The sequence below is a fragment of the Thioalkalivibrio sp. ARh3 genome (assembly GCF_000377265.1).
Lineage (GTDB): Bacteria > Pseudomonadota > Gammaproteobacteria > Ectothiorhodospirales > Ectothiorhodospiraceae > Thioalkalivibrio > Thioalkalivibrio thiocyanoxidans.
Map to the genome: position 1 here is coordinate 454,944 of NZ_KB897947.1, position 223,495 is coordinate 678,438.

A 223,495-nucleotide genomic window follows, 5' to 3' on the forward strand; every position below is an offset into this window, starting at 1 on the left:
AGTACACTGCGGGCCTTTGTGCATGGATCCGCGCCGCCCGCGATGAACCGCCTGTTCCGCTCCACCGCCGTTGTCAGTGGCATGACCATGATCTCGCGGGTCATGGGCTACCTGCGCGACATGGTGCTGGCGGTCACCTTTGGCGCCGGGGCTGCGACCGACGCCTTCTTCGTCGCCTTCCGCATTCCCAATTTCCTGCGCCGGCTGTTCGCCGAGGGCGCGTTCAACCAGGCCTTCGTGCCGGTGTTCGCGGAGTTTCGCGAGAAGCGCGGGCGCGAGGCCCTGCGCGACCTGCTGGACCACACCGCCGGCACGCTGATGGCCGTGGTCGCGGTGGTCACGCTGATCGGGATCCTGGCCGCGCCGCTGCTGATCTGGGTGTTCGCGCCCGGGCTCGCCACGCAGGAGGAGGGGCGTCAGGATCTCGCGGCGCAGATGCTGCGCATCACCTTCCCGTACCTGCTGTTCATCTCGCTGACCGCGATGGCTGCGGGGATCCTGAACAGCATCGGGCGCTTTGCCGTCCCCGCCTTTACCCCGGTGTTCCTGAACCTGGCATTGATCGTCGCGGCGCTGTGGCTGGCGCCGATGTTCGCGGAGCCGATCGTCGCGTTGGCCTGGGGCGTGTTCATCGCGGGCGCCTTGCAGCTCGCCTTCCAGATCCCGTTCCTGTTGCGCGCGGGGCTGCTGCCGCGGCCGCGGTTTCGCCGGGCACACGAGGGGGTGCGGCGCATCGTCAAGCTGATGCTGCCCGCGATCCTCGGGACCTCGGTCGTGCAGATCAACCTGCTGGTGGACACCCTGGTGGCCTCGTTTCTGGTGGCCGGGTCGATCTCCTGGCTGTATTTTGGCGACCGCTTCGTGGAGCTGCCGCTGGCCCTGTTCGGGATCGCGATCGGCACCGTGATCCTTCCGCGCCTCGCGCGGCAGTACAACCAGGCGGATCCGGCCGCATTCGGGCGCACGCTGGACTGGGCGCTGCGTCTGGCGATGCTGGTAGCCCTGCCCTCGATGGTCGGCCTGATCGTGCTCGCCGTCCCGATCCTTGCCACGCTGATTCAGTACCAGGCCTTCACCCAGTGGGATACCTACATGGCCGCGATGGCGCTGGCCGCCTACGCACTGGGCCTGCCGGGCTTCATCCTGATCAAGGTGCTCGCCCCGGGGTTCTTCGCCCGCCAGGACACCAAGACCCCGGTGAAGATCGCGATCATCGCGATGCTGGCCAATATCGTGCTGAACGCGGCGTTCGTGCTGCCCTGGTACCTGTCCGGTATCCCGGGCGCGCACGCGGGCCTGGCGCTGGCCACCTCGGCCTCCGCCTATATCAACGCGGGCCTGCTCTATCGCGGGCTGATCCGCGAGGGGATCTATCAACCGGGGCCCGCGCTGAAACGCCTGCGTGCGGGGCTGCCGGTCGCGCTCGGGGTGATGGTCCTGGTGCTGGCCGTGCTGTCGCCGTCGTTCGGGCAGTGGACCGACTGGACGGTCAGCACGCGCCTGTTCGCGCTGGCCGGCCTGATTACGGCCGGGGCCGGTGCGCTGATCCTGACACTGCTGGCCGCAGGGCTCCGGCCCCGGCACTTCCTGCTGCGGGAGGCCAGCGAATGATGCCGGGACTTTGCCTGACGGGTTATACTTGCCGTTTTGCGCGGGATCGGGGCAATGCGGCTGATTCGCGGCCTGGGGCCGTCCGACAGCAGGGCTTCCACGGCAGCGGCCGTGCATGGCGCGGTGGTGACCATTGGCAACTTTGATGGTCTGCATCGTGGCCATCAGGCTGTTCTGGGGCGCCTGCTCGAGGCGGCGCAGGATCGCCAGGCGCCGTCGGTCCTGATGACCTTCGAGCCGCTGCCGCGCGAGTACTTCGGCAGCCGGCCCGAGGCCCCGGACCCGCCCGGGCGCCTGCAGCGCCTGCGGGACCGCCTGATCACGCTGGGGGATACCGCGCTCGAGGCCGTCTGGATCCTGCGCTTCGATGCGCAACTGGCGGGCCTGTCGGCGACCGCCTTCATCGAGGAGGTGCTGCACCAGCGTCTCGGCGCGCAGCATGTGCTGGTCGGGGACGACTTTCGCTTTGGCCGCGGCCGCGAGGGCGACCAGGCCTTCATGCGCCGCGAGGGCGAGCGCCTTGGCTTCAGTGTCGAGGGCACCCCGACGGTCGCGGATGCCGAGGGCCGGATCAGTAGCACCCGGGTACGCGCGGCGGCGCTGGACGGCGACTTCGCGCGCATGGCCGAGCTGCTGGGGCGGCCCTACCGGCTGCACGGGCGGGTCGCGCATGGCGACAAGCGCGGCCGTACGATCGGCTTCCCTACCGCGAATCTGCGCATGGGGCCCTGGCCACTGGCGTTGCGCGGGGTCTTCTCCGGCTGGCTGCATCGCGCCTCGGGCGAGGCCCTGCCGGCGGTTGCCAATATCGGCTGGCGGCCCACGGTGGCGGGTACCGAGCAGCGCCTGGAGGCGCATGTGCTCGAAGGCAGCCCCGATCTCTACGGCGAGGCCGTGTGCTTCGAGCCGATCGCGCGGGTGCGCGGCGAGCAGCGCTTCGACGGCCTGGACGCCCTGCGCGCGCAGATCGCGCGCGACGTCGAGACCGCCCGCCAGCAAATTGCAGAATTCAGCTGAAACGCGGCCCCGAGGGCCGATCCGGAAAAGACATGGCACGCAAACCGGCACCGCCGAATCCCTACAAGGACACCCTGAACCTGCCCGAGACGGCCTTTCCGATGCGCGCCGGCCTCGCCAAGCGCGAGCCGGAGTGGCTGGAGGCGTGGAAGGCGGAGGATCGCTACCACCGCCTGCGCGAGCACTGCGCCGGGCGCCCCCGCTTCGTGCTGGCCGATGGTCCGCCCTACGCGAATGGTTCGATCCATGTCGGGCACGCGGTCAACAAGGTCCTCAAGGACATCATCGTCAAGAGTCGTACCCTGTCGGGCTTCGACGCCCCCTACGTGCCGGGCTGGGACTGCCACGGCCTGCCGATCGAGCTGAAGGTCGAGCAGAACCTGGGCAAGGCCGGCCGCGACGTGGATGCCGCGACCTTCCGCAAGGCCTGCCGCGAGTACGCGCAGGAGCAGGTCGACGGCCAGAGCGCGGACTTCCAGCGTCTCGGCGTGCTGGGCGACTGGGACCATCCCTACCTGACGATGAACTATCAGGTCGAGGCGGACACCGTCCGCGCGCTGGGTCATATCTTCAAGCGCGGCCATGTGCAGATGGGCGAGAAGCCGGTGCACTGGTGCGTGGACTGCGGCTCGGCGCTGGCCGAGGCCGAGGTGGAGTACGAGGACAAGATCTCGCAGGCGATCGACGTGCGCTTCCGCGTGGTCGACGACATCGACTTCCTGCGTCGCTTCGAGGGGGCCAAGGACTCGCGCGGCCCGATCAGCGTGGTCATCTGGACCACCACGCCCTGGACGCTGCCGGCCAACCAGGCCGTGGCCCTGCACCCGGAGCTGGACTACGCCTTGGTGCAGCTGGACAACGAGCGCCTGTTGCTGGCCGAGGCCCTGGTCGAGGACTGCCTGGCGCGCTACTCGCTGGGCGAGGGGGCCGTCGTCGCGCGGGTCAAGGGTCAGGCCCTGGAAGGCCTGATGCTGCAGCACCCCTTCCTTGAGCGCGAGGTGCCGCTGATCCTGGGCGATCACGTGACCACCGAGACGGGTACGGGTGCGGTGCACACCGCTCCCGGGCATGGCCAGGAGGACTACGCGGTCGGCCTGAAGTACAGCCTGCCCGTGCACAACCCGGTCGGCCCGGACGGCCGCTTCCTGCCGGACACGCCGCTGTTTGCCGGCGAGAACGTGCACCAGGCGAACGGCCATGTGATCGACGTGCTGAAGGAGCGCGGCGCACTGGTCGTGGCGGTGAAGTTCGAGCACAGCTATCCGCACTGCTGGCGGCACAAGACGCCGATCATCTTTCGCGCCACCCCGCAGTGGTTCATCAGCATGGAGCGCGCCGAGCTGCGCGCGGATGCGCTGAAGGCGATCGCCGATACCCGGTGGATGCCGAACTGGGGCGAGGCCCGCATCCACGGCATGGTGGTCAACCGCCCGGACTGGTGCATCTCGCGCCAGCGCAACTGGGGCGTGCCGATCCCGTTTTTCGTCCACCGCGAGACCGGACGGCTCCACCCGCATACCCCGGAACTGACCGAGCTGGTGGCGCAGCGCATCGAGCAGGCGGGCATCGAGGCCTGGTTCCAGCTCGACCCGAAGGAGCTGCTGGGCGACAAGGCCGACGACTACATCAAGCTGAACGACACCCTGGATGTCTGGTTCGACTCCGGCGTGCTGCACAGCACGGTGGTGGAGAAGCGCCCGGAGCTGGGCGGGCTTCCGGTGGACCTGTTCCTGGAGGGGTCGGATCAGCATCGCGGCTGGTTCCAGTCGAGCCTGCTGACCAGTGTCGCGATGCGCGGCGAAGCCCCGTACCGGGCGGTGCTTACGCACGGCTTCACCGTGGACGAGAAGGGCGAGAAGATGTCCAAGTCGCGCGGCAACGTGGTCGCGCCGCAGGAGGTCGTCTCGACCCTGGGCGCGGATATCCTGCGCCTGTGGGTGGCCGCGACCGACTTTTCCGGCGAGATGGCGATCTCCCAGGGCATCCTCGACCGCACGGCCGACGCCTACCGCCGCATCCGCAACACCACGCGTTTCCTGCTGGGCAACCTGAACGGCTTCGATCCGGCCGAGCATGCGCTGGAGCTGGACGAGCTACTGCCGCTCGATCGCTGGATCGTCGCGCGGGCCCTGCAGGTGCAGGAGCAGGTGACGAAGGCCTACGACGATTACCTGTTCCACCAGATCTACCAGCGCGTGCACAACTTCTGCTCGGTGGAGCTGGGCTCGTTCTATCTGGACGTGATCAAGGACCGCCAGTACACCACGCAGGCGGACTCGCGCGCGCGGCGCTCCGCACAGACCGCGCTGTACCACGTGGCCGAGGCCCTGACCCGCTGGGTCGCCCCGATCCTCACCTTTACCGCCGAGGAGATCTGGCAGCTGCTGCCGGGCGAGCGTCCGGATAGCGTGCTGTTCGCCACCTGGTACGAGGGCCTCGCCCCATTGCCGGAAGGTGCCGAGTTCTCCAGCGCGGACTGGGACGGCATCCTCGAGGTGCGCACGCATGTCGCCCGCGCGCTGGAGATTGCGCGCAACGAGCACGGCATCGGGGCCTCGCTGAATGCCGAGATCGAGGTCTACCTGCCGGCGGGTTCCGCCGCCCATGGGCGCCTCGCGCGTCTGGAGGACGAACTGCGCTTTGTGCTGATCACCTCCGAGGCCCGGCTGGTGGACGGGGCGGCCCCCGAGGGGGCGCATACCGCCGAGCTGGAGGATGGCACCGCGATTGGCGTGGTCGTCCACAAGAGCGAACACGCCAAGTGCGTACGCTGCTGGCACCGCCGGCCGGAGGTCGGCCAGCATGACGCCCACCCCGAGTTGTGCGGGCGCTGTGTAACCAACGTGGAGGGCCCGGGCGAGACCCGGCGCTTCGCCTGATGCGGCTGGCGCAATCGGGTCTGCGACCGGGGCTGCTGATTGCGGTCGCGGTTGCGCTGCTGGACCAGGTCACCAAGTGGTGGGCGGAGAATGCCCTGACCCTGTACGCGCCGGTGGAGGTGACCTCGTTCTTCAATCTCTCCCTGGTCTACAACCCGGGGGCCGCGTTCAGCTTCCTGGCCGGCGCCGGGGACTGGGGGCGCTGGTTCCTGTCCGGCGTGGCGGTGGTGATCGGGCTGCTGATCCTCTGGTGGCTGGCGCGGCTGCCGCGCCAGGCGCGCTGGTCGGTTACTGCGCTGGGGCTGGTGCTGGGCGGCGCGGTCGGCAACCTGATCGACCGCATCGCTCATGGTCGGGTGATCGATTTTCTCGACTTCCACTGGGCCGGCTATCACTGGCCGGCGTTCAATGTGGCCGACATGGCCATCGTCGTCGGCGCGATCACCCTGGTCGTGGCAACCTTTGTTGAAGGTGACCGCAGCAGCGGGTCACCAACGGATTCGCAGGAGTAAGGCATGACAACGGTAACCAAGGGCGCGACGGTGGAGATGCACTACCGCCTGATCCTGGACAACGGCTTTGTCGTGGATGGCACTGACGAGGAGACCATCCGCCTCGAGGTCGGGGCCGGCGAGATCCTGCCCGGTCTGGAGGACCTGCTGGTGGGTCTGGAGCCCGGCGATCACCGGGAATTTGCGATCGAGGCCGGGGCCATGTTCCCGTTGCGGGACAATGCGGCGGTACAGACGATGCCCCGGTCACAGTTTCCGGCGGACATGCCGCTGGAGAAAGACTACATTTACGAGTTCACCAGCCCGTCGGGTGATGCGGTCCCGGGCCGCATCGAAGAGGTCGGCGACGAGAGCGTCACCGTGGACTTCAACCACCCCCTGGCCGGGCAGTCGTTCACCTTCGAGGTGGACGTGGTATCGGTTAGCGAACCATAGGGAAACCTCTTGTTTCCCTGGCAGGAGCCAACATGAGTATGCAGGTCCAGCTCGCCAATCCGCGCGGTTTCTGCGCCGGGGTCGAGCGCGCCATCGAGATCGTCGAGCGTGCGCTGGAGATCTACGGTGCCCCGCTCTATGTCCGCCACGAGGTCGTGCACAACCGCCACGTGGTCGGGCGCCTGGAAGCGGCGGGCGTGAAGTTTGTCGAGGAGCTGAACGAGGTCCCCGACGACCAGGTGGTGATTTTCTCCGCCCATGGCGTGCCCAAGCGCGTCCAGCAGGAGGCGGAAGACCGCGGCCTGACCGTGTTCGACGCGACCTGCCCGCTGGTAACCAAGGTCCACCTCGAGGTCGCGCGCTATGCTCGCGAGGGCCGCGAGGTAGTGCTGATCGGCCACGCCGGCCACCCGGAGGTCGAGGGGACGCTGGGCCAGTTCGATGACAGCCAGGGCGGGCGCATGATGCTGGTCGAGACCGTGAATGATGTCGCCGGTCTCGAGGTCGCCAACCCCGACCGCCTGGCCTTCGTCAGCCAGACCACGCTGTCGATGGACGACACCGCCGAGATCATCGATGCCCTGACCGCGCGCTTCCCGAAGATCGAGGGCCCGCGGAAGATGGACATCTGCTACGCGACCCAGAATCGGCAGGATGCCGTGAAGGACCTGGCGCAACAGTGCGACCTGCTGCTGGTCGTCGGCTCGAAGAACAGCTCCAACTCCAATCGCCTGAGCGAGATCGGTGCCCGCCTGGGTGTCGAATCCTACCTGGTGGACGGCGCGGCCGACGTTGATCCGGCCTGGCTGAAGGGCAAACAGCGCATCGGCGTGACCGCCGGCGCCTCCGCACCCGAGATCCTCGTCAACGAGGTGCTGGACTTCCTGCGCGCCCAGGGTGTTGAGGCCGTCTCCGAACTGTCCGGCCGCGAAGAGACCATCACCTTCTCCATTCCTTCCGCTCTGCGCCGCGAATCCGCCTGACCTGGGACGAAGACCCGGAGCGCCGTGGCGATCGCTGCAGGGCGCCTGATGCCTCCTGGCGAGCGGCCAGGGCCTCTACCCCTGATGGCCACGCCCCCTTCGGGGCCTCGCAATGACGGACGCCGGTGGTGTGCATGATCGCCGGATACCGGATCGGCTATGCTCGGCGCTGCACCCCACCGCCCTTTGTGATCCCGAGACGCAGATGATTGAACGCCCCCGCTTTCGCCTCAGCATTCGCTGCCCGGACCAGCACGGGATCGTCTCGCGCATCGCGACCGCCATTGCCGATACCGACGGATGGGTCACCGAGGCCGCCCAGCACACCGACGAAGAGGCGGGCTGGTTCTTCATGCGCTGGGTTTTCTCGCTGCCTGCCGATGGCGAGGCCCTGCTCGAGCAGCGACTGGCCTCTCTGGCGCCCGAGCTGCGCATGGACTGGTGGCTCAGCAATGCCGACACCCGCCCACGCGTCGTGCTCCTGGCCTCGCGCGAGCCGCACTGCCTCAGCGATCTGCTGGCCCGCTGGAGCACCGGCGAGCTGGCGATGGAGATCCCCGCGATCCTCTCCAACCACCGCGACCTGGAGCCGCTGGCGGCCTGCCACGGCATCCCGTTCGAGCACATCCCGGTGCCGAAGGATCATCGCGAGGCCGCGTTCGCCACGCTCCAGGAACGCCTGGCCGCACTGGCACCGGAGACCATCGTGCTCGCCCGCTACATGCAGATCCTCCCACCGGGGCTTTGTGCCGAGTACCCCGAGCGTATCCTCAACATCCATCACAGCTTCCTGCCCTCGTTCGTCGGGGCCCGCCCCTATCACCAGGCCTTCGCCCGCGGGGTCAAGCTGATCGGCGCGACCTGTCACTACGTGACCGACGAACTGGACGCCGGCCCCATCATCGAGCAGGACGTCACCCGCATACGCCACGACGACGGCGTGCAGGACCTGATCCGCAAGGGCCGCGACGTCGAGCGCTGGGTCCTCGCCCGTGGTCTGCGCTATCACCTCGAGGGCCGCGTTCTCACCCACGGCAACAAGACCATCGTCTTCGACTGACCGCCTTGCCGGGGCTGAGTATGGCCCTCCTTTTTGCCGCCGACCGTGCGAGTTATTGCATGCCCGGAAGGGGCTGCGGGCTGCTTGCTGCGCGCTATTCTTTAAGGGGTTGGCAAAGGGGGTGGAGGACGCGGCATGTGGGCATGGGGACACCTTCATGGGGGCCTTCGAGCGGTCGTTCACTGCAAGCGCCAGCGGGTCCCGCTCTGGATAGCGACACCGCTTGTGCTGCTTGCCCTGGTGATTGCGCCGGGCCAGGCGCTCGCCGATCCGCTGCCCGACACGGCCGAGCGGGTGAAGGCCTCGGTGGTGAGTATCGCGACCTATCAGCCGACCCGCAGCCCACGCGCCCAGTATCTCGGGACCGGCTTCGTGATCGACGATGGCCGACTGGTGGTCACCAACGACCATGTCCTGCCGGGGGATCTGGACCAGGACAACCGGGAACGACTGGTGGTGGTCAGCGGCCAGGGCCGGGACAACACCATCCATCATGCCGAGGTCGTGGCACGCGCCGCGAGCGATGACCTGGTCCTGCTGCGTATCGCGCCACCCTCCCTTCCCGCGCTGACGCTTGGCAATTCCAGCCGGGCAAGGGTCGGGGAGGAGGTTGCCTTCACCGGCTACCCGATCGGCATGATCCTGGGGCTGTATCCGGCCACCCATCGCGCAGGGATCTCGGCGATGACCCCGATGGCGATCCCGGCCCGGCATTCCTCGGAGCTGGATGACAGCCGGATACGGGCCCTGCGCAACGCCCCGCCGATGGTCTTCCAGCTGGATGCGACGGCCTATCCGGGCAACAGCGGCAGCCCCCTGTACCGCAAGGACACCGGCGAGGTGATCGGGGTGATCAATCAGGTCTACGTCCAGGGTGGAAGGGAAGCCGCCGTACGCAACCCCAGTGGCATTACCTACGCCATCCCCTCGGACCGCATTCGTCCCCTGCTGGAACAGTACCGTTCGCGCACCGATGGTTAGCCGTGCTGATCCGGCTGCGGCTGGGCCGTGGCCGTCTCCGGTTTTTCGGCGAGGAAGGCCTTGTGGAACAGGTGCCGGGCCAGCAGGCCGGCCGGCATCTTGAGCCAGTGCCCGCGCAGAAACAGCATGCCCCGCGCGACCGCATCGCGGCGGGGGGTGATCGAGCCGGCACGCGTATGCAGCCCGTGCACGAATGACCAGCGGCCAAGTCCCCGCAGTGCAATGCCCGCGCGTGCCCGGGCCAGCCGTTTCACGGGCTCGGGAGGAATCTCGGTCAGCAGTAGTCGGTTCGCGGTCCACAGCGCGCGTTCCGCCATCCAGGCAATGTTCAGGGCCTCGGCCTCCGCGACGAAGTGCTCCCAGAAGGCATCGCCGTCACGGGCACCGAAGTGGTCGAGCAGCACATGGATGTCGTACAGGTCGCGCAGGCCCCGGTCCCATTCCGTCTCCGAAAACAGATGCACGATCGCGTGGAGTACCAGGTGCGCCGGACACAGGACCCGGAAGCGGAAGGGTTCCGGGAGTGCCTGGCTTTGCTGCCGCAGGCGCGCGGGGTCGGGATGCCCGCGAAACGTTTCCGGCAGGATGTTGTGGTGCAGGTCCAGCGTGGTGCCCCGGTGCTGGTGCACCAGTGGCGGCAGTTCGTGCATCCACTCGCGGTAGTAGCGCTGGTCGTAGACGTTGTGATGCGTGCCCGACCAGCCCTCGAAGAACAGGAGCTTCTCGGCTCGTTCCACTTCGCTGCGGGGAAAGAGCAGATCGATGTCGTTGGCCAGCCGCCCACGCGCATTCGGCAGCCCGGCGGCCAGGTAGGCCGCGCCTTTCAGCGCGACACCCGGGCTCATCCGTGAGAGCAATCCTTCTGCCAGACGGTGCAGCTCCCAGACCAGCGCCTGTGACCGATGCTCGGCGATCAGGGCTGCCCCCCAGAGGTGGCTGGCCACCGGTTCCGGCAGGTCTTCGGCAAGGCCCGCGTCGTCCGCGAGGTGCCAGAGCGTACCCAGCAGCGCGCTCTCGCGCGCGGCCGCCAGCAGCGGGGCCCACTCGGCCGCCGAGCGCTCGGCCATGCTCTCCGGCCGTGCCAGTGCCAGATGCAGTGCGGTGTCAGCGTCCATCGGCCAGCCTGTCGAACTGCTCTATGGCTTCGTCCAGACGGCTGTAGGAAAAGTCGAAGCATGCCGACTGTTCGACCAGTCGTCCGGCGCTGTGAAAGCCCCGTGCCCCGAGGGCGGCGTAATTGAAGGCATTGGCGATCAGCTGCATGAACCCGGAACCCGCCGTGCGCGGTTCCAGCCGGGTCGGCGCACCTGGCTGATAGCGCGGGAACACGATCCATCCGGGCCGGGCGGTCTCGTGACCGCGGCGCACGGCATCCGTCGGCGGGCGCATGTGCGCCACGGTTCCCTTCAGCGTGTCCGCGATCGGCGTGCTGAGGACAGCCGAGGGGCAGGCGTCGCGGATCACGCGGATCGAGTCGTTTTTCAGGCTCACCGGCCGGGCGGGCCCGGAGACCTCGCTGGTGGCCAGATCCACCAGGACGGATTCATCCGTCAGCAGGCGCCATCCGTGATGGGCCAGGGCCGCGCAGAGGGTGCTTTTCCCGGAGCCCGGCGGGGCGGGCAGGATCAGGGCCTTCCCGTCGCGTTCGAGGGCGGCCGCGTGCAGTACCAGTCGATGCGGCACCTGGTTGGCGATGCACCAGTTCAGTCCCCACTCGAGCATCGGATAGGCCTGGTGGTAGGCCAGGGGCTTGAAGACGCTACGACGGTCGGAGAGAAACAGGACCTGGGGCCGATAGAAGCGACGGTGGGAACGTGGTGCACGTAGCTCGCAGTGAAAGTCGTAAAAGCCCTGGCTGTCGGCTACCTCGAAGTCCCGGTACAGCGACTCGATGCCTCGGGCCACGCTGGCAATGGGACTCTGGATGCGGCTGGTGAAGGGGCCCGTGCGCAGATAAAGGCCACGGCCCGCCAGGCTGCACTGGAGCCGGGTCTGTCCCAGATCCGCGATACGCATCAGGGGCGTCCCTGGATCAGGTCGGCGCTTTGCAGGCTGGACAGCCAGCGCCTCAGTTCGGCCTCTCCGTCCTCCTCCGACAGGCCCAGGTGCCGGGCCAGCGCGGCCTCGTCCATCGCCACGCCCTCGGCCAGGCCGTCCATTAGCGCGGCGGCCGCGGGTGTCAGCAAGTGGGTTGTGCCGGCCCCGGGGTGAAACACCACGCACTCCTGACCCAGGGTGCGCTGTTGCAGCCCGTCAGTCCGTTGCCACCTGCGGCGCGACATATCGTTCCCCCTGGATTCCGGCTATTACGGCGGCCATTACGGAATGAATGGCTCAGGCGGACCCCCAGCTCGGGAGGCCCATGGTGTTCTCCAGGAACCGATACACCTGCTCGGGGTACAGGCGGTCGCCGCCATCGGTCTCGTAGTGGCCATGCTCCAGGGTGTCAGTGACGATGTCCCGCACCAGACGTTCGGACAGCGGGTACCCGGTGGTGTACTTGGCATTCAATAATGCGGCGGTGCCATAACGGATCACTTCGCGCTCGGCTGCCCCCTGCACATCCAGTACGAACACCGAAGCGGAGACGGCCCCGATCATGGTGAGGTCCCCGTCCTCTTCCTGGAAGCCCCGGCTTACGCCCGGGAAGCCGTAGTTCGAATCGAACAGGACGCCGGACTCCACCGCCAGCCGCCATTCCGGATGGCTGTGGAAGGAGGCGCTGTTGAACAGCTGGCCCCCGCCGCGGCCCTGGCCACTGTCATTGAGTGAAAGACTCGCGTGCGTCGGGTCGTAGCCCCCGCTCCAGTAGTCGGGAGAGTGGCCGCCGCAGTCCTGGGGCCCATCGTGGCGCGACACATTGCCGGACGCCCAGCCCGAGGGCATGCAGTTCGCACCGGCCGCCTTCAGCGGCGAGGCATGCAGGGTCATCAGCAGGGGGGTTGCCCCGAGCATCGCCCGGCTAAGGCGACGTCGATTGTGGCCGTGTGTACCCAGCCCCTCCTGGCGCCGGCTCGAGTCCTGGTTGTCGTTTTGTTCCATCGTGTCCCTCCAGAATGATCGGGACCGGGCCTTGGTTGGAGCGGTATCGCGTGCAGGGAGACGCGGGCTGTCCAGGCCTCTTGGCTTGATCCTAGTCCGGGTCACCCGGGATTTCGCATTCGGTCGCTGAATTTGTGTAGCCGCACGTATTCGCGACGACAACCAAAACACAGAGCAATATCTATACCCCAAATCAGCAGCGGTGTAATCCACTGTTTGGAAGGCTTTTTCTAATACCAAGGGGTCCATCAGGGTCGTTGCTGCGAAGGATGTGTAAAAGGCGCTGACACTGGTAGCCGTTCGCCGATGCCGGCACGCCCAAGGCCACGCAGGAGTGTCACCCCCTTTTACACTCACCCTTTGCGTGCACGCAGAATGAACGAGTGACACAACCGCTCCGCGGTCCATGGCGATGCCTGCCAAATGGCCCTGGCCCAGCGGCTCTCGGCCGGGCCCTGGAGCCAGCGCAGCCGGCCCGGGACCAGGGGCAGCCAGTAGCACGCCAGTGGTTGCAGGCCGACCGTGCGCGCCCCCGCCTGCAGCGAGTCGGGGGTCTCGTAGCGCAGATGGGGTGCCTTCCCGGCACGGACCCGTCGACGCTCCTGCAGCACGGTGGGCCATGTCCTGGCGTTCAGCGCATCCACCCAGATCTCGCCGCCGGGGCGCAGCACGCGATGCATCTCCGCAAGAGCCGGGCGCGAGTCGGCCAGCGCCTGCATCACCCCGAAGCAGAGCACGCCATCGAACTCGCCATCGGCGAACGGCAGGCGGTGGACATCCGCCGCCAGCCAGTCGATCGCGGCGGGGCTGCGCCGTCGCGCCTTGTGCAGTGACGGGGCGGAGTAGTCCAGCCCGATCGGGCTGCGGCCTTCCGCCTGAAGCAGTCGGGTGTAAGTGCCGGCCCCGCAGCCGATATCCAGCCATTGCGCGCCGGGGGGTCGGCTCTGTTGCCAGAACGACTGGAACTGGCGTACCCGGCTGGCCAGCCCGGTGGGCGTCCAGCCCGCGATCGCCGCATCGTCGTCGCACTGGCTGCCGCGCTGGGTAAAGCGCTGGCGCCAGCGCTGCTCAAAACTGGAGTTCGTCACGTTCGTGTTCCCGCCTGAGTCGTTCGCTGTTGACTGTAGACCGCCCGGGCGTTCCGGGCGCTGAACCGGGCGGCCGGACCCGGGCTTGGCTCGTAGCACTGGTTTCGGTAGCGATGCGCGTCAGGAAGTGCAGTGCGGCCGCCATGCCCCAGGCGGCCGCTGTGGCCAGGACCAGGCTGGCCGGGTCGGGCCGCAGCCCCACGACCAGCAGCTTGCCGCCTTCCATCAGCAGTGCCGCGAGCAGCCCGCCGAGTGCGGCCAGCCACTGCAACTGCCGCGGATGCAGCGGGCGCCGGACCTGGGCCAGCCATACCAGCGCGCCCAGCGGCAGATACATGGCCACATGCAGCGCCGCACTGCGCAGGGCCACGGTTTCGCCGACGAAGTAGTGGTAGTAGAACGGCCAGAGATTGAGTTGGGCCCACTGCGCCGAGATGGCCGCCCGGTCCCACTGGTAGGGGCCCAAGTCGTGGTTCAGGGCGAGCAGCGCGACCCCGTAGAGTGGCGTCGCAACGACCAGGAGCGGGATCGCGGCACGCCGCAGGGTCTGCATGAGCTGCGGCGGCGAGAGGTACTCGTACAGGAGCATTCCTGTGACAAATCCGGCGCCCCGCAGCACTGCCGATCGGCCTTCTGCAATTCCCGAGAGCGTGGCGAGATTCAGGGCCTCCAGCAGGATGGCCAGGAGGGCGGCCAGGGTTACCAGCACGGCCCAGTTCGCGGACGGGCGCCGCCTGAGTCCGTACGCGAGCAGGATCCCGACGGGCACACTGGCCACCAGTGTCAGGCCCAGTTCGGAGATACAGCGAAGACCGGACGTACAGGCCCCGGCTGCGACCCACAGGCCCCAGGTGTCGGAGTCGAGGCGCTGACTCCACTCGGCGCTGGACAGGACCAGATCGAACGGGGCCAGGCCAATCGCGACGTACAGGACCGCATAGGCGATCAGCACGGCAGGCCCGATCGCACGGTTCGGCCCCGCGAGCTGGCCCCGCCAGCGGAGCAGCGGTCGGCGCAGCCCCCACCACATCAGGGCCCCGACCACCGCCCCGAGGAAATTGCCCGCGATGTCCGCCCCAGCCGGATAGCGATAGGGCAGCCAGATTTGCAGGAATTCCACCGTTGCCGTGGTAGCCAGCCCCAGAAGGGCGACCAGGGCGAGGGCCCCCAGGTGCCATACAAGGCCATCGCGACCATAGGTGAGCCAGGCCATCCAGAAAAAGCCCAGCGGTATGAACATTATGGCATTGGCCATGAACTGGGCGCGCCCGCTGGTGCCGGGACCCTGCAGGCTCATCTCGCGGTAGAGTGACCACGCCTCCTCCAGACCCATCTCGCCGAACTCGAACGGCAGCAACGTCAGATAGAGGGCAAACCCCAGGGACAGCCACGCCCCGATGACACAGGTCCGAAAGGCCAGTGGTTCGCGGATGCGTCTCATGGGTTGCCGCGCTCGCACATGGTGTAACCTGACAAGGGGGCATATACCGGAGTATGGCCCCGCCAAGCGTCGCAGGGCGGCCTGTTTTCGCAGGGCCCGGGCGGGGAGTGCGGTGATGACGGCAGGGCGGTCAATGGTCCACTCGCTTGCGTCCCGGGCATGGGCGCTGGCGGGCTTGGTGGTGCTGGCCGTGCTGCCGGCGAGTGCCGATACGCCGCGGCCAGGCGGGGCCTCGGAGCCACCCGCTGCGGCCACCCGCGTCCTGCATACCGACCCGGAGGGTTTGCACCGTGCCGTGCGCCAGCTGCGCCCGGGCGATCATCTTCAGCTCGCCCCGGGCGAATACCCGGAGCCGCTGGTGCTGCGTGGGGTTAGCGGGACGGCCGAGCAGCCAATCGTGATCACCGGCCCGGATTCGGGAGACCCGGCCATCCTCCGTGGTCGGGCGGGCAGCAATACCATTCGCCTGATCAATGCCGCGCACCTGGTGATCCGGCACCTGACCCTGGAGGGTGACGGGCACAACATCGCCGGGGTCGTGGTCGAGCACGACAGTGAATACGCCCACGACATCACGCTGGAGCACCTGACCATCCGCGGCTACGACCGTTCGCAGGGCAACAGCGGCATCACCACCCGTGCGCCTGCCTGGAACTGGACCATTCGCCACAACGATATTCGCGATGTCGGCACCGGCATGTATCTCGGTCGGCCGGATGGTACGGGGCCGTTTGTCGCGGGCCTGATCGAGCACAACTTCATTGGCCGTACCCTGGGCTACAACATGCAGATCAAGCACCAGCGTCCGCGAGCCTCGCGCGCGGGGATGCCGACCGAACCCCATGCCACCATCATCCGCCACAACGTGTTCAGCAAGGCGGAGCGCGCGAGCAGCGGCCATCGTGCGCGTCCCAACCTGCTGGTCGGGCACTTCCCGCCCGAGGGTCCCGGGCAGCACGACTGGTACTGGATCTACGGCAACCTCTTCTACCAGAACCCCCACCAGCGCCTCTTTCAGGGCGAGGGTCGCCTGGCCCTGTACAACAACCTGTTCTTCAACGACGCCGGCAGTGCCCTGGTCGTGCAGCCACACAACCACATCCCGAAGGATGTCCTGATCGTCCACAACACCGTGGTGGCGCGGGGATTCGGGATACGGCTGATACCGGGCGATCGGCGCTATGAACAGGTCATTACCGGTAACGCGGTCTTCGCCGACCCGGCGATCGATGCCGCGCGCACGGCGCAAACGGAAATCAACCACGAGGCCGGCTTCGAACGGGCTTCGGCCTACCTGGCTCGGCCGCACGCGGCCCTCGCGGAACTCGATCTGTTCCCGCTGGAAGGGACGCTGGCGTATGAGGGGCTGCCCGAATTCCAAAGTCCGCTTCCTCCCGATCTGGATCGCGACTACAACGACCGCGATCGCAGCGCCCCCCGCTACGGGGCCTATGCAGGCGATCGCGAGTCCAACCCGGGGCGGCGCGAAGGGGTCGGCCCTGCGGTCCTCGACTGCAAACCCTGCCGCTAGGCGCGATCGCTCGCCAGCCGCCTGGAGGCCTTCACAGGCGCAGGTCGCTGGCCTCGCGCGGGAACACCGATTTCACGTCGAACAGGACCGCTTGCGGGTGCGCGAGGGCGCGGATCGCCTCCACCCCCATGTCCAGGAACGCCTGGTGGGGTACCGCCACGATGATGGCGTCGAACGAATCCGCCTCGGGGCGCGCGGTGATCGGCGTAATCCCGTATTCGTGTTCGGCCTCTTCCGGGTCGACCCAGGGGTCAAACACCACGACCTCGGTGTTGTATCCGCGCAGCGTATGGTAGATGTCCATCACGCGCGTGTTGCGCAGGTCCGGGCAGTTCTCCTTGAAGGTCAGGCCCATCAGCAGGATGCGTGCTCCCACCGGATTGATCCCCTTGCGCACCAGTGCACGGATGGTCGCGTCCGCGATGTGGGCCCCCATCGCGTCATTCACGCGGCGCCCGGCCAGGATCATCTCCGGGTGGTGCCCGACGGCCTGGGCCTTGTGTGTCAGGTAGTACGGGTCCACCCCGATGCAGTGCCCGCCCACCAGCCCGGGCCGGAACGGCAGGAAGTTCCACTTGGTCCCGGCGGCCTGCAGGACCGCCTCGGTATCGAGTTCCAGGCGCTCGAACAGCAGCGCCAGCTCGTTGATCAGGGCGATGTTCACATCGCGCTGGGTGTTCTCGATCACCTTGGCGGCCTCGGCGACACGGATGCTCTCGGCCTTGTGCGTGCCGGCGGTGATGACGCGCGCATACAGGGCGTCGACGAAGTCCGCCACCTCCGGCAGCGAACCCGAGGTGACCTTCTTGATGGAGGTGACCCGGTGCGCCTTGTCCCCGGGATTGATCCGCTCGGGACTGTAGCCGGTGAAGAAATCCTCGTTGTGGGTCAGCCCGGACTCCCGTTCCAGGATCGGGACGCAGTCTTCTTCCGTCGCCCCCGGATAGACCGTCGACTCGTAGATCACCACGTCGCCCCGCTTGAGCACCTGCCCCACGGTATGGGTAGCCCCGAGCAGGGGGCGCAGGTCCGGTCGGCGGTGGGCATCGATCGGTGTCGGCACGGTCACCACGAAGACATTGCACGGGCGCAGCGCCTCGAGCTCCGTGGTGTAGTCCAGGTGCGTCGCGGCAGCGAGATCTTCCGGCTCGACCTCGCGGGTGCGGTCGACGCCGTTCTTCAGGTCCTGGATGCGGCCGGGCTGGATGTCGAATCCCAGGGTCGGCCATACCCGGCCGAACTCGATCGCCAGCGGCAGGCCGACATAACCCAGTCCGACAACCCCGAGGCGAATCTCTTCCGATGAGGGGAGTGCATGCATGAGTGAGGGCTCTTCCGTGCAGCGGTTTGAGTGGCAGGGCGTCTCACCAGGTCAGTACCTTTTGCGCCTGGGCAGCCACGGTATTGCGAGCTTAGGCACAACCTGGATGGCGGGACAATGATGAAAAATCTGCACAAATTTCGTCCTTTCGTCCTATGCCCATTTCCCCCAATTCGAACTACATTGAGCGCTAATGCCCTGACCGAACCGGTGTGTCGGGCCTTTAAGGAAACACTAATCCATGTACACACTCGCGTTGGCACCCCAGGTTTTCCGAGACAAGGCGCGTCGTGCAGCGGGTAGTGGTTCTACCCGCAAGCGGCGCAACGCAGGATCGGGGAACCTGGGGTGCCAACCCCACAACTTAATGAACGAAGGGGCTCGGCCGCCAGTTGTTACAGAGAACGGGCGTGCGCACTGCGTTGCGGCTCCCTTGTGCAGAATGACTGCACGGCGGTCACCGCGCCTTGTTCGCACGCAAAAGCGACTCGAGCGCGAGCGTGTACATGGATTAGTGTTTCCTTAACGGGATCTCTTATGCCTACAGATTCGCAATGCGACATCCTGTGCGTGGTGGGCGCGCGCCCCAACTTCATGAAGATCGGCCCGGTGATGCGGTCCCTGCAGCGAGCCGATATACCGGCGCAGCTCGTGCATACGGGGCAGCATTACGACCCGGCGATGAACGAGCGCTTCTTTACCGATCTGCAAATCCCGTATCCCGATATCAACCTCGAGGTCGGTTCCTGCTCGCATGCCGTGCAAACGGCCGAGGTGATGATGCGCTTCGAGGGCGTGCTGGACCGCGTGCAGCCCCGGGCCATCCTCGTGGTGGGCGATGTGAACTCCACGATCGCCTGTGCCCTGGTGGCGGCCAAGAAAGGGGTCGGGGTCATCCATGTGGAGGCGGGGTTGCGCAGCTTTGATCGCAGCATGCCGGAGGAGGTGAACCGGGTACTCACCGACCAGATCTCGGATCTGCTGTTCATCACCGAACGCCACGCCCGGGACAACCTGGTGCGCGAGGGTATTGACCCCGACCGGGTCCACTTTGTCGGCAATGTGATGATCGACACGCAGCTCTACAACCTGGGGCGCGCGGTGCCATGGGAGGAGACGCTGCGGGCCGCCGAGGTCGAGACCGATGCATTCTCCGGGGGCGGTGCCTATGGAGTGTTGACCCTGCACCGCCCCTCCAATGTCGACCATGCGCCGGTGATGAAGCGCCTGGTCGACAGCCTGGTGGCCATCGCCCGGGAGCTTCCCCTGGTATTCCCTTTGCACCCCCGAACCCAGGCCCGTTTGCAGGGCTTCGGACTGGAGTCTGCCCTGCGCGAGGCGCCGATCGCCGTGCTGCCACCGGCCGGTTATCTGGAGATGCTGGGGCTGATGAAGGATGCCCGTGTCGTGCTCACCGATTCCGGGGGAATGCAGGAGGAGACCACCGCCCTCGGGGTGCCCTGCATCACCCTGCGCGAGAACACGGAACGGCCAATCACGATCGATGAAGGTACCAATATTTTAGTAGGCAATGACCCGCAACGACTGATGGAGTCTTTCCGCGAGGTCATGGACCATGGGGGCAAACAGGGGCGCATCCCGGAGTACTGGGACGGCAACGCGGCAGAACGCATCGTGGCCGTGGTGGCGGACTGGCTGAAGCACGCAAGAAAATCCTGACCGGTACGTTCGCGCCCCCCGACCGACGCCCCGAGCGGGTTCAGGAGATCGTGCGCATGCTGCGAGTACCGCTGTCCATGCTGTCGCCGCAAGGCCGGCGCGCACGCCTGACGATCCTCGCCTATCACCGCGTGCTGGCGGACCCCGACCCCCTGCGGCCCGAAGACCCGGTGGCGGAGACCTTTCGCTGGCAGATGCGCCTGCTGGCGAGGGAGATGAACCCGCTGCCGCTGGACGAGGCCATCGAGCGCCTGCAGCAAGGCCGGCTCCCCGCCCGGGCCGTTGCGGTCACCTTTGACGACGGCTATGCCGACAATGCGGAGATCGCGTTGCCGATCCTGCGCGAGGAGGGGGTGCCGGCAACGTTCTTCATCGCCACCGGCTATCTGAATGGCGGCTGCATGTTTAACGACATGCTGATCGAAACGGTCCGCCAGATTCCCTCCATGGCAGTGGACCTGACCCCGGAGGGCCTGGGCACGCGTTCGCTGGATTCCGTGGCGCAGCGCCGCGCCACGATCCACGCCCTGATCGGGGCCCTCAAGTACCGGCCGCTGGCCGAGCGCAGTCGGTGCGCCGAGGCGCTGGGCGCACGGTTCGGTATTGCGCCTCCCGGCGATCTGATGATGACCGATGCCCAGGTTCGCGAGCTGGCCGATGCCGGCATGGGGATCGGCGGGCACACCGTCCTGCATCCGATCCTGGTCGAGACCGATGCCGCGACCGCACAGCAGGAGATCGCGGAGGGCAAGGCCGAACTCGAGGCCCTGGTGGGACGCCCCGTACGGCTGTTTGCCTACCCCAACGGTCGCCCCGGCAAGGACTATGCGCCGGAGCATGTCGAGATGGTGCGTGCCAATGGGTTCGACGCCGCCGTATCCACCATGGCCGGTGCCGCCGGCCGCGACACGGATCCGCTCCAACTTCCGCGCTTTACCCCCTGGGACCGAACGCCCCTGCGCTTTGGTCTGCGGCTGGCGCGCAATCTGGCCTCTGCCCACTGAAGGTGCGAACACAATGACGACCCGCGTCCATTTGACCGTTGATACCGAGTTCAGCATCGCGGGGGCCTTTCGCGAGCCGCAAACTCACCAACCGGTCGGGCCGCCGTCGGTCTACTGCCATCGCAACGGGCGCTCGGAGGGTCTTGGCTATCTGCTGGACACCCTCGACCGGTATGCGATTCGCGCCACCTTCTTTGTCGAGACGCTGAACACGATTTATTTCGGCGACGAGCCGATGGGCGAGATCGCCCACGAGATCGCCGGCCGCGCGCACGATATCCAGCTCCATCTGCACCCCTGCTGGACGTACTTCGGGCACCCGGACTGGGTTCAGCGGCTGCAGAGTGACCCGCCGAACGACAATGTCACCCGGCGCAGCGTCGAGGAACTGACCGACCTGATCGAACAGGGAAGGGCGACGTTCCGCCGTTGGGGGCTGGATGCCCCCAGTGTGCTGCGTACCGGCGGGCTCAAGGTCGACCTGAAGGTCTACGCCGCCATGCGCCAGGCCGGGCTCCCCCGGGCCTCCAATATCGGGCTCGCGATCTATCCGCCGGCCGAGCCGGAGCTGCAGTTGCGGGGTGGCTGCCATGTGATCGACGGGGTCCTCGAGTTCCCGGTGACCACCTACACCGATTTCCGGTGGGGGCCGCGGGCCCATCTGAAGTCACTCACCATTACCGGTACCTCCTGGCCGGAGATGCGCAGGCTGCTGTTCCAGGCCCGGCGCCAGGGGCTTAGCGACGTGGTCGTGCTGACGCACCCGTTCGAGTTCGTGCGCTATCGGGACGATCAGTCGACCCCCGGCATCAATCCGCTGACCCGCCGCCGCCTGGAGCGACTGTGCCGGTTCCTGCGGTCGGAACCGGGATTCACCCCGGCCTGTATGGCCGACGTGCTGGCCACGCCCGCGCCTCGGGAGGCGACGCCCACGCTGACCGTCCCCGCCGCCCAGGCGGCCCTGCGTGCCCTGGAGAACTGGACCAGTCAGCGGGTGTTCTGGGGATGAAAGCCGACCACCCAATGGCCGGACATTCGGTGGCCCGCTATCCGGTCGAGCGGGTCCGTCTCGCCCTGCGCATCGGCGAGATCACACTGGGCGACATCTCGCTGCGAATGTCGGTCGACAGCCGCCATTTCCTGCAGCGCCCGGCGGTCCAGGCCCCATACGCCGGGGATGCGATCGCCGATGGCCACCTGGCCCGCTCGCAGCCGGTCGAGGGACCCTTGCCGCGGCTGTCGTGGGTGGCGGGCTATCTGCGCTACGTCCCCAGCCAGTACATGCGCCACTACATCGATCTCGACATGGGCTGGGAGGGTTATCAGGCGAAGTTCTCCTCCAAGTCTCGCCAGACGATGCGGCGCAAGGTGCGCAAGTTCGCCGATGCCTCCGGGGGCACGATCGACTGGCGCACCTATCGCACGCCGGAGGAGATCGAGACCTTTCGCAGCCTGGCGCGCGAGGTCTCGCGGCTGACCTACCAGGAGCGCCTGCTGAACGCCGGCCTCCCGGACGATGACGCGTTCGCCGAGCGTGCCGCGCGGCTGGCCGCTGCCGACCAGGTGCGGGCCTACCTCCTGTTCCTGGACGGCGAGCCGGTGGCCTATCTCTATTGCCCGGCCCGGGACTCGGCCCTGCTCTATGCCTACCTGGGCTACCACCCGAAGGTGGCCGCCCTGTCGCCGGGCACGGTACTGCAATGGCTGGTGCTGGAATCCCTGTTCCAGGAGGGCCGGTTTCGCTTTTTCGATTTCGCTCCGGGTGACAGTCCGCACAAGGCCCTGTTTGGTTCGGACCACCAGCTCTGTTCGGATATCTATTACCTGCGGCGCCGCCCGCGCCCGCTCTCCCTGGGTCTTTCCCATGCCGCCGCCACGCTGGGTTCGGACGCCGTCTCCGCGGCTCTGACCCGGCTCGGACTCAAGCAATCGCTGAAGCGTTTCCTGCGCCGCGGCGGTTCCGGCCGGCCCATGGAACGCAATCGGGAGGTGATCAAGAAATGATCTTGAAACGTCATTTCCGCAGGGCCTACACCTGCGCCCGGGGTTACTACCTGGCCGTGTCGCAGCCGAACCCGGATGCCCCGCGCGTCACGACCCGGCTGCATGGGGTACTCAAGGCCCGGTTCCGGTATCGCATCGGGCCGCGTTATTACTCGCTCTACCGCCTGGCCTCGGTCGAGCCTTCGCGCTGGAACGACTACGTGATCGACAACAAGGCCTACGGAGATAACTTCCGGTCGATCAGCGAGGAACGGTTCCGAAGCATCATCAATCGCAAGAGCCTGTTCTTTGCGCACTGCGTGCACCACAGCCTGCCTACGCCGCCAGTGCGGGCGATCATACCCCCCAGCAATGGAGCCCACACCGGAGGTGACGGCTTCGACATAACCGGGCCGGTAGCCACGAACGCCCGGGATTGGCTCGGGTTGGTACAGACCGGCGAAGGGGATTTGTTTATCAAGTCCGATGATGGCGCCTATGGGGATGGGGCCTTCTCCGCCATACGGCAGAGTGATCGCTGGCACTACTGCGGTCGGGCCAGTTCTCTGAGCGATCTGTTTTATTACGTCCGCGAACGCGCCAACCGGAGCCAGACGTGCTTCATCGCCCAGTCGCGCATTCATGCCCATGACGAGCTCAGGAGTTTGATGTCACCCACGGCCGTGGGCTGTGTGCGCATCGTGACCTACATGCGCGAGGGGGAGGCCCACCTATTCTGTGCGGAAATCAAGTTGACCGCAGGGAACGGGGAAACCGACAATTTCGGATTGGCAGCCAATGGAAACATGGTCGCTGCCGTCGATATGGATAGTGGCCGCCTGGCGGTGGGTTATGCTTCGCGTAGCCTGGCGTGGCCGGTCATTCAGCCGATCGCCGAGCACCCGGATACGGGCAAACGGATTGAGGGTACCCGGTTGCCGTTGTGGGAGGAGGTCAAGTCACTCGCGCTGCAGGCCCAGCGCAGCCTGCCCGAGGTCAAGACGATTGGCTGGGATATCGCGATTACCCCCGAGGGCCCGCTGATCCTCGAGGGCAATACGACCTATGGACTGGCCAGCCTGCAGATCGCGCACCAGCGCGGGTTTAAGCGGGAGATGGAGCAGATCTTTCGCGGCTAGCGTCTATGGCTAGAGCAGAAAGGGCAGCGGATCGCGCATCGCCTGCCAGAGGCCGCGCAGGTTGTACGGGGCGATCCCGCGCCATTGACGGGGCTGCCAGAGCAGGTGTTTGAGCAGATGGCTGTGCAGATGGTAGGCGCCGGCCGCGGGGGAGGCGCGCACAAATGAGCCCCCCGCGGCGAGTGCAAAACCCGCCTCGACGAAATTGATCCCCGCCCACAGCGAGGCCTGCAGAGTGTACCAGAAGCGCGGGTTGCACTCGAGTACGCGAACGTCCCCTGTCGATTCGTCCACGCGCAGATCGATATTCGCTACGCCAGTATAGTGCGCCGCCCGGACGATCCGGCGACCGATCTCCAGCAGCCGCTCGTCGGCGAAGAATTCCAGTGAGCAGGGATTCCGGCGCGATTGCAGGAGATGGCAGACCACGTCCCCATCCCGGGCCAGCAGGCTAAGGTCCGCGTCGAATCCGGGCGCATATTCCTGCACCACCAGCGGGAAGCGGGCATGTCGGCCACCTCTCTCCAGGTGGGCCTCGATATCCTCGAGCCGCTTCGCCTGAATGATTCCATGACTGGACTCGCCGTACAGCGGTTTGGCCACGAGCGGGAATGTCATCCCGGCATCCTGCAGGCGCTCCAGGTCTCCGGGGCCTTCCAGGCGCAGCGCCTTTGGACACGGGATTCCGTGGGTCTCCATGAAACGCTGAAAGGCCCATTTGTCGTCCAGCATGCCCAGCACCTCCAGGCTGCTGGAGGGAAAGGCCGTCACGCCCGGCAGGCGCGGTGCGAGCGCGTGGACTACGCCGGCCCCCAGGATGTCGGCACCGACAATCCCGTCGATACGGTGTTGTGTGCAGTAGTTGCGCAGGCGGTCGCCAAAGACTTCCAGGGTTTCCGGCCGGGTATCCGTCAGGGGCATGCGCTGGTAGCGGTCGCGGTACCGGGAGTGACGGGCGGCCCCCGGGGACTTGAGCTCCAGCAGGTGGATCTCGGCGGCGAGGCGCTGCAGGCAGTACAGCACCTTCAGGGCGAGTGGCGAACCGTCGGAGAGCACCGCGACGCGCCGCGGCATGGTGGTCTCGGTCATACCGGCAGGCGAAGCTGAATGCGTCGGCGGAACGGGCAGATCTCGATATAGGAACCGGCGATCCGCCAGCCGGTTTTTTGGCTTACCCGGATCGAGCTCTTGTGGCTGTGCCAGATGCGGCTGTACAGGCGAGTGAAGCCCCGTTGCGACATCAGGTAGGCCGTCTGCCTTTTCAGCAGGGCCGCATATCCTTGCCCGCGATGCTGGGGCAGGGTGTAAAGCCCGGTGGATTTCGCGGCACTCTCGGGCAGCTTCCAGCTGCGTCCCTGGCGTTCGGCCTCGTAACGCGCGCCCCACCAGTACCATTGCACCGCCACGAGCTCATCGTCGCGAAAAAGGCCGAAGCCCTGGGCCCCTTCACCTCCGAACTCCCGGCGCTGAAGCATGCCTTCATCCACCACGCCGTCCAGGTCCTCGGGGGTGATCGGCTCGACCCGGATACCGGCGGGCATCTCGACCTCGGGCTGCGGGAGATCGATATAAAAGACCTTCCAGTACTGATAGTCGCCAAGCCCCAGATGCAGGGCCTCCTTTAAAAGGCTGCGCGGACTATAAACATTCACGGTGCCCACACGCGTCCCCCATTGCGAACTTTGCTGTCCAGGCAGGCGGCCGGATATAGCCGACCCTGGTTTTTCAATGCAAGCCATGCCGCGGGCGCGACTTTAAGATGTTTTCTTGATCAACCGCCCATGGAGGTTGGTTGTGGCTAAGCGTTCGTATGTCACCAAGGAACGATTATGAATCAGTGTCTCCCTAGCATATATCGCCAGGTTCCCACTGTCGGTACGGTTTTTTTGGTACGCGAAAGCCCTTTCGGTTCCGTTTCAAGCTGCTAGTCTGAAATGTCCGGCTCGGGTTTGTTCAGGGGCGATGGGGTTGCTCAGTCAGGCCCGCCACACAGGACGCTCTTGTAACAACGAGGCCAAGTGCGTTCGTGCGTTTATTTTCACTTGGGGAGGACATCGTGGGTAAAGTCTCGGGGTTGCTGGTGTCCGCGCTCTATCGTTCCAATCACATCGTGCGCCACTTTTGCCGTTCCGATGTGTGGGGCCAGTTTCAGGCGGCCGCCGACCACTATGGTTCGTCAGCACCGGCCATCGCCTGGAGGGCGCTGCGCCTGTATGGGGCCGGTCGGTTTCTGCCTGGCGAATCGTTGTGCCGGGGGCTGCTGGACCCGCGGCTGCCGGTGAACGAGCACCTGGCCCATGTCAGCGAAGAACGCCTGCACGGGCTCCAGCTTGCGGTGAACTCGCCGCATGCGGAAATGTGTCGCGACAAGCTCATGTTCCATGACTTCTGTCGCAGCCATGACCTCCCTGTGGCCGACCTGCTCGGGGTTGTGTCGCGCCATGGTTCGCGCGACGCCTGGGGCGAGCCGCTCTCCACGCCCGCGCAATGGGAAGATTTCGTGTGCCGTTTGCCCGCCTCGTTTCTGGCCAAGCCCCGGCACGGGCGCCAGGGGCGCGGTATTGCCGCACTGGGGCTGGATCCACGGGAGGACACCGCTCTGCCCGAGTTCGCGAAGGAGGTCGCCGGTCTGGCCGATGATGGCGAGGATCGCATTCTCGAGCAGCGCCTGCGAAGCCATGATCGTGTTGCCGAACTGACCGGGACCCGCTCCATATCGGCACTGAGGCTCTTTACTCGGGTCAGCCCGGAAGGGGAGCCGGAGGTATTGGACTGCCACTTCCGGCTGATCGTTGGCGACTCGGTCACCGACAACATCAGTGACCCGCACACGGGCCGTTTCACAGCCAACGTGGTGGCCCTGCCGCAACTTGAGGATGGAAAGCTGGGCAAGGCCTGGGCGTTCAACGCCAATGGGCTGGGCTATGACTGGGTCACCCACCACCCGAGCACGGGCGTTCTGATCGAAGGATTCGAGGTGCCGTTCTGGGCGGACACCCTGCAACTGGCCAAGACGGCCGCGCGGGACCTCCTGCCGATCCGGACGGCCGGCTGGGATGTCGCCCTGACCCCGAACGGCCCGGTCCTGATCGAGGTGAACGAGCGTTTCCAGCATGTCGGGTTTGGAGATGGCATTCAGCGTATCCGGCAGGCCCTGCTGGCGGACAAGCGCTACCTGGAAACGGCTGGCTTCTCGTGTTCCCCTTCGTCTTCGCAACTGCATTAGTCGCCATGCCCACGGTGTCAGGCCATACCGCGCATCGGTGGAGCCGCATCCTGGGATGCCGCAGGTCCTCGCGAGGGATGCGATGGCTTTCGTAGAGGTCATCGGTCGCCAGTGCCTGGGACAGGCGTCCCATCACCTGGACTTCGACTGGGTAGCCGGAGGCCCGACGCTCGTCGCGGGCTGGTCATTCGACGGGGCGAGTCTGTCCGTCTCAGCCGATCGGCTCGGGTTTATTCCGTTGTTCTATGCCCGTGAGGGCCGTCGCCTGATCGTGGCCGACTCCCTGCAGGAGGCCGCGGCGCGCTTGTCGGCCCCCGCCTTTGACGACGAAGCCATCGCGGTATTCATGGCACTGGGTTATCTCGTGGGCGACCAGACCCCGCTGGCGGGCGTAAAGGTCCTGATGCCGGGAGAGACCCTGCTGTGGCGAGAAGGCGTGCTCTCCGGCGAACGCCCCGCCATCCCCCTGACACCTCCATTTTCCGGCGACCCGCACGAGGCGCGGACACGATTCACGGAGCTTTTTGCGCGGGCGATCGAGCGGCGCGCCGCTGGCGGTGTGGGGCGCCTGCCACTGTCCGGCGGCCGCGACTCGCGCCATATCTGTCTGGAGCTGGCGCAACAGGACACCCCGCCACCCCGAACCCTGGTCCTGCGGGCGAAGAGGGGGGACGAGAGTGGTGTGGCGTGCACAGTGGCCCGGCACCTGGGCATCGAATGTCAGGTGATCGACAATCCCCAGGATCGTATCGCCGCGGAGCGACAGAAAAACCGCCTGAACCACTACTCCACCGACGAGAACAGCTGGTACCTCGCGCTGATGCCGCATCTGGAGGGCCCGGTATTCGATGGCCTGGCCGGCGATGTGTTGTGCAACGGTTCCTATTTCGACGCGCGTCTGGCCGAGTGCCTGGGTGCCGGTGACCTCGAAGGGGCGGCGAATCGTGTGCTGATGGCGGGCAGTTACACGTCGTTTCTGAAACGGACCTTCCAGGACCGCTGGCGCCTGCAGATCGCTCGTGATGCGATCATTCGGGAGCTGGGTGCACACGTTGGTACGCCCGACCCGGCCAAGTCGTTTGTTTTCTGGAATCGGATTCGCCGCGAGATCGCCCTGTTGCCGATCGCCATGGCCGGACAGCAGCAGGCCGTCTGTCTGCCCTATCAAGACCCGGACGTGCTGGAGTTCCTGCTGAGCCTGCCGTGGCAGTCGTTCGCGACGCGCGCGTTCCACGACGAGGTGATCCGGAGCTGTTATCCCCACGCCGCGCATATCCCGTACAGCCAGAAGGCCACGGGGTCACCGCCAAGGGTCGAGTGGGCGAGCCTCGGTCGCAGGGTGTCGCATCTGGCGCGGCCGTTGTTCAACGCCTTTACGCGCCCGGAGCGTGTCGTCGGGTATGCCCTCGAGGCCCTGCGCACGGGCCATATCCGCCCGCTCACGCCGACCTTCGTCAAGGTGATGCCGCTCCTCCAGGCGGTTCAGGAGCTGGGGGTCGACCCTCACCGCCACCAGGCGGCTGCTTACCCAGCCGGAAAGGCTGCCTGATGCGCCGGCTCGCGCGTCGAAGCATCGTCTGGTTGCTGGCCATCTTCGCGCCGGCGCTCGCGACCAGCCAGGCCGCGGCCAGTGACAGCTCCTTGGGGCGGATGGCGGCGGGCCTGCAGCCCGGAGAGCTGGCCCCCCTCGATGCCGGCTTTCCCGAGGGGTTCCAGCGCTACTACGATTTCCTGCGCGCCAGATCGAACGATCCGGATACCTGGAATGACAGCGCGCACTGGGATGCCAACCGGCGCCAGGTCTTCATGTATGGCGACCGCGGATCGAGACCGGTATTCATTACCTACCGCGAAGACCAGCATGCATGGCAGCACCTGTCCGCCGAGGGCCCGCCCCCCTTCGCGCATGTCTATGGCGGTGTGGCGCTCGACCCCGAGAGGGGGCACTACTACAAGATCAGTGCCGGCCGCTCGCAGCGCACCCTGTATCGCTATTCCATTGCGGATGATCACTGGGAACTCGCGACGCGCAGTTTGCCCGGGCCCGGCGGGGGGTGGGAACACACCGACCCGATCGAGTGGCACGACGCGCTGGACCAGCTGATCTACCTCCGCGAGAACCAGGTTTACGGCCTTCGCGATGGTCGCTGGGTCGAACACGGCAAGGCCGCGGTCGATGGCTATCACTCCTCGGCCCAGTACAACCGCGTGCGCGACGAGATGCTGTTCATCGGCGGCAACAAGTCGCGCAACAAGGTCTCCCTGCTGGATGCGAATGGCACAGTGCGTGATCTCGGCGATGCGCCGTTCGTGTTCGGGATCATGAACGAGAGCCTGACCTACGACCCGAAAACGGGGAACTACCTCGTGCTGAGGGCAGGCCGTGTACGCGAGTTGTGGGAGCTCGATCCGGACAAGGACGAATGGCGCAAGGCTGCGGACTGGAGCGGACAGCGCTGGCCATTCGACCGCTATGGCGGGATCGTGCCGGTGCCGATTGACGACCACGGGGTGGTCCTCTGGCTCAACCAGGCCGGCCCTCTGCTGCACCGGCACCAGTCTGCGTTCAGCCAGGAACGTTCGGAGGCCGAAACTCTGCCCCCGGCCGAGCCCCGTGCGGCGTTCCTGAAGGTTTCGGCCAGTGCGCCAGCGCCCGCGTCGGAGGGGCGCTCAAAGCTTTACGACATTGCCGAGACGCTGGAGCCTGGCGAGTTCCGCCGTGTCGAAACCCGGCTGCCGGAAGGTGTGCCGGACATGGCGCGAATGAACAACACCCAGTGGCACGACCCGGACAAGCGCGGCACGTTCGGGGTGGGATGGACAGACCGCCATATCTTCGATCCGGAGACCGGGCGCCTGTTCAATGTCCTGATGCGGGACAATTCCGTCCGCTCGGTGACCTGGCTGGAGCCGGACCTGTCCTGGTCCGGCGTTGTGGCCCCGCCGGGCCTCGACTATGACGGGGGCGAACGGCGTCCGTACAACCGCCTGATGGATGGCGGTGATGGCTACATGTACTTTTCGCCGAGCGAACCTCGCCGATCCGACATTGGACGTCTGGTGCGCGCTCCGTACACCGATCCGACCGCCTGGGAAGAAGTTGGTCGAGGCGCGGGCCAGGGCAACGCCCATGCAGTGGGCGACCACTCCACCGTGTGGCACCCCGATATCGAGAAATTCGTCCTCTACACGCTGGGGTCCGCCAGCTATGACCACCTGCCGGGAGACGGCATCGAGGCCCACACGATGGGGCAGGTCCGTGTCTGGGGGCATGGCGACCGGGCGTGGACCCATCCCCGGAATCACCCGGACTACCGGGGCCCCGAGGGCCGCACCCAGTCCTCCGGATATGGCGGGACCATGCTCTACAACCCGGTCCACCGCGAGGTACTGATCTACGGCGGGATGACCCAGTACGGTGGCAACCACCGACGCGGGGCCGAGGCCACGGCCACCATCGATCGCGAGGGCCGATTCCAGCGGCATGGGGCCTCTGGACAGGCCTATGTTGCCGGCGGCAGCCGGCTGACCTATCACCCGGAGACCGGGGACTACATCCTGCTGCAAAACAATGCCCGGCAGATGTACATCGGCGATCCGCCGCGCGGGAAGCCCTGGCGGCTCCTGTACAACTGGCAGGATGTGGACTTTGCCGATCGCCCGTTTGACCGCTACGAGAACTGGCATCGCGTCACCCCGCTGCCGGGAACGGACGTGCTGATCTGGTCCGACCTGCGCCGCGGGATCATCCTGCAGCGCCTGCCCGAGAGTGATTAGGGAGATGGATTCAATCCGCGTCTCCCTAACGTTCCGGGTTACGTAATCAGTCGCCCCAGCCGAGCGTCAGTCGATGGGCATAGGGGCCCGGGTGCAAGGGCTTCGGCGGCAATGCGCAGCCCACTCCCGGGATGGTCGAGGGCAGGGGGACACTAACGATCGAGGGTCCGGAGGCAGGAAACAGAACCTCGGTCCACTGGCCCGTCAGGGGGTCTTGCTGCTGAAAGCGCCGCACGGGGGGAGGTTGATCGGCGACCAGTGCATGGCCACCCGGATTCAGGTAATGGACCGGATCTTCACCCCGACACTCGAGCCGGACCTCCTGTCGCAGTGCAGGCCCCGCGGGGTCCAGCCACAGCGTAATGGCCCCGAACAGGGCGGACGAACGCGGGCGTCGCAAGGCCGCGCCGCGTCCCAGGGCCCCGTCGAACCAGCGCCAGTCCAGCGCCGCAAGGCCGCGCCTCCAGAGGGCGCGGGCCGCTGCACGCACAACAGGCACCGCCCGGCCCCCGTCCAGCTGTATTCGCACGGCAGTCGACGCTGCGTCCACCGTGACCGCGCGAAAATCCGCCAGGGCCCAGAGCTGGTCGTCGATCTGAAACAGCGGTAGCCACCCGGCCAGGGCCGGGCTGCGCGCCAATGATTCGGCGCTGACCCTCACGGCTGGCGGACACAGGACCCGGTCGCGATAGCGGACATGAACGGGCTGTCCGCCTGCATAACGCAGCTCGGCGACCTCTCGACTGTAGGCCTGGGGCGCCTGCCCACGGGTACTGATCAGGGCGCACAAGTCGGGTCCCGCCTGGGCACGCAGCACACCCGCCTGAGCGTCCTGCTGGCAGACCTCTGTCCGCCCCCCTGCCCATTTGAGGTTGACGATCCGTCCGGGGGGGGCGTGGCGCCGCTGTGGGTCGCTGGCCCAGGCCAGGACTGCAGCCGCCCAGGCGTTGTAGACCGACAGATGCATGTAGTCGTCCCAACCTGCAGGCCGGGTTCCGGCTGCGAAGATGCGATCCGCGGGCGTCAGGTCCAGGAGCCCGTCGGCCCGGCGCTGCCGTTCCCATCGCCTCAGTACGCCACGCAGCATCTGCCCGGCCGGCGTATCCGCCTGCTCCGCGCCGGCCAGCCCGAGGAGCTGCAGACTGGCCACCAGACAGGCATCACCGAACAGGGAGTGTGTGCTGCGGCCGAGGCCACCCACGTACTCTCCACCGTCCCAGCTCAGCGCAACCCAGCCATAGAGTCGCTGGGTGATGGCTGCCAACGCAGGCGTGGCTGTATAGCAGAGGGCGATGGAAGCGATCAGCAGGGCCTTGTGGTGGTAGGCCATGGGGGTGGCTGCGCCGAGCGGGTCCGGTCGGGACGGATAATCAACAAAACCGCCGTGGGCGGTCGTCCAGCGCTCCAGCAAAGTCGCCAGCCGATCCGTTTCCCGCTCTCTTGGACGGCCGGGTGGCGACTCGATCAGGCGGCAAAGCTGGGCCAGCAGGGTCCAGTTGTTCGAGGGATAGCGCCGCTCCAGGCGACACCGCTGCAGCGCCTCGTCGAGGACCGCCTCGAGTGCCGGCGTAACGAGTTGCGCACCCACGATCACCCGTTCCCTCAGCAGCAGCAGCAACAGACGATTGAATGGGGCATGGCCGGCCCGGTTGCCACAGCGGTCCAGCCATGCCCGCAGGGGCCAGCCCCACTGTTCGATTTCCGGGCCACCCTGCAGGTACAACGCGAGGGCCGCGCTGGTCTGGCCGTAGTGATCGGCGGGAGTCGGACGCTGTTCGAGGACATCCCATAGTCCGATGTCCGGCCGAACATGGGCCGCGACTGCCTGCGTCAGGCGCTCGGCCCAGGGCTGGACCATGGAGACCCCCAATGTGACGGTCTTACCCATGAACGTGCGGCCACATTGATCAGCGTTTCCCTAGCGCAGGATGCCGGGTGCCCCGGTGGCGCTGTCATGCGCGGCGCCCGCCGGCAGGTTGGGCGCCTGTGCCGGCACGGGTGCGGGTGCCTCGGCTACTCGCGGCGCCTCTTCCAGTTCGCGGCGCATGATGATGGCCAGGGCGATGAAGGCGAACAGCAGGTTGAAGTAGATCACGTCGAGGAAGGCCCCGGCGGCCAGGTAGCCGATCAACCCCACCTGGATCGCCCAGGCGTATTCCGCCAGCCATATCTGCCCCGTCTCGAGCCGGGCTCGCTTGCGGACCCGGTTCAGGGAAAAGAACGTGAACCCGACCAGCAGCAGAAAGGTAGCGAGCCCGCCAAACCCATGTTCGCCGATCAGCCCGAAATAGACGCTGTGTGGCGAGAGTACATGGCGCCAGTCCCCCTCGAAGTTCGCATAGCGGATCCACCAGTCGTACCCGAGGTGATGGTTGCGAAAACCCATTCCGGTCAGGGGCCGCTCGGTCGCCATGTTCCAGTTCACGCCCCACGCCTGGATGCGCTGCATGGCGGAGCGGTCTTCCTCATAGGTCTCGATGGTCCCCCAGCGATCCAGCAGGCGATCCGGCGCGGTCACCCCGATCACCCCGAAGACCAGCACGCCGGCCATCACCATCGCCAGCTTGTGGCGCATGTGCCAGAACAGGAATGGCGCCACCACCAGGATCCCCAGCAGAGCACCGCGGGAATAGGTCGCGAGGATCGCGATCACGGTCAGCCAGAACACGCCGTAGATGGCCCAGCTGATCGGCCGGTAGAAGCGCTCCATGCCAGGGATCTCGAGGTCAACCCAGCGCTCGCGGAACAGCCTCGCGCTGATGAGGATCAGCGGCAGCACCATCACCATCGCCAGCCCGATGTAGGTGTTTCCAGACAGATACGAGCCGGGTGGCCCCAGCACCATGTATTGCCCCCCCGTGGACAGCGTGAACAGGCCGCCCTTGAATCCGAAAAAGGCGATCGAGAATGTAATAACTAATAACAACCATACGATGCGAAGCTGACCAAATATCAGCATGGGTGTGATAAATGTAATCAGCAGGATCTTAAAAACATGCTGCCAGAAGTCCCATGCACCGCTGGGATTTACCGCAAAATACGAAGTCATGGTGATGTAGCCGAAAAAGACCCATAGCATCACCATTTCGCGCGTCATCGGCATTGGCCGTCGATCCTTGGCCAGAAACAGCGCCACCAGCGTTGTGATGCCGATCACCGCTGCTACGGGGAAGGTGCGCATGAATGACCAGGTGAGGCCGTGCGGGGCCATCAGACCTACCCAGAACCAGGCGGGGATGCCAACCCAGGGCCTTGCCAGGATCACCGGGATCAACACCATGATGATAAAAAACAGCAGGTAGTCGCGCATTACAGAGAATTCCGCTATACAGCAATTACGGGTGTGTCGCGGTACGTCGCGAGCACGCGAAAGCGGCGATATGATTCAGCCCACTCGAAGAGTAGCCCATTTGCCGAAATAGTGGGCATTTTTGTAAAAGATTGGTAACACACTACGAGCTGTCTTTTTTGGTCCTTGCCTCAAGGAGAACCATCCTGATCATGCGCCTCCCGACTCTGCTGCACGACGGCGTCCTGCATAGCGCCGAACGAGCTCCCATGGCCCCGGCGATCACGCATCGGGGGATTTCGCAATCCTACGAGGCGGTCGCCAGCGACATCGAGAATGCGGCGTGGCGGTTGCTCGCCACCGGGCTCCAGCGACAGGACCGGGTTGCCGTGTACCTGGACAAATGCCCGGAGGCGGTCCACGCGATGTTCGGGGCCTCGCGGGCGGGTGCGGTACTGGTACCCATTAATCCGCTGCTGAAGGCCGCGCAAGTTGCGCACATCCTTCAGGACTGCGGGGTGCGGACCCTGGTTACGTCCGCGGCGCGCTATGCCGCGCTGCGCGATGTCCTGGCGCAATGTCCGGACCTGGACACCATCCTGTTCGTGGACACACCGCCCGACGGCGAAGAACCGGGCGGGCCGCGCCTGGAGGCCTGGCAATCCGCGGCGGATTTCGGGATCGGCAGGCCGGCACACCGGGTTATCGATACGGATATGGCGGCGATCCTCTATACCTCCGGCAGCACCGGTCGACCCAAGGGCGTGGTGCTGTCGCACCGCAATCTGGTGGCCGGCGCCCAAAGCGTCGCGCATTACCTGCAAAATCGGGCGGGGGACCGCATCCTCTGCGTGCTGCCGTTCAGCTTCGATTACGGCTTCAGTCAGTTGACGACCGCGTTCCTGACCGGGGCCCATGCCACCCTGCTCAATTACCTCCTGCCCCGTGATGTGCTCAAGGCGGTCGAGCAGGGCGGGATCACCGGGCTGGCGGCGGTGCCACCGCTGTGGATCCAGCTGGCCGAGATGGAGTGGCCGGAGGCCGCGCGGCGGTCCCTTCGCTACATCACGAACTCGGGCGGCGCGATGCCCTTGAAGACCCTGAAGCGCCTGCGGGCGCATCTGCCGCACACCCAGGTGTATCTGATGTACGGGCTCACGGAGGCCTTTCGCTCCACCTATCTGCCGCCCGAGGAGGTCGATCGTCGACCCGACTCCATGGGGCGGGCCATACCCAATGCCGAGGTCATGGTCGTGCGCGAGGATGGTAGCCGCTGCGCGCCCGGAGAACCCGGGGAGCTGGTCCATCGCGGGGCCCTGGTCGCGATGGGCTACTGGAACGATGCCGCGCGCACGGCCGAGCGCTTCCGCCCCGTGCCGGGGCAGCCGTCCGGCCTGCCAGGTCAGGAGATGGCGGTGTGGTCAGGCGATACGGTGCGGATGGACGAGGACGGCTATCTGTATTTCGTCGGCCGGCGCGACGAGATGATCAAGACCTCGGGCTACCGGGTAAGCCCGGTAGAGATCGAGGAGGCCGCCTATGCAACGGGGCTGGTGGCGGAAGGCGCCGCATTGGGCATTACGCATCCGCAACTGGGCCAGGCAGTGGTCCTGGTCGTATTGCCGCGCGACCCCGCGGTAACCCGGGAGCAGGTTCTGGCTCTTCTGCGCGAGCGCTTGCCCGCCTTCATGGTGCCGAGCCACCTGGAGCTGCGGGTCCAGTCCCTGCCCCGCAATGGCAACGGCAAGATCGACCGCAAGGCGGTGGCGGCCGAGTTCGAGGGCTTGTTCCAGGAGGTCGCCCTGTCATGAACCGGGAGGTATCCATAACGCCCGCCCCTCGACATGCGGCAATGGCGGCCTTCGAGGTGCGTGACCGCTCGCTGCTGATCGGCGGTATGCCCCTGCCCGAGATCGCCCGCCGCGCGGGCCGGACCCCGTTCTATGCCTATGACCGACAGGTCATGACGCGCCGCGTCCAGGCCCTGCGTCAGGCTCTGCCCCGGGACCTGTCGATCCACTACGCGGTCAAGGCGAACCCGATGTCGGCGGTGGTGGGCCATATGGCCTCGCTGGTCGATGGCCTGGATGTCGCATCCGGGCGCGAACTGCAGATTGCCCTGGACGCCGGGGTGTCCGCCGCCGATATCAGCTTCGCCGGGCCGGGCAAGTCCCCGGCGGAGCTGGAGATGGCGGTGGCCGCGGGGATCACGATCCACCTCGAATCCGATACCGAACTGACGCGGGTCGCGGCGATTGCGGAGCGCACCGGCAGGACGCCCTGCGTCGCGGTGCGCGTGAACCCCGACTTCGAGCTGAAGACCTCGGGCATGAAGATGAGTGGTGGGCCCAAGGTGTTCGGTGTGGATGCCGAGCGCGTGCCCGAGATGCTGGCGCGAATTGGCAAGATGGGGCTGCATTTCCGCGGCTTCCACATCTTTTCCGGCTCGCAGAACCTGCGCGCCGAGTCGCTGGTGGAGGCCCAGGGCCTGACCCTGGATCTGGCATTGCGGCTGGCCGAGCATGCCCCTGGACCGGTGGAGACACTGAACATCGGGGGCGGTTTTGGTATCCCCTATTTCCCGGGCGATCAGCCGTTGACCCTGGGCCCTATCGCCGAGCAGCTTGAGCAACGCCTGCCGCAGGTTCGCGCGCGCATGCCGCAGGCCGAGATCATCCTCGAGCTCGGCCGCTATCTGGTGGGGGAGGCGGGCGTATACGTCGCCGAAGTGCTGGACCGCAAGGTCTCGCGCGGCCGGGTGTTCCTCGTCACCAATGGAGGGCTCCATCACCACCTGGCAGCCTCGGGCAACTTTGGCCAGGTGATTCGCAAGAACTACCCGGTCGCCATCGGCAACCGCATGGGAGAGACCGACACGGAAGTCGTGGACGTCGTCGGGCCGCTGTGCACCCCGCTGGACGTCCTGGGCCAGCAGATGGAACTACCCCGCGCGGAGATCGGCGATCTGGTGGTGGTCTTCCAGTCCGGGGCCTACGGATATTCGGCCAGCCCCAGGGGCTTCCTCAGCCATCCGGAGCCCGCGGAAATCCTCGTCTGACACCAGAGTCGGCCTTCAGGCGTGACCAGCGGCCAGCTGCTGGAAGTGCGTGCTGCCGTCGACCAGCATCTCCCAGCTTCCCTGGTCGACCAGGCGCCCGCTCTCGAGTACGTAGATCTGATCGCAGGGTTTGACGGTGCTCAGCCGGTGTGCCACCAGGATAATCGTCTTTTCACCGCTCAGGTTGTGAATGGCATCCATCACGGCGCGCTCGGTGGCATTGTCCAGGGCACTGGTCGCTTCGTCGAAGAACAGCACCGCCGGATCGCGGTACAGGGCCCGGGCGATGCCGATACGCTGGCGCTGCCCGCCGGACAGGCGCGTCCCGCGTTCGCCGATCAGCGTTTCGTAGCCCTGCGGGAGCTCGTTCATCACAAAGTCGTGCAGATTCGCCAGGCGCGCGGCCCGCTCTACCGCGGCCTGATCGATCTCGGCCTCGGGGACGCCCAGGGCGATATTGGCAGCGACACTCTGGTCGGCCAGGAAGATGTGCTGTGGGACATACCCGAGTGCCGCCTGCCACTGCCGCACGTTTGCCGCCGTCAGTGGCTGGCCGTCGACAAGAACCGCACCTTCGTCGGGTTCCAGCAGCCCCAGCAGGACATCCACCAGCGTGCTCTTGCCGGCCCCGGACGAGCCTACCAGCCCGATGGTCGTGCGGGCCGGGATCTCCAGCGAGAGTTGGTCCAGTGCGGCGCGGTCATGCTGGGGGTAGCGATAGGTTACGCCCTCGACCCGAATCGCCTGCCGGGGTGCCAGGGCAGGACGGGCCTCGCCGCGCGAGGGCAGGGCGTCGCCGCCGCGGTCACCGAGATCCTTCAGGATGTTGTCCACCGCCGCAAAATTGAAGCGCAGGGCCGCCAGGTTCTGAAAGACCTTCTGGAAGGCGGGAATCAGTTGCTTGCCCGCCAGCGCATACAGGCCGAGCAGGGGGAGGGCCTGGGCCAGGCCCCCGTCGCCGGCCATCAGGTACAGCACGAGCAGCAGTACGCCACCAAAGGCGATCGCCTCGATCGCGTACTGCGGGGTGTCCTGCAACAGCACCGCATTCGCCTGGTGCCGGGCATAGCGCCTGGACGGGTGGCGGTAGCGCTCCAGGTAGTCACGTTCGCGTCCCAGCAGGCGGATCTCCTTGGCGCCCGCGAAGGCCTCGGCCGCCGCGGTGAAGCGTTCGCGGTTGGCCTCCACCCGGTCTTGTCCGATCCGGTTCAGCCAGATCCGGGCCACGATGTAGATGGCCGCGTAGACGCTGCCCAGACCCAGGGCCACGGTGAGTGCGAGCCACGGCTCGACCACGATAAGCAGGGCGATGATCGAGAGCGCCAGCAGGCCCTGGCTGACCAGCCGCATGGCCGGCATTACCGCGCCACTGATCGCGTGTGTAGTCTCCTGCAGGATCGTCTTGGCCAGGTCACCGGAATTGCGGTGCAGGAAGAAGGTAAACGGCCGTCGCAGATAGTCGGCCATCAACCGGCGCGACAGCTCGTATTGCTGCATGTGCGAGAAGCGGGTGATCGACCACTGCGTGAGTGCCTGCAGCAACGTCCCGAGCATGAACATCACAAACGCCGCCACCCCCAGAAAGTAGAGAAACTCTCCGGTCGATTCGAACCCGAGGGTGTTGTATGCCTGGCTCAAGAGTGCGTGGTCATGAACCATGTCCGGGTCGGACAGCACTGCGAGAAACGGCATCACCGAGGCGACACCCACGGTCTGCATGAATGCCGTGATGATCATCAGGACTACCAAAAGCCCTACCTTGCGCCGATCCCGGGGGTGCAAAAGGGCATTCAACTTGCGCAAGGTTCCAGCCATGAATCAACCGATTCTCGTTGTCGCGATCCCTATGACGTATAGCGTTTTTTTGCCTTCGAGGAAACGGAAAATTTGGTTCTGGCGGCGTGGAATCGACCGTCAATTACAAAACTCATGCAGCTGTCTGGATCGGATCATCAGGTAAATCCATCGCAGTCGGGATTGCTTGATTCAACGGGTTTTTGGATCCTCCAGTTAGGGGGGTGGACAGGCCGGTGCTGGCGATCGAGTTGCATGGAATCTCGCCATAAGCCGCGATTGCCACCCTATGCCTTTTTGCGATTTCAAGGGGTGGTCAATGGCCATGGACGAGTTCGGTTTGCACGCCGGTTTCCTGCACGCGGCAAGGCAGTTCGCGGACCGCCCGGCGCTGGATGTGGAGGGGGGCGAGATCCGCTACCGGGATCTCTACGCCGCCAGTGCCAGCCTGGCTTCGGGCCTTCAGGCCGACCTGCCCGCCGACGGGCCGCGCACGATCGGCGTCCTGGCCCAGCGCTCGCGCATCCTGTACCAGGGCCTCCTGGGGGTGCTCATGGCCGGGCACACGCTGGTACCCCTGAATCCGTCCTTCCCCCCCGAGCGAACACGGCGGATGGTCGATTTGGCCGGTCTGGGGGCCCTGGTCGTGGATGCCACCGGGATGCAGTCGCTGGACGGCTGGCTGGGGCCGGAGCATTCCGACTGTGCGATCTGGCTGCCGACCCGGGAGGACTGCGATGCCTTTCAGTCCCGCTGGCCCGGGCATGCCTTTCATGCCCTGGACGAGGCCTCGGCCCCCGAGGGATGGTCGCCGGCCCGGGTCAATCCTGACGATCTCGCCTGTCTGTTCTTCACCTCGGGCAGTACCGGTGTACCCAAGGGCGTGGCCGTGCGGCATCGCAATGCGGCCCGGTTCGTGGCCATGTCGCGGGAGCGCTATGACCCTCTGGGTCTGAGCGAGAACGATCGTTTCTCGCAGTTCTACGACATTACCTTCGACTCCTCGATGTTCGACCTGTACGTGGGCTGGTCTTATGGCGCGTGTCTTTGCTGCCCCTCCGCCCGCGAGTGGTTCAACCCCAACCGCTACATCGTCGACAAGGCCCTGACCGTCATCGACATCACGCCGTCGGCCGGCCATGGCATGAGCCGCCGCAACGGCTGGGCCCCCGGCCGCTTCCCCCAGCTGCGGCTGTGCCGCTTTGGCGGTGAGGCCCTGTCGGCGGAACTGGCCAGGATCATGGAGGCCGCCGCGCCCAACGCCGCGATCGACAATGCCTACGGGCCGACCGAATGCACCGTCGATGCCTGCTTTTACCGCTGGGATCCAGAGCGGTCGCCGGCGGAGTGCATACACGGGATGGCCCCCATTGGTTATCCGGGAAACCAGGTCGGGGTTCGCGTGGTCGACGAGGCCTTTCGCGAAGTGCCCGAAGGGGGGGAGGGCGAACTCCTGATCAGCGGGCCACAGGTCAGTGCCGGGTACTGGAAGGAGCCCGAGCGTACCGCGACCGCGTTCATCCGGCTCGGGGATGACGACAGCCTGTATTACCGCACGGGTGATCTCGTGAGGCGCCCGTATCCCGGGGAGCCCCTGCAGTTTCTCGGGCGTTTCGATCACCAGATCAAGATTGGCGGCGTGCGCATCGAACTGGGAGAGATCGAACAGGCCCTGCGCGAGGCCGCGTCGACTGACCAGGCCGTTGCGATCGGCTGGCCGCGTACCGCGAGCGGGGCCTCCGGCATCATCGCCTTTGTGGTCGCCGAACACGCGGACCTGGAGGGGATTAGGGAACAACTTAGGCAGCGGCTCCCCACCGTGATGGTGCCGCGGGAGATTCATCTTCTGGACGAACTGCCGCTGAACGGGAATGGCAAGGTCGATCGCAAGATGCTCGTCGAGGCGCTGGAGGCGGACGAAGCATGAATGGTCGCGCGCCCTCCGGCGCTGCCCCCGCCAGGCCGGCGAGATGACGAATGTGCTGGTTCAGCTGCGTTCCTCCCTGCACCGGCACGGCTGGTGGCGCACTATGGCGCTCGTCCCGCGGAACATCCTGTTCCGGCTGACGGACTTCGATCTCAAGCACGGCACCAATACCGGTATCCAGGCCGAGGACGATGCCGGCCTGCCGCAGGAGCACGAGGGATACGAGGGCGCCCCGCCGCGCCTGTTCCACCGGATCATCCGTTCCCTGGCCATCGCCCCCGCGCGCTATGCGTTCATTGATCTGGGGTCGGGCAAGGGCAAGGCGCTGCTGCTCGCGTCGCACCATCCGTTTCGGCGGATCATCGGGGTCGAGTTCAACCCCCGCCTGGATGCGATCGCCGCCGCGAATGCGCGGATCTACCGGCATCCCGAGCGCTGCATGCACCGGATCGAAACCGTCTGTGGCGACGCCGGCGCGTTCGAGTTGCCGCCGGGCGACCTGCTGATCTACCTGTTCAACCCTTTCAAGGCCGCGATCATGGAGCGCGTGCTCGCGAATCTCGAGAGTGCCCTGCAGGCCGACGAGGGACGGGACGTGCTGGTCGTGTACCAGAACCCGACCCAGAGAAGACTGCTGGACGAGGCCCCGTTTCTGGAGCGGGTTGCCTACCGCGAGTACCGCACCAGGCGGCTGCGAAAGATGCCGATCGGCCGTGTCGCGGTTTATCGAAATCGCCGAGGCCCTGCTCGCGCTTAGCTACGCGCGAGCAGGGCCTTAACCGTACTTGCCCCCAGATATCCCCAGGTCTTCACCCGCCCCGGGCGGCGCACCAGGGCCTGAAAGAACGCACGCCGGGCGATCCGTGGGTCCCCCTCCCAGTAGTGGTGGTAGCCGAAGGTGAAACAGGCATCACCCAGGCGCTCGCGCACCCGGAGCCAGGAGGTCTTTTCGCCATTGGGTCCCACCAGACCCCAGCGGCCGAGCGCCCGTTGGACCACCTCGACCTCGTAGTTCACATCCGGGTACTTGGTCATGCAGCCACGCCCGTGCAGGCGATAAAGGGCGGTGACGCGGTCCAGCTGGCGGTACTCGGTCAGTCGCGAGGCTCGAATCCAGTAGTCATAGTCCTGGCCGCGCTTGAGCTGAGGGTCGAACGGGCCGACCTGTTCCACCAGCTCGCGCCGCATCATCACCGTGATCGTATGCGGCAGGGATTCCATCAGCAGCCGGTTGTACACCCAGCCCGAACCCTCCGGGACAATTCCCGGTGCCTCGGTCACCGGGACCGGGGGATCGGCCAGGGTATGGGCCGGGGCGAACTGCCCGCTGGCATCCGGCGTCCACGCCAGAAAATCCGTGTGCACCAGACCGATCTCCGGGTGCTGCTCCATGTACAGGATCTGGGCGGTCAGCTTGCCGGGCAGCCAGACATCGTCGGAATCGATGAAGGCGATGAAGTCGCCCTGTGCGGCCGAGATGCCGGCGTTGCGGGCCACGGCCGCTCCCTGGTTCTGCTGGGTCAGCAGCGTCAGGCGGTCGCCATAACGGCGCAGGATCTCGACGGTCCCGTCGGTCGAGCCGTCATCCACCACGATCAGCTCGATGCTGGGGTAGTCCTGATCCAGGACGCTGTCGACGGATTCGGCAATGTAGGCCGCCGTGTTGTAGGCCGGCATGACTACCGACACCAGTGGCTTGCGGGGCAAGGCCTCCGACTCGGCTGCGTGTGTGTTGTTCGCCAGTGACGCTTCCATGGGTGGCATCATCCCGGGCTGCGCCCTGGCGCCTGGCGCAGCCAGTCATGCGTCCATCTGGCCACCTGGTCACGCCACTCGCGGCGGGAAAAGGTGTGGTTTGCGTCCGGCAGTTCGCGCAGGGTCACGCGTGGCTGTCGCAGCAAGCCGTCCCAGGCCGGTGCATGGCTGGCCACATCCCGAAACTCGGCGGCCGTCAGGTCCTCTCCGCTCAGGACCACCAGGATCGGCCCGTGAAAGCGGCGCCAGCCCTCGGCCATCCGGTCCGGAAGGGGCGCAGACGAAACATCGAAGCGGCCCTCGTCGGTCGCAGCCGGGGCAGTCCCGGCACGACGGCCCAGTACCGTAGAGACCACTCGCCCCAGGGACTGCAGGGAGACCCAGGGGTTGAAACGTCCCTTCAGGGCGCCCGACCAGAAGTCGCGCGAGAAAAGCCGCTGGAGGTAGTAGGTCTTCAGGTAGGCGCGGGCCAGGCCCTCGTCGGTGCGGACCCACGGGTTGGCCAGCACCAGGCCCGCCACCCGGGGGTCACGCCAGGCATAGAACAAGGCGGCGGAGGCCGCACCGCACAGGCCCCAGATCACGACCTCGCGCATTCCCGGCACCTCGGCCGAGAAGATATCCATCGCCGCGCGCAGGTCATCGTGCACCTCTTCGTAATCGCGCTGGGCGCCGGACGAGTCGCCCATGCCGCGAAAATCGAAGCGGAACACCGGTATCCCCCGAGCCGCCAGGTCGCGCGCCAGGAGCAGAAACTGGCGATGACTGCCGACGCGATACTGCGGGCCGCCCACGGCGATCAGGACGCCCCGTGCGGCCCCGGCGGCGCCAGGGTGGAGGATGCCGAGCAGCTCGTCTCCGCCCAGCCGGAAGACCACGGCCCGCTCGTTCATGCCGCCCGCCCCAGAGACACCGAGCGCCCCAGACAATCCATGGTGTGTTCCAGCAGGGCCGGGACCTCGAGGATGTCCGGCGCATTCCAGAAGGGTTCGCCGGGGACGACCGAGGCGTGTACGTCCAGCCCCTGCTCGCGCCACGCCTTCAGCGTTCGGGTGCTCCCCGCAGACAGGGAGACGTCCTCGTCGTCGTTGACCTCGAACCAGTACAGCGGCCCTTGTGGCGGTGGTGCCAGGCGGGCCATTGCCAGGGCGTTCGCCAGCTCCGGCGCCAGGGTATAGCCCGCGACCTCGATGGCTTCTCCCGCCTCCAGTCGGCCGCGCAACTGCCCCGTGCTTTCCTTCTCCCCGCCCATCATGCCCGCGGCCATGCGCAGGCGGAGGAACTGCGTCAGGTGCTGTTCGCCGTTGGTGACCGGTTGCCACAGCACGGTGGCCGCCACCGACGGGGCGCGTGCGGCCAGAAGGTCGCTGATCAGCAGGGCGCCCGCGCGCAGTCCCCAGAGGATCAGGGGGGGCTGGGCGCCGGTTTGGGATTCCAGATGAGCCAGGCAGCGCGCGAGGTCGTCGAGCCAGGAATCCCAGCGCGCATCACCAAAATCGCCTCCGCTGTCCCCGCAGCCGTACAGGTCCGGCAGCAGGACGGTGTACCCCTCGCGGGCCATGCGCCGGGCCTGCAGCGCCACCATGCGCCGGGCCTTGTTCAGCTCCTCGGCAAAGGGCGGCACGAACAGGACCCGCCCGCGGGCAGGGGTCCGGGCGGCCGGGTGCAGGACATAAAAGACTGGTCCGTCGCAGCCCGGCAGGAAACCGGCCTCCATCTAGGCACCATTCTTGTGTTCAACGAAATCGACCAGGGCGCCGACGGTCTCGAACGTCTCCGCACTGACGTCATCGTCATCGATAACGATGTCGAACTGTTCTTCCATCTCGTTGATCAAGGAAACCACCGCCATGGAATCCAGTTCGGGGACCCCGCCCAGCAGAGGGGTGGAGCGGTCAAAGTGCTGGGCACGGCCGTTCAGGCCGAGGGCGCTGTCAAGCAAAGCCTTGATGTGCTCGAGCGTTGACATGATGCTGATCTCCTGTTCCCTGGTGGCGCATTCCGCATACTTCCGGAAGCCCTATTGTGAAAGCTTGTGGCCGACAACTGGAGACCTTGCGGGTACCAAATAATCAATACTTTAAAGTGGTCGGCGGTCCCTCCATCATTGAGTTTTACCTTTGCCTGCATTTTTTTGTTTGCTGGAAGGTAAACGCGGAAACTTGTATATCGGCATGCCCACGGGAGCCATCACAGGCGGGTATTTGCTGCTGTTTCCTTGAACGCCACTTCAGGCGACAGGAAGGCCAATGGCGGGACTATGCGGATGGTTTGGGGCGCCCAGGGAGGCGGCGGGCGATATTCTCGGCCTGCAGAAGGCGGGGCTCCCTTCGGTCCCGGGTGAGTCCAGCGCGCGTTGCGATGGCCCCCGGGGCGGGTGTCTGGTCCAGGGCGGCTGGGTGGCCCAGGCCCCGGACGGGCTGATCGCAGGCATCACCGGCCACCCTCGGTGGCGGGAACGCGGTCTGCAGCGTCTGGCGCTGGAGCAGTCGCCCGCACATGCCTTGCTGGACGCCTACCGGCGCTTTGGCGAGGCCCTGTTCAGCCAGGTGGCGGGGGCGTTCGCGCTGGCGATCCTGGATCCTCAGAGGGCGCGTCTCCTGGCAGGCGTGGACCGCATGGGGCAGATTCCGTTGCATTGGGCGGTCGTGCCTGACGGGGTGGTCTTCGGGACGGCGGCAGGCAGTGTGGTTCGCTATCCCGGCCTGATGCGCGAGCCCACCCCGGCGGGGCTTTATCACTACTTCTTCTTCCACATGCTGCCGGCTCCGGTCAGTGTGTTCGCCGGTGTCGAGAAGCTGCGTGCCGCGCATTGCCTGGACCGCCAGGCGGACACGATCCGCGTGAAGTCATACTGGGTCCCGCATTTTCGCGAGTCGCGCCTGGGGGATGCCGCCGAGATGGGGACGGCCCTGCGTGATCAGCTGCGCAGCGCCGTCAAACATCATCGGGAGACACCGAGGCCGGGGGCCTTTCTCAGTGGAGGACTGGACAGCTCGACCGTGGCCGGGCTCCTGGCCGAGACGACCCCCGAGCCGCCGCCGACCTTCAGCATCGGTTTCGATGCCCCGGGTTACGACGAGATGGAGTACGCCCGCATCGCGGCCCGGCACTTTGCGACCCAGGCGAACGAGTACTACGTGACGCCGGACGACGTCGTTGCCGCCGTCCCCCTGATTGCCGGCAGTTACGACGAGCCCTTTGGCAACTCCTCGGCGCTGCCTGCCTATTTCTGTGCACGCATGGCGGCACAGGCGGGCGTGACACGGATGCTGGCCGGCGATGGTGGCGACGAGCTGTTTGCCGGCAACGCACGCTATGCCAAGCAGGGCCTGTTCGAGCACTGGCAGCGCCTGCCGCGCCCCTTGCGCCAGGGCATGCTGGAACCCCTGGCGACCCGCATCCCGAAGGGGGCCGGCTGGTTGAGCAAGGCGCGCCGCTACGTGGAGCAGGCGCGCATCCCGCTGCCCGATCGGCTGCAGACCTACAACTACCTGTACCACCTCTCGCCCACGGCGATGTTCGAGCCCGACTTTCTCTCGGCGGTGGATACCCAGGCCCCGTGGGACTTGATGCGCGAGATCCACGACCAGCCGGCGCACGCCTCGTCGCTGAACCGCATGATGTACCTGGACTGGCAGCAGACCCTGGCCGACAACGACCTGCGCAAGGTGACCCGCATGTGCGAGCTGGCCGGCGTGGATGTCGTCTTTCCGATGCTGGACGACGACGTGGTGGAGTTCTCCCTGGGTATCCCGTCCGACCAGAAACTGCGCGGGCAGCGGCTGCGCCACTTCTACAAGGAGGCGATGCAGGGTTTCCTGCCCGACGCCATCATCGACAAGAAGAAGCATGGCTTTGGCCTGCCCTTCGGGGTGTGGATGCACGACCATGCGCCGCTGCGCGAACTGGCCTATGACAGCCTGCTGCGGCTCAAGGGGCAGGGCTTTCTGCGGCCGCAGTTCATCGACGAGCTCATTTCGCTGCACCGCGACGGACACGCGGCCTACTACGGTGACATGGTGTGGGTGCTGATGATGCTGGATCTCTGGCTGCACGCGCCGTCGAGCGAGATGCCGGCCGAAGCGCGCGCCCAGGCGGGCGGTTACTGAACTCTACAGACCACGTGCCGGTGCTTGCCTCCGGCTTCCGGGGCAATCGCCTCGACCTGACGGATCTCCACTGTCAGGGGTTCCCCCAGGGCCTGCGCGAAGGCGCGCCGCAGGCCTTGCTCTACGGCCTCGGCCAGTGTCTCGTCGAGGACCAGCAACAGCTCGACCCGGTCCGGCGCGTGCTGGATGATCTTGTACGAGCGCAGGCCCGCGATCTCGCGCAGGCAGTAGTTGAAATGACTGCCGTGCACCCAGCGGCCATCGAGCGCGATCAGGCCGTCGTTGGCCCGCCCCTCGATCTCCCGTAGCAGCGGCAGGCCGCGCCCGCAGGGGCAGGGTGCCGGGTCCAGCGCGCCACGATCACCGGTGCGGTAGCGGATGAAGGGATACTCCGGACCCATCAGGTTGGTGACCACGATCTGTCCGGTCTCGCCGGCCGGAAGCGTTCGCCCGGCATCGTCCAGGATCTCGACGATCAGCGCCTCGGCCGTCAGGTGCAGCCCGCCATGCGGGCATTCGCGTGCGATCAGGCCGGCATCCCGGCCGCCATACTCGTTCGCGACCCCACAGCCCAGTACGTCGGTGATGATCGCCCGCCATTCCGGGCGCAGGACCTCCGACGTGGTGAAGGCCACCCGAATGCCCCGATCGTCCAGGCGTCGGCCCTGTTCCCGCGCGTGCGCGCAGACCCGTGCCAGCACGGAGGGATAGCCGAAGATCATGCGCGGGCGGAACTCGCGAATCTGGTCAATGATGGCATCGACCCGTGCCCGGTCGAGGTCGCGGGCCGGGACCAGGCGCGAGCGCAGCACGCGGTCGCGCCAGGACCGCAGGCGATTCTGCGCGTCGGTCTCGTTCGGCGCGCCCCAAAGGGCCAGCTCGCGATCGCCAATGTCGACGCCCCACCAGCGGGTCGCGCGCCATTTGGCGGCGATGTCCATCGCAATGCGCTCGCGCCCCAGCCAGAAGGCCAGCGGTTCGCCGGTCGAACCGCTGGTACGTTGCGCGACCAGGTGTTGTGCCCCCTCGGCCCGCCACTCGTGGCCTGCCCGGCGCAGAACGTTCTTGTCGATGACCGGCAGGTGCTCAAGATCCGCAAGGCTCGTCAGCGCGCGGGATGACCAGCCCTGGTCGGCGAACCACTGGCGATAGAACGGTACCTGTTGGGCCACGCGCTCGAGCAGGGCCTGCAAGCGGGTCAGCTGCAGGTTCTCCAGCGCCTCGGGCGTCCACCACTGGGTCGCCTCCAGCGCCTTGCGCAGGCGCACCGTCGAGTGCCCCTTCAACCGCTCGTGCACGGGAAACGCGCCATGCGCGACCAGCGAGGTGTACAGCCCCATCTTCAGGCGCGCCGTGGCAGGCGATGTCCGACGGGCCCGGCGATCGTCTCGAAGGCCGCGACCAGTTCCGGAATCCGCACCCGCCAGTCATTCGCCCGTGCATGGGCCAGGATCGCCGCGCGGTCCCATTCGCGACCCAGGGCCTCGTGGATCGTTGCGCGCAGTGCGTCATGATCCCCATAGGGGACGATCAGCCCCACCTGCTCCGAGGCGACGACCTCGGCGTTGCCTCCCACATCCGTGGTGACGATGGGCAGCCCGCAGGCCGAGGCCTCCAGGAATACATTCGCCCAGCCTTCAAAACGCGTGGCGAGCACGAACAAGTCCCCCGCGGAGTACACAAACCGCAGCTCGTCGGGCGGGACGGGCCCGAGGAACCACACCTGGTCCTGCAGCCCCAGTGACTGGACCTGCTGGCGCAGCTCGGCCTCGTTGTTCCCCTCGGGGGTGCCGCCTCCGGCAATCACCAGGTGCAGATCCGGGTGCTGTTGCAGTAGTTCCGGCAGGGTCGCGATCACGCGGTGAAAGCCCTTGCGCTCGGACAGCCCCCCGACGGAGATCAGGAACCGCCCCTCGGCGGGCAGGCCCAGGCGCTGCCGGGCCTCGGCCCGGTCCTCCGGCTTGAAGCGGTCGAGATCGGCCCCGTTCCCCACGACTTGCACATGGTCGGGCTCGATGCCCCAGTCCAGCGCCTCGTCCCTCAGCGCGCCGGCCACCGAGAACACCCGCGCCGCATCCTCCAGCGCCCGGCGAATCTGCGTCCGGTGCAGCGGCCGGTCGCGGAAACGGTTCAGGCTGCCGCGCAGGGTGATGGTGCAGGGGCGGTGCAACCAGCGTGACAGCCAGCGCGCGGCGACCCCGTCGGGGTAAATGAAATGGGCATCGATCACGTCGAAGCCGAACTCGCGCTGCAGCCGACGCATCAGGCGCAGACTGCCGAGCGCCTGAAAGAAGCCGTCGGTCCACTTGAACAGGCCCGGGATACACAGGAAACGGGGGTGGTAGACGCGAATCGACCCCTGCCTCTCGAAGGCCGGCAGCGGCGGTCGGGCGTGCGGGCGCAGGCGTCCCAGCCAGTGCTGGAACGGGAACCAGGGCGCCGGGGCCACGACGACCAGATCGAGATGCTCGGCGACACGGCGCATGCGCTCGCGCACGAACAGTCCCAGATTGGGCTGCGCCGCGTTCGGGTACACGCGCGTGTAGACCACCAGACGTGGGCGCCCGTCATCCGACACGCAGCACCTCCGGCCGGGCCCGCAGCCCGTCGTAGACCGACTGGTAGCGCGCGACACTCGCCGCCCAGGTGCGCTCCTGCTCCACGAAGCGCCGCCCCATCTCTCGTACCCGTGGCCAGTGTTCCGGGTGCTCGAGCGTCTCCAGCACCCGGGCGGCCAGGGCCTCGGGGTTGTCGGCCGGGAACAGCCAGCCGGTCTCGCCATCCCGGATCAGTTCCCGGTGTCCGCCCACGTCCGATGCCACCAGCAGGCGCCCCTGCGCCATTGCCTCCAGTGGTTTCAGCGGTGTGACCAGATCGGTCAGGCGCATCGAATGGCGCGGATACACGAGCAGGTCGACCAGGTCGTAGTAGCGCTGCACCTGGTGGTGCGGGACGCGCCCGGTGAAGATGACGCGGTCCTGGATACCGAGGCGTTCGGCCTGGGCCTTCAGGCGCTCGGCTTGCGGCCCGCCCCCGACCAGCAGGATGCGCACGTCGGGCGCTCGGGCCTGGATAAGCGGACAAGCCTCGAGCAGGGTATCCAGCCCCTCGTAGGCATAAAAGGATCCGAGAAAGCCGAGCACACGGGCATCACCAAGACCCAGTTCGGCCTTCAGGGCGGGATCGGGCTGGCCGCCCAGGTGGAAGTCGTCCGCGTCCACCGCATTGGGGATTACGGTGACCTGCTCGGCCGGGATGCCGCGCGCGATGATGTCGCGGCGCAGCCCCTCGCAGATGGTCGTGACATGTGCCACGCGCTTCAGGGCATAGGTCTCCAGCTCCCGCGTCAGGCGGTAGCGCAGGCCATGTTCGCGGGCGGTGCCATGGTCGACCGCGGCGTCCTCCCAGAATGCCCGTACCTCGTAGACCACCGGGATGCCCAGCCGGCGACCGGCACGCAGGGCCGGCAGGGCATTCAGCGCGGGCGAGTGCGCATGGATGATGTCGGGCGCGACCTGGCAGGCGACGCGGGTCAGCCGCTGGGTCAGTGCCTGCATCAACCCCCATTGTTCGACCCCCGGGATCGCGCTCGGGTTGTAGGCCGTGCGATAGAAATGCAGGCCGTCAATCGTCTCCTCGTCCGCCTGGGCCACCATGTGCTTGGGGCTGGTCAGGTGAAAGGTCCGCCAGCCCCTGCGGCGCTGTTCGCGCAGGATGGCCGCGGTGCGAAAGGTATACCCGCTGTGCAGCGGGATGGAGTGGTCGAGGACATGGAGGATCTTCATGCCGCAGCCCTCGCTTCGCCGCCCGGCGCCGGTCGGGTCACCACGAGCCAGAAGCCCAGGCAGCGCAGTGTGTCCGCGTCGAGCCCGCGAAACGGCGCGGCCAGATAAGGGGCCACTGCGGCCACATCCTCGTCCAGTGCCTCGGCCGTGGATTCGATATGCCGTATCACCAGCCCTGCGTTCTTGATTGCCTGCTGGTAGCGGTCCAGGCGCCAGCGGTTCGGTACGCCCTTGCCGGCATACATCCACTGCCACAGGGCGTCCGGCCAGGTGAGAAAATCGAGCGGGTTTTCACGGTGCAGGCCGTGGCTCTTGAGATCCACCTGGTGTACCGCCAGTGCCCCCGGTTTCAGGGCCGTCGCCATGTCACGAAAGGTCGCGTCCAGGTCGTTGACGTGTTCCAGCACCGCGCGCGAATAGATCAGGTCGACCTCGGCGTTCAGGCCCGCCAGCCCATCCCGGGTCACGCGGTATTCCAGCCGCTCGCTGCGAAACCCCGAGGCCGGGTCCCCGGGGCGCACGAAGCACGCCGCCGCCCGTGCATGGGCCTCGGGATCCAGGTTGTCCAGCAGGCACTGCAGGACCTCCAGCTGAAAGGGACTGCGCTGCGACAGCGCAAAGCGGTCGACACAGGTTACTCGGGCCGCGCCATGGGCCAGCATCAGCAGGGCCACGCCGGGCACGTCGCCGGGCCCGTATTCCAGCAGGTGCTTGTCGCGAAGCGCGTCCTCGATCGCCTCGGGCGGGACCGCCAGCTGATCGAAGTAGTCGAAGAAACAGGTGGTGAAGTACTGCGCCACGGATTCCGCCGTCTCCGCGCCGCGGCCACGCCCGGTCTCGTGGGTCAGGCGCACATAGAGCCCCGGGGCCCCCCGGGCCAGGAGGTTGCTGAGGATGGCGCGGGTGGCACGCGTGGCATCGGCAACGGGGTGGCGTCCGTACATGGCTAGGCCCCGGGTACGGCGCAGCCGCTGAGCGGGCTGGTCGGTTGCACCTTGTCCAGAAAGGTCTGGAACATCACGAGCGACCACAGCGCCGCGCTGTGGTCGCGCGCGCCACGGCCGTGTTCGTCGACCAGCCGCTTGAGGGCACGCTCGTCGAACAGTCCGGAATCACGCATCTGCTCGCCCAGCACTCGCTCGTGCATCGCCTCGCGCAGTGGCCCCCGGAACCAGTTGGCCAGTGGCACGGCGAAGCCCCGCTTGCGCCGGTAGAGAATCGAGTGGGGCAGGTAGGGCTCCATTGCCTTTTTCAGGACCGCCTTGCCTTCGCCGTCGCGCAGCTTGAGTTCCGGCGCGAGTGTGGAGGCCCACTCCACCAGCGGGTGATCCAGCAGCGGCACGCGGACCTCCAGCGAGTGCGCCATGCTGGCGCGGTCGACCTTGGTCAGGATGTCTCCGGGGAGGTAGGTCTTCAGATCCAGGTACTGCACCAGCGAGAGGGGGTCATCGGTCGGGGCCCGCCCGGCATGGGCACGCAGCACCTCCACCGCCCCGTAGCCCTGCAGCTCGCGCCGGAATGCGGGCGAGAACAGCGTGTCCCGCTGCTCGTCGCGCAGCACCGACACGCCCTGGAAGTAGCCCTCGACCGCATCCCGCGCCAGCGCCTGGAAGGTCGCCCGGGCGCGCAGCGGGCGCGGCGCCCAGTCCGCCTTGGGATAGACCTGGGCCAGGCTGCCGAACAGGACCCGCCGCAGGCCCAGGGGCAGCGGGTTGCGCAGGCGCTCCTCGGCCAGGTGGTGCCGATAACGGCGGTAGCCCGCCAGGTTTTCGTCGCCTCCGTCACCGGACAGCGCGACTACGACCTGGCGACGGGCCTGCTCGCAGACGCGATAGGTCGGCAGGGCCGAGCTGTCCGCAAAGGGCTCGTCATAGAGCTCGCCCAGGCGTTCCAGCAGGGCAAAGTCATCGGGATCGACCTCGCGGTTGTGATGGTCCGTCGCGTAACGCTCGGCGACTTCCCGGGCATAGTGCGACTCGTCAAATGCGGGGTCGGCAAAGCCGATGGAGCAGGTGCGCACGGGCTCGGTGGAGAGCCCGGCCATCATCGCCACCACGGCGCTGGAATCCACGCCCCCCGACAGGAAGGCGCCCAGCGGCACCTCGGCGACCATGCGGATGCGTACGGCCTCGCGCAGGCGTTCGGTCAGCTCCTCGGCGGCCTCGGGCATGTCGATGGGGGTGGGTGCCGTCGTCGCAAAGGGGACATCCCAGTACGCGCGCGGGATGGCAGCGGAGCGCTGGTTGCGCCGCACGGTCAGCGTATGTGCCGGTGGCAGCTTGTGGACGCCGGCCAGAATGCTGCGCGGTTCGGGCACATAGCCAAAGGCGAAGTATTCCTCCACCGCGCAGGGGTCGAGCTCGCGGGGCTGTCCTGGGTGGGCCAGCAAGGCCTTGAGTTCGGAGCCGAAGATCAGCTGACCATCCGGCAGCACGCTGTAGTAAAGCGGCTTGATGCCCAGGCGGTCGCGGGCCAGAAACAGGGTCTGGGTGTGACGATCCCAGAGGGCGAAGGCGAACATCCCGCGAAAGCGCTGGACGCAGTCCTCGCCCCATTCCTCCCAGGCATGCACGATGACTTCCGTATCGCAGTGGGTGCGAAAGCGATGGCCTGCCCGCTGGAGTTCGCGGGTCAGCTCCGGGAAGTTGTAGATCTCGCCGTTGTAGGTGACGACAACACCTCCGTCCTCGTTGAACAGCGGCTGCTGTCCACTGGCGAGATCAATGATGGACAGGCGCCGGTGTGCCAGCCCGATTCCCGGTTCCAGGTGGATGCCGCCTTCGTCCGGGCCCCGGTGGAACTGGGTTGCGTTCATGCCTTCCAGACAGGCGCGATCAATCGGCCGCCGTCCGTGCATGTCGAAAATTCCAGCGATACCGCACATGTCAGTGTCCCGTCGTCCCGTGTTGCCGCCGGCGGTGCCTCGCCCGCATCGAGGAGGGCCGGGCGTTGGCCTTGTCCAGCAGGGTGTCGTAAACCCCAAGGTAGCCCTCCACCATGGCGTCCATGCTGAACTCCGCCTCGGCCCGGGCGCGGGCAGCCTGTCCCATGCGCTTGCGGGCATCAGGATTGGCGAGACAGTCGCCGATGGCCCCGGCGAGGGCGTCGGGCGCTCCGGCTGGCACGAGGGTCCCGGTTTGCCCCGGGGCTACAAGGTCCGGATTGCCGCCGACCTCGGTGGCGATCACGGGCAGTCCGGAGGCCATGGCCTCGAGAATGGTGTTGCAGATGCCTTCGGCGAGTGACGGGAGGACAAAGAGGTCCATGGCGCGCAGGCAGCCCGCGATGTCCTCGCGGGCGCCGGGCAGCCATGTTTGTGCCGCCACCCCGGCGGCTTTCAGACGCTCCACGGCGTGTTCCCTCAAGGGTCCGTCACCCACGATCACCAGGCGAAGGCGGTGGAAGGGAACCGGAGCGCGTTCGCGCAGGGCAATGAACGCCTCCACGAGATCCAGCGGTGCCTTCACCGCCTGCATCCGCATCACGCTCCCGATCACGATGTCCTCCGGCCCGGCAAAGTCCGAGGGCCAGGGCCCAGTGCGGACGCCTTCGCGCGGGTGGAAGTGCCGGGTGTCCACCCCGTTACAGATGTGCGTCAACCGCTCGGGGCCGACGCCAACCCTCTGTTGCAGATAGTCCACCTGGTGTTGCGACAAGGCGATATAGCGGCCGACCAGGGGGCGCACCAGCCGCCGCATGTAACGATGCTTGTCGCGGGAGCCATCCAGATCCGCGACATCCCAGCCATGCTCGCCATGTACCCGGGTACGCACGCCGGCGAGGGTGGCGGTAATCTGCGCCTCCAGCGTCGCGAGATTGCGGGTGTGGACGATCGCGGGGCGCAGTTCGCGCAACAGCCGCCACAGGCGCCGGTGCACGCCGAGATCCTTGCCTTCGCGCTTTTGCAGGGCATGCAGGCCGACATCGTCCCTTTGCAGGCGTTCGCTGAACCGCGTGTAGTCCGTCATGCAGATGATCGCGTGCCGGTAGCGCTCGGCGGGCATATGGTTGAGCAGATTGACCAGCCCGTTCTCCATGCCGCCGACGTCCAGGCGGTGGATGACGTGGGCCACGCAGGGCCGCAGGTCGACGGTCTCCGGTCGATAAGCTGCGCGGGCGTTCATCGCTGGTTCACGTCCTGCAGGCGTTCGAGCAGCTGCGGCATGGCGTCCTCCACATAGGCCCGCATCGCGTCCTCGGCCTCCTGCGGGTCATCGCGGTACTCGGCATAGATCACGATCAGTGCCGCATCGTCGCGCCCGCCCAGTAGTCGGCTCGTGGCCTCGCGGGCCTTGACCTCGAAGGGCCGGGTGGTGAGCCGCCCATTTGCCCAGTACCACTGCCACGCCACTAGTTGCTGCTGGCGGCCGCGCAGCAGGACCCGTCGCGGATCTGGATAGCCCGCCACCTCGGCATGGCCGCGGCGGGCCTGACTCCATTCCGCCCGTTCCCGGCCTGCCAGCGTGTTGTGCCAGCCAAGCATGTTTCCGTGGCGTGCCTGTTCGCGGTAGAAGCCCAGGTGCATGCCGACCTTCGCCTGTCCCTCGTTCACGACCCAGCCGCCGCGCTCGGCGCGCATGAACTGGTAGCCGGGTTGCCAGGCGGGCCGTTCCCGAGCGGGCACGGCTGTCCAGCCGGAAGGCACGACCGGCCCGGTTCCGAGTCCCTGCACCGCACCGAGATCCCGAGTATGCGTCCAGTGGGCATATACCGGCCCCAGGGTGACCACCAGTGCGGCGATGACTGCCATATGAGCAAAGCTCGCGGCCCCCGTCTGCGGGGCCTGCGCCGGGGCACGGCGCACGGGTTTCGATGCCGCGCCATCCTCGCGCCAGAAGGCACCGATCCAGAACATCAGGAAGATCACGACCCCAAAGAAGACCCACCCGTAGATCAGGTGATCAACACCCACGGCATACTCCATGCCGCTCAGATGACCCACCATCACGATCATGTAGGCGCGCAGGCCATTGGCGATGATCGGCACGATGATCGCGACACCGACAAAGGCCAGGCGTCGCCAGAGGCTGCGATACATCAGATAGGCGTACAGCGTCCCCAGGGCGACGGACGCAATCAGATAGCGCACGCCGCTGCAGGCCTCGACCACGGACCAGCGTCCGGTGGGCAGCTCGAAGTACAAGCCCTCGCGATAGATCGGAACCCCGGACAGCTGTACCGCCGCGACGGTGAAATTCGCGGTGAAGTCCATCAACGGCGGTACGAGGAACTCGCCAAACGGGACGGCAAACAGCAGGTAGGCCAGTGGAAGCTGCAGCACGCGCACCACCGCGGTACCCATCACCAGCCACACCAGGAAGGGGATCATCAGGGTCGCGGCGAACTGGCGCACCGAGGTGACATCCACCAGCTCCCCCATGACCCAGGCAAGCCCCAGCAGCAGGATGGGAGCCAACGCCAGGGGGGTGGGTCGAGGCGATACGGCCGCCAGCTCGGCACGCTTGAGATAGACCAGAAACAGGACGATCGGCACGATCAGGAACCCGTGCGCGAAGGTGTCCGAACGTGCCCAGGTATCCACCATCGAGAGGAAGGTGGGCGCGAACACGATCAGCACAATGGCCAACAGAGCGGCCAGTGCCAGCACGGGTGCCCACCACCGCTGCACCTGCGGCTGGGACATCACGGTGGCCGGCGTGTTCATGCATCCCCCCGGGATGCGATTGCCTCGCCCTCGGGCGCCAGTCCGCTCTCGAGATAGTCGTGCAGGCGGGCGAGATTGCGGCCCCAGTCGTAGTCCGTGGTGATGCGCCGGCGGGCGCTGGCCGCCATCTCGGGTTCGGGTTGTTCCAGGCACCGAAGGACCGCGCGGGCGAACACCTCGGGGTCGGTCTCGGCCTCGATCACCTCGTCATTGCGCGCTGCGGTGATCCCCTCGAGCGCCTGCGGGGAGGCCACGACGGGGCGCGCGAGCGCCATGGCCTCGAGCACCTTGTTCTGGACTCCGCGCGCGATCCGCAGGGGCGCCACCGATACCGCGGCCGACCCGACCCAGGGGCGCATGTCTTCCACTGGCCCGACGACCTCGACGCCGGGCTGCCGCTCCAGTTCACGGACTTCCGGCGAGGGTCGGCAACCGACAATATAGAAGCGCACATCCGGACATTCGCGTCGGATCCGGGGCAGGACGGACTCCGCGAACCAGACCACCGCCTCCACGTTCGGCCAGTAGTCCATGGCGCCGCTGAACACGATTGGCCGGACGTGATCCGGGTAAGGGCCTTTCTTCGGGAGTTTTTGCGGATCGAAGTACGCCGCATCCACGCCGTTATTCAGTGCGTGCACCCGATCGGCGCTTTCCGGCGCCAGGGCCCGAAACGCGGTGGCCTCGTCCGGTGACACGAACAGGCTGGCCTCGCTGCGCGCCGCGACCTGCCGTTCATAGCGCAACAGCTGGCGTCCTTCGCGGCGGTAGATCGCGCTCATCGGCCAGGCCTTGCTGGCGGCGTATTGCGTCCACTTGTCGGAGTCGACATCGACGAAATCCACCACTCGGGGCAGATTGGCCCGGTGTGGGAGGTATTGCGCCATCGCCGAGGAGAAGACCAGCGCGCGCGTGATGTCCTGCTGTTCCAGTACCTGATCCACCCAGCGTTGCAGCGCCGCATCGCGGTACCAGGGCAGAGTCAGCGGTTCCTGTGTCAGCAGGCCGCGCAGGGCCCGCCATTTTGCACGTCCCGGCGAGAGCGGGCGCACGCAGACGCTCTCGCAGCAGCGTTCCAGCTCTTCTACATAGACCGCGTCGTCCGGGTCATCGATAAAGGTGCCCAGGTGAACCCGGTAACGCTGTGCCAGATAGCGCAGGATATGGTGCGACCGAATCTTGTCGCCCTTGTTGGGCGGCCACGGGATTCGATGGGTCAGATAAAGAATGGCGTCCATTTCATGTCCACCCGCTGCTACGGTCGAAATCCAGGCATCCGAACACCCCGTCCCCTAACCTAGGCTGCGGGACAGCCAGGGTCCCACCCGGTTGGCCACCGACAACGGCAGTCGTTGCCACGCGTGGATGAAATAGCGGTACCGAGGATTGAGCGGGTTGATATCGGGCATGTGCCGGGCACGGACCAGGTCGTACTCGTAGTACAGGGGCTGCGGTTCGAACCCCCAGTTCTTCTTGAAGCTGAACGACCCGGTATCGCGCTTGCTGCGGCCAAAGTCGAAGGTGCGCAGGCCCGCCTCGCAGGCGCGCCGCATCACCTCCCAGTACATGAAGTCATACCCGGCCACCTCGCGGGCCCGCGGTGTACCGCCGCCGTAGTAGGGCAGGACCTGATCGCGGAAATAGAAGGTGAGCACGCTGGCCACGGGCGTCCCCGCGTCGGTGACCGTCAGGATCCGGCAGTCGTTGCCGAACACGGTGCGCAGGAGGCGGAAGTAGCGCCGGCTGAACACGGGCGTCCCCATGCGGTGCACGTTGGCCGCATAGATGGGGTAGAACCGATCGGTGTCGCGGTCGATCTCGCTGACCAGGCCGGCCTGGATGCCCTTGCGCACCATGCGCCGCTGCTTGCGCGGGATCGCCTGCAGGTTCTCTTCGACCTCCTTCGCCATCGCCTTGCGGAAGGTCACATACAGGTGCTTGGTGGGCCGCCCCGGGTGATAGGGCGCCATGTGGCGGTACTCGAGATAGTCCACCCTGTATTGCCGCGCCAGCTCCCGGGCCCGGTTGTCGAGGGCTACGAAGGCCTCTTCGGTGCGTGCGGCGATGCCGCCGTACACGCAGAACGGCAGCGAGACCAGGGAATGGCCGAATAGGACGCTGCGCACGCGCGCCAGGGGCAGGACCCCCTCGATCCCGTTCGGCCCCTCGGCAAACAGGAAATGCGTCGAGTGCCCGAAGGCCCGCTCGATCACCGTCTGCCAGCCTGCCCGGTGGAAGAACGTCGCCACCGGGCAGGCCTCGACGAAGGCATCCCAGCGCGCGACATCGGCAGGGCCGAGTTCCTGGACCCGCAATGCGGTTGCGTGCGCCGCCGTGGGCCGTTGGTCAGTGGACTTGAGCATGGCCTGGTGCTGTCGTTGAGGGCGACACCGGCGACCGCGCCGGGCTCGCGAGGAGGTGGCCAAAGACCTCGTCCATGCGGCCCCAGCGGAAATCCTGCAGCAGCCGCTGCAGCCGGCCTTCGGTACGTCCCAGGTTCAGGTAATGGCGAAACCGCGTTCTGGCGCTTACCCCGGGGATGCGCGGTTGGCCCGGATCGATCTCCCAGGGGTGGAAATAGAACACCCCGGACAGCCCGTCCCGAGTGTTGATCCTCCGCAGTGCCTGACGGGAAAAGGCATACGGCAACAACCGAAAGTAGCCGCCACCGGCGGCCGGCAGATTGCGCCCGGCGACGCGCAGGGTGGCCGGGGGCAGTTCCAGTACCCCGCCGGGTCCGCGTGGCCGATGGGGGTGGCGCGGTGCGGTCGGTGTCCCGTAGTGGTCGTGCTGTACCGGGTAGATGCTCGAGCTGTAGGTGTGGCCGGTCTCGGCCAGTACGTCGAGCGCCCACAGGTTGTCCTCGCCGATCGAAAAGCTGGGGGCGCGGTAGCCGCGTACCGGGACCCCGGCGATGTCCTCCAGGATCGACTTGGCGCGGATGATGTCCGCGCGAAACGCCTGCGGCCCCAGCTCGGTGACCCGCTGGTGCCCGTACCCGTGGCTGGCCATTTCGTGCCCGGCGTCGACGATGCGGCGAATCGCCTGCGGGTAGCGCTCGGCAATCCAGCCGAGGGTGAAGAAGGTCGCGCGTACCTGGTGGTGATCGAACAGTGCGAGGATGCGTTCGAGGTTGTATTCCACGCGGCACTCCTGGCTCTCCCAGCAGTGCCTCGGGATGTGCGGCGCCAGGGCCGAGACCTGGAAGTAGTCTTCGACATCGACGGTCAGGGCGTTGGACAGGGTGGGTGGTTCGGATCGCATGGTGATTTTCCCGGGCGCTAGTGCCTGGCGAACTCCTTGTGGTCGAAGCCCGAAATCTTGTTCAGCGAGTCCAGGGCGTCGAGGATGCGCTGCGACTGCCGGTAGTTGATCGCCAGGGCGTGTTCGATCCTGTCCAGGCGTTTTTCCATCGCCTCGTAGCTGTCTTCCAGACGGACCAGGGTCAGCTCGTTGGCAACGGCGCGTTCGGGATCGAACACGCCATTGACGACGCCGTTGGGTTGCGGTGCGGGTGCCTCCTGCTGTGCGCCGAAGTCCTCCTCGATCTCGTCCATCACCCGGCGCGCCTCGTCGGCGTCGAGGTCATAGCGCTCCTCGAGATACCCCATCAGCAGCAGGCGGTCGCACAGGGTGTTGACCTTGCGCGGGATGCCGCCGGTGAACTCGTGGATTACGGGCCAGATATCGGTGGCAAAGTGTGGCGTTCCCTCCCAGCCGACGCGCGACAGGCGGTGTTCGACGTAGGCCTGGGTATCGCCCTCGTCCATCGGGCCGAGGTGATAGGTGGCGATCACCCGCTGGCGCAGCTGCTGCATGTTTTCGCTGCGCAGGATGTCGCGAAATTCGGGCTGCCCCAGCAGGAAGCTCTGCAGCAACGGCCCGTCAATGCCCTGAAAGTTGGACAGCATGCGCAGCTCTTCCACCGCATCCATGCCCAGGTTCTGTGCCTCGTCCACCACCAGCAGGGCTCGCTGTCCGCGTGAACGGGTGTCCAGCAGGAAACGCTCCATATGACGCAGCTGACTGGCCTTGTCATTGCCGGTCCCCTGCACACCGAAGGCCAGGCACACCGAGCGCAGCAGGTTCTCGGCATCGAGCTGGGTACTGACCAGCTGTGCCGCACGTACTGGTTTGGTGCCGAGCGTCTCGAACAGACTGCGTACCAGGGTCGTCTTGCCGGCCCCGACCTCGCCGGTGATGACGATGAAGCCCTCTTCCTGCTGCACGCCATATTCGAGGTAGGCCATGGCGCGCCGGTGGCCCTTGCTGGCGTAGAAGAATTTCGGATCCGGGCTCAGGGCGAATGGCTTGCCCTGCAGCCCGTAGAAGTTCTCGTACATGCTCAGAACTCCTTGGTGATCAGCGCGAGAATCGAGTTCTCTCGATACTCGTTGACCCGGGTGTTCGAATCCCGCTGCTGATAGCGATACGCCAGGCTGCCCCGCAGGTCCGGGGCGAACTGACGGTTCAGGCTGGCGCGGAAGTAGAAGAAGTCGTCTTCGCGGTCGCTGCCGAGAAACTCCGTGCGCGAGAGCCCGGATCTCAGCGTGGTGGTGGTGCGCGGCCCCAGCGTCAGCTCCCAGAACGCGATCACGCCGGTGCGCCGGTGGTCGTCCTCGAACAGCCCCGCACCAGTCTCGAATTCCGCCTCGCGCCGGGTCTGGTAGCCGGTCAGCCCGAATACGCTGCGCCCGGTGTCATAGCGCCAGTTCGCACGGGCACTGCGGGTCAGATAGAAGCCCTCGATCAGCGCTTCTTGCGTGACCAATGCACTCGTGAACAGTAACTGGAGCTCTTCGAAGGTGTACTCGTCGAAGATCTCGTCGCTCGTCATGCCCTCCAGTTCGGCCAGTTGGGTCAGGTCAAAGAACACGAATTCGCGCCGATCACGGGTCGAGGTGATGCCCTCGGAGTAGCTCACGCTGTAGCTGGCGCGGCGGCTGCGGTGCGTCGCGCTGAGGGCTCGTGTTGTGCCGAAGAAGCGCTCGCCATAACGCGCCTCGACGGAGGTCACCGGTGTCGGGGTCCAGCCGACGCCAACCTCCCAGAAGCTGCCGTCATCGTCGTCGCGCAGGGTCTCGTAGTCGTTGAATTCCTCGCCCACGACCCCGAACACGCGCACGGTGCGGCCGACGTTGTAGCCGAGGGTCGCGCTGATCTCGCTGAACTCGCCCTCCAGCCCGTCTTCATATTTCAGTCGGTCGTAAAAGCCCGCCAGCTGCCAGAACACGCGATCAAAGGCCGGACCGCTGTCCAGGGTGTACTCCGCCCGGTTGCCCGTGCTGTTGGCCCGGTTGCTGCGGTGGTAGCGCCGCTCGTCGTAGGTGTAGCGGATGTCCTGGCGGGCAAAGGTGCCAAACTCGTTCTGCAGGTTCGGCGATATGCTGTAGTACGAGGTCTCCTCGATATTGCGGCGTGGCGTGCTGCCGCCAATGCCGACCGGGTCCAGCAGCGAGGTGGCCTGCTCCCGGCGCGACGCGGTCACGTCGACAAAGAACGTGTCTTCGATGACCTCTGTCTGGTTGCGGGCGCGCAGCATGTGAGTGGAGCGGTCCTCGCTCGACTCCGACAGATGTCTGCGATGATTGAGCTGATAATCCACCCGGGTGTCATTGCGCGCACCGTCCCGGCGCAGGGTGAACCCCGGGCGTGCATGCCCGATCAGGTCCGCATCCTCCTGTCCCCGTGGGGACAGGCGGACGTTATCGGTTACCTCTGCACCCACGGTGACCCGTGGCGTGAAGTCCCAGTCGGTGGCCAGGCCCGCGGTCGGCAGCGCCAACGAGCCACCGCTCAGTGCGGCCAGAATCCATGCCATTCGACCGTGCCGCGGCAGGACCGGCTTTGAGTACGCTGATTGTGTCCGTCCCTGGATGGCGCTCATTGCTCGTCTCCCCCGTATGGCCGTTCGTGGTAATAGCCACCTCCATAGCCCAGGCCCGATGCGGCGGGCGCGCGGTTGAGTGCAGTCAGGACCACCTCGCAGCCGGCAAGCTGCCCCATCGCATTCTCGACCGAGGTGGCCGGGGTGCGCTCGGCGTCAACCACCATCACGACCTGCCCCATTCCGGCGGCCAGGACGCCCGGCTCGCTGGTGGCCAGCAGTGGTGGGGAATCGAACAGGATGATGCGGTCCTGATACCGATCGTGGAGCTCGTCGAGCAGGGCCCGCATCCCGTCACTGGCCAGGACTTCGGTGGAGCGCCCATGCGGGCGTCCGGCGGGCAGCACGCTGAGGTTCTCGATGTTGGTCCGCAGCAGGACATCGGGGATGGTCAGGCTCGGGTCCGTGAGGACGTCCATCAAGCCGCGCTCGGCCTCGAATCCCAGGACCCTGGGGATCGTGGGATGGGCGACGTCGGCGTCCACCAGCAATACCGTGCGATCGATCTCCATTGCCATGCTGAGTGCCAGGTTGGTGGCCAGAAAGGTCTTGCCTTCGCGTGGCAATGCGCTGGTCAACATAATCAGGCGACCACGCGAAATCCTCATCTCCGAGTGGTGCCCGAAGGCGTTGTTCAAGAGCGGCCGCTTCATCATCCGAATCTCTTCGGCCAGGCTGGACCGCTGGTCGCCCGGCACGATCAGCCCCTGCCGTCGCAAGCGTGCGAAATCGATCCGAGCCGCCAGTGGATGGTCGTGTTGTGCGGACACCGGCGAGGCCGTGCCCGCCGTCTCCTGGCCCGGATGCCCGGACTGGGCTCCGGCGGGCGGGGGCCGCAAGGGTGCCGACCGGTTCTTGTCGAGGGCTTTTTCAATGATGCTCATGTGCGTCTGGCTCCCCTTGCCGTGCGCCGGTCCGCAGGACCCGCGCCTCCATGGAACAAATGCATCCCGCTTCCCCGACGCGCGACGTCGGGCTGGTGCCGTAGTCGCTCATCGCAGCAGGCTCAACAGGTCATCGAGAACACCGGCGGACCCCGTGAGATAAAGGGTCATCACCACGGCATACACCAGCAGCAGTGTCGCCAGGGCGATCGCGAAGGCCGACAGCTCCAGCCGGCGGCGGCGCCGTGTCAGAGGGGTGTGTACAGCCGATATCGTGCCCAGCACAGGGCGTCCGGCGATCTCCGCGAGTTGCCGTCGATTGCTGATCGTCCGCCGCAGCTGCGAAAGCAGGAAGGCGAAGCCCGTACCCGCTCCCAGTCCGACCAGCAGGATGCCGGTGGTCATAAGCGGGCGATCGGGTGCCGAGGGCGCGGTCGGGCGGCGCGGCGGCTCCAGGACGCGGAAGTCGACCGAGTCGGTTTCCGATTCCACTGCCCCTGACATGATCGCCTGCTCGCGCCGGTTCTGGAGCTGGCGATAGGAATCGCGCAGCACATCGTAGTTGCGCGTCAGGGCGGTCAGTTCCGACTCTACCGCCGGGGCCCGGTCGACATCCTGTTCCAGCCGGGCGACCCGCGCCTTGAATTCCTCTATGCGGGTCTCCAGCATCGCGATCTCGCTCTCGGTGTCGGTGATCGCGGCCTGCAAGGTGTCGCTGCCCCCGCCGGCGATGGGTACGATCGACGGATTGCGCGCATAGTCGGCGGCCTCGCGCGAACGGCGTTCCTCCAGTTCGGACAGGATGCGCCGTGCGGCGACCACATCCGGGTGATCGTCGGTGTATCGATGCCGCATGGAATCGATGTTTTCCTGCAGGTCGTTAATCCGCCGGTCCAGCTCCGGGTTGCGGTACTGCGCCCTCACCGTGCCTCCGCCCGTTCGGCTTTCCTCGGCGTGGCGCTGCAGGGTGGCCAGACGGCTGTGGGCCTCGCGCAGCTGCAGTTCTGTCTGGGCCACCTGTTCGCGGGCGCGTTCCAGGCGCGAGTAGAAGTTGCCGTCACCACTGATGAAGCGTGCATTTTGCCGCTTGAAATCCTCGATCTCGGCTTCCTTGCTTTGCAGCTGACGTTCGTAGGTCTCGATCTGACGCTCGATGAATCGCTGCGAGACGCTCAGATCCAGGCGCGAGTCGCCCAGTCCGCGCTCCATGAACAGGTTTACCGTCTCGCGGACCACGCGCTCGGCGATCTCGGGATTGCTGTGTCGAAACTGCACGGTGTAGATGTTCTCGCGACGCTCGCTGTCCAGAGACAACCGGCTGCGCAGCAGGTTGACCTGCGTGTCGAGGTCGGACCCCCCCATGTACACGTCCAGATCGCTTTGCCGGGCGATGGTTTCCAGGTTGTCGCGGCTGAGCAGGGTGCGGGTGACCATCCGCAATCGCTCTTCTGTGTCCGGACGAACCGTCATCCCGCGAAGCAGGGGGTTCAGAACGGACTGGGTGTTCACGAAGACCTGGGCATTGGCCTGATACGTATCCGGCAGGCTCTGGATGTAGGCCCATCCGCCCAGGAACACAATCCAGGCGACCGGCAGAATCCACCAGCGCCGGCGCCAGGTGGCCCGCGCCCGCTGAACAAAATCCTGAACAATCTTTTCCATGCCTTGCGGTCCCCCTGTTGCACCCATTGACGCTCAATTGGCACCTGCTGGGTTTTCAAACGGAGTAATAATTGACCGGGAAAAGGGATCCCCGGAAAGCCATCTGATGGCTTGCCTGGGCCCCTCCCGGGAGATGCCTAGGGCTATTGAAGATGGTTTGTTTCGCCGTGTCTACCTATGTCGAGAATGTTTACACCTCGAAAGATTTCGTTACTTATTTTTCTAATAAATTTTCGCAGCCTTATAACGGATCAGGGGTTTACGTTAACTGGTACACAGTTTGCTGGGGTTTGTTCGATTAGGCTCGAAAACCGGCCGGGGGGCGGATCGGCTGGTTGGGAGGGATTCTCAAATGCACGACGATCTGGGCCAGAAGAGCCTCGCGCAAAACCTGGCGGAGTTCTGGCATCCCGCCATGCTCCGGCGGAGCTGGAGCGAACGGCTCGACTTGATGAGCGACATCTACCGTCAGCTGCACCGGTTTAGTGTGAGTGACCAGGAATACGAGAGGTGGGCCGGTCAGCTGGTTGCGGCTGTCATTGAACGACTGGGGGAACCCCCGATCACGGACCCTCACCAGGCGGACCTCTATGCCTGTTCGCCGGACCCGCGGCACTGGTCTGCCGCCTTTGCCTGGCGATACGGCGGGCAGAAGTCCTCTGGCAGGCCCGACCAGCGTTGCTGGCCGCGGTACGCAGTCAACCTGCTGACCGAGATCGGCATACGGGATGAGTGGCGCAAGTGCCGCCTGATCGACCTGTCGAGAGGTGGCGCGCGGATTGCGCTGATCGGGCAGCACCCGTATCTGCCCCCCGAGACCACCTTGCAACTGGTTCTTCCGACCGCCGGGACCTTCGATTCCGTTGTGGTATCCGATCGCCGGGTGGGCCTGGGTCTTCGTTTTCTGAGGCGCAATCCCTCGGGGCAACGCATCAACACAACGGCCTGAAACGGTGCCCCGGCCGAACCCCTTTCTGAAACGTGCAATGGAGGACGAACTCTTGTCTACGCATGCTGACGTTGAGCCTGGATACCCAGGACCGGATCACTGTGCCCCGGGCGCGGCTCTCCCGTCCTATCAGGTTTACCTCGCCACGGGCGCGCGGGCGCGTCACATTCACTATCGCATGCGCTATGCGGTGTACTGCCTGGAAACCGGCTTCGAAGCAGCCGAGCATTACCCGGAAGGCTTTGAACGCGATCTCTATGACGAGCACGCCGCTCATTTTCTGGTGCGTCTGGGAGGGCTTTACGCCGGAGGGCGATGGGTGGGCGCCATGCGTCTGATCCGTCCGGATCGGACACCCCTCCCCACGATCGCCACCGGGCAGTTGTTTCCGGGTGCCTTTGCCAAGGCGCGGGACGAGCCGCCGCGAGTGCTGGAGGTCTCCCGTCTGATTGCCCGCGGCGCCCCGGAGCGTGGCTCGCCGCGCCTGCTGTATCACCTTTGTCAGGCTGCCCAGGCCTACGCCCAGAATCATGGCTATGAGTTCCTGCTGTTCATGATTCGGCCGGCGCTTGCGCGCCTGCTTCAGCGCCACCACATCCCCATCGAGTTGTGTGGGGAGGCCTGCGAGCATCGGGGGTTGAGGCTGCCGTTTCGGGCGCCCACCGCCGAATCGGGCGCGGCCCTGTCCGCCTGGCGCCGTCGCCTGGGGCTGGGCGAGACGCCCGTTCGTGCCCCCTACGTGGAGTTTGCCGGGAATCCGCCCTTTCCTTACCGCACGAAACTCGGCTACAAGCCTTGCTGGCGCAGGCGTTCGTATCAGGCCCCGGGGGCTTTGGAAGTGCCCTGTGCAGGATGACCCGCTCATCTCCGCCTTCTGCCGCTACTTTGACCTGATCAGGCCAAATGAAGAGCAGATGGAGGCCGTTTATCGGCTACGCTATGAGGTCTACTGCCGCGAGTTCAAGTATGAATCCGGGGACAGCTGCCTTGGCGAGCGCGAGGTCGACGAGTATGACGCGCAGGCCACTCACTGCCTGCTGCAGCATGTGGTTAGCGGCACCAGTGCGGGCTGTGTACGAGTGGTGCATGTCGATGGCCGCCAGAAGATCCACGAACTACCGATGGAACGCCACTGCGAGAACTGTTTCTACGAGACGGACTATCGTCCGGACCGAATCGAGCGAGACCAGATCTGCGAGGTTTCCCGGCTGGCGGTCAATGGGCTGTTCCGTCGGCGCCTGGGCGAGTCGGTAACCCCCTTCGGGGACCTCCACCTGCTGAATGTACCGCTGGAGCAGGCGCGCACCTTCCCCTTGCTGGCGTTGAGCCTGTTCATGAGCGCGGTGGCGATGATGGAGATCCAGGGCCGGTCGCATGCCTTTGCGATGATGGAACCGTCGCTGGCGCGCATCCTGCGTCGCCATGGCCTGAAGGTGAAGCAGATCGGCACGCTGCAGAATTATCATGGCCGGCGCGCGCCGTTTCATATCAGTCTGCTTACGGCTCTGGCCGGGATTCACCGTTCACCATCGCTGAGCCAGTTGTATGCGCACTCCTATAGCAATCTCTCCGACTCTCACCCCTCCGACTCGCTCTGGGACGCTGTTGCCCGCGCGGTCTGATGCCTGAGTTCGACTATCACGCGGCGTTCCGGCGCACCCACGGCTGGATGACCTGGCCGGAGATGGAACGCCTGCGCGGCGCGCGCGTGGCGATCGCCGGTCTTGGCGGCGTTGGTGGGAGCCACCTGCTGACGCTCGCCCGTCTCGGGGTCGGGCGCTTTCATATCGCGGATTTCGATTGCTTCGAGCTGCACAACATGAACCGCCAGGCAGGGGCGGGCATGTCCCGTCTGGGCAGGCCCAAGGTCGAGGTCCTGCGCGAGATGGCCCTGGACATCAATCCGGAACTGGAGATCACCACATTCCCGGAGGGCGTGTATCAGCAGAATCTCGATGTCTTTCTGCAAGGCGTGGATCTCTATGTCGACGGGCTCGACTTCTTCGTGTTTCAGGTGCGCCGCGAGGTCTTTGCCGCGTGTGCGGAGCGCGGGATTCCGGCGATTACCGTGGCCCCGCTCGGGATGGGGGCGGCCTTGCTCAATTTCAGCCCGGGCGGGCTGTCGTTCGATGGCTACTTCGACCTGCGGGACGGGCTGCCCGACGAGGAACTCGCGCTGCGGTTCATGATGGGCCTGGCCCCCTCGATGATGCAGATGGGATACCTCGCAGACCCCGAGGCCGTCGACCTGGCGGCCCAGCATGGTCCGTCCACGGTGATGGCCTGCGAGCTGTGTGCCGGGGTCATGGGCACCGAGGCCCTGAAGATCCTGCTGGGGCGCGGGCGTGTCGTCTGGGCCCCGCACGGAGTCCACTTCGATGCCTACCGCCAGCGTCTCGTCCGCACCTGGCGCCCCGGCGGCAATCGCAACCCCCTGCAACGCCTGCTCCTGGCGATCGGCCGCCGCCGGATGGCGCGCCTTCGGGCGCAGGTCTAGAAAGCCTTTATCCAGTCGTTTTCGTTGCAGTATGCGCCCGGACAAAAAAACCCCTCGTCCGAAGACGAGGGGCCGGGACAGGTCTTCCGCCCAGGGGGGAGCAGAAGGCCCAACCACAAGGGCTGCTAGGCGTCGAGACCGGTCTCGCGGCGGCGGCGCATGGCGATAAAGCCGAGCATCACCAGTCCAGTTCCCAGCAGAAGCAGCATCGCGGGTTCGGGTACTTCTGCTTCGGACCACCGAGAGTCGGCCGAGCCGACGACCTCAAAGGTGGTGCGCTCGTCGACTTCCTCGAATCCCTCGATGAAGTCGAACTGACCCGTCACGCGGACGTTCATGTAGAACGGATCCGGATCGGTAAAGAACTGCCGGCCTTCGTCCGTGAGCATCCATTCGTTGAACAGCAGCGCAAAGCTGCCGATGTCGTCCGCACCCGGTTCGAAGCGACCATCGCCGCGGTCGAACATGTCGGACCAGCCGACGAGGATGTCGTCGTCCGTGCCGCCCAGGGCGACACCATCGGCCGCATCGCCCGTGTTGAACCCGAAGGTGGTATCCAGATTCGGGTCCAGATAGAGCGCGATCGAGCCGCTCGTGCCGGTGAACTGGCCCGCGTCCGCATCGTAGGTCCCCGAGGACTCGAATACCGCGTAGAGGCCGTAGAACAGATCGGCATCGTCCCCGCTGGAGCCCAGTCTGTTGCTTACCGACGTGCCTCCGAGGAAGTACTGACCCACGTTCCAGTAGGCCGACGCGTCGAACGAGCCGTCGGCATCGAGGGTCAGCAGCTCTTCGTACCCGCCGGTAATACGGTCGACCTGCTGCTCGCCTACCGCAATCGTAGACAGCTCGAGCTGCGAGTCATCGATAGTAAAGACGCCGGCGTGTGCGGTGCCCGCAAGCCCGAGACTGGCAACTGCCAGTACCGCACCCAGCGCTGTTTGCTTGAACCTTTCCATGTTGAAATCCTCCACCAGTTAGCATCAATTTGATTTGAATAACGGTTGCTTCCACTTCACTTGCTGGTCGTCCTTTCCTGCACGAGAAGTAAAGCAGGCTGCGTGCCATGGGCGGCAAGTGTCTGTAGATAGGGCGGTTTTTGTTTTTTTGATTGCCCCGCGCCGGGAGCGATGTAAAAAAATCGGACGCCGGGAAAAACGGCCCCTGATTTGAGGAGACGTCTCATGTCCAAACGTGCCAAGACCCGCGACGAGATCGCCGAGGCCTACAAGTCGCCACCGTGGTGGTACGACGCGCGGGGGTTTTTCATCCTCACCTTTGCCTACAACAGCACCCTGGGCGCGCAGATCCGGTTTTTTGGCCGCAACATGGGGGCCCGGCACCTGGAGATCGGCTGCGGCACGGGGACGCTGCTGGAGATGACGATCAAGTGGCGTCGCCGGCGCAAGCTGCCGGAGAGCGAGGTGGTCGGTGTGGATTACGCCGAGTCCATGCTGGCCGGGGCCCGCCATCGCTTCGCAAAGGACCAGAGCGTGACTGTCAAACATGCCGACGCCGCGGAGTTGCCGTTCGCTGATGGCGAGTTCGATACGGCCAACATCGCCAACTCGGTGCACTGCTTTCCGGATGTGGACGGTGCCATCCACGAGGCGTTTCGGGTGCTCAAGCCCGGGGGTACCCTGGCCGCGAACGTATTGCTGTATCCGCGCACGCCGCAGCCGCTCAAGGCCATCGCCGAGCGGATCAACCGCTGGGGGATGCGCAAGGGCATCCTGCATACACCGTACGAGGCCCGGGACATCCTGGGCCGGTTTACTCAGGCGGGATTCCTGGTAGTGGATTCCTCGATCTCGGGCAATTGCTACAACCTCCTGCTGCAAAGGCCGGAGGCCTCCCAAGGCCCTGTGGAGGCGGCCTCATCGTCGTCCGGGTGAACGGGCGGCCTGGGCTGACCCGGCCCGACCTGGCCGCAGGTTGGCTGTCGGCCAGGTCAGGTCGGAGGTGTATAACGCAGCGTCAGAGGGATTCGTGGAGCGACTGGGCCCGCTCGCGTTCCGGAAAGTCCTCGTGTGCCTCCAGCAGTTCTGTCAGCAGCGCGCGCGCCTGTTCGGTATCGCCACTGGCCTGGTAGGCCTGCGCCAGATGAAACCCGATATCGGGGGCCTGCGGGCTCATCCGGTATGCACGCTGCAAAGTCTCCAGGGCGCTTTCGGTATCGCCTCCCTCCAGCAGGACCACGCCCAGGGTGTCGAGAATCGCAGGCTGGTCCGGCGCCAGATCGACGGCCCGCTCGGCGTACTCGCGGGCGCGGGGATTGTCCGCCTCGCGTGCCAGCCACGCCGCGTTGTTCAGGGCAACGACATCGTTGGGCCGGTCTTCCAGCAGGGTTTCGTAGGTCTCCAGTGCCTCGGTCTCCTGCCCCGCGTTGATCTGCGCTGAACCGAGTACGTGCCGTGTGGCGCTATCGTCCGGGTGGTCCTGCAACCAGGCCTGCAACGTCCGGATCGCCGCCTCGGTCTGCCCGGCACGTTGTTGCACCTGGTATTTCTCCACCAGCCAGTCGCGTCGGGACTCGCGCTCGAGCGCGCGCTCGTAGCCATCGATCGCCTGTTCGAGCTGGCCGTCTTCGGCGTCGAACCAGGCCTGCTGTGCGATCACCTGCGTGGCCTCCGGGGCCCGCTCCGCGAGGGGCTCAAAGACCTGTCGCGCCTCGTCCACCTCGCCCGCCAGGCTCAGGTGCCGGGTCAGCACCATGCGCGCACTCATATGGCCGGAGTCGATCGACAGTGTCTCGCGCAGGGCCGCGACCGCCTGCTCGGTTTCACCCAGGGCGGCGAGATTGCGTGCCTGGCGGAAACGCAGCTCGGCGGCCTCGGGTCGCAGTACCGCCAGGTGCGCAAGGGTCTGCGCTGCGCCCTCGAAGTCCTGCTGGTGCTCCTGCAGGTCGACCAGCAGACCGAGCACCCGTGTGTCGTTGGGGTGATGCTCGCGCGCGTCCTCCAGAGTGGACCGGGCAGCAGTGTGATCGTCCTGCTGCGTCTGGGCGCGCGCCAGCATCAGGTGGGGCTCGATCCGGTCCGGGTGTTCATCGATCGCACCCTGCAGCCAGCGCGTGCCGGCCTCCATCTCGCCCTGCTGAAAGTGCAGCGTGGCCAGCCGAATCGCCGAGGTGGGGTGGCCGGGGCTGCGTTCCTGCAGGTCCTCGAGGATCTCGCGGGCTGTATCCAGGTTGCCCTGGCGCACTTCGAGCGAACTCAGGTTCAGTGCCAGGGTGCTGTTGTCCGGGTGGAGCGACAGGCCCTCCTGGTAGATCAGGCGTGCCTCGTGGGTCTCGCCCAGGCCCAGGAGGGCTGCACCCATCAGGTTGTAACCCTGCGGGTTTTCCGGATCCTTCTCGCGCAGGCGCTGGGTGGCCTCCAGGGCCTCGTCGTACTGGCCGTCACGGATATGCGCCAGCGCAAGCGAGTAGTCGGCCAGACGCACGTCGGTGCTTTCGACAGCAACCTGTTGCAGCAGGGCCATCCCCTGTTCGTGATCCCCGTGCCGTACCAGAGCGATTCCCAGCATTTCCTGCAGTTCCGGCCGATCCGCGCGGTTGGCCAGGGACTCGCGCAGGACCTCGATGCCGCTTTCGGTATCGCCCTCGCCGATATAGAGCGCGGCGAGCTGATCCCCCAGGGCCTCGACCAGGTCGGGTCGTTCGCTCAGCGCGTCGGCCAGGATTCGCCGCGCCTCCTGTGGCCGGCCCTGTTCGATGCGCAACTGAGCCAGCAGCCGATAGCTCATGGCGCTCTGCGGGCCCAGCGCGCGGTGACGCTCGAGCAGACGCTCGGCCCGAGACCAGTTGCCTTCCTCCAGGTGGATGGCCGCCAGATAGGGCATCGCAAGGCGATAGTTGCGTGACACCGCCAGTGCTTCCTCCAGGTGTGGTTGCGCCTGCAGGGGTTCGCCGCTCTCGAACTTGACCAGGCCCAGCAGGAAGTGGCCACCGGGGTGATCCGGGGCGCCCTGCTGCAGAAACTCGCCATCCTCCCGGGCCTCGTCGAACTGTCCCAGCTCGACGTGCATCAACCCGCGCTTCAGGCGCTCGGCGACCGCGTCCGGGCGCAGTTCGATGGCGCGGCCAAAGGCTTCCAGCGCGCCCTCGGGGTCACCCTGCATCCGTACCAGATCCCCCTTGAGAGACCAGGCGGGGGAGAACTCGGGGTCGCTTTCCAGGGCCCTGTCGGTCATCTTCATCGCCTGCTCGGCGTCCCCGTCGGACATGGCCTCGTAGGCGCGCGCCAGGTGGATCTCTGCGAGGTCGTCATGCGTTTCCGCTGCGGCCGCCAGATATTCCGAGCCGGCGTCGCTTTCACCCGCCTGGAATGCCGCCAGCGCCCGGTAAGCCCGCAGGCGTGCCGCATCCTCGCCCTCCAGAGCATCGGCCTCGGGGATCTCGGCGATTGCGCCGCTACCGCCCAGGATGAACAGGAGGCGCGCCAGCGGCAGGGCATATGCGTTCGGGTCCGCCCCCATTTCCAGGGCCCGTTGCAGGTGGCGCACGGCCGGCTCCGGCTGCTGATCGCGCAGATAGGCGAGGCCCAGGCGGCCGCGTACCTCGGGGTCCGCGTTTTGCTGCAGCGCGTTGCGGTATTCGATGGTGGCCGCGGCGTATTCGCCCGCCTCCATGTGGCGCTCGGCACGTTCCCGGTACTCCGCCTCGGTGGGGGTGCCCAGGGCGTCGCAGCCGACAAGGGCCAGAGCCATCGCCAGCGGGGCGAGGCGTGGAAGGACCCGGCGGGACGTGGCCACCGAATGGTTTACGGGACGGGGAATTTTCATGGGGATTACCTCAGGCCGAATTTGTCGAGCAGGCTGTAGAGCGTTGGTCGCGTGATGCCGAGTTGATCCGCGGCCTGTGCAATGTTGTTTCTACTGCGGGCCAGGGCTTTCAGGATGGCCTCGTGTTCCGCGCTGTCCCGGATGTCGCGTAGCCGCACCGCCGGGGTCTCGCCATGCGGGGGTTCCAGGCCCAGGTCCTTAGCGGTTATCAGCTGGCCGTCGGCCATGATCACGGCGCGACGGATCAGGTTTTCCATCTCGCGCACGTTGCCCGGCCAGTCGTAACTCTCGATCGCGTTGGTGGCATCCAGGGTGAAACCGCGGCGCGGCCGCCGCTGATCGTGGGCAAAGCGGTCGAGCAGATAGTGGGCCAGCAGGCTCGCATCCCCCTTGCGCTCGCGCAGGGGAGGGATGGATACCGAGATCTCGCTGATGCGGTAATACAGGTCTTCGCGAAAATCGCCCTGTTGAATCAGCGCCTTCAGGTCCTGGTTCGTGGCCCCGATGATGCGCACATTGACCGGGATCTCGGCGCGGCCACCGAGGCGCTCGATCTTTCGTTCCTGCAGAAAGCGCAATAGCTTGGCCTGCAGGCTGTGCGGCAAGTCGCCAATCTCGTCCAGGAACAGGGTGCCGTTGTTGGCGTGCTCGATCTTGCCGATGGTCTGGCGCGATGCCCCGGTAAAGGCGCCTTTTTCGTATCCGAACAGCTCGCTTTCGAGCAGGTTCTCGGGGATCGCCGCGCAGTTGATCGCCACGAAACGCTCGTTTGCCCGGTCGCTCAGATCGTGCACCGCGCGGGCCAGGATCTCCTTCCCCGTCCCGCTCTCTCCCAGCAGCAGCACCGTGGCGTCCGAGGGTGCGACTCGCTCCACGACCCGGCATACGTCCAGCATGCCCGGATCTCCGGTGACGACCCCGTTCAGGGCGGCCCCCGGCCGGCGTGCCAGCTGACGGTTCTCGGCTTCGAGCGCGTACAGGTGAGCGGCGCGATCCACGATCGTCCGCAGGAGATCGGATTCGACCGGCTTGATGTAGTAGTCACATGCGCCCATGGCCACGGCCTTGAGCGCGTTCTCGCGATCGTCGTTTCCGGTGACCACGATCACCTTGGTCTGCGGGTCCTGCGCCAGGATCTCCTGCAGCAGCGCCAGACCCTCGGAGGCATTGGCCGGGTCCGGTGGCAAGCCCAGGTCCAGCGTCACCAGCTCCGGCTGATGGCGCCGCACCTTGGTCATGGCGCTTCCACGGTCTTCCGCCAGCAGGGTCTCGTACCCCTCGAAGCACCAGCTCAGCTGGTTTCGCAGACCCTGGTCGTCTTCAATGATGAGAAGCTTCAACATAAAACCCTCGCAATCACCAGCGGTCACGATGGCTCGGCCATGGCCGGCGCCATCTGCAAGGGGAGCTTCAGGGTGAAAACCGTTCCCACTCCGGCCTCGCTGTCAACGGTAATGCGTCCGCCCATGCGTGAAATGCGGTCCCGTGCCTCATACAAACCAATCCCCATCCCTGCGTTTCCCTTGGTGGTTTGAAAGGGTTTGAAAAGACGATTCTTTACGAAAGCCGGTTCCATGCCGCTCCCTGTGTCTTCGATTTTTACAATAGCCCAACCCCCTTCGGTGTAAAGGTTGAGATTGATTGACCCATCATCCGGAGTAGCTTCTTGAGCATTTCGTACAAGATTAAGTAGGACGTTTTTAAGTCCTTCCTGGTCGCCGATTACCGCCGCCGGCTCGCGCAGGTCGAGTCGCGGCAGGGGGGCGCGATGGCGGCTGGCCTCGGAGACCTCGGTCAGCAGCCGGTCGAGCGGGATGATGCGGCTCGGCGTCTCGGGTGTGGTCTGCGCATGGCGCAGCTGCGCCAGGGTCCGTTCGAGCCGGTCGCGAGCGTTACCCACCGTGCGCAGGGCATCGCGGACAAAGTCCGGATTCGACAGATGACGCTCCGCGTTGGAACACACCAGGGACAGCTGGGCGGACACATTCTTCAGGTCATGCACCAGAAAGGCCGCGAGCCGGTGAAAGGCCTCGAACTGACGGGCTTCGAGCAGCGCCTCGTCGGTTTGCACCAGCGCGACATATACGGCGAGCTGGCGCCCGGCGGTCTTCAGGAGATCGCGCTCCTCCCAGTCGATCTTGCGCGGTGCGCGGGGCTGGGCGAGTACCACAAACCCTTGCAGGCGATCGCCCTTGAGCAGCGGCACCACCACCCACAGGCGCGTGTTCTGTGCCAGCCATTCGGGCAGCTGCATGCCTTGATACAGCTCGGGGTCCCGGCGGTATTCGTTGAGGTCGATCACCCAGCCGGTGCGCGCGACGAAATCCACCAGCGCCCCGTCCGGTTCCTCCGGGGGATAACTCGGGTCGCCCAGGTTGAGGACGCCTTCCAGGGCATAGGTGCCGTTGCGGTCGCGTACCCACAGCAGTCCCCCGGGGCTGTCCACCAGCTCGCCAATCGCCTGGATGGCCCGCTGGCGGAACGGGATCTCGTCATCCTCGGACGAGAGCGTGCCCGTGAATCTGAGCCATTCCTGCCGGTAATCGAACGAATAGCGAAAGAAGTGCTTGGCCAGGAACACGCGCAGGCGGGAGCGCAGGCTGCCCGAGGCCACAATAACGCCCAGCAAAAGGGCGGCGCCGAACAGGAAGACCACCTGCAGGAAGGCACCCAGATCGCCCCCGACATGCCGCAGGTAGTAGCCGGCGGCCCCGATGGCGAGCAGATAGAGCCCGGCCCCGATCAGCGCCGCGGTATGGAACAGTAGATGGCGCGAGACCACCGGGGCCTCGCGAGCCTGCAGTGGCCGGCGCGCCAGCGAGATCGCGATCAGCGGCACGACCAGGGCGTTCACCAGACCCCGTGCCTGCCAGACCGGGCTGTTGATCGCCCCGAACAGGACGAGATCGGCAAACAGGAACAGGTCGAAGGCGAACATCGCCCCGAGGCCCAGGCTCAGGAACTTGATCTCCCAGCGGCGCTGCAAGGGGGTGTTGCGGAAGACCTGCTCGACCAGCACCAGGCCCAGCACCACCATCCCCAGCATCGCCATGCCCACCCAGGCGCCATAGGCCAGGGGGGCAGGCAGGGCCAGGGCTGCAAACACCCCAAGCATCACTGCAGCCGTGGCGATCATCGCCGCGCGCAATGGCCATGGCGGTCGGGAATCGGAGTCGCCGCGACGCGCGAGGAGGGCGAACAGGACCGCGAACCAGCCGGCATTGCGCAGCACCTCGAAGGCCCCTCCGGAGACCGGGGCCTCGCCGATCGCGTGCGCCACGAGCGCCATGTGCAGAGCCCACAGGACCGAGAGCAGCGCGGCACCCGCGACCCACAGGCTCCCCGGGCGCTGGCGCCAGGTCCAGAAGGCCAGCACCGCAAGCACGAGGAAGGCCAGGCCGGCCAGGAGATAACTGGGCGCCGCGAGATTCATGGGTCAGCGGGCCCCGCGGCCAAACAGCACGACGCGGACCGTCTCGAACAGGATCATCAGATCCATGAACAGGGTGTGGTTCTTCACGTAGTACAGGTCGTACTGGAGCTTCTGGCGCGCATCCTCGACCGACGCACCGTAGGCGTAGCGCACCTGGGCCCAGCCCGTGATGCCGGGGCGGATACTGTGGCGGGCGAGGAAATACGGGATCTGCTCGCTGAGCTGCTCTACAAACACCGGCCGTTCCGGGCGCGGACCCACGAACGACATGCGTCCCTGAAAGACGTTGATGATCTGCGGCAGCTCGTCGATGCGCAGCTTGCGGATCACGCGCCCCACACGCGTGATGCGGTCATCGTCGCCACTGGCCCAGCGCGCGACCCCGTCCCCCTCTGCATCACTGCGCATGCTGCGGAACTTGCAGATCTCGAACGGGGCATTGCCCTGGCCGACCCGGGTTTGCCAGTAGAGAACCGGCCCCGGACTGTCGAGCTTGATCGCGAGGGCCGTGAGCAGCATCACCGGGAGCGTCACGATCAGCAGGGCCGTGCTTGCCGTCAGGTCAAAGCTGCGCTTGACCAGGGTACGCGGCCAGTGCTGACGAAACCCCTCGCCAAATACCAGCCAGCTGGTGTTGATCCCGTCCAGCTGGAGCTGGCGGTCCTCGCGTTCAAAGAACGACGACAGGTCCGTGATGCGGATGCCGTTGAGCTTGCATTCCAGCAGCTGGTTGACCGGCAGGTTCTCGCGGCGCTCCCGCATCCCGACCACGATCTCGTCCACGTTCAGGGAGCGAGCCACGTCGAGAAGACTGGTTCGGGCATCCAGCACCCAGAGGCGGCGATTGTCGACCGGTCGGTCCGTTTCGCGCTCCGTCGCGACATAGCCCACGACCTGGTAGGCGGCATCGCCTGCGCTGGCTCCCTCATGGCGCGTCTCCAGCGAACGGGCGCGGCTGCCCGTGCCCAGAACCAGAACGCGTCGTTTGAAGGCATCGGTTTCCGACAGCCCTCGAAAGAGGCTGCGTTCGGCCGTCAGACTGGCCAGCAGAACGACCGCGCTGCTGCCCACGATCGTGGGTGTAACGAGGCTGCTGGCCGTTAGCATCCCGAGGATCGCGAGCGCTACGCCGGCCAGGATCAAGGCCCCGCCAAGGCGTACCACAGCCGAGCGCAAACTGAAGGTTGCCAGGCACTCCTGTTCATACAGGCCCGCCAGCATCACCGCGAACAGGACAACCCCCACGGCGATCAGGAGTTCCGGCATCCACGGGTCCATTGCGCCCAGCGACAAGGTGAACAGGGCCAGCGTCAGGTAGAGCGCGATGTAAATGGCAACCAGCTCGAGCCCTACCAGCGCCAGGATGCGCCGCGATACATAATGTCCGAGTATCCGCATGTTGAAGCTGCCCCCCGGTCATCTCCCCAAGGGCCCGGGAGACGATCGATGCCTGTCCCTTCGCGATCCTGCTGGTCCACCGGCGCTGCGGATCGCTCCGCTGCGCCGGTCGCCCATCAGAAGCGCCGTTCCGGGATGATCAGGATGTCACCCGGCAACATGGCCACGTTTGCCGAGATGTCGCCGCCATAGATCAGGTCGTTCAGGCGTACCCGGTACTGCTTGCGTTCACCGTCTTCGTTGCGCACTAGCACGGCCCGGTTGCCGGCCGCGAAGTCGGTGATCCCGCCGACCGCAATCATCACGTCCATGACGGTCATCTCCTCGCGGTATTGCAGGGCTTGCGGCTCGGCGGCCTGACCGATCACGCGGACCTGACGGTCGTAGGGTCCGGCAAAGTTGGTCACCATCACCGTTACGATCGGGTCGCGCAGGAAGTCGGACAGCTTGTCCTCCATGTCCCGGGCGAGCTGGCTGGGGGTTCTTCCGCTGGCCTGGACGTCCTCCACCAAAGGCGTGGTGATCTGGCCATCCGGCCGCACCGCCACCGAGGTGGACAGATCCGGGTTGTTGCGCACCGCGATGGTCAGGGTGTCTCCGGGGCCGATGATGTACTGGTCCACCGCGGCTTTTTCGACCGTGGACGGGGCATCCGCGTGTGGGGTCGTCGTGCACGCGCTGGTGGTCACCAGGACGAATGCCAGGGACAGCATGAGAATAAAAAAAGTGCCCTGTGGGCCGGTCTTGAGGGTCATCGCTCGTCTCCCCTTTCAGGCGTTAAGTCAGTCCAAATTGACACCGCCGACTTCATTGTCCGGCGAAACCCGGACCAGGCCTGGGGGGTGCCCGGACCTGTCTCCGTTTAGCCTCGGAACGGTGCGGGCAATAGCAACCACTTATTAGTATTGGCTATTCCCCTGGAACACTGATGTTAGACGCGGCCCGCGCCCCAAACCATCAGTCTTTAGTCTGACGCTAGGGCGTTTTTCGTTCGGTTTATTTGGTCCTTCAAAATCCGGTTGGTGGGTCCAAAATAGGGGTCCTGATTTTGCGTCTACTACCGGGGCAAAACGTTGGACATCGTTCCTCTGCGCCTGCTGGCCAATTGGCTCCTGCTACCTCCTTCCGGGCCTCTCATACTTGCCATTGCCGGGTGGGCTGTTTACCGCACACATGTTGGAAAAGTGCTGTTGGTAATCGGTCTCCTGTTGAGCTATTCATTCTCTACTCCTGTATTTAGTTATGCCCTCATGAAACCTTTACAAGAGGGCTATGCGCCGCCGGGCGACGACCAGTTAAGGGGCGCGCAGGCAATCGTGGTTTTGGGGGCGGGGTATCGCAGTGGAGCCGAGGAATTCTCGGGCGAGACCGTCCATGACCTCGCGCTGGTGCGCCTGCGTTACGCGGCGCATCTGCACCACCGCACCGGGCTGCCGGTGATGGTTTCGGGGGGTGGCCCCGAGGAACGAGTTCCAGAAGCCGACTACATGGCAGAGGTACTGAAGGAATATGGCGTTCACCCGATCCTGCGGGAACCCAATGCACGCGACACCTGGGGCAACGCCCAGCATTCCGCGCAGCAGCTGCGCGCGGAGGGAGTCGAGCGCGTGGCACTCGTGAGCCATGCCCACCACATGCCGCGCGCCATCTGGTCATTCGAGCGCGCGGGCCTGGAGGTCATCCCGGGCCCGACTGGCGCGTATGTGCCACGTGATACCGGTGGGTCCCTGGAGGCCTTTCGGCCTCAGGCCAGTGCGCTCTGGGCCAGTTGGCTGGCGCTGCACGAGTACTGGGGCATGGCCTGGTATCGCTGGCAGTACGGGCCGGGATAGCCCGGCTCCCCATTAATCCGTGTAAGGCCGTGCGATTCACGGCGAGACGAAGGTTTGACGATGAAAATCCTGGTAACCGGTGGGGCGGGCTATATTGGTTCACATGTCGTGCGCCAACTGCTGGCGGAAGGCCACGACGTAGTTGTCTACGACAATCTCAGCACAGGCCACCGCTGGGCCATTGGCCACGCCGCGCTGATCGTCGGGGACATGGCCGACCGGCAGCGCCTGCATCGGGTCCTGGCGGAACACGCGTTCGACGGGGTCCTGCACTTTGCTGCCAGGATCGTGGTCCCGGAATCGCTGGCCGACCCGCTCGGGTACTACGGCAGCAACACCCGCAACACCCTGAATCTTCTGGAGGGGTGCCAGGCAACGGGCGTGCGTTTCCTGGTCTTTTCCTCCACCGCCGCGGTGTACGGTATCCCGGCTCAAAACCCCGTTGACGAGACCAGCCCGCTGCTGCCCATCAACCCCTACGGCGCCTCCAAGGTGATGTCCGAGCGGATGATCGCCGACTTCGGCCAGGCGAGCGATCTGCGCTACGTCTGTCTGCGCTACTTCAATGTGGCCGGCGCGGCCCCTGACGGCACACTGGGCCAGGCCACGCCCAATGCGACCCACCTGATCAAGGTTGCCTGTCAGGCCGCCCTGGGCGAACGCGAGAACATCACCGTCTTCGGCATCGACTACCCCACCTCCGATGGCACCTGCGTACGCGACTACATTCATGTCGAAGATCTCGCCGCGGCCCACCTGCGTGCCATGGACTATCTGGTCGCGGGCGGCCCCTCGCAGGCCCTCAACTGTGGCTATGGTCACGGCTACAGCGTGTTGCAGGTCCTCGAGTCCGTGCAGCGCATCAGCGGTTACCGATTCCCCCTGATCCATGGCCCCCGCCGCGCCGGCGACCCGCCCGCCCTCACCGCAGACGCATCGCGCATCCGCGAGGTCCTGGCCTGGTCACCCGAGTACGACGACCTGGACCTCATCGTCCGCCACGCCCTGACCTGGGAACGGCGCATGACCACTGCCGCCGCACCCCCGCTGGCTGTTCGACTCCACCCCCTGCCCATGCCGGAAACCACCGCCCACGCCTACGGCGCCCCCTGACAGACGGCGGTTTCGGTTACGAGCCTTTCGGGGGGGCGAGAGAGTACATCCCTCATGCCTCGTCTCCCATCAATTCATCGCGCTTGAGTAAGCGCTGGTAGCCGGGTGCGCTGCCGCCTGAGTGACGGGCGGCAGAGTGCCGGCGTCCGTTGGGCGAGCGGGCGGTTGGCCTCGCGGGCTCGCGATAGCTCGATGATTCCAGCGGCATGAAATCCGGTTTCCATCGGGAATGTATGGGAAAGGCTGGGTCGAACCTGGTACCATGCCGTGCAGGGCTTGGCTGGCTACTTTGGGTGAGGCCATTCATATTGCTGCTGGGCGCCCTTGATCCATCCGGGGAGCCAAGCCAGATCAGAGTCTTTGGGTTGCGGTCCCTTGAGTCCACACTCCCAGATCGTGAGAACGCGCCAGCCTGAAGCGAGAAGCGTCTCCCGGTTGCGGCGGTCTCGCCTGATGTTGGCTGCAAATTTCGCCTGCCAGCGGTCTCGATTGGTGGCGGGGGTAGTACAGAGCCGGCAACCCTGATGTCGATGCCAGAAACAGCCATGTACAAAGACAGCAAGGTTGTGCTTTTTGAGTACCAGGTCCGGTTTTCCGGGGAGTGCCGAAACGTGCAGCCGATAGCGAAACCCTCGGGAGTGAAGGAAGCGTCGGACCCTCATTTCGGGCTGCGTGTTGCCAGACCGAATCCCGGACATCATCCGGGAACGGGTGGTTTTGTCCACTACGTCAACCATTCGCACATGATCCCGGTCTCTGCTCCTCAGGGGCAACTCTCGGCCTCAAGGACAGGTTAGTGAACCAGCGCATACCGGTAGTTGATCTCTTTGCGGGTCCTGGCGGGCTGGGTGAAGGGTTTGCCTCACTCAGCGACTTCTTTCGCATAGAGGTGTCCGCGGAATGTTCGGTTCCTGCTCACAAGACACTGAGGCTCCGGGCATTCAAACGACTTCTCGAGGAAGGCGGAAGCTCCCTGGACGACTATTACCGGTACGTTCAGGGACACACCTCCGTCCCTTATTCGGACAGAACCCGAGATGTATGGGAAGAGGCCAGCCACGAAGCGCTGTGTGTCACGCTCGGTGACCCGGACGATGACAGGTGGTTCGCTGGCAAGCTCGATGAACGAGGGTTCGACGGCGCGAATGGTGTCCTGATCGGTGGCCCTCCGTGCCAGGCGTACTCGCTTGTCGGCCGTGCCCGGAATCGCGGTATCGCCGGGTATGTGCCCGAGGAAGACAAGAGGCATTTTCTTTATCGTGAATACCTCAAGCTGATCCAGCACTATCGCCCGGCCGTCTTTGTCATGGAGAACGTGAAGGGGATTCTTACCTCCAGGGTCGGTGGCGAACGCATCTTTCACCGAATTCTGGAAGACCTGGTGGATCCCGACGAAGCCCTCGGGCGGGGCAGTAGCGGCCCGGGTTATCGCGTCCACTCTCTCGTTGATCCCGAGGTCGTCTTCAGGCGGGGTGACTCGCCCGCTTGCCTTCGAGGCCACGAGTTTCTGGTCCGCTCCGAAGATTACGGTATTCCACAGACCCGGCACCGGGTCTTCCTGGTCGGCGTTCGGGAAGATATAGAAGCTGCCCCCGGGGTGCTGGAAACTCGCCAGAGGGTCTCCCTCAGTCAGGCTCTGGCCGGTCTTCCGCCGCTTCGGAGCGGGCTGTCTCGGGATGACAGCCAGGAAGGCTGGGTAGACGCTGTCCGAGATCAGATCAGCCAGCTCGCCCGTGACGCGCGGAGTCACGGTCAGAGCGATATTGCGTCCAGCCTCGAGCGTACGAGTCGCGAGATACGGGACAGGCAAAGCTGGTCCCGTGGTGGCCTGAGATGTCCGAAGGTAGCGAGCTGCCGGCTCCCGGAACACGAAGCGCTCGAGTGGTGGTGGAACGATGACAGGCTTGAAAGCGTGCTCAACCACGAGGCCCGCTCCCATATGCCCAGTGACCTGGGTCGATACGTCTACGCAGCGACATTCGCCAGGGAGTACGGCCGTTCTCCTTCCGGCGCTGGAGACTTCTCCTTGCCGAGTCTGGCTCCCAACCACGCAAACTGGATGAGTGGAAAATTTGCGGACCGCTTCCGTGTCCAGTTGCGAGACGAGCCGGCGAAGACGATAACAAGCCACATCTCGAAGGACGGGCATTACTACATTCACCACGACCCGGAACAGTGCCGATCCCTTACGGTACGCGAAGCCGCCCGCATCCAGACGTTTCCCGACAACTACTTCTTCGAGGGCAATCGCACTGAGCAATATCATCAGGTCGGTAATGCCGTACCGCCCTGGCTCGCTCGACAGATTGCGCTGCTCGTGAAGGGAGTGCTTGTCGCTCACGAGCAAGAGAAGGGGCGTGGCACGGCCCTGGCCGATGACCAAAGCGCCGAAGTCGCTGTCTAAATACGGCCGGGCAGGCCGCGGTCACCCCGGACGAGAGAAATTTCTCAGGGCCGAGTTAAATACCGCGCTGACTCTTCCTAGAAGCTCGTTGTCCCCAAGCCCGTCGATGTCCTGCGTTACTCGATACGCAGTGAGGTTGCGAATGGCATCGCGAGTCAGGGCTTCCATCGGAACACCGGGGTTTTCCTGCCGTATCCGCTTCCAGACTGATGCGATCGTCCGTGCAGTTCTTGGGCTGGCAGAAAGATCCGGGCGCTCAATGATTTGCACAAGGGCATCTTGTGTGAGTGGCTCGAGGCTGTTCCAGCCTGGCCCGCGACCATCATTGTGGTCGGCCCCGATTAGATAACCACGCCGCCACAGGACCCCAAATGTATTACGGATACCGCCCGCCCAGCGTTCGCGCTTTCGTCCTGGGAATCGCCAATCGGTCAGATCCGGCATCAAGACCAGAGTGAAGTACGCCCAGACTCCCTTTCGACATGCCTCGCAGGCGGGGATCCCAGCGTCCTCAGCCAGATAGCGGGCGGCGCGAAAATCAAACTGACGGACCTCTTCGTCACCGCGCGTATCCGGAAATCCATGTTCACGGGCGAGCTGGACAAGATCATTCCGGATGCGACGCAGCTTGTCGAAGTTGCACCTTGTCCCGCCAGTGGCCGTAAATGTGGCGGATGGATGGCGCACATCCTCGAACTCGACCGGACCACAGAGCCGGGCGACCTCGTTCCACAATGCATCGGCGGCAAAGCCGTCAAGTCTGGGGAACAGCTCAACCGTCATGCTGCCCTCCAAACACGGTGAACACTATTGCTTCGAAATCTGCAGGACGCTGCTCGAACATGTCCCGGATTTGCCCCGCTGTCTGGTCGGGGAATGCCGCATCGAGCCACGCGGCAGCAACGGCACCAATGCTGCCGTTTGGGTAATCCTCGGCGCGCAGGGTGAATTCCTCACTGCGGAGCAGGCGGGCCAAAATGTGGCGGACGAGGTCACCTTGCAGGATGGGCATCATAAGGGTGTCCTTGCGCGAAACTGCGTCGAGAACATCCTGCCGCTTGGTGTTAAGGATTACCTGAAACGCCGCTTCAAACCGGTCGTCGAGTCGGCTTTCCTCGAGCCGGAAGTACCAGGGCGCCAAGGCGTACTGTGCTGAAACTTCGGAAAAGTCTCTGGCCTCCATCGGCAGCCTGCCGCCTCCTCCTTCGAGTCGGCACCTGAACTCGTCTTCCCACAATCGGCTGCCCGGAGCCATCGGCGCAAGCCGCTCGATACGCTCTGCGCGTTCGACCGAAAGGACTGTCACAAGGTCGATGTAGCCCTGCAGCTCGGCCCCTTCGAGCTCCAGGGGCCCAATGTCGAGCTGTACGCTCCCGGAGCAATCCCTGAGTGCCCGTTCAAATATGCACTTTCGCAGCTTGAGCTCCCCGGTCGCGGCATATACATGCAACAGAAGACTCGAGGACGGTCCGAGTCCTGTGTCACTCCACAAACCCTCTAGGTCAAGTTCCAGCGTGCGTTGTAGACCGAGACTGACCGAATAATCCCAGTCCGGGAGCAGTTCCGGAAGCACGCACGCACCATCGGTGTCCGGCCCCATCCAAGGCCCAGCTTCAATGCGGGATACACTGGGTCGCAGGAATGGAAATGCGAAGACCTCACTCATCTGCTGCCTCCCGGACCGCTAGACGGGGCCGTACAGCCACGCCGACCGGAACAGTCACCCGAAGCTCTCCTTCGGTTGAGTCTTCGGGCAGGCAAACTTCCAGAGACTCGGATGGCGAATGGTTCTCACCTGACAGATTCCATCCCCGGATTTCCGGCTTGTCGCCATCCGGAGCAATACCGAGCAACTCGCCGCTCCCTTCCGTCACGATGGCGGGGTCCGCGGACAGGACGACGCTGGTTCCCGCACGCCCCACGACCTGGAACCGGAAGGTGGCGACCGTCTTCTGCCCCTCCGCTGCCAGCTTCTCCAGCTTCAGCCCTGACAGTTTCAATGCCCGCGGCTTGCTGTGGCCGCCCTTTGGGCGATGGCGAGGCAGTGCGCGATCGCCGTCCCCCGAGAGAAGAGCGCCTCCGAGCATGTCGGCGGCTGGGGCCAGTCCTTCCGATGCGCCACCGGAAGGGTCGCGCCGCTCGGGGTTCAGCTCATCCATCAGCTCCTTGATACGGGTCAATGCGACGTTGACATAGGTTCGCTTCGGAGATTTCGGCAATGACCTGGGATTCCAGTCATCATGGGTCGGCGGCTCCGAGGCCGCGAACGCCTGCTCGATCTCCTCGTGGTTACTGCACACAAACACGCCAGCCCATTCGAGGCGGTTGTTGGGCAGCGGCGTTCCTTCGAGATACTTCACGACCAGTTCGGCAGGTCGCATCAAGGCCACATGGCGGCTGACATCCGGGATGGAAATGCCCACATCCCGATCACTGTCGAAGGTCCGTTCCTCGTGAAGGCCGCGCTGATATCCCATCCAGCCCAAGTGCGCTTTCGGTCGCCTGCTTCGAACTTCTCTGGTGTCCCCGTTCGGCGCCGACCGAACCTGTTGAAGGGCCTCTGCATAGAGGTGAAAGGGCGGCGTCGACTCGACCGAGGGAATTTCGCATGGCTGACCCTCCACTTCTAGAGCAAATTCCATGGGGCTCAGGGGCTGGCCGGGCCACGGCACCATCTTCGGCCAGAAGAACCACAGGAACGCCTTCTGGACGTGTTCGGCAAGACCCTCGTGATCGTCCCATTCCACTTCCAGTGTCGGGTCGAGGATCATCACTGATGTACCACTGCGCCCCTTGCGGTCGGGCATCCCCAGCCCGTCCGCAAGGCGGGTGGCTTCCTCGTTTCTGACAGGGTCCACCGCGCCGCCGGCGGGAGCACCCGCTCCCCACCAGTGTCGGCCTGTAAAGCTGCGGCCGGTCTCCGGGTCATAAAATTCTTCGCCCATCCGGCTGGCCATAAAGCGCCGCTCGCTCGTGCCGTCCTCCTCCTGCGTCAGGCTGTCGACCACGACGGTCTGGCAGGAGCCTAGGGAAAAGAGCGAAGACTTTCCGTAACCGTAAGTTCCACCGGAGTGGCTGCCCTCCCTTCTCGGTGCACCGATGTTTCTCAGGAAGCGGACAAATCTGGAGTCCTCTTCCTCGGTCACTTCCGAAGGGCGTGTCTTGCCGGTCAGTCCGTGGGTCCCGAAGTCACAAATTTCGGCAACTCGAATCTCATTTCTCCGGAATAGACCCCGAAGAGGTGACCCGGGGTCAGGCGACAGGTCGCGGAAAACCACCTCCCGTAGAAACCGGTACTCTTCGGGCGACAGGGTTCGAAGTCTGAGAAGGTAAGTCGGCCTGGTGTTCGGAAGGTGGGCATCCCAGCTGTTCTGCACGCTTTCGCGTATTGCGGTCAGGAGCGGTTCAGTTGCCGGCGTTCCTAGCAACCGTCTCGCGCCCTCGCCCGACAAGTTGCCGTAATCGCTGTAAGGCTCGCTGGAGCGGACGACACGAAGGTTATGCATGCACGAATCCCTGGAGAATCTTGTCGCTTTCGTCGCGCGGAACTTCCCACTTCACCACTGCATCGAGGCGAAGGGAGAACGTGATGGAATCAATACCGGGATCGAGTGCGCCGCGGGCAAGCCGATCGGGTGTCAGTCGGGGAAAGTCGGAATCGACTTCGAAGAATCGCCGCGGGCCGGCACTGAAGCGATGGGCCTCCCAGCGGCTGGCCGACAGATTCGAGTAGTCGACCGCCAGCAGGCGTTCCGAAAGTGACGCTGGATCTGAAACTTCCTGATGCAGCGCCTCGACGAGGGCCGGCACGGAGATCTCGCCCTCGGGGTCGGGGACAAGCGTCTGATGAACGAGGTGAAGCCCATTGGGCGGGGGGTCGAGCTGACGGATGCCGTGGATCTCTACCGTGGTTGCTGCGCGCCGCGTGGAGGTCTTCACTTCGAACGAGCGCCCATTGCGATGGAAGTCGTGTTCACCCCCAAGGGGGCCCTCCCATGCGCTCCAGCCCCCCGCGTCCAGCTTCACCAGGTCCCGCAAGAGCATCAGTTCGCCCGCCAGCCCTGCGGCGATTTCGCGGCTGATGGCCTCGCCAGCGCCACCGTCCAACAGGCGCCGGAAATCCATTACCGCGTCCCGCACGGCAGATTGTCCGGAACGCCCCTGGCACATCCGCCGATGAATACTGGCGACCAGTTCCGCGAACACCTGCCGCAGCCGTGGTTCCCGGCAGGTCAGACGGATGACACGCTGACGGCGGCCACCAGTCGACACCGTGCGCGTGACAATTTCCACGTTCCTTCCCGAGAGACCATCGGAGCCCTTTTCGTCAGGCTCGATGGCGACCATCACCGCCGGCGCCCCCACCTCGCCAAGGGCCAGCATGAAACGATCGCCCAGGCCACACCCCTTCGGCTCGAGCCAGCCATCGTCGCTTTCTCCGACGCGCCGGGCGAGGCTTTCCCAGAACCAGAGGATCTCGGGCGGCGCGAGCTGTTCGTCCGTCTCACGCTCCATCCGGATCATCCTCCTCGTCGGCCACAACCTCGTCCAGGGAGACTGTGATGTAGTGTCCGCTGAAACCTCTTGGATCTTCCGGGAACACAACCCCCATTCCGAGAACGTCGTGCGCCGCACCCAGCGACTGGCGCGTGGTCGACTGCGTGTCCCGCGGTTCGGAATCTTTGTCGATGGGATACAGCAACAGCAGAGGAGGCGGCTCCCCGCCGTACTCCTTCGCTCGATGATCCTTGAGCGCTGGCCAATCCCGCCTCTCGGGAACGGGCCCGGCCGTATCCACCAGGATGTCCATGCGAGACATCAACGCCTTGATGTCGGTGCAATGCTCAAGGGACTTCTGGAGCGCAGCACGGTTGACGAGCCTTAGCGGATCAACCGGCCCAAGGGCCAGGCTTCCCGGTTTCGCGCTGGCGGGCATCATTACCGCCACATTCCAGCGCCTCAGTTCGGCGGACTCGTACTTCTCGATGTACTCCCGCAGTGCCTTGGTGTTGGTGCGAACCTGTTCCCGACAGGTCTGGTAGTTACGCAGGAACTCGAGAATCGCGTCCACCGGTACGTTCCGCACTAGGAACGCATTCTGCCGATGCTCGGTATGCACACTCGGATCTTCCACCGCCCGTGTCAGAAGGCGGCCACCAGCCTGCCAGTTCCGCTGCAGCCAGGCTGTGTCCCTGTGGTAGAAGCGGATAGTCTGCAGGTGCTCACCGGAATACGACAATGCAGCTTCCTTCGTGTGCTGCATTGCGGGCCGCCGGGTAACCAGCATGCCGGGAACTTTCCGAATGCGGACACCCCAGTCTATCGGGCGTATGGAGCCATCCCGGTAATAGGAAATCTCCTCCCTCAATTCGGCCTCGATCGTCGCCAGCTCACGGAAACTTGACATCGTTGCAGCAGTCATCCAGATCCGCGGCAATTCCTCGTAGCCGTGTCGATAACCGAACCAGCGCCCCATCTGCATCAGGGTGTCGTACTGTCGGGCATTGCGCCCGAAATAACTGACGACCAGACCCGGCAAGGTCACTCCTCGGGCGAGCCGGTCACCCCCGATGATGACCGCCCATACAGGTTCTCCGTCCCTAGGAAACTCAAGACGCGTTTCACTCACGTAGTTGTCCTGAGCCACCAGCGTGCGCGCCAGGACCTTGTCCGTTTGCTCTAGGACGGTGTCGGTGGCCAGCGGTTCCCTGCCGAACGCAGTTGCCGGCTGGAGCGGATACTCGCGCTCCCAGATGTCCTTGAGCATCTTGTGCCGGGCCGCTGCCGGAGTATCGCGAAATTGGGCAAGGAAACTCCGGACCGTCAGCTCGAGGTTCTGGTGGGCTTCGGTAAGGCGACTGGTGTGCAGCAGCATCGTTGAATGCACCTCATCACCGCGCGCCGTTCTCGCCGCCGTCGCCAGCACGAACCACAGGAGTGCTTCCTGCAACGACGAGGGCAACCCCTGGTCAGGACCCGCCTCTCCCTTTTCGAGTCCCTGGATGGTCTCGATGTCTTCTTCGCGGATCGTCCGGATAACGTCAACACCGTCACCGGAAGGCCCGGGATCATCGGCCGACAGCAGGTCACGCCCGAACAATCGCTCCGCACCGAAGTAATCCGCGGGCGCGGGAATCGACACAATAAAATCTCGCGGGTACAGGTCGCGGTCGTATTCTTCGTTCCCTTCCGCCCCCGGATTGATCAGGACGTTCGCAAAAGGCGTCGCGGTATACCCGACATAGGAGCACTTGGGCAGACGCCTGAGGATCTCCCGGATGCGCCTGTTGATGGTGGTGGGGTCTTCGTCTGTCTTCTTGGCGACATCAGGGCTCGCCTGGTCGGTCTCGTCATCGATCACCAGGGCCGGCAGCTTCATGCGTGTCGAGAGCGCGGTCTGCTCGAGAAAATCCCTCAACCTCGCAAGAACGTGGGTGTTCTTCTTGACGACGGCAAGGATGCCGCCTTTCCTAGGTTCCACCAAGTTCTGGCGCGTCCCGGCATCGAAATCCTGCTCCCAGGTAGTCAGGTGATCCCAGAGTTCCGGGTGGGCGGCAACCAGATCCTCCTCCATCCGCTCCTGGGTCTGGGTACGCAAGGCATCCGTGACTCCGGCCAGAATAATCACAAGGCGGTAGCCCGAATCCAGGGCCTTGGCAATCACTGCGGTCATGTTGGCCGTCTTGCCGGATTGCACATAGCCGACGACGAGCCCGCGGGCCGAGAACTTTTCCGATGACTCCGGCGGTGCGAGCCTCGCGACGATGGACGAGGAATGCTCGTCGATCGACTGGACCGAGTCCGCGCTCCAGTGCTTGTCCTCGAGGAGGTGACGTTCAAGACTCGGCCAGAACAGGTCATCCGGTTGCGGGCCGGCATACCAGCGCGTGCGCCCGCGGGCTTCGATGACTGGGACATCGCGTTCCCGGATCGCGGCCATGTCAGCCAGAACCATTTGTTCGATGTCCTCAGCGAGCCGCCAGGCTAACTCCTTGTCGACCTCGAGAAGATCCTCGATCAGTTCCTGAATCTCTTCGCGGGCCTGCTGGGGCGAGCGCGCAGCCCGGAGTTCTTTCCTGAAGCGGTCCTTGAGCTTCTCGACCTGACGCTTGCTAAAGTACTTAGCGGTATCTTCGTCCAATGAAGTGGCCCCTTCTCCGTGTTATCCAGAGAGCATTCTGGGACAAGAATAATGTCCGGCTCTCATCAAGCGCATTCCTGTACTCCTGCTCAGGATCCTACCAGCGTGGGCGCCTAGAAACAGGGCTGTTCCCGTGATCGCCGGGGTCAGACCTTGCCTTTGGCCCTGCGCTGTCCCTCCCCGAAGAAATCCACCATGCCGTTGATGAAATACGGCATAGCCCCTTCCCCATCGCTTCCGGGGTCACCTTTGACCGCCTCGAGGACGGGGTCTAGCGTCCAAGGGAAGGGGCAGGAAACGGCCCGGCTAAATCCGATGCAACCTCGCGGAATCGCGAAGGAGGCTCACTATGCGCAGCGTAGAAAACATGCCGGTGCTCGACTGGCAGGACGGCAAGAACGCCATGCGGGCGAAGTTCCAGGTGATGCATGAGGAACCGGTGGTGCTGAAGATGCCGGCCGACATGGACTGGTCGGTGAACGAGGGCGAATTCGGCTGCACACTGGACGACAACGGTGTGCCGCGCGATTGCGAAGGCGGCAGCCTGCTGCATCGTCTGGCGGAGCTCAATGACATGCCAGAGCTGGAGGACATCGCGAAGGCCTGCGCCTACTCCAGCTCCCGCGTGGATATCGACGCCGCGGGCTCCCGCATCATCGTGCACGACTGATTGGGCCTGCGCCGTCGGCCCGCCCGGCGGCGACCCTGCAACCTGGAGCGGTGGGCGATGGCGGTGATCCACCACGATATGGAGATCGACGCTGCTCCGGAGGCGGTGTTCGATTTGATGGCCCGGGTGGAGGCGTTCGCCGCCTACAGCGAGGCCATCGACTCCATTACCTGCGTCGGGCCCGAGCGCTACCGCTGGTGTGTGCGGGTGGCCGGGGTTCCGCTAACCTTCGACGTGGAAGTGCTGGTCGCCGTCCCGCCGCGTCTGCTCGGCTGGCGCGCGCTGGCCGGGCTCTCCTGCGAGGGCTGCTACCGGCTGACTCCGATTGCGCGCGGCACGCATCTGCAACTGGCCGTGCGCTGCGGCGACGAGAATCCCCTGACCGATGGCCTGCTCGGCCTGGCGGCCCACCCGCTGCTGGACGCGCTGGGGGCGGAGGTAGTGCGCAACGCCTGGCCGCGCCTCCACGGGGCGTGATGCCTACGCCTCCGCGTGGAGCTCGCGGGATTCGTCGAGGAAGGCGAGGCCGACTATCCCCGACGGGCGGCTCACTCCACCGAGTAACCGAGCGCCACCAGGCCGGCCGCCAGAGAATCCGCCAGCATCGCGTGGCTTAGCAGATGGTCGGCTGTGCCCGGGCTCCAGTCGTCACGCGCCGCGGCCAGGGCGTTCTCCCATTCGGCGATGTCGTAGTCGCCACGCCCCAGGCGGAACAGCGCCACCACCTGTTGCTGCTGATCGGGCTCCAGGTCGTCGATGGTGGAGCGAAACTCCTCGGTCGCCGTGTCGAACCGCGGCGTGGAGGACTCCTCGTCCGGGTCTGGCGGGGTTTCCGCGCCGGAGGGGGCATCACGGTTGTCGCTGATGTCCGTGTACTCGCGGCCCTGGATGTCGCGCGCCAGTTCGATCAACCGCTGCACGGTATCCGGGTTCATATCGAGGAGCGGGCCGGATTCGTCGGTCATGGTGGAGGCCTCCGTTGGTTTGTTCGGGGCGTGGCCTGGACGGGCAGGGGGTGGGTCAGTCGCTACCGCGCCACTCCGGGGGCACGTCCTCGCGTTCGCGGGTCTGGTCGGTTTCGCGCTCGCCCGGCTTGTTCACCAGGCGCACCGTGCTGGCCTGCGGCCCTTCCTCGCCCATCGACGGCTCGAAGCGTACCTCGGTGCCCACCGCCAGGCGCGGAAAGTCGTGTCCGAGCACCGCATGTTCGTGAAAATAGAACTCGCGCCCGTCCGGCGTGCGCAGAAAGCCGTAGCCATCGTCCTTGAACACGCGCACCACCAGCCCCCGGTTCTCCTGATCCGCCGGCGCCAGGGTCGCGCGCGCGGTCTGGTGCACGGCCTTCGACAGGCGGCGCTCCATCGCGTCGAAGGCACGGTTGATCACCGGAAAAAGATGGCTGGCCTGCTCCACCGTCACCGGCTCCTCGTGCACCACCAGCCGGCGGTTGCGCGGCAGGCGCACCTCGATGGTCACCTTGTAGGCGTTGCCCTTGTGCCGGTGGTGATGCGGCTGCGAGACGATCACGTGGCAGGAGACGATCTCGTCCGACATCCGCTCCAGCCGTGCCACGCGGTCGCGGATCAGTTCCTCGCTCCAGTCGGAGCGATCCACGTCGTGGTAGTTGAGTTCCAGGGGGATCTGCATGGTGCCTCCTCTGTCTTGCCGTGACCGTGTACTCGGTGGGATCACGGCCGTGTCGTTGCTCGGCCAGTGCAGCGCGACGGCCGGACCCTGCCGAATCCGGGCCTTGCGGCCGGTTCGGCGCATCCGGCGCTGCGCATGCGCGGCAGCCCGGTTTGGGGTCGACCACCCTCCTGCGCAGAAGTAGCCGGCCTGGGCTTATTCGGCGCTTCCCCTGGGGGCGTTCGAGTCGTTTCCCATCGGCGGCGCGAAGCGGTAGCCGCCTACCTCCTCCGTGGCCGCTTCCTGCGGCGGCGGCAGCAGTTCCGGGATCGCGGCCCGCAACGCGTCCTCGATGCGCTCGGCGAACAGGAATTCCATCTCCTCGCGCACGGTATCCGGAAGGTCCTCCAGGTCCTGCTCGTTGTCGTGCGGCAGGATTACCCGGCGGAACCCGGCGCGCCGCGCGGCCAGCACCTTCTCCTTGATCCCGCCCACCGGCAGCACCAGCCCCGACAGCGTGATCTCGCCGGTCATCGCGGTGTCGCTGTGCACCGGGTGGCCGCTGTACAGCGAGGCCACCGCCGTCGCCATCGTCACCCCGGCGGAGGGGCCGTCCTTGGGGATGGCGCCGGCCGGCACGTGGATGTGGATGCCACCCGGCGAGGGCCGGAACCCGAGCCGGCCGGCATGCGCCAGCGCCCAGTTCTGCGCCGCCTGCGCCGACTCCTTCATTACGTCGCCGAGCTGCCCGGTCAGGATCACCTTGCCCTCCTCGGGGATGCGGATTGCCTCGATATAGAGCACGTCGCCGCCGGTCGGCGTCCATGCGAGGCCGGTGGCGACACCCGCTGGCAGATCCTTGCGTGCCTCCTCCGGGCGGAACCGCTCGCGCCCCAGCAGCTCGCCCAGCAGCTCCGGCTCGATGGTCGGTGGCACCTCGCCGGCCTCGGCGATGCGCAGGGCCAGCTTGCGCGCCAGACGGCCGACCATGCGCTCCAGCTCGCGCACCCCGGCCTCGCGGGTATAGCGCGCGATCACCCGCAGCAGCGTCGCGTCCGGCACCTGGAACTGCTCCGCGCCCAGCCCGGCCTGGATGCGCTGGCGCTCGACGATGTAGCGCCGCGCGATCTCCAGCTTCTCCTCGTCGCTGTAGCCGGACAGGCGCACCACCTCCATGCGGTCGCGCAGCGGCCCGGGGATGGTGTCCAGGGTGTTGGCGGTGGTGATGAACATCACCCGCGACAGGTCGAACGGCAGATCGAGGTAGTTGTCGCGAAACTCGGTGTTCTGCGCCGGATCGAGGACCTCCAGCAGGGCCGAGGCCGGATCGCCACGGAAGTCCTGGCCAACCTTGTCCACCTCGTCCAGCATCAGCACCGGGTTGGCGCTGCCGGCCCGGCGCATGGCCTGGATGATGCGCCCCGGCATGGCGCCGACGTAGGTGCGGCGGTGGCCGCGCAGCTCCGCCTCGTCGTGCAGCCCGCCCAGGCTCAGGCGCTCGAACTCGCGCCCCAGCGAGCGCGCGATCGATTTGCCCAGCGAGGTCTTGCCCACCCCCGGCGGGCCGACAAAGCACAGGATCGGTGCGCGCGCCTCCGGGTTCAGGCGCAGCACCGCCAGATGCTCGAGGATGCGTTCCTTGATGTCGGCTAGGTCGTAGTGGTCCTCGTCCAGCACGCGGCGGGCGCGGGCCACGTCCAGGTGGTCCTCGGTGCGCCGGGCCCACGGCAGTTCGAGGATCAGGTCCAGGCGGTTGCGGATCACCCCGTGCTCCGGCGAGGCCGCCGGCATGCCCTCCAGCCGCGTCAGCTCGCGCTCGGCCTCCTCGCGCACCGGCGCCGGCAGCTCCGCCGACTCCAGGCGCTCGCGCAGCTCTTCCACCTCCGAGGCGCCGGGGGCCTTCTCGCCCAGTTCCTTCTGGATTGCCTTGAGCTGCTGGCGCAGCAGGTACTCGCGCTGCTCGCGGCCCATCTCCATCTTGGCCTCGCCGACGATCTGCCGGCGCAGCTTGCGCACCTCGTACTCGCGGCGCATGTAGCCGAGCAGCAGGCGCATCGCCGCCTGCTGCTCGGAGGCCGCCAGCAGTTCCTGCGCCTGCGCGAGGTCCAGCTCCAGCAGCGTCGCCAGCAGGTACACCAGGTGCATCGGGTCCTCGACCTGGTCCAGCAGCACCGCCAGGTCGCGGGTGCCGAACTGCGAGTCCTCGGCGCGCAATTGCCGCGCCAGGCTCACCAGTTCGCGCTTCAGCGCCTCGGCCTCCGGCCCCGGCTCCAGCACCACAGGCGTCGGGGTTACCCGCGCCATCAGGCAGTCGCCCTCGCGTTCGGTGCTCTCCAGGCGCACGCGCTCGATCCCCTCGACGATCACCTCCACCGTCTCCTCCGAGCGGATCAGGCGCTTGATCTCCCCGCGTGTGCCGATCGGGTGCAGATCGGCAAACCCCGGCTCCTCCACCTCGGGCTCGCGCTGGGCGACGATCACCACCGACTTGTCGGCGCTCTCGGCCGCCTTTTCCAGCGCCGCGATCGAGCCCTTGCGCCCGGCCGAGTACGGCCCGGCGGTCATCGGGAACAGGACCGAGTTGCGCAACGGCAGGACCGGGAGCAGCAGGGCATCCGGCTGAGTGGTCTCGCTCATGGCTCCTCCTCGTTCAGCAGGATGTTCAGCAGCAGCATGCCGTGGCGCGCCTCACGCTCGATGCGGGCGGACTCCAGGTCCGCCGGCAGCTCGAAGGTGCGGCTGAACTCGCTGTAGGGAATTTCCAGACGCTGGCAGGCATGGCCCGCCCCGGGCGGTGAATCGCGGCGGCGACCGCGGACCACCAGAAAGCGTTCGTGCACTTGCACCCGCACTGCACCCGGGTCGACCCCCGCCAACTCCAGCTTGATCAGCCAGCCGCGACGGTTGCGGTAGATATCCGCCGATGGGCGCCAGCGGCTGGGTCGGAGCTGTTCGGTGCGCGCCAGGACCAGGCGCCGGGTGAGACGGACAAGATCTGAATCCATGTTTCCTCGACCGGTTGTACTGGTCGCCCCGCGTGCGCCAGGGTTGCACCGGACCCGGTTTCTCGGCCCGGCCGACATGCCCCGGCGTACGCCTCGGAGGCGTCCCGGATCCCCTGTATTTCGAGTCTAGACCACCCCCCGCGGTATCGATGGCGCCGCGCATCCAGATCATGGCTGCTTCCTTGCCTGTGCATCTCGCGGGCAAGAATGCCCCGCCACGAGTAGGTACCCCGATGATCTAGGCTCCCAGGGAAAGGGCAGCGTGGATGCGCGGTGGATGGCGGCCGCGCGAACGGGTCGGGGGTGGGAGGGCAGCGCAGGTGGACGATTGCAGCATCGGCGAAAAGGTCGCGTTCCTGCGTCGGCCGGAGGCGTATCCGGCGGAGCGGCCGGCGCGGGTGGAGGTGATCGAGACGCACATGTCGTGGGTGTTCCTGACCGGGCGGCATGTGTACAAGCTGAAGAAGCCGGTGCGCTATGCGTTTCTGGATTTCAGCACGCTGGCGGCGCGCGGGCGCGACTGCACGGCGGAGGTGCGGCTGAACCGGCGGCTGGCGCCGGATACCTATCTGGGGGCGATCCCGCTGAACAGGGATGCGGCCGGGCGCCTGAACCTGGACGGCGATGGCGACACCGTGGACTGGCTGGTACAGATGCGACGGCTTCCGGCGGAGCGCATGCTGGACCAGGTAATCCGGGAGGGGCGGCTGCAGGAGGTGGATCTGGAGCGGCTGGGGGCGCGTCTGGCGGCGTTCTATGCGGGCTGCGAGCCGGTGGCGCTGACAGCGGAGGGTTATCGCCACCGGCTGCTGGAGACGGTGCGAGGCACCCTGGAGGCGCTGCTGGAGTCGGTGCCCGAGCAGGACCGCGCGCGCATCGAGCGCATCCTGCAGGCGCAGACGGCCTTGCTCAAGGAAGCCCCGGCGCTGTTCGACGCGCGCGTGGCACAGGGGCGCATCGTGGAGGGGCACGGCGATCTGCGTCCGGAGCATGTGTGCCTGACACCGGAGCCGGTGGTGTTCGACTGTCTGGAGTTCAACCGCGAGCTGCGCACGCTGGATGCGGCGGACGAGCTGGCGTTCCTGGCGATGGAGTGCGAGCGGCTGGGAGCGCCGGAGGTGGGGCGGGTGTTGTTCCGGGTGTACGGCGAGCACAGCGGTGACTGGCCGGAGGCGCGGCTGCTGGCGTTCTACAAGTGCGGACAGGCCTGTGTGCGGGCCAAGCTCGCGCTGTGGCACATCTTCGAGCTGCCGCGGCGCGAGTGGGAGCCATGGCGGGCGAAGGCCGCGGAGTACCTGGCGTTGGCGGACGGCTATATCGGCAGCGGGCAAGTGCCGCGGTTTAGTCCTCCTGCAGGTCCGTGAGCGACCCGCCTGCGTGCAGGCGGGTGATGGCCTGGGCGAACAGGGGCGCGGCGGAGACGATCTCCAGACGCTGGCCCAGCGCCTCGTGGTCGATCTTCGGCGGGAGGATGGTGTCGGTGACCAGCACCCGCTCGAAGGCGTCGCTGGCGAGGTTGTCCTGCGCGCCGCGGGTGAATGCGCCATGCGCGGCCACCGCGAGCACGCGTCGGGCACCGGTCTCGCGGCAGGTGCGTGCGGCGTGCAGCAGGGTGCTGCCGGTGGCGATCAGGTCGTCCACCAGCACCACAGTGGCATCGCTCACGTCGCCGATCAGGCGGCCGAGGGTGAGCTTGCCGCCGGCGCGGGCCTTTTCGAAGAAGGCATCGCCCACCTCCCGACCGAGCTGATTGGCGAGGCGTTCGCGAAAACGCACCGCGCGCTTCACCCCGCCCACATCGGGCGAGCAGACGACCACGCGGGTCTCCGGCTGCAGCTCGGGCGCGAGGTGCAGCGCAAACAGGCTGCGCATCTCCAGGTGCTCGCGCGGGCAGCGAAAGGCGTTGTCGTAGGCGGCCGGGTTGTGCACCTCCAGTGCCATTACGCGGTCGGCGCCCATGGCCTCGATCAGCTGCGCGAGGTAGCGCATGGTGACCGGATCGCGCGGCTGGGTGCGGCGGTCCTTGCGTGCATAGCCGAGGTAGGGGAGCACCGCGGTGACGCGGCGAGCGCCGGAGTCGCGCACACAGGCGAGGAAGAACAGCAGCCGGCACAGGCGATCGTTGACGCTGCGCTCGGGGTCGGAGTGCAGCGCGTGCAGTACGTACACATCCCGCTCGCGCACGCTCTCCAGCGGCCGCGCCTTGTGCTCGCCGTCCTCGAAGCCGCGTTCCTCGTGCTCCGCTAGTGGAAGGACCATGTGTTCGGCCACACGGCCACCGAATTCGCGCGATCCCTCCAGCGCGAACAGCATCGGATCGGATACGTTGCCGGGCATGTTCACGCCCTCCGTAAAGGTTTGCGGGGCTCTGATCGGAGTGTAGATCGCGGCGTCCCGCGCCGCCCCGGTGCGCATGTGCTTCACTCAAGGGACGGGAGGTGCAGCGGCATGAACGAGACCCACACCGTCCGGCTGATCCTGGCCGGGGACGTGATGACCGGGCGCGGCATCGACCAGATCCAGCCGACGCCCTCCGACCCCGAGCTCTACGAAGGCTACGTGCGCGATGCGCGCGACTACGTGGCGCTGGCCGAGCGCGCCAACGGCCCGGTGCCCCGCGCTGTGGAACCGGGCTACATCTGGGGTGATGCCCTGCCTTTGCTGCAGGGCCCCGAGGCCGATCTGCGGATCATCAACCTGGAGACAGCGGTCACCACGTGCGACGAGCCGTGGCCCGACAAGGCCGTGCACTACCGCATGCACCCGGCCAATATCGATTGCCTGCAGGTGGCCGCGCCGGACTGCTGCGTGCTGGCCAACAACCATGTGCTGGACTGGGGCCGCCCCGGGCTGGAGGAGACCCTGGGCACCCTGCAGGAGGCCGGGTTGTGCGCTGTCGGGGCCGGGCACGATACCGACGGTGCGCAGGCGCCGGCGGTGCTCGCCTGTCCGCAGGGTGGACGGGTGCTGGTGTTCGCGGCCGGTCATCGCAGCAGCGGGGTGCCGGGGGACTGGGTAGCGGGTGCGGGGCGCTGCGGTGTGCACTACCTGCCCGACCTGTCGGATGCGACCATCGACCGCCTCGGCAAGCAGATCGCCGCGGTGCGCCAGCCGGGCGACCAGGTGGTGCTGTCGATCCACTGGGGCAGCAACTGGGGCTATCCGATCTCGCAGGAGCAGACCGCGTTTGCGCGCGGGGTCATCGACCGTGCCGGGGTCGATCTGGTGCATGGACACTCGTCGCACCACCCGCGGGCGCTGGAAGTCCATCGCGGGCGGCTGATCCTGTACGGCTGCGGTGACCTGCTGAACGACTACGAGGGCATTGGCGGCCACGAGGCCTACCGCGGTGACCTGTCGCTTCTCTACATCGCCACGCTACAGGACGGGCGGCTCGCCGGCTTGCAGATGGTGCCGCTGCAGATCCGCCACCTGCGCCTGAACCATGCCGCGACTGACGACGCCCGCTGGCTGGCGGCCACCATGGACCGCGAGGCACGCCGCTTCGGCGGACGGGTATCCCTTGCCGAGGACAGCCGGTTGCATCTTGTCGTCAGTTAGTCGCGTGGAATTCGCGGTACTCGTCGAGGAAGGCGAGGCGGGTGGTGTCGGTGACGCGGTCGATGTAGAGCATACCGTCGAGATGATCGATCTCGTGCTGGAACACGGTGGCGAGAAAGCCTTCGGCTTCCAGGTGGCGGGGCGTTCCATCCGGCTCGCGGTAGTCGACGGCAATATGGCGCGGCCGGGCGACTTCGCCGCGCAGGCCGGGGACCGACAGGCAGCCTTCCCAGTAGCACTGGGGCGTTGAGTCCAGCACGGTCACGGTCGGGTTGACGAGGACGAGGCGGCCGGTGGGTACGGCACCGGGGTAGCGGGTGTTGCCCGGCTGGATCTCGATCACGGCCACGCGTTGCGCCACGCCGATTTGCGCGGCGGCCAGGCCAAGCCCTTCGTTGGCATGCATGGTGTCGACCAGGTCGTCCACCAGGGCGTACAGCTCGGGGCTGTCAAAGTGCGAGTCGGGTACCGGGTCGCAGACGCGACGCAGGTCGGGGTGCCCCATGCGCAAAATACGGCGAACGCTCATGGAAGGATGATGCCACGATGCCGTATCTTCCGCCCTCGCGTCGGGATGCCAAAGTTGACATACCATATTTGGCATACATACTCTATTTGCTATGTGGGATGTCTTTGAACACAAGAGGGTAGAAAAGAACCTGGCGGCCGCGCCTGCTGAAGTTCAGAAGCGGTACGAGAAGTGGAAGGACATCGTCACCATCTCCGGTCCGCAGGGGTTGCGGCATATTCGGGGCTTCAACGACGAAGCCTTGTCCGGTAAGTGGAAAGGCTTCCGATCGTCGCGACTGAATATCCAGTACCGCGTTATTTACCGGGTGGAGAAGGACAAGGTGCTCGTAGAAGTCGAGAAGATAACTCCCCACGATTACGGGAGGGCGTGACATGAGTGATTATCGCAAGGCTAAGAAGAGGGTTGAGGTTTCGGTTGGCGAATCGGTCCGGATCCTGCGTGAGCTTCAGGAAATGAGCCAGAACGATCTGGCGAATGCCTCCGGGATCCCCCAGTCGACCATTTCGGCCATTGAGAATGACCGCGTACGACTCGGTGTTGATCGTGCCAAGGTCCTGGCAAGGGCATTGCGCTGCCACCCCGCCGTACTCGTATTCCCGGGCTGGGATGTCGAGCATGAGTCGGCCGCATAGCCATTAAGCCATTCGGGGACACTCAAAGTCGGATCAGGTACCAGGCCGAAGGCACGACGCACGTCGGGGGTCCACGCGCAGGATACGGCGAACGCTCATGGGAAGGATGGTGCCACAGGAGAGATAATGGTGGCCGGGGACGGAATCGAACCGCCGACACGGGGATTTTCAATCCCCTGCTCTACCGACTGAGCTACCCGGCCATTTTTCGGAGGGATTCGCCCTTTGGGCGAAGGGCGGTATTAAAGCGGTCCGGGGCGTCCACGTCAAGCAAACGCGGCCGAACCGCCCGGAATCAGGACTGGTTCGGGTCGACGAAGCCTTCTGGCTTTTCCGAGCCATCTCCGAACAGGAATTTTTCCATTTCCTCTTCGAGGAACTTGCGCGCCTTGGGATCGACCGGGGTGAGGCGGTATTCGTTGATCAGCATGGTCTGGTGCGCCAGCCAGGCATTCCAGGCTTCTTTGGAGACGTTCAGGTAGATCTTCTTGCCCATCTCGCCCGGGTAGGGCGGGTAGTCGAGGCCTTCGGCCTCCTGGCCGAGCTTCACGCAGTTAACGGTTCGTGCCATTGCCGGAATCCTTGTGGTCGTGCAGATAACGCTGGATGGGGGCCGGGATGCCGACCGCCCGTGATGTGCCGGGTTTATACCAAATCGACCTGTCGCCTTCCATGATCCCACACGCGTTCGGCGGGAGACGGTAGCAGTGGATGCGCAGATCGAGGTGGTAGTGGCTGAAGGTGTGGCGCAGCCCGTTGGTGTCGTGGGCCTCGGCTTGCGGCCACTGGCTGCGCACCCACTGGTCCAGTTCGGGTGCATCCGCGGCCTCCGGGAGGCTGTACAGCCCGCCCCAGATGCCCTGTGCCTCGCGTTGCACGAGCAGGCTGCCCTGGGCGGTTTGCAGGTGGGCGGCGTGGCGGATGCGCGTGGGGAGGTCCTTGCGCGGGCGCGGCGCGGGCAGCTCCCCGGTCCGGTCTTGCGCCAGTGCCTGGCAGTCGCCGGCCACGGGGCATTGCGGGCAGTCGGGGCGGGTACGCGTACACAGCAGGGCGCCCAGGTCCATGATGGCCTGGGTGTAGTCCGCGCAGCGGGTAGTTGGGGTGCGGGCTTCGGCCTCGGCCCACAGCTCGCGCTGCACGGCCGGGCTGCCGGGCCAGCCATCGATGGCCGCGTGGCGGGCGAGCACGCGCTTGGCATTGCCGTCCAGGATGGGCTCGGGGCGGTCATGGGCCTGGGCGATGATCGCGGCCGCCGTGGAGCGGCCGATGCCGGGGAGCTGTTCCAGGGCCTCGCGCATATCCGGGAAGCCCCCGCCATGCTCGCTCACGATGTACCGGGCTGCGCGATGCAGGTTGCGGGCGCGGGCGTAGTAGCCCAGGCCCGACCACAGATGCAGGACCGCGTCCTGCTCGGCGGCCGCGAGTGATTCGACGTCGGGGAAGTGCTCGATGAAGCGCTGGAAGTACGGGATCACCGTCTCCACGCGTGTTTGCTGCAGCATGATTTCGGAGACCCAGACGCGATAGGGCGTGCGCGGGTGCTGCCAGGGGAGGTCGCTGCGCCCGTGCCGGTCGAACCAGCCGAGCAGGCGTTCGGCGAAGGGTGTCATCGCGCTCAGTGTTTCCCTCAGGTAGAAACGAAGCGGCCGACCCCGAGGGCCGGCCGCTTGAGTGCCAGGGCTGCCGGCACGATTACCGCAGGCGCTCGCGCAGGCCGCGCTCCAGCTCGCGGCGCAGGTCGCGTTCGCCGGACTCTTCGGTCTCGTCGTCGGCGTCGTCGCTGCGGCCACCGTCGAGGCGCTGCATCAGGCTGTCGCGCAGGCGATCGCCTTCTTCCCGGAGACGTTCGCGTGCGTCGTCCTCGAAGCGCTCGCGCAGGATGTCTTCCAGGTCGAGCCGGAAGCTCGGGTCGCCGAAGGTGCCCGTGATGCGGATCGGCAGGCGGATGCCGCGCAGGTCGTCCAGCGGCCGCCCGCCCTGGCCTTCAATGGTGTCGACCAGGGTGGTGTTCAACAGGTAGTCGAGGGTGTCGTCCGTCAGATCGGCCTGGCCCTCGCCGCGGATGCGCAGGAGCGGGGAATTGGCCTCGAGATCGTCGTTGTGCACGACGCCATCACGAATGTCGAAGGTGGCGGTGAGGTCGCTGAAGTCGGTCTGGTTGGGTTCGTCTTCTTCCAGACGCTCGCCGCGCAGCCGCGCCTCTGCGCGGCGGATTACCTGGGCGACATTGATGCCACGCACCGCGCCATCGGAGAACGCCATGGAGCCGGAGCCGTTCAGGGCACTACGCAAGGCATTGACGGTGTTGCCGCGGGTGGCGATATCCAGTTCCAGATCCCCGATGCCCATCAGACGCGCTTCGTCCCCCTGCATGTCCTCCAGCAGTGCACCGATGTCCAATTCGCCCAGGTCCGCCGCAAGTTCGTAGCGCGGCGTATCCTCGCGCACGTCGACGCGCAGGCGGCTGGTCAGCTGGCCCTCGTAGGCTTGTGCCTCCAGTGGGTCGATGCGCCAGTCGCCTTCGTTGGCGCGGATCTCGAGCTGGATGTTGCGCATCACCATGCCCAGGGCGTTCAGACGTTCCAGCGCCATTTCGCCGCGGACATCGATGCCGCGCAGCAGCTCGACCGGCAGTTCGATGGCGATGTCGTCATCGTCATCGTCGTCGCGCTCGCCATTGGCGGGGGCGCCTTCGGTGCGCGCCCGTTCGACTTCGGGGGGTAGGTATCGGTCAAGGTTGAACTCGTTTCCGCTCAGGTTGAAGTCGAACAGCGGGCGTTCGCCACTGGTATCCAGGCGGGCATCGCCGACCAGCCGTGTGTCATCGATGGTTACCAGGAACGGACTCAGCTCCAGAGACGTCAGGCTGCCGTTGGCCGACAGGTCCAGCGCCACGCGTTTCAAGGCATCCGGATCACTCGTTTTCGGCGGTTCGAGACCGAGGTCTTCCATGAGGGACGGCAGCGAAAACGTGTTGCTGCGAAGTTCGCTGCGAACGGCCAGGTCTTCGGCTGCATCCAGGCCAGTCAGTTCGGCGAAGCCCGTTAGCCGCATGTCGCCCAGGCCCACCGTCACACGCTCGAAGCGCATGCTCGCCTGATCGGCCACTTCGAGCGCGACGTCGGTTTCCAGCGAGACCCCGATGGGGCGTGGCAAGCCGGCTCCCTCCACACCGAAGGTCGCGTTCAGGCGGCGAATCGAATAGCGGTTGCTCAGAAGGTCCACGTTCAGCAGGCCTTCCAGGTCCATCGCGAACTCCACCGGCTCCGGTAGGTCACCGCCCTCGGCGTTGACGACGGCCTCCATTTCCAGAGGGGTTTCCACGCCGGGGCGGAAGCGACCGACCTCCAGGCGGAACGGATCCAGCGTGGCCTGGAGCCCGGTCATGCGGTCGTCCCAGTTGACCCGTGTGTTGGTCAGGGTCACGCCGGCGATGCCGATGCGCTCCATCGCAAGGCGGGACTCGGTGGCGGTGCGTTCCTCGCCGTTGTTGGCTCCGACGGCCTCGTCGCGGGCCTCCTCGGCGCGCTCGGTGAGGTCGTCCCAGTTGGTGCGCCCGTCTTCGTCGCGCGCCAGGTTCAGGCGTACGCCGTCACCCTCGATGTGCCGCACGTCCAGTTCGCGGCGCAGCAGCGGCATCACCGCCACGGAGACATCGACGACATCCAGCTCGGCGAACGGGTCGTCGCCAAAGCCCTCGGCATTGCCGAAGCGAACCTCTTCCAGACGCAGGCCGAGGTTGGGGAAGAAGGTCAGGCCGATCGGGCCTTCCAGGGTCAGTTCGCGGCCGGTAGCGTCGCGGACTTCGGCCTCGATGCGCTCCTTGTAGTCGTTGGCGTCGAAGGTCGCGACCAGATAGATCGCGACAATCACGACCAGCAGCAACAGGATCGCGATCAGGGCCAGCAGGCGCTTGATCCATTTCATTGGGGGTCTCCTTGCGTCGTGTCCGCCCGCCAGGTGCCGCTGCGGCCGCCGCGCTTCTCCAGCAGGCGCACGCCATCGATCACCATGCCGCGGTCCACGGCCTTGCACATGTCATACACCGTCAGCAGTGCGGTGGAGACCGCGGTCAGGGCCTCCATCTCCACGCCGGTCTTGGCGTGGACCTCGCAGGTCGCCTGCACGCGGACGGCGGTAGTCTCGATATCCAGTTCCAGGGCCACCCGCGTCAGGCCGATCGGATGGCACAGCGGGATCAGGTCGCCGGTACGTTTGGCACCCATGATACCCGCGACGCGGGCGATGCCCAGAACATCCCCCTTGGCATGGCGGCCTTCGCGGATACGCTGGAGGGTTTCCGGCTGCATGTGTATGCGGCCCTCGGCGATCGCTACCCGGTGGGTGACCGACTTGCCGCCGACGTCGACCATGTGCGCATGGCCTTCCGCATCGAAGTGAGTGAAGTCGTTCATCGTAGCTATAATGCTTGACTTGAACCCGTGATGACAGGGGCCCGCATGACCGTAACTGTTCACTACTTTGCACGCCTGCGCGAGGAACTGGGTCGCGCCGACGAAACAGCCGAGCTGCCCACCGAATCGATCTCGGTGGGGGATCTCTGGCGGCACCTGCATGGCGACGCCCCGCCGGAACGCCTGATGGTGGCGGTCAACCAGGAACAGGCTGCACTGGATACGGTTGTGCGCGATGGTGACGAGGTCGCCTATTTCCCGCCGGTGACCGGGGGCTGAGGTGGCCGTCGAGCTCTACAGCGAAGACTTCGACCCCTGGGCGCTGGTGGCGCGTGCAGAGCGAGACATCCCGGCCGAGGCGCGCGGGGCGGCCAGCGTGTTTGTCGGGCGCATGCGCGACTTCAACGAAGACGACACTGTGACTGGGCTGTTCCTGGAGCACTATCCCGGCATGACCGAGCGCGAGCTGGAGCGCATCGTTGCCGAGGCCGAGACGCGCTGGCCGCTGCTGGGCTGCCTCGTTGCGCATCGCGTAGGGGACGTGCGGCCCGGCGATGCCCTAGTGCTGGTGGCCACCTGGTCCGCGCACCGGATCGCCGCGCGCGATGCCTGCTCCGACATCCTGGAGCGCCTCAAGCACGAGGCCCCGTTCTGGAAGCGCGAACGCCTCGCCGACGGCAGCGACCGCTGGGTCGAGAAAAACACCCCCGGCTTCTGATCCTTTCCTCCCCCCCCAGGCGCTGTCTGCCAGGCCCGGTCATCCCGGCCGCAGCGAAGCGGAGAGCCGGGATCTCCTGCGCAATGCTGACAACAGGCCCCGAGATCCCGGATCACCGCCGCGCGGTTTCGGGGATGACGACATAGGGGCTGCGCGGTGGAAGAACCCTTGTGGGAGCCTGCTTGCAGGCGAAGCCCCTGCCAAAGCCGGAAGGGGAGACAGGTCGGTATTAGCGCAGCGTCAGGTAGAGCGTCTGATTGCCGCGGCGCAGTTGCAGCTCCAGTGCCTGGTGCGGCGATAGCTGGCGCGGCAGATCGGCCAGGTGCTCGACGCGCTGGCGGTTGATCGCCAGCAGCACGTCGCCGGGGCGGAGCCCGGCCTGGGCGCCCGGGGTGCCCGCTTCCACGTCGATGATCACTACACGGCTGCGGCTGGTGCCGGGTGGCGTGTGTTCCGCCAGACGCACGCCCTCCAGCCGTGGGTGAATCGCCGCACCCTCGGCCTGCCGGGTCTCCGGACGTTCCAGGCGCGCGGTCAGGGTGCGCTCGCGGCCGTCGCGCAGGATATCCAGTTCCACCTCGCTTCCCACCCGCAGCAGGCCCAGGCGATTGCGCAGATCGGCTGCATTGCGCACCGCCTGTCCGTCGGCTTTCAGCACGACGTCGCCGGCCTCGATCCCGGCGCGGCTCGCGGCGGAGTCCGGCTGCACGTCGGTAATGACCGCGCCCTGGGTGACGTCGAGATCGAAGGCCTGCGCCAGCGCCGGCGTCAGGTCCTGGATACCGACGCCCAGTGCGCCGCGCTCGACGCGGCCCTCGGCCACCAGCAGGTCCTGGATCTGGCGCGCCATGTTGGTCGGGATCGCGAAGCCGATGCCGATGTTGCCGCCGCCGCGCGCCAGGATGGCGGTGTTGATGCCGACCAGTTCCCCGCGCAGGTTCACCAGCGCGCCGCCCGAGTTGCCCGGGTTGATGGAGGCATCGGTCTGGATGAAGTCCTCGAACCCGGAGCCGCCCAGGCCGCTGCGCCCCAGCGCGGAGACGATGCCGCTGGTGACCGTCTGGCCGAGGCCGAACGGGTTGCCGATCGCGACGACGAAGTCGCCGACGCGCAGGGCATCGGAATCCGCCAGCGGGATCGCGCGCAGGTTTTCGGCGTCGATGCGGATCACGGCCACGTCGGTCGCCGGGTCGGTACCGACGACCTCCGCCTCGTACTGGCGGCCGTCGTACAGGGTGACGAGGATCTCGTCCGCGCGCGCGATCACATGGCTGTTGGTCAGGATGGTGCCGTCGTCCGCATCCACGATCACGCCCGAGCCGAGCCCCTGACGCTCGCGTTCGCGCTGGCGCTCGGGCATGTCGAAGAAACGGCGGAAGAACGGGTCGTCGAACAGCGGGCTGACGGATTCCACCACGCGGGCGCGGGTAGCGATATTGACGACCCCGGGGATGGTGCGTTCCAGCATCGGGGCCAGCGAGGGCAGGGGCTGGCCGTCGACCTCGGCGGGGAGTTGCGCCAGCGCCGGGCCGGCCCAGGCCAGGGTCGACAGCAGAATCAGGAAAGAGACCAGCCGAAGCATGCGCGCTCCTTGTACTAGGGAAACACTGACCAATGTACGCACTCGCGCTCGAGTCGCTTTTGCGTGCGAACAAGGCGCGGTGACTGCCGTGCAGTCATTCTGCACAAGGGAGCCGCAACGCCGAGCGCGCGCCCGTTGTTATAAAAAACGGGCGGCCGAGCCCCTGCATTAAATGGCTTGTGGGGTTGGTACCCCAGGTTCCCCGATCCTGCGTTGCGGCCCTTGCCGGTAGAGCCACTACCGGCTGCGCACCGCGCCTTGTCTCGGAAAACCTGGGGTACCAACGCGAGCGTGTACATTGATCAGTGTTTCCCTGGGTTCTTACGGCGTCAGCCCCGCGCGCGGCGCAAACGAGGACTGTTCCGCCATCTTGCGGTACCAGTCGCCGGCTTCGTCCTCGGGCGGGGCCTGGATCATCAGCTTCAGATACAGGTCGCCGGGCGGCTTGCCCGGCAGGCCCTTGCCCTTCAGGCGCATCTGTTTGCCGGACTGCGAACCCGGTGGGATCTTCAGATTGACCCAGCCGTGCGGGGTGGGCACCTCGATGGTGGCACCCAGTGCGGCCTCCCAGGGGGTGATCGGGATATCGCGGTAGAGGTCGCGGCCGTCGACACGGTAGCGGCTGTCGGGCTTGATGCGGATCTCCAGCAGCAGGTCGCCGGCGCCGCCGGTCCCCACACCCGGGTCGCCCTGGCCGCGCACGCGCAGGCGCGAGCCGTCCTTGGCGCCGGCCGGGATGCGCACGCGCTGCACGCGCCCGTCGGCGTCGTTCACGGAGATCTCGGTGCCTTTCAGCGCCTGATCGAGGGTGATCTCGACTCGGCCTTCGCGGTCGGCACCGCGCATGTTGAAGCCGCCCGTGCCGCGGCGACGGCCCGCGCCGCCCATCCCGGCACCGCCGAAGATGGACTCGAAGAAGTCCGAGAAGCCGCCGAAATCGGCCCCGCCTCCCGCACCGGCCCCACGGTGCTGGGTCCAGCCGTCCCATCCGGGCGGTGGACGAAAGTCCTGCCCCTGGCGCCAGTTGGAACCGAGCTGATCGTAGGCCTTGCGCTTTTCCGGGTCGCCGAGGGCCTCGTAGGCCTCGTTGACCTCCTTGATGCGCGTCTCGGCGTCCGGGTCCTTGCTGACGTCCGGATGGTACTTGCGTGCCAGCTTGCGGTACGCCTTCTTGATGGCGTCCTGGCTGGCGTCGCGGCTGACGCCGAGGATCTTGTAGTAGTCCTTGTATTCCATTGCACTCCCAGAGTTGCCTCTGTCCGAACCCCGGGGAACACCCGGATCCCTCCGTGGGTTATCGGCCCGTGGCCGACCCTTCCCATCATAGCCGGGATCCGGCTGTCACCCGTGCATCGGTCTTGTGAATCGCCTCGCATGCATCCTTTGGTGACTTCCAAAAAACGGGGCGCCGCCCGCTCGCGCCGGCAGCGCCCGAATCGTCCGCAGCCACAGCGGTCGCGGACGGGTTTGGTGCCGGATCAGCTGGCGATCTCGATCCGCCGCGGCTGCACGCGTGCCTGTTTCGGGATGCGAACCTCCAGCACCCCGTTCTCGGAGCGTGCGGAGATGTTTTCGGCATCGGCGGTATCCGGCAGCGAGAAGCGGCGGAAGAAGGTGCCGCGCACCCGCTCGATCCGCTTGTAGCCGTTTTGTTCCTCTTCGCTTTCGTGCCTGCGCTCGCCACGCAGGGTCAGCACGCCGTTCTCCATGTTGAGTTCGATGTCCTTCGGGTCCACGCCGGGGATGTCGGCGTGCAGTACGTAGGCATCGTTCTCTTCGCGGATATCCACGGCCGGCGCCCAGTCCGAAGTCGCGGCGGAGTCCTCCGTGCCGGACAGCTCCGGCATGCGGCCGAGTTCGCGCGACAGCTGACCCAGCAGGCTCCACGGTTCGTAACGCATCATTGTCATGGCCTTGCCCTCCTCTTGCGGGTGTCAACTCTGGCTCATGCATGGAGATAGGGGTCCCAGAGGGAATTTCAAGGGGGCTGGGGGCGTTTCGGCGGACGTTTATGAGTGCTCCAGCCGACGGAAGTCCAGCAGGCGATGCTGGTTATCGGTGACCAGCTCGAACACGCCATAGACGCCGCGCTGGTCCAGGTGCTGGCGCAGCAGCCGGGCGGGAAACTGCACGCTGATCCCGCCCTCCGACTCGGCGTAGACGACCGCCGCGCGCCCGGTGTAGTAGTCCTCCATCTCGTGGCGCGAGATGGCCAGGCGTACGCGGTAGCGATGCATCGACCCGGTCTATTCCAGGTTCTGGACCTGCTCGCGCATCTGCTCGACCAGGACCTTCATCTCGACCGTGGCGCGGGTGATCTCCAGATCATGCGACTTGGAGGCGAGGGTGTTGGTCTCGCGGTTGAACTCCTGCATCAGGAAATCCAGGCGCCGGCCACTGGGGCCACTGTTGCCCAGGATTTCGCGCACCGCCTTTACGTGGCCGTCGATGCGGTCCAGCTCCTCGGCGATATCGAGGCGCTGTGCCAGCAGCGCGACCTCCTGTTCCAGTCGCTTCGGGTCCAGGCTCAGGTCCAGCTCGTTGATGCGGGCCAGGGTGCGGTCGCGCTGCTCGGCCAGCATCGGGTCTCTACGCTGCCGAATGAACGCAACCTGTTCGGCCACGGCCTCAAGGCGGTCGCGCAGGCCACTGACCAGTTCCTGGCCTTCGGCTTCGCGCATCGCGACCAGGGCGTCGATCGCGGTGTCGAGTCCAGCAAGAATGGGGGTGGCAAGGTCGTCGGCGTCGACCTTGGTCGCCTCCAGCACACCGGGCCAGGCCAGGATGTCCAGCGGCGATACGCTGGCATCGTGTTTCATCATGTCGGCGATGGACTCGGTCGCCTCGATCAGCGACTGCACGCGTTCTGCGTCGTACGCCTCAGGCGAGCCCCGCGACTGGCCGCGATCGCGCAGCGCCACATCGACCTTGCCGCGAGCGAGCCGCTTCTTGAGGCGGTTGCGCACCTCGGGCTCCAGCGCCCTCAGGGCCTCCGGCAGGTGGATGCGCAACTCGAGATAACGGTGGTTGACGCTCTTCAGCTCCCAGTCGTAAACCCCCTGGTCCAGCGTCATTGGCTGCCGGGCAAAGCCGGTCATGCTCGCGATCATAAAGTCCCCTGTTGATAGCCCTGCGCGTGGTAACAACCCCGTGCGCGTGTGACTCGCCGGAGGCCTCGGCCACTGCGTGCCCCCGTTGGCTCGCGGGAGCGCTCATGTGAGAGCCTCCCTGTCTCCCGTATACTGCGCGCCTCTCCAATCTACCAAGGATCAAGCATGCGACCCAGTGGCCGACAAGCCGACGAGATGCGCCCGGTGCGTTTTACCCGCCATTTCACCCGGCACGCGGAGGGTTCCGTGCTGGTGGAGTTCGGCGACACCCGGGTGCTGTGCAACGCGACCATCGAGTCGCGCGTGCCGCCGTGGCTGAAGAACAAGGGCCGCGGCTGGGTGACGGCGGAGTACAGCATGCTGCCCCGCTCGACGCATGACCGCATGGCGCGCGAGGCCGCTCGCGGCAAGCTGGGTGGTCGCACCATGGAGATCCAGCGCCTGATCGGTCGCTCCCTGCGCGCCGTGGTGGACCTCGAGGCGCTCGGCGAGCGCCAGATCATCATCGACTGCGACGTGATCCAGGCCGACGGCGGGACGCGTACGGCCTCGATCAGCGGTGCCTATGTCGCCCTGCGCGACGCGATCCGCAAGGCGCGCGAACAGGGCATGATCCGCAAGGATCCGCTGCACGGGCATCTGGCGGCGATCTCGGTGGGCATCTTCAACGGCACGCCGGTACTCGACCTGGATTACGACGAGGATTCCCAGGCCGAGACCGACCTGAACCTGGTGATGAACGAGGCCGGCGGCGTGATCGAGATTCAGGGGACGGCCGAGGGTCATGCCTTCCGGCGTGACGAGCTGAACCAGATGCTGGATCTTGGCGAGAAGGGCATCCAGCAGATCGTCGAGGCCCAGCGGGCGGCGCTGGCCAAGGGAGACACTGATTGATGGACACGTTCGCGTTGGCGCCCCATGTTTCCCGAGACCAGGCGCGGCGCGCAGTCGGTAGTGGTGCTACCGGCAAGCGGCGCAACGCAGGATCGGGGAACATGGGGTGCCAACCCCACAAATTCTTGACGGACGGGGCTCGGCCGATTTTGCCCGCTGACTGCGTTGCGGCTCGCTTATGTAGCTCGGCTACACGTCGCTCACCACGCCTTGTCAGCACGCAAAATCGACTCGAGCGCGAACGTGTCCATCAGTCAGTGTCTCCCTGGGGCTGAGCCATGGACCCGTCCCGTCGCGTCGTCCTCGCCACCGGCAACCCCGGCAAGCTGCGCGAGATCCGGGCCCTGCTGGGGCCTCTCGGGCTGGCAATCGAGCCGCAGTCGGAGCATGCGGTGCCCGAGGCCGACGAGACCGGGCTGACCTTTGTCGAAAACGCGATCCTCAAGGCGCGCAACGCCGCGCAGCATACCGGCCTGCCCGCGATCGCCGATGACTCCGGCCTGGAGGTCGATGCCCTGCGCGGCCGGCCGGGTATCTACTCCGCCCGTTATGCAGGGCCGGACGCGGACGACGCGGCGAACAACGCCAGGCTGCTGGAGGCGCTGGCGGGCGTCCCCGAGGCGCAGCGAACCGCACGTTTTCGCGCGGTGGTCGTGTTTCTGGAGCATGCCGAGGACCCCTCGCCGCTGATCGCCGAAGGGGTCTGGGCGGGGCGTATCGTCGAGCAGCCCAGCGGTGCTGGCGGCTTTGGCTACGACCCGCTGTTCTTCGTGCCGGAGGAGGGCTGCACCTCGGCCGAACTGCCCCCGGAGACGAAGAATCGCCTGAGCCATCGCGGCCAGGCGCTGGCCAAACTGGTGGCACAACTGCGGGAACGTGCCGATCACTGAGCCGGCGCCTATGCTCGCGGGATGAACGTATCCCCGATCCCGCTGGCCCTGTACGTGCACCTGCCCTGGTGCGTGCGCAAGTGCCCGTACTGCGACTTCAACTCCCACGAGCCGCGAGGCGAGGCCCCGTTCGACGCGTATGTCGAGGCGCTGATGCGCGACCTCGAGTCGCAGCTTCCGGATGTCTGGGGGCGGCGCGTGGACAGCGTGTTCATCGGCGGCGGGACCCCCAGTCTGTTCCCGCCCGAGGCAATGGCGGACCTGCTCTCCGGTCTGCGTGCGCGGCTGCCCCTGCGCCCGGATGCCGAGATCACGCTGGAGGCCAACCCCGGCACCGCAGATCGCGCGTACTTCCGTGGCTACCGCGAGGCCGGGGTCAATCGGCTGTCGCTGGGCATCCAGAGCTTCGACGACGCCATGCTCGAGCGCCTGGGGCGTATCCACGGCGGGGCCGAGGCCCATGCCGCGGTCGAGCATGCCCGCGGCGCCGGGTTCGACAATATCAACCTGGATCTAATGTTCGGCCTGCCGCAGCAGTCTGTCGAGGCTGGGCTGGCCGATCTCCAGGCCGCGATCGATCAGGAACCCGAGCACATCTCCTGGTATCAGCTGACCCTGGAGCCCAACACCTATTTCGCCGCCCGGCCCCCGGTGCTTCCGCCGGATTCCACGATCGAGGAATTGTTCACACAAGGGCAATGTGTGCTGGCTGCGGCTGGCTATACTCGATACGAGGTTTCCGCGTATGCCACGAGAGGGCGGGAATGTCGGCACAACCGAAATTACTGGACGTTCGGCGATTATCTCGGCATCGGGGCCGGGGCCCACGGCAAGCTGACGCTGCCGTCCGACGGGCGGGTCCTGCGACGGGTCAAGCCGCGCCAGCCCGCCGCCTACCTGGAGACGCCCGATCGGCACCGGGACCAGCCAGTTCCGGCCGCCGAGCTGCCGTTCGAGTTCATGTTGAACGCATTGCGTCTGGTAGAGGGGGTGCCCGCGCATCGGTTCGAGGAGCGCAGCGGGCTTGCCTTGAGTGCGCTGGAGCCCGCTCTGGGTGTGCTGCGGGCGGAGGGGCTCCTGGTCGCGGATGCGCAGCGATTGCAGGCGACCGAGCGCGGTCTGGCGCTGTTGAATGAGATTCTGGAGCACTTTTTGCCGGAGGATGCGGCGGGTGCGGTAGCCGGTGTCCGGGTGCTTGCGGGTCCGGGGGAGGTGCGGTGATGCGACCGGTCGAGTTTGTCGGGTTTATCTGCCCCTGGTGTGGCGAGCCGGGCGAGACTACCGTGGAAATGGTCAGTACGGACCGGGAATGGGTCGAGGACTGCGGGGTGTGCTGTGCGCCGATCGTCTTTCGGCGTGTTGAGAGCCCGGATGCAGAGATTCCGCAGGTAGAGGCCATACGGGAGGGTGAATGAGCCTGACCCCGCCGTACAAACCGATTGCCTGCGAGCGCTATTCCGAGTTGGAACTCGCGATTCTGCGCGGGCACCACCTGCGTACCCACTGGCGCCGGGGCGAGATGGACCGGATAGCGGTGGTGCGGCCGCTGGACCTGCGCACGCGGCGCGGGGCCGAGTACCTGATCCTGCGCGATGCCGCGGGCCGGCGGCAGTGGTGGCGGCTGGACCGGCTGGTCAGCTTCGAACCGGTGCCCGGCTGATACGCCGTCCTGGCGTGGCGGGCGTCTGGCTCGCCCCTGGAGATCGCTTCGCTGGCGCTCGCGATGACGGGAAGGGGCGGGGGCCGTTTCCCGTCAGCTGCGCTTCATCTGGTCGAAGAACTCGGAGTTGGTCTTCGAGGACTGCATGCGCCCGAGCAGGAATTCCATCGCCTCGATATCGTCCATGCCGTGGAGGAACTTGCGCAGGATCCAGAGCTTTTGCAGCTCGTCCGGCGCGGTCAGCAGTTCCTCGCGGCGGGTGCCGGAGCGGTTGACGTTGATCGCCGGGTAGATGCGTTTTTCGGCGATGCGCCGCTCCAGGTGCACCTCCATGTTGCCGGTGCCCTTGAACTCCTCGTAGATCACTTCGTCCATCTTGGAGCCGGTATCCACCAGCGCGGTGGCGAGGATGGTCAGGCTGCCGCCCTCTTCCACGTTACGCGCGGCACCGAAGAAACGCTTCGGCCGATGCAGGGCGTTGGCGTCCACACCGCCGGTGAGCACCTTGCCGGAGCTGGGGGCAACGGTGTTGTAGGCGCGCGCCAGGCGGGTGATGGAGTCGAGCAGGATCACCACGTCGCGCTTGTGCTCGACCAGGCGCTTGGCCTTCTCGATCACCATCTCGGCGACCTGCACATGGCGCTGGGCGGGTTCATCGAAGGTGGAGGAGACCACCTCGCCCTGCACCATGCGGTCCATCTCGGTGACCTCTTCCGGGCGCTCGTCGATCAGCAGCACGATCAGGTAGCACTCGGGGTAGTTGGCCGCGATGCTCTGGGCGATGTTCTGCAGCATCAGCGTCTTGCCCGCCTTGGGCGGGGAGACGATCAGGCCGCGCTGGCCCTTGCCGAACGGGGAGACGATGTCGATCACCCGCGCGGTGATGTCCTCGGTGGAACCGTTGCCGCGCTCCATGCGCATGCGCTCGGAGGCGTGCAGTGGCGTCAGGTTCTCGAACAGCACCTTGTGCCGGGCGTTCTCCGGCGGCTCGAAGTTGATCTCCGAGACCTTCAGCAGCGCGAAGTAGCGTTCGTTGTCCTTTGGCGGGCGGATCTTCCCGGCGATGGTGTCGCCGGTGCGCAGCCCGAAGCGCCGGATCTGGCTGGGCGAGACGTACACGTCGTCCGGCCCGGCCTGGTAGGAGCTGTCGGCGCTGCGCAGGAATCCGAAGCCGTCGGAGAGGATCTCCAGGACTCCGTCACCGTAGATGGCTTCGCCACTCTTGGCGTGGGCCTTGAGCAGGGCAAAGATGATGTCCTGCTTGCGGGCACGAGACATGTTCTCGATGCCTTTTTCTTCTGCAAAGGCAACGAGATCGGCAGCGGACATCCGCTTCAGTTCGGTCAGGTTCATTCGTGGGGTGCTGTTTTCAACGTGGATGATCGGCGACCGGGGATGGCCGCTCGGCTTGCCTTGGATTGAATATCGGGGGCAGGTAGCGGTCTGGCGACCGCCTGAACTGAACTGATGGTAAGCGACGTGCCCGCCTGGGGCAAGGCCTGAAACAGTTTTTTGGTGCTTGTTTGTGCCCCGGGCCGTTCGGGCTGGCCCGGGGCGTACCGGATCAGAGGTGCTGGTCCAGGAATGCGGTCAGCTGCGACTTGGACAGCGCACCGACCTTGGTGGCTTCGACGTCGCCATTCTTGAACAGCATCAGCGTCGGGATCCCGCGAATGCCGTATTTCGGCGGCGTGGACGGGTTCTCGTCGATGTTCAGCTTGGCGACCTTGACCTTGCCGGCGTATTCTTCGGCGATTTCATCCAGAATGGGGGCGATCATCTTGCAGGGCCCGCACCATTCGGCCCAGTAGTCCACCAGGACTGGCTGATCTGCCTTCAGGACGTCTTCGTCGAAACCGGCGTCCGACGTGTACACAATTTTGTCGCTCACTCCGAGCCCTCATCACTTGGGTTGGGGGAACAGCCTGCAACGCCGGCTGTACGGCCCTTACTATCGACGATCATCGCCAGACAGTTCAAGTAACAGAGGATTCACATGACCGATCCCGCGCAGGAAACGCCCCGCTTCGACCAGCTTGATCTGCCCGAGGCCGTGCAGGCGGGCATCCGCGCCACCGGTTTCGAGACCTGCACACCGATTCAGGCGCTGACCCTGCCGATTGCGCTGGCCGGGCGGGATGTCGCCGGGCAGGCGCAGACCGGTACGGGCAAGACGGCGGCCTTTCTGATCGCCACCTTCAACCGTCTGCTGCGCCAGGCGCCCGCGCCGAATCGCCGGGCGACCGATGTGCGCGCCCTGATCGTGGCCCCGACCCGCGAGCTCGCGATCCAGATCCACAAGGATGCCGAGATGCTCGGGCGCGAAACCGGACTCAAGCTGGCGCTGGCCTACGGCGGAACCGGCTACGACACCCAGCGCGAGCAGCTGGAGGCTGGCGCCGACATCCTGATCGGCACGCCGGGCCGGATCATCGACTACTTCAAGCAGAAGGTGTTCGGGCTCAAGCACACCGAGGTGGTGGTGCTGGACGAGGCCGATCGCATGTTCGATCTCGGCTTCATCAAGGACGTGCGTTTCCTGATGCGTCGCTGCGCCCCGGCCAGCGAGCGGCTGTCCATGCTGTTCTCGGCCACGCTGTCGCTGCGCGTGATGGAGCTGGCCTACGAGCACATGAACAACCCGGAAAAGGTCCAGGTCGAGGCCGAGACCCTGACCGCGGATCGCGTGCGCCAGGTGATCTACTACCCGGCGAACGAGGAGAAGATCCCGCTGCTGCTGGGCCTGGCGCGCGACCTCGAGCCGGAGCGGGCCATCGTGTTCGTGAACACCAAACATGGTGCCGAGAAGGTCTGCGACTGGCTGAACGCGAACGGGCAGAAGGCCGCGCTGCTCTCCGGCGATGTGCCGCAGAAAAAGCGCTCGAGCCTGCTGGAGCGCTTCACCGCGGGCGAGTACACCTTCCTCGTGGCGACCGACGTCGCGGCGCGCGGGCTGCACATTCCCGCCGTGACCCATGTGTTCAACTTTGATCTGCCGCAGTCGGGCGAGGACTACGTGCACCGCATCGGGCGCACGGCGCGAGCCGGGGCCGAGGGTGATGCCATCAGTTTTGGCTGCGAGGACTCCGCGTTCTACCTGCCGGATATCGAGTCCTATCTCGGCGAACGCATCCCCACCGAGAGCGTGGCCCCGGAGGCCCTGTTCAGCGACCCGGTGCGCCCCAAGCCGCGCCCGCGCAAGCCCCGCGACGACCGGCGCGGCGGCGGTCGCGGGGGCAGCGGGCGCGGTGATGCGCGCGGGTCGGGCGGCGGCCACCGTCATCGCGGCGGAAGCGGCAAGCCAAGGGGGCCCGGCGGCGCCTGAGGGCCGGGCCGGCCGATGCAGCGGGAAACAGGGGAAATGGTGCCGACGGCAGGAGTCGAACCTGCGACCTATCGATTACGAATCGATTGCTCTACCAACTGAGCTACGTCGGCGAAGCGCGCCATAATAGCGGGGGTGGGGCTCGACAACAATCCCGCGCGGCTTTGAGTGCGGTTGGCGACGCGGGGGATGGATCAGGCCTTGCGGCTGCTGACCCGGATGATCACGTCTACGCCCAGCAGTTCCTTGCCCGTCGGCAGCGCAGGCAGGTGCGAGATATCGACCCGCGCAGGGTCGACGTCTTCCAGCTCGCCGGTATCGGTGTGGAACAGGTGGTGGTGCGGGTTCAGGTTGGAGTCGTAGAACAGCTTGGTCGGGTCGACCACGACCTCGCGCACCAGCCCCTTTTCCGCGAACAGCTTGAGCGTGTTGTAGACCGTGGCCTTGGAGACGCGCGACGAATGCTGCACCAGGCGACCGAGGATCTGTTCGGCACTCAGGTGCTGGTGGCGCGCGAACATGACCCGCGCGATCTCCACGCGCTGCTCGGTCGGCGAGATCGCGTGTTTGCGCAGCAGGGCGCGTGCGTCATCGACGTCCAGCAGAATCGGATTGTCAGATGTAGCAGACATATTCCGGACAATATAACAGCCGCTGGATCACGTCCAGATCACGTCAGTCCGATGGGGGGTCCGGAGGCGCAAGCCTCTGATAGAATGGAGCGGGTGATGGGAATCGAACCCACATTAAGAGCTTGGGAAGCTCCCGTTCTACCATTGAACTACACCCGCTTGAGTCGGCGATTGTAGGCCTTGCCGGCCTCCGGCTCAACGGCAAACGATCCTGACCAGGTAACGATGCAGATCCAGTTGAACGGCGAACCCTTCGAACTCCCCGATGATGGCGAGGCAACCCTGGCGGCGCTGATCGAGGCGCGTGGCCTGGGCGGTCGCCGGCTGGCGGTGGAGGTGAACGAGGAACTGGTGCCGCGCAGCGAGCACGCCGCACACCCGTTGCGCTCCGGCGATCGCGTGGAAATCGTGCAGGCGATCGGGGGCGGGTAGGCGCACAAGACTCTCCTGTCCGTACCCCATCCGCAATTACTTTCAACGAAGGAATCACCATGACCGAATCGGCCGCCGCGTCTGCCGACGACCTCTTCCGCGTGGGCACACGCGAGTTCACCTCCCGCCTGCTGGTGGGTACCGGCAAGTACCGCGATCTTGACCAGACCCGTGATGCCATCGAGGCCAGCGGGGCGGAGATCGTCACGGTCGCGATCCGCCGCACCAACATCGGCCAGAACCCGGACGAGCCCAACCTGCTGGACGTGATCTCGCCGGAGCGCTACACGCTGCTGCCGAACACAGCCGGCTGCTTCACCGCCGATGACGCGATCCGTACCTGCCGTCTGGCGCGCGAGCTGCTGGACGGCCACAACCTGGTGAAGCTGGAGGTCCTGGGCGACGAGAAGACCCTGTACCCGGACGCGTTCGAGACCGTGAAGGCCGCGGAGATCCTGGTGGCCGAGGGCTTTGACGTGATGGTCTACACGACGGACGACCCGCTGCTGGCCCGGCGGCTGGAGGACATCGGCTGCCAGGCGATCATGCCGCTGGCCGCCCCGATCGGCTCCGGGCTGGGCATCCAGAACCGCTACAACATCCGCGAGATCGTCGAAAACGCCCAGGTGCCGGTGCTGGTCGATGCCGGCGTCGGTACGGCCTCGGATGCCTCGATCGCGATGGAGCTGGGCTGCGACGGGGTGCTGATGAATACCGCCATCGCGGCCGCCGACGACCCGGTGATGATGGCCTCGGCCATGCGCCACGCGATCATCGCCGGGCGCCAGGCCTATCGCGCCGGGCGCATGGCGCCGCGCCGCTACGCCTCGGCCTCCTCGCCACAGACCGGCCTGTTCTTCAGCTGAGCATGAGTGAGTCTGCCGATTCGACTTCCGGCGACAAGCCCTTCTATCGGCGTATCCGCAGTTTCGTGCGCCGCGAGGGGCGGCTGACGCCGGGGCAGCAGCGCGCCCTGGACGAGCTGTTGCCGCGCTTCGGGCTCGCACTGCCGGAGCCCGCGGCACCGCTGGACCTGGCGGCCGTCTTCGGTCGCGAGGCGCCAGTCACGCTGGAGATCGGTTTTGGTGACGGCGAGAGCCTGGCCGAGCAGGCCGCACAGAACCCGGAGCGCGATTACATCGGCACCGAGGTCCATCGCCCGGGGGTGGGTCACCTGCTGCGCGAGGTGGAACGGCGCGGCCTGACCAATGTGCGCGTCTCCGACCACGATGCCGTGGGACTGCTGGAGCACTACATCGCGCCGGGCGCCCTGGACGGGATGCAGGTGTATTTCCCCGACCCCTGGCACAAGAAGCGCCACCACAAGCGCCGCCTGATTCAGCCGCCGTTTGTGCGCCTGCTGGCCTCGCGCATGCGCCCGGGCGGGCGGCTGCATCTGGCCACCGACTGGGCCGAGTACGCCGAGCACATGATCGCGGTAATGGAGGAATGCGCACCGTGGTTCGAGCCGGATGGTCCGGTGCCGGCCCCGGGGCGGCCGCCGGAGCGCCCGGTGACCAAGTTCGAACGGCGCGGCGAGCGGCGCGGCCACGCGGTAGCGGATCTGCTCTACCGGCGCACGGACGCCGAGGCCTGACAGGTTCAGGGCCTCCCCGGGCGGCTCAGGCCTCGTCCATCCACCAGGCGCTGACCGCGCCGGCCAGGCTCATCAGCGCGAGCACAAAGATCGCGGCCTCCGTGCCCGCGAGCTGCGCCAGCAGCCCGAACAGCCCGCCCACGAGCAGCAGTGCCCCGATCACGGTATTGCTGACGGCGGTGAACGCGGCGCGGGTCTTCTCGGTGGCCATGTCGACCAGATAGGTCTTGCGCCCCAGCCGCACGCCGGCATGGCTGACCCCCAGCAGGAAGAACAGCACGGCATAGATCACCCCGCCCGGCACCAGCGCCGAGCCGGTATCCACCGGCGCGAACCAGACACTCAGCGCAACCAGGATGCCGAGCCCCGCGGCCAGAAGGCCCGAAAGGATCAGTACCCAGCGAGAGGAACGATCGGACAGGCGCCCCCAGACCGGGGCGCTGACCGCCGAGGCCAGCCCGCTGGCCAGGATCAGCAGCCCCAGCGTGCCCAGATCCCCCGAGGTCGCATCCTCCGCCAGCAGTACGTAGAACGGCAGGGCCAGGGCCGTGCTCATCAGCAGTGCGCGGGTGAACACGAAATGCCCGAACGCGCGGTCGGTCCACAGCAGGCGCACCGAGGACAGGGCCTGGGTGATTGCATTGCCGCCGCCCTCGGTCGAGCCCGGTGCCTCGCGCAGGCGGGTGAAGGTCGCGGCCGCCACCCACCAGGCCCCGGCGGAGGCAGCCAGCAGGGCGACGAATACGCCAATACCGGCATCCTCGAGGTTCGCCAGGGTCAGATAGACCCCCAACCCCAGCGTGAAGAAACCGGCCAGCGAGGCGGCATAGCCCATCACCGTGCCGCGGCGCTGCTTGGCAATCGTCTTGCCGAGCACGTCCTTCGAGGCCACCGAATTGATCCCGCGCGCCAGCGCGAACACGGTCAGCAGCCCGAGGATTGCCCAGCCCGCGGCTGTGCCCTCCAGGGTCAGGGCGACGATCGCCATCCCGGCAACCGCCAGGCCCGAGAGCACCGAGCCCAGGATCCAGAACCCCTTGCGGATGGCGCGGCGGCGAATGGAGGCGGCGACGAACAGCTGCGGGAGCAGCGAGCCGGATTCGCGGATCGGGACCAGGAAGCCGGCAAACGCGGCCGGGGCACCCAGTGCCCCCAGCAGCCAGGCCAGCACCAGCCGTGCCGAGGCCAGCTCGTCGCCGATCTTGCTCAGCGTGTTGGAGATCAGGTGGACGAAGAAGTTGACCGGCTGCGCGCGGCAGGCATCCTCCGGGATGTCCTTGCAGACGCGCGCGTCCTCCTCCCCGGCGATGGTCTCGTACAGGTGCAGGATCGGACGCGGCAGCTTTTCCGAATCGGTCTCGGCCATGGGTACCTTTGGTTGCCAAGGAGGCTCCTCGCGCTGTCACTGCGAGGAGCGAAACGACGAAGCAATCAATTCTCGAAGCAACCGGCCCCTGCTCTGCCGCGTCGCATCCGCGAAATGAGGGAGCGGACGGGGTTAGCGCCGGCCGGCGAGCGGGTCGTTCGGGTCGACGCTGTCGCGAAACGGCTTGCGCCGGTCGAGGTTCGTCAGCTGGTAGACGTTCCCCAGCCAGTTGTTCATTACCGCCAGCGCCGTGTCGTGCCAGGTGTTGTCCAGGCGGTCGAGCAGCAGTGCCTCCGGCAGTGCCGGGATCTCGGTGCAGTGCTCGACGGCGGCCTCCACGTGTTCGCGGTGCTCGTCGAGGATCGCGGCGGCCTGCGGCAGCAGGTAGTTTTCCGGCAGCGGCGGATAGGTCTCGCGCTCGCCCTGGATGTAGCGCACGACCTCGCGCTTGTACTCCTTGAGCAGGCTGATCGAGTCGTACTCCGGGTGCCCCTGGAAAAAGACCATGCGGAAACCATCCGGCGACGCGCCCAGGTGAATGCCGGCGTCCTCGCTCTCGACCAGTACGCGCAGCCCGTGGCGCTCGAACTGCTCGCGCGAGACATCGTTGTAGCGCGAGTGCGGCACGTCGAAACGCGTGTTCACGCCGGTGACCAGCGGGTGGCCGCGGTCCACCACGCGGTGCGGGAACACGCCCCACAGCTTCTCGCCCATGTGGCGGCGATGCTCGCCATAGCGCGCCTGCAGCACGGCGTGGGTGGCGAGGCAGGAGCACAGCGTGGAGGTCACGTTGTCCCAGGCCCAGTCGACGACCTCCGCCAGCGGCTCCCAGAACGGCTCCAGCGCCAGATCGGGCTGGGTCACGTTGGCCCCGGTGATGATCAGCGCGTCGAGGCCCTCCTTCTTCAGGTCCTCGAAGTCCTCGTAGTAGTGCTTGATGTGATCGCGCCCCTTCGGTCCGCGCTTGAGCTGCGGCAGGGTGAAGGGGTGGATGTAGAACTGCGCGATCTGGTTGCTCTCGCCGATCAGGCGGAAGAACTGGCGCTCGGTGGCCGCCAGGGCGGCGTCCGGCATCATGTTCAGCAGCCCGATATGCAGTGCGCGGATCTCCTGCTGCTGGGCGAAGTCGCTGGGCAGTACGGTCTCGCCTTCGCTCTTCAGGCGGGCGAAGGTGGGCAGGTCGGAGTGGGCAACGAGTGGCATTACAGTCGCGCCTCCCGTTCCAGGGCCATGCAGACCAGGTCATCGAAGTCCGTGGCGTTGCGGACCTGTGCCAGCTCCGTGGTGCTGATGGTGTAGCCGTGCGCCTCGGCGATCGCCTCGTAGCGCGGCAGACGCGCGCGGAACAGGCGCGAGAACACCCAGCGCACAAAGGCGTCCGGGTCGATCTGGGCGACATAGTCCAGCCCCTCGTCGCGCATGTACTCGGCCAGCTGCTGGTCGAGGAAGGCCTCGCGGTAGTACAGCGGCTTCGGGTCGCGTTCCGCGCGCTCGATCAGCTGGCGCTCGTCCTCGTCGGTCGCCTTGATGTAGAGGATCAGCGTGTGCTCGGCGAGGGTCTCCAGCACGCCGGGGCTGTCCAGCTCGCAGACCGAGCCCCCGGCATCGTTGACGAAGTGCGGATACCCGAACAGCGTCTGCGACTTGTGGATGAAATCCGGCACGTCGAGCATCGCCTGCACCTCGGCCTCGTGGTGCAGGTTCTGGCGGCGCTTGAACTCGGTCAGCGGCAGCCCGCCCAGCTCCGGGTTGCCGAGCTTGCCGAGGAAGCTCGCGACCGGGTGCAGGTTGTCCACCGTGATGTTGTTGATGATCTGGATCGAGTCCGAGCGCAGCAGGTCGCGCAGAAACGGCACGGCCATGGCCTGCGCCTTGATGTTGTCCAGGATCGGCTCGCTCAGGTAGCGCGTGCCAATGCGGTAGTCGCCCGAGTAGTGGAACCACTCCTCGCGCCGGAGCATGTTGGACAGGCGTGTCTTGCCGACACCGGACATCCCCAGCAGGGTGATCCGGCGGTGGTCGAGCTGGCGGTATTCCTCGGGCGTCAGGCGCATGGCGGCTCGATTAACGTCGCAGGATGAACAGGATACCCGCGATCACGGCCAGGCCGCTGATCACATAGTGGTCGTACTGAAACTGCAGCCCCAGCAGGCCGCGCAGGCCGAACAGGATCAGCCACGCGCCCAGCAGAATGTTTCCAAGCATGCGCATCCCTGCGGATCTCCTTCTTGATCGACGTGAATGTCTAGCGGATGAGTTGGCTTAGCTCGCGAAACTGCGGGTCGGCCGCGTCGCGCAGCCATTCGAACAGCACCGATTCGTGGTTCGTGATGATGGCGCCGGCTGCACGCAGGCGCTCCAGCCCGTTGCGCTTGCGTGCGACGTCGCGCGAGCATACGCCGTCCTCGACGACGAATACGGTCACACCGGCGTCCAGCAGTTCCAGCGCCGTCTGCGTGACACAGATGTGGGTCTCGGCGCCGGTCAGGATGATCTGGTCGCCGCCGGTCAGGCGCGCGTGCAGGTCGTCCTCCGCACAGCAGGAGAAGGCCGTCTTGTCGGTCAGCGTGCCGTGTCCATCCAGTGCCTGCTGCAGGCTCGCGGCGACCTCGCCCAGCCCCTTCGGATACTGGCGCGAGACCTCGATCGGGATGCCCAGCTTGCGCGCGGCTTCGATCAGGCGTGCGGTGTGGCGTTCCACCGCCTCGCGTTCGCTGTCCGGCATTGCGGCCAGCAGCCGCTCCTGCAGGTCAATAAGGACCAGGCGGGAACGGGCTCGGTCGCAGCGGGCGCGCGGATCGGCCGTCATTGCTCCAGCAGCTGGTCAATCGATTCCAGGTCCGCGACGCTCAGGCGGCCGGCCGCACGCTGCAGGCGCAGGGAGTCGGCGAGAAAGCCGTAGCGGGCCTCGGCGTAGTCGCGCTCGGCACGGAAGACCTCGCGCAGCGCCAGCAGCACGTCGACCTGGGTGCGCGTACCGACCTCGAATCCGGCCTCGGCCGACTCGAACGCGGCCTGAGTGGAGATCAGTGCCTGCTCCAGCGCACGCACGCGGGAGCTGTTCGCGATCACCGACAGGTAGGCGTTGCGGGTGTCCTGGGTGGTGCGGCGTTCAACGAGCGACTGGCCTTCCTGGGCGGCCTGGAAGTCCTCGCGCGCCTGTCGGGTCAGTGCGCTCACGCGCCCGCCGGTATAGAACGGCATCTCGAGACGCACGCCGACCTGGGCTTCCGTGCCTTCGTTGAACAGCGGGCCCACGCCCTGCGCACCAGCACCGCCGTCATCGATGCCGTGGAAGCGGGTCTCGCTGACCGACGCGTTCAGGTTCAGTCGCGGGTGACCCTCGGCACGCTGGCGCTGGATCTGCTCGCGGGCGGTCTCGGTCGTCAGGCGCTGGGCGGCCAGCTCCAGGTTGTTTTCGAGTGCGATGTCCACCCATGCCTGGGGATCGGCCGGCTCCGGCGGGGTCAGTTCCGCATCCTCGCGCAGCACGTCGAGCTCGTCCCAGTAGGTGTTGGTGATGACCGCCAGCTGCTCGCGCGCCACGTCCAGCTGGTTTTCGGCGGCGATGCGCTCGGCCTCGGCGATGTCGCGCTGGGCCTGGGCCTCTTTCACGTCGGTGCTGGCGATCAGGCCCACCTCGAAGCGGCGTTCGGTCTGCTCCAGCTGGCGCTCGATGGCCTCGAGCTCCGCCTCGCGAAAGGCCAGCGTCTCCTGTGCAACCAGCACATCGAAGTAGGCCTCGGAGACGCGCAGGATGAGGTCCTGGCGGGCCGCATCCAGCTCCGCCTCCGCGCGGGCGATCTCGAGGTCGGCCTGGGTCAGTTCAATGAAATTGCGCCGGTCGTAGAGGCTCTGCATCAGCGACACGCCAAAGCTGGTCTGACGCCCGTCGAAGCTGGGCTGGTCGCGGTAGTCGTTGTAGAAGGCGCCGGCCTCGGCGTCGCCGGTGATCTGGGGCAGGAACGCGGAGCGTGCGATCGGACGGTTCTCGAGCACGCTGCGATACTCGGCCTTGGCCGCGCGCAGCTCGGCGTCTTCCGTGGCGGCGCGTTCGTAGACCTCGAGGAGGCTGGCGGCCGAGGCGGGATTCGCCACCAGCAGGGCAATGCCGGCGGCGGCCAGCGTGGAAGAGATGCGTTTGACGGACCAGTTCATCGGCGCGGCTTCCTGAACGGACGGGAAAGCCCCATCGTAGGGAAACGCCGCGCAATGTGCACGCGGATCCGTGTTTCCCGGATGGGAGCCCCGGCATGCGAGCTGCCGGGGACGGGGCGTCAGAATTCGAACGCGGGCTTCGGCTCGAACCCGACCAGCGGCTCCACGCGGGTCTCGAACAGGACGTCGTGGCGGACGCTGTCCTCGGTGGTGCGCGTGATCAGGTTGGCATGCATGATCGGGCCGTCCCCGGTGATCACGAACAACCGGCCGCCCAGGGTCAGGTAGCGCTCGAGGAAGTCGTTGTATTCCGTCATCGCGCCGGTCACCACGATCACGTCATAGCGCTCGCGCGGCGGAGCCCACTCGGTCGTCACCGTGGCGGTGCGCAGGCTGGTGTTGTCCAGGCCGAGATCCACCAGCGTGTTGCGCGCCTTCAAGCGCAGTTCGTCGACGCGTTCGATGGAGTCGACATGTGCGGCCAGGCGCGCCAGGCAGGCGGTGACATAGCCGGAGCCGGTGCCGATCTCCAGTGCCGTCTCGGTCGGCTGCGCGCCGGCGGCCTGCAGCAGCCTTCCGATCACGACGGGTGGCAGGGTGTGCGCGCCATGGCCCAGCGGGATCTCGGAGTCCGCGTACGCCAGGGCCTTGTAGGCGTCCGGCATGAAGCGTTCGCGCGGGAGCGTTTCCATCACGTCCAGCACGCGCATGTCCAGCACCTCCCAGGGGCGGACCTGCTGTTCGACCATGTTCATCCGGGCCTTGGCGAAATCCATCGCGGTGTCCTCGAGTACGTCAATAGCGGCGAAAGAGTACGTTCGCACGCGCAAGCAAGCAAGTTGTAGGAGGCCAGCCCTCTGGCCGATTGAATCTGGCCAACACTCCAATCGCAGAGGAGACTCGACTCCTGCGGGGTACGGGGACAGAACCGGTGCCTAAACCAAGCCTCTGGCCGAATGGGGCCTGATCAACTTCCTATCGGCCAGAGGGCTGGCCTCCTACGGGTTCGGGGCGGTGCGCAGGGTATCTTCGATTGCCTGGATACGTGCGCGCTCCAGGGCCGTGCCGAGGGCCTTGCCCTTGTGTCCTTCGGCCATCAGGGTCTGTACGTCGACTCCCTGCGCGGCCGCCACGGCGCGGCGCACCGCATCGGCCTGGGGATAGGGCTTCTCCTCCCAGCCAGTGCGGCCGCGAAAATCCGCCTCCACCGCGAGCAGGAAGGGCTCGACATTCTCCGGTCGGCGCAGGGCATCCAGTCCGTCCACCAGCTTCATGACCGTCTTCGGGCGCAGGTCGAAGACCCGGTGCACCAGTCCGTGGTAGCGCGCGACCCGTATGGCCAGATCGCGGTAGCGGTTGGGGATGCGCAGGCGTTCGGCCAGGGCGCGGATCAGCAGGACCCCGCGTTCTTCGTGCCCGTGGTGGCTGGGCAGGATCCCGGGGTCGGTATTGCCCTTGCCGAGGTCGTGCACCAGCGCGGCGAAGCGAACCTCCGGGGACTCGGACAGGCGGGTTGCCTGGTCCAGCACCTTCAGGGTGTGCACGCCGGTATCGATCTCGGGATGATAGCGCGCCGGCTGCGGGACGCCGAACAGGCATTCGATCTCGGGGAACAGGCGGGCCAGTGCCCCGGCGTCGCGCAGGACTTCGACAAAACGGCGCGGGGCCGGGCTCTTCAGAGCCTTTTCGCACTCGGCCCAGACGCGCTCCGGCACCAGTGCGTCGACCTCGCCGGAGGTGACCAGCTCGCGCATCAGGTCCAGCGTGTCGTCGGCGACCCGAAAGCCCCAGGGGTCCAGCTGCGCGGCAAAGCGGGCCACACGCAGCAGCCGTACCGGGTCCTCGGCGAAGGCGGGCGAGACGTGGCGCAGAACGCGCGCCTCAAGGTCGGCCTGTCCGTTGTAGGGGTCGATCAGATGGCCGTCGGCGTCCTCCGCCATCGCATTGATGGTGAGGTCGCGACGTTCGAGGTCGGCCTCCAGCGAGACCTCGGGCGAGGCGTTGAGCTGGAAGCCGTGGTAGCCACGCGCGGTTTTGCGCTCGGTGCGCGCCAGCGCATATTCCTCGTGCGTCTCGGGGTGCAGAAAGACCGGGAAGTCGCGCCCCACCGGGCGAAAGCCGGCGGCCTCCATGGCCTCGGGCGTGGAGCCCACCACCACGTAGTCGCGTTCGTGCACCGGGCGCCCCAGCAGCCGGTCGCGCACCGCGCCCCCGACGAGATAGATGTGCATGGCGCCGCGCGGCCGCGCCAGGCGCTAGCCGCGGTCGACCTCGCGGGTGTGGGTGCGCAGGGCCTGCTTGCGTGCCTCGAGGCCGCCACCGAGGTATTCCGGAGCGATCGACTCGAGCCGTGTCGGGCAGGGCAGGCGGGAGCCGCCTTCACAGACGCTGTCGATGGTCAACGAGGCGAAATTGTCGCGTGACAGCGGCTTGCCGGGCACGAACTCGAACACGCTCGCCTGCAGTTTGCCGGCCCAGTCGGGCAGCGCCATGATTGGGCGCCGGTGGCCGATCAGCTGGCCGACATAGCGGACCAGCTCTTGCAGGGTATAGGTCTGCGGGCCGCACAGCTCGAAGCCCTCGCCGAAGGTCTCGGGATCCTCCAGTGCGTCGACGAAATGCTCGGCGACATCGCCCACGTAGACGGGCGCGAACTTCGCATTCGCGCGCGCCAGCGGCATGACCGGCGATATCTTCAGCAGGGTGGCGAAGCGGTTCAGGAGGGAGTCATCGCGCCCGAAGATCACCGATGGGCGAAAAACCGTGACCGGGAAGGCGTCGCAGGCGAACACCAGTTGTTCCGCCTCGCCCTTGGTGCGCAGATACTGGCTGGGCGGGTTCTCCATGTCGGCATTAAGCGCGCTCATCTGCAGGAAACGACGGACCCCGCAGGACTCGGCGGCCGCCAGGGCCTTTTGCGTCAGTTCCACGTGCGCGGCGCGAAAGCCCGAGCCATCGCGGCCGCGTTCGTTGAGGATCCCGATCAGGTTGATGACCGCATCCTGGCCCGCGAAGAAGCGCTGCAGCGTGGCCGGGTCGTGGGGGCTGCCCTCGATCAGATCAACCTCCGGATTTACCAGCAGGTCGCGGTGGCGGTGGGGGCGCCGCGACAGCACGCGCACGCGGATACCGCGGTCGACCAGGCGGCGGATGATCTGATGGCCGACAAAGCCGGTGCCGCCGAGCAGGCAGACAGAGCGAATCGAATCAATCGACATGGTCCCAAGGTCCTTCCGAAAGCCGGTGGGGGTGGTCTTATACTCGGGTGACTGTCAATCTTCAAACCGGGTTCCGTAACTCCGAGGCCTCGATATGACCGACCTGACCGCGATCAATCCCGCCACCGGCGAAACCCTGGCACGGTATCCGCGCATGGCTCCCGAGGCGCTGGAGGCTGCGTTGGCGCGGGCGGCCAGCGCCCAGCAGGACTGGGCGGCGCATCCCTCGACGGTTCGCGCCCAGTGCCTGCGCGATCTGGCCACCGTGCTGCGCGATCAGCGCGAGGCGCTGGCGCGCACCGCCACGCAGGAGATGGGCAAGCGCCTTGTCGAGGCGCGCGCCGAGGTCGACAAGTGCGCAATCGCCTGTGAGTACTATGCCGACCGCGGACCGGACTTTCTCCAGGACACCATGATCGCCTCCGACGCGAGCCGCTCGTTTGTCGCCTGGCAGCCGCTGGGTGCCATCCTGCTGGTCATGCCCTGGAACTTCCCGTACTGGCAGGTCTTTCGCCAGGCGCTCCCGGCGACGCTGGCCGGCAATACCGTCCTGCTCAAGCATGCCTCCAATGTCCCGGGTTGCGCCGAACACCTGGAGCGCGTGTTTACCGAGGCCGGCCTGCCGGAAGGCGTGTTCCAGAACCTGCCGGTCGGGTCGGACGCGGTGGAAGGCATTATTGCGGATGCGCGGGTGCAAGGGGTGAGCCTGACGGGGTCGGAGCGCGCCGGGCGCGCAGTGGGCGCCGCCGCGGGCAAGGCACTCAAGACCTCGGTGCTGGAACTGGGCGGCTCCGATGCCTTCATAGTGCTGGCGGACGCCGACCTCGACTATACCGTCGAACAGGCGGTGCGCGGGCGCTTCCAGAATAACGGCGAGACCTGTATCGCCGCCAAGCGCTTTATCGTCGAAGAGGGCGTGGGCGACGCCTTCGTCGAACGCTTTCGCAGGGCTATCGAGGCACTGGTGGTTGGCGACCCGATGGCCGAGGAGACCAATGTCGGACCACTCGCGCGCGCGGATCTGCGCGACGAGTTGCACGACCAGGTTCGGCGGAGTCTGGATGCGGGGGCCGAGTGTGTGACCGGCGGTGCGATCCTGGATGGCCCTGGTTACTACTATGCCCCCACCCTGCTGGACCGCGTCGAGCCGGGCATGGCGGCGTTCGATGAAGAGACCTTCGGCCCCGTTGCCGCCGTCACCCGCGCTCGCAACGCTGACGAGGCGGTGCGCCTGGCCAACCGCTCCCGCTTCGGCCTGGGTGGCAGCATCTGGACTGGCAACTGGGTGCGCGGCGAGGCCCTGGCGCGGCGCCTGGAATGCGGCTTCGCTGCCGTCAACGGTATCGTGAAAAGCGATCCCCGGCTGCCCTTCGGTGGTATCAAGGACTCCGGCTACGGCCGCGAGCTCTCCGAGCTCGGCATCCGCGAGTTCCAGAATGCCAAGACGATCTGGGTGAGCTGATCCGGGTCTTGCGGCGGTACGAGATCCTGTTCCCGTCGGGGCAGGCAGGCAGGGATTCAGGGGGGCTCGTGAGCGGTAGGCGCTGGCTGGGCTTTCCCGGTGCAGGAGGGGCGGGGCTTCAAAGCGCGGGCTCGTCCTCACTCTCCATCATCACACGGTTGCGACCGGTGTTCTTTGCGCGGTAAAGGGCCTGATCCGCTCGAGTCATTACGCTGGCCGGCGTATCCCCTGCACGAAAGGCAGTGACCCCGAGACTGATGGTGGCGGAACCTGCCGGCGGGAAGCATTCGTCTTCAACTGCACGGCGCAGGCGCTCGGCGATATCGAAACCCTCCTGCAGGCCGGTTTCCGGCAGCAGGACCACGAACTCCTCGCCGCCCCAGCGCCCCAGGATGTCGGAATCCCGCAGCTCTCTGGAAACCCGAGCCGTTACACCCAGCAGGACGCGGTCGCCGACCTCATGCCCGTATGTATCGTTGACCGCCTTGAAATGATCCAGGTCGAACATCACGAGTGCGGTGGGGACACCGTAGCGTTGATGGTGGGCCAGGGCCCGTTTCAGTTCGGCGTCCAGGCGCTGGCGGTTGGCCGCGCCGGTCAGGTGGTCGGTCGACGCCTTCTGCCGAAGGGCGGCCTCCAGCCGCTTGCGCTCGGTGATGTCGATGCCGACCCCCAGCAGATACAGCTCGCCATCCAGCTCGACCCGGAAGCCGTTGAACAGATAAGGCGTCGTGGTGCCCCGGGTGATCAGCCGGCTTTCGATCTGCGAGTAGCCTCTTGTGAAGACTTCCTCGATCGCGCGAGCCGTCGCTTGCCGGTCTTCTTCCGCCAGAATCTCCAGCGCATTCAGCCCATCCAGCTCTGTGCCAGTGCGGCCCGTCACGGTCATCATCCGGTCGTTCCAGCGCACCAGGCGGCCTTGCGAATCCAGCTGATAGAAGACCCCGGGGAGGCTTTTCAGGATCGAGTCCGATAGCGTCTTTTCCCGGCGCAGGCGGTCTTCCAGGGCGCGTCTCTCCGTGATGTCCCGGATAATGGTCGAGGTCTGCAGCGTTTTTCCGGTCTCCTCGTCGCGCTGGACGATGATGGCCTGGGATACCGGCACCTCCTGGCCGCAGGCATCGAAGAGCGCGGTCTCCCCTTCCCAGAAACCCGTCTGGCGGGCGCAGGGCAGCCCTTCCTCCACGACCTTCCTGGCCGCCCAGTCGGGATGTACATGCCGTACCGTCTCCTCGACGCTCAGCGTCTGGAGGGGGAGCCCGGAACGATCCCGGTCGTCTCCGGTCCTCGCGAGGGCCCGCCCCGCAACCTCGGGCAGGCCGAAGAACTGGCGCGCGGCGGCGTTCATGAAGAGCATGGCGCCCTCTCCGTCGTGCATGGTCACCACGTCCTGTGTGTGTTCCAGTATCGCGGCCATCCGGCGCAGGTTGTCTTCAAGCTCCCTTTGCTCGGTGATGTCCTGGAGGGCTGCGATCATGCGTGCCGGTTTGCCATCACTGTCAGACTCGACCTGGCCGCGATGGCGCAGGGCGCGCATGCGGCCGTCGGGGTCCAGGAGGCGGTGGTCCACATGCAGATGACCTGTGTCGAGAGCGTGGTCAATCGCCGTCCGAACCTTTTTTCGATCGTCGGGGTGGACCGTGCGCATAAAGGATTCCAGCGTGCCGTCCGGGCGGCTCGGGTCCATGTTCAGGATGCGACAGGCCTCGTCGGACCAGTGGATCTCCCCGGTGCGCAGGTCAGCTGTCCAGCCGCCCAGGCGCGCGATTCGGTGCGCCTCGGCCAGTTCCTTTTCCCGCCGCTGAAGAATCGCTTCGGTTTCCCTGCGTGCGCTGATGTCGCGCACCGAAACCAGTATCTCCGGGCCGCCGTCCAGGTCCAGGCGGCTCAGGAGAACCTCGGTGAGAAACTCGGTCCCGTCCCACCTGCGGTGGACCCATTCAAAAAGGGCCTTGCCCCGATGCAGGGCCTGGTCGATACAGGCGATGGCGGCCTGTTCGCTGGGGCGGCCATCGGGCTGGCAGGCCGGCGACAAGTCAGTGATGCGGAGTGTGGTGAGCGTCGCTTTGTCGGGCACCCCGAACAGATCCAGGGCGGCCGGATTGCCGTCCCGCACACGATCGCCCTCGAGAAACAGGATCGCATCCCGTGATTGCTCGAACGCCGCGCGGTAACGGTCCAGATCGCTGGGCGCGCCGGGCCGTCCATGTCTGCGTTTGTCCGCCATGGCCATGATCTGTTCCGGCCTGACTTTTCGTCAGCCGCCCCCCTGTCTGTGCCGCCCGGTTCCCGTGTGTTTGCTGCTCCCCTGCGTTCAAGTGTAGCGAGTGGGTCCAGCAAGATGCCAATGGTGATCCGCAGCGCCCCAGCCTTTCCGCAAGCGCAAGCGCAAGCGCAAGCGCAAGGGTCTCGGGTCTCAGGGGACGGTGTCTTCCTCGCGCCCCGAAACTGAGGTCCCGCGAAATCTTCCGGTTGAGCAGAAACGGCAGGCTGATGGACGAGACGCGCGGCCTCCTGGTCGCATGATCCCTTCCGGCAAGGCCCCCGAGCGTTTTCGCTCGAACCGGCGTTGGCTCGGGCGGTCACTGAAGCCTGGTTTCAGGCGCCGCGGGCGGGGCGCATGCGGTACAGGCCCAGTTCCAGTTGCTTGCGGCTGCTGACACTGTCGCGCTTGGCGATGATGCGGGCGATCAGGGGTTCGTCGCGGTCCAGGAGGTCGGCGGCGAGCTGGTTCTGCTCGCGTGGCAGGTAGCCGAGTTGGTGGTCGACCCAGTCGATGGCGACGGCCTTGTCGTCGTGCGGGTTCAGGCGTTCCCGACGCAGGGTCAGGGCCTGGCCGCGCTTCAGGGCGTTCCACAGCTTCGGGGCGTCGTGGTGGCGGAAGCCGGCCAGCGGGATGGTCTGCAGCAGTTCCTCGGTGGTGGCGGTGGCGCGGTAGCGCCCGCGCTTGGCGTAGTAGCCGCGCAGGGTGGGGATCGGACGGGCCTGCTGGATCTTGTTCGGCATCTTGGACTCCCTATCTTGTCTGGATCCGGGGTCCGTTGTAGCACCTGGGGTGGCTCACAGAATGAGCCACCGGACCCGATGGTGCTCTCGCTCAGGCAGGTCTGGGTGGGCTCTTGGCAGTCGGGTTGGCCTTGACTCTGCTGCCGCGCGGCTTCTGCGGGCGGCTCCTGGCCGCCGGGCGCCAGAGATCCTCCCAGCCAAGGCCGGTGAAACAGGGACCCATGGCGGCCTCGGCGAAGGTAATGGCCGGCAATCGTGCATTCCACTCGAGGAGGCGAACCTCGCCTTGGCGGCTGATGGCGACATCCCAGCCGATGCAGCCGACATGGGGGATCCGGTTGTGGAGTTTCTCCACGACCGAGACGGCCTCGCGGAAGGCGGGGGCCTCGAGACCCGAGAACTTGATGCCGGAGACGGGGTGGCGCTCTGTCTCGGTCCAGTCGGGGAGATAGCCGAAGGGGCCCAGGCGCCCGGTCTCGACCGAGACGGGGATGTACAGTTCTTCCAGTTCCCCGGTGGCACGATTCAGAGGAATACAGAAATCGGCCGCCTGCGGAGCGTGCTGATTGGGGTCAATGCCCGTTCGCAGGAACGCGGCGCGGGCGTGAGCCTGGCCATCGGGATGAAGTACGGTGGTGATGCGCAGGGTGGTCACAAACCCGGGGGCAATCTGGTCGAACAGTTCATGTTGGACCACGAACTCCTGCAGGGTGCCGTCGGGCAGCGTCCGCAGACGTTCACGGTCCAGTGAGCGGGCGTCCAGCAACATCACCCCGCTGCTTTCGCGGCCTCCGTCGGGTTTGAACACGACACGATTGGAATGGCGGAACAGCGTGCGCTCCCAGGCGTCGTCCGGGATCGGGCGAAAAGACGGAGACATCAGCCGACCGTTCATCACGTGGGCGCGATCGGGAAAGTGCGGGCTGCGAAAGAGATGGCGCGACAGCGATCGGATGCTGGATATTTCGCCCGCCTTGCGGTTGATGCTTGGCAGTACCACTTGGCTGTAGTAGTTCCCGGGAATCCAGCCCTCGCGGAATTCTCCCGCCACGGTCGCGTATACCTGAAGCCAGTCGGCATAGCCGCTCCAGCCGAGCACTTCGGTTGCGTATTCTCGCGTCTGGCGGCGGATGGAGCGGGGCAGGCGCCCTTTTTTTTGTTCGATTGGTCGCAGCAGCTTTGTCGCTTCTTTGCGATGCACCCGGTAGAGCCGATAGCGGCCATATCGATTCTTCAGTGACCGATAGGTGCGCAACATCCCAGGATTCCTTCGCCTTTGTTATTAGACGCTTTCCATGTGTGTCCCGGATGCTAGGGCGCGTGGTGGCGGGCGAGAAGCCGAGGGGTGAATCGAGGTTCACAAAACTCCTGGGCGGCTCACGGGTGTATGCCGGTTTTGTGACATTACAAGTGCGCCGCAGGCCTGCTGGTTGCGAAACGCGGGTCCTTACGGGTACTGACGGGCCGCTTCCCTGAGGGCCTTGGCGACGCGCGTGCGCAGGTTGTCGGGCGCAAGCACCTCGACGCCCGGTCCGTGACGAAGGATCTCCTGGATCAGCTCGGTGGGGTCGGCGTAGGGGACTCGCAGGTGGTAGGCCTCGCCCTCGTATTCGCCGATCTGGTCCGGATGCCAGGTCTCGTCGGCGACCCAGCGCGCGTGTTCCGGGGTGAAGCGCAGCTCGGCCCATTCCTGTGCCGGGCCGGTGAAGATGCCGAAGGCCGAGCCGATGTGGGCATCCAGCGTAGTCTCGTCGAGGTCGCGGTAGGTGCCGTCTGCCGGGGTTGTCGAACGGATGCGTTCCAGCGCAAAGGTGCGCAGGTCCTGTGCCTGCTCGCACCAGGCGATCAGGTACCAGTTGTCGCGGTAGTAGAGCAGGCGCTGTGGATGCACGACGCGGCGGGTTGCGGTGTCGCGGGCGCGGCCGTGGTACTCGATCGCGATTGGCTGTTCGTCCAGCGTGGCGGCGGCCACGGCCTGAAAGCCCTCGCTCCGCCCACCCCGCTGCGCCAGCGGCTGGATGCGGATGCGACGACGCACAGCGTCCGGCTGGTGCCCGCCGCTGGCGAGCAGCTCGCGGATACGATCCTTCAGTGGACCCAGAGTGGGTGCCAGCAGACCCGGCTGCACGTCCTCCAGCAGCTGCTCCATGGTCAGAAGTGCCAGCAACTCGGACTCGTTGAACCACAGCCCGGGCAGTTCGAAGGCCGGGGCGTCCTGTCCGTATCGGTAGCCGTTGGCCTGCGGGTCGTATTCGATCGGCGCCTGCATGAAATCGCGCATGTACTCGATGTCGCGCTTGATCGTGGCGCGCGAGACCTCGAGCCGTTCCATCAGGTCCGCCAGCGACGGCGGACGCCGGGCCTGCAGCAGGCGGTGCAGATGAAAGATGCGTTCGGCGCGGTTCATGTCCGCGACGCTAGCGGCCGGCGGCCCCCGCTGCAACTGGGCGTGATCTCTCAACAGGCTGCCCCGGCCTCCCTGAGGACAACCTGTTGGGAGATCACACCCAGGCGCGCACCCCCAGGCGGGCCAGCAGGGCCAGGCCCGTATGTACCAGCACGAGCACAGGGGCGAAGGGCTGGTCCAGCGGCAGGCTCAGCGCCCATGCGATCAGGAACCCGGCGAGGGCGATGGCCAGCGCCCACAGGAGCAGGCTGCGCAGGTTGTGTGCGAGATGGGCGGCACCCCAGGCGGGCAGGAGCAGGGTCGCCAGTGCCGCCGGAAGGCCCAGCACCATGCTGCCGAGCACGATCGCGGCGACCAGCCAGGCGATCTCGACGAGCCGGAGCCAGGGTGCGGGGGGCGGCGCGGCGGAGACGTCGGGGGCGATCTGGGCGTACAGCCAGACCCTCCGAAGCCCGGGCCACAGGATGAGGCTGGCGACACCCAGGATGGCCACGGCCCAGAGCTCGGCCGGACCGGTGAAGTACAGCTGGCCCTCGGCCCAGGCGGCCGCGGCCAGGCTGGCCTGCGAGAAATTGGCAGCCAGCAGGGTAACGGCGGCCAGCCCCGCCAGGAACACGGCCAGGGGGAGTCGCTCGCGATCTGCACTGCGTTGCAGCAACGCCATAACCCCGGCACCCAGGAGCAGGGCCACTGCCAGCACGGGCCAGTGCAGCACGGATGCGAGCACGCCGCCCGCGGCGGCCCACTGCCCCAGCGCCAGCGCCTGCCAGACCGACCCGCGCAGGAACAGTCCGGCACCGGCCAGCGCCAGCACGCCGGTCACCAGCAGCCCGGCCACGAACGGGACCAGCAGCAGATCACCGGTCATGGAGGTACTCCGCCAGTGGGTGATCCTGCACGCCAGCGGCCCTCAGGAAGTCATCGTCGTGGCTGGTCATCAGCAGTGTGGTTTCACCGGGCAGGGCGGCGATCAGTTCGATGGCATCGTGGCGGACCTCGGCATCGAGGTGATTGGCGGGCTCGTCCAGCAGGATCAGCCGCCTCGCCGGGCCGAGTCCCTTGCAGCTGGTCAGGGCGGCGGCCAGACGCAGCAATTGCCATTGCCCTCCACTCAAGCGGTCCAGGCGCTGGTCCATCAGGGCGCGAATGCGCGACTGTTCGGGTGTCTGCGCGCCCATGGCCCGGAACCAGTCATGCCCGGACAGGGGCCAGGGCTGGCGGCGCGGGTGATTCTGCGCGAGCAGGCTGGTGCGGGTCTCGGGGGCAAGCTCCAGTTGGCCGCCATGAACCCGGGCCTGGCCGGTGACGGCTTTCAGCAGCAGAGACTTGCCGATCCCGTTGGGGCCGGTCAGGGCCCAGCGCGCGCCCGCGGGGACCTCCAGAGACAGAGGGCCGAGAACCGGGCGCTCGAACCCGAGGCAGGCGGAGCGGGCGCGCAGGATGGTGTTGGCAGAAGACATGGAGACCCTTTGCGGTGCTGGTTTGACGGACGTCAGCGCTGCGACAGGGCCTCGGCCCAGGTGGTCATCAGTTCCAGATAGCCCTCCAGCCCCTTTTCGTCCGGCGGGTCGAGGCGGACGGCATGAGTCGGCCAGCCGAGGTGGCGTTCCAGGAACTCCGCGCCCCGTTCGGGCTGGAAGACCGCATACAGGACGGCTCCGTCGGTGCCTTCCAGGTCGCCGACCAGGCTGCGCAGGTGGCGCGCGGTGGGCGGGATGCCCGGGGCCGGTTCCAGATAGCCGACGATCTCGACTGGCAACCACTCTTCCAGATAGTCGAGATCCTCGTGATAGACGACGATGCGCTGGTCCGGCTCTACGCGTTCCGCCAGGGTTTCGGCGTGCTCGCGCAGGCGTTCGGCGGCCGCCTCGGCGCGTTCCATGAAGGCCTCGGCGTGATCGGGGCGCAGCTCGCCCATGCGTTCGCCCAGCGCGAGCCCGATCTCGGCCATGCGCAGGGGGTCGGCATTGAAATGCGGGTTGCCCTCCTCATGCACGTGGCCCATGTTCGGGCCGTCCTTGGTGATGGAGCGGCGCAGTTCGACCTTGTCGGCTGCGCGGAAGTGGCCGGGCTGCCCCGAATTGATTGCACGGTTGCGGGCGCCGCGCTGGGCGGCGGGCAGCCAGCCTTCCTCGAGGCCGGCCCCCATTTCCAGCAGCAGGTCGGCCCGGCGCAGGGCAGCCATGAAGCTTGGGCGGGCGTCCAGGTAATGTGCGTCGCGATCCGGCGGCGCGAGCACGCGGACCTCGGCCTCGTCGCCCCCGATCTCGCGGGCCAGGGCACCGAGGCTGGATGTGGTGGCCACGATGTTCAGTCCGGCGGCCGCCTGCGCGGGTAGCAGGATGAAGGTGAGTGCGGCCACCGAGGCCACGGCGGCGAGTGTCCGGGTGATACGGGTGCGAGTCTTGCTAAAGGACATGCGGGACTCCTGGTGATATCGGGGTACTAGATGGGGCCGGCAGGGTGTTGAAGGTCCTGCCAGCCCTGAACAAGGCAAGGGTGATCAGAAGCGGTGGGCACCGTGGGCACCGAGGGCCACGTTCAGCTGCAGCATGAATTCCAGCCCGCGGTCGCGATCACCGTCCTCGTCGACGAAGTCGTTCTGCGACAGCTGCGCGCGCAGGAATACCGGCTCCACCGGGCGGAAGGTGATCTGGGCGGAATGACGATAGCTGGTGCCGAACGAGGGCTCCGCGAAGTTGCGCTCGCTGCCTTCGTTGGTGGGCAGGCCGCGATTGGTCAGGCCCAGGGCCTCGGAGCGCAGCCCGGCCTCCCAGCGCGGGGCGAAGCCGTAGACGCCCTGGATATACAGGCCGTCCTGGCGCGCCTTGCCGCTACCCTGGGCGTTGCCGGCGATGGTGGTCTGGTCCTCTCGGCGCTGATAGTCGACATCGATTTCGCGATAGAAATACTCGCCCTGCAGCCGCCAGTCGCCGTGGCCGTAGGCGCGCCCCGAGCTGTACTTGTAGACGGCGTCCAGACCGGCGAACCAGGCATCGCCATCCCATTCCTCCAGGCCGGAACCGTGTTCGGTCTCTTCCTGCCAGGTGCGGGCGTAGCCGCCGGAGATACCGAACTGCGCGGCGTGGTCCGGGCCCAGATCGGGGCCGAATTTGGCGAAGGCGGTGACCAGGCGCGGCCCGGATACGTCGGAGAACGAGGAGCCGATTTCGTCCCCGGCGTTGGTGGTGTGCGAGCCGCCCGAGCCCTGATAGGGGATGAAGCTGTTGTCGCCCTGGAGGAGCTCCACCCCGAGTTTGGTGTAGGTCGCGGTCGGGGCGAGCCAGGTGGCCTGAACGCCGGTTTCCTGCAGGCCGTGGTCGCCGAACAGGTATTCGTTGACCAGCGGGCGGTCGACGAAATCCCAGTCGTGGCCGTGGCGGCTGTTGATGTAGCCGATGTCCGACAGGAATTTGCCCGCCTTGACCTGGAAGCCGCCCGGCAGGGCCCGGGTGGTCAGGTAGGCCTCTTCGACGTCGAGGTGGTCCTCGTCGAACCCGAGCATCAGGAACCCGTCGAACAGGTCGCCGAGATTGGCTTCGAAGGCCAGCTCGTTGTGTCCGAGGTTGAAGCCATCGTCGAAGCCGCCGTGGTCATGGCCATCGCCGTGTCCATGGTCGTGGCCGTCATCGAAGCCAGCCGGTTCGCTGATCCCGTGCGACAACTCGTTGTAGTAGATCCCTTCCAGGATCAGCGAGATGTCCAGCCCCCAGTTACGGTCTCCCGCGCGGGTCTCCCACTGCTGGGCGGTGGCGCTGGCCGGCACGGCGAGCGCCAGGGCGGTCAGTCCGCCCAGGGCCGGGCGGAACAGGTTCGTGTGATTCGGCATGACGGGCTCCCAGAAACGAGCAGGCGCGCCGGGATTATTGGCGCGCCTGGATTGTTATATCGTTACGTTCTGGTGGGAATGTTATGAGATAACATTTTACCGCACAACCCCGGCACAGCTGCCCTGTGGCGCCAGGCAGGCCTTCTAGGGTTTCTCGGGGATCCCGGCGCTTGCCAGCGCTTCGGCCCAGGCCTCGAGCTTGGCCTCGAAGCTCCAGCGGGCGTTGGCCGGACTGGTCGATGGCAGGCGCAGGGCCTTGACGCCCAGTGCCTGGGTCTCGTGCAGACGACGTGCGCTCTCCGCGCCGTTGTGCAGGACGAGGCGCAGTTCCGGTGCTTCCCGGGTCAGCCGAGTGAGGTCATTGGGTGCGGCGGCACGGATGGCGCTGTCCAGGCTGCCCTCGCGCTGGCAGGTGCCGTAGACATCCCAGAGGCCGATGCGGTGTTCGAGCAGGCGGCGGATGCGCTCGGGGTATTCAAGGTCGGGGAAGGGTTCGCCAAGGATGGCGGCCATGATCGGCCAGAACTGGTTGCGCGGGTTCGCGTAGTACGCCTGGGCCTGGAGGGAGGCCACCCCGGGGAAGCTGCCCAGCACGACGGCGCGGGTGTGGGCGTTCAGGACCGGTGGAAAGGCCTGAAGGTGAGCGGGCTCGGCCATCCCGGATCGGTCAGGCGTTGCGACAGTCCGCGCAGAGCCCGTGCAGTTCGACCATGCGCGAGTCGATGGCAAAGCCCTGAGCGGTGGCTTCGGCCTCGAGCGCCTGCGTGGCCGGGTCCGGGGTGTGGAATTCGGTGATCTGGCCACAGCCGTCGCAAATCATCAGCGCGGATTCGTGGCGTTCGCCCGGGTGGGAGCAGGCGACGAAGCCGTTCAGGCTCTCGATGCGGTGGATCAGACCCTGTTCCAGCAGGAAGGCCAGGGTCCGGTAGACCGTTGGCGGTTTGATGCTGTGGTCATCCGAGGACAACGCATGGATCAGGTCGTAGGCCTTGATCACGCCGTCGGTGCGCAGGATCTGCTCGAGGATGCGGCGGCGCTGTTCGGTCAGTCTGGCCCCGCGTCGGGTGCAGACGCGCTCGGCGTCCGCCAGGGCCTGCTCGATATCCGCCGGACTGTGGGAATGCGCTGTCGAGGTCATGGCGCCTAGGATAGCGGAAAGTGGCTCGCGCCTCTCGGCGTTGGTCGAGAGGCGCCAGTCTCGCTAGCGCAGCTCGATCCCTGTTGAATCCGCGTCTTGCGTCACAGGGGTGGCCGAGGCGGCATCCGCGGGCGTTGCCTCCGTCGCTTCGTGACGCGCGAAGACCTCGCCGGCCCAGCGCGCGCGCTGCTCGGGGGGCTCGGTGCCGTCGCGCCCGACCAGGTGGGCGTCCACGGCAAGCAACCGGCTCTCCAGCCCCTCGCCATTGGCGATCTGGATCGCGAGCCCGGGGCGGGCGTTGAGTTCGAGGATCAGGGGGCCGCGGTTCTGGTCGATCACCACGTCCACGCCCAGATAGCCCAGTTTGCTCAGTTCGTAACAGCCCGACGCCAGTTGCATCAGGTCACCCCAGCCGGGAATTTCCAGCCCGACAATCGAGTGTTCGGTGTCGGGGTGTTCCCAGATGGGCCGGTTGTGTTGCACGCCGCCGATGGTCTTGCCGGAAGCCAGGTCGATCCCGGTGCCGACTGCACCCTGGTGCAGGTTGGCCTTGCCGTCGGAGTCCTGGGTGGGCAGGCGCATCATGGCCATGACCGGGTACCCCCGGTAGACAACGGTGCGGATGTCGGGCACGCCACGATAGGTGATCTGATCGAAGGCCGAGGAGAACCGGACCCGCTGTTCGATCATCGCCATGTCGGGACGTCCGCCCAGGCTGTACATCCCGGAGAGGATGTTGGAGCAGTGGTCGTGCAGCTCGCTCATCTCCATCGTGCGGCCGCTGGCGCGCCGCAGCCGGTCCCCGCGCCAGCCGGTAATGACCAGGATGCCGTCGCCGGCGGCCCCATGCGCCGGCTTGATCACGAAGCCGCCGGGGTAGGCGCGCAGCAGACGATCGAGCTTGCGAATCTCGTGATGCGAACGGACGACGCCGTAGAGTTCGGGCACCGACAGGCCGGCGTCCAGGGCAAGGCGCTTGGTCTCCAGCTTGTCGTCCACCCGCGGGTAGAAGCGCCGGTGGTTGTACTGGGCGATGAAGCGCGCATTGCGCGCGTTCATTCCCACAATGCCCTGCGCGCGCAGGGTCCGCGGGAGTACGAAGCGTGGCAGCCAGCCCATGCTAGCGATCCTCCGAGCGTTTGGGGGGCTGCATGGCCTCCTGCATGCGGCCAAAGCGGAACAGCTCGCTCAGGCGATAGCCTGTATAGCGCCCGAGCAGCAGGGTCATCGCCAGCAGCACCAGCAGCAGTTCGGGGAATACGAACAGCAGGTGTTCCAGGTGGCGATTGGCCATCAGGCCATAGGCGGCCGCGGCCACGGCCAGGCTGCCGATGCCCTGGGTAATCGCGTCCGATGGCCCGTGTTCTTCCCAGACCACGGACATGCGCTCGATCGTCATGGCCAGGATGACCATCGGGAACAGCGATAGCGCGAGCGCCCGTTCGAACCCCAGTTGGTGCGAAAGGATGCTGATCCCGAGCATCAGCATGATGACCACGCTGACCACTGCGGCCAGTCGCGGCACGAGCAGTAATCGCAGGTGCTCGAGGTAGAAGCGTACGGCCAGGCCAAGTGACACGATCAGGGTAAACAGGATGATCCCGGCCAGCAGTTGTGTCTCGCGAAAGGACAGCGCGATCAGTACCGGCATGAACGTGCCGAATGTCTGGACGCCGATCACGTTGCGGAGGAACACGATGATCATGGCCCCCAGGGGGACCATGAGCAGTACGCGGTAGGTGTTCTGGGTCCCCAGCGGGAGATTCAGGGTGGAGAACTCCATCAGTTGGGCGTTGACGGTGTCGCCGAATCGCTGGGCGGTGGTCAGTGCGTCCTGTACGCCACGCGAGACGGCGAAGCGGACCTCGGCGTCGCGTCCGTTGGAGACCTCCAGCAGCGGCGCGGAACCATGGGCCCAGACGACTACGTCGTCCGGATATTCGATCTCGCCCGACAGCGGATGGATGGGCACCCAGCGCCGTGTGTTGTGGACCTCGATCCAGGTTTCCGGGCGCACGTCGCGGCGCCCATCGCGCAGGTGCAGCGTGGTGACAGTGCGCGCGGGAATACGGGCTGTTGCCAGAAGTTCAATCAATGTCTCGGTACGTTTCACGCGATCGCCGCCGTCATCGGCGAATACCGCGGCGTTGGACGCGGGCGCGGCGTGGGCGAGGTCATTGACCAGCACCGAGGCGAAGGTCTGAATGTCCGAGGAACGGCCGCGGACATCCTCGATCAGCGCATCGGCCGCGGAGCGGTAGGGCTCGGTCCATTCCGGGGCTGCGACGGGGCCGGGATACTCGGCATCCGAGCGATCATCGCCATCGCGGTAGAGGGTCGCGCGGTAGTACAGCACCTGTTCCCCCCGCGGCTGGCGTATGGTCCATTGCGCAATCCGGTCATCCTGGGCGCGCAGCGTGTTCAGGCCATACCCGCGCGAGACAAAGTTTTCGTCCAGCGTGGCGAAATTGGGCAAGCGGTCGGGGATGCGGAGCTGCACGTTGGCGGCACCGCCTGTTGGTTGATAGCGAACACGTGCCTCGACCTGCCAGGTCTCGGCCGATGCCCCGGGCATCACGGGCATGTCCAGGGCGATGACCTTGTAGGCGAAGATCCCGAGCCCGATCGTACTCAGCAGAACGATCAGGATCGGAAGATGAAATCGTCTCACGAATTGTCGTCTCCGCAGTCGGGCCGATGCGTATGCTCGGCCCCGGAGTCGACCAGAATATGTCCGGCGAGGTGCGTGCGACCAATGAGGGCCTGATACGTGAGGTTGCTGCGGTCAATGAGGGTCGTGTCGGCCTTGATGCGTTGATCACCGATGCAGAATTCCATCGCGATCACCGGACGCTCCTGGCTGTCGCCGCTGTGCTGGCGGATGCGGACGCTGCGCTCGATCGGCCGCTCCAGTGTGATGTAGGCGTCTTCGTCATCGGGGTCGACGACGTCAAAGCGGATCCAGTCCTCGCCGTCGCGCTCGAATTTCTCCTTGTTGAGCGCGTTCAGCGATGACGAGGTTGCACCGGTATCCAGCCGTGCCTCCAGCACGATCCCCTCGTCCACGATTTCGACATCTTCCACGGTACCCAGGATGGCCAGCGAGGACGGATCGTCCTTGGCCTGTACGGGGGGCAAGCCGAGGGCAAGGCCGAGCAGCATTCCCCCGAGGGCGGTTTTCGTTAAGCTGGACCAAAGGGTCGGGCGCATGGACACGTGGCCTCCTCAGATGTGGGGTCAAAAATAGATTCAGTCTATCCCAATGGTGCCATTGACCCGTGTTAGACAGTTCACAAACCTTTCCGGGAGGCCCGATGCGCTGGGTAGTCGATCTCGACGATCTGAATATGGACGATGTGGCCAGGGTGGGCGGCAAGAACGCCTCCCTGGGCGAGCTTCTGCGCGAGCTGGGGCGGGCTGGCGTGCGCGTGCCCGGCGGGTTCGCGACCACGGCCGACGCCTTCCGTGCGCATTTGGAGCACGAGAACCTCGCTGCCCGGATCAAGGCGCGCCTGGCCGATCTCGACATCAACGACATCGAGGCCCTGCGCGAGGCGGGGCGCGAGGTGCGTGGATGGATCGAGGCGGCGCCACTGCCGGACGATCTGGAACAGGCGGTGCGCGAGCACTACGCCAAGCTGGGCGATGATGTGCCCGTCGCCGTGCGCTCTTCGGCCACCGCCGAGGATCTGCCCGAGGCCTCGTTTGCCGGGCAGCAGGAGACGTTTCTGAATGTGCGCGGTATCGATGCGCTGCTTGCGCGGCTGCGCGAGTGCTTCGCCAGCCTCTACAACGACCGCGCGATTGCCTACCGGGTGCACAACAACTTCGCCCACGACGAGGTGGCCCTTAGCGCCGGGGTGCAGCGCATGGTGCGTTCCGATGTCGGCGCGAGCGGCGTGATCTTTACCCTCGACACCGAGAGCGGGTTTCGCGACGCGGTGTTCATCACCGGCGCCTGGGGGCTGGGCGAGACCGTCGTGCAGGGTGCGGTGAATCCGGACGAGTATCAGGTCTACAAGCCCGCGCTGGCCGCCGGCAAGCGGGCTATCATCGGTCGCACCCTCGGCACCAAGGCCATTCGCATGGTCCTGGACGAGGGCGGCACGCGCACCGAAGACACGCCGCGGGACCTGCGCGAGCGCTTCTGCCTCAGCGACGCCGATGCCGAGCAGCTGGGTCGTTTTGCGGTCGCGATCGAGCAGCACTACGGCCGGCCGATGGACATCGAGTGGGCCCAGGATGGCGAGACCGGCGAGCTGTTCATCGTGCAGGCGCGCCCGGAGACGGTGGAGAGCCGCGTCGAGCTCGGCGCGGGCGAGCGCTACGAGCTGGCCCCGCACAGCGAGACGCCGCTGGTCACCGGCAGGGCGATCGGCTCGAAGGTCGGCGCCGGGGTCGTGCGCGTGCTGGATTCCCCGGATTCCATGCACACCATGGAGGAGGGCGACATCCTGGTGGCGGACATGACCGACCCGGACTGGGAACCGGTGATGAAGCGTGCCGCCGCGATCGTGACCAATCGCGGCGGGCGCACCTGCCACGCGGCGATCATTGCCCGCGAGATGGGTATCCCGGCGGTGGTCGGCTGTGCCGATGCGACCGAGGCCCTGTCCGATGGCATGGAGGCCACCGTCTCCTGTGCCGAAGGTGACGATGGCCATGTCTACGCCGGAAGGCTCGACTACTCGGTCAAGAAGACCGATATCGGCGAGCTGCCGGAGCTGCCCGTCAAGCTGATGCTGAACGTGGCAAACCCGGGCCGCGCCTATGCCTTCTCGCAGCTGCCGCACGCCGGGATTGGGCTCGCACGCCTCGAGTTCATCATCAACGGCACCATCGGCGTGCACCCCCTGGCGCTGCTGGACTACGCCGAGGACCCGGGGCAGCTGGATGCCGATGCGCAGGAGCGTATCGCCGAGCGCCTGCGCGGGTTCGACGACGGCCCGCGCGAGTTCTTCGTGCGCAAACTGTCCGAGGGCATTGCTACGCTGGCCGCGGCCTTCGCGCCGGAGCCGGTAATCGTGCGCCTGTCGGACTTCAAGTCCAACGAGTATGCCCATCTGATCGGGGGCGCGGGCTACGAGCCGGAGGAGGAGAACCCGATGCTCGGGTTCCGCGGTGCCTCGCGCTATCGCTCCGACACCTTCCGCCCTGCGTTCGCGATGGAGTGCGAGGCCCTGCGCCGCGTGCGCGAAGAGATGGGGCTCGAGAACGTGCAGATCATGGTCCCGTTCGTGCGCACGCTGACCGAGGCCGAGGACGTGATCCACGTGCTCGGCGAGGAGGGGCTGCGCCGCGGCGAGAACGGCCTGAAGGTCGTAATGATGTGCGAGATCCCGTCGAACGCCCTGCTGGCGGCGCGCTTCCTGGAGCACTTCGACGGCTTCTCGATCGGCTCCAACGACCTGACCCAGCTCACGCTGGGCGTCGATCGTGACTCCGGCCTGGTGGCGGATTCCTTCGACGAGCGCGACGATGCGGTGAAGGCGTTGCTGACCATGGCGATCCGGGCCGCGAAGGATGCCGACAAGTACGTCGGGATCTGCGGACAGGCCCCGTCCGACTACCCCGAGATGGCCGCGTGGCTGATGGACGAGGGCATCGATTCCTTGTCGTTGAACCCGGATGCACTACTCTCCACCTGGGAGCAACTGGCGAAGGTGAGGGGATAGGACATGGCGGATCCGCGGTGCCCGCAGGTGTATCTGGTGTCCGACGGGACCGGGATTACCGCGGAGACGCTGGCGCGTTCGCTGTTCACCCAGTTCCCGGACCTGGACCCGGCCTGGCATCGGCTGCCATTCGTGCAGACCCCGGGTCGGCTGTCCAGCGTGTTCGCGCGGATCGGGGCCGGGCCGCAGCCGGCGGTGGTCGTGGCCACCCTGGCCAATGCCGACCTGCGCCAGGATCTGCGCCACAGCCCCGTCCCGGTCATCGACGTGTTCGGGGAGCAGGTCGGGCGGCTGGAGGAGGTGCTCGGGGTCACCGCCCAGCCGGTATCCGGGCGGGCCCACGGCATGGGGGACGTGACGCGCTACGATCGCCGTATCGAGGCCCTGAACTACACGCTGTCGCATGACGACGGCCTGTCCACCCAGGATCTTTCCGTGGCCGATGTGGTGCTGCTGGGTGCGTCGCGTTCGGGCAAGACGCCCACCAGCCTCTACCTGGCAATGAACTACGGCCTGTTCGCGGCCAACTACCCGCTGGTGCCGGAGGACCTGGGTCAGGGCGACACCCCGCACATGCCGCGCAGCCTGCGCGGGCTCGGTGGGCGCCTGGTCGGGCTGACCATCACCCCCCAGCGGCTGTCCCAGATCCGCGAGGGCCGCCGTCCCGGGAGCCAGTACGCAAGCCTCGGCCAGTGCCGCGCGGAATGTGCCGCGATCCAGGAGTTTCTGGAGATCTGGAACATCCCTCACCTGGACGTTACCGAGCTCTCCATTGAAGAGATCGCGACCCAGGTGCGCGATACCCTGGACCGGATTCGAGGTACCTGACCGGGTGCCCGAGAACACTTGACTCAATCTGCGTCTGTCTTGGCATCCCGCCGGGCATGCCCGAGAATGTCGCCGACTTCCCGTCGAACTGCCGCAAGGAGCCCGCATGACTGCCGCCGGACCCGGACAAGAGATTGCCATCTTCCTGATCAGCGTCATCTTCGGGATCTACATCATCCTGTTGATCCTGCGTACGATCTTCGGGCTGGTGCGGGCGGAATACCACAACCCGATCTCGCAGACGATCGTGATGCTGACCGACCCGCCGCTAAGAATCCTGCGGCGGGTGATCCCTTCGGTCGGGCGGTTCGATCTGGCCGCGATCGTGCTGATTATCGTGCTCAAGTGCATCGAACTCTGGCTGCGTGCCGCGATTCTCGGGGCGGATGTGGGGCTGGGCGTGATCTTCTACGTCGCCATCCGCGAGGTGCTGACCACCGTGATCTGGGTATTCATGATCGCCCTGATCATCGAGGTCGTGATGAGCTGGATCCAGGCGGGTGGTGGAGGCGGGGGACATAACCCCATCCTGCGCCTGGCCGCCGACGTCAATCGGCCCATCCTTGGTCCTCTGCGTCGGACGCTGCCTCAGGCCGGCGCAATTGATTTTTCCCCGATGGTTGCACTGGTGGGTTTGTACATCCTGCTGATTCTGGTGCGCTCTTTCTGATCCAGATCAACCGGGCCCGGAAACCCTCTTCTTTTGCCGGTTTCATCTGCACGAAAAGGCGCTAGACTCGAGGACAGGGGGTGGTGTCAGCCTCATGCCGGCGGCACCGCCCTCGCCTACCCTGAACGGCAGAGGAGTTAGCCATGGCAAGAGTGCATCGGGTCATCACCGGCTTCATCGTCGCTTTGGCGGCGGTTGCCCTCGGCAGCTCGATGGCGTCCGCCAGCGAGGCGGAATTCGACAACTACGTGGTGTACTACAACGTCATCAACACGACCTTCCTTTCCCCCGAGGTCGCTCAGGCCTACGACGTGCGCCGCAGCGCCAACCGCGCGATGGTCAACGTGACCGTAATGGAGCGCACCAATGACGGGCTGAAGGCCGTGTCCGCGGATCTCAGTGGTACCGCGACCAACATGCAAGACCAGATGCGCAGTCTGCGCTTCCGGGAAGTCCAGGATGGCGACGCCATCTATCAGCTTTCCGAGGTGACCGTTCGCCGCGGCGAGACGCTCGAGTTCGAGCTCGAGGTAACGCCGGAAGGCAGCGAGCGGGCCCTGCCCATCAGCTTCAGCCGCGAGTTCTTCGCCGACTGAGGTCCATTCGTACCCCCGCCGGGAGGCGGGGGTTACATCGTCAGCCGCAGCAGCATCCACCCGCCGTAGAGCAGGATCGTGGCCCCGGCCAGGGCGCGAACCCAGCGCTGTTGCACGAATGCGGCCATGCGCGCCGCGAAGACCCCCATCAGCAACAGATTCGGCAGCGTGCCCAGGGCGAAGGCCGCCATCAGCAGGGCGCCCTCGGTGGCCCCTCCGGCGCTGAGCGACCAGGCCAGCACGCTGTAGACCAGCCCGCAGGGCAGCCAGCCCCAGAGCCCGCCCACCAGCAGTGCCTGTCCGGCATGCCGCACTGGCAGAAACCGCCGACCGAGGGGTTCGATGCGACGCCACACCACACCACCCGCCTGTTCCAGGCGCGCCAGGACTGGCCACCAGCCACCGATGTACAGTCCCAGCAGGACCAGGAAGACTGCGGCAATCCCCTGCAGGATTGCCTGCCCGGCCGGCAGGCCACCCAGCAGGGTGGCCCCCAGCCAGCCGGCCAGGGCGCCGGCGATCACGTAGCTGCCCATGCGCCCCAGGTTGTAGGCCAGGAGCAGGTCGAATCCCGGACCCCGGCGACCGTGCCCGAGCGAGATCGCGCCCACGATGCCACCGCACATCCCGAGGCAGTGAACGCCCCCCAGGATGCCCACAGCAAGGGCGGCGAGTAGTGTGCCCGGGTCGCCCATTACCGCCACCCTCCATCAGTCCGGATCGGCAGCATCGCCCAGGACCTCGTGCTTGGTGCGGATGAATGTCGAATGCGGGACGTACAGGAGATCGGCCAGGTGCCGGATCACGGCCTCCTGGCGCTTGTGCAGGTCCTGGTTGGCCCACGCGGCGCGCCACAGTGCGCGCATGATGTCGGCTTTCTGGTCGGCGTCGAAGGCCGCGTTGACCTCGCGGGCCATCGGGTGGATGGATACGAGTTCGTCGCTCTTTTCGCGGGCGATCTCGAGCAGGCCATCGGCGGTATCCGCATCCAGTTCAAACAGCTCGATCAGGCTGGCGCGCACGGAGTCGAGCTCGACCTCGTGCAGTTCGAAGTCGGCGCGGCAGACCTCCATGATGAGCGCGGCGGCCGCGCGCTGCAGGCGCTGTTCGTCGTCGCCGGATTCGGTGTCGCTCAAATCCGTGCGCATCAGGCGCTGCCAGTGGCGGCGCAGCTCGTCGATCATCAGGGTTCCTTTCTGCGTGCGTGTGCTTTGCGTATGGTGCCCGAATGGGCGCCACGGACAAGTACACGGGTGAATCGTCCCCGGATCTGCTCCTGCTGTCCGGGGGTATCGAGAGCAGTGCCCTGCTGGTGCAGCGGCATGTGCAGGGCCGACCGCTGCGCGGCATGTGGGTGGATTACGGCCAGCGCAATGCCGAGCGCGAGCGGGCTGCGATCCGCGCCCTGGGCGCGGACTATGGGGTCGAGCCCGTCGAGATGGATCTGCGCGCGCTGCGCCAGGCGTTTGCCAAACGCTCGGAGTGGGTCGCGCATGTGCCGCTGCCGCAGCGCAACCTGCTGGTACTGGCGCTGGCGATCAATCTCGCCGAGCACCAGGGGGCGGGGCGCATCCTGCTCGCCCTCAATCGCGAGGACCAGGGGCATGGCCCGGGGTCGCGCCCGTCCTTTATCGGGCATCTCGCGGCGCTGGCGGACGAGCTGGTGCCGGGGCTGGCGATCGAGGCCCCGCTGATCGCGCAGTCCAAGGCCGAGATCATCCGCAGCACCGATCCGTTGGGAATCGACTGGTCCCGCACCTGGAGCTGCCTTCTGGCACAATCGCTTCACTGCGGGCGCTGCCCGCAGTGCCAGGCGCGCCGCGCAGCCTTTGCCGCGGCGGGCGTGCCCGATCCGACTGACTATCGCGAACCGCCCCGATGACCGAACCCGCCCTTCCCAAGCATGTGATCGAGCGCCTGGAGATCGCCATTTTCACGGGCGAGACCCTGCAGCTGAACTGGGCCGAGCCTGACTCCAGTCAGGCCGAGGGAAACACTGATCAATGTGCACACTCGCGCTCGAGTCGCTTTTGCGTGCGAACAAGGCGCGGTGACTGCCGTGCAGTCACTCTGCACAAAGGAGCCGCAACGCCGTGCGCGCGCAAAAGCGGCCGAGCCCCTTCGGGGTTGGCACCCCAGGTTCCCCGATCCTGCGCCGGCAGTGGGCGCCAGCCCCCATGTAGGATGCTGATGAGCGCAGCGAATCGCATCAGGGTTGCCCCGACGTTGGCATGGTGCGTTTCGCTGCGCTCAACGCACCCTACAGCTCAAGCTTGTAGCGGGTGCTCGAATACCGCCCGTTTTGACCTACCCTCCCGATATGAGCCCCTTGTGGAGGGCGTGACAGGCCGGGGAGAAGGCGCTGACTGTCTGAGCGAAGCGAGTTTCAGCGCCGCCGGCCTGGCGCGTCCGGAGCAAGGTTCCCGGGCGAATCCCGGGCGTGTTTCTTGGTTACTTCTTTGCACGAGCAAAGAAGTAACTCGGGGGGCGCTGCCGAAACAGCGCTTGGCAGGCGGCAAGACGAAGGCACCGTAAACACCGGATGCCGAACCGTGCCCAGCCACAAGACGTGTGCTGCTGCCACGTCTGACCCGGCGGGGCCCGGGGACCTGGCCTCAGGCCGTGTCGGCGAGTCGCGAGGCGATGTGCGCCGGGGCGAAGCCTTTCTGTGCGCGCAGGTAGGCGGCCAGGCGCGCCGCAAAGTCATCGGGTACGGAGGTGGAGACCGCGTCCATGCCGCGCAACGTTTCCCAGCGTTCGGCCAGGCGCGGATACGCCTCCGGCTCCCAGGGATTGTCGATGTCGTCGATCAGGCTGTAGCGCAGCAGGATCGGCGCGAGAGTGGCGTCGATCAGGGTGAAGGCATGCCCGGCGAGCAGCGGATCGCCCGCCAGCTCGCGTTCCAGCCGCTCCAGCCCGCGCGAGGCCGCATGCCGTTCCATCTCGAAGGCCGCCTCGTCGGTCGCCGTCATCCAGCGATACTGGGTCATCGTCTGCTCGCCCAGGTATTCGATCCAGGCGCGGGTGCGGGCCTGCTGCAGCGGCGTGTCCGGCATCAGCGGCGGCGGGGTAATCGCGTCGACGTATTCGTTGATGACCGCCGACTCGAACAGCACGGTGTCGTGATCGACCTTCAGGATCGGCACCTTGCCGAGCGGGGACTGTTCGCGAAACCAGTCGGGTGGGTCGGCGAGATCGATATAGGTCACTTCGAACGGTGCCTGCTTGTATTTCAGCGTGATCACGCTACGCTGAACGAAAGGACAAAGGTCAAAGCTGATCAGGTGCAGATGCGGGAGTTTCATGACGTATCGAAGCCCCACGCGGGGCCCCATCCTCTGATGGCGGAAAGCCGCGCATTGTCCATGCCTGCGATCCGGCGGGAAAGTCCAGTGTCTCCAGTGTGGGGGTTCCTTGGCCGGGGCTGAGGCACGCGCGGCGCCCGCCGGCGGGCTGCGCATCGACAAGTGGCTGTGGGCCGCGCGCTTCTTCAAGACCCGCGCGCTGGCCACCGAGGCCGTTAGTGGCGGCAAGGTCCATGTGAACGGCGAGCGCTGCAAGCCGGCGCGCCGGGTGCACCCGGGCGATCGCCTGACGATCCATCGCGGCCAGCAGACCTGGGAGATCGACGTGCGGGCGCTGAATGACCAGCGTCGGCCCGCGACCGAGGCGCGCGAGCTGTATACCGAGACACCCGAGAGCGAGGCCCGGCGTGAGGCCGAATCCGAACGTCGCCGCGCGGAGCGAGCGGTGGCCGACAGTGCCCCCAGCGGCCGTCCGGACAAGCGCCAGCGCCGCCAGATCCGGCGTTTCATCCGCCAGGACGGTCAGGGCGAATGAGTGGCCCACCGCAAACCCCCTTGCTGGCCGCGGATGTGGTGATCCATCATCCCGCCCATCCTGGCTGCGTGCTGGTGATCGAGCGCCGCAACCCGCCCCATGGCTGGGCCCTCCCCGGGGGGTTCGTGGATGTCGGCGAGTCGGTCGAGCAGGCCGCCGTACGCGAGGCCCTGGAGGAAACCGGTCTGGAGGTCACGCTGGAGGCCTTGCTGGGCGTCTATTCCGATCCCGCGCGGGATCCGCGCGGGCACACCGTCAGTGCCGTATTCGTGGCGCGCGGCGCGGGCGAGGCCCGTGCGGCCGATGACGCCGCGGACTGTGCCTGGCTGGATCCCGAAGATCAGGGCCAGCTGCTGGCCTTTGACCATCGGCGCATCCTTGATGACTATCTGCGCTATCGCCTGACCGGAGAAACCGCGCCGCTGCGTCTGCAGTCTTCCAGTGCGATACGAGGGGCTGGGGCATGACGTCGGGCGGTTCGGTCCTTTCCCGAACCAGCTTGCTGTTACCATACTGCGCTTTCGTTCACGGAACCCGAACCGAGTGACCCAGGCCGATCCTGCAACCCCGTCCGCTGCGATACCGGAACCGCGCGTGTATTCACGCGAGGAACACGGCATCTCGCGCGCCGCGATCGACGACAACGCCCTGAAGGTGCTCTATCGCCTGCGCGATGCGGGCTATCGCGCCTGTCTGGTGGGCGGGGGCGTGCGCGACCTGCTGCTGGGGCGCGAGCCCAAGGATTTCGATGTGGCCACCGATGCCACACCGGATCAGGTGCGCGGGCTGTTCCGTAACTGTCGCCTGATCGGGCGGCGTTTCCGTCTGGCCCATGTCCTGTTCGGCCGCGATGTGATCGAGGTCGCCACCTTCCGGGCGCCACACGACGAGGACGACGACAGCGACGGGCAGGTGGCGCTGAGCGAAGAGGGCCGCATCCTGCGCGACAACCGCTACGGCACGATCGAGCAGGACGCGGTGCGCCGGGACTTCAGCGTGAATGCGCTGTACTACGACATCGACGATTTCTCGGTGCTCGACTACACCGGCGGGGTCGAGGACCTGCGCGAGGGTGTGTTGCGCCTGATCGGGGACGATGTTGAAACACGGCTGCGCGAGGACCCGGTGCGCATGCTGCGCGCGGTGCGCTTCTCCGCGAAGCTGGGACTGCGCATCGCGCCCGAGGTCGAGGCCGGGATCCACGACCTCGCGGGCCTGATGCAGACGGTGGCCCCGGCGCGGCTGTTCGACGAGGTGATCAAGCTGTTCCACAGCGGTGCGGCGGTCACCTGCCTGGACGAGCTGGAGCGCTTCGGTCTGTTCGCACCGATGTTCCCGGAGGCGGCCGAGTGCTTTGCCGATCCGGATTTGGGTGCCGAGCGGCGGCAGTTCCTGGTCGAGTCGCTGCTCAATACCGACAAGCGCATCAACGAGGAGCTTGGGGTCAACCCGGCGTTCCTCTATGCCGCAATCCTGTGGGCCCCGGTGCAGGTGGCGGCGGCCCGGCGCATCGAGGAAGACGAGCAGGAGATCCCGGCCTGGCAGCAGGCGATGGCCGAGGTGCTGGATCGCCAGGTGAAGACGGTCTCGATCCCCAAGCGCTTCAGCCTGATCGTGCGCGAGATCTGGGAGCTGCAGGCGCGGCTGGAGCGGGCGCGCGGCGGGCGTGCGCTGCGCCTGCTGACGCACCCGCGTTTCCGTGCCGGATACGATTTCCTCTGCCTGCGCGCCCGCGCGGGCGATGCCGACCCGGAACTGTGTCGCTGGTGGACCGAGTTCCAGGAAAAGGACGAGGGCGAACAGAAGAAGATGGCCGGCGGCGGTGGAAAGGGCAAGAGTCGTGCCCGCCGTGGCGGGCGTCGTCGCAAGCGCCGGCGCAAGGGCGATGGCGAGTCCGGCGGCTCGAATGACGGGGGGGATGCGGCATGACCGACGCCGGTTTGCAGGTGTTCGTGGGTATCGGCGCCAATCTTGGCGACCCCGAGGCCCAGGTGCGCGAGGCCTTTCGGCGCCTGGCCGGTGATGTGCCGCAGACGCTGCTGACGGGGCAGTCGCGGCTATACCGTAACCCGCCGATGGGCCCGCAGGACCAGCCGGACTACGTGAATGCAGTGGCCCGGTTGCACACCCGGCTCGAGCCCCTGGAGTTGCTGCACGCGCTACAGGCGATCGAGGCCGACTGTGGCCGCGAGCGTGACGGCACCCGCTGGGGCCCGCGCCTGCTTGATCTGGACATCCTGTTGTTCGGGGATCAGGTGCTGGACCTGCCCGGGCTGCATGTACCCCATCCGGGTCTGGCCGAGCGCGATTTCGTCGTCCTCCCGCTGGCCGAGCTGGCACCGGGTCTGAAGATTCCGGGCGAGGGCCTGATCGAGCGGCTTGCCCACCGCTTCGACGGCGCCTCGCTGGTTGCGCTGGAGGACCCGGACGTTGCCCGTGCCGGGGGGCAGCGGTGAGTCTGAGCGACTTCGACTTTGTTGCGGTGGAGGGTCCGATCGGGGTGGGCAAGTCCAGCCTCGCACGGCTGCTGTCGGAACACCTGCGGGCCGAGGGGATCTTCGAGGCGCCGGACGAGAACCCGTTCCTCGAGCGCTTCTACCAGGAGCCGGACAAACACGCCCTGGCCACGCAGCTGCATTTTCTGGTGCAGCGTGTGCGGCAGCTGACGCCGGTCAGCCAGAAGGGCCTGTTCGAGCAGCGCCACGTGGCCGACTACGTGATGGACAAGGACCCGCTGTTCGCCGAGCTCAACCTGCACCCCGACGAGCTGGAGATCTACCGCGAGATGTTTCGGCACCTGCGCGCGGGCCTGCCACGGCCTGATCTGGTGATCTACCTGCAGGCGCCGGTGGAGGTCCTGCTGGATCGCATCCGCCAGCGTGCGCGACCGTACGAACGTCACATCGAGGCGCATTATCTGGAGCGCCTGAACGCGGCTTATGCGGAATTCTTCTATCATTTCGAAGGGGCGGCACTGGTGATCGTGAACGCCACCGAGATCGACTGGGTGAACAACCCGGCCGACTTCGAACAGCTGGTGCAGTTCCTGGAGCCGATCCAGGGTGGCCGACACTATTTCAATCCGCTGCCGATCACGCTCTGACGTGCGGCAGATCGATCCCGCCCGGGAGGCAGACTGATGCGGCCGATCACCGTCAATACGCTGGCCAGGCGCAAGCAGGCCGGCGAACCGATTACCTGTCTGACGGCCTATGACGCGTCCTTTGCCGCGCTGCTGGACCGCTGCGGCGTGGACGTCATCCTGGTCGGCGATTCCCTGGGTATGGTGGTGCAGGGGCACCCGACCACGCTGCCGGTGACGATCGACGACATGTGCTATCACGTCGCCAGTGTCGCGCGGGTGGTCCACAACGCGATGATCATGGCGGACCTGCCGTTTCTCGGAGACGCCGATGTCCCGACCGCGTTGCAGCAGTCCGGGGCCTTGATGCGCGCCGGCGCGCACATGGTCAAGATCGAGTGCGGGCTGGCCGAGCTGCCGATTGTCGAGCGGCTGGTGGCCGCCGGAATCCCGGTATGCGCGCATCTGGGCCTGACGCCGCAGGCGGTGCATCGCATGGGCGGCTTCCGTGTGCAGGGTCGCGACCCCCACGCCGCCGCCGAGATGGAATCGCTGGCCGCGCGCCTGGAGGCCGCCGGTGCCCAGGGGCTGCTCCTGGAAAGCGTGCCGGAGGAACTGGCGGACGCGATCGTTCGCGCGACCGATATCCCGGTGATCGGGATCGGCGCCAGCGCGCGCTGTGATGGCCAGGTCCTGGTGATCCAGGACGTGATTGGCCTGACGCCCGAGCCACCTCGCTTCGCACGCGATTTCCTGGGCGAGGGCGGCTCGCTGGAGGGCGCGGTACGCGCCTATTGCGAGGCGGTGCGGGCACGCACGTTCCCTGAATCCGGCGTGCACACTTTCCGTTAGTTCTTTCATTCTTCCGTCCATGAGGACCCCGGCCCAAGAGACCCCTGGCCCATGAGAATCCTGCGTGACCGGCCCCAGCTGGTGGCCATGCATCGAGAATGGGCCCGCAAGGGCCGCGGAACCATTGCCCTGGTCCCCACGATGGGACACCTGCACGAGGGGCACATGACGCTGATCCGGCATGCCCGCGCACGGGCGCAGCGCGTGGTGGTGTCGATCTTCGTGAATCCGATGCAGTTCGACCGTCTCGAAGACCTCGAGCGCTATCCGCGCACCCTGGAGGAGGACTCGCGTCTGCTGACCGAGGCCGGCGTGGACGCGGTGTTCTGTCCGTCCGAGGAAGACATGTACCCGAGCGACGGCAGGCCCCCGGTGCGGGTGGTGGTACCGGGGCTTTCGGAGATCCTGGAGGGGGCCTTCCGCCCCGGGCACTACGATGGCGTGGCCACGGTGGTGACCAAGCTGTTCAACCTCGTGCGGCCGGATATCGCACTGTTCGGCGAGAAGGACTTTCAGCAGTTCAAGCTGATCGAGCGCATGGTGCAGGGGCTGGACATCCCGGTGCGGGTCGAGGCGATCCCGACGGTGCGCGAGAAGGACGGCCTGGCCTGCAGTTCGCGCAACGACCAGCTGCCCGAGGAGGCGCGGATGATCGCACCGGAGCTCAAACGCGTGCTGGACGAGGTGGCCACGGTCTGCCGAGGGGCGACGGTTTTCGATGCCGAGCGCATCCCCGAGGTCGAGGGGCGTGCCTGCGACCGCCTGCGCGAGACCGGCTTCGACCCCGAATACCTGTCCATCCGGCGTGCGGAGGATCTGGCCGAGCCGGAGCACGGCGTGGCGCTGGCCGACCAGGACCTGGTGGTGCTGGCCGCCGCCTGGCTGGCGGAAGTCCGCCTGATCGACAACGTGCGCACCCGCCCGGCGAGCTGATTCGTGCCCGCGCCGGGGTGGGCCATTTGCCGCGCCCGGCACAATCGCGGATAATTTTGCGCCCCCAGAGGTTATCGCCGGAAAATTCGCCGATGCACGTCACCATGCTCAAGGGCAAGCTGCACAAGGCCCAGGTCACTCATTGTGAGCTGGAGTACGAGGGCTCGTGCGCCATCGATACGCGGCTGCTGGAAGCCGCCGGTATCCTGCCGTTCGAGCAGATCCAGATCTACAACGTGGACAACGGCGAGCGCTTTACCACCTACGCGATCGAGGGCGAGCCGGGCTCCGGCATCATCTCGGTCAATGGTGCGGCCGCGCACAAGGCGGCGGTGGGGCATCGCGTGATTGTCTGTGCCTACGCGCAGATGGACGCGGCCGAGGCCCGCGAATTTACCCCGAACCTGGTGTATCTCGACGACCGCAACGCGATCGTGCGTACCGGCCACGGCATCCCGGTGCAGGCCGCTTGAGAAAACGCTGATTTATCTGCGTTTCCTTGCGGCGCAGCGTGCGCTGAGGAAGCCAGGATGGCTTTATTCAGCGCTGCCATAAGCACACGCCCTCGCCTTCGTCCCGGCAGTTGTCCGGCCTCGCAGTTGTCGGGCAACGGGCGCACCGCTATCCTCCACACCCATGAATCTCCACGAATTTCAGGCCAAGGCGCGCTTTCGCGACGCCGGCATCCCCGTTCCCGACGGACAGGTGATCACCCACCCCGACGAGCTCCCCGCCGCCTGGCAGGCACTGGGCGCCGAGCGCGTGCTGGTCAAGGCCCAGGTGCATTCCGGCGGGCGCGGCAAGGCCGGTGGCGTGGTGATGGCGGATTCCCCCGAGGCCGCGCGCGAGGCCGCGGAAAAGCTGCTGGGCTCGCGCCTGGTCACCGGGCAGAGCGGCCCCGAGGGCCTGCCGGTGGATCAGCTCCTGCTGGAGCCGGCCGCCGACATCGCCCGCGAATTCTACTTTGCCCTGCTGGTGGACCGGGCCCGCGAGCGCCTGGCGCTGGTGGTCTCCGCCGAGGGGGGCATGGACATCGAGACCCTGGCCGCCGAGCGGCCCGAGGCGGTGATCACCCTGCCGATCCACCCGGCCACGGGCGTGATGCCGTTTCACGGGCGGCGGGTCGCCTTTGCCCTCGGGCTGTCGGGCGAGCCGGCCAAGGCGATGGCCCAACTGGTGACCAATGCCCATGCCCTGTTCCAGCAGGTGGATGCGCAGCTGCTGGAGATCAACCCGCTGGTGCTGACCGCTGACGACCAGCTGCTGGCCATCGACGCCAAGCTGACCGTGGACGACTCTGCCGCCTACCGCCAGAAGGCGCTGATGGCCGAACGCGACGCGCGCCAGCGCGACCCGGCCGAGGAACAGGCGCACGAGCACGACCTCAACTACATCCGCCTGGACGGTTCCATCGGCTGCATGGTGAACGGCGCGGGGCTGGCCATGGCCACCATGGACCTGATCAAGCACCACGGCGGCGAGCCGGCCAACTTCCTGGATGTCGGCGGCGGCACGACGGTGGAGCGGGTCACGGCCGCGTTCAAGCTGATCCTGTCGGACCCCTCGGTGAAGGCGGTGCTGGTGAACATCTTTGGCGGCATCGTGCGCTGCGACCTGATCGCCGAGGGCATCATCGCCGCGATCCGCGAGGTGCAGGTCCAGGTGCCGGTGGTGGTGCGTCTGGAAGGCACCAACGCGGAGCAGGGCCGCGAGGCGCTGGCCAGCTCCGGCCTGGACGTGATCCCGGCCGCGGACCTCGACCGCGCGGCGCGCACCGTGGTGGAGGCCGTGGCATGAGCATCCTCGTCGACCGCGATACCAAGGTGATCTGCCAGGGCTTTACCGGCAAGCAGGGCAGTTTCCACTCCGAGCAGGCGATTGCCTATGGCACGCGTCTGGTCGGGGGTGTGACGCCCGGCAAGGGCGGACAGACGCATCTGGACCGTCCGGTGTTCAATACCGTCGCCGATGCGGTGGCGCAGACCGGCGCGACCGTCAGCATGATCTATGTCCCGGCCCCGTTCGCGGCCGATGCGATCTGCGAAGCGGCGGATGCCGGCATCGAGCTGGCCGTGTGCATCACCGAGGGCATCCCGGTACAGGACATGATCCGGGTAAAGCAGGTCCTGGCCGGCAGCCCGACCCGCCTGATCGGCCCGAACTGTCCCGGCATCATCACGCCGGATGCCTGCAAGGTCGGCATCATGCCCGGCTATATCCACCAGCGCGGGCGCATCGGTATCGTTTCGCGCTCCGGTACCCTGACCTACGAGGCCGTCAAGCAGACCTCGGATCGGGGGCTGGGCCAGAGCACCTGCATCGGCATCGGTGGCGACCCGATCCAGGGGCTCGACTTCGTCGACTGCCTGCGGCTGTTTCGCGACGACCCGGAGACCGACGGCGTGCTGCTGGTCGGCGAGATCGGTGGCGATGCCGAGGAGCGCGCCGCGCGCTATATCGAGAGTGAATTCGACAAGCCGGTGGCGGCCTATATCGCGGGCGCCACCGCGCCGCCCGGACGTCGCATGGGCCATGCCGGGGCGATCATCGCCGGCGGCCAGGGCACGGCCGAACAGAAGATGGCGGCCCTGCGCGCGGCGGGTGCGAGCGTGGCCGAGAGCCCGGCCGAACTCGGCCAGGCCATGCAGTCCGCGCTCGATCGCGCCTGACCCGCCGCGATGGCGTTCGCCGATGACCTGCCGCTGGCCCTGGCCCAGATCAACCCGATCGTGGGTGGGCTGGATACGAACCGCCACCTGATCGAGGACGCGATCGAACAGGCCCGCGCCGCCGGTGCGTGCGCGGTGGTCTTCCCCGAGCTCGCCCTGACCGGCTACCCCCCGGAGGACCTGCTGCTGCGCCCGGCCTTCCTGCGCGCGGTGGAACAGTCCCTGGCGGCGATCACGCGCTCGGTAGCGGGTATCGACGTGATACTCGGCGCACCGGTTGCCACTGAGCAGGGCCTGGTGAATGCGGCGCTGTGGCTGCGCGACGGCCGCGAGATCGCGCGTTATGCCAAGCAGGTATTACCCAACTACTCGGTATTCGACGAACAGCGCTATTTTGTCGCGGGCGACCAGGCCTGTGTGGTCGAGCTCGCGGGCTGGCGGATCGGTCTGACCGTCTGCGAGGACATCTGGCAGGCGGCACCGCTCGCCGCCGCGCAGGCGGCCGGGGCCGAACTGATCCTGAACCTGAATGCCTCGCCCTATCACCGTGGCAAGGCCGAGGAGCGCCTGCAGGTAGTGGGCGCGCGCGTCGCCGAGACCGGCTGCCCGGTGGTCTACGTGAACCAGGTGGGCGGGCAGGACGAGCTGGTGTTTGATGGCCGCTCCTTCGTGCACGACGCCGCGCACGGGGCGCGTGCGGCGCTGCCGGCCTGGGCGACCGGATACGCGCTGGTGCAGGCCCGGCGCGGGCCGTCGGGGATCGAGCTGCAGCCGCGGCCCGAGACCATGCACCTGTCCGCCTGCGGGATCCGTCCTACACTGACCGACCCCGGCCCGGAGCCGGACGAGGCGGATGCCCGCGACCTCTACCAGGCCCTGATGATCGGCATCCGCGACTATGTCGCCAAGAATGGCTTTCCCGGCGTGCTGCTGGGCCTGTCCGGTGGTATCGACTCGGGGCTGACGGCCGCGCTGGCGGTGGATGCGCTGGGCCCGGCTGCGGTGACGGCGGTGATGATGCCGTATCGCTACACCGCGTCGATGAGTATCGAGGATGCCGAGGCCCAGGCCCGGCTGCTGGGTATCGAGTACCACGAGATCGCGATCGAGCCGATGGTGCAGGACTTTCTGGCCGGGCTGTCACCGGCATTCGCCGCCATGCCCGCCCACGCGGGGGATGTGACCGAGGAAAACCTGCAGTCGCGCGCCCGCGGGGTGCTGCTGATGGCACTGTCGAACCGCAGCGGCAGGCTGCTGCTGGCGACCGGCAACAAGTCCGAGATGGCCGTCGGCTATTCCACGCTGTACGGCGACATGAACGGCGGCTTCGCCCCGCTGAAGGACGTCTCCAAGCAGTGGGTGTACCGCCTGGCGCGCTGGCGCAATACGCGCGGCGCGGCGATCCCCGAGCGGGTGATCGAGCGCCCGCCCAGCGCGGAACTGGCGCCTGACCAGCAGGATGCCGATTCGCTGCCCCCCTACGAGGTGCTGGATGCGGTGCTGGAGGCCTTCGTCGAGCAGGAGCGATCGGTGGAGGAGATCGTGGCCGATGGCTTTGATCGGGCCACCGTGGAGCGCATCGCGCGGCTGGTTTTCCTGGCCGAGTACAAGCGCCGCCAGGCCCCGCCCGGGGTGCGCGTCAGCCGGCGGGCCTTCGGCCGCGACCGGCGCTACCCGATCACCTCGGGTTATCGTCCGGATTGAGCGACACTCGACGCCGGACCCGAGCACCGTCATTGCGAGGAGGCGAAGCCGGAGCGGCAACCTCTGTCCGGAGCCACCGATATTCGCCTTGGCCTATGCCGGGGGAATCCACGGAGATCGCCACGGCGCAGCGCGCCTCGCGATGACGGTTCCTTCGGGATCCTGTCATTGCGAGGAGGCGAAGCCGACGTGGCAATCTCCTGAAGCTCGCAGAGCGCCGGGATCCGGTGGTTCCGGACGGAGGTGACTCGCTGCGCTCGCCCTGCGGGCCGGCCTGCGGCCGTTCAACGCGCTTCGCGCTTTTGTGCCGCGGCCCCTGCGGGGCCTCGCAATGACGGGGGACTGGGACCACTCAGGGGCAGATCCAGCACGGGGTCGGGGGTTTGATACACTTCCGGGGGTGAGATCAGCGCCCGCGCGGCGGGCACAACCAAAGGGATTCGCATGAAGAAGATCGAGGCGATCATCAAGCCGTTCAAGCTGGAGGATGTCCGCGAGGCCCTGACCGAGATGGGCATTGCCGGCATGACCGCGACCGAGGTCCAGGGCTTTGGCCGGCAGAAGGGCCATACCGAGCTCTACCGGGGTGCGGAATACGTGGTCGACTTCCTGCCCAAGGTAAAGCTGGAGCTGGTGGTGGATGACGACCGCGTGGACGCCTGTATCGATGCGATCGTGAAGGCCTCGCGCACCGGCAAGATCGGGGACGGCAAGATCTTTGTCTCCGACATGGCCCGCGTGGTGCGTATCCGTACCGGCGAAGAGGGTAGCGAGGCGCTTTAACCCTCGGCCTCGGACTTTGCCCCGTCATTGCAAGGAGCGCAGCGACGAAGCAATCGGCCGGACCCGGCGATCCCCGGATTCAGGCCTGCGGGTTCAGGAAACCGATTGCCGCGTCGCCTTCGGCTCCTCGCAATGACGGTTTGATTGCGAAGCCGGGGGAGTACGGATGCTCCCTGGTCAGTTCGTGAAGAATGGCAGGCGGTCGAACACGCGCCACAGGCCGCCGCGTTCCTCGCCCGTCTCGATCGGGTCTCCGGCGCGTACGGCGACGGCCGCGTCGGGGTAGTTCATCTCCAGGACCATCATCGTCGCGTCGGCGTAGTCCTCGAGCCCCAGTTCGGTATAGGCGCGCCACAGCACGCCCAGGGCCTGTGGCTGGACCTCGGCACCGGGGTAGGTGGACAGCAGGTAGCGCGCGCGCTCGGCGCCCGCGACCCAGGCGGTGCGCTCCATGTAGAACTCGGCCACGCGCAGTTCGTAGGCGGCCAGCGCGTTGCGGATATAGACCATCCGCAGGTAGGAGTCCTGCGCGTAGCGGCTGTCGGGGAATTCGCGGATCAGGCGGTCGAAATCCTGGAAGGCCTGCTCGAAGGGCTCCGGGTCCATCTCCGCCGGATCCCGCGGGAACAGGTTGGCGAGGACGCCCTGCTGGCGGTTGAAGTTGATCAGCCCGCGCAGGTAGTACGCATAATCCAGGTTCGGGTGGCGCGGATTGAGCTGGATGAAGCGGTCCACCGCCGCGATGGCGGCCTCCGGTTCGCGCGCCTTGTAGTAGGCGTACGGGATCTCGATCTGCGCCTGCTGGGCATAGCGGCCGAACGGGTAGCGCGCCTCGAGGATTTCGTAGTATTCGACGGCCTGATCGTAGTTGCCCTCGTTCAGGGCATTTTTCGCCTCGCCGTAGAGCTGACTGGCGGACCAGCCCAGTGTCGGGTCCTCGCGTCCGGCGCAACCGGCAATCACGAGTGCCAGGAGCAGGACGGCGAGCAGGCGCAGCAGGTTCGGGGCAGAAATCACGATCGGGCCTCGCAGATGAAGCGGTGTTCGCGGATTCTACAACATCATGCCGTGCCTGGCCGTTCGCGGGTGCGGGAAAATCGAGACGAGTATCGCCAATGAACGAATCGCGATCTGCGGAACTCCCCGAGGAAGAGGCTGGCCAGCGGCTGGATGCCGCGCTGGCGCGGCTGTTTCCGGAGTATTCGCGCAGCCAGCTGACCCAGTGGCTGAAGGAAGGAGCCTTGACCGTGAACGGTGGCCAGCCGAAACCGCGCACGCCGGTGCAGGGCGGCGAGCATGTCGTACTGGAGCCCCCGGAGGCCCCGGTCCTGGAGGCCGAACCCGAGCCCATTGCGCTGGATATCGTCCATGAGGACCCTGCCGTACTGGTGATCAACAAGCCGGCCGGGCTGGTCGTGCACCCGGCGGCGGGGCATCGTGCCGGTACCCTGGTCAATGCCCTTCTGCACCATGACCCGAATCTCTCGCAGCTGCCGCGCGCCGGGGTGGTGCACCGGCTGGACAAGGACACCACCGGGCTGATGGTGGTTGCGCGTACGCCGCAGGCGCAGACCGCGCTGGTGCGCCAGTTGCAGGAGCGTACGGTGCACCGCGAATACCGGGCGCTGGTGCAGGGCCGCGTGATCAGCGGCGCCACGATCGAAGAGCCGATCGGCCGCCATCCGGTGGATCGCAAGCGCCAGGCGGTCACGGGCGGCGGCAAGCCGGCGGTGACCCACTATCGGGTGGCGGAGCGTTTCCCGGCCCACACCCTGCTCAACGTGCGTCTGGAGACCGGGCGTACCCACCAGATCCGCGTGCACATGGCGCATATCCGCCACCCGATCGTGGGCGATCCCGCCTATGGGGGGCGCCCGCGCCCGGTGCGCGGCATGGGCGAGGCGGCGAAGGCGGCGCTCGCGGCCTTTCGCCGCCAGGCCCTGCATGCGGCGCGGCTGGAATTCGAGCATCCTGACAGTGGCGAAGTGCTCGCCTTTGAGGCCCCCGTGCCCGAGGATTTCGAGGCGCTGCTCGCCGCCCTGCGTACCGACCGGGAGGCCGAAAATGACCGCTGAACTGATCCCCACGCTCGCGCCGGACTTTGGCGAGCTTCCCTCGGGTGTCTGGGCGGTGCAGAGCACGCGCGAGGGGGGCGTGAGTACGGGCCCCTGGCACTCGCTGAATCTGGCCCTGCATACCGGCGATGACCCCGAACACGTGGCCGAGAACCGCTACCGCCTGGAGCACAGCCTGGGGATCGCGGAGCCTGTCGCCTGGCCGCGTCAGGTCCACGGCACGTGCGTGATTCGGGCCGAGGACCTGCTGGAGGCATGGGAGCAGGACGAGGTGCTCGAGGCCGATGCGGTATTCACCGACGCGCCCGGTGTGGTCTGCGCGGTGCAGACGGCGGACTGCCTGCCCGTCGTGCTGGCGACCGACGATGGCGAGGCGGTGGCCGTGGCCCATGCCGGCTGGCGTGGCCTGGCCGACGGGGTGCTCGAGGCGGCCGTCGAGGCCTTGCGCATCACGCGCCCCGAGGCGGAGATCCGCGCCTGGATGGGGGCGGCGATCGGGCCGGAGGCCTTCGAGGTCGGGCCGGAGGTGCGCGATACCTTCCTCGATCACGATGTCGAGGCCGCGCCCGCCTTCCGTGCCGGCCCGAACGGGCATTTCCACGCGGACATCTACGCGCTGGCCCGGCACCGGCTGGAGCGGGTCGATGTCGTGCAGGTGACGGGCGGCGGGCGCTGCACCTATTCGGAGGCCGGGCGGTTCTACTCCTATCGCCGGGACGGCGAGACCGGGCGCATGGGCACGCTGGCCTGGATCGGGCATCTGGACGAGGAATGACGGCGCGCCACGTGTTCTAAATTCGGTGGCTATCCTTGAAGCGACGGGCATTGCCCCCATGGTTCGTGTCAGTTCACCAAGATTTGACCGAGGGGTTTCCCAATGCGAATGGATCGCCTGACCACCAAATTCCAGGCCGCAATCGCCGACGCACAGTCGTTGGCGGTCGGCCGCGATCATCAGTTCATCGAACCGTCCCACCTGCTGCTGGCCCTGCTGGACCAGGATGGTGGCACCGTGCGCCATGTGCTCGACCGCGCGGGCGTCAACGTGCGCCAGCTGCGCTCGGCGCTTGGAGAGGCGCTGGACCGCATGCCGAAGGTCGAAGGCGCGGCCGGCGAGGTTCATGTCTCCAATGACCTGGGCCGTCTGCTGAACGTCTGCGACAAGCTCGCCCAGCAGAACAAGGACCAGTACATCTCCAGCGAGCTGTTTCTGCTCGCCGCCGTCGACGAGAAGAGCGGCGTGGGCGAGATGCTGCGCCATGCCGGTGCCAACAAGGATGCGCTGGACAAGGCTATCCACGACATCCGCGGCGGCAACCAGGTGGACAACCCGGACGCCGAGGAGAGTCGTCAGGCGCTGGAGAAGTACACCACCGACCTGACCGAGCGTGCCGAGCAGGGCAAGCTGGACCCGGTGATCGGGCGTGACGAGGAGATCCGCCGCTCGATCCAGGTGCTGCAGCGTCGCACCAAGAACAACCCGGTGCTGATCGGCGAGCCGGGCGTGGGCAAGACCGCGATCGTCGAGGGCCTGGCGCAGCGCATCATCAACGGCGAGGTGCCGGAGGGGCTCAAGGACAAGCGCGTGCTGGCGCTGGACCTCGGGGCACTGCTGGCCGGGGCCAAGTACCGCGGCGACTTCGAGGAGCGGCTGAAGTCCGTGCTCAAGGAGCTGTCGCAGGAAGAGGGCCGCGTGATCCTGTTCATCGACGAGATCCACACCCTGGTCGGCGCGGGCAAGGCCGAGGGCGCGATGGACGCCGGCAACATGCTCAAGCCGGCGCTGGCGCGTGGCGAGCTGCACTGCATCGGCGCGACGACGCTGGACGAATACCGTCAGAACATCGAAAAGGACGCCGCGCTGGAGCGTCGCTTCCAGAAGGTGCTGGTGGACGAGCCGACCCAGGAGGACACCATCGCCATCCTGCGCGGACTGAAGGAGCGCTACGAGGTGCACCACGGGATCGAGATCACCGATCCCGCGATCGTCGCCGCCGCGCAGCTGTCGCAGCGCTACATCACCGACCGCCAGCTGCCGGACAAGGCGATCGACCTGATCGACGAGGCGGCCAGCCGCATCAAGATGGAGATCGACTCCAAGCCGGAGTCCATGGACCGCCTGGAGCGTCGCCTGATCCAGCTGAAGATCGAGCGCGAGGCGCTGAAGAAGGAATCCGACGAGGCCTCGAAGAAGCGCCTCGATACGCTGGAGGGGGAGATCGAGCGCCTGGAGCGCGAGTACTCCGACCTGGAGGAGGTGTGGAAGTCCGAGAAGGCCTCGGTCTCCGGTGCCGCGCAACTGAAGGAAGAGCTGGAACGCGCGCGCCTGGAGCTGGAGACGGCGCGCCGTGCCGGCGACCTGTCGCGCATGTCCGAGCTGCAGTACGGGCGGATCCCGGACCTGGAGAAGTCCCTGGCCATGGCCCACGAGATGGAGAGCCAGGAGACCAAGCTGTTGCGCACCAAGGTGACTGACGAAGAGGTCGCCGAGGTCGTCTCGCGCTGGACCGGCATCCCGGTGGCCAAGATGCTGGAGGGCGAGAAGGACAAGCTGCTGCGCATGGAAGAGGCCATCGGCGAGCGCGTGGTCGGTCAGTCCGAGGCGGTCAATGCCGTGGCCAACGCCATCCGCCGCTCGCGGGCCGGCCTGTCCGACCCGAACCGCCCGAACGGCTCGTTCCTGTTCCTCGGCCCGACCGGCGTGGGCAAGACCGAGCTGACCAAGGCGCTGGCTGGTTTCCTGTTCGACACCGAGGAGGCGATGGTGCGCATCGACATGTCCGAGTTCATGGAGAAGCACTCCGTGGCGCGGCTGATCGGGGCGCCCCCGGGCTACGTCGGCTACGAGGAGGGCGGCTACCTGACCGAGGCCGTGCGTCGCAAGCCGTACTCCGTCATCTTGCTGGACGAGGTCGAGAAGGCACACCCGGATGTGTTCAACGTGCTGCTGCAGGTGCTGGATGACGGCCGCCTGACCGATGGTCACGGGCGCACCGTGGATTTTCGCAACACGGTGATCGTGATGACCTCCAACCTGGGCTCGCAGCAGATCCAGGAGATGGCCGGCGAGGAGAACTACGCGGCGATGAAGGGCGCGGTGATGGAGATCGTGGGCCAGCATTTCCGCCCCGAGTTCATCAACCGCGTGGACGACGTGGTGGTGTTCCACCCGCTGGAGCGCGAACAGATCCGCGCGATCACGGATATCCAGCTCCAGTACCTCCGCGAACGCCTGGTCGAGCGCGATCTGGGGTTGAAGGTCTCCGAGGCCGCGCTGGATCACCTGGGCGAGGCTGGTTTCGACCCGGTGTATGGGGCCCGGCCGCTGAAGCGGGCGATCCAGACACAGCTGGAGAACCCGCTGGCTCAGTCGCTACTCTCCGGCGAGTTCGTCCCCGGCGATACCATCGAGGTGGATCTGGAGGGTGGTCAGCTGCACTTCGGCAAGACTCGTGCCGCTGCCTGATCCGGCAGGATCGCGGTAGCGGGCCGACGTCCCTGCTGTCGGCAGTCGCCACCGCTGGGTGAATGTCCCGGCGGCGGGCCTGTACGGCCCGCCGCCGGGCTGGCAATCAGATGTGCCCCATGGCTTCCATGGCGCGCGCCACCTTCACGAAGCCGGCAATGTTCGCGCCCACCGTGTAGTTGCCCGGCATGCCGTATTCTTCAGCGGTTTCGTGGCAGGTGCGGTGGATGTTGGCGATGATCTCCTGCAGGCGTGCCTCGGTGTGCTCGAAAGTCCAGGAATCGCGGCTGGCATTTTGCTGCATCTCCAGTGCGCTGGTGGCGACGCCGCCGGCGTTGGCAGCCTTGCCGGGTCCGAAGGCGATGCCGGCCTCGCGGAAAATCTGGATGCCTTCCGGGGTTACCGGCATGTTGGCGCCTTCGGCCACGGCAAGGCAGCCATTCTCCACCAGGGACTTTGCGTCCTTTCCGGTCAGTTCGTTCTGGGTTGCACAGGGCAGGGCCACATCGCAGGGGATCTCCCAAATGCAGCCGTCTTCGGTGTACCGGGACCCTGATTTGCGCTCGGCGTAGTCGGCAACGGAGCCGCGTTCGTCTTCCTTGATCCGGCGCAGCAGGTCCAGATCCAGACCCTGTTCGTCGAGGATCACGCCACCCGAGTCGGAGCAGGCAATCACCTTCGCGCCAAGTTGCTGGGCCTTCTGGATGGCGAAGGTGGCGACGTTGCCGGCGCCGGAGACCACGACGCGCTTGCCGTCGAGCGAGGTGTTCCGGGCCTTCAGCATTTCCTCGGTGAAGAATACGGCCCCATAGCCGGTGGCCTCGGTGCGGGCACGGCTGCCGCCCCAGTCCAGACCCTTGCCGGTGAATACGCCGGATTCGAAGCGGTTGGTCAGTCGCTTGTACTGTCCGAACATGTAGCCGACTTCACGCTGGCCAACGCCGATGTCACCGGCAGGGACGTCGGTGTACTCGCCCAGGTGACGGTACATCTCGGTCATCAGACTCTGGCAGAAGCGCATGATTTCCGCGTCGGAACGCCCCTTGGGATTGAAGTCGCTGCCACCCTTGCCGCCCCCGATGGGCAGGCCCGTGAGAGCGTTCTTGAACACCTGAGAGAAGCCGAGGAATTTCACGATACCCAGGTACACCGAGGGGTGAAAGCGGATGCCCCCCTTGTACGGTCCCAGGGCGCTGTTGAACTGCACGCGGAAGGCACGGTTGATATGCAGCTCCCCGCGGTCGTCCTGCCATGGCACGCGGAAGATAATCTGCCGCTCCGGCTCGCAGAGACGCTGGATGATCTTGAGTTCGGCGAATTCCGGGTATTTCACGAGCACAGGGCCGAGTGTCTCCAGCACACCGTGGACGGATTGATGAAACTCGGTTTCCCCGGGGTTGCGGTGCAGGACTTCCTGATAAATCGGTTCGAGTTTTTCGTCCAGACTTCCGTTCATGGTGAACTATCCTTGCGTTTAGCGTGAGGTTGGTGGGGCGTGTGTTTATACCCTACAGGCGACGACTGCAAGTCCCGGGGGTGCCTGCCAGGAGGTATTGGGGAGTCAGGATGTGGACGAGAGGCTTGTGGTGCACATTGGGGGGCGTGGCCTGGGCGTGGTTGCTGACGGGCTGCGCATTGTGGGATGCCCGCGGCCAGTTGCTGATGATGGGCCAGGCCTGCACGATCACCGGTACCGTGATTGCGGATGACGAGGTGCCCGGGCCCTATGTGGTTGTGGCGTTCCGCGCGCCGGAGGAGGAGGGGGCGGTGCCGGAACCGGTGGACCATGTCGTGAGCGCCGGAGGTGGGGACTGGTTCTTCGGTTTGGCGCCGGGGCGCTACCAGGTGCTGGCTTTCGCTGACCCCGAGCGCGATGGGCAGCACGAGGAAGGTGCTCCGGTGTACCTGGCGAACGAGGGGGGCGTGCTGGAGTGTCCCGCGGGCACCCGTCTGACCGACATGGACATACGGATTGGGGGTGACGTGGCTGCGGCACACGCGATCGAGTTGCCCCCAGTACGCGAGCGCGGCCCGGATGGCAGCCCCTTCAGCATTGGCGGTGTAACGGTGTTTGGGGAGGTGATTTCGCTGGATGACCCGCGCTTCGACGACGATGTCGCGCGCGGGAGCCAGTGGCGGCCGCTGGACTTCATGCTGGCCGGTTATGCCGGGATCTACTTTCTGGAGCCCTACGACCCCGACCGCACCCCGGTGCTGTTCGTGCATGGCATGAATGGCTCGCCGCGGGGCTTCGCCGAACTCATCGACCACCTCGATCGCGAGCGCTACCAGCCCTGGCTGTACTACTACCCGTCCGGGCTCCCCCTGCAGACGGTCGCGGCGCACCTGGCGCAGACCCTGGAAGAGCTCGAGTTGCGCTATGACGTGGAGTCCCTGCCGGTCGTGGCGCACAGTATGGGTGGGCTGGTGGCAAAGGGCTTTCTGCACGAGCGCGAGCGCCGGGCGACACCAGCCCGAATCCCGCGCATGATTGCGCTGTCCACACCCTGGCGCGGGCATGTCGCTGCGCAGTCGGGGGTGGACCGCTCGCCGGTGGTGATACCGGTGTGGCGCGACATGGCACCCGGCAGCGAGTATCAGCGCCGACTGTTCGAATCGGAACTGTCGGGGGAGACCGAACTGCACCTGCTGTTTGGCTTCCGTCGCCCGGATGGCGGGGGACGCGTAGGGACCGACGGCGTGCTCACCCTGTCGACCATGCTGCATCCGCCGATACAGGGGATGGCGAGCAGCGTCTACGGGGTGGACGCCACCCATGCGGGGATTCTCGCTCATCCCCTGGCGCTGGAGCGGGTGCAGATGCTGCTCGAGCCGGCCCCCTGAGTGTCGCGTGGGCGCCAAGCGCCGCGACGCATGCAGCGGTTTGGCGTAGGCTGACTCAAGTGCCGCGAATCGCGGGGCTGTGCTTTCCGGGAGGTCGTAATGCAGCTGTTCGAGTGTGAAGGCTGCGGTAGTGTCATTTACTTCGACAACACCTACTGCAATGGCTGTGGTCGCCGGCTGGGCTTCCTGCCCGACCGCCTGGAGCTGTCCGCGCTGGAGATGGCCGGGGATGCGCTGGATGCCTCGGGGCAGCCGATCCCGGGCGGGCTGTGGCGGGTCGCGGGGGATCCGGACGGGCCGATCTATCGCCAGTGCCGCCACTATGCGGTGGATGCGGTCTGCAACTGGATGGTGCGCCACGACGACCCGGAGGCCTACTGCCGTGCCTGCCGGCTGAACCGGACCATCCCGGATCTGACCGTGCCCGGCAATGCGCGCCTGTGGGAACGGCTGGAGACGGAAAAGCGGCGCCTGGTGTACAGCCTGCTGCGCCTGGGCCTTCCGGTCGTCTCCAAGCAGACGGACTCCGCCGGTCTCGCGTTCGATTTCCTCGCCGACCCGAATCCGGACTTTCACGAGGGTGCTGGTGTGGTGACCGGGCATGCGCATGGCGTCATCACGCTCAATATCGCGGAGGCCGACCCCGCCGTGCGTGAAAGCATGCGCGAGGCGATGGCCGAGCCCTATCGCACGATCCTCGGCCATTTTCGCCATGAGTCGGCACACTATTACTGGGACCGGCTGATCCGGGAGACGCGCTGGCACGAGCCCTTCCGCGAGCGCTTTGGGGACGAACGCGCCGATTATGATGCGGCCCTGCGCCAGCACTATGACCAGGGTCCGCCGAGCGACTGGCAGGACCATTTCGTTTCGGCCTATGCCAGTTCGCATCCCTGGGAGGACTGGGCCGAGACCTGGGCGCACTACCTGCATATCGTGGATGCCCTGGACACGGCCGCTGCCTATGGCATGGATGTCGCGCCCAGTGTGGGGGCGGCCGCGAGGCTGGGGCCGCAGGGCGGACAGTCGCATTTCGATGCCTATGCCACCGATGATCCGGACGCACTGGTGGCACACTGGCTGCCGCTGGCGGCGGCCCTGAACAGTCTGAATCGCAGCATGGGGCACGCCCATGTCTATCCATTTGTACTGACCCCGGAGGCGATCGCGAAGCTGCGTTTTGTGCACCGGGTCATTCAGGACTTCCGCACGGGGAACCGTTCCGCCGGCGAGCGGGAACTGTTGCAGGCCCATCGCGTCTGACGGCCCAGCACTTCACGGAGGAGCGGATGTACAACGTCGCGACCCGAGGACCCTTCAAGGGACTGAACCCGCGCGTGGCCCCGGTCGCGTTGCTGCTGGTGGTGCTGATTGCGCTGTTCGCGATCTATCGCACGGATCAGCTCGAGGAGGCCGTGTCCGGTGCCCGCGCCTTTCTGACGCCGTTTCTCGAGTGGTACTACGTCGTCGCGATGGCCTTCTTTCTGGCCATCGTGATCTGGCTGGGCGTCGGACGCTACAAGGATGTGCGTCTCGGTCGGGATGACGAGGTCCCGGAGTTCACCACGCTGTCATGGCTGGCGATGCTGTTTGCCGCTGGTATGGGCGTGGGGCTGCTGTTCTGGGCGGTGGCCGAGCCGCTCAGCCACTACGGGGGCAATCCGTTCCTGCTGGACAATGGCGAGACGGCCGAGGCCGCCGACATGTCCATGGTGCTGACCTATTTTCACTGGGGTCTGAATGCCTGGGCGGTGTTTGCCCTGCTGGCACTGATCCTGGCCTATTTCGGCTTTCGCAAGGGGCAACCGCTGGCGCTGCGTTCCGCCCTGCATCCTCTTATCGGGAAATACAGCCATGGCTGGCCTGGCGACATCGTCGATCTGCTGGCGATCCTGGCCACGGTTTTCGGGATTGCGACGACACTGGGACTGGGTATCCAGCAACTGGATACCGGTCTGGTGCATACGCTGGGTATTGGCGGTGGCGAGCACGGCCAACTGTTTCTGGCGGCGCTGCTCACGGCGATCGCCATCGTGTCCGTCATTACCGGTGTCCAGGTCGGTGTGCAGCGGATCTCCCAGGCCAACATGTGGCTGAGCGTGGCCTTGATAGGCCTGCTGCTGATCTGGGGGCCAACCCAGTACCTGTTGGCGCTGTTCGTGCAGTCCTCCGGCAGCTACCTGCAGAACCTGCTGGGGTTGTCCCTGTACACCCACGCCCATCAGACGGACCCCTGGCACTCCGACTGGACGGTGTTCTACTGGGGCTGGTGGCTGGCCTGGGCTCCGTTCGTGGGGCTGTTCATCGCGCGCATCTCGCGCGGCCGTACGCTGCGCGAGTTCGTCCTGGGCGTGCTGCTGGTCCCTACGGTGATCACCTTCTTCTGGCTGGCGATGCTGGGTGGCACGGCCCTGCATGCCGAGATCGAACGGGGCGTGGGCATTACCGATATCGTCGCCGAGGACCTGACCATGGCCACCTTCGCGACCATGGACACGCTGGAGCCCTGGCTGGCCGCCAAGGTCGGGGGCGGGCTGATCACGATCCTGATCGCGACCTACCTGCTGACCTCGGCCAATGCCGGGATCGTCGTGATCAACACCCTTCTGGCCCACGGTTCGACAGAGCACCGCAAGCGACATCTGACCATCTGGGGTGCGCTGATCGGGCTGATTACCGCGGTTCTTTTGCTGGCGGGCGGGCTGGAGGTCCTGCAGAGCGCGGTGATCCTCGCCGCCCTGCCGTTTTCGCTGGTGATCCTGATGATGATTGTCGGGCTGGTTCGAGGGCTGGAGCAGGAGCCCTGGGCACCACGGCCGGGCGAGCGGACGATCCTGCCCAGCGAGCCCTGGCAGGTGCCACCGGATCGCATGCACGAGCATTACGATACCGACGACGATGCCCCCGAATCCGGCCCGGACGACGACGATCAAGAAGACCGGGAGCCACCGCCACGGCCGTGGTGAGCGTTTGACGCCTCGTTTGGTCGGGCGGAAAGTCCCGCCGGCTTTGCGTTCACTTTCTGTTGCGCAGGCGTTGCCCTAGCCTATGCAACAACGTTCGATAACCGAAGGAGCACCATGAGTGACGATACCCTGCAGCTGTCCGGCGACCTGATCCAGAAGATCCAGGACGTGCTGGTCGAGACCGATCCCAGGGCCCAGCAGCCCATCGTGGCGGTACAGTATCTGAGTGCGATTACCGGCTTTCTGGTCGCGCAGATGCCGGAGTCGGTGAACGAGCGCAAGGAATATCTCAAGCAGCTGTCGCAGTTCACCGAATCGGTATTTGTGGATATGGAAAGCCGCAAGCAGGCGGCTCCGCCGCCGCAGCAGGAGGCCAGTGGCGTCTGGCGCCCGGGCGACAGCTGAAAACCGTCGGGCTCCCCCAGGGCCGGGGCCTAGTGATCCCCGGTCTCGTCCTTCCTGTGTGAGCGCATCTGGCGCAGCATCGCCTCCTGCTCGTTGAAGCTCGGCATGCGCCGCTTACCGCCCGTGTCGCGATCGCGATCATTGGCCCCGGCGGTGCCCGGGTGTCCGGCGCGCTCGCTTTCCTTGATCGACTGGTACTCGGCCAGTTCGCGCTGGGCGTCCTCGTCGCTGGTGTAGCGGCCGCGATAGTCCTGTGGCGGTTTGTGACCCTTGCGCAGGAACACCTGCTTGCGCAGTTCCTTGTTGTAGTCCGTCACGCGGCGGTCGATCCAGATCAGATCAAACGCTGCCCACGCGGCTGCGGTACCCGCCGGGATCAGCCACCACCAGCCGGTTAGCAGCCAGGCCACGATCAATGTGGCCGCGGTGAGGCCGATGAATCCCGTGCCCCCGAGCGGCTCGCGCAGGTAGAAGCGGTGCAGCCCTAGCGGAAACAGGATCCAGGCGATGTAGGCAGGCGGGCGCGCGCGCATCTCGGCCGCGAGTTTCGCGTTGATCGCCTGCAGGCCGCCGCCCTCGAGATCCAGTTCCTTCCACGCCTTGCGCATGGATGCCTCCCAGCTGTGGACAATCGTCCGTGCACGGTAACGAACCGCACGAACGGGTGCGATTGCGCGGGTTCGGCTCGGGGTTACCCGGTCGGGTTCTCGTGGGTCGGATCGCGTTCCAGCAGGCGGCGTGCGGCCTCGCGTACCGGTCGCCCCTGGTAGAGCACGGCGTGGACCTCCGCGCAGATGGGCATGTCCACCGACAGGGCCTCGGCGCGCGTGCTGATCTGGCGCGCGGTCTCCACCCCCTCGACCGACTGGCCGATACGGGCACGGGCCGTCTCCAGGTCATAGCCCTGACCCAGCAGGCGCCCCAGGCGACGGTTGCGCGACTGGTCGTCGGTGCAGGTGAGGATCAGATCGCCGAGACCGGACAGCCCGGTCAGCGTGCCCGGCTGGGCCCCGACCGCCTCGCCCAGGCGCTGCATTTCGGCCAGACCGCGGGTCATCAGCGCGGCGCGGGCATTGCCGCCGTAGCCCGCGCCGTCGGCGATCCCGGTCGCGACCGCGAGGACGTTCTTCAGGGCCCCCCCCATCTCCACACCGATCACGTCGTGATTGCGATAGATGCGCAGAGCGTCGCCATGCAGTGCGCCGGCCAGGCGGTCCAGGCTGTGTTCGCTCTGCGAGGCCGCCGTCAGTGCGGTGGGCTGGCCGCGGGCCACCTCTGCGGCGAAGGAGGGTCCGGAGATCAGCGCGGGCGGGAAGCCGGAGCCCAGTTCTTCCTCGGCGATCTCGTGCAGCCAGGCCCCGCTGGACGTCTCCAGTCCCTTGGTGGCCCAGGCGACCGTCTGGTCTTCGCGCAGGCGGGGCTGCATCCAGCGCAGCGTCTCGCGAAAGGCCCCGGACGGGACGGCGAGCAGCACCAGCTCCGCGTGGTCGATTACGCCCTGGTCGGCGCTGATGGAGAGATTCTCCGGGAAGGGGATGCCAGGCAGATAGCGGGCGTTTTCGCGTTCGCGATTCAGCCGCTCGGCGGCCTCGTCCTTGCGGACCCAGAGCGCGACGTCCTGGTGCAGCCGCGCGGCGTGGATCGCCAGCGCGGTACCCCAGGAGCCGCCACCCAGGAGTGCAATGCGCACGGGTACGAGTCCCGGCTCAGGCCTGGGAGGTCGACTCCGGCGAGGCCGCCTGCGAGTCGCCGGACGCCTTCTTCTGGTCTTCCAGGTGTTGCTGGTACAGCGCCTCGAAGTTGACCGGCTGCAGCAGCAGCTGCGGGAAGCCGCCCTTGAGCACCAGGTCGGCGACCGTTTCGCGGGCGAACGGGAACAGCAGGTTCGGGCAGTAGGAGCCGAGCAGCTGGTTGAGCTGGTCGCGGGGGAAGCCGCGGACGATGAAGACGCCGGCCTGGTTGATCTCGACCAGGTAGGCGGTCTTGCCGTTGGACTCGGTGGTCACGGTCAGTTTCAGCTCGACCTCGAACACGCCTTCCTCTTCGCGAATCGGGCGGGCGTTGGTGTTCAGCTGGATGTTCGTCTCGCCCTTCCACTCGTTCAGAAAGATCTCGGGGGCGTCCGGCGATTCGAACGAGATGTCCTTGATGAACACCTTCTGGATGGAGAAGCCGGGGTTGTCCTGGGTGTTGCCCTGCGCACCTGCGCCGTTGCCGCTGGTGTTGGAAGTGTCTTCAGCCATGATGTCGTTCCGAGTCGTGGAGAGTGGATTCGTATCGGGGCATCGTATAGCAATGCGGCGCCGGAATGGGGCTCAGCTCGCGCTGGCCGGCTCGATCCCGGCCGCTTCGGCCATGCGTTGCAGTTCGCCGGAGCGGTCCAGCGCCTGCAGCTCGTCGTAGCCGCCAATGTGGGTGTCGCCGAGGAAGATCTGCGGTACCGAGCTGCGCCCGGCACGCTGTTCCATTTCCGCGCGCGCACCGGGTTCGCGGTCGACCGGGTGGTCGTCGAAGGGGTAGCCGTGGTGGATCAGCAGCCGGCGGGGCAGCAGGCAGAATGGGCACCGGACCGTGCCATAGATCTCGAAGCGCATTATTTCTTCTTGATCGGCATGCCCGCGGATTGCCAGGCCTGGATGCCGCCCTGGAGGTTCACGACATCCTGGAAGCCCGCTGCGGTTAGTTGCGAGGCCGCCATCGCGGAGCGATTGCCGCTGCGGCAGTAGACCACTACCGGCTTGTCCTTGTACTTGGCGATGTCGTCCATGCGCTTTTGCAGACTACCCACCGGGATGTGCTTGGCGCCACTGATGCGCCCGGAGGCAATCTCGTTGTCCTCGCGCACGTCCAGTACCAGGCTGTCGTCCTGGTTGATCACGCGCACGGCCTCGCTCGGAGACAGGGTGCGGTACTTGCGGGTCAGGCGGCGGAACTCGGTGAACAGGATCATCCCGACGACCGCGAGCAGGGCACCGGTCAGGATCGGGTGATTGGACAGGAATTCAGGGAGTCTTTCGAGCATTCAGGGGCCGCGTTGGTCAGGGAGATGTCAGGAGCTGCAGAAAACGTCCTGCATCATACCGATCAGGCGCAGTGTGCGGGAGTCCCCCACCCGGTAGTAGACGCGGTTCGCATCCTTGCGGGTGGCCAGAATGCCCTTGTCGCGCAGGATGCCCAGATGCTGCGAAATGTTGCTCTGCGAGGTCCCGACCTGATCGACAATTTCCTGTACGCTGATCTCGCGATCGCCGAGAATGCAGAGGATCTTGAGCCGCAGGGGGTGGGACATGGCCTTGAGCGAGCGCGAGGCCCGCTCGATGTCCTCGTCCTGGGACATCAGTTCGTCTTCGACCACCTTTTCGTCTTCGAGCGTTTCGTTGCTCACGGCATGCCTCTTTATTGTTTTGCGAAACAGCAGGCCCGTAACCGGGTGAGAATATAAGTACCTAAACGTACCCCGATATGCGAATTTGCGCAATCTTGACTTCCCGATACCCCTTACCGCTTGTTCTGGCAGTATTTTTTTTCGCCTCGGCAGGAGGACTGTCGGCGCTCGAGCCGGAGGCCGAACTGGAAGAGACGCTGGAGGCGATCCGCGACCTGGAGCGCAGCCAGGAGGAACGCCAGGCCGCGCTTGAGCGTCTGGAGGATGAGCTCGAGCGCGCGGCGCGGGGCAGTAGCGAGTCGCGGCGCGAACTGCGCGAACTGGAGGCCGAACGCGAACAGCAGGCCGAGGTGATCGCCGATCACGAAGCGCGAGTCGAACAGGAGGAGGACCGGCTGCGCGAGGAGCGCGTGCAGGCGGGGCGCCTGCTGCGCGACCAGTGGCAGCGCGACCGGCATCCGGGGCGCGTGCCGGGCACCGGGGGCGAGGGCGAGCTGGGCCGGCTGCACCCGGAGATCGCCGCGCGGTTGCGCGAGGCGCGGGCCGAGGCGCTGGCCGCGCTGGGCGAACAGCTCGAGGTGCTGCGCGCCGCGCGCGATGACCTGGAGCGCGAGCAGGCGGTGCTGGCCGAGCAGGAAGCGGAGCTGCGCGAGGTGGTAGCCGATCTCGAACGCGAGGAGGAACGGCAGCGCACGGCGATGGAGGAGCTGGAGCGCGCGATCGAGGACGAGGCACTGGAGCTGGCACGGCTGGAGCGCAACGCGGAAACGCTGGAGGAGGTGATTCGCGAGGTGGAGCGCGCTGCGGCCGAGCGCGAGGAGCGCGCCGCGCGGGATGATCCTCCCCCCGAGCGGGCCCCTGTGCGCTCCGATGTGGCCTTCGAGGAACTCCAGGGCGAGCTCCCCAAGCCCGCGGAAGGGTCGGTGGCCCGGCGCTTCAACGAGCCGCGCGGAAGCCGTCTGCAGTCACGCTGGCGCGGGACGGTGCTGGAGGTCGACAACGGCGAGGCCGTGCACGCGGTCCATTTTGGCCGAGTGGTCTACGCCGACTGGATGCAGGGTTACGGTTTTCTGGTCATCCTCGACCACGGAGACGGCTACCTGACGCTGTACAGCAATCTGGAGGAAATTCTGGTTGCCGAGGGTGAGGAGGTCGAGGGGGGTGCGCGCATGGCCCTGGCCGGGGCCGGGCGCGAGGCGATCGCGCCGGGGCTCTATTTCGAGATTCGGCGAAATGGCGATCCGTTGAACCCTGAGGACTGGTGGCTATCACAATGACGGGTGTCACGAAAAAATCGTGACGAGGTTGGAACGATTTGTCCGGCGAAAACAGCAGACAGAGTCGGGCGTTCAGGCAGGGGTCAGATTCGCGATGCTACCATCGCGACGATGAATACCTCCGTTTCTAGAGGATCAGTAATGAAGAAGGCTTGTCGCACCGGGTACGCCCTGGTGGTGGGGTTGGTGGTCGGCGTCATGCTGAGCGTATCGGTGGCGGTATACGCCGATCGCGAAAATGGCGCCAAGAATGCCCTGCCGGTAGAGGATCTGCAGCGGTTCACCGAGGTGTATATGCGCATCAAGCGCAATTACGTCACCGAGGTGGACGACAAGGAGCTGCTGGACAACGCCATCCAGGGGATGCTCTCCGGGCTGGATCCGCACTCGGCCTACCTCGACGAGCAGGACTTCGAGGACATGCAGGTCGGGACCTCCGGCGAGTTCGGTGGCCTGGGTATCGAGGTCGGTATGGAGGATGGCTTTGTCAAAGTCATCGCTCCGATCGACGACACACCGGCCAGCGAGGCGGGGATCGAGGCCGGTGACTTGATCATCCGCCTGGACGGCGAATCCGTGCAGGGCATGTCACTGTCGGATGCCGTCTCCAAGATGCGCGGCGAGAAGGGGAGCGACATCACCCTGACCATCGTGCGCGAGGGCGAGGATCAGCCGAAGGAGATCACGCTGACGCGCGACCGCATTCAGGTCCAGAGTGTGCGCTCGGAGATCCTGGAAGACGGCTATGGCTATCTGCGTATCAGCAACTTCCAGCAGCGCACCGCGCGCGATGTGGTGCGGGCAGTCGAAGAGTTGAAGGAAGAGGGTGACCTGCGCGGCCTGGTGCTGGATCTGCGCAACAACCCGGGCGGCATCCTCAATGGCGCGGTCGGCGTGTCCGATGCCTTCCTCGAGGATGGACTGATCGTCTACACGGAGGGCCGGCTGGAGGACTCGCAGTTCCGCTACCAGGCCTCGCCGGGGGACGTGCTTGACGGTGCCCCGATGGTGGTGCTGGTAAACCGGGGTTCGGCCTCGGCCTCGGAGATCGTGGCTGGTGCGCTGCAGGACCACAAGCGTGCGGTGGTCATGGGTCAGAACACCTTTGGCAAGGGCTCGGTGCAGACGATCCTGCCGCTTACCGAGAACACCGGTATCAAGCTGACCACGGCGCGTTACTTCACGCCGGACGGGCGCAACATCGAGGAAGAGGGCGTGGCGCCCGATATCCGGCTGGAAAACCTCACGGTCACACGTGCCGAAGGAGATGATGAGCGCGAGTCCCAGGCCCGCATGCAGCGCGAGCTGCAGGGCGAGGATGTGCCGGAAGACGAGGATGATGACAACGGCGAGAGCCTGGCCGAGCGTGACTACGGTCTGAGCGAGGCCCTGAATCTGCTCAAGGGCCTGAACATCTACAACCAGCGCTGATCGGCGCTGGACGGAGGTGGCCATGACGCAGGAATATCCCCGCGTACTGGTACCGCTGGCGGCCGGGGCCGAGGAGCTGGAGGCCGTCACCATCATCGACCTGCTGCGCCGCGCGCGCTTCGAGGTCACGGTCGCGGGGCTCGAATCGGGCCCCGTGCGCTGTTCGCGCGGTACGGTGATCCAGCCGGATACGACGCTGGATTCGGTTCAGGAGGATGCCTTCGATCTGATCGTGCTGCCCGGTGGCCTGCCGGGGGCCGATCACCTGCGCGACGATCCGCGTGTGCAGGCCATGCTGCGGGCACAGGCGGAGCGCGACGGCTGGCTCGGGGCGATCTGCGCCGGGCCCAAGGCGCTGGCGCAGGCGGGTGTGCTTGAAGGTCGCCGCGTGACCTCGTTTACCGGCGCACTGGACGAATCGGGCATCCCCTCGACCGGGGGGCTTGTGGAAGTCGACGAGCGCATCATTACTGGCCGGGGGCCCGGTGCGGCGATGGACTTTGCCCTGACCCTGATCGAGCAGCTGGCCGGGCGCGAGGCCCGCGAGGCCGTCGAGGGGCCGTTGCTGCGCCCCTGAAACCGGTCCGTCCGGCCCCCGCACTACCTCCATCAAGCGTCACCTTGCGTCTTGGCATGAACCCGACATCCCCAGTCGATTAGACTGTGCGGGTCTCGCGGCCGCCTGGCCGCCCCCAACGAACCCAACGCAAGGAGTCGTGACCGAATGGCAGGCCACAGCAAGTGGGCGAATATCCAGCACCGCAAGAATGCCCAGGACGCCAAGCGCGGCAAACTCTTTACCAAGCTGATCCGCGAGATCACCGTCGCCGCCCGGCAGGGCGGATCCGACCCCGAGACCAATCCGCGTCTGCGCCTGGCGATCGACAAGGCGCTGGGCGCCAACATGACCCGGGATACCATCGAGCGCGCGGCCAAGCGCGGTGCCGGCGAGACCGATGGCGATGCCATGGAGGAGATCCGCTACGAGGGCTATGGCCCGGGCGGCGCGGCGATCCTGGTTGATTGCATGACCGACAATCGCAACCGGACGGTGGCCGAGGTGCGTCACGCCTTCTCCAAGATGGGCGGAAACCTGGGCACCGATGGCTCGGTGGCCTATCTGTTCCAGAACAAGGGCGTGATCCGTTTTGCCCCGGGGCTGGATGACGAGACGGTCATGGAGGCCGCGCTAGAGGGCGGGGCCGAGGACGTGCAGGTCGAGGACGACGGCGCGATCGAGGTCATTACCGAGCCCGATACCTACCAGGACGTGCGCCAGGCACTGCTGGACCGCGGGCTGGAACCGGAGAGTTCGGAGGTCACCTGGCGCCCCGAGACCCTGTCGCCACTGGATGAAGAGACTGCCGAGACGGTGCTGAAGCTTCTGGAGATGCTGGACGACCTGGATGACGTGCAGAACGTCTACACCAACGCCGATTTCCCGGAAGGCGTGGGGCAGTAACGCGCCCCCGGACAAGCAGATGCGTATCCTCGGTATCGACCCCGGCTCGCGGATCACCGGCTTTGCCGTGATCGAGTACGCCAGGGGTCAGGGCTGTTCCCGCGGCCATGGCGTGATCCGTCCCAGGGCCAGGGGGTTTCCCGAGCGCCTGGGCGAGATCTTTGCCGGCGTGGTCGAAGTTATCGACGAATTGAAGCCCGACGTGCTGGCGATCGAGTCGGTCTTTGTCGCGCGCAATGCGCAGTCGGCGATCAAGCTCGGGCACGCCCGGGGGGCCGCCATCTGCGCGGCGACCCAGGCCGGACTCCCGGTACACGAATATGCCCCGCGCGCGATCAAGATGGCCGTGGTCGGCGTGGGCGGAGCGGACAAGGAGCAGGTCCAGCACATGATGCAGCAACTGTTACGCCTGACCGAGCCGGCCAGCAGCGACGCCGCCGATGCGCTGGCTGTCGCACTGTGCCACGCCCATACCGCCCAGCACGAGGCGCGCCTGGCGGGGGCCGCATCGGCCGTGATCGGAGGGCGCCCATGATTGCCCGGCTGGAGGGGACGCTGATCAGCCGCGAGGTGAATGGCGTGGTCATCGACGCAGGGGGAGTGGGTTACGAGGTCGAGGTCCCGCTCTCCACGCTGGCGGCCCTGCCGGAACCGGGCGCCACTGTCGTGCTGACCACGCACCTCGTGGTGCGCGAGGATGCCCACCAGCTGTTCGGGTTCATGCACCAGCGCGACCGCGATTTGTTCCGGCGACTGATCCGGGTCAACGGGATCGGGGCCAGGCTCGCGCTGGCGATGCTCTCGACCTATGCGGGGGACGAGCTGGCCGGCCTGATCAGCGGCGGTGACGTGACCGGACTGGCCAAGGTCCCGGGGATCGGCAAGCGCACGGCCGAACGGGTGGTGCTGGAGCTGGGCGAACGACTGGCCGAGATGGGGTTCGCGGCCACGCCGGGTGTTGCGGGCGCAGGGGCCGATGCCCCGGCCGCCGCGATGGACGGCGAGGCACTGGCCGCGCTCGAGTCGCTGGGCTATCCACGCGCCAGCGCGGAGAAGATGGTCGCTGCCGTGCGCGACCAGGCCGATTCGGTGGAGACGCTCGTGCGCCTGGCACTGCGTGCCACCGTGAAGCGCTGAGTACGCGCCCCGGGATCACCCGGGCCGGGGGGTTCCCGGGAGGTGGCCCCTAGCAGTCGCCGATGCGCTGGCCTTCAACGGTGATGCGCACGGACATGGGGCCCATCGGCGAGTCGATCTCGCTGCGCATTTCGCCCTCGGCGCGGTCCCCCATGAACTGCATCGAGCCCTCCATGTCCATGCTGGTGCCGTCGGGGTCGGTGCAGGTCATCGTGTAGTCCACGCCGTCCGCGCGCATGTCCATGCTGTCCACGCTGCAGCCTTCGGGCGCCTCGATCATCTCCTCGCCGCGCGCGAGATCTTCCTCGGTCACGCACTCGGTGTAGGTCTCGGTCTGTTCCGGCATCTGGTGCGCGCCGTCCATGGTGGTGGTGTTGGTGTATTCCCACTCGCCCGGCTCGATGTTCGGGGTCTCGGCCTGGGCCGCCAGCGGCAGAAAGGCGAACGGGATGGCGGCCAGCAGGCCGTAAAGGCTGGAACGAGGCATCATGATGGGGCTCTCCCTGCGAAATGTGTGTAGTTCATGGTGCCTCGGCGCCTGCAGGGGAGCAAATTGGCGAATGCCGCTGATCGGTGGCATGTTGCGGTTGGGGATCTCGGAGGGGATGCATGGCCATACCGTTATGGATGCTGGGCGGTGCGGGTGCCGTGGTGCTGGGCGGGGCCGTGCTGCTGGACGGCGATCCGCGCGATTTCCTGGCGGGCGGGGGGCATCCGGCCGCGCCCGGCTGTGCGATTCCGGTGGAGATGCATCTGGGCGAGATCGACCCGCGTTTCGAACTGGAGCCCGACGAAGTGCGCCGCGCACTCGATGCCGCCGTGGCGATGTGGGAGACCCATACCGAAGAACGGCTGTTCACCGCGCGCGACGGTGAAGGGATGGCCGTGCGGCTCGTGTTCGACGAACGTCAGGCCGGCGCCATGGCGCGGGAGCGCTCGCGCGCGCAGCTGGATCAAGCACAAGACGACATCGACGATGCCCGGGAACGCCTGGATCGCCATCGCTCGGCGCTGAATGCCGACGTCGAGCTGTACGAACGCAGCGTGCGCGGGTTCGACGAGCGCCGCCGCGCGCATGAAGGCCGGGTCGCCGACTGGAACGCGGGTCGCGGGGAGCGCAGCGCGGCGGTCCGCGAGCGTCTGGAAGAGCAGGCGCGGGAGCTGCGCGAGGAACACGAGCGACTCGAGGAGCGCCGCCGCGGCCTGGAGGATCGCCGGGCAGATCTGAACGCAGCCGGTCGTGAACTGGAGCGCGAAATCGCGGCCTTCAATCAACAGGTCGATGAGTTCAACCGGGCGGCCGCCGCCGGCACCGGTTTCGACATGGCGGTTTATCAGCAGCAGGGGGATCGGCGCAGCATTACGGTTTACAAGGCGAGCGACTTTGACGAGCTGCGCCTGACGCTGGCGCACGAGCTGGGGCATGCGCTGGGGATCGGACATGTCGATGACCCCGCCGCGGTCATGCATGCGGAGCTGGGGCCGGCGAACGCGACCCGCGAGGACCTGACTGCGGCAGATCGCGCTGCGCTCGCAGAGTCTTGTGGGGTCGAACTCGTGACCCCGTGAAAAAACGGGGGCGATTGCGGTTTCTGGTTCTCGGGCTGGTGGGTGTTCAGAAGAGCAGGAACAGCCCCAGTACAGCTGCAGTGACACCCCCGATCAGCAGGGCGAGTGTGCGCTGGGTGAAGCGACCAAGGAACAGCCGGGCGGCTCGTTCGCGCATGCCAAAGCTGTCCTGCAGGCCGACGATGGCCGCGATCAGGCCGCCGACCAGCAGGACAATGCCGAGGATCTGGATCATCGCGTCTCCCTCCATGCGGTTCGTTTACCACTTGCGTGGTGCGATCAGACGCAGCAGCGCCAGCAGCAGGATGGCTCCAACCGTGGCCGCCACCAGGGTCCCGATCAGGCCGGCCGTCGGCACCCCCAGCTGGGTAAATAGCCAGCCGCCCAGCACTGCCCCGATGACCCCGATCACGATGTTCAACAGGATGCCCTGGCCTGCGCCGTGGACCAGCAAGCCCGCGAGCCAGCCGGCAATGCCGCCGATCAGCAGCAGCAATAACAGTGATTCAACGGGCATTGAGTGCTCCTTTGCTCTCTTATCTGATGGATGATGGGGCCGGGCGTTCCGTGCGGCCGTGATTCAGCCGACGGTGGCATAGCGCGTGGCGCTGCCCAGCCAGCGCTCGATCAGGGCCGCGGCGCGCGGCGGGTCCTCGCGCACGCGAAGGGCCAGTTCCGTGGCCTCCTCCAGCAGGTCCTGATCGCGTGACCAGTCGGCCACGCGGAAGCTGCGGTCGCCCGTCTGCCGCGTGCCCAGCAGCTCGCCGGGACCGCGCAACCGCAGGTCCACCTCCGCGATCTCGAAGCCGTCGTCGGTGCGGCGCATCGCCTCGAGGCGCTCGCGGGCGGTCTCGCCCAGCGGCGGGCGATAGAGCAGCACGCAGGCGGAGGCGGTGTTGCCGCGCCCGACGCGGCCACGCAACTGGTGCAGTTGCGACAGCCCCATGCGCTCGGCGTTCTCGATGATCATCAGGCTGGCGTTGGGGACATCCACGCCGACCTCGATCACCGTGGTCGCGACCAGCAGATCGAGCGCGCCGGCACGAAAGCGTTCCATTACGGTATCGCGTTCGGGGCCCTTCATGCGGCCGTGGGCCAGGCCGATGGTCAGCTCCGGCAGCGCGTCGCGCAGGCGCTCGGCGGTCGCCTCGGCGGACTCCGCCTCCAGTTGTTCCGACTCCTCCACCAGCGGGCAGACCCAGTAGGCCTGGGTGCCGGAGCCACAGGCCGCGCGGATGCGCTCGATCACCTCGTCACGACGCTCGTGGCTGATCAGTGCGGTGCGCACGGGTGTGCGCCCCGGTGGACGTTCGTCGATGACCGAGCTGTCCAGGTCGGCGTAAAGGGCCATGGCCAGGGTGCGCGGGATCGGGGTCGCGGTCATGATCAGTTGATGAGGCATCTGGCCGTTGCCCTTGTCGCGCAGGGCCATGCGCTGGTGCACGCCAAAGCGGTGCTGCTCGTCGACGATCGCCAGACCCAGGCGGTGGAAGCGGACCTCCTCCTGGAACAGGGCGTGGGTGCCGATCGCGACCTGGCGCTGGCCACTGGCCAGTTCCGAAAGCAACTGGCCTCGCTCGCTGGCGGTCTGGCGCCCGCCCAGCCACGCCACCGACACGCCCAGCGGTTCCAGCCACTGGGCGAGGTTGCGCCCGTGCTGACGGGCAAGCAGCTCGGTGGGGGCCATGAATGCCACCTGATGGCCGGCCTCCACTGCCGCCAGGGCGGCCGCGACCGCGACCAGGGTCTTGCCGGAGCCGACGTCGCCCTGCACCAGCCGGTTCATCGGGATCGGGCGGGCCAGGTCCTCGCGCACCTCGCGGATCACGCGGTCCTGTGCACCGGTGGGCTCGAACGGGAGCTGGTCGCGCAGCTGTCGCCACAGTGCGCCCTCGGGGCGGATGACCGGCGCGCGGCGCGTATCCTGCGCGGTGTGACTTTGTTCCATGCGGGCGAGCTGGTGGGCGGTCAACTCCTCCAGTGCCAGGCGCGTGCGTGCGGGCCCGCGCTGCTCGGCGGTGTCCAGTGCGTCAAGGGCCTCGGCCCGCGCCGGGGGGTGGTGCAGCTGCTGCAGGGCCGTGTGCAGCCCGGGTAGCTGGCGTTCGCTCAGTTCCGGGAGCAGGTCGGGCAGTTGTCCGGTTGTCGGCAGGACCTCGGTGACCAGCTGGCGCAGGAGCTTCTGCGAGATGCCCTCGGTCGTCGGATAGATCGGGGTGAGGTGGGTCTCCAGCACGGGCGCTTTCATGCCCACCACCTGGAGCTCCGGGTGCACGCACTCCATCGCGCCGGGCATGCCGCGCGGCTCGCCAAAGGCGCGAATGCGCGTGCCCGGGCTCAGGCGGCGCTGCTGTCCGCTGCCGAAATGGAAGAACCGCAGCAGGATGGACGCGCCATCCTCCTCCAGCGTGACCACCAGCATGCGCCGGCGGCGATGGACGACCTCGGCATGGGTGACCCGGCCCTCGAACAGGGCGGGCAGTCCCGGGCGCAGGGTGCGGATCGGGGTCAGCCGGGTACGGTCCTCGAAGCGCAGCGGCAGATGCAGGAGCAGGTCCCGAGCCTGTTCCAGACCGAGGCGGGCCAGGCGCTCGGCCACCGCGGGGCCGACACCCTTGAACCCCGTCAGCGGTGTCTGCAGGTCCACCGCGGTCGCCGTGCGCGTATCAGCCGCGCGGGCACCAGGCGATGGCGTCCATCTCCACCTGCGCGCCCTTGGGCAGGGCGGCCACGCCGATCGCGGCGCGGGCCGGGTACGGCTCGGCGAAGACCTCGCTCATGATCTTGTTGACCAGCGGGAAGTGGGTCAGGTCGATCAGGAAGATGTTCAGCTTGGCGATGTCGGAGAAATCCGCGTCGGCGGCCTCCAGCACGGCCTTCAGGTTGTCGAACACGCGGCGGATCTGGTCTTCGATGCCGCCTTCGACCAGCTCCATCGTGGCCGGGTCCAGCGGGATCTGGCCGGACAGGTACAGGGTGTCGCCGGCACGTACGGCCTGGGAGTAGGGGCCGATCGCGGCCGGGGCGTTTTCGGTCTGGATGATTTCGCGCGACATGCGGGCTCCTTGGCTCGGGTCGGTGATTCGGGATGCGGGCACCTTACCTCATTGGTTCGGGTGGCGGGATCGCCGGGACGTTGCGCCTACAAGAGAACGAGATTGTCGCGGTGAATGAGCTCGGGTTCCAGGAGGTAGCCGAGTTCCGCCTCGATATGGTCCGCGCGCAGTCCGCGGATGCGGTCCACCTCGCTGGAGGCGTAGTTGGTCAGCCCGCGCGCGACCGGGTGGCCGTCCGGGTCGACGCAGGTCACGACCTCGCCGCGGCGAAAGTCGCCGCGCAGGCCTACCACGCCGACCGGCAGCAGGCTTCGGCCCGACTCGCGCAGTACGCGCGCGGCGCCGGCATCCAGCAGGAGCTCGCCGCGCGAATGCAGCTGGTCGGCCAGCCAGCGCTTGCGCGCGGCCAGCGGTTCGCGATCGGGCTTGAGCCAGGTGCCCAGGCGTTCGTTCTTGAGTACACGGCCGATCACCTGCGCCTCGCGCCCGGAGGCGATCACGGTATGCGTGCCGGAGCGCGCCGCGCGCTCCGCGGCCTTGAGCTTGGTGGCCATGCCGCCGCGCCCCAGGCGTCCGAAATCGGCGGCCACGAAGCGGTGGAGTTCGGCATCCGTGGCGCGGCCCTCGTGGATCAGCTCCGCGTCGGCGTGCTGGCGCGGATCACGGTCGAACAGGCCGTCCTGGTCGGTCAGGATCAGCAGCAGGTCGGCCACCACGAGGTTGGCGACCAGGGCCGCCAGGGTGTCGTTGTCCCCCAGCCGGATCTCCTCGTAGGCGACCGTGTCGTTCTCGTTCACCACGGGGATCGTCCCCATCTCCAGCAGGGCCTGTATGGTCGAGCGGGCGTTCAGGTAGCGCGAGCGATCGGCGAGGTCGTCATGCGTCAGCAGGACCTGTGCCGCGTGCAGGTCGTGGCTTGCGAACTCCCGCTCATAGGCCTGTACCAGACCCATCTGCCCCACGGCCGCGGCGGCCTGCAGGCGATGCAGCTGGTGCGGGCGCTCGCTCATCCCGAGCCGGCGCATGCCCTCGGCCACGGCGCCACTGGATACCAGGATGACCTCCAGACCCTTGCGCCGCAGTGCGGCGATCTGGTGCGCCCAGGATTCCAGCGCCGGCCGATCCAGGCCCGCGCCATCGGCGGTGATCAGCGCGGAGCCGATCTTGACCACCACGCGGCGGATGGCCGGGAGTTCGCGCAGGGCGCGGGTGTTCACGCGTGATCCTCCCCGGCCTCGCCGGTCGCCGTGCGGGCCGTCTCGGGTTCCTGGTTCGCCGCTTCGACGTGACGCATGACGGCCTGCATCAGCGCGTCGACTCCGTCGCCGGTGGCGGCGGAGATGGTGAACACCGGGCGCTCGTCGCCCGCCACCTCGCGCACCCGTTCGATCAGAGCCTCGAGGGCCTCGGCATCCAGCAGTTCCTTCTTGTTCAGCACGATCCAGCGCGGGCGGCTGGCCAGTTCGTCGCTGTGGCGTTCGAGCTCGCCCAGCGCGGTCTGCATGTCCGCAACCGGGTCGGCCTCGGGGTCGGGCGGGGCCACATCGACCACATGCAGGAGCAGGCGCGTGCGTGCCAGGTGCTTGAGAAAGCGGGTACCCAGCCCGGCGCCCTCGGCCGCGCCCTCGATCAGTCCGGGGATGTCGGCCATCACGAAGCTCTGGGTCGGCCCGATGCGCACCACGCCCAGTTGCGGGATCAGGGTGGTGAACGGGTAGTCCGCGATCTTCGGGCGCGCGGCCGAGGCGCGGGCGAGCAGGGTGGACTTGCCGGCATTCGGCAGGCCCAGGAGCCCCACATCGGCCAGCACCATCAGCTCCAGCGCCAGCTTTCGCAGCTCGCCCGGCGTACCGGGCTTGCTCTGGCGCGGGGCCTGGTTGGTGGAGGACTTGTAGCGGGTGTTGCCGAGCCCGTGGAAGCCGCCCTGGGCGACCAGCAGGCGCTCGCCGTCGCGGGTGATATCACCGAGGACCTCGTCGGTGTCGGCGTCCCGGACCTGGGTGCCGACCGGGACCGGGATCTCCAGATCCTCGCCGGAGGCACCGGTACGCTGGCGCCCCATGCCGTTCTCGCCCCGCTGGGCGTCGAAGCGGCGCTGGTAGCGGAAGTCGGCCAGGGTGTTGAGCCCCTCGTCGCCAACCAGCCAGACGGAGCCGCCATCGCCCCCGTCACCGCCGTCCGGCCCGCCGAACGGGATGAACTTCTCGCGGCGAAAGCTCACGCAGCCGTTCCCGCCGTCGCCGGCCTTCACGGTAATGGTTGCCTCGTCGATGAACTTCATGCCGCTTCTTCCTGGTTCCCGTTTTTGATGCGCGCAATAAAAAAGCCCCGCGGAACGGGGCTTTTGGCGCTACCGGTGGCGTGGCCGCTTACTGCTGCGGCTGCACGCTCACAAAGCGCCGGTTGTTCGGGCCACCGACCTTGAACACGACTTCGCCGTCGACCTTCGCGAACAGCGTGTGGTCCTTGCCACAACCCACGTTCTCGCCGGGATGATACTGCGTCCCGCGCTGACGGACGAGGATGTTGCCGGCGCGCACGACCTGGCCGCCAAAGCGCTTTACGCCCAGGCGTTTGCTCTCGGAATCGCGCCCGTTGCGGGTACTCCCGCCTGCCTTTTTATGTGCCATGGATTCGTTCTCCTGAAAAAGTGCGCCCGCGCGTCAGCCGGCAATGCCGGTGATGCGCACGGTGGTGTAGTGCTGGCGGTGCCCCATCTGCTTCTGCGAATGCTTGCGGCGCCGGAATTTCATGATGTGGACCTTCTTGGCACGGCCATGGTCCTCGACCTTGGCGGTCACCTTGCCGCCGTCGACCAGCGGGGCCCCGACGCGGACATCGTCGCCCGAACCGACCATCAGCACCTGGTCGAACTCGACCTCGGAGCCGGCTTCGGCCTCAAGCTTCTCGATGCGGATCACGTCGCCTTCGGCGACGCGGTACTGTTTACCACCTGTTGCGATGATCGCGTACATTTCCCTGGGACTCCGTTGCGATACCTGTGTGGACCGGCCCTTAAGGTCTGGAACTGGAGACCGGTCTCGCGAAAGGGCGGAAATGCTAGCAGTGAGTCGGCTTCGGGTCAATGCCGCCGGTGCGGCGCGCGCTTGACACCCCACCGGGGCCTTCCTAGCATGCCAGCGCCTACCAACTTCCTCATACCGGCGCGCCTACCCGCATGTCCATCAACGCAATCCGAGAGCTGGCTGCAGACGACATGCAGGCGGTCGACCAGTGCATCCGTGACCGGCTCAGTTCGCCGGTGGTGCTGATCAACCAGCTGGGCCACTACATTATCCACTCGGGCGGCAAGCGCCTGCGGCCCTTGCTGGCGACCCTGTCGGCGCGTGCCTGCGCGGTCGAGGGCGAGGAGCCGGTCGTGCTGGCGGCAGTGGTGGAGTTTATCCACACCGCGACCCTGCTGCACGACGACGTGGTCGACGCCTCCGAGATGCGCCGGGGCAACGAGACCGCGAACCACATCTTTGGTAACGAGGCCGCGGTCCTGGTCGGCGATTTTCTCTACTCGCGCGCGTTCGAGATGATGGTCGAGGTCGGCTCGATGCGGGTGATGGAGATCCTGGCCCACGCGACCAACGTGATCGCCGAGGGCGAGGTGATGCAGTTGATGAACTGCCACGACGCCGATGTCGACGAAGCCCGCTACATGAACGTGATCCAGTCGAAGACGGCCAAGCTGTTCGAGGCCGCCTGTCAGCTGGGCGCCGTCCTCGGCGAGCGGACGCGGGCCGAAGAAGAGTCCCTCGCGCGCTATGGCATGCATCTGGGTACGGCCTTCCAGCTGATCGACGATGTGCTCGACTATTCCTCGGATGATGCGGTGACCGGCAAGCGCATGGGCGACGACCTGGCCGAGGGCAAGCCGACCCTGCCGCTAATCCAGGCGATCCGGGTCGGTACGCCGGAGCAGCAGACCGTGGTGCGCCAGGCGATCGAGGACGGCGGGCGCGAGCAGGTGGATGCAGTGCTCGAGATCGTCCACGCCACCGGGGCCCTGGACTACGCCCGCGACCGCGCGGCCGCGGAGACCGAGGCGGCGATTGCGGCCGTTTCCGTGCTCCCCGAGTCGCCACACCGCCAGGCCCTGATTGACCTCGCGCGCTTCGCGGTGGGTCGCGATCACTGAGCGGGTCCGGCCGGTAATCGGTACATTCGCGTCCGCACAGGTGCGTGACGTTGCCCGGATCACACCTAGGGCATGGACACGCCCGGAGTCGCTCGGCATAATAGCGGGCTCGGTTCGGAGTGTAGCTCAGCTTGGTAGAGCACTGCCTTCGGGAGGCAGGGGTCGAAGGTTCGAATCCTTTCACTCCGACCAACTCTATTTCCCTGGTGTGTCGGATCTCTCGGGACCGGCGACCAGCCGATGATTCCATTCCTGGTTCTGCTCCTGCGGACGCGTTCATGACCGCCATTTCCCAGGCCGTTCGCGGCACCCTCTATATCGTTTCGGCGCCATCGGGCGCGGGCAAGACCAGCCTGGTCGCCGCTTTGCTGGAGCGCGTGGAGCAGGTCGAGGTCTCAGTCTCGCACACCACGCGCAAGCCGCGCGCCGGCGAGGTGAACGGCGAGCACTATCACTTTGTCTCGGCGGAGGAATTCCTCGGCATGATCGAGGACGGCCAGCTGCTGGAACACGCGAAGGTGTTCGACAATTTCTACGGCACCGCGCGCGCCAGCGTCGAAGAGCGCCTGGACGCCGGCATGGACGTGATCCTGGAGATCGACTGGCAGGGCGCGCGCCAGGTACGCGCGGCGGTGCCGGATGCGCACTCGATCTTCATCCTGCCGCCGTCGCGCGACGAACTGGAACGCCGCCTGCGCGGTCGCGGGCAGGACAGCGAAGAGGTCATCCAGCGGCGCCTGCGCGACGCGGAGTCCGATTGCACGCATTTCCGCGAATATGACTACACGGTCGTCAACTCGGATTTCGAGCGGGCGGTCAGTGATCTGGCCAGCATCTTCCGCTCCAACCGTCTGCGCACGGTCGAGCAGGAGATTCGTTCCGCATCGACGATACGGAATCTGTTGGCGAGTACGCCGGGCACGGCGTAACATGCAGTATTAACGACTCATAACCGGAGTACCCATGGCACGCGTCACCGTCGAGGACTGCCTCGAAAAAGTGGACAATCGCTTCGAACTGGTGCTGATGGCGGCCCGCCGGGCCCGTCATATCGCACACGGCAAGGAGCCTCGCGTATCCGAGGACAACGACAAGCCCACGGTCATCGCCCTGCGCGAGATCGCCGACGGGCTGGTCGGCACCGAGGTGTTCGACGAGCACGATGAACGGCCCCAGAACCAGATGCTGGACTTCAGCACCATCCGCCATCTGGAACAGCTGGAAGCCGACGAACGCTAGGGGTCGATAATTCATGGCCGCTGGGCAGCCAGCCGCGCCCGGGGCTGCATCGCCGGTACCCGGTGACTCGACCCGATTCCTGATCAGCGATCTGTGTTCCGAGCTCGAGGCCTATCTCGAGTCGGACGAAGTCGAGGAGGTCTATCGCGCCTATCTCCTGGGCGCGGAGGCCCACGAAGGCCAGACCCGCAAGACCGGCGAGCCGTACATCTACCACCCCCTGGCCGTGGCCCGGACCATGGCCGAGATGCGGATGGACCACAAGGCCATCTGCGCCGCGATCCTCCACGACGTGATGGAGGACACCGCCACCAGCAAGGACCGCATCCACGCCGAATTCGGCGAGGAGGTGGCCGAGCTGGTGGACGGCGTCTCCAAGCTTACCCACCTGCAGTTCCAGTCCAAGGCCGAGGCGCAGGCGGAGAACTTCCGCAAGATGATGCTGGCGATCACCCGCGATATCCGGGTGATCCTGATCAAGCTGGCCGACCGCCTGCATAACATGCGCACCCTGGGCGTGATGCGCCCGGACAAGCGCCGCCGCATCGCCAAGGAAACCCTCGAAATCTACGCGCCGATCGCCCAGCGCCTGGGGATGAACGCGATCCGCCGCGAGCTGGAGCAGCTCGGCTTTTCCGCCAAGCACCCCTGGCGTGCCGCGGTCCTGGAGCGCGCCGTGCAGCGGGCCGGGGGCAATCGTCGCGAGCCGATGAAGAACATCGAGCAGGCCATCTGCTCGCGCATGGAGGCGGCCGGGATTGTCGGGCGCATCTCCGGGCGCGAAAAGAGCCTGTACAGCATCTATCGCAAGATGCGCGACAAGCACCACTCGTTCGAGGAGGTGTTCGACGTCTTCGCGATCCGCATCATCGTCGATGATGTCGACACCTGCTATCGCTCGCTGGGCGTGGTGCACAACCTCTACAAGCCGGTGCCGGGGCGCTTCAAGGACTACATCGCGATCCCCAAGTCGAACGGCTACCAGTCGCTGCACACCATCCTGTTCGGGCCGCAGGCCATCCCGATCGAGGTGCAGATCCGCTCCACCGAGATGGATCGCGTGGCCGAGAGCGGGATCGCCGCGCACTGGCAGTACAAGGCCGGGGGCGAGTCCGCGCGGACCGCTCAGAGCCGCGCCCGCGAATGGCTGAAGGATGTGCTGGAGATCCAGAACAGCGTCGGCAATTCCATCGAGTTCCTGGAGAACGTGAAGGTCGACCTGTTCCCGGACGAGGTATACACCTTCACCCCCGAGGGCGACATCCTGGTGCTGCCACGCGACGCGACCCCGATCGACTTTGCCTACGCGGTGCACTCCGATGTGGGCAACCGCTGCGTGGCCGTGAAGATCGATCGCCAGCTGGCGCCGCTCTCGGTGCGCCTGCAAAGCGGGCAGACGGTGGAGATCGTCACCGCGCCCGGCGCGCGCCCCAACCCCGCCTGGCTGTCCTTCGTCGTCACCGGCAAGGCCCGCTCCGGCATTCGGCACTGCCTGAAGTCGTTGCAGTCGGACGAGGCCCGGGCCCTGGGCGAACGCCTGCTGGAGAAGGCCCTGGGTGCGCTCGAGACCTCGCTTAAGCAGATCTCGCCGGCCCGTCTGGATCAGCTGCTCGACGCGATGCAGTTGCAGGACCTGGACAGCCTGCTGGTGGATATCGGCCTGGGCAATCGCATGGCCTCGCTGGTCGCCCGCCAGATGGTCGGGAAGGAGAGCGCGGACGCCGACAACACGACGCAGACCACCCTGGCGGTCAAGGGCACCGAGGGGCTGGTGCTGAACTACGCGCGCTGCTGCCACCCGATCCCGGGGGATCCGATCATTGGCCAGCTGAGTGCCGGCCGCGGGCTGGTCGTGCACCGGGAGAGCTGTCGCAATGTGCTGCACGAAAGCCGTGATCGTGCTGACAAGACGATCGCGCTGGAGTGGTCGCACGAGCCGGAACTGCAGTTCACCGCGGCCGTGCGTACCCGTACCGCCAACCGGCGTGGTGCGCTGGCCGACATGGCGGCCGTGATCGCCGACCACGGCTCGAATATCGAGCACATCTCGTTCAACGAGCAGGACGGGCACTCCACCGCGATGACCTTCCTGCTGACGGTTAGCGATCGCCAGCACCTGGCCCAGATCATGCGTGGGCTGCGGCGCCTGCCGGATGTGCTGCGTATCGCGCGTCAGCGCGGGTAGTCAGTGTTTCACGGGTGATACCCGTACGTCCGCGGCTCCCTACCGCTGGCAGGTCGGACAATACGCCGAGGCGCGCTGCCCGATGCGCCGGTTGCGCAGCGGTGTGGCGCACTGCAGGCACGGTTCCCCGGCGCGGCCGTAGACTCGAAGTGACTGGCGAAAATACCCGTGTGTCCCGTCCTCGCGCAGGAAGTCGCGCAGGGTCGTGCCGCCCTGTTCGATCGCCGCGCCCAGTACGGTGCGGACGCATTCGGCCAGCCGTTCGTATTCCGCCCGGGTCACGCGCCCGGCGGCCCGCCCCGGGCGGATTCCGGCCAGGAAAAGCGCCTCGGTCGCATAGATGTTGCCCACGCCGACCACGATATCCTGATCCATGATGAAGGTCTTGACCGGCCCCCGGCGCCGGCGGCTGCGTTGGAACAGGTAGTCGCCGTCAAATGCGGTGTCCAGCGGTTCAGGCCCCAGGGCGGCCAGCAGGGGGTGTGGCGCGCCGGTCTCCGGGAGTGGCAGGCAGCACCCGAAGCGGCGCGGGTCATGAAAGCGCACCTGCGAACCGTTCGTCAGGTGCAGGATCAGGTGGTCGTGCGTGCGCAGCGGGGTCGTCGCGGTACAGTGGCGCAGCGAACCGGACATGCCGAGGTGCAGCAGTACCCCGCCACGGTCGGTGGTCAGCAGCAGGTATTTGGCCCGCCGTTCGAGCGTCGCGATGCGGGCCCCGACCAGACGTTCGGGCAGCGCCTCCGGCACCGGCCAGCGCAGGCGTCCATCGCGGACTTCCAGCCGCTCGATGGTCTGGCCTTCCAGAAGAGGCGACAGGCCGCGTCGGGTGGTCTCGACCTCGGGGAGCTCAGGCATGCACGCCCTCGATCTCGAGCAGGAGTTCCCGGCGACAGATGTCGCCCCGCGCCCACTGGATGACGGGGCCCGGCTTCATGCCCTTGTAGTGCGCGGCAATCACGCCGGCGACCGCCGCGCGGTCTTCGGGGCGTCGCAGATAGACGCGCAGCCACGCCGGGCCGGGGAGTTCGCGCCCTGCCGCGTCGTGCAGGGCCTGCAGGTTGTTCAGAGTCTCGCGTGCCTGGGCGACCACATCGTCCAGGTGGCGGCTTTCGTGGCCGACGATGCTGGCGGTGCCGGAGACCATCAGCATGGGACCGGTCGCGGTCAGCAGCAGCGTGGCGCGGGCGAAGGCCGGACTCTTCGGGCTGTAGTGCTCCGGGTAGTGGTAGGCGCTGACCTGGCGCGGATTCTCGATCGCGCGGGCCGGTGTGCGGGTAGCGACCAGGTAGATGAACAGGCCCGGCTGCCGGGTGCCGATCGCGGTGGCCGCAGGCATGCTGCCCAACGGTACCTCGAGCGCTTCCAGGCCCTCGGCGCGCCCGACACAGAAGGCCTGGTAGCGTTCCTGGCCCTGCTCTTCGCCGTGGATATCGGAGAAGTAGTTCCAGATGCGTGCTGGGTGCTCGAAGCCGCGCTCGCGACAGGCCTGCAGTAACTGCCGGTAGGCCTGCTCGGTCTGTTCGCGCAGGGGGCGGTCCGGGCCCTCCCAGGCGGCGAACAGCACGTCGTCGAACTCCAGCAGATGCAGGGGGGCGGCGTTCACCGGGCGTGCTGCACCGTGTCCCCGCCAGCTCTCCACATAGAGGTCCGGGAGCAGCGGTTCGAGACCCGGAGTGATCTGGAGCTGGCCGCCCATGGAATGAATACCCGCAGGTGCATCCAGCCGCACGTAAAGGCCATCCTGGGGCGTCGCTACGGGCGAGCCGAGCCGGTTATGCAGGTGGGGTGCCATCAGTCAGGTCCTGGACAGCGAATCGAGTATGTCCTCGCTCCAGCGTACCGCTTCCAGGTAGAGCCGGCTGGCAACCTGTGGTGCCACCGGGGATTCTCCCGAGGCAGGGGGCGGGCTTGCGGGCCCCTCGAACGCCTCGATGGTCTCCAGCCAGGGGGCCAGCGGACCCTTGTGTTCGATCAGCGCCTGTTCCATCTCTGGCGCCAGGCGCAGTTCGTTCAGGATGCGTCGCAGCGGGATCCCCAGCACGCGGTCCAGTCCCGAGAGCATCCCCAGCGAGAAGTAGCGTTCGGCTTCCGCGGGGGGCAGGTTGCGTGTCCGGGCGAGCAGCATCCCCATGCGCGCGCGGATCATGACCTGCTCGACCGCGGCCGAGGGTCCGGCCGCGTTGTACAGTACCAGCAGCATGCCGATGCGGCGGACGCGACCCTGCCCCAGATGACCGATTGCCGCGGCCAGCTCTTCGGTGGGCCGTTCGTCCCGGTACGCGGGGCTGTTCGCGATGCGCAGGATCTGGTCGGCCAGGTCGGGTTCGGTGCCGATCCGGTGCTCCAGCTCCGCCGGCGCCGGATCGGGTTCCTGAAGCGTCTTGAGCAGCTTCAGCAGGGCGACTTCCAGGCTCTCCAGGCGCTGGCCCTCGATCACGTGCGGGTGCGACAGGTGGTAGCCTTGGTAATAGCGAAAACCCAGTTGCTGGCAGTGGCGGTAGCACTCGGCAGTTTCGACCTTTTCCGCCAGCAGATCCACGCCGAACGTGCGTAGCATCTCGACCTCGCGGGCCAGTGCCTTGGCGGAAAGGGCCAGCACGTCCAGCTTGACGATATCCGCCAGTGCCACCAGAGGCGAGTGGTGGACCTGGAATTGATAGTCATCCAGCGCGATGCGGAAACCGCGCTTCTTCAGTTCCTGGACCGCACTGACGACCCCGGAGTCGATTTCGATGTCCTCGAGGATCTCCAGGACGACCTGATCGGGCGGAAGGTGCGCGATGATTTCGTGATCGAGAAAGGACCGCGTCAGGTTGACGAAGGCCAGGTGCGGGCCGACCAGGTGGGGCAGGCCGATATCCAGGAATGCGCTTCGCAGCAGGTCGGAGGTTGCGTCGTCACCGTTGGTGACCGCCGCTTCGGCACGGTGGCCGGCACGAAACAGGAGTTCGAAACCGACCAGACGCTCGTGCGCGTCGAAGATGGGTTGCCGGCCGACAAAAATTGGGTGCATGCTTGCGTTTTGCCAGTAAGTGATGAGGCGGCCCGGTCTGCGAGCGGCCGGCCCGGGAGAGAGCGAACACATCATGGAGTCGATTGATGCGCCGTTTGGCGAGGTCGTGGAGCTGCGGCAGATACTGCACGACTCGGGGGTCCCGCTCCTGAGGGTTATTATCCGCGATGGTGGTCGCTATACCAAGATCGAGCTGGACCCGTCAACGGCCCATCGGTGGGGGCGCATGATGGTGCGCTGGGCGGAGACCGCCGTGGAAGATCGGGATTCGGAGGGTGGCTTGGCCCCGGGTTGACCCGGGGGCCCTGATCAACAGGCGCTCTCGCAGCCGCAAGGCACAAAAAAGCCCGGCATGGCCGGGCTTTTTTTGCCTGCAATCAGGCGATCACGCGCGGGCGATGATCACTTGATCTTGGCTTCCTTGTACATCACGTGCTTGCGGATGACGGGATCGAACTTCTTGATCTCCATCTTTTCGGGCATGTTCCGCTTGTTCTTGGACGTGGTGTAGAAATGGCCGGTGCCGGCGGAGGACACCAGGCGGATCTTGTCGCGTGCGCTCTTCGCTGCCATGGGTAGCTCCTTACACCTTTTCGCCGCGTGCGCGGCAGTCCGCGAGCACCGCATCGATGCCCAGCTTGTCGATGATCCGCATGCCCTTGCTGCTCACGCGCAGCCGCACGAAGCGGTTCTCGCTCTCCACCCAGAAGCGGTGGGTGTGCAGATTGGGCAGGAAACGCCGCCGCGTCTTGCGGTGGGCGTGGGATACGTTGTTACCAGTCGCCGGGCGCTTGCCGGTCACCTGACATACTCGGGCCATCTCGGGGACTCCGGAAATTGGGTCTAGCAAAAGACGGCGGATCTTAGCCCAGTCGGCGCCCGTGCGCAAGATCATCAGGGATCCCCGTGTTCGAGGGCGCACGCACGCCGCAGCGAGGGCTCGATCGTCTGCCGGCGTGCCCAGGCCAGTGTCTCGTCGAAGGGCATGGGGCGGGCGATCCCGAAGCCCTGGGCGGCATCGCAGCCCAGTTCTCGCAGCATGGCGAGGGACTGCCCGTCTTCCACGCCCTCGGCCACCACCTTCAGGCCAAGGTCGTGCGCGAGCCCCACGGCCGCACGGGTGATCTGCTCGTCCACCCTCTGCGTCGCCATGTGGGACACGAACGTCTGGTCGACCTTGAGGGTCGTGACCGGCAGGCGTCTGAGGTATTCCAGGGAAGAGTAGCCCGTGCCGAAGTCGTCGATGGAGAGGGCCAGGCCCCGCTCGGTCAGGCGGCGCAGCGCCTCGATGACCTCGTCGGGGTCGGCCATCAGGGCCGTCTCGGTGAACTCGATTTCCAGGGCGCAGGCCGGGAGGCCCGCGGCTTCCACCCGTTCAATGATGGTTTGCGCGAACCCGGGATCGAGGAAATTGCGCGCCGAGACGTTGATGCTGACGGGGACCGTGATTCCGTGCTCGCGCAGGGTGAGGAGGTCGGCGATGGCCAGGTCCAGCACCGTGAGCGTCAAGGGGTGGATGAGGCCCGTGCGCTCGGTTTGTGCAATGAACTGACCGGGCGGTATCTGCCCCCGTTGCGGGTGCTCCCAGCGGACGAGAGCCTCGAAGCCGCACAGTTCCCCGCGTAGCAGGTTGATCTTGGGCTGGTAATACAGGTGAAACTGGTCCTGTTTCAGGGCGTTTTGCAGCTCGCCCAGCAGCTCCACGGTCTGGCGGCCGGCATCGTTGCTACGCCGGTCGTATGCGCGGTAGCGACGGCCTGACTGGCTGGCCTCGTGCATTGCCATCCAGGCCTTCGTCAAGAGGCTTTGCGGGTCGTCCTGCTCGTGGAACGGGAACGAGGACACACCAGCGTGGGCCCCAACGTAGACCGGCAGCCCAAGCACCTCGAATGGGGCCTGCAACTCTTCCACGGCCTCCTGCGTGGTGGCCAGGCACTCCTGTCGGCTGCGGTGAGGCAGCAGCAGGGCGAAGTGGTCGTCGTGGATGTGGTAGACGAGCGTGTCCGGGCTGCCGGCGACCGCCTGCAGTCGCTCGGCAATCCCCATCAGCAACGGCCGTTCCGCGGCAAAGCCCAGGGCATTGATCGTATCCGGGTAGTTATCCATTTGCAGGCTGATCACGAATACCCGGGTCGCGGGAGCGTCGGTGCCCTTGGCTTGCGCCATCAGCTGACGGATATGCTGTTCCAGCGACTCGCGATTGGGCAGACCGGTGACGGCGTTGTGGTAGGCCTGGTCGAGCAGCCGGGCCGCGTGCTGGCGCAGTTGGGAGAACAGCCAGCCGCTGAGCCCGCCGAGGACCAGATAGATCCCCGCCCGGGTCACCCAGTTGAGCGTGGGCTGGGCGATCCCCTCGTCCACATTCATGGGCATGAACGGTCCCAGCAGCAACCCGGCGAGCAGCCCGAACGCCAGCCCACCCCAAAGACCCATCAAGGCGGCCGCCAGCAGTACCGGAATCAGGATGAAATTGAGATAGGCGGTGCTGGTTCCGCCGGTTTCGTAGACCAGCAGCGTGACGCCGACCATCAGAATCAGGATCAGCCCCACCCCGGCCAGGCGCCAGGCGCCGGTCACTCCCAGCCAGGACTCGGGGCGCCATGGTTGGTCGAACTCCGATAGCCGCTCCATGTGCATCCCTTCTTGTGGCATGAGTTTTGTAGTGCTTCCCTCTTTATAGACGCATTCTAGTAGTCGGACTTGTTCTTATCACCGGCACTCGCGGGGGTGGACATCGGGGCCGCCGCGTGCCACGGGAACGACTGGGTTCGGCGTTTCCCTGGCTGTCACGCTTGCGACCGGCTTGGTAGCATGCCGAAGGGTACGGGGTTGCGGAGTGGTGCATGGCCGATCGACGTTTGCAGGTCTTTCTCACGGTGGCGCGTTTGCTGTCCTTCACGCGGGCGGCCGAGGTCCTGCACATGACCCAGCCGGCGGTCACCTTCCAGGTGCGCCAGCTGGAGGAGCAGCTGGAGACGCGACTGTTCGACCGCAACCACAACCGGGTCACCCTGACCGACGCCGGGCGCCTGGTACAGCGCTATGCCGAGCGCATCTTCGATACCTATGGCGAGCTCGAGGCCGCACTGCGCGAGCTGAAGGGCGCCGACGGCGGAGCGATCGTGATCGGCGCCAGCATGACGGTGGCCGAGTACATGCTGCCGGCGCTGCTCGGGGCCTTCCGTCGGGCACACCCGGACATCGGCATCCGCCTGCGTGTCGGGAATACCGAGAATGTCGTCGCGATGGTCGAGGAGGGCAGTGTCGACCTGGGTATTGTCGAGGCGCCGGTGAACCACCGTACCCTGCTGGTCCAGCCCTGCACGGTGGATCAGCTGCGCCTGATCGTGCCCCCGGAACACGAACTGGCCGGGCGCACGAGCGTGCGGGTCGCGGAATTCGTCGAGCAGCCATTCATATGCCGCGAGGAGGGTTCCGGGACCCGCGAGGTCATCATGGAGTACCTTGGGCGGTCCGGTTACGACCGCAACACCCTGCGCGGGTGTATGGAGCTCGGCAGCCCCGAAGCCATCAAGGGCGCCGTGGCGGCGGGTATGGGCGTGTCGGTACTGTCCGAGGCCGTGGTCGCGAAGGAACTGGCGCTGGGCGAACTGGTGGCGATCCCGCTGGACCCGCCGCTGGAACGCCCGATCTCGCTGGTGCATGCGCGCCAGCAGTTCCGCGTGCCGACGCTGGAGGTGCTGATGCAGTTCCTGCGCGGCTACTGCACGGGCCTGGGCCCCGGCGCGGCCGAGGATGACCCCGCGAATACAGAATCCAATCGAATAGAAGACGCGACATGAAGAATTACTGCGTAGTGCAGCACAGCTATTCCGAGTTTCTCGGCCTGATCGAATCGCAGCTCGAGAAGCGCGATATCGGCTTTTCCTATTACCGGCCCTTTGTTGGCCAGGATCTCCCGGGGTCGGCGGCCCAGTTCGACGGCCTGTGGTTGCTCGGTGGTGCCTGGCCGACCGCCGATCATGAAGAAAACCCGCAGGTCCCCGACGAGCTGGCCCTGATCGATATCTTCCGCCGTTCGCAGCGCCCGGTTGTCGGGTTGGGCATGGGCGGGCTGCTGGTGGCCGAGCAGGCCGGCGGCACCGCGCATGAGGACCCGATGTACCGGGCCCGTTTCGTGACCGCGCACAAGACCGCGGCCGGCGAGGGCGACGACCTGGCCGAGACCCTGGACGGGCGCCGCGTGCTGCAGCTGGTCAACGGCCGCGTGGATCTGCCGGAGGGGCTGGAGCCGGTCCTGGTGGACGACGATGGTGACTGGCTGGCGGTCCGGCCGGACAAGCTGACCTATGGCCTGCTGTTCCGGCCCGAAATGAAGCCGGGCATGCTCGAAGACATCATCATGGAGGCCAAGCACAACCCGCCGCCGAACATGGGCGAGCTGCTGGGCGAGGCGCGCATGGAATGGGGTGACATGCAAAAGGTCACCGAGGACGTGATCGTCGCCCTGGTCAAGGAACTTGGCCTGATGCAGGAGCGGCGCAAGATGCCCGTGTTCAGCCTGAAGATCGAGAACGAATAGCGATGCTTCCGCCGATGGGCAGTCCCGGCGGGCTGGGCGGGGGCGATGTCGCCTCCGCCCTGGCCCGTGGCAAGAAGAAAAAGGACGACCCGGCGCGCGAGCTGGCCGAGATCGCGGCGCGTCTGTCGCCCGAGGATCAGGCCAGCCTGCTGAAGTTCGCGCGCTTCCTCGAACAGGAATCGCCGGCCCCGGCGCCGGAACCCGTGCCCGAGCCGGAGCCGATCCCGCGCCCGGAGCAGGAGTCGGTGGTCAAGGCCATGCGGCGCCTGTCGGCGACCTACCACATGCTGGACCGCTCCAAGCTTCTCAACGAGACCTCGGCCCTGATGGCCCAGCACGTGATGCAGGGGCGTTCGGCGGTGGAGGTGATCGACGAGCTGGAGGTCGTGTTCCGGTCCCACTACGAAAAGGTGGTGGCCGAGGACCCGACGCGTCAGGACGCGGACACCCGGACGAAGGGTGACGCGCCGGACGGGGACGAGTCGCGATGATCGACGTCCTGCGCGAGTGGTACCGACGGCATTTCACTGATCCCCAGGTAGTGATCCTGGCCTTCCTGCTGCTGGCGGGGTTCCTGATCATTGTCTTCGCCGGGCGCATTCTCGCCCCGCTTCTGGCTTCACTGATTATTGCCTATCTGCTGGAGGGGGCGGTCCAGAAGCTGATACGCCTGCATGTTCCACGCCTGCTGGCGGTCACGATCGTGCTGCTCGTCTTCCTGGCGCTGACCGTGGCCGCGTTGTTCAGTGTCGTGCCGCTGATGTCGGCCCAGGTGACGCAGCTGGTGCGCGAACTGCCGGGCATGATCCGCGAGGGGCAGGCCCTGCTCCTGCAGCTGCCCGAGCGCTATCCGCAACTGATCACCGACGAGCAGGTGCGCGATCTGATGGGGGCCATCCAGGCCGAGGCCACCATGCTGGGGCAGCGGGTGGTTTCCTTCTCGCTGGCTGGTGCCCGCCACCTGGTGGATGTCGTGATCTACCTGATCGTGGTGCCGCTGATGGTGTTCTTCATGTTGAAGGATCGCGACTTGATCCTCGACTGGGTACGCAGCTTCATGCCGCGCGATTCGCACCTGGCCAGCCAGGTGTGGCGCGAGGTCAACGTGAAGATCGCCAGCTATGTGCGTGGCAAGTTCATCGAGATCCTGATTGTCTGGGCGGTCAGCTTCCTGACATTCAACTGGTTCGGGCTGGAATACGCCGTGCTGCTGTCGTTCATGGTCGGCATCTCGGTGATCATCCCGTATATCGGGGCGGCCGTTGTGACGATCCCGGTGGCGGCCGTGGCCTATTTCCAGTTCGGGCTGAGCTCCGAATTCGCCTGGGTGCTGATCGCCTACGGGGTCATCCAGTTCCTGGACGGCAATGTACTCGTGCCGCTGCTGTTCTCCGAGGTGGTCAATCTGCACCCGGTCGCGATCATCGCGGCGGTGTTCGTATTCGGTGGCATCTGGGGGCTTTGGGGCGTGTTCTTCGCGATCCCGCTGGCGACCCTGGTGCACGCGGTGATCAAGTCCTGGCCGCGTACCGACCAGCTCGAGGCAAGGGGCGAGACCGAGCCACCGTCCGCGGCGGCCGAGCCCGCCGAAGCCGCACCCAAGTAGCCCCGCCGGGCCGGCGTTCCGTGTCCGCGCGGGAGGCCGGCGCGGACCGTACATTCACAACAACAAGAAGAAAAACCCAGCATGACCGGTACCGAAATCCTGATGAACGTGACCCCCCAGGAAAGCCGCGTGGCCCTGGTCGAGAATGGCGTTCTGACCGAACTGCATCTGGAGCGAACCCGCCGGCGCGGGATCGTCGGCAATATCTACAAGGGCCGTGTCGTGCGCGTGCTGCCGGGCATGGATGCCGCTTTCGTGGACATTGGTCTGGAGCGCACGGCCTTTCTGCACGCATCGGACGTGGCCCCGCTGGAGCGCGAGGAACTCAACGGCGCCAATGGCGCGGGCAATGGCAATGGTGGCGGAAATGGTTCCGGTCGCGCCGAGACCATCCGCGAGCTGCTTCGCGAGGGCCAGGATGTGCTGGTGCAGGTGATCAAGGACCCGCTGGGCACCAAGGGCGCCCGGCTGACGACCTACATCACCGTGCCGTCGCGCCACCTGGTGCTGATGCCGAACCAGACCAATGTCGGTGTTTCCACCCGCATCGAGGACGAGGGGTCACGCAGTCGCCTGCGCGAGAAGGTGGAGGCGCTGCGTACCGAGATTGCCCCGCAGCACGGCTTCATCGTGCGCACCGCGGCGGAACTGGTGGACGACGAGGCGCTGGAGAATGACACCGCCTTCCTGAAAAAGGTCTGGGACAGCATCCAGATCGCCGCCTCCGAGGCCGGCCCCGGAGAGGAGGTCTATGCCGACCTGCCGCTGGTGCTGCGCATCCTGCGCGACATGGTCGGGGTGGAGATCGAGCGCATCCGTATCGATTCGCGCGAGACCTACCAGAAGGTGTGCGAGTTCGTCGCACAGTACCTGCCGGAACTGGTCGGCCGGATCGAGCACTACCCCGGGGAGCGCCCGATCTTCGATCTGTTCAACGTCGAGGAGGAGATCCAGCGGGCGCTGGAGCGCAAGGTGGAGCTGAAGTCCGGTGGATATCTGATCTTCGATCAGACCGAGGCGATGACCACGGTGGATATCAACACCGGCGGCTTCGTCGGGCATCGCAAGCTGGAGGAGACGATCTTCAAGACCAACCTCGAGGCGGCCCAGGCGATCGGGCGCCAGCTGCGCCTGCGCAATCTCGGCGGGATCATCATCATCGATTTCATCGACATGCAGGACGACGAGCACAAGCGCCAGGTGATCCGTGCGCTGGAGAAGGCGCTCGAGCGCGACCACGTGAAGACACAGATCTGCGATGTCTCGCCGCTGGGGCTGGTGGAGATGACGCGCAAGCGCACGCGCGAGAGCCTGGAACACCAGCTCTGCGAGCCGTGTCCAACCTGTGCGGGGCGTGGCTATCTGAAGTCGGCCGAGACCGTCTGCTACGAGCTGTTTCGCGAGATCCTGCGCGAGGTACGTCAGTACGACGCGCGCGAACTGCGCGTGCTCGCCTCGCAGAACGTGATTGATCTGCTGCTCGACGAGGAATCGGCCAGCCTGGCGGAGCTGCAGAGCTTCGTCGGCATCCCGATTCGATTTCAGGTTGAGACGCTGTACAGCCAGGAGCAGTTCGACGTGGTGTTCGTCTAGTCAGGGAAGCGCGGGGAGAGGATTGTCCATCCAGGAGCGGAGGAGGATACGAACGGCGTGACAGCGATGCGCGGACCCAGTCATTGCAGGGGTCCCGGCACACCGGGCCGGCCGTCTTGCGGCCGTTCGGGGGCGAAATGAGAGTCCTGTCACACTCCGTCCGTCTTGCGGCCGGTGTCCTCCTCCTGCTCATCGCGCTGGCCGCGCTCACCCTGCTGGCCCTGCGCCTCACGGTGGCCCACTGGGCCGGGCTGGGTGACTGGGTGGAGACCACGGCAACCGAGCAGCTGGGCTACCCGATACAGACGGAGGAGATCGAGCTGGGCTGGTCCGGCTGGTCGCCGGCGCTGGTCGCCCGGGGGGTGAGTGTCGACCTGTCCGGCGACGAGCCGCTACACCTCGAACGCCTGCGCCTGTCATTAAGTGCCGGCGCTACACTCCGCAGCCGCTATCCGTCGATGCAGGTCGAAGTGGCCGGGGCCGACATTCACGTGGTCCGCGAGGCCGATGGCGCGATTCATGTCCACGGCTACGAGGTGGGGCTGGGGGATGGTGCCTTGCTGGAGATCCCGGCGGAACGCTGGCCGGATCTCGAGGCCAGCGACGTAAGCGTCACCTGGGAGGACCGCGGGGCGGGCCTCGAGTCGACGCTGGATGTGCGGCGTCTGGCCGTGCGGTCGGACGCCCAGAGTCGGCTTCGACTGTTTCTGGAGGGAGCCATGGCGGGGGCGGCCGACGGGGACTTCATCCTCGGGGTGGAGGTGCCGGATGCGACCATGCGCGACGCCCGCTTCTTTCTCGATACCGAGCCAGTGGCACTGGTGGCGTGGTCTCCCTGGCTGGTGCGGCTGGGCTGGGAGCCTCCGCCCGGCACCAGCTCCCTGCGGCTGTGGGGCGAACTCGAGGATGGCAGTGTGGTGGCACTGCGGGGCGAGCATGACACCCGGCTGGACGGGGCCGGGGACCAGCCCGGCGGGGCCTTTGGCCATCGCTTCGACTGGCGAATCCGCGACGGTGCCCACGAATCGAACTGGACGGCTACGCGCCCGGGCTCCGGCGATCTGCGGTTGCGCTACACCCTGGGCGGCGAGCCCGAGGCCCTGGTCGTCGAGGAGCTGGAACTTGCGGCCAGGGACCTGGAAGTAGAGCCGTATGCACCCTTGCTGTTTCTGGTGGAACAGCGTGCGCCCGAGCTGTCCGATCATTTGCGGGAGGTACGTCCGCGGGGTCGCCTCGGCGATGCATGGATTCGCGCGCGTCACGATGGGGAGCGTCTGGAGCCGGTCGATGGCCATGCGGATCTGCGTGATCTGCAATGGCATGCGGGCGATCACGGGCCCGGTGTGCAGGGGGTCGATGGCGAATTCTCCTGGCGCGAAGGGGGTATGGAGCTCGATCTCGACAGCCGCAATGTCCGCTTCGAAATGCCCACGCTCTTCGATGATCCCCTGTGGATCGAGACGGCGAAGGGCAGGCTGCGCGCGGAGCGCACTGAGTCCGGTGATTGGCACATTGCCGGAGAAGGACTCGATGTGGCGAACGAGCACGCAGCGGCGCGGGGCCGAATGCGGCTGTTGTTCGACGGCCACGAATCGGGTCCGCGCGTCGATCTGGCGCTGGACATTCTGCGCGCCGACGGCGATTACACCCAGCGATACCTGCCGGTTCACCTGCTGCCGGCGAATACCTATCAGTGGCTGGCCGAGAGCATCCAGACCGGGGTTTCCAGTGGCGGCGGCATGGTCTATCGCGGCCGTGGTCGTGATTTCCCGTTCGCGGATCAGGAGGGGGTGTTCGATCTCTGGGCAGATATCGAGGGAGGCCGACTCGAGTATGAGCCCGGCTGGCCCGTGGCCGAGGAGTTGCGGGGACGTCTGTTCTTTCATAACGCGAGCTTTCGCGCGACCGATGTGTCCGGGCGCATCCTTGATACGGCCGTTCACGGGACCGAGGTATGGATCGACGACATGATGGGGGACCCGGTCCTGGGGATCGAAGGGACGGCCGATGGCACCGCTCAGGACTTGTTGCTGTTCCTGCGGCAGGCGGGACTGCTCGAGGAGGCCGCGGATTTTCGCGATGCGGCAAGCATCGAGGGTGCAACACGACTCGCCCTGGGGATCACCCTTCCGCTGGCCGAGGATCGTTTGCAGGATGTGCGTGTTCAGGGGCGCCTGGATCTGCTGCACAACCGGGCCGAGGTCGCGGGCTGGCCCACCGGTTTCGAGTCGGTTGAGGGGGCCGTGCATTTTGATACCCACGACCGTGTATGGGCCGACGATGTGCAGGCGCGGGTCCATGGCGAGTGGATCAACCTTGACGTCGACTGGCCGTTGAATGGTGAAGAGGCCACGATCCGGGCCTATGGTCCGCAGCCGCTGGAGCCCTGGCTGGAGGAGGTGCCCACCCTGCAGCCCTACCTGGACGGACACGCGACCTGGGATGCAACCCTGCGATTGGGGGATGCAGTCGATGGTGTTCGCCTCGATTTGAGCTCGGACCTCGTCGGGGTCGGGATCGACTGGCCCAGCCCGATTGGCAAGGGCCCCGAGGAGGCGCGGCCGTTGGAGGTCAGTCTCCCGTTCGGTCACAGCGGGGCGGGGATCGGGCATGTGCAGCTGGGCGAGACCCTGCGGGCCCATCTGCGCCTGAGCCCGACCGAGGCACCGGACGATCCGGCGGCCCGCGGGGTGGAGCCGCGGGCCGCCGCCACGGGGATGGAGGTCCAGGCCATGGCCTTGGAGCTTGGCACCCCGGCCGCAACGCTGCTGCCGCTCCCCAGCGAGGGTCTGTCAGTGCGGGCACGTTTGCCGGAGCTGGAGGTCCAGCCCTGGCTGGAGGCCCTGGCCGAGGCGCCCTGGGCGCGAGATGTGGACCTGGGCGATGTGGAAGCCGCGGATGGCAACGGCGGGCTGAGTCTGCAGCGGTTCGAGCTGGATGTGCATGACTGGATCCGCTGGGGCGAGCTGGAGATCCCGGGTACGCGTCTGCAGGGACAGCGTCGCGAGGATGGCTGGGACCTGGAGGCCCAGTCACCCTGGCTGGCGGGTAGTGCCACATGGCGTGCGGCGGCCGATGGGCGTGATCGCTGGGAGGCCCGTCTGCGCCACCTGGTGCTGGAAGACGTGGACATTGACGGTGAGCCCGATACGGATACCGCCATACGCGCCGTCGATGAAGGCGGCCTGGACGACCCGCGGGGATGGCCGGGACTGGACCTGAACGTCGACCGGCTGCAGGTCGGCGAGTACCGTCTGGCCGACGTGAATCTAATACTCGAGCCGGTAGATCAGGGGTTGCGTGTGGACAGTCTGCGGGCGCGCGGGCCGGACGGCGATCTGCAGTTGGGAGCCGATGGCCATTGGCATGTCCTCGCCGACGGGCGTCCTGATACGCGTCTGGATCTTCACCTGTCGGGCGACGACTGGGGCGGGGCCCTGGAGTCGATCCGCCTTTCGCGCGCCCTGCTGGGGGCTGCGGGCGAGGGGCGCATGGAGATTTCCTGGCCGGGCCCGCTTTATGCACCGCGTCTGGCATTGCTGCACGGTACGCTTGAGCTGGACCTGGAAGATGGTCGCCTGGCGGATGTCGAGCCGGGGGCGGGTCGCCTGCTCGGGTTGGTGAGTCTGGATGTGCTGCCCCGGCGTCTGCGGCTTGATTTCCGCGACGTGTTCGAGGAAGGACTGTCCTTTGACCATCTGCAGGCGACGGCGACGCTGCAGGATGGCAATCTGCACGTCCCCGATCTGGAAATGCGAGGGCCGTCCGCGCGAGTACGCCTGAGTGGTCGTACCGGTTTGATCGCGCGGGACTATGACCACCACATCGTGGTGGTGCCGAGCCTCCGCGCGGCATTGCCGATCGTCGGGGCCCTGGTGGGCGGGCCTGTGACCGGGGTGGTGGTGCTGTTTGCGGAACGTGTGCTGGGCATCGGAGATCAAATCGAAGAGGCCGCGCGTGTAGAGTACCGGGTCACCGGTCCGTGGGACGAACCGGAAGTACGGACTCTGGTGCAGCCTGCTGACGACAACGACGACTAGACGGATGCATTTGATGACTCAGGTAGCGGCAATACAGATGGCCTCCGGGCCTCAACCCCAGGCGAACCTGCTGGAGGCGAAGCGCCTGCTTCAGGAGGCCGCGGACAAGGGGGCCCGCCTGGCGGTGCTGCCGGAGAACTTCGCGTTCATGGGGATGCAGGAGATGGACATCCTGGGCATCGCCGAGGTCGCCGACGGGGCAGGACCCCTGCAGGCCTTTCTCGCCGAGCAGGCACGTCGCCTGGGGCTGTGGATTGTCGGTGGCACTGTGCCCCTGCAGACCGGAGACGGGGAGCGCGTGCGTTCCGCCTGTCTGGTGTTCGATGACCAGGGCCAGCAGGTGGCGCGCTACGACAAGATCCACCTGTTCGATGTGCATCTGCCGGACAGCAGCGAGGCCTATACCGAGTCGAAGGTGTTCGAGCGGGGCGAGCAGGTGGTCGTCGTCGATACCCCGGTCGGGCGCATGGGACTCGCGATCTGCTATGACCTGCGCTTCCCGGAGCTGTTTCGGGCCCTGCTCGATCAGGGGGCCGACTGGGTCGCGCTGCCAGCGGCGTTTACCGCGCAGACCGGCCAGGCCCACTGGGATGTGCTGCTGCGCGCACGCGCGATCGAGAACCAGTACTACATGCTCTCGGCGGCCCAGGGTGGATTTCACGTGAACGGGCGCGAGACCTATGGACACAGTGCCCTGGTGGACCCCTGGGGTCGGGTGGTGGATCAGCTGCAGCGCAACCCGGGTGTGCTGCTGGCGGACCTCGATCATGCCCAGGTCGAACGCATCCGCATGGTGTTCCCGACCATCGAACATCGACGTCTGGCCTGCCCGGGGACGGTCTGATCCGAACGTCCGCGTCAGGCATAACCGCGCGGCGCGCGGGCTTGAAAGCCCGGTACGGGCCCCAAACGCCATACTGGATACCACGCCTTTCCGAACCACGAGGATTCCATGATCGACCGTCTTGCCCAACAAACCCTGCTCGACCCGGCTGGTCTCGGTGACCACGAGCTGACCACCCTGCTCGGCACGACCTTCGGCCGCGGCGTGGACGGGGGTGACTGCTACTTCCAGTTTGCCTGCCAGGAGGGCTGGTCGCTGGAGGATGGCATCGTCAAGTCGGCCAGCTTCAATATCGAGCGCGGCGTGGGCATCCGCGTGGTGCGCGGCGAGCAGACCGGCTTTGCCTACTCCGACGACATCGCGATGCCGGCACTGCTGGATGCGGCACGGACCGCGCGCAGCATCGCCGATGCGGGCCAGAGCGCGCGGATCGCGGTGGCGAGCCGCGCGCCCTCGCGTCCGGCGCTGTACGCCCCGGAGAACCCGATGGACTCGCTGGACGAGCAGTCCAAGATCGATCTGCTCAAGGAAGTGGACGCCGCGGCGCGCGCCGCCGATCCGCGTGTGACCCAGGTGATGTGTTCCCTGTCCGGGGTGCACGAGGTGGTCCTGGTGCTGAATGCCCGTGGTGAGCTGACCACCGATGTGCGCCCGCTGGTCCGCCTGAGTGTTCAGGTGATCGCCCAGCAGGGCGATCGTCGCGAGTCCGGTACCTCCGGGGGCGGCGGCCGCTTCGGTTACCGCTATTTCCTCGAGAACGACCGCGCGGCCGGCTATGCCCGCGAGGCAGTGCGCCAGGCCCTGGTGAACCTGGAGGCGCGCGACGCGCCGGCCGGCACGATGAAGGTCGTGCTGGGTCCCGGCTGGCCCGGTGTGCTGCTGCACGAGGCGATTGGCCACGGCCTGGAGGGCGATTTCAACCGCAAGGGGACCTCGGCCTTCTCCGGACGTATCGGCGAGCGGGTGGCCGCAAAGGGCATCACCATCGTCGACGACGGCACCCTGGAAGGGCGTCGCGGGTCGCTGAACGTGGACGACGAGGGCACCGCGACGCAGCAGACCGTGCTGATCGAGGACGGCATCCTGCGTGGCTACATGCAGGACGAGATGAACGCCCGGTTGACGGGTGTCCAGTCGACCGGCAACGGCCGGCGCGAGTCCTACGCCCACCTGCCGATGCCGCGCATGACCAATACCTACATGCTGGGCGGCGAGGCCGACCCGGAGGAGATCCTCGCCTCGGTGGAGGACGGTCTGTATGCGGTCAACTTCGGCGGCGGGCAGGTGGATATCACCTCCGGCAAGTTTGTCTTCTCCGCCTCGGAGGCCTATCGCGTCGAGAAGGGCAAGGTGACCTACCCGGTCAAGGGTGCGACCCTGATCGGCAACGGCCCGGACGTTCTGACCCGCGTCTCGATGGTGGGCAACGACATGCGCCTGGACCCCGGTGTGGGGACCTGTGGCAAGGAAGGACAAGGCGTGCCGGTGGGAGTGGGGCAGCCCACCCTGCGTATCGACGGCATGACCGTGGGGGGCACCCAGGCGGCCTGACGCCGGCCCGGAGTGCCCGCGAGCGAGCAGCGACAAGGAGGCTTAGATGAAGCTGGATTTTCTGGATCAGGAACATTCCCTGCCGGAGGGGCATGGCCACGACAAGATCGTACAGTGGCATGTCTTCCGCGACCGCGAACGGGCCGAGCACTTCGCCGATCACGTCGAGCTGGGTGCGGGCCAGGAACTGGTCGGCGGCTGGACCCGTGACAGCGTCGGCAAGCTCTACTGGGTCGGCGTGCATGTCGAAGACCTGGAACGCTGGGGCAACGTCGGCGCGGTGCACAAGCACACGGGCCGCCCCTCCTGAAGCCCTGCGGGCCTTAACCACCGCGGTGGGCCGGGGATGACCTCGGCCCGCCGTCCACGTTTATCTGAATACCAACGGACGTCCGTATGAGCACATCCCCCGAACGCATGGCACCGGATCTCGAGATCCAGGCCCTGTCCCATTCCGCCGAGTCCCTGCAGGGCCGCGTCCAGCGCACGCTGGACGCGGCCCGCGCGCAGGGGGCTTCGGATGCGCAGGCGGTGGTCAGCCACAGCGTCGGGCTGGAGCTCTCTGTGCGCAAGGGCGAGATCGAGACGCTGGAGTACGAACGCGACCAGAGCCTGTCGTTGATTGCCTATTTCGGCCAGTCGAAGGGGGCCGCCTCGACGACCGATTTCAGCGAGCAGGCCCTGCTGGATACGGTCGAGGCGGCCTGCCGCATTGCGCGCTACACCGAGCCGGACCCCCATGCCGGGATGCCCGATCCCGCGCTCAAGGCCGGGGATTGGGATGACCTGGACCTCGACCACCCCTGGGACTGCGATGCCGAGCAGGCGACCGAACTTGCGCGTGCGATCGAGGCCGCGGGCTTTGCCGCCGATTCACGGATCGAGAACTCCGAAGGTGCGAGCGTCAACACACGCCGGGCGATTGCCTTTCTCGGCGACTCCCAGGGCTTCATGGGCGGGTATCGCAGTACGCGGCACGCGATGTCCTGCGCCCTGGTGGCGCGCGACGACGCCGGCATGCAGCGCGACTACGCCTACTCCGTGGCCCGCCACGCGGCGGATCTCGATGCCTGCGAGGCCATCGGGCGCATGGCCGCCGAGCGCACCGTGCGGCGCCTGGGCGGGCGCAAGCTGTCCACGCGCAGCTGCCCGGTGCTGTTTGCCCCGGAGATGGCGCGCACGCTGATCGGCAGTTTTACCCGTGCGATCTCCGGTCCCGCACAGTACCGCCACAGCTCGTTCCTGCTGAATGCGGTCGGGGAGCCCGTATTCCCCGACTGGATGCAGATCGAGGAACGCCCGCTGACCCCGCGCGCGCTCGGCAGCGCCCCGTTCGACGGCGAGGGCGTGCGCACGCGCAACCGTCCCCTGGTGGCCGATGGCGTACTGCAGAGCTACACCCTGGACAGCTACGCCGCCCGCCGCCTGGGGCTGGAGAGCACCGGCAACGCGGGTGGGGCGCGCAACGTGACCGTCAAACCGGGCGAGCGGGACTTTGCCGCCCTGCTGGCCGAGATGGGCACGGGCTTTCTGGTGACCGAACTGATCGGCCAGGGCGTAAACACGGTAACCGGCGACTACTCGCGCGGGGCCGCCGGCTTCTGGGTGGAGAATGGCGAGATCCAGTACCCAGTGGAAGAGATCACCATCGCCGGCAACCTGAAGGACATCTACCAGCGCATCGTCGCGGTGGGGACCGACGTCGACCGCCGGGGCAACATCCACACCGGCTCGATCCTGGTCGAATCGATGACCGTCGCCGGCGACTGACTCCCTAACTGCAAGCCGCCTGCCAGGTAGGGACTTGGCCGGGGTCGCGGGTCTCGTCGAGGCGTGCGAGGGTCATTGCCCTGCCCCAGACGCAGCCGCTGTCCAGTGACAGCCAGTTGGCTCCTCGGCGATGGCCGAGCGCGGCCCAGTGACCGAACACCAGGGGAAAGCCTTCGCTCAAGCGGCCCGGCCAGGCAAACCACGGTGTCAGCGTGGTCGGGGCGTCTTCCGGTGGGCCATTGCCTGAGAATTCCAGTCCGCCATCGGGTAGCAGGTAGCGCATGCGGGTGAAGGCGTTGATCGTGTAGCGCAGGCGGTCATACCCGGTCAGATCCGGGTCCCAGTGGGCGGGTTCGTCGCCGTACATCACCTCGAACAGGGCATGGCGTCGCGCGGGATCGCGCAGTTCGGCCTCCACCCGTCGGGCCTCGGCCTGCGCGGTTTCGAGACCCCAGTCGGGCGGGATGCCGGCATGCACCAGGGTCCAGCCAGCGTCGGAATCCGTGTGCAGCAGGGGGCGCTGTGCCAGCCACTCCAGCAGTTCGGCGGCGTCCGGGGCGTCGAGTACGGGGCGCAGGGTGTCCTTGTTTCCGGGGTTGCGCACGCCCTCGGCGGCGGCGAGCAGGTGCAGGTCGTGATTGCCCAGCACGGCGGTTGCGGCATCGCCCAGGGTGCGGACGCGGCGCAGGCAGCCAAGCGAGTCCGGTCCCCGATTGACCAGGTCGCCCACCAGCCACAGGTGATCCGTGGCGGGGTCAAAGCGAACCTGCTCCAGCAGGCGTTCCAGCGGGTCCAGGCAGCCCTGGAGATCGCCAACGGCGTAAAGGGCCATGCCCCTAGTGAAGCGTGCGGGGTACGGAGAGGGTGAAGGGCGGGATCGGCGCCTCGAAGGTGTTGCCGCGTTCGTCCTGCATGCCGTAGCTGCCCTCCATGGTGCCGACCGGTGTCTCGATCACCGTGCCGCTGGTGTATTCGAAGCTGTCGCCGGGCTCGATGCGTGGCTGTTCCCCCACCACACCCTCGCCACGTACCTCCTGCGTCTGGTCGCGGCCGTCGCGGATGATCCAGTGACGGTTCAGCAGCTGCACGGTCAGCGCGCCGGAGTTGCGGATCGTGATGTGGTAGGCGAACACATAGCGGTCGTCATCGGGCTCCGACTGTTCCTCGACGTAGGCCGTGGCGACCTCGATCTCGATCGCATGTTCTTCGGTTGCTTGGGGCGAATTCATTTGTTTACGGCTCCTTTTGGGGGAAACACTGCTGGTCAGTGGTTCCCCTGCCGCCAGGCGCTGACGGCAGCGCCCAGCAGGCCGGGTTCAGGGTGCATGATAAGGGACACAGGCAGACGCTCAAGCAAGTGGGTCATCGGTGGGCGATTATGCAGGGCCTGCAGAAACGTTGCCTCCTGGAAGTAATCGGCCCAGCGCGGGGCGATCCCGCCGGCCAGATACAGCCCGCCGCTGGGCAGGGCGGTCAGGGCCATGTCGGCCAGTTGTCCTGCATAGATCCTCACGAAACGCTGGACGACCGCGAGGGCCGCCGCGTGGCCACCATCGGCCAGGTCACTGACCGCGGCGGCCGGGTCGGCAGCCGTCAGGGCCCGCGCCAGCGTGGCATCGTCCCGGCGTGCCAGTTCAAAGCGTGCGATGCGCGCAATGCCGCGACCGCTAAGCAGGTGCTCGCGGGTGCAAAGCCCTTCCTCGGCGCTGACAAACGCCGCGAGTGCCGCCTCGTCCGCGTCGGCGGGGGAAAAGCGTGCGTGGCCCCCTTCGCCGGGATGGATGGCGGGCTGGTGGGGCGGGCCGACCAGGCAGGTCCCGAGACCTGTTCCGGCCCCGACCACCAGGCGCAGGCCGTCTGCATCGGCTGCCGCGTTCTGCAGGGTGATCCGGTCCCCGGGTTCAAGGGCATCCAGGCAGGCGCCGACAGCGGCGAAATCGTTGATCAGTGCGACCGGGATGCCCAGGGTCTGTTCGAGTGCGCGCGCGTCCAGTTCGGGCCAGTCGAGGTTGGTCGCGCGGGCCCGGCCGCCTTGCACGGGGCCGGCCAGGGCCAGACCGGCGGCCGCCAGCGGCTCGGCTGGATCGACCTCGGTGCGCCAGGCCTCGAGGATGTGGCCCAGGTCCGGAAAGTCGCGGCTGGGGTAGCGGTGGATGTCGTGCAGCGACCAGTGTGCGCCGCTGTGGCGGGCACGTGCGACCCGGGTGCGGGTACCTCCGATGTCGGCCACGATGAAGTCCATAGGGCGATGATAGCGGATCGCTGCCCGCTGGCGTGATGGGTCAGTGCGCGGCGGCCAGTCGCGCCAGCGCCGCGAAGCCGTGGACGTCCACGGTCTCCGGGCGGGCGCCCGGGTCCAGGTCGGCGGCCTCGATCCGGGAGGCATCCACCAGTCCGGACAGCCCCCGTCGCAGCGTCTTGCGGCGGTTGGAGAAGGCCTGGTTCACGACCTTTGCGAACGCCGGATACAGTGCGCTGTCCACCAGCGGCGCCTCCAGTGGTGTGATGCGCACGACCGCCGAGTGGACCTTGGGCGGCGGGTGGAAGGCACCGGGGGGGACCCCGAACAGCGACTGGGCCCGGGCGCGCGCCGCGAGCATGACCGTCAGCCGGCCATAGGTCTTGCTGCCGGGGACGGCGGTCATGCGCTCGACCACCTCGCGCTGCAGGAGGAAATGCATGTCGCGGATGGCCTCCATCTGATCGAGCAGGTGGAACAGCAGGGGGGTCGAGATGTTGTAGGGCAGGTTGCCCACGACCCGCCAGCCACCCTCCGGTGGCGGGCCGAGGCTTGCCAGGTCCAGATCCAGGGCGTCGCCCACATGGAGCTCCAGGCGTTCCGGGGCAAAGGCGGCACGCAGGCCGGCCGCCAGGTCACGGTCGATCTCCACTGCGACCAGACGATTCAGGCGTTCCAGCAGGGCGCCCGTCAGGGCCCCTCGGCCAGGGCCGATCTCCAGCACCGGGTCGTCGGGGTGCGGGGCGATCGCGCCGACGATGCGCGCGAGCACGGCCTGATCATGCAGGAAGTTCTGGCCGAACCGCTTGCGGATCGGCGGCAACGCGCTACCCATATGCGGCGTCACCCATGGGCGTTCGCGGCCTGTGCCTGCAGGCGATGGCGGGCCAGTTCCCGCGCCAGGCCCTCGGCCGCGAGGAAGCTGCCGACCTCCGCGCGACCACTGCCGGCCAGGTCGAGGGCCGTGCCGTGGTCGACCGAGGTGCGCACGAAGGGCAGCCCGAGGGTCACGTTGACCGCATGCCCGAATCCCGCATGTTTCAACACCGGGAGCCCCTGGTCGTGATACATCGCCAGTACCGCGTCGACCTCGGCAAGGGCGCGCGGTGTGAATGCGGTGTCGGCGGGCAGTGGCCCGCGCAGGTCCAGGCCTTCGGCCCGCAGACGGTCGAGCGTCGGGGTGATGACCTCGATCTCCTCGCGACCCAGCACACCGTCTTCGCCGGCGTGGGGGTTCAGCCCGCACACGCCAATGCGCGGCTGCTCGATCCCGAAATCCTCGACCAGGTCGTGGTGGAGTACCTGGGTGACCGCCTCGATGCGCTCCGGTGTGATCGCGTCGGGGACGTCGCGCAGGGACAGGTGCGTAGTCACCAGTGCGACCCGCAGGGATTCGGTGGCCAGCATCATCACGGGCATGGGCGCGCCGGCGCGTTCGGCCAGCCACTCGGTATGACCACTGAAGGGGATGCCGGCACGGTTGATCACGCCCTTGTGCACCGGACCGGTGACCATCGCATCGAAGGTGCCATCGAGGCAGCCATCGGCGGCGGCGGCGAGCATTGCCAGCACGCATCCGGCGTGCCGGGGGTCGAGGATGCCGGTTTGTACGGGGCTCCCGGCCGGGGCCGCAACGATCTCGAGGGTCCCGCGCGGTGTAGCAGTGCGCGGTCGTGCGGGGTCGAAGGGAATCAGGTGGATCGACTGGCCCAGCTGCTGCGCCCGTTGCTCGAGGACATCCGGATCGCCGATGGCGACGCGCTGGGCGCCACCGCCAGGCTCGTGGGCCAGGGCAATCAGCAGATCCGGCCCGATCCCGGCCGGCTCGCCAGCGGTCAGTGCCAGACGCGGGATTGCACCCGGCGTCCGGGCGTCAGGAGCCGAAGCCGTCAACGCGGTACTCGACATAGGCCTCGTCGCGCAGACGCCGCATCCACAGCTCGATCTCTTCCTCGCGCTTGCGGTTTTGCAGGATCTCGCGGGCACGGGCTCGGATCTGCTCGCGCGAGGTGTCGACCTCGCGGTGGTCGAGGACCTCGATGATGTGCCAGCCAAACTGGCTCTCCACCGGCTCGCTGATCTCGCCCGGCTGCAGGGCGTTCATCGCCTCCTCGAACTCGGGCACCAGCTCGCCGGGGCTGATCCAGCCGAGCTGGCCGCCCTGGGCTGCGGACCCGGGATCGTCCGAGTTCGCGCGGGCCAGGGCCTCGAAGTCGCTGCCCTCGCGGATACGGTTGTACAGGGACTCGGCCTGGCGGCGGGCCTCTTCGTCGCTGCGGACCTGGTCCGGGCTGATCAGGATGTGGCGGACCTGCGTCTGCCGGACGCGGGTCTGGTCGCCCCCTTCGCGGTCGACCAGCTTCATGATGTGGAAGCCGTTCGGCGAGCGCAGCACGTCGCTGATCTCGCCGGTGCGCATCAGTACGGCCTCGCGGGCGAATACGGAGGGGATCTCGCCGGCGGTGCGCCAGCCGAGGTCGCCGCCCTCCAGGGCATCCGGGGCATCGGATTCGGAGATGGCTACACTGGCGAAGTCCTCACCCTCGCGCACCCGCTGGCGCAGTTCGCGGGCCTTTTCGCGCGCAGTGGCGATCTGGGCGGAGTCCGCGCCGCGCGGCAGCGAGACCTGGATGTGCGCGATGCGATAGCGCACGCCGCGGTCGATGGCGCCGCTCTCGGAGGCGATCAGATCCGCGATCTCCTGGTCGCTGACGCGAATCTGGTTGTCGACCTGGCGGCGCTGCAGCTGGTTGACGGTCAGTTCGTTGCGGATCTGTTCGCGGAAGGCGTTGAAATCGACACCGTCCTGCAGCAGGGCCTGGCGCAGTTGCGGCAGGGTCATGCGGTTCTCGCGCGCGATGTTCTCCATCGCGCGGTTCAGGGTCATCTCGTCGATGTTGATGCCGACCCGCTCGGCCTCCTGCAGCTGAACGCGCTCGACGATCAGCCGCTCCATGACCTGGCGCGCGAGGGTGTCACGATCCGGTGGGCGGGTCCCGCGCTCCATCATCTGCTGGGCGACCAGGTTCATGCGCTCGACCAGCTCGCGCTGGGTTACCACGTCGTCACCGACGACCGCGAGGATGCGATCGGTGAACTGATCCCCCTCCGGTGGTGTAATCGGCGCGGCGGGGGCTCCGGCCTCGGAGGCGGCCCCCGGGGTGACCGGGGCCTCGACGGCGTCCTCGGGTTGTTCGCTGCCGGGGACCTGCGCCTGTGCGGACAGGCCGAGGCTCATGAGCACGGCGCCCAGTAGCGGGAGCCAGAAGGCCCGGCGGTGGTGGTCAGGGGAGTGCGTCATATCCGGCTATACCCTCGCTCAAAAGCGAATCCACGCCGGAGTCGAAGCGTCCGAGCCCGTCCAGCGTGAGTTGGAAATAAATCGAGTTGTCGTAGGTCTCGTCGAAGTCGTAGGCGCGGCGGGCGACCACTCGGATGCCATAGCAACAACTACGATACTGAAGGCCGGCCAGAAGTTCGAGATCACGTTCCTCCTGCAGGCTGTAATTCCAGCGCCCGATCGCATCGATGCGCGGGGTCACCGGCCACAGCACGGAGACATCGGTCTGGTCGATGGAGCGGGCGCCGGCCTCGCGCTGACGATATCCCACATTGATGCGGGCACGCGCGCCCGGGCTGTAGCTGACCGACAGCGCTGTGAGGGTGGTCTCCTCTTCGTCCTGGTTGTACAGGATGGAGCCGCGACCGCTCCAGGCGTCGCCAATGCGCACGCGGCCCTCCAGGGCGAGATCGGAGCGGGATTCGGTCAGTGGATCGCCGTCCGGGTCGCGGCGGACTTCGCGGTCCTCGAAGTAGCGGATCTGGCCGGCGGACAGGCTCATCCGCTCCTGGCCGGTCTGCTCGTCGAAGACCCGCGTGGTCAGCGCGGTGGTCAGCTGGTGGGTATCGCCGACCCGGTCGGCGCCGACGAAGCGGTCGAGGCTGAACAGGTTGTCGAAGCTGAAGTCCGCCTCGCCGGTGTCGAAGACCGGGATATCGGTCTGGTCGACGAACGGGACATAGCCGTAGAAGATCCTCGGCTCCAGCGTCTGCAGGCGACGCCCGTCCTGGATCGGGCGCTCGAAGACCAGCCCGGTGTCGATCGATGCCCGCGGCACGGTGCGGCTGATCGACTCGGGCCCCGGTTCGCCCCGGCGGTCCAGTTCGTAATGGGTATAGCGCACGCCGGCACTGGGCTCGAAGAAGAAACCGCCGGTATCGAAGCGCCAGGAGGCCGTGGGGTTGAGGTCGAAGCGCGTGCCCAGGGGCTCCAGCGAGTCGCCCTCGCTGCGCTCGAAGCGCACCAGCTCGGTGTCCAGGTCCCAGGCCAGCCCGCGCCCCAGATACTCGCCCGCCTCCAGGGTGATCTGCGGCAGGCGCTGGTAGGGCTCGCGCTGGGCGCGCAGCTCGGGATCGACGATCTGGTAGTCCTCGATCCGGGTGCGCAGGCGGTAGGCCGGCTGGTTGTAGGTCAGGTCCGCACGGCGGCGCAGATAGGGCGTGCTGCCGGAGTAGCGGTCGGCGCCACCGAAGTCGCGGAAATACTCGCTGTCGGAGGCGTCGGCGGCGTCCAGGCGAAAGCGCAGGTCCGAGGTCAGGCGGCTCTGGTGAAACCACTGCACGTAGTGTCGGTCGTCGCCGAATTCGCTGTCACTCGGCAGGTAGCGGATGTCGGCCACGCCCTCGTGGCGGGGTTGCAGGTAGCGGAACTCGGTGCCGAGCTTCACCCCACGATCCGCCATGACTCGCGGGGTGAAAGTCGCGTCGTAGTTCGGCGCGATGTTCCAGTACCAGGGTGTGCTGATATCGACTCCGTGGCGTGAGCTGACCCCGGCGCTGGGCAGCAGGAAGCCGCTCTGGCGGCGGTCGTCCAGCGGGAAGTGGATGTACGGCGTGTAGGCGATGGGTACGCCCTTGAAATGGACGCGGGCGTGACGGGCGACGCCGATCCCGCGTTCGCGGTCCAGTTCCAGGTCGCGCGTGCGCAGCCGCCAGCTGTCGTTGTCGATCGGGCAGGTGGTGTATTCGGCATCCTCGAACTCGTGCAGGTGGGGCGCGAGCTGGATGCCCACCCCGGCGCTGCCGCGTGCCGGCACGGATTGCACCAGGTAGTCGATGCGCCGGAACTCCCCGGTTTCTTCGTCCAGGCGGTATTCGCCGCCGTCGGTATGCAGCAGCAGGTCGCCGTCGAACAGCCGGGTGTCGCCCTCGGTGCGGGCCACGCCCGTCGCGCGGTCATATTCGAGGAAATCGGTATCCAGGCGCCGACCGTGCTCGAAGAGCTGGACATTGCCGCGGGCGCTGATGAGCTCGCCCTCGCGGCGTACATGGTCGGCATCGATATCGGTGATCTCGACTGCGAGTTCGCGCAGCTCCGGCCACTCCATGTCGGGGGCGAACTCGCAGCCGGGCGGGCGCTCCAGCCGCTCGGGCTGGGCCTGCGCCGTCGTGGCGGTAATGCCGAGCGCGAGGGCGATTGCGATCCACGCCGTGGCCCGGCGGTTCAGTGGGCTTGCGTGGCCGGCAGGCGGAGGCGTCATGCGGGATTTATTCTGGGAAAACACTGATCATTCCTGATCAGTGTTTTCCCAAAAGCTGGCGGATTTCGTCGAAGATCAGCACGATGTCGCGGGTGCCGTTTACATGCTTGAGCAGCTCGCGGCCGGCGTAGTATTCGATCAGTGGCCGGGTCTGTTCCTCGTAGACCTTCAGGCGATTGACGACGGTCTGCTCGGTGTCATCGGCGCGGTGCATCAGTTCGCCGCCGCACAGATCGCACACGCCTTCCTGTTTGGGGGGGAAGGTATGGGTGTTGAACACGGCCCCGCAGTCGCCGCAGGAGACACGGCCGGTCAGGCGCTGTTTCAGCTCCTCGAACGGCACATCGATCTGGATGACCTGGTCGAGTGGTGCGCCAAGCTCCTCGAGCATGGTGTCCAGGGCCTCGGCCTGGGCGACGTTGCGCGGGAAGCCGTCGAGGATGTATCCCTCCTGCGCATCCGGCTCCTGCAGCCGGTCGCGGATCAGGCCCAAGGCGATGTCGTCGGGTACCAGCTGCCCGGCGTTCATCGCGCTTTCGACCTCACGGCCCAGCTCGGTCCGGGCGGCCATTGCGGCCCGCAGCAGGTCGCCGGTCGAGACATGGGGGATGCCGAAGGTCGAGACGATCTTCTTGGCCTGGGTGCCCTTGCCGGAACCCGGTGCCCCCATCAGGACGATACGCATGACTGCCTCCTGCTGCCCGGTGCGTCGCCGAACCGCAGCACAAGCCGGTTACGAGGCGGCACGGTGAATGGCCATCGGGGAAGGCTTGCGCAGACCCTGCACAAACCGTTTCCCGAGCGCGGTCTTATACCGCCTGAGGGTAATCGGCCGCAACCGCGCAACACAGCCCACGGCTCCCTGGTCTGCCGGCGACGGGTGCCAATGCGGGCGCTCTCCCCTGTATAATCCCCCGCTCTTCAAAACAATCGGAATATACTCAAGCATGGACCTCAACCAGATCGAAGCCGGCAAGGATCTCCCCAACGACATCAATGTGGTGATCGAGATCCCCACCCAGGGCCAGCCCGTCAAGTACGAGATGGACAAGGACAGCGGGGCTCTGGTGGTCGATCGCTTTATGGCGGTCGCGATGTTCTATCCGTGCAACTACGGATTCATCCCGAACACGGAGTCGGAAGACAACGACCCGGTGGACGTGCTGGTGATCACCCCGGTGCCACTGCTGCCGGGCTCGGTCGTGCGTTCGCGCCCGATTGGTATGCTGAAGATGACCGACGAGGCCGGGGTGGACGCGAAGATCCTCGCGGTGCCGGTGGACAAGCTGTGCACGCAGTCCGCGCGGTTCCAGAGCCCGGACGACGTGCCGAAGGAACTCCTGGATTCGATCAAGCACTTCTTCGAGCGCTACAAGGAGCTGGAGAAGGGCAAGTGGGTCAAGGTCGAGGGCTGGACGGGCGCCGAAGAGGCCAAGGCGGAGATTGTTGCCAGCTACAAGCGTTACCAGAAGAGCAAGATCTGAGCCGGTAGCGGCCCGGCCACAGCGCATGGCGCGGATCGCCCCCGCTTCTCCGGGGTCGACTGCCGCCGCGTGCGCGGCGTTTGTCGGTGTGGCGGTTCCCTGAGATGGCCGGGCGCGATGACTACGGGCAGGAACAACAGGACCAGCAGCGGTTTGTCGTCCGCATTCTGCTGGCGCTGGTGCTGCTCGCCGCCGTCCTGCTCCTGATTGGCTGGCGCCTGTCGGGGCTTCAGGTCGGCGCGCATACCCATTTCACCACGCTGTCGGAGAACAACCGGCTGCGGGTGGAGCCGATTGCGCCCAGTCGTGGCGTGATCCGGGACCGGAATGGCCAGTTGCTGGCGGGCAACCGCGCCTCCTACCAGCTGGAGGTCACGGTCGAGCAGGCCGGCAATCTGGACGAGCTCCTGGAGCGACTGCACGACTTTGTCGAGTTGTCGGAGGCGGATATCGAACGCTTCCGGCGTGGTGTGCGTCAGCGCCGTCCCTTCCAGCCAGTCCTGCTCAAGTCAGGGCTCGACGACACCACGGTGGCCAGGATTGCGGTCTCGCGGCACGAGTTGCCGGGGGTGGAGATCGAGGCGCGCCCGATGCGCTTCTATCCGCTCGGCGACAAGCTCTCCCATGTGGTTGGTTATGTCGGCCGGATCAACGAGCAGGACCTGGCGCGGGTCGATCCGCGCGCCTATGCCGGCAGCTCGCATATCGGCAAGATCGGCGTGGAGCGCTACTACGAGGACCTGCTGCACGGCCGTCCGGGCTACCGCCAGGTGGAGGTCAATGCCCAGGGGCGGGTCATCCGCGAACTTTCGGTGACGCCACCGGAGGCGGGTACCGACATCACCCTCACCATCGACGCGGACCTGCAGCGTGCCGCGTATCGATCCCTGGCCGGTCGCGAGGGAGCCATCGTCGCGCTGGACCCCAATAACGGCGAGGTCCTGGCGCTGGTCAGTGCCCCGGGATTCGATCCCGAGATGTTCGTGCGCGGGATCTCCCAGGCCGACTTCTCCGATCTGCAGTCCGACCCCTCGCGGCCGCTGTTCAACCGCGC

General features: G+C 66.6%; 211 protein-coding genes, 4 tRNA genes and 1 pseudogene (1 of these 216 running past the window's edge). 97 read left to right on the forward strand and 119 right to left on the reverse strand.

The window, feature by feature from the left end:
- Positions 1-42 precede the first annotated feature (42 nt).
- The 8 genes from murJ (at position 43) to C995_RS0102150 (ending at position 9,478) form a co-directional block, all read left to right on the forward strand.
- Positions 43-1,611, forward strand: coding sequence for a murein biosynthesis integral membrane protein MurJ (gene murJ, locus C995_RS0102115; RefSeq protein ID WP_018863358.1), 1,569 nt, complete (start codon positions 43-45; stop codon positions 1,609-1,611).
- A 54-nt stretch (positions 1,612-1,665) separates the two neighbouring features.
- On the forward strand, positions 1,666-2,628 hold the full coding sequence (locus C995_RS0102120; protein WP_018863359.1) for a bifunctional riboflavin kinase/FAD synthetase: 963 nt from the start codon (positions 1,666-1,668) through the stop codon (positions 2,626-2,628).
- A gap of 32 nt (positions 2,629-2,660) precedes the next feature.
- Positions 2,661-5,507, forward strand: a complete 2,847-nt coding sequence (ileS, locus tag C995_RS0102125; protein WP_018863360.1) for an isoleucine--tRNA ligase — start codon at positions 2,661-2,663, stop codon at positions 5,505-5,507.
- On the forward strand, positions 5,507-6,019 hold the full coding sequence (gene lspA, locus C995_RS0102130) for a signal peptidase II (protein WP_018863361.1): 513 nt from the start codon (positions 5,507-5,509) through the stop codon (positions 6,017-6,019). Before ileS ends, lspA begins: the two co-directional genes overlap by 1 nt.
- A gap of 3 nt (positions 6,020-6,022) precedes the next feature.
- The gene (locus C995_RS0102135; protein ID WP_018863362.1) at positions 6,023-6,454 is read left to right on the forward strand and encodes a peptidylprolyl isomerase; all 432 of its coding nucleotides are present in this window, start codon (positions 6,023-6,025) and stop codon (positions 6,452-6,454) included.
- A gap of 32 nt (positions 6,455-6,486) precedes the next feature.
- Positions 6,487-7,437, forward strand: coding sequence for a 4-hydroxy-3-methylbut-2-enyl diphosphate reductase (gene ispH / locus C995_RS0102140; RefSeq protein WP_026278887.1), 951 nt, complete (start codon positions 6,487-6,489; stop codon positions 7,435-7,437).
- Positions 7,438-7,642: 205 nt separating this feature from the next.
- Complete coding sequence (gene purU, locus C995_RS0102145) at positions 7,643-8,497, forward strand: formyltetrahydrofolate deformylase (RefSeq protein ID WP_018863364.1); 855 nt, start codon at positions 7,643-7,645, stop codon at positions 8,495-8,497.
- A 210-nt stretch (positions 8,498-8,707) separates the two neighbouring features.
- Positions 8,708-9,478: a S1C family serine protease gene (locus C995_RS0102150; protein ID WP_026278888.1), complete on the forward strand. Its 771-nt coding sequence runs from the start codon at positions 8,708-8,710 to the stop codon at positions 9,476-9,478.
- Here C995_RS0102150 and C995_RS0102155 read toward each other — a convergent pair.
- The 6 genes from C995_RS0102155 to C995_RS0102180 form a co-directional block, all read right to left on the reverse strand.
- Positions 9,475-10,593: a nucleotidyltransferase family protein gene (locus tag C995_RS0102155; protein WP_018863366.1), complete on the reverse strand. Its 1,119-nt coding sequence runs from the start codon at positions 10,591-10,593 to the stop codon at positions 9,475-9,477. The two genes, C995_RS0102150 and C995_RS0102155, sit on opposite strands and share 4 nt — an antisense overlap.
- Positions 10,583-11,494 (reverse strand): HprK-related kinase A, encoded by a 912-nt coding sequence (locus C995_RS0102160; RefSeq protein ID WP_018863367.1) that lies wholly within the window; start codon positions 11,492-11,494, stop codon positions 10,583-10,585. The genes C995_RS0102155 and C995_RS0102160 overlap by 11 nt, the downstream gene beginning before the upstream one ends.
- On the reverse strand, positions 11,494-11,760 hold the full coding sequence (locus tag C995_RS0102165) for an HPr-rel-A system PqqD family peptide chaperone (RefSeq protein WP_018863368.1): 267 nt from the start codon (positions 11,758-11,760) through the stop codon (positions 11,494-11,496). Before C995_RS0102165 ends, C995_RS0102160 begins: the two co-directional genes overlap by 1 nt.
- A 52-nt stretch (positions 11,761-11,812) precedes the next feature.
- Positions 11,813-12,520: a hypothetical protein gene (locus C995_RS0102170; protein WP_018863369.1), complete on the reverse strand. Its 708-nt coding sequence runs from the start codon at positions 12,518-12,520 to the stop codon at positions 11,813-11,815.
- 353 nt (positions 12,521-12,873) lie between these two features.
- Positions 12,874-13,608, reverse strand: a complete 735-nt coding sequence (locus C995_RS0102175) for a class I SAM-dependent methyltransferase (protein WP_018863370.1) — start codon at positions 13,606-13,608, stop codon at positions 12,874-12,876.
- A complete protein-coding gene (locus tag C995_RS0102180) occupies positions 13,589-15,049 on the reverse strand; it encodes a VanZ family protein (protein WP_018863371.1) in 1,461 nt (486 codons plus the stop codon). The genes C995_RS0102175 and C995_RS0102180 overlap by 20 nt, the downstream gene beginning before the upstream one ends.
- 133 nt (positions 15,050-15,182) lie before the next feature.
- Here C995_RS0102180 and C995_RS0102185 point away from each other — a divergent pair, with 133 nt between their 5' ends.
- Positions 15,183-16,580, forward strand: coding sequence for a hypothetical protein (locus C995_RS0102185; protein ID WP_018863372.1), 1,398 nt, complete (start codon positions 15,183-15,185; stop codon positions 16,578-16,580).
- Between the two features lie 31 nt (positions 16,581-16,611).
- On the opposite strand, the gene tviB is transcribed toward C995_RS0102185, so the two are convergent.
- The gene (gene tviB / locus C995_RS0102190; RefSeq protein ID WP_018863373.1) at positions 16,612-17,901 is read right to left on the reverse strand and encodes a Vi polysaccharide biosynthesis UDP-N-acetylglucosamine C-6 dehydrogenase TviB; all 1,290 of its coding nucleotides are present in this window, start codon (positions 17,899-17,901) and stop codon (positions 16,612-16,614) included.
- A gap of 537 nt (positions 17,902-18,438) precedes the next feature.
- Between tviB and wecB the strand changes: the two genes are divergently transcribed.
- The 5 genes from wecB to C995_RS0102215 are packed head-to-tail and all read left to right on the forward strand — an operon-like array spanning position 18,439 to position 23,707.
- The gene (gene wecB / locus C995_RS0102195) at positions 18,439-19,581 is read left to right on the forward strand and encodes a non-hydrolyzing UDP-N-acetylglucosamine 2-epimerase (protein ID WP_018863374.1); all 1,143 of its coding nucleotides are present in this window, start codon (positions 18,439-18,441) and stop codon (positions 19,579-19,581) included.
- A gap of 56 nt (positions 19,582-19,637) precedes the next feature.
- Complete coding sequence (locus tag C995_RS0102200) at positions 19,638-20,585, forward strand: polysaccharide deacetylase family protein (protein WP_018863375.1); 948 nt, start codon at positions 19,638-19,640, stop codon at positions 20,583-20,585.
- A 13-nt stretch (positions 20,586-20,598) separates the two neighbouring features.
- A complete protein-coding gene (locus C995_RS0102205; RefSeq protein ID WP_018863376.1) occupies positions 20,599-21,594 on the forward strand; it encodes a polysaccharide deacetylase family protein in 996 nt (331 codons plus the stop codon).
- Entirely contained in the window at positions 21,591-22,589 is a 999-nt protein-coding gene (locus C995_RS0102210; RefSeq protein WP_038080561.1) for a GNAT family N-acetyltransferase, read from the forward strand. The genes C995_RS0102205 and C995_RS0102210 overlap by 4 nt, the downstream gene beginning before the upstream one ends.
- Complete coding sequence (locus C995_RS0102215) at positions 22,586-23,707, forward strand: sugar-transfer associated ATP-grasp domain-containing protein (protein ID WP_018863378.1); 1,122 nt, start codon at positions 22,586-22,588, stop codon at positions 23,705-23,707. Before C995_RS0102210 ends, C995_RS0102215 begins: the two co-directional genes overlap by 4 nt.
- 9 nt (positions 23,708-23,716) lie before the next feature.
- Here C995_RS0102215 and C995_RS0102220 read toward each other — a convergent pair whose 3' ends face one another.
- Together C995_RS0102220 and C995_RS0102225 are read right to left on the reverse strand one after the other, a co-directional pair.
- Complete coding sequence (locus C995_RS0102220) at positions 23,717-24,781, reverse strand: ATP-grasp domain-containing protein (RefSeq protein ID WP_026278889.1); 1,065 nt, start codon at positions 24,779-24,781, stop codon at positions 23,717-23,719.
- A gap of 11 nt (positions 24,782-24,792) precedes the next feature.
- Complete coding sequence (locus C995_RS0102225) at positions 24,793-25,368, reverse strand: GNAT family N-acetyltransferase (RefSeq protein ID WP_018863380.1); 576 nt, start codon at positions 25,366-25,368, stop codon at positions 24,793-24,795.
- A 449-nt stretch (positions 25,369-25,817) separates the two neighbouring features.
- On the opposite strand from C995_RS0102225, the gene C995_RS0102230 reads away from it, so the two are divergent.
- From C995_RS0102230 to C995_RS0102240, 3 genes are all read left to right on the forward strand, one after another.
- Entirely contained in the window at positions 25,818-26,933 is a 1,116-nt protein-coding gene (locus C995_RS0102230) for a sugar-transfer associated ATP-grasp domain-containing protein (protein WP_026278890.1), read from the forward strand.
- Positions 26,934-27,015: 82 nt separating this feature from the next.
- A complete protein-coding gene (locus tag C995_RS0102235; RefSeq protein ID WP_018863382.1) occupies positions 27,016-28,482 on the forward strand; it encodes a hypothetical protein in 1,467 nt (488 codons plus the stop codon).
- Entirely contained in the window at positions 28,482-30,710 is a 2,229-nt protein-coding gene (locus C995_RS0102240) for a hypothetical protein (RefSeq protein WP_018863383.1), read from the forward strand. Before C995_RS0102235 ends, C995_RS0102240 begins: the two co-directional genes overlap by 1 nt.
- A gap of 46 nt (positions 30,711-30,756) precedes the next feature.
- On the opposite strand, the gene C995_RS0102245 is transcribed toward C995_RS0102240, so the two are convergent.
- Positions 30,757-32,598, reverse strand: a complete 1,842-nt coding sequence (locus C995_RS0102245; protein WP_026278891.1) for a hypothetical protein — start codon at positions 32,596-32,598, stop codon at positions 30,757-30,759.
- 30 nt (positions 32,599-32,628) lie between these two features.
- Positions 32,629-34,020: a putative O-glycosylation ligase, exosortase A system-associated gene (locus tag C995_RS0102250; RefSeq protein ID WP_018863385.1), complete on the reverse strand. Its 1,392-nt coding sequence runs from the start codon at positions 34,018-34,020 to the stop codon at positions 32,629-32,631.
- A 191-nt stretch (positions 34,021-34,211) separates the two neighbouring features.
- Here C995_RS0102250 and C995_RS0102255 point away from each other — a divergent pair, with 191 nt between their 5' ends.
- Positions 34,212-35,810, forward strand: a complete 1,599-nt coding sequence (locus C995_RS0102255; RefSeq protein WP_018863386.1) for an acyl-CoA ligase (AMP-forming), exosortase A system-associated — start codon at positions 34,212-34,214, stop codon at positions 35,808-35,810.
- 41 nt (positions 35,811-35,851) lie between these two features.
- Positions 35,852-37,057 carry a pyridoxal-dependent decarboxylase, exosortase A system-associated gene (locus C995_RS0102260; RefSeq protein WP_018863387.1) on the forward strand — a complete coding sequence of 402 codons (1,206 nt, stop codon included), beginning with the start codon at positions 35,852-35,854 and terminating at the stop codon, positions 37,055-37,057.
- Between the two features lie 15 nt (positions 37,058-37,072).
- Here the strand turns inward: C995_RS0102260 and C995_RS0102265 are convergent, their stop codons facing one another.
- Positions 37,073-38,872: an ABC transporter ATP-binding protein gene (locus tag C995_RS0102265; RefSeq protein WP_026278892.1), complete on the reverse strand. Its 1,800-nt coding sequence runs from the start codon at positions 38,870-38,872 to the stop codon at positions 37,073-37,075.
- Between the two features lie 298 nt (positions 38,873-39,170).
- On the opposite strand from C995_RS0102265, the gene C995_RS0102270 reads away from it, so the two are divergent.
- On the forward strand, positions 39,171-40,778 hold the full coding sequence (locus tag C995_RS0102270; protein ID WP_018863389.1) for an amino acid adenylation domain-containing protein: 1,608 nt from the start codon (positions 39,171-39,173) through the stop codon (positions 40,776-40,778).
- Between the two features lie 43 nt (positions 40,779-40,821).
- Positions 40,822-41,535, forward strand: a complete 714-nt coding sequence (locus C995_RS0102275) for a class I SAM-dependent methyltransferase (protein WP_018863390.1) — start codon at positions 40,822-40,824, stop codon at positions 41,533-41,535.
- Here the strand turns inward: C995_RS0102275 and C995_RS0102280 are convergent.
- From C995_RS0102280 to C995_RS0102295, 4 genes are read right to left on the reverse strand one after another with little or no spacing between them, the layout of a single operon-like run.
- Entirely contained in the window at positions 41,532-42,533 is a 1,002-nt protein-coding gene (locus C995_RS0102280; protein ID WP_018863391.1) for a glycosyltransferase, read from the reverse strand. The two genes, C995_RS0102275 and C995_RS0102280, sit on opposite strands and share 4 nt — an antisense overlap.
- Positions 42,534-42,541: 8 nt before the next feature.
- Positions 42,542-43,426, reverse strand: a complete 885-nt coding sequence (locus C995_RS0102285) for a hydrolase 1, exosortase A system-associated (RefSeq protein WP_018863392.1) — start codon at positions 43,424-43,426, stop codon at positions 42,542-42,544.
- On the reverse strand, positions 43,423-44,250 hold the full coding sequence (locus tag C995_RS0102290; protein ID WP_018863393.1) for a hydrolase 2, exosortase A system-associated: 828 nt from the start codon (positions 44,248-44,250) through the stop codon (positions 43,423-43,425). Before C995_RS0102290 ends, C995_RS0102285 begins: the two co-directional genes overlap by 4 nt.
- A complete protein-coding gene (locus tag C995_RS0102295; protein ID WP_012983883.1) occupies positions 44,251-44,502 on the reverse strand; it encodes an acyl carrier protein in 252 nt (83 codons plus the stop codon). It abuts the gene before it with no gap.
- 430 nt (positions 44,503-44,932) lie between these two features.
- Between C995_RS0102295 and C995_RS0102300 the strand changes: the two genes are divergently transcribed.
- Positions 44,933-46,645, forward strand: coding sequence for an asparagine synthetase B (locus C995_RS0102300; RefSeq protein WP_019623917.1), 1,713 nt, complete (start codon positions 44,933-44,935; stop codon positions 46,643-46,645).
- On the opposite strand, the gene C995_RS0102305 is transcribed toward C995_RS0102300, so the two are convergent.
- From C995_RS0102305 to C995_RS0102370, 14 genes are all read right to left on the reverse strand, one after another.
- Positions 46,639-47,985, reverse strand: a complete 1,347-nt coding sequence (locus tag C995_RS0102305) for a phenylacetate--CoA ligase family protein (protein ID WP_018863395.1) — start codon at positions 47,983-47,985, stop codon at positions 46,639-46,641. The two genes, C995_RS0102300 and C995_RS0102305, sit on opposite strands and share 7 nt — an antisense overlap.
- A 2-nt stretch (positions 47,986-47,987) precedes the next feature.
- Positions 47,988-49,223 (reverse strand): glycosyltransferase, encoded by a 1,236-nt coding sequence (locus C995_RS0102310; RefSeq protein ID WP_018863396.1) that lies wholly within the window; start codon positions 49,221-49,223, stop codon positions 47,988-47,990.
- Positions 49,213-50,430: a TIGR04063 family PEP-CTERM/XrtA system glycosyltransferase gene (locus tag C995_RS0102315; protein ID WP_018863397.1), complete on the reverse strand. Its 1,218-nt coding sequence runs from the start codon at positions 50,428-50,430 to the stop codon at positions 49,213-49,215. The genes C995_RS0102310 and C995_RS0102315 overlap by 11 nt, the downstream gene beginning before the upstream one ends.
- Positions 50,427-51,374 (reverse strand): methyltransferase domain-containing protein, encoded by a 948-nt coding sequence (locus C995_RS0102320; protein ID WP_018863398.1) that lies wholly within the window; start codon positions 51,372-51,374, stop codon positions 50,427-50,429. The genes C995_RS0102315 and C995_RS0102320 overlap by 4 nt, the downstream gene beginning before the upstream one ends.
- A gap of 2 nt (positions 51,375-51,376) precedes the next feature.
- Positions 51,377-53,314 carry an XrtA/PEP-CTERM system amidotransferase gene (locus C995_RS0102325; RefSeq protein WP_026278893.1) on the reverse strand — a complete coding sequence of 646 codons (1,938 nt, stop codon included), beginning with the start codon at positions 53,312-53,314 and terminating at the stop codon, positions 51,377-51,379.
- A gap of 1 nt (position 53,315) precedes the next feature.
- Positions 53,316-54,554, reverse strand: a complete 1,239-nt coding sequence (locus C995_RS0102330; RefSeq protein ID WP_018863400.1) for a TIGR03088 family PEP-CTERM/XrtA system glycosyltransferase — start codon at positions 54,552-54,554, stop codon at positions 53,316-53,318.
- Positions 54,551-56,095, reverse strand: a complete 1,545-nt coding sequence (xrtA, locus tag C995_RS0102335) for an exosortase A (protein ID WP_018863401.1) — start codon at positions 56,093-56,095, stop codon at positions 54,551-54,553. The genes C995_RS0102330 and xrtA overlap by 4 nt, the downstream gene beginning before the upstream one ends.
- Positions 56,092-57,333 carry a TIGR03087 family PEP-CTERM/XrtA system glycosyltransferase gene (locus C995_RS0102340; RefSeq protein ID WP_018863402.1) on the reverse strand — a complete coding sequence of 414 codons (1,242 nt, stop codon included), beginning with the start codon at positions 57,331-57,333 and terminating at the stop codon, positions 56,092-56,094. The genes xrtA and C995_RS0102340 overlap by 4 nt, the downstream gene beginning before the upstream one ends.
- Positions 57,334-57,387: 54 nt before the next feature.
- Complete coding sequence (locus tag C995_RS0102345) at positions 57,388-58,458, reverse strand: FemAB family XrtA/PEP-CTERM system-associated protein (RefSeq protein ID WP_026278894.1); 1,071 nt, start codon at positions 58,456-58,458, stop codon at positions 57,388-57,390.
- Positions 58,442-59,359: an XrtA system polysaccharide deacetylase gene (locus C995_RS0102350; RefSeq protein ID WP_018863404.1), complete on the reverse strand. Its 918-nt coding sequence runs from the start codon at positions 59,357-59,359 to the stop codon at positions 58,442-58,444. Before C995_RS0102350 ends, C995_RS0102345 begins: the two co-directional genes overlap by 17 nt.
- 17 nt (positions 59,360-59,376) lie before the next feature.
- On the reverse strand, positions 59,377-60,438 hold the full coding sequence (locus C995_RS0102355) for an XrtA/PEP-CTERM system-associated ATPase (protein ID WP_018863405.1): 1,062 nt from the start codon (positions 60,436-60,438) through the stop codon (positions 59,377-59,379).
- Positions 60,439-60,440: 2 nt separating this feature from the next.
- Positions 60,441-61,916, reverse strand: coding sequence for a TIGR03016 family PEP-CTERM system-associated outer membrane protein (locus C995_RS0102360; protein ID WP_018863406.1), 1,476 nt, complete (start codon positions 61,914-61,916; stop codon positions 60,441-60,443).
- Between the two features lie 62 nt (positions 61,917-61,978).
- Positions 61,979-62,866, reverse strand: coding sequence for an XrtA-associated tyrosine autokinase (locus tag C995_RS0102365; protein WP_018863407.1), 888 nt, complete (start codon positions 62,864-62,866; stop codon positions 61,979-61,981).
- 108 nt (positions 62,867-62,974) lie between these two features.
- A complete protein-coding gene (locus C995_RS0102370) occupies positions 62,975-64,528 on the reverse strand; it encodes an XrtA system polysaccharide chain length determinant (RefSeq protein WP_018863408.1) in 1,554 nt (517 codons plus the stop codon).
- Between the two features lie 352 nt (positions 64,529-64,880).
- Between C995_RS0102370 and C995_RS0102375 the strand changes: the two genes are divergently transcribed.
- The 4 genes from C995_RS0102375 to C995_RS0102390 are packed head-to-tail and all read left to right on the forward strand — an operon-like array spanning position 64,881 to position 67,974.
- On the forward strand, positions 64,881-65,477 hold the full coding sequence (locus C995_RS0102375) for a PilZ domain-containing protein (RefSeq protein ID WP_018863409.1): 597 nt from the start codon (positions 64,881-64,883) through the stop codon (positions 65,475-65,477).
- A gap of 37 nt (positions 65,478-65,514) precedes the next feature.
- Complete coding sequence (locus C995_RS0102380) at positions 65,515-66,333, forward strand: acyl-homoserine-lactone synthase (RefSeq protein WP_026278895.1); 819 nt, start codon at positions 65,515-65,517, stop codon at positions 66,331-66,333.
- Positions 66,323-67,099, forward strand: coding sequence for a PEP-CTERM/exosortase system-associated acyltransferase (locus C995_RS0102385; RefSeq protein ID WP_018863411.1), 777 nt, complete (start codon positions 66,323-66,325; stop codon positions 67,097-67,099). Before C995_RS0102380 ends, C995_RS0102385 begins: the two co-directional genes overlap by 11 nt.
- On the forward strand, positions 67,099-67,974 hold the full coding sequence (locus C995_RS0102390) for a ThiF family adenylyltransferase (RefSeq protein WP_018863412.1): 876 nt from the start codon (positions 67,099-67,101) through the stop codon (positions 67,972-67,974). The genes C995_RS0102385 and C995_RS0102390 overlap by 1 nt, the downstream gene beginning before the upstream one ends.
- Positions 67,975-68,099: 125 nt before the next feature.
- On the opposite strand, the gene pepA is transcribed toward C995_RS0102390, so the two are convergent.
- Entirely contained in the window at positions 68,100-68,933 is an 834-nt protein-coding gene (gene pepA, locus C995_RS0102395) for a flocculation-associated PEP-CTERM protein PepA (RefSeq protein ID WP_018863413.1), read from the reverse strand.
- Between the two features lie 225 nt (positions 68,934-69,158).
- Here pepA and C995_RS0102400 point away from each other — a divergent pair, with 225 nt between their 5' ends.
- Positions 69,159-69,869 carry a class I SAM-dependent methyltransferase gene (locus C995_RS0102400; protein ID WP_018863414.1) on the forward strand — a complete coding sequence of 237 codons (711 nt, stop codon included), beginning with the start codon at positions 69,159-69,161 and terminating at the stop codon, positions 69,867-69,869.
- 82 nt (positions 69,870-69,951) lie between these two features.
- On the opposite strand, the gene prsT is transcribed toward C995_RS0102400, so the two are convergent.
- From prsT to C995_RS0102425, 5 genes are all read right to left on the reverse strand, one after another.
- A complete protein-coding gene (gene prsT / locus C995_RS0102405; protein ID WP_156015469.1) occupies positions 69,952-72,759 on the reverse strand; it encodes an XrtA/PEP-CTERM system TPR-repeat protein PrsT in 2,808 nt (935 codons plus the stop codon).
- Between the two features lie 5 nt (positions 72,760-72,764).
- Positions 72,765-74,102 carry a PEP-CTERM-box response regulator transcription factor gene (prsR, locus tag C995_RS0102410; RefSeq protein ID WP_018863416.1) on the reverse strand — a complete coding sequence of 446 codons (1,338 nt, stop codon included), beginning with the start codon at positions 74,100-74,102 and terminating at the stop codon, positions 72,765-72,767.
- 23 nt (positions 74,103-74,125) lie between these two features.
- Positions 74,126-76,192 carry an XrtA/PEP-CTERM system histidine kinase PrsK gene (prsK, locus tag C995_RS0102415; protein ID WP_018863417.1) on the reverse strand — a complete coding sequence of 689 codons (2,067 nt, stop codon included), beginning with the start codon at positions 76,190-76,192 and terminating at the stop codon, positions 74,126-74,128.
- 3 nt (positions 76,193-76,195) lie between these two features.
- Positions 76,196-77,590, reverse strand: coding sequence for a TIGR03013 family XrtA/PEP-CTERM system glycosyltransferase (locus C995_RS0102420; RefSeq protein ID WP_018863418.1), 1,395 nt, complete (start codon positions 77,588-77,590; stop codon positions 76,196-76,198).
- Positions 77,591-77,706: 116 nt separating this feature from the next.
- Positions 77,707-78,345, reverse strand: a complete 639-nt coding sequence (locus tag C995_RS0102425) for an XrtA/PEP-CTERM system exopolysaccharide export protein (RefSeq protein WP_018863419.1) — start codon at positions 78,343-78,345, stop codon at positions 77,707-77,709.
- Positions 78,346-78,840: 495 nt separating this feature from the next.
- On the opposite strand from C995_RS0102425, the gene C995_RS0102430 reads away from it, so the two are divergent.
- Positions 78,841-79,422, forward strand: a complete 582-nt coding sequence (locus C995_RS0102430) for a YdcF family protein (RefSeq protein WP_026278896.1) — start codon at positions 78,841-78,843, stop codon at positions 79,420-79,422.
- A 60-nt stretch (positions 79,423-79,482) separates the two neighbouring features.
- Positions 79,483-80,535, forward strand: a complete 1,053-nt coding sequence (gene galE / locus C995_RS0102435) for a UDP-glucose 4-epimerase GalE (protein ID WP_018863421.1) — start codon at positions 79,483-79,485, stop codon at positions 80,533-80,535.
- 284 nt (positions 80,536-80,819) lie between these two features.
- On the opposite strand, the gene C995_RS13785 is transcribed toward galE, so the two are convergent.
- Positions 80,820-81,272 (reverse strand): very short patch repair endonuclease, encoded by a 453-nt coding sequence (locus C995_RS13785; RefSeq protein ID WP_018863422.1) that lies wholly within the window; start codon positions 81,270-81,272, stop codon positions 80,820-80,822.
- 152 nt (positions 81,273-81,424) lie between these two features.
- Here C995_RS13785 and C995_RS13790 point away from each other — a divergent pair, with 152 nt between their 5' ends.
- Complete coding sequence (locus C995_RS13790; RefSeq protein WP_231362403.1) at positions 81,425-82,939, forward strand: DNA cytosine methyltransferase; 1,515 nt, start codon at positions 81,425-81,427, stop codon at positions 82,937-82,939.
- A gap of 21 nt (positions 82,940-82,960) precedes the next feature.
- Here the strand turns inward: C995_RS13790 and C995_RS13520 are convergent, their stop codons facing one another.
- From C995_RS13520 to C995_RS0102465, 5 genes are read right to left on the reverse strand one after another with little or no spacing between them, the layout of a single operon-like run.
- The gene (locus C995_RS13520) at positions 82,961-83,722 is read right to left on the reverse strand and encodes a hypothetical protein (RefSeq protein ID WP_038080580.1); all 762 of its coding nucleotides are present in this window, start codon (positions 83,720-83,722) and stop codon (positions 82,961-82,963) included.
- On the reverse strand, positions 83,712-84,605 hold the full coding sequence (locus tag C995_RS0102450; RefSeq protein WP_026278897.1) for a hypothetical protein: 894 nt from the start codon (positions 84,603-84,605) through the stop codon (positions 83,712-83,714). Before C995_RS0102450 ends, C995_RS13520 begins: the two co-directional genes overlap by 11 nt.
- On the reverse strand, positions 84,598-86,445 hold the full coding sequence (locus tag C995_RS0102455) for a hypothetical protein (RefSeq protein ID WP_231362399.1): 1,848 nt from the start codon (positions 86,443-86,445) through the stop codon (positions 84,598-84,600). Before C995_RS0102455 ends, C995_RS0102450 begins: the two co-directional genes overlap by 8 nt.
- The gene (locus C995_RS0102460) at positions 86,438-87,454 is read right to left on the reverse strand and encodes a PD-(D/E)XK motif protein (RefSeq protein WP_018863427.1); all 1,017 of its coding nucleotides are present in this window, start codon (positions 87,452-87,454) and stop codon (positions 86,438-86,440) included. The genes C995_RS0102455 and C995_RS0102460 overlap by 8 nt, the downstream gene beginning before the upstream one ends.
- Entirely contained in the window at positions 87,444-90,080 is a 2,637-nt protein-coding gene (locus C995_RS0102465; protein WP_018863428.1) for a Z1 domain-containing protein, read from the reverse strand. Before C995_RS0102465 ends, C995_RS0102460 begins: the two co-directional genes overlap by 11 nt.
- 349 nt (positions 90,081-90,429) lie before the next feature.
- Here C995_RS0102465 and C995_RS0102470 point away from each other — a divergent pair, with 349 nt between their 5' ends.
- Together C995_RS0102470 and C995_RS0102475 are read left to right on the forward strand one after the other, a co-directional pair.
- Entirely contained in the window at positions 90,430-90,750 is a 321-nt protein-coding gene (locus C995_RS0102470; RefSeq protein ID WP_018863429.1) for a hypothetical protein, read from the forward strand.
- 57 nt (positions 90,751-90,807) lie between these two features.
- Positions 90,808-91,227 carry an SRPBCC family protein gene (locus C995_RS0102475; RefSeq protein WP_018863430.1) on the forward strand — a complete coding sequence of 140 codons (420 nt, stop codon included), beginning with the start codon at positions 90,808-90,810 and terminating at the stop codon, positions 91,225-91,227.
- A 71-nt stretch (positions 91,228-91,298) separates the two neighbouring features.
- On the opposite strand, the gene C995_RS0102480 is transcribed toward C995_RS0102475, so the two are convergent.
- The 4 genes from C995_RS0102480 to C995_RS0102495 all read right to left on the reverse strand — a co-directional run bounded on the left by C995_RS0102480 (position 91,299) and on the right by C995_RS0102495 (position 95,381).
- Positions 91,299-91,715, reverse strand: a complete 417-nt coding sequence (locus C995_RS0102480; protein ID WP_018863431.1) for a DUF3775 domain-containing protein — start codon at positions 91,713-91,715, stop codon at positions 91,299-91,301.
- A gap of 55 nt (positions 91,716-91,770) precedes the next feature.
- Positions 91,771-92,397, reverse strand: coding sequence for an HPF/RaiA family ribosome-associated protein (locus tag C995_RS0102485; RefSeq protein ID WP_018863432.1), 627 nt, complete (start codon positions 92,395-92,397; stop codon positions 91,771-91,773).
- 195 nt (positions 92,398-92,592) lie between these two features.
- The gene (gene lon / locus C995_RS0102490) at positions 92,593-95,013 is read right to left on the reverse strand and encodes an endopeptidase La (RefSeq protein WP_018863433.1); all 2,421 of its coding nucleotides are present in this window, start codon (positions 95,011-95,013) and stop codon (positions 92,593-92,595) included.
- The gene (locus C995_RS0102495; RefSeq protein WP_018863434.1) at positions 95,010-95,381 is read right to left on the reverse strand and encodes an Hsp20/alpha crystallin family protein; all 372 of its coding nucleotides are present in this window, start codon (positions 95,379-95,381) and stop codon (positions 95,010-95,012) included. The genes lon and C995_RS0102495 overlap by 4 nt, the downstream gene beginning before the upstream one ends.
- 320 nt (positions 95,382-95,701) lie before the next feature.
- Here C995_RS0102495 and C995_RS0102500 point away from each other — a divergent pair, with 320 nt between their 5' ends.
- Complete coding sequence (locus C995_RS0102500; RefSeq protein WP_018863435.1) at positions 95,702-96,745, forward strand: hypothetical protein; 1,044 nt, start codon at positions 95,702-95,704, stop codon at positions 96,743-96,745.
- Here the strand turns inward: C995_RS0102500 and C995_RS0102505 are convergent.
- Positions 96,723-97,796: a ribose-phosphate pyrophosphokinase gene (locus tag C995_RS0102505; protein ID WP_018863436.1), complete on the reverse strand. Its 1,074-nt coding sequence runs from the start codon at positions 97,794-97,796 to the stop codon at positions 96,723-96,725. The two genes, C995_RS0102500 and C995_RS0102505, sit on opposite strands and share 23 nt — an antisense overlap.
- Before the next feature lie 33 nt (positions 97,797-97,829).
- On the opposite strand from C995_RS0102505, the gene C995_RS0102510 reads away from it, so the two are divergent.
- Entirely contained in the window at positions 97,830-98,942 is a 1,113-nt protein-coding gene (locus C995_RS0102510) for a CapA family protein (RefSeq protein ID WP_018863437.1), read from the forward strand.
- On the opposite strand, the gene def is transcribed toward C995_RS0102510, so the two are convergent.
- Positions 98,935-99,471, reverse strand: coding sequence for a peptide deformylase (gene def / locus C995_RS0102515; RefSeq protein ID WP_026278899.1), 537 nt, complete (start codon positions 99,469-99,471; stop codon positions 98,935-98,937). The two genes, C995_RS0102510 and def, sit on opposite strands and share 8 nt — an antisense overlap.
- A 91-nt stretch (positions 99,472-99,562) precedes the next feature.
- Here def and C995_RS0102520 point away from each other — a divergent pair, with 91 nt between their 5' ends.
- Complete coding sequence (locus C995_RS0102520) at positions 99,563-99,844, forward strand: type II toxin-antitoxin system mRNA interferase toxin, RelE/StbE family (RefSeq protein WP_018863439.1); 282 nt, start codon at positions 99,563-99,565, stop codon at positions 99,842-99,844.
- Position 99,845: 1 nt separating this feature from the next.
- Complete coding sequence (locus C995_RS0102525) at positions 99,846-100,106, forward strand: helix-turn-helix domain-containing protein (protein ID WP_018863440.1); 261 nt, start codon at positions 99,846-99,848, stop codon at positions 100,104-100,106.
- Positions 100,107-100,233: 127 nt separating this feature from the next.
- Here C995_RS0102525 and C995_RS0102530 read toward each other — a convergent pair.
- The 5 genes from C995_RS0102530 to moaC all read right to left on the reverse strand — a co-directional run bounded on the left by C995_RS0102530 (position 100,234) and on the right by moaC (position 104,521).
- Positions 100,234-100,309 (reverse strand) — tRNA-Phe (locus tag C995_RS0102530).
- A 92-nt stretch (positions 100,310-100,401) separates the two neighbouring features.
- Positions 100,402-100,677 carry an oxidative damage protection protein gene (locus C995_RS0102535; protein WP_038070483.1) on the reverse strand — a complete coding sequence of 92 codons (276 nt, stop codon included), beginning with the start codon at positions 100,675-100,677 and terminating at the stop codon, positions 100,402-100,404.
- Complete coding sequence (mutY, locus tag C995_RS0102540; protein WP_018863442.1) at positions 100,661-101,716, reverse strand: A/G-specific adenine glycosylase; 1,056 nt, start codon at positions 101,714-101,716, stop codon at positions 100,661-100,663. The genes C995_RS0102535 and mutY overlap by 17 nt, the downstream gene beginning before the upstream one ends.
- A gap of 82 nt (positions 101,717-101,798) precedes the next feature.
- Positions 101,799-104,033: an AsmA family protein gene (locus C995_RS0102545; protein ID WP_018863443.1), complete on the reverse strand. Its 2,235-nt coding sequence runs from the start codon at positions 104,031-104,033 to the stop codon at positions 101,799-101,801.
- The gene (gene moaC / locus C995_RS0102550) at positions 104,030-104,521 is read right to left on the reverse strand and encodes a cyclic pyranopterin monophosphate synthase MoaC (protein ID WP_018863444.1); all 492 of its coding nucleotides are present in this window, start codon (positions 104,519-104,521) and stop codon (positions 104,030-104,032) included. Before moaC ends, C995_RS0102545 begins: the two co-directional genes overlap by 4 nt.
- 45 nt (positions 104,522-104,566) lie before the next feature.
- Between moaC and moaD the strand changes: the two genes are divergently transcribed.
- A complete protein-coding gene (gene moaD / locus C995_RS0102555) occupies positions 104,567-104,800 on the forward strand; it encodes a molybdopterin converting factor subunit 1 (RefSeq protein ID WP_018863445.1) in 234 nt (77 codons plus the stop codon).
- Position 104,801: 1 nt separating this feature from the next.
- Positions 104,802-105,239 (forward strand): molybdenum cofactor biosynthesis protein MoaE, encoded by a 438-nt coding sequence (locus C995_RS0102560; RefSeq protein WP_018863446.1) that lies wholly within the window; start codon positions 104,802-104,804, stop codon positions 105,237-105,239.
- Positions 105,240-105,468: 229 nt separating this feature from the next.
- Here C995_RS0102560 and C995_RS0102565 read toward each other — a convergent pair whose 3' ends face one another.
- The 5 genes from C995_RS0102565 to C995_RS0102585 all read right to left on the reverse strand — a co-directional run bounded on the left by C995_RS0102565 (position 105,469) and on the right by C995_RS0102585 (position 109,931).
- Positions 105,469-106,821 (reverse strand): DegQ family serine endoprotease, encoded by a 1,353-nt coding sequence (locus C995_RS0102565; RefSeq protein ID WP_018863447.1) that lies wholly within the window; start codon positions 106,819-106,821, stop codon positions 105,469-105,471.
- Positions 106,822-107,142: 321 nt separating this feature from the next.
- The gene (locus tag C995_RS0102570; RefSeq protein ID WP_018863448.1) at positions 107,143-108,057 is read right to left on the reverse strand and encodes a DnaJ C-terminal domain-containing protein; all 915 of its coding nucleotides are present in this window, start codon (positions 108,055-108,057) and stop codon (positions 107,143-107,145) included.
- A gap of 242 nt (positions 108,058-108,299) precedes the next feature.
- Positions 108,300-108,731 (reverse strand): Hsp20/alpha crystallin family protein, encoded by a 432-nt coding sequence (locus C995_RS0102575; RefSeq protein WP_026278900.1) that lies wholly within the window; start codon positions 108,729-108,731, stop codon positions 108,300-108,302.
- Positions 108,732-108,830: 99 nt separating this feature from the next.
- A complete protein-coding gene (locus C995_RS0102580) occupies positions 108,831-109,058 on the reverse strand; it encodes a DUF2835 family protein (RefSeq protein ID WP_018863450.1) in 228 nt (75 codons plus the stop codon).
- 9 nt (positions 109,059-109,067) lie between these two features.
- Positions 109,068-109,931 carry a YicC/YloC family endoribonuclease gene (locus tag C995_RS0102585; RefSeq protein WP_018863451.1) on the reverse strand — a complete coding sequence of 288 codons (864 nt, stop codon included), beginning with the start codon at positions 109,929-109,931 and terminating at the stop codon, positions 109,068-109,070.
- 165 nt (positions 109,932-110,096) lie between these two features.
- Between C995_RS0102585 and rph the strand changes: the two genes are divergently transcribed.
- The 5 genes from rph (at position 110,097) to C995_RS0102610 (ending at position 113,375) form a co-directional block, all read left to right on the forward strand.
- Positions 110,097-110,825, forward strand: a complete 729-nt coding sequence (gene rph / locus C995_RS0102590; RefSeq protein WP_026278901.1) for a ribonuclease PH — start codon at positions 110,097-110,099, stop codon at positions 110,823-110,825.
- 278 nt (positions 110,826-111,103) lie between these two features.
- Positions 111,104-111,715: an RdgB/HAM1 family non-canonical purine NTP pyrophosphatase gene (gene rdgB / locus C995_RS0102595; RefSeq protein WP_018863453.1), complete on the forward strand. Its 612-nt coding sequence runs from the start codon at positions 111,104-111,106 to the stop codon at positions 111,713-111,715.
- Positions 111,716-111,736: 21 nt separating this feature from the next.
- Complete coding sequence (gene hemW, locus C995_RS0102600) at positions 111,737-112,936, forward strand: radical SAM family heme chaperone HemW (protein ID WP_018863454.1); 1,200 nt, start codon at positions 111,737-111,739, stop codon at positions 112,934-112,936.
- Complete coding sequence (locus C995_RS0102605) at positions 112,936-113,130, forward strand: CPXCG motif-containing cysteine-rich protein (protein WP_018863455.1); 195 nt, start codon at positions 112,936-112,938, stop codon at positions 113,128-113,130. Before hemW ends, C995_RS0102605 begins: the two co-directional genes overlap by 1 nt.
- Positions 113,127-113,375: a transcriptional antiterminator, Rof gene (locus C995_RS0102610; protein WP_018863456.1), complete on the forward strand. Its 249-nt coding sequence runs from the start codon at positions 113,127-113,129 to the stop codon at positions 113,373-113,375. The genes C995_RS0102605 and C995_RS0102610 overlap by 4 nt, the downstream gene beginning before the upstream one ends.
- A gap of 93 nt (positions 113,376-113,468) precedes the next feature.
- On the opposite strand, the gene rho is transcribed toward C995_RS0102610, so the two are convergent.
- Both rho and trxA read right to left on the reverse strand, forming a co-directional pair.
- Entirely contained in the window at positions 113,469-114,728 is a 1,260-nt protein-coding gene (gene rho, locus C995_RS0102615) for a transcription termination factor Rho (RefSeq protein ID WP_018863457.1), read from the reverse strand.
- Between the two features lie 211 nt (positions 114,729-114,939).
- Positions 114,940-115,266, reverse strand: coding sequence for a thioredoxin TrxA (trxA, locus tag C995_RS0102620; protein ID WP_012983830.1), 327 nt, complete (start codon positions 115,264-115,266; stop codon positions 114,940-114,942).
- Between the two features lie 105 nt (positions 115,267-115,371).
- Here trxA and C995_RS0102625 point away from each other — a divergent pair, with 105 nt between their 5' ends.
- The gene (locus tag C995_RS0102625; RefSeq protein WP_018863458.1) at positions 115,372-116,700 is read left to right on the forward strand and encodes a DEAD/DEAH box helicase; all 1,329 of its coding nucleotides are present in this window, start codon (positions 115,372-115,374) and stop codon (positions 116,698-116,700) included.
- A gap of 37 nt (positions 116,701-116,737) precedes the next feature.
- Here the strand turns inward: C995_RS0102625 and C995_RS0102630 are convergent.
- From C995_RS0102630 to C995_RS0102640, 3 genes are all read right to left on the reverse strand, one after another.
- Positions 116,738-116,813: transfer RNA gene (locus C995_RS0102630), tRNA-Thr, on the reverse strand.
- Positions 116,814-116,894: 81 nt separating this feature from the next.
- Positions 116,895-117,332 (reverse strand): Fur family transcriptional regulator, encoded by a 438-nt coding sequence (locus tag C995_RS0102635; RefSeq protein WP_018863459.1) that lies wholly within the window; start codon positions 117,330-117,332, stop codon positions 116,895-116,897.
- Positions 117,333-117,417: 85 nt separating this feature from the next.
- Positions 117,418-117,491, reverse strand: a tRNA-Gly gene (locus C995_RS0102640).
- Between the two features lie 66 nt (positions 117,492-117,557).
- Here C995_RS0102640 and thiS point away from each other — a divergent pair.
- From thiS to trmB, 3 genes are read left to right on the forward strand one after another with little or no spacing between them, the layout of a single operon-like run.
- A complete protein-coding gene (gene thiS / locus C995_RS0102645; RefSeq protein ID WP_018863460.1) occupies positions 117,558-117,764 on the forward strand; it encodes a sulfur carrier protein ThiS in 207 nt (68 codons plus the stop codon).
- A gap of 59 nt (positions 117,765-117,823) precedes the next feature.
- On the forward strand, positions 117,824-118,630 hold the full coding sequence (locus C995_RS0102650) for a thiazole synthase (protein WP_018863461.1): 807 nt from the start codon (positions 117,824-117,826) through the stop codon (positions 118,628-118,630).
- A 2-nt stretch (positions 118,631-118,632) separates the two neighbouring features.
- On the forward strand, positions 118,633-119,361 hold the full coding sequence (gene trmB / locus C995_RS0102655) for a tRNA (guanosine(46)-N7)-methyltransferase TrmB (protein ID WP_018863462.1): 729 nt from the start codon (positions 118,633-118,635) through the stop codon (positions 119,359-119,361).
- 25 nt (positions 119,362-119,386) lie between these two features.
- Here the strand turns inward: trmB and C995_RS0102660 are convergent, their stop codons facing one another.
- From C995_RS0102660 to C995_RS0102700, 9 genes are all read right to left on the reverse strand, one after another.
- Positions 119,387-120,727, reverse strand: a complete 1,341-nt coding sequence (locus tag C995_RS0102660; protein ID WP_018863463.1) for an MFS transporter — start codon at positions 120,725-120,727, stop codon at positions 119,387-119,389.
- Positions 120,728-120,859: 132 nt separating this feature from the next.
- A complete protein-coding gene (locus tag C995_RS0102665; RefSeq protein WP_018863464.1) occupies positions 120,860-121,930 on the reverse strand; it encodes a homoserine O-succinyltransferase in 1,071 nt (356 codons plus the stop codon).
- Positions 121,930-122,781, reverse strand: coding sequence for a hypothetical protein (locus C995_RS0102670; protein WP_018863465.1), 852 nt, complete (start codon positions 122,779-122,781; stop codon positions 121,930-121,932). Before C995_RS0102670 ends, C995_RS0102665 begins: the two co-directional genes overlap by 1 nt.
- Before the next feature lie 10 nt (positions 122,782-122,791).
- Complete coding sequence (locus tag C995_RS14300) at positions 122,792-122,938, reverse strand: hypothetical protein (RefSeq protein WP_018139463.1); 147 nt, start codon at positions 122,936-122,938, stop codon at positions 122,792-122,794.
- A gap of 34 nt (positions 122,939-122,972) precedes the next feature.
- A complete protein-coding gene (locus C995_RS0102680; RefSeq protein WP_018863466.1) occupies positions 122,973-123,536 on the reverse strand; it encodes an isochorismatase family protein in 564 nt (187 codons plus the stop codon).
- Positions 123,533-124,885, reverse strand: a complete 1,353-nt coding sequence (locus C995_RS0102685) for a TolC family outer membrane protein (protein WP_018863467.1) — start codon at positions 124,883-124,885, stop codon at positions 123,533-123,535. Before C995_RS0102685 ends, C995_RS0102680 begins: the two co-directional genes overlap by 4 nt.
- A gap of 119 nt (positions 124,886-125,004) precedes the next feature.
- Positions 125,005-125,661 carry a protein-L-isoaspartate O-methyltransferase gene (locus C995_RS0102690; protein WP_018863468.1) on the reverse strand — a complete coding sequence of 219 codons (657 nt, stop codon included), beginning with the start codon at positions 125,659-125,661 and terminating at the stop codon, positions 125,005-125,007.
- A 222-nt stretch (positions 125,662-125,883) separates the two neighbouring features.
- Positions 125,884-127,116 (reverse strand): multifunctional CCA addition/repair protein, encoded by a 1,233-nt coding sequence (locus C995_RS0102695; protein ID WP_018863469.1) that lies wholly within the window; start codon positions 127,114-127,116, stop codon positions 125,884-125,886.
- 24 nt (positions 127,117-127,140) lie between these two features.
- The gene (locus tag C995_RS0102700) at positions 127,141-128,103 is read right to left on the reverse strand and encodes a complex I NDUFA9 subunit family protein (protein ID WP_018863470.1); all 963 of its coding nucleotides are present in this window, start codon (positions 128,101-128,103) and stop codon (positions 127,141-127,143) included.
- 94 nt (positions 128,104-128,197) lie between these two features.
- Between C995_RS0102700 and C995_RS0102705 the strand changes: the two genes are divergently transcribed.
- Complete coding sequence (locus C995_RS0102705) at positions 128,198-129,565, forward strand: NAD-dependent succinate-semialdehyde dehydrogenase (protein WP_018863471.1); 1,368 nt, start codon at positions 128,198-128,200, stop codon at positions 129,563-129,565.
- Positions 129,566-129,683: 118 nt separating this feature from the next.
- Here the strand turns inward: C995_RS0102705 and C995_RS0102710 are convergent, their stop codons facing one another.
- The 13 genes from C995_RS0102710 to C995_RS0102770 all read right to left on the reverse strand — a co-directional run bounded on the left by C995_RS0102710 (position 129,684) and on the right by C995_RS0102770 (position 143,107).
- Complete coding sequence (locus C995_RS0102710) at positions 129,684-131,798, reverse strand: diguanylate cyclase (protein WP_018863472.1); 2,115 nt, start codon at positions 131,796-131,798, stop codon at positions 129,684-129,686.
- A gap of 365 nt (positions 131,799-132,163) precedes the next feature.
- A complete protein-coding gene (locus C995_RS0102715; RefSeq protein WP_018863473.1) occupies positions 132,164-132,571 on the reverse strand; it encodes an HIRAN domain-containing protein in 408 nt (135 codons plus the stop codon).
- A 91-nt stretch (positions 132,572-132,662) separates the two neighbouring features.
- Entirely contained in the window at positions 132,663-133,829 is a 1,167-nt protein-coding gene (locus tag C995_RS0102720; protein WP_018863474.1) for a sugar-transfer associated ATP-grasp domain-containing protein, read from the reverse strand.
- 189 nt (positions 133,830-134,018) lie between these two features.
- A complete protein-coding gene (locus C995_RS0102725; RefSeq protein ID WP_018863475.1) occupies positions 134,019-134,978 on the reverse strand; it encodes a YafY family protein in 960 nt (319 codons plus the stop codon).
- 94 nt (positions 134,979-135,072) lie between these two features.
- Positions 135,073-135,846, reverse strand: coding sequence for a metal ABC transporter permease (locus tag C995_RS0102730; RefSeq protein ID WP_018863476.1), 774 nt, complete (start codon positions 135,844-135,846; stop codon positions 135,073-135,075).
- Positions 135,836-136,438: an ABC transporter ATP-binding protein gene (locus C995_RS0102735; RefSeq protein WP_018863477.1), complete on the reverse strand. Its 603-nt coding sequence runs from the start codon at positions 136,436-136,438 to the stop codon at positions 135,836-135,838. The genes C995_RS0102730 and C995_RS0102735 overlap by 11 nt, the downstream gene beginning before the upstream one ends.
- Before the next feature lie 32 nt (positions 136,439-136,470).
- Positions 136,471-137,397 (reverse strand): metal ABC transporter substrate-binding protein, encoded by a 927-nt coding sequence (locus C995_RS0102740; protein ID WP_018863478.1) that lies wholly within the window; start codon positions 137,395-137,397, stop codon positions 136,471-136,473.
- 84 nt (positions 137,398-137,481) lie between these two features.
- Positions 137,482-138,807 carry a hypothetical protein gene (locus C995_RS0102745; protein WP_018863479.1) on the reverse strand — a complete coding sequence of 442 codons (1,326 nt, stop codon included), beginning with the start codon at positions 138,805-138,807 and terminating at the stop codon, positions 137,482-137,484.
- A 144-nt stretch (positions 138,808-138,951) separates the two neighbouring features.
- Positions 138,952-139,464, reverse strand: a complete 513-nt coding sequence (locus C995_RS0102750; RefSeq protein WP_018863480.1) for a DNA-deoxyinosine glycosylase — start codon at positions 139,462-139,464, stop codon at positions 138,952-138,954.
- A 10-nt stretch (positions 139,465-139,474) separates the two neighbouring features.
- Entirely contained in the window at positions 139,475-139,945 is a 471-nt protein-coding gene (locus C995_RS0102755; RefSeq protein WP_018863481.1) for a transcriptional repressor, read from the reverse strand.
- A gap of 63 nt (positions 139,946-140,008) precedes the next feature.
- Positions 140,009-141,064 carry an alpha-L-glutamate ligase-like protein gene (locus C995_RS0102760; RefSeq protein ID WP_018863482.1) on the reverse strand — a complete coding sequence of 352 codons (1,056 nt, stop codon included), beginning with the start codon at positions 141,062-141,064 and terminating at the stop codon, positions 140,009-140,011.
- 1 nt (position 141,065) lies between these two features.
- Complete coding sequence (locus tag C995_RS0102765) at positions 141,066-142,616, reverse strand: inactive transglutaminase family protein (protein ID WP_018863483.1); 1,551 nt, start codon at positions 142,614-142,616, stop codon at positions 141,066-141,068.
- Positions 142,613-143,107: a RimK/LysX family protein gene (locus C995_RS0102770; RefSeq protein WP_018863484.1), complete on the reverse strand. Its 495-nt coding sequence runs from the start codon at positions 143,105-143,107 to the stop codon at positions 142,613-142,615. The genes C995_RS0102765 and C995_RS0102770 overlap by 4 nt, the downstream gene beginning before the upstream one ends.
- A 152-nt stretch (positions 143,108-143,259) precedes the next feature.
- On the opposite strand from C995_RS0102770, the gene ppsA reads away from it, so the two are divergent.
- The 4 genes from ppsA (at position 143,260) to C995_RS0102790 (ending at position 147,714) form a co-directional block, all read left to right on the forward strand.
- Complete coding sequence (gene ppsA, locus C995_RS0102775; RefSeq protein ID WP_018863485.1) at positions 143,260-145,620, forward strand: phosphoenolpyruvate synthase; 2,361 nt, start codon at positions 143,260-143,262, stop codon at positions 145,618-145,620.
- Positions 145,621-145,623: 3 nt separating this feature from the next.
- Positions 145,624-146,448 carry a pyruvate, water dikinase regulatory protein gene (locus C995_RS0102780; RefSeq protein WP_018863486.1) on the forward strand — a complete coding sequence of 275 codons (825 nt, stop codon included), beginning with the start codon at positions 145,624-145,626 and terminating at the stop codon, positions 146,446-146,448.
- A gap of 106 nt (positions 146,449-146,554) precedes the next feature.
- Entirely contained in the window at positions 146,555-147,118 is a 564-nt protein-coding gene (locus C995_RS0102785; protein WP_018863487.1) for a YggT family protein, read from the forward strand.
- Between the two features lie 143 nt (positions 147,119-147,261).
- Entirely contained in the window at positions 147,262-147,714 is a 453-nt protein-coding gene (locus C995_RS0102790; protein ID WP_018863488.1) for a DUF4426 domain-containing protein, read from the forward strand.
- Positions 147,715-147,746: 32 nt separating this feature from the next.
- On the opposite strand, the gene C995_RS0102795 is transcribed toward C995_RS0102790, so the two are convergent.
- Entirely contained in the window at positions 147,747-148,409 is a 663-nt protein-coding gene (locus C995_RS0102795) for a sulfite exporter TauE/SafE family protein (RefSeq protein ID WP_018863489.1), read from the reverse strand.
- A 15-nt stretch (positions 148,410-148,424) separates the two neighbouring features.
- Positions 148,425-148,898 carry a TerB family tellurite resistance protein gene (locus tag C995_RS0102800; RefSeq protein ID WP_018863490.1) on the reverse strand — a complete coding sequence of 158 codons (474 nt, stop codon included), beginning with the start codon at positions 148,896-148,898 and terminating at the stop codon, positions 148,425-148,427.
- Between the two features lie 44 nt (positions 148,899-148,942).
- On the opposite strand from C995_RS0102800, the gene C995_RS0102805 reads away from it, so the two are divergent.
- Positions 148,943-149,596 (forward strand): 7-cyano-7-deazaguanine synthase, encoded by a 654-nt coding sequence (locus tag C995_RS0102805; protein ID WP_018863491.1) that lies wholly within the window; start codon positions 148,943-148,945, stop codon positions 149,594-149,596.
- Positions 149,597-150,329: 733 nt separating this feature from the next.
- On the opposite strand, the gene C995_RS0102815 is transcribed toward C995_RS0102805, so the two are convergent.
- Positions 150,330-151,019: a glutathione S-transferase family protein gene (locus tag C995_RS0102815; protein WP_018863492.1), complete on the reverse strand. Its 690-nt coding sequence runs from the start codon at positions 151,017-151,019 to the stop codon at positions 150,330-150,332.
- A gap of 109 nt (positions 151,020-151,128) precedes the next feature.
- On the opposite strand from C995_RS0102815, the gene C995_RS0102820 reads away from it, so the two are divergent.
- From C995_RS0102820 to C995_RS0102875, 12 genes are all read left to right on the forward strand, one after another.
- On the forward strand, positions 151,129-151,554 hold the full coding sequence (locus C995_RS0102820; protein ID WP_018863493.1) for an RNA-binding S4 domain-containing protein: 426 nt from the start codon (positions 151,129-151,131) through the stop codon (positions 151,552-151,554).
- A gap of 20 nt (positions 151,555-151,574) precedes the next feature.
- Positions 151,575-152,021: an NUDIX hydrolase gene (locus tag C995_RS0102825; RefSeq protein WP_018863494.1), complete on the forward strand. Its 447-nt coding sequence runs from the start codon at positions 151,575-151,577 to the stop codon at positions 152,019-152,021.
- Between the two features lie 76 nt (positions 152,022-152,097).
- Positions 152,098-153,483 (forward strand): polynucleotide adenylyltransferase PcnB, encoded by a 1,386-nt coding sequence (gene pcnB, locus C995_RS0102830; RefSeq protein WP_019624725.1) that lies wholly within the window; start codon positions 152,098-152,100, stop codon positions 153,481-153,483.
- Positions 153,480-154,010: a 2-amino-4-hydroxy-6-hydroxymethyldihydropteridine diphosphokinase gene (folK, locus tag C995_RS0102835; protein WP_018863496.1), complete on the forward strand. Its 531-nt coding sequence runs from the start codon at positions 153,480-153,482 to the stop codon at positions 154,008-154,010. Before pcnB ends, folK begins: the two co-directional genes overlap by 4 nt.
- The gene (locus tag C995_RS0102840) at positions 154,007-154,657 is read left to right on the forward strand and encodes a deoxynucleoside kinase (RefSeq protein ID WP_017925772.1); all 651 of its coding nucleotides are present in this window, start codon (positions 154,007-154,009) and stop codon (positions 154,655-154,657) included. The genes folK and C995_RS0102840 overlap by 4 nt, the downstream gene beginning before the upstream one ends.
- A 36-nt stretch (positions 154,658-154,693) precedes the next feature.
- On the forward strand, positions 154,694-155,488 hold the full coding sequence (panB, locus tag C995_RS0102845) for a 3-methyl-2-oxobutanoate hydroxymethyltransferase (RefSeq protein WP_018863497.1): 795 nt from the start codon (positions 154,694-154,696) through the stop codon (positions 155,486-155,488).
- Between the two features lie 51 nt (positions 155,489-155,539).
- The gene (panC, locus tag C995_RS0102850; RefSeq protein WP_018863498.1) at positions 155,540-156,421 is read left to right on the forward strand and encodes a pantoate--beta-alanine ligase; all 882 of its coding nucleotides are present in this window, start codon (positions 155,540-155,542) and stop codon (positions 156,419-156,421) included.
- A 92-nt stretch (positions 156,422-156,513) separates the two neighbouring features.
- On the forward strand, positions 156,514-156,894 hold the full coding sequence (gene panD / locus C995_RS0102855) for an aspartate 1-decarboxylase (protein ID WP_018863499.1): 381 nt from the start codon (positions 156,514-156,516) through the stop codon (positions 156,892-156,894).
- A gap of 163 nt (positions 156,895-157,057) precedes the next feature.
- Positions 157,058-158,218 carry an ADP-forming succinate--CoA ligase subunit beta gene (sucC, locus tag C995_RS0102860; protein WP_018863500.1) on the forward strand — a complete coding sequence of 387 codons (1,161 nt, stop codon included), beginning with the start codon at positions 157,058-157,060 and terminating at the stop codon, positions 158,216-158,218.
- Complete coding sequence (gene sucD, locus C995_RS0102865) at positions 158,215-159,090, forward strand: succinate--CoA ligase subunit alpha (protein ID WP_018863501.1); 876 nt, start codon at positions 158,215-158,217, stop codon at positions 159,088-159,090. The genes sucC and sucD overlap by 4 nt, the downstream gene beginning before the upstream one ends.
- Before the next feature lie 9 nt (positions 159,091-159,099).
- Entirely contained in the window at positions 159,100-160,794 is a 1,695-nt protein-coding gene (locus tag C995_RS0102870) for an NAD+ synthase (protein ID WP_018863502.1), read from the forward strand.
- 444 nt (positions 160,795-161,238) lie between these two features.
- A complete protein-coding gene (locus C995_RS0102875; protein ID WP_012983402.1) occupies positions 161,239-161,577 on the forward strand; it encodes a P-II family nitrogen regulator in 339 nt (112 codons plus the stop codon).
- A 177-nt stretch (positions 161,578-161,754) separates the two neighbouring features.
- Here C995_RS0102875 and C995_RS0102880 read toward each other — a convergent pair whose 3' ends face one another.
- Positions 161,755-162,594: an outer membrane protein assembly factor BamD gene (locus C995_RS0102880; RefSeq protein WP_018863503.1), complete on the reverse strand. Its 840-nt coding sequence runs from the start codon at positions 162,592-162,594 to the stop codon at positions 161,755-161,757.
- 98 nt (positions 162,595-162,692) lie between these two features.
- On the opposite strand from C995_RS0102880, the gene rluD reads away from it, so the two are divergent.
- From rluD to clpB, 3 genes are all read left to right on the forward strand, one after another.
- Complete coding sequence (gene rluD, locus C995_RS0102885; RefSeq protein WP_018863504.1) at positions 162,693-163,652, forward strand: 23S rRNA pseudouridine(1911/1915/1917) synthase RluD; 960 nt, start codon at positions 162,693-162,695, stop codon at positions 163,650-163,652.
- On the forward strand, positions 163,642-164,427 hold the full coding sequence (gene pgeF, locus C995_RS0102890; protein WP_018863505.1) for a peptidoglycan editing factor PgeF: 786 nt from the start codon (positions 163,642-163,644) through the stop codon (positions 164,425-164,427). Before rluD ends, pgeF begins: the two co-directional genes overlap by 11 nt.
- 108 nt (positions 164,428-164,535) lie before the next feature.
- A complete protein-coding gene (gene clpB, locus C995_RS0102895; protein WP_018863506.1) occupies positions 164,536-167,118 on the forward strand; it encodes an ATP-dependent chaperone ClpB in 2,583 nt (860 codons plus the stop codon).
- A gap of 106 nt (positions 167,119-167,224) precedes the next feature.
- Here the strand turns inward: clpB and gdhA are convergent, their stop codons facing one another.
- Positions 167,225-168,574 carry an NADP-specific glutamate dehydrogenase gene (gene gdhA, locus C995_RS0102900; protein ID WP_018863507.1) on the reverse strand — a complete coding sequence of 450 codons (1,350 nt, stop codon included), beginning with the start codon at positions 168,572-168,574 and terminating at the stop codon, positions 167,225-167,227.
- Between the two features lie 110 nt (positions 168,575-168,684).
- On the opposite strand from gdhA, the gene C995_RS0102905 reads away from it, so the two are divergent.
- From C995_RS0102905 to C995_RS0102920, 4 genes are all read left to right on the forward strand, one after another.
- The gene (locus C995_RS0102905) at positions 168,685-169,962 is read left to right on the forward strand and encodes a triacylglycerol lipase (protein ID WP_051075135.1); all 1,278 of its coding nucleotides are present in this window, start codon (positions 168,685-168,687) and stop codon (positions 169,960-169,962) included.
- Positions 169,963-170,061: 99 nt separating this feature from the next.
- Complete coding sequence (locus C995_RS0102910; RefSeq protein ID WP_018863509.1) at positions 170,062-171,225, forward strand: putative zinc-binding metallopeptidase; 1,164 nt, start codon at positions 170,062-170,064, stop codon at positions 171,223-171,225.
- A 26-nt stretch (positions 171,226-171,251) separates the two neighbouring features.
- A complete protein-coding gene (locus tag C995_RS0102915; protein ID WP_018863510.1) occupies positions 171,252-172,928 on the forward strand; it encodes a BCCT family transporter in 1,677 nt (558 codons plus the stop codon).
- A 114-nt stretch (positions 172,929-173,042) separates the two neighbouring features.
- Positions 173,043-173,333 (forward strand): hypothetical protein, encoded by a 291-nt coding sequence (locus C995_RS0102920; RefSeq protein ID WP_018863511.1) that lies wholly within the window; start codon positions 173,043-173,045, stop codon positions 173,331-173,333.
- Between the two features lie 29 nt (positions 173,334-173,362).
- Here C995_RS0102920 and C995_RS0102925 read toward each other — a convergent pair whose 3' ends face one another.
- From C995_RS0102925 to C995_RS0102950, 6 genes are all read right to left on the reverse strand, one after another.
- Positions 173,363-173,941: a hypothetical protein gene (locus C995_RS0102925; protein WP_018863512.1), complete on the reverse strand. Its 579-nt coding sequence runs from the start codon at positions 173,939-173,941 to the stop codon at positions 173,363-173,365.
- Between the two features lie 83 nt (positions 173,942-174,024).
- Complete coding sequence (locus C995_RS0102930; protein ID WP_018863513.1) at positions 174,025-175,023, reverse strand: NAD(P)H-dependent glycerol-3-phosphate dehydrogenase; 999 nt, start codon at positions 175,021-175,023, stop codon at positions 174,025-174,027.
- Between the two features lie 16 nt (positions 175,024-175,039).
- Complete coding sequence (gene secB / locus C995_RS0102935; RefSeq protein ID WP_018863514.1) at positions 175,040-175,576, reverse strand: protein-export chaperone SecB; 537 nt, start codon at positions 175,574-175,576, stop codon at positions 175,040-175,042.
- 72 nt (positions 175,577-175,648) lie between these two features.
- A complete protein-coding gene (locus C995_RS0102940) occupies positions 175,649-175,927 on the reverse strand; it encodes a glutaredoxin domain-containing protein (RefSeq protein ID WP_018863515.1) in 279 nt (92 codons plus the stop codon).
- Positions 175,927-176,355 carry a rhodanese-like domain-containing protein gene (locus C995_RS0102945; RefSeq protein WP_018863516.1) on the reverse strand — a complete coding sequence of 143 codons (429 nt, stop codon included), beginning with the start codon at positions 176,353-176,355 and terminating at the stop codon, positions 175,927-175,929. The genes C995_RS0102940 and C995_RS0102945 overlap by 1 nt, the downstream gene beginning before the upstream one ends.
- A 27-nt stretch (positions 176,356-176,382) precedes the next feature.
- Positions 176,383-176,718, reverse strand: a complete 336-nt coding sequence (locus C995_RS0102950) for a helix-turn-helix transcriptional regulator (RefSeq protein WP_018863517.1) — start codon at positions 176,716-176,718, stop codon at positions 176,383-176,385.
- Between the two features lie 77 nt (positions 176,719-176,795).
- Here C995_RS0102950 and C995_RS0102955 point away from each other — a divergent pair, with 77 nt between their 5' ends.
- From C995_RS0102955 to ruvA, 6 genes are all read left to right on the forward strand, one after another.
- Positions 176,796-177,995 carry a murein hydrolase activator EnvC gene (locus C995_RS0102955; RefSeq protein ID WP_038080581.1) on the forward strand — a complete coding sequence of 400 codons (1,200 nt, stop codon included), beginning with the start codon at positions 176,796-176,798 and terminating at the stop codon, positions 177,993-177,995.
- A 141-nt stretch (positions 177,996-178,136) separates the two neighbouring features.
- Complete coding sequence (locus tag C995_RS0102960) at positions 178,137-179,426, forward strand: S41 family peptidase (protein ID WP_018863519.1); 1,290 nt, start codon at positions 178,137-178,139, stop codon at positions 179,424-179,426.
- A gap of 22 nt (positions 179,427-179,448) precedes the next feature.
- On the forward strand, positions 179,449-180,003 hold the full coding sequence (locus C995_RS0102965; protein WP_018863520.1) for a DJ-1 family glyoxalase III: 555 nt from the start codon (positions 179,449-179,451) through the stop codon (positions 180,001-180,003).
- Between the two features lie 147 nt (positions 180,004-180,150).
- Positions 180,151-180,888, forward strand: coding sequence for a YebC/PmpR family DNA-binding transcriptional regulator (locus tag C995_RS0102970; protein WP_018863521.1), 738 nt, complete (start codon positions 180,151-180,153; stop codon positions 180,886-180,888).
- 19 nt (positions 180,889-180,907) lie between these two features.
- The gene (gene ruvC, locus C995_RS0102975) at positions 180,908-181,423 is read left to right on the forward strand and encodes a crossover junction endodeoxyribonuclease RuvC (protein ID WP_018863522.1); all 516 of its coding nucleotides are present in this window, start codon (positions 180,908-180,910) and stop codon (positions 181,421-181,423) included.
- On the forward strand, positions 181,420-182,025 hold the full coding sequence (ruvA, locus tag C995_RS0102980) for a Holliday junction branch migration protein RuvA (protein WP_018863523.1): 606 nt from the start codon (positions 181,420-181,422) through the stop codon (positions 182,023-182,025). Before ruvC ends, ruvA begins: the two co-directional genes overlap by 4 nt.
- A 49-nt stretch (positions 182,026-182,074) precedes the next feature.
- On the opposite strand, the gene C995_RS0102985 is transcribed toward ruvA, so the two are convergent.
- A complete protein-coding gene (locus C995_RS0102985) occupies positions 182,075-182,515 on the reverse strand; it encodes a DUF3617 family protein (RefSeq protein ID WP_018863524.1) in 441 nt (146 codons plus the stop codon).
- 119 nt (positions 182,516-182,634) lie between these two features.
- On the opposite strand from C995_RS0102985, the gene C995_RS0102990 reads away from it, so the two are divergent.
- A complete protein-coding gene (locus C995_RS0102990; protein ID WP_026278903.1) occupies positions 182,635-183,594 on the forward strand; it encodes a matrixin family metalloprotease in 960 nt (319 codons plus the stop codon).
- Between the two features lie 46 nt (positions 183,595-183,640).
- Here C995_RS0102990 and C995_RS0102995 read toward each other — a convergent pair whose 3' ends face one another.
- The 8 genes and pseudogenes from C995_RS0102995 to rplU form a co-directional block, all read right to left on the reverse strand.
- Complete coding sequence (locus C995_RS0102995) at positions 183,641-183,829, reverse strand: DUF3185 family protein (protein WP_026278904.1); 189 nt, start codon at positions 183,827-183,829, stop codon at positions 183,641-183,643.
- Between the two features lie 24 nt (positions 183,830-183,853).
- Entirely contained in the window at positions 183,854-184,111 is a 258-nt protein-coding gene (locus C995_RS0103000; RefSeq protein ID WP_012983377.1) for a GlsB/YeaQ/YmgE family stress response membrane protein, read from the reverse strand.
- A gap of 63 nt (positions 184,112-184,174) precedes the next feature.
- Positions 184,175-186,280, reverse strand: a pseudogene (gene recG / locus C995_RS0103005) (ATP-dependent DNA helicase RecG); the annotation flags it as partial.
- Positions 186,258-186,647, reverse strand: coding sequence for a RidA family protein (locus C995_RS0103010; RefSeq protein ID WP_018863529.1), 390 nt, complete (start codon positions 186,645-186,647; stop codon positions 186,258-186,260). The gene C995_RS0103010 and the pseudogene recG, both read right to left, overlap by 23 nt.
- 86 nt (positions 186,648-186,733) lie before the next feature.
- On the reverse strand, positions 186,734-187,864 hold the full coding sequence (proB, locus tag C995_RS0103015; protein ID WP_018863530.1) for a glutamate 5-kinase: 1,131 nt from the start codon (positions 187,862-187,864) through the stop codon (positions 186,734-186,736).
- Entirely contained in the window at positions 187,861-188,928 is a 1,068-nt protein-coding gene (cgtA, locus tag C995_RS0103020; protein ID WP_018863531.1) for an Obg family GTPase CgtA, read from the reverse strand. Before cgtA ends, proB begins: the two co-directional genes overlap by 4 nt.
- 88 nt (positions 188,929-189,016) lie before the next feature.
- Positions 189,017-189,277, reverse strand: coding sequence for a 50S ribosomal protein L27 (gene rpmA / locus C995_RS0103025; protein ID WP_017925741.1), 261 nt, complete (start codon positions 189,275-189,277; stop codon positions 189,017-189,019).
- A gap of 33 nt (positions 189,278-189,310) precedes the next feature.
- Positions 189,311-189,622, reverse strand: coding sequence for a 50S ribosomal protein L21 (rplU, locus tag C995_RS0103030; RefSeq protein ID WP_012983371.1), 312 nt, complete (start codon positions 189,620-189,622; stop codon positions 189,311-189,313).
- A gap of 203 nt (positions 189,623-189,825) precedes the next feature.
- On the opposite strand from rplU, the gene ispB reads away from it, so the two are divergent.
- From ispB to spoT, 5 genes are all read left to right on the forward strand, one after another.
- Positions 189,826-190,794: an octaprenyl diphosphate synthase gene (ispB, locus tag C995_RS0103035; RefSeq protein WP_018863532.1), complete on the forward strand. Its 969-nt coding sequence runs from the start codon at positions 189,826-189,828 to the stop codon at positions 190,792-190,794.
- Positions 190,795-190,909: 115 nt separating this feature from the next.
- Positions 190,910-190,986, forward strand: a tRNA-Pro gene (locus C995_RS0103040).
- An 86-nt stretch (positions 190,987-191,072) separates the two neighbouring features.
- Positions 191,073-191,723 carry a guanylate kinase gene (gmk, locus tag C995_RS0103045; protein WP_018863533.1) on the forward strand — a complete coding sequence of 217 codons (651 nt, stop codon included), beginning with the start codon at positions 191,073-191,075 and terminating at the stop codon, positions 191,721-191,723.
- 34 nt (positions 191,724-191,757) lie between these two features.
- Complete coding sequence (rpoZ, locus tag C995_RS0103050; RefSeq protein WP_018861996.1) at positions 191,758-192,033, forward strand: DNA-directed RNA polymerase subunit omega; 276 nt, start codon at positions 191,758-191,760, stop codon at positions 192,031-192,033.
- 13 nt (positions 192,034-192,046) lie between these two features.
- Positions 192,047-194,218: a bifunctional GTP diphosphokinase/guanosine-3',5'-bis pyrophosphate 3'-pyrophosphohydrolase gene (spoT, locus tag C995_RS0103055; protein WP_018863534.1), complete on the forward strand. Its 2,172-nt coding sequence runs from the start codon at positions 192,047-192,049 to the stop codon at positions 194,216-194,218.
- 39 nt (positions 194,219-194,257) lie between these two features.
- Here spoT and mutM read toward each other — a convergent pair whose 3' ends face one another.
- From mutM to C995_RS0103070, 3 genes are read right to left on the reverse strand one after another with little or no spacing between them, the layout of a single operon-like run.
- A complete protein-coding gene (mutM, locus tag C995_RS0103060; protein ID WP_018863535.1) occupies positions 194,258-195,073 on the reverse strand; it encodes a bifunctional DNA-formamidopyrimidine glycosylase/DNA-(apurinic or apyrimidinic site) lyase in 816 nt (271 codons plus the stop codon).
- Positions 195,066-196,010: a hypothetical protein gene (locus C995_RS0103065; protein WP_026278905.1), complete on the reverse strand. Its 945-nt coding sequence runs from the start codon at positions 196,008-196,010 to the stop codon at positions 195,066-195,068. The genes mutM and C995_RS0103065 overlap by 8 nt, the downstream gene beginning before the upstream one ends.
- A gap of 3 nt (positions 196,011-196,013) precedes the next feature.
- Positions 196,014-197,231 (reverse strand): EAL and HDOD domain-containing protein, encoded by a 1,218-nt coding sequence (locus tag C995_RS0103070; RefSeq protein ID WP_018863537.1) that lies wholly within the window; start codon positions 197,229-197,231, stop codon positions 196,014-196,016.
- Positions 197,232-197,304: 73 nt separating this feature from the next.
- On the opposite strand from C995_RS0103070, the gene C995_RS0103075 reads away from it, so the two are divergent.
- Entirely contained in the window at positions 197,305-197,526 is a 222-nt protein-coding gene (locus C995_RS0103075) for a hypothetical protein (RefSeq protein ID WP_018863538.1), read from the forward strand.
- Between the two features lie 107 nt (positions 197,527-197,633).
- On the opposite strand, the gene rpmG is transcribed toward C995_RS0103075, so the two are convergent.
- From rpmG to C995_RS0103090, 3 genes are all read right to left on the reverse strand, one after another.
- Entirely contained in the window at positions 197,634-197,804 is a 171-nt protein-coding gene (rpmG, locus tag C995_RS0103080) for a 50S ribosomal protein L33 (RefSeq protein WP_012983362.1), read from the reverse strand.
- 10 nt (positions 197,805-197,814) lie between these two features.
- Positions 197,815-198,051, reverse strand: a complete 237-nt coding sequence (rpmB, locus tag C995_RS0103085) for a 50S ribosomal protein L28 (RefSeq protein WP_012983361.1) — start codon at positions 198,049-198,051, stop codon at positions 197,815-197,817.
- A 74-nt stretch (positions 198,052-198,125) separates the two neighbouring features.
- Positions 198,126-199,862, reverse strand: coding sequence for a bifunctional diguanylate cyclase/phosphodiesterase (locus tag C995_RS0103090; protein WP_018863539.1), 1,737 nt, complete (start codon positions 199,860-199,862; stop codon positions 198,126-198,128).
- Positions 199,863-200,074: 212 nt separating this feature from the next.
- Between C995_RS0103090 and C995_RS0103095 the strand changes: the two genes are divergently transcribed.
- The 10 genes from C995_RS0103095 (at position 200,075) to pmbA (ending at position 213,178) form a co-directional block, all read left to right on the forward strand.
- Entirely contained in the window at positions 200,075-201,034 is a 960-nt protein-coding gene (locus C995_RS0103095; RefSeq protein WP_018863540.1) for a LysR family transcriptional regulator, read from the forward strand.
- Entirely contained in the window at positions 201,031-201,774 is a 744-nt protein-coding gene (locus C995_RS0103100; protein WP_018863541.1) for a type 1 glutamine amidotransferase, read from the forward strand. Before C995_RS0103095 ends, C995_RS0103100 begins: the two co-directional genes overlap by 4 nt.
- A gap of 14 nt (positions 201,775-201,788) precedes the next feature.
- Positions 201,789-202,265, forward strand: coding sequence for a hypothetical protein (locus C995_RS0103105; RefSeq protein ID WP_026278906.1), 477 nt, complete (start codon positions 201,789-201,791; stop codon positions 202,263-202,265).
- Entirely contained in the window at positions 202,262-203,380 is a 1,119-nt protein-coding gene (locus tag C995_RS0103110) for an AI-2E family transporter (protein WP_018863543.1), read from the forward strand. The genes C995_RS0103105 and C995_RS0103110 overlap by 4 nt, the downstream gene beginning before the upstream one ends.
- A gap of 81 nt (positions 203,381-203,461) precedes the next feature.
- Positions 203,462-204,973 carry a ribonuclease G gene (gene rng, locus C995_RS0103115; RefSeq protein WP_018863544.1) on the forward strand — a complete coding sequence of 504 codons (1,512 nt, stop codon included), beginning with the start codon at positions 203,462-203,464 and terminating at the stop codon, positions 204,971-204,973.
- Between the two features lie 137 nt (positions 204,974-205,110).
- Entirely contained in the window at positions 205,111-209,013 is a 3,903-nt protein-coding gene (locus C995_RS0103120; RefSeq protein ID WP_018863545.1) for a YhdP family protein, read from the forward strand.
- A gap of 13 nt (positions 209,014-209,026) precedes the next feature.
- Entirely contained in the window at positions 209,027-209,857 is an 831-nt protein-coding gene (locus tag C995_RS0103125) for a carbon-nitrogen hydrolase family protein (protein WP_026278907.1), read from the forward strand.
- Positions 209,858-209,965: 108 nt separating this feature from the next.
- Complete coding sequence (tldD, locus tag C995_RS0103130; RefSeq protein ID WP_018863547.1) at positions 209,966-211,408, forward strand: metalloprotease TldD; 1,443 nt, start codon at positions 209,966-209,968, stop codon at positions 211,406-211,408.
- Positions 211,409-211,454: 46 nt separating this feature from the next.
- Positions 211,455-211,718, forward strand: coding sequence for a hypothetical protein (locus C995_RS0103135; RefSeq protein WP_018861981.1), 264 nt, complete (start codon positions 211,455-211,457; stop codon positions 211,716-211,718).
- 86 nt (positions 211,719-211,804) lie between these two features.
- On the forward strand, positions 211,805-213,178 hold the full coding sequence (gene pmbA, locus C995_RS0103140) for a metalloprotease PmbA (RefSeq protein ID WP_018863548.1): 1,374 nt from the start codon (positions 211,805-211,807) through the stop codon (positions 213,176-213,178).
- A 4-nt stretch (positions 213,179-213,182) separates the two neighbouring features.
- On the opposite strand, the gene C995_RS0103145 is transcribed toward pmbA, so the two are convergent.
- From C995_RS0103145 to C995_RS0103180, 8 genes are read right to left on the reverse strand one after another with little or no spacing between them, the layout of a single operon-like run.
- Positions 213,183-214,010, reverse strand: a complete 828-nt coding sequence (locus C995_RS0103145) for a symmetrical bis(5'-nucleosyl)-tetraphosphatase (protein ID WP_018863549.1) — start codon at positions 214,008-214,010, stop codon at positions 213,183-213,185.
- A 4-nt stretch (positions 214,011-214,014) separates the two neighbouring features.
- The gene (gene apaG / locus C995_RS0103150; RefSeq protein WP_018863550.1) at positions 214,015-214,407 is read right to left on the reverse strand and encodes a Co2+/Mg2+ efflux protein ApaG; all 393 of its coding nucleotides are present in this window, start codon (positions 214,405-214,407) and stop codon (positions 214,015-214,017) included.
- Between the two features lie 35 nt (positions 214,408-214,442).
- The gene (locus C995_RS0103155) at positions 214,443-215,420 is read right to left on the reverse strand and encodes an ROK family protein (RefSeq protein ID WP_018863551.1); all 978 of its coding nucleotides are present in this window, start codon (positions 215,418-215,420) and stop codon (positions 214,443-214,445) included.
- Between the two features lie 40 nt (positions 215,421-215,460).
- Complete coding sequence (gene rsmA / locus C995_RS0103160; RefSeq protein ID WP_026278908.1) at positions 215,461-216,252, reverse strand: 16S rRNA (adenine(1518)-N(6)/adenine(1519)-N(6))-dimethyltransferase RsmA; 792 nt, start codon at positions 216,250-216,252, stop codon at positions 215,461-215,463.
- Between the two features lie 8 nt (positions 216,253-216,260).
- Positions 216,261-217,325: a 4-hydroxythreonine-4-phosphate dehydrogenase PdxA gene (gene pdxA, locus C995_RS0103165; protein ID WP_026278909.1), complete on the reverse strand. Its 1,065-nt coding sequence runs from the start codon at positions 217,323-217,325 to the stop codon at positions 216,261-216,263.
- Positions 217,291-218,718: a peptidylprolyl isomerase gene (locus tag C995_RS0103170; RefSeq protein ID WP_018863554.1), complete on the reverse strand. Its 1,428-nt coding sequence runs from the start codon at positions 218,716-218,718 to the stop codon at positions 217,291-217,293. Before C995_RS0103170 ends, pdxA begins: the two co-directional genes overlap by 35 nt.
- Positions 218,702-220,957 (reverse strand): LPS-assembly protein LptD, encoded by a 2,256-nt coding sequence (locus tag C995_RS0103175; RefSeq protein WP_018863555.1) that lies wholly within the window; start codon positions 220,955-220,957, stop codon positions 218,702-218,704. The genes C995_RS0103170 and C995_RS0103175 overlap by 17 nt, the downstream gene beginning before the upstream one ends.
- 37 nt (positions 220,958-220,994) lie before the next feature.
- Positions 220,995-221,642 (reverse strand): adenylate kinase, encoded by a 648-nt coding sequence (locus tag C995_RS0103180; RefSeq protein WP_018863556.1) that lies wholly within the window; start codon positions 221,640-221,642, stop codon positions 220,995-220,997.
- Positions 221,643-221,904: 262 nt separating this feature from the next.
- On the opposite strand from C995_RS0103180, the gene ppa reads away from it, so the two are divergent.
- Together ppa and mrdA are read left to right on the forward strand one after the other, a co-directional pair.
- Positions 221,905-222,441 carry an inorganic diphosphatase gene (gene ppa / locus C995_RS0103185; protein ID WP_018863557.1) on the forward strand — a complete coding sequence of 179 codons (537 nt, stop codon included), beginning with the start codon at positions 221,905-221,907 and terminating at the stop codon, positions 222,439-222,441.
- A 104-nt stretch (positions 222,442-222,545) separates the two neighbouring features.
- On the forward strand, positions 222,546-223,495 hold the 5' portion of the coding sequence (mrdA, locus tag C995_RS0103190) for a penicillin-binding protein 2 (protein ID WP_018863558.1). Its footprint extends 931 nt past the window's final position; the window shows 950 of its 1,881 coding nt (coding positions 1-950); the start codon lies at positions 222,546-222,548; the stop codon falls past the right edge of the window.

Bases quoted from the DNA above. Each gene is read 5' to 3' on its own strand.
- murJ (WP_018863358.1), top strand. From the start codon at position 43: ATGAACCGCCTGTTCCGCTCCACCGCCGTTGTCAGTGGCATGACCATG.
- C995_RS0102120 (WP_018863359.1), top strand. From the start codon at position 1,666: ATGCGGCTGATTCGCGGCCTGGGGCCGTCCGACAGCAGGGCTTCCACG.
- ileS (WP_018863360.1), top strand. From the start codon at position 2,661: ATGGCACGCAAACCGGCACCGCCGAATCCCTACAAGGACACCCTGAAC.
- lspA (WP_018863361.1), top strand. From the start codon at position 5,507: ATGCGGCTGGCGCAATCGGGTCTGCGACCGGGGCTGCTGATTGCGGTC.
- C995_RS0102135 (WP_018863362.1), top strand. From the start codon at position 6,023: ATGACAACGGTAACCAAGGGCGCGACGGTGGAGATGCACTACCGCCTG.
- ispH (WP_026278887.1), top strand. From the start codon at position 6,487: ATGAGTATGCAGGTCCAGCTCGCCAATCCGCGCGGTTTCTGCGCCGGG.
- purU (WP_018863364.1), top strand. From the start codon at position 7,643: ATGATTGAACGCCCCCGCTTTCGCCTCAGCATTCGCTGCCCGGACCAG.
- C995_RS0102155 (WP_018863366.1), bottom strand. From the start codon at position 10,593: ATGGACGCTGACACCGCACTGCATCTGGCACTGGCACGGCCGGAGAGC.
- C995_RS0102160 (WP_018863367.1), bottom strand. From the start codon at position 11,494: ATGCGTATCGCGGATCTGGGACAGACCCGGCTCCAGTGCAGCCTGGCG.
- C995_RS0102165 (WP_018863368.1), bottom strand. From the start codon at position 11,760: ATGTCGCGCCGCAGGTGGCAACGGACTGACGGGCTGCAACAGCGCACC.
- C995_RS0102170 (WP_018863369.1), bottom strand. From the start codon at position 12,520: ATGGAACAAAACGACAACCAGGACTCGAGCCGGCGCCAGGAGGGGCTG.
- C995_RS0102180 (WP_018863371.1), bottom strand. From the start codon at position 15,049: ATGAGACGCATCCGCGAACCACTGGCCTTTCGGACCTGTGTCATCGGG.
- C995_RS0102185 (WP_018863372.1), top strand. From the start codon at position 15,183: ATGGTCCACTCGCTTGCGTCCCGGGCATGGGCGCTGGCGGGCTTGGTG.
- tviB (WP_018863373.1), bottom strand. From the start codon at position 17,901: ATGCATGCACTCCCCTCATCGGAAGAGATTCGCCTCGGGGTTGTCGGA.
- wecB (WP_018863374.1), top strand. From the start codon at position 18,439: ATGCCTACAGATTCGCAATGCGACATCCTGTGCGTGGTGGGCGCGCGC.
- C995_RS0102200 (WP_018863375.1), top strand. From the start codon at position 19,638: ATGCTGCGAGTACCGCTGTCCATGCTGTCGCCGCAAGGCCGGCGCGCA.
- C995_RS0102205 (WP_018863376.1), top strand. From the start codon at position 20,599: ATGACGACCCGCGTCCATTTGACCGTTGATACCGAGTTCAGCATCGCG.
- C995_RS0102210 (WP_038080561.1), top strand. From the start codon at position 21,591: ATGAAAGCCGACCACCCAATGGCCGGACATTCGGTGGCCCGCTATCCG.
- C995_RS0102215 (WP_018863378.1), top strand. From the start codon at position 22,586: ATGATCTTGAAACGTCATTTCCGCAGGGCCTACACCTGCGCCCGGGGT.
- C995_RS0102220 (WP_026278889.1), bottom strand. From the start codon at position 24,781: ATGCCGCGGCGCGTCGCGGTGCTCTCCGACGGTTCGCCACTCGCCCTG.
- C995_RS0102235 (WP_018863382.1), top strand. From the start codon at position 27,016: ATGGCTTTCGTAGAGGTCATCGGTCGCCAGTGCCTGGGACAGGCGTCC.
- C995_RS0102240 (WP_018863383.1), top strand. From the start codon at position 28,482: ATGCGCCGGCTCGCGCGTCGAAGCATCGTCTGGTTGCTGGCCATCTTC.
- C995_RS0102245 (WP_026278891.1), bottom strand. From the start codon at position 32,598: ATGGGTAAGACCGTCACATTGGGGGTCTCCATGGTCCAGCCCTGGGCC.
- C995_RS0102250 (WP_018863385.1), bottom strand. From the start codon at position 34,020: ATGCGCGACTACCTGCTGTTTTTTATCATCATGGTGTTGATCCCGGTG.
- C995_RS0102255 (WP_018863386.1), top strand. From the start codon at position 34,212: ATGCGCCTCCCGACTCTGCTGCACGACGGCGTCCTGCATAGCGCCGAA.
- C995_RS0102260 (WP_018863387.1), top strand. From the start codon at position 35,852: ATGGCGGCCTTCGAGGTGCGTGACCGCTCGCTGCTGATCGGCGGTATG.
- C995_RS0102265 (WP_026278892.1), bottom strand. From the start codon at position 38,872: ATGGCTGGAACCTTGCGCAAGTTGAATGCCCTTTTGCACCCCCGGGAT.
- C995_RS0102270 (WP_018863389.1), top strand. From the start codon at position 39,171: ATGGCCATGGACGAGTTCGGTTTGCACGCCGGTTTCCTGCACGCGGCA.
- C995_RS0102275 (WP_018863390.1), top strand. From the start codon at position 40,822: ATGACGAATGTGCTGGTTCAGCTGCGTTCCTCCCTGCACCGGCACGGC.
- C995_RS0102280 (WP_018863391.1), bottom strand. From the start codon at position 42,533: ATGGAAGCGTCACTGGCGAACAACACACACGCAGCCGAGTCGGAGGCC.
- C995_RS0102285 (WP_018863392.1), bottom strand. From the start codon at position 43,426: ATGAACGAGCGGGCCGTGGTCTTCCGGCTGGGCGGAGACGAGCTGCTC.
- C995_RS0102290 (WP_018863393.1), bottom strand. From the start codon at position 44,250: ATGGAGGCCGGTTTCCTGCCGGGCTGCGACGGACCAGTCTTTTATGTC.
- C995_RS0102295 (WP_012983883.1), bottom strand. From the start codon at position 44,502: ATGTCAACGCTCGAGCACATCAAGGCTTTGCTTGACAGCGCCCTCGGC.
- C995_RS0102305 (WP_018863395.1), bottom strand. From the start codon at position 47,985: ATGGGGCTGTACACCTCGCTGGTCGCGCATGGCGCGTTTCCCGTGCAC.
- C995_RS0102315 (WP_018863397.1), bottom strand. From the start codon at position 50,430: ATGAAGATCCTCCATGTCCTCGACCACTCCATCCCGCTGCACAGCGGG.
- C995_RS0102320 (WP_018863398.1), bottom strand. From the start codon at position 51,374: ATGTACGGACGCCACCCCGTTGCCGATGCCACGCGTGCCACCCGCGCC.
- C995_RS0102325 (WP_026278893.1), bottom strand. From the start codon at position 53,314: ATGTGCGGTATCGCTGGAATTTTCGACATGCACGGACGGCGGCCGATT.
- C995_RS0102330 (WP_018863400.1), bottom strand. From the start codon at position 54,554: ATGAACGCCCGCGCAGCTTATCGACCGGAGACCGTCGACCTGCGGCCC.
- xrtA (WP_018863401.1), bottom strand. From the start codon at position 56,095: ATGAACACGCCGGCCACCGTGATGTCCCAGCCGCAGGTGCAGCGGTGG.
- C995_RS0102340 (WP_018863402.1), bottom strand. From the start codon at position 57,333: ATGGACGCCATTCTTTATCTGACCCATCGAATCCCGTGGCCGCCCAAC.
- C995_RS0102345 (WP_026278894.1), bottom strand. From the start codon at position 58,458: ATGCTCAAGTCCACTGACCAACGGCCCACGGCGGCGCACGCAACCGCA.
- C995_RS0102350 (WP_018863404.1), bottom strand. From the start codon at position 59,359: ATGCGATCCGAACCACCCACCCTGTCCAACGCCCTGACCGTCGATGTC.
- C995_RS0102355 (WP_018863405.1), bottom strand. From the start codon at position 60,438: ATGTACGAGAACTTCTACGGGCTGCAGGGCAAGCCATTCGCCCTGAGC.
- C995_RS0102360 (WP_018863406.1), bottom strand. From the start codon at position 61,916: ATGGCATGGATTCTGGCCGCACTGAGCGGTGGCTCGTTGGCGCTGCCG.
- C995_RS0102365 (WP_018863407.1), bottom strand. From the start codon at position 62,866: ATGAGCATCATTGAAAAAGCCCTCGACAAGAACCGGTCGGCACCCTTG.
- C995_RS0102370 (WP_018863408.1), bottom strand. From the start codon at position 64,528: ATGGAAAAGATTGTTCAGGATTTTGTTCAGCGGGCGCGGGCCACCTGG.
- C995_RS0102375 (WP_018863409.1), top strand. From the start codon at position 64,881: ATGCACGACGATCTGGGCCAGAAGAGCCTCGCGCAAAACCTGGCGGAG.
- C995_RS0102380 (WP_026278895.1), top strand. From the start codon at position 65,515: ATGGAGGACGAACTCTTGTCTACGCATGCTGACGTTGAGCCTGGATAC.
- C995_RS0102390 (WP_018863412.1), top strand. From the start codon at position 67,099: ATGCCTGAGTTCGACTATCACGCGGCGTTCCGGCGCACCCACGGCTGG.
- pepA (WP_018863413.1), bottom strand. From the start codon at position 68,933: ATGGAAAGGTTCAAGCAAACAGCGCTGGGTGCGGTACTGGCAGTTGCC.
- C995_RS0102400 (WP_018863414.1), top strand. From the start codon at position 69,159: ATGTCCAAACGTGCCAAGACCCGCGACGAGATCGCCGAGGCCTACAAG.
- prsT (WP_156015469.1), bottom strand. From the start codon at position 72,759: ATGAAAATTCCCCGTCCCGTAAACCATTCGGTGGCCACGTCCCGCCGG.
- prsR (WP_018863416.1), bottom strand. From the start codon at position 74,102: ATGTTGAAGCTTCTCATCATTGAAGACGACCAGGGTCTGCGAAACCAG.
- prsK (WP_018863417.1), bottom strand. From the start codon at position 76,192: ATGAATCTCGCGGCGCCCAGTTATCTCCTGGCCGGCCTGGCCTTCCTC.
- C995_RS0102420 (WP_018863418.1), bottom strand. From the start codon at position 77,590: ATGCGGATACTCGGACATTATGTATCGCGGCGCATCCTGGCGCTGGTA.
- C995_RS0102425 (WP_018863419.1), bottom strand. From the start codon at position 78,345: ATGACCCTCAAGACCGGCCCACAGGGCACTTTTTTTATTCTCATGCTG.
- C995_RS0102430 (WP_026278896.1), top strand. From the start codon at position 78,841: ATGAAACCTTTACAAGAGGGCTATGCGCCGCCGGGCGACGACCAGTTA.
- galE (WP_018863421.1), top strand. From the start codon at position 79,483: ATGAAAATCCTGGTAACCGGTGGGGCGGGCTATATTGGTTCACATGTC.
- C995_RS13785 (WP_018863422.1), bottom strand. From the start codon at position 81,272: ATGGTTGACGTAGTGGACAAAACCACCCGTTCCCGGATGATGTCCGGG.
- C995_RS13520 (WP_038080580.1), bottom strand. From the start codon at position 83,722: ATGACGGTTGAGCTGTTCCCCAGACTTGACGGCTTTGCCGCCGATGCA.
- C995_RS0102450 (WP_026278897.1), bottom strand. From the start codon at position 84,605: ATGAGTGAGGTCTTCGCATTTCCATTCCTGCGACCCAGTGTATCCCGC.
- C995_RS0102455 (WP_231362399.1), bottom strand. From the start codon at position 86,445: ATGCATAACCTTCGTGTCGTCCGCTCCAGCGAGCCTTACAGCGATTAC.
- C995_RS0102460 (WP_018863427.1), bottom strand. From the start codon at position 87,454: ATGGAGCGTGAGACGGACGAACAGCTCGCGCCGCCCGAGATCCTCTGG.
- C995_RS0102470 (WP_018863429.1), top strand. From the start codon at position 90,430: ATGCGCAGCGTAGAAAACATGCCGGTGCTCGACTGGCAGGACGGCAAG.
- C995_RS0102475 (WP_018863430.1), top strand. From the start codon at position 90,808: ATGGCGGTGATCCACCACGATATGGAGATCGACGCTGCTCCGGAGGCG.
- C995_RS0102480 (WP_018863431.1), bottom strand. From the start codon at position 91,715: ATGACCGACGAATCCGGCCCGCTCCTCGATATGAACCCGGATACCGTG.
- C995_RS0102485 (WP_018863432.1), bottom strand. From the start codon at position 92,397: ATGCAGATCCCCCTGGAACTCAACTACCACGACGTGGATCGCTCCGAC.
- lon (WP_018863433.1), bottom strand. From the start codon at position 95,013: ATGAGCGAGACCACTCAGCCGGATGCCCTGCTGCTCCCGGTCCTGCCG.
- C995_RS0102495 (WP_018863434.1), bottom strand. From the start codon at position 95,381: ATGGATTCAGATCTTGTCCGTCTCACCCGGCGCCTGGTCCTGGCGCGC.
- C995_RS0102505 (WP_018863436.1), bottom strand. From the start codon at position 97,796: ATGCGCACCGGGGCGGCGCGGGACGCCGCGATCTACACTCCGATCAGA.
- C995_RS0102510 (WP_018863437.1), top strand. From the start codon at position 97,830: ATGAACGAGACCCACACCGTCCGGCTGATCCTGGCCGGGGACGTGATG.
- def (WP_026278899.1), bottom strand. From the start codon at position 99,471: ATGAGCGTTCGCCGTATTTTGCGCATGGGGCACCCCGACCTGCGTCGC.
- C995_RS0102520 (WP_018863439.1), top strand. From the start codon at position 99,563: ATGTGGGATGTCTTTGAACACAAGAGGGTAGAAAAGAACCTGGCGGCC.
- C995_RS0102525 (WP_018863440.1), top strand. From the start codon at position 99,846: ATGAGTGATTATCGCAAGGCTAAGAAGAGGGTTGAGGTTTCGGTTGGC.
- C995_RS0102535 (WP_038070483.1), bottom strand. From the start codon at position 100,677: ATGGCACGAACCGTTAACTGCGTGAAGCTCGGCCAGGAGGCCGAAGGC.
- mutY (WP_018863442.1), bottom strand. From the start codon at position 101,716: ATGACACCCTTCGCCGAACGCCTGCTCGGCTGGTTCGACCGGCACGGG.
- C995_RS0102545 (WP_018863443.1), bottom strand. From the start codon at position 104,033: ATGAAATGGATCAAGCGCCTGCTGGCCCTGATCGCGATCCTGTTGCTG.
- moaC (WP_018863444.1), bottom strand. From the start codon at position 104,521: ATGAACGACTTCACTCACTTCGATGCGGAAGGCCATGCGCACATGGTC.
- moaD (WP_018863445.1), top strand. From the start codon at position 104,567: ATGACCGTAACTGTTCACTACTTTGCACGCCTGCGCGAGGAACTGGGT.
- C995_RS0102565 (WP_018863447.1), bottom strand. From the start codon at position 106,821: ATGCTTCGGCTGGTCTCTTTCCTGATTCTGCTGTCGACCCTGGCCTGG.
- C995_RS0102570 (WP_018863448.1), bottom strand. From the start codon at position 108,057: ATGGAATACAAGGACTACTACAAGATCCTCGGCGTCAGCCGCGACGCC.
- C995_RS0102575 (WP_026278900.1), bottom strand. From the start codon at position 108,731: ATGACAATGATGCGTTACGAACCGTGGAGCCTGCTGGGTCAGCTGTCG.
- C995_RS0102580 (WP_018863450.1), bottom strand. From the start codon at position 109,058: ATGCATCGCTACCGCGTACGCCTGGCCATCTCGCGCCACGAGATGGAG.
- C995_RS0102585 (WP_018863451.1), bottom strand. From the start codon at position 109,931: ATGATCGCGAGCATGACCGGCTTTGCCCGGCAGCCAATGACGCTGGAC.
- rph (WP_026278901.1), top strand. From the start codon at position 110,097: ATGCGACCCAGTGGCCGACAAGCCGACGAGATGCGCCCGGTGCGTTTT.
- rdgB (WP_018863453.1), top strand. From the start codon at position 111,104: ATGGACCCGTCCCGTCGCGTCGTCCTCGCCACCGGCAACCCCGGCAAG.
- hemW (WP_018863454.1), top strand. From the start codon at position 111,737: ATGAACGTATCCCCGATCCCGCTGGCCCTGTACGTGCACCTGCCCTGG.
- C995_RS0102605 (WP_018863455.1), top strand. From the start codon at position 112,936: ATGCGACCGGTCGAGTTTGTCGGGTTTATCTGCCCCTGGTGTGGCGAG.
- C995_RS0102610 (WP_018863456.1), top strand. From the start codon at position 113,127: ATGAGCCTGACCCCGCCGTACAAACCGATTGCCTGCGAGCGCTATTCC.
- rho (WP_018863457.1), bottom strand. From the start codon at position 114,728: ATGAACCTGACCGAACTGAAGCGGATGTCCGCTGCCGATCTCGTTGCC.
- C995_RS0102625 (WP_018863458.1), top strand. From the start codon at position 115,372: ATGACCGATCCCGCGCAGGAAACGCCCCGCTTCGACCAGCTTGATCTG.
- C995_RS0102635 (WP_018863459.1), bottom strand. From the start codon at position 117,332: ATGTCTGCTACATCTGACAATCCGATTCTGCTGGACGTCGATGACGCA.
- thiS (WP_018863460.1), top strand. From the start codon at position 117,558: ATGCAGATCCAGTTGAACGGCGAACCCTTCGAACTCCCCGATGATGGC.
- C995_RS0102650 (WP_018863461.1), top strand. From the start codon at position 117,824: ATGACCGAATCGGCCGCCGCGTCTGCCGACGACCTCTTCCGCGTGGGC.
- trmB (WP_018863462.1), top strand. From the start codon at position 118,633: ATGAGTGAGTCTGCCGATTCGACTTCCGGCGACAAGCCCTTCTATCGG.
- C995_RS0102660 (WP_018863463.1), bottom strand. From the start codon at position 120,727: ATGGCCGAGACCGATTCGGAAAAGCTGCCGCGTCCGATCCTGCACCTG.
- C995_RS0102665 (WP_018863464.1), bottom strand. From the start codon at position 121,930: ATGCCACTCGTTGCCCACTCCGACCTGCCCACCTTCGCCCGCCTGAAG.
- C995_RS0102670 (WP_018863465.1), bottom strand. From the start codon at position 122,781: ATGCGCCTGACGCCCGAGGAATACCGCCAGCTCGACCACCGCCGGATC.
- C995_RS14300 (WP_018139463.1), bottom strand. From the start codon at position 122,938: ATGCGCATGCTTGGAAACATTCTGCTGGGCGCGTGGCTGATCCTGTTC.
- C995_RS0102680 (WP_018863466.1), bottom strand. From the start codon at position 123,536: ATGACGGCCGATCCGCGCGCCCGCTGCGACCGAGCCCGTTCCCGCCTG.
- C995_RS0102685 (WP_018863467.1), bottom strand. From the start codon at position 124,885: ATGAACTGGTCCGTCAAACGCATCTCTTCCACGCTGGCCGCCGCCGGC.
- C995_RS0102690 (WP_018863468.1), bottom strand. From the start codon at position 125,661: ATGGATTTCGCCAAGGCCCGGATGAACATGGTCGAACAGCAGGTCCGC.
- C995_RS0102695 (WP_018863469.1), bottom strand. From the start codon at position 127,116: ATGCACATCTATCTCGTCGGGGGCGCGGTGCGCGACCGGCTGCTGGGG.
- C995_RS0102700 (WP_018863470.1), bottom strand. From the start codon at position 128,103: ATGTCGATTGATTCGATTCGCTCTGTCTGCCTGCTCGGCGGCACCGGC.
- C995_RS0102705 (WP_018863471.1), top strand. From the start codon at position 128,198: ATGACCGACCTGACCGCGATCAATCCCGCCACCGGCGAAACCCTGGCA.
- C995_RS0102710 (WP_018863472.1), bottom strand. From the start codon at position 131,798: ATGGCCATGGCGGACAAACGCAGACATGGACGGCCCGGCGCGCCCAGC.
- C995_RS0102715 (WP_018863473.1), bottom strand. From the start codon at position 132,571: ATGCCGAACAAGATCCAGCAGGCCCGTCCGATCCCCACCCTGCGCGGC.
- C995_RS0102720 (WP_018863474.1), bottom strand. From the start codon at position 133,829: ATGTTGCGCACCTATCGGTCACTGAAGAATCGATATGGCCGCTATCGG.
- C995_RS0102725 (WP_018863475.1), bottom strand. From the start codon at position 134,978: ATGAACCGCGCCGAACGCATCTTTCATCTGCACCGCCTGCTGCAGGCC.
- C995_RS0102730 (WP_018863476.1), bottom strand. From the start codon at position 135,846: ATGACCGGTGATCTGCTGCTGGTCCCGTTCGTGGCCGGGCTGCTGGTG.
- C995_RS0102735 (WP_018863477.1), bottom strand. From the start codon at position 136,438: ATGTCTTCTGCCAACACCATCCTGCGCGCCCGCTCCGCCTGCCTCGGG.
- C995_RS0102740 (WP_018863478.1), bottom strand. From the start codon at position 137,397: ATGTCCTTTAGCAAGACTCGCACCCGTATCACCCGGACACTCGCCGCC.
- C995_RS0102745 (WP_018863479.1), bottom strand. From the start codon at position 138,807: ATGCCGAATCACACGAACCTGTTCCGCCCGGCCCTGGGCGGACTGACC.
- C995_RS0102750 (WP_018863480.1), bottom strand. From the start codon at position 139,464: ATGGCCGAGCCCGCTCACCTTCAGGCCTTTCCACCGGTCCTGAACGCC.
- C995_RS0102755 (WP_018863481.1), bottom strand. From the start codon at position 139,945: ATGACCTCGACAGCGCATTCCCACAGTCCGGCGGATATCGAGCAGGCC.
- C995_RS0102760 (WP_018863482.1), bottom strand. From the start codon at position 141,064: ATGGGCTGGCTGCCACGCTTCGTACTCCCGCGGACCCTGCGCGCGCAG.
- C995_RS0102770 (WP_018863484.1), bottom strand. From the start codon at position 143,107: ATGCTGCTCGGCCTTGCCCTCGGCTTGCCCCCCGTACAGGCCAAGGAC.
- ppsA (WP_018863485.1), top strand. From the start codon at position 143,260: ATGCGCTGGGTAGTCGATCTCGACGATCTGAATATGGACGATGTGGCC.
- C995_RS0102780 (WP_018863486.1), top strand. From the start codon at position 145,624: ATGGCGGATCCGCGGTGCCCGCAGGTGTATCTGGTGTCCGACGGGACC.
- C995_RS0102785 (WP_018863487.1), top strand. From the start codon at position 146,555: ATGACTGCCGCCGGACCCGGACAAGAGATTGCCATCTTCCTGATCAGC.
- C995_RS0102790 (WP_018863488.1), top strand. From the start codon at position 147,262: ATGGCAAGAGTGCATCGGGTCATCACCGGCTTCATCGTCGCTTTGGCG.
- C995_RS0102795 (WP_018863489.1), bottom strand. From the start codon at position 148,409: ATGGGCGACCCGGGCACACTACTCGCCGCCCTTGCTGTGGGCATCCTG.
- C995_RS0102800 (WP_018863490.1), bottom strand. From the start codon at position 148,898: ATGATCGACGAGCTGCGCCGCCACTGGCAGCGCCTGATGCGCACGGAT.
- C995_RS0102805 (WP_018863491.1), top strand. From the start codon at position 148,943: ATGGGCGCCACGGACAAGTACACGGGTGAATCGTCCCCGGATCTGCTC.
- C995_RS0102815 (WP_018863492.1), bottom strand. From the start codon at position 151,019: ATGAAACTCCCGCATCTGCACCTGATCAGCTTTGACCTTTGTCCTTTC.
- folK (WP_018863496.1), top strand. From the start codon at position 153,480: ATGACCGACGCCGGTTTGCAGGTGTTCGTGGGTATCGGCGCCAATCTT.
- panB (WP_018863497.1), top strand. From the start codon at position 154,694: ATGCGGCCGATCACCGTCAATACGCTGGCCAGGCGCAAGCAGGCCGGC.
- panC (WP_018863498.1), top strand. From the start codon at position 155,540: ATGAGAATCCTGCGTGACCGGCCCCAGCTGGTGGCCATGCATCGAGAA.
- panD (WP_018863499.1), top strand. From the start codon at position 156,514: ATGCACGTCACCATGCTCAAGGGCAAGCTGCACAAGGCCCAGGTCACT.
- sucC (WP_018863500.1), top strand. From the start codon at position 157,058: ATGAATCTCCACGAATTTCAGGCCAAGGCGCGCTTTCGCGACGCCGGC.
- sucD (WP_018863501.1), top strand. From the start codon at position 158,215: ATGAGCATCCTCGTCGACCGCGATACCAAGGTGATCTGCCAGGGCTTT.
- C995_RS0102870 (WP_018863502.1), top strand. From the start codon at position 159,100: ATGGCGTTCGCCGATGACCTGCCGCTGGCCCTGGCCCAGATCAACCCG.
- C995_RS0102875 (WP_012983402.1), top strand. From the start codon at position 161,239: ATGAAGAAGATCGAGGCGATCATCAAGCCGTTCAAGCTGGAGGATGTC.
- rluD (WP_018863504.1), top strand. From the start codon at position 162,693: ATGAACGAATCGCGATCTGCGGAACTCCCCGAGGAAGAGGCTGGCCAG.
- pgeF (WP_018863505.1), top strand. From the start codon at position 163,642: ATGACCGCTGAACTGATCCCCACGCTCGCGCCGGACTTTGGCGAGCTT.
- clpB (WP_018863506.1), top strand. From the start codon at position 164,536: ATGGATCGCCTGACCACCAAATTCCAGGCCGCAATCGCCGACGCACAG.
- gdhA (WP_018863507.1), bottom strand. From the start codon at position 168,574: ATGAACGGAAGTCTGGACGAAAAACTCGAACCGATTTATCAGGAAGTC.
- C995_RS0102905 (WP_051075135.1), top strand. From the start codon at position 168,685: ATGTGGACGAGAGGCTTGTGGTGCACATTGGGGGGCGTGGCCTGGGCG.
- C995_RS0102910 (WP_018863509.1), top strand. From the start codon at position 170,062: ATGCAGCTGTTCGAGTGTGAAGGCTGCGGTAGTGTCATTTACTTCGAC.
- C995_RS0102915 (WP_018863510.1), top strand. From the start codon at position 171,252: ATGTACAACGTCGCGACCCGAGGACCCTTCAAGGGACTGAACCCGCGC.
- C995_RS0102920 (WP_018863511.1), top strand. From the start codon at position 173,043: ATGAGTGACGATACCCTGCAGCTGTCCGGCGACCTGATCCAGAAGATC.
- C995_RS0102925 (WP_018863512.1), bottom strand. From the start codon at position 173,941: ATGCGCAAGGCGTGGAAGGAACTGGATCTCGAGGGCGGCGGCCTGCAG.
- secB (WP_018863514.1), bottom strand. From the start codon at position 175,576: ATGGCTGAAGACACTTCCAACACCAGCGGCAACGGCGCAGGTGCGCAG.
- C995_RS0102940 (WP_018863515.1), bottom strand. From the start codon at position 175,927: ATGCGCTTCGAGATCTATGGCACGGTCCGGTGCCCATTCTGCCTGCTG.
- C995_RS0102945 (WP_018863516.1), bottom strand. From the start codon at position 176,355: ATGCTCGAAAGACTCCCTGAATTCCTGTCCAATCACCCGATCCTGACC.
- C995_RS0102955 (WP_038080581.1), top strand. From the start codon at position 176,796: ATGCGAATTTGCGCAATCTTGACTTCCCGATACCCCTTACCGCTTGTT.
- C995_RS0102960 (WP_018863519.1), top strand. From the start codon at position 178,137: ATGAAGAAGGCTTGTCGCACCGGGTACGCCCTGGTGGTGGGGTTGGTG.
- C995_RS0102965 (WP_018863520.1), top strand. From the start codon at position 179,449: ATGACGCAGGAATATCCCCGCGTACTGGTACCGCTGGCGGCCGGGGCC.
- C995_RS0102970 (WP_018863521.1), top strand. From the start codon at position 180,151: ATGGCAGGCCACAGCAAGTGGGCGAATATCCAGCACCGCAAGAATGCC.
- ruvC (WP_018863522.1), top strand. From the start codon at position 180,908: ATGCGTATCCTCGGTATCGACCCCGGCTCGCGGATCACCGGCTTTGCC.
- ruvA (WP_018863523.1), top strand. From the start codon at position 181,420: ATGATTGCCCGGCTGGAGGGGACGCTGATCAGCCGCGAGGTGAATGGC.
- C995_RS0102985 (WP_018863524.1), bottom strand. From the start codon at position 182,515: ATGATGCCTCGTTCCAGCCTTTACGGCCTGCTGGCCGCCATCCCGTTC.
- C995_RS0102990 (WP_026278903.1), top strand. From the start codon at position 182,635: ATGGCCATACCGTTATGGATGCTGGGCGGTGCGGGTGCCGTGGTGCTG.
- C995_RS0102995 (WP_026278904.1), bottom strand. From the start codon at position 183,829: ATGATCCAGATCCTCGGCATTGTCCTGCTGGTCGGCGGCCTGATCGCG.
- C995_RS0103000 (WP_012983377.1), bottom strand. From the start codon at position 184,111: ATGCCCGTTGAATCACTGTTATTGCTGCTGCTGATCGGCGGCATTGCC.
- C995_RS0103010 (WP_018863529.1), bottom strand. From the start codon at position 186,647: ATGTCGCGCGAAATCATCCAGACCGAAAACGCCCCGGCCGCGATCGGC.
- cgtA (WP_018863531.1), bottom strand. From the start codon at position 188,928: ATGAAGTTCATCGACGAGGCAACCATTACCGTGAAGGCCGGCGACGGC.
- rpmA (WP_017925741.1), bottom strand. From the start codon at position 189,277: ATGGCACATAAAAAGGCAGGCGGGAGTACCCGCAACGGGCGCGATTCC.
- rplU (WP_012983371.1), bottom strand. From the start codon at position 189,622: ATGTACGCGATCATCGCAACAGGTGGTAAACAGTACCGCGTCGCCGAA.
- ispB (WP_018863532.1), top strand. From the start codon at position 189,826: ATGTCCATCAACGCAATCCGAGAGCTGGCTGCAGACGACATGCAGGCG.
- gmk (WP_018863533.1), top strand. From the start codon at position 191,073: ATGACCGCCATTTCCCAGGCCGTTCGCGGCACCCTCTATATCGTTTCG.
- rpoZ (WP_018861996.1), top strand. From the start codon at position 191,758: ATGGCACGCGTCACCGTCGAGGACTGCCTCGAAAAAGTGGACAATCGC.
- spoT (WP_018863534.1), top strand. From the start codon at position 192,047: ATGGCCGCTGGGCAGCCAGCCGCGCCCGGGGCTGCATCGCCGGTACCC.
- mutM (WP_018863535.1), bottom strand. From the start codon at position 195,073: ATGCCTGAGCTCCCCGAGGTCGAGACCACCCGACGCGGCCTGTCGCCT.
- C995_RS0103065 (WP_026278905.1), bottom strand. From the start codon at position 196,010: ATGGCACCCCACCTGCATAACCGGCTCGGCTCGCCCGTAGCGACGCCC.
- C995_RS0103070 (WP_018863537.1), bottom strand. From the start codon at position 197,231: ATGCACCCAATTTTTGTCGGCCGGCAACCCATCTTCGACGCGCACGAG.
- C995_RS0103075 (WP_018863538.1), top strand. From the start codon at position 197,305: ATGGAGTCGATTGATGCGCCGTTTGGCGAGGTCGTGGAGCTGCGGCAG.
- rpmG (WP_012983362.1), bottom strand. From the start codon at position 197,804: ATGGCAGCGAAGAGCGCACGCGACAAGATCCGCCTGGTGTCCTCCGCC.
- rpmB (WP_012983361.1), bottom strand. From the start codon at position 198,051: ATGGCCCGAGTATGTCAGGTGACCGGCAAGCGCCCGGCGACTGGTAAC.
- C995_RS0103090 (WP_018863539.1), bottom strand. From the start codon at position 199,862: ATGGAGCGGCTATCGGAGTTCGACCAACCATGGCGCCCCGAGTCCTGG.
- C995_RS0103095 (WP_018863540.1), top strand. From the start codon at position 200,075: ATGGCCGATCGACGTTTGCAGGTCTTTCTCACGGTGGCGCGTTTGCTG.
- C995_RS0103100 (WP_018863541.1), top strand. From the start codon at position 201,031: ATGAAGAATTACTGCGTAGTGCAGCACAGCTATTCCGAGTTTCTCGGC.
- C995_RS0103105 (WP_026278906.1), top strand. From the start codon at position 201,789: ATGGGCAGTCCCGGCGGGCTGGGCGGGGGCGATGTCGCCTCCGCCCTG.
- C995_RS0103110 (WP_018863543.1), top strand. From the start codon at position 202,262: ATGATCGACGTCCTGCGCGAGTGGTACCGACGGCATTTCACTGATCCC.
- rng (WP_018863544.1), top strand. From the start codon at position 203,462: ATGACCGGTACCGAAATCCTGATGAACGTGACCCCCCAGGAAAGCCGC.
- C995_RS0103120 (WP_018863545.1), top strand. From the start codon at position 205,111: ATGAGAGTCCTGTCACACTCCGTCCGTCTTGCGGCCGGTGTCCTCCTC.
- C995_RS0103125 (WP_026278907.1), top strand. From the start codon at position 209,027: ATGACTCAGGTAGCGGCAATACAGATGGCCTCCGGGCCTCAACCCCAG.
- tldD (WP_018863547.1), top strand. From the start codon at position 209,966: ATGATCGACCGTCTTGCCCAACAAACCCTGCTCGACCCGGCTGGTCTC.
- C995_RS0103135 (WP_018861981.1), top strand. From the start codon at position 211,455: ATGAAGCTGGATTTTCTGGATCAGGAACATTCCCTGCCGGAGGGGCAT.
- pmbA (WP_018863548.1), top strand. From the start codon at position 211,805: ATGAGCACATCCCCCGAACGCATGGCACCGGATCTCGAGATCCAGGCC.
- C995_RS0103145 (WP_018863549.1), bottom strand. From the start codon at position 214,010: ATGGCCCTTTACGCCGTTGGCGATCTCCAGGGCTGCCTGGACCCGCTG.
- apaG (WP_018863550.1), bottom strand. From the start codon at position 214,407: ATGAATTCGCCCCAAGCAACCGAAGAACATGCGATCGAGATCGAGGTC.
- C995_RS0103155 (WP_018863551.1), bottom strand. From the start codon at position 215,420: ATGGACTTCATCGTGGCCGACATCGGAGGTACCCGCACCCGGGTCGCA.
- rsmA (WP_026278908.1), bottom strand. From the start codon at position 216,252: ATGGGTAGCGCGTTGCCGCCGATCCGCAAGCGGTTCGGCCAGAACTTC.
- pdxA (WP_026278909.1), bottom strand. From the start codon at position 217,325: ATGTCGAGTACCGCGTTGACGGCTTCGGCTCCTGACGCCCGGACGCCG.
- C995_RS0103170 (WP_018863554.1), bottom strand. From the start codon at position 218,718: ATGACGCACTCCCCTGACCACCACCGCCGGGCCTTCTGGCTCCCGCTA.
- C995_RS0103175 (WP_018863555.1), bottom strand. From the start codon at position 220,957: ATGACGCCTCCGCCTGCCGGCCACGCAAGCCCACTGAACCGCCGGGCC.
- C995_RS0103180 (WP_018863556.1), bottom strand. From the start codon at position 221,642: ATGCGTATCGTCCTGATGGGGGCACCGGGTTCCGGCAAGGGCACCCAG.
- ppa (WP_018863557.1), top strand. From the start codon at position 221,905: ATGGACCTCAACCAGATCGAAGCCGGCAAGGATCTCCCCAACGACATC.